General features: G+C 64.1%; 151 protein-coding genes, 1 tRNA gene, 1 other RNA gene and 1 riboswitch. Of the genes, 52 read left to right on the forward strand and 101 right to left on the reverse strand.

The genetic code is table 11. The annotated features are described in order from the left end of the window. Positions 1 to 323: 323 nt before the first annotated feature. The 9 genes from kdpC to AB4Y82_RS13625 all read right to left on the reverse strand — a co-directional run bounded on the left by kdpC (position 324) and on the right by AB4Y82_RS13625 (position 11,333). On the reverse strand, positions 324 to 893 hold the full coding sequence (kdpC, locus tag AB4Y82_RS13585; protein WP_441604378.1) for a potassium-transporting ATPase subunit KdpC: 570 nt from the start codon (positions 891 to 893) through the stop codon (positions 324 to 326). 10 nt (positions 894 to 903) lie between these two features. Further along, positions 904 to 2,394, reverse strand: coding sequence for an outer membrane beta-barrel protein (locus AB4Y82_RS13590; RefSeq protein WP_441604379.1), 1,491 nt, complete (start codon positions 2,392 to 2,394; stop codon positions 904 to 906). Positions 2,395 to 2,478: 84 nt separating this feature from the next. Further along, positions 2,479 to 2,679 (reverse strand): hypothetical protein, encoded by a 201-nt coding sequence (locus AB4Y82_RS13595; RefSeq protein ID WP_441604380.1) that lies wholly within the window; start codon positions 2,677 to 2,679, stop codon positions 2,479 to 2,481. 46 nt (positions 2,680 to 2,725) lie between these two features. Continuing rightward, a complete protein-coding gene (kdpB, locus tag AB4Y82_RS13600) occupies positions 2,726 to 4,807 on the reverse strand; it encodes a potassium-transporting ATPase subunit KdpB (protein WP_441604381.1) in 2,082 nt (693 codons plus the stop codon). Between the two features lie 24 nt (positions 4,808 to 4,831). Beyond that, entirely contained in the window at positions 4,832 to 6,634 is a 1,803-nt protein-coding gene (kdpA, locus tag AB4Y82_RS13605) for a potassium-transporting ATPase subunit KdpA (RefSeq protein ID WP_441604382.1), read from the reverse strand. Further along, positions 6,631 to 6,723, reverse strand: coding sequence for a K(+)-transporting ATPase subunit F (gene kdpF / locus AB4Y82_RS13610; RefSeq protein WP_121882515.1), 93 nt, complete (start codon positions 6,721 to 6,723; stop codon positions 6,631 to 6,633). Before kdpF ends, kdpA begins: the two co-directional genes overlap by 4 nt. Before the next feature lie 382 nt (positions 6,724 to 7,105). Beyond that, positions 7,106 to 8,080, reverse strand: a complete 975-nt coding sequence (locus AB4Y82_RS13615) for a VTT domain-containing protein (protein WP_441604383.1) — start codon at positions 8,078 to 8,080, stop codon at positions 7,106 to 7,108. Between the two features lie 103 nt (positions 8,081 to 8,183). Beyond that, entirely contained in the window at positions 8,184 to 9,923 is a 1,740-nt protein-coding gene (locus AB4Y82_RS13620; protein ID WP_441604514.1) for a gamma-glutamyltransferase family protein, read from the reverse strand. A gap of 192 nt (positions 9,924 to 10,115) precedes the next feature. Then, complete coding sequence (locus AB4Y82_RS13625) at positions 10,116 to 11,333, reverse strand: MFS transporter (protein WP_441604384.1); 1,218 nt, start codon at positions 11,331 to 11,333, stop codon at positions 10,116 to 10,118. Positions 11,334 to 11,469: 136 nt separating this feature from the next. Between AB4Y82_RS13625 and AB4Y82_RS13630 the strand changes: the two genes are divergently transcribed. Further along, complete coding sequence (locus tag AB4Y82_RS13630) at positions 11,470 to 12,471, forward strand: polyprenyl synthetase family protein (protein ID WP_441604385.1); 1,002 nt, start codon at positions 11,470 to 11,472, stop codon at positions 12,469 to 12,471. 103 nt (positions 12,472 to 12,574) lie between these two features. After that, positions 12,575 to 13,069, forward strand: a complete 495-nt coding sequence (locus AB4Y82_RS13635; RefSeq protein ID WP_441611403.1) for a hypothetical protein — start codon at positions 12,575 to 12,577, stop codon at positions 13,067 to 13,069. Positions 13,070 to 13,113: 44 nt separating this feature from the next. Here AB4Y82_RS13635 and AB4Y82_RS13640 read toward each other — a convergent pair whose 3' ends face one another. The 3 genes from AB4Y82_RS13640 to ubiH are packed head-to-tail and all read right to left on the reverse strand — an operon-like array spanning position 13,114 to position 16,383. Next, the gene (locus AB4Y82_RS13640; RefSeq protein WP_441611405.1) at positions 13,114 to 13,902 is read right to left on the reverse strand and encodes a dienelactone hydrolase family protein; all 789 of its coding nucleotides are present in this window, start codon (positions 13,900 to 13,902) and stop codon (positions 13,114 to 13,116) included. A gap of 34 nt (positions 13,903 to 13,936) precedes the next feature. Continuing rightward, a complete protein-coding gene (locus tag AB4Y82_RS13645) occupies positions 13,937 to 15,157 on the reverse strand; it encodes an FAD-dependent oxidoreductase (protein ID WP_441604388.1) in 1,221 nt (406 codons plus the stop codon). After that, on the reverse strand, positions 15,154 to 16,383 hold the full coding sequence (gene ubiH / locus AB4Y82_RS13650; protein ID WP_441611406.1) for a 2-octaprenyl-6-methoxyphenyl hydroxylase: 1,230 nt from the start codon (positions 16,381 to 16,383) through the stop codon (positions 15,154 to 15,156). The genes AB4Y82_RS13645 and ubiH overlap by 4 nt, the downstream gene beginning before the upstream one ends. A 146-nt stretch (positions 16,384 to 16,529) precedes the next feature. On the opposite strand from ubiH, the gene AB4Y82_RS13655 reads away from it, so the two are divergent. From AB4Y82_RS13655 to AB4Y82_RS13665, 3 genes are read left to right on the forward strand one after another with little or no spacing between them, the layout of a single operon-like run. Beyond that, positions 16,530 to 17,135 carry a hypothetical protein gene (locus AB4Y82_RS13655; RefSeq protein WP_441604390.1) on the forward strand — a complete coding sequence of 202 codons (606 nt, stop codon included), beginning with the start codon at positions 16,530 to 16,532 and terminating at the stop codon, positions 17,133 to 17,135. 19 nt (positions 17,136 to 17,154) lie between these two features. Next, on the forward strand, positions 17,155 to 17,721 hold the full coding sequence (locus tag AB4Y82_RS13660) for a cob(I)yrinic acid a,c-diamide adenosyltransferase (RefSeq protein WP_441604391.1): 567 nt from the start codon (positions 17,155 to 17,157) through the stop codon (positions 17,719 to 17,721). Positions 17,722 to 17,727: 6 nt separating this feature from the next. After that, the gene (locus AB4Y82_RS13665; RefSeq protein ID WP_441604392.1) at positions 17,728 to 18,651 is read left to right on the forward strand and encodes a histone deacetylase family protein; all 924 of its coding nucleotides are present in this window, start codon (positions 17,728 to 17,730) and stop codon (positions 18,649 to 18,651) included. 10 nt (positions 18,652 to 18,661) lie between these two features. On the opposite strand, the gene msrB is transcribed toward AB4Y82_RS13665, so the two are convergent. Beyond that, a complete protein-coding gene (gene msrB / locus AB4Y82_RS13670; protein WP_441604393.1) occupies positions 18,662 to 19,066 on the reverse strand; it encodes a peptide-methionine (R)-S-oxide reductase MsrB in 405 nt (134 codons plus the stop codon). Positions 19,067 to 19,158: 92 nt separating this feature from the next. Here msrB and AB4Y82_RS13675 point away from each other — a divergent pair, with 92 nt between their 5' ends. From AB4Y82_RS13675 to AB4Y82_RS13700, 6 genes are all read left to right on the forward strand, one after another. After that, a complete protein-coding gene (locus AB4Y82_RS13675; RefSeq protein ID WP_441604394.1) occupies positions 19,159 to 21,633 on the forward strand; it encodes an LPS-assembly protein LptD in 2,475 nt (824 codons plus the stop codon). Positions 21,634 to 21,672: 39 nt separating this feature from the next. Next, on the forward strand, positions 21,673 to 23,022 hold the full coding sequence (locus AB4Y82_RS13680) for a peptidylprolyl isomerase (RefSeq protein WP_441604395.1): 1,350 nt from the start codon (positions 21,673 to 21,675) through the stop codon (positions 23,020 to 23,022). A gap of 7 nt (positions 23,023 to 23,029) precedes the next feature. After that, positions 23,030 to 24,040 (forward strand): 4-hydroxythreonine-4-phosphate dehydrogenase PdxA, encoded by a 1,011-nt coding sequence (gene pdxA, locus AB4Y82_RS13685; protein WP_441604396.1) that lies wholly within the window; start codon positions 23,030 to 23,032, stop codon positions 24,038 to 24,040. Further along, the gene (gene rsmA, locus AB4Y82_RS13690) at positions 24,037 to 24,822 is read left to right on the forward strand and encodes a 16S rRNA (adenine(1518)-N(6)/adenine(1519)-N(6))-dimethyltransferase RsmA (protein ID WP_441604397.1); all 786 of its coding nucleotides are present in this window, start codon (positions 24,037 to 24,039) and stop codon (positions 24,820 to 24,822) included. The genes pdxA and rsmA overlap by 4 nt, the downstream gene beginning before the upstream one ends. Positions 24,823 to 24,909: 87 nt before the next feature. Next, positions 24,910 to 25,293, forward strand: coding sequence for a Co2+/Mg2+ efflux protein ApaG (apaG, locus tag AB4Y82_RS13695; RefSeq protein ID WP_046972288.1), 384 nt, complete (start codon positions 24,910 to 24,912; stop codon positions 25,291 to 25,293). Continuing rightward, positions 25,293 to 26,141, forward strand: coding sequence for a symmetrical bis(5'-nucleosyl)-tetraphosphatase (locus tag AB4Y82_RS13700; protein ID WP_441604398.1), 849 nt, complete (start codon positions 25,293 to 25,295; stop codon positions 26,139 to 26,141). Before apaG ends, AB4Y82_RS13700 begins: the two co-directional genes overlap by 1 nt. Positions 26,142 to 26,284: 143 nt before the next feature. Here AB4Y82_RS13700 and secA read toward each other — a convergent pair whose 3' ends face one another. Together secA and AB4Y82_RS13710 are read right to left on the reverse strand one after the other, a co-directional pair. Next, a complete protein-coding gene (gene secA / locus AB4Y82_RS13705) occupies positions 26,285 to 29,020 on the reverse strand; it encodes a preprotein translocase subunit SecA (RefSeq protein ID WP_441604399.1) in 2,736 nt (911 codons plus the stop codon). A 244-nt stretch (positions 29,021 to 29,264) separates the two neighbouring features. Continuing rightward, a complete protein-coding gene (locus AB4Y82_RS13710; protein WP_441604400.1) occupies positions 29,265 to 30,194 on the reverse strand; it encodes a M23 family metallopeptidase in 930 nt (309 codons plus the stop codon). 30 nt (positions 30,195 to 30,224) lie between these two features. Between AB4Y82_RS13710 and AB4Y82_RS13715 the strand changes: the two genes are divergently transcribed. Then, positions 30,225 to 30,707, forward strand: a complete 483-nt coding sequence (locus tag AB4Y82_RS13715; protein WP_441604401.1) for a DciA family protein — start codon at positions 30,225 to 30,227, stop codon at positions 30,705 to 30,707. 234 nt (positions 30,708 to 30,941) lie between these two features. Here AB4Y82_RS13715 and lpxC read toward each other — a convergent pair whose 3' ends face one another. The 17 genes from lpxC to rsmI all read right to left on the reverse strand — a co-directional run bounded on the left by lpxC (position 30,942) and on the right by rsmI (position 49,338). Beyond that, positions 30,942 to 31,856: a UDP-3-O-acyl-N-acetylglucosamine deacetylase gene (lpxC, locus tag AB4Y82_RS13720; RefSeq protein WP_046972236.1), complete on the reverse strand. Its 915-nt coding sequence runs from the start codon at positions 31,854 to 31,856 to the stop codon at positions 30,942 to 30,944. Positions 31,857 to 32,317: 461 nt separating this feature from the next. Then, positions 32,318 to 33,502 carry a cell division protein FtsZ gene (ftsZ, locus tag AB4Y82_RS13725; protein WP_441604402.1) on the reverse strand — a complete coding sequence of 395 codons (1,185 nt, stop codon included), beginning with the start codon at positions 33,500 to 33,502 and terminating at the stop codon, positions 32,318 to 32,320. Between the two features lie 118 nt (positions 33,503 to 33,620). Further along, positions 33,621 to 34,853 carry a cell division protein FtsA gene (gene ftsA, locus AB4Y82_RS13730; protein WP_121882535.1) on the reverse strand — a complete coding sequence of 411 codons (1,233 nt, stop codon included), beginning with the start codon at positions 34,851 to 34,853 and terminating at the stop codon, positions 33,621 to 33,623. Then, positions 34,850 to 35,587, reverse strand: coding sequence for a cell division protein FtsQ/DivIB (locus AB4Y82_RS13735; protein WP_441604403.1), 738 nt, complete (start codon positions 35,585 to 35,587; stop codon positions 34,850 to 34,852). Before AB4Y82_RS13735 ends, ftsA begins: the two co-directional genes overlap by 4 nt. Next, a complete protein-coding gene (locus AB4Y82_RS13740; protein ID WP_441604404.1) occupies positions 35,584 to 36,519 on the reverse strand; it encodes a D-alanine--D-alanine ligase in 936 nt (311 codons plus the stop codon). Before AB4Y82_RS13740 ends, AB4Y82_RS13735 begins: the two co-directional genes overlap by 4 nt. Continuing rightward, positions 36,516 to 37,955, reverse strand: coding sequence for a UDP-N-acetylmuramate--L-alanine ligase (gene murC, locus AB4Y82_RS13745; RefSeq protein ID WP_441604405.1), 1,440 nt, complete (start codon positions 37,953 to 37,955; stop codon positions 36,516 to 36,518). The genes AB4Y82_RS13740 and murC overlap by 4 nt, the downstream gene beginning before the upstream one ends. Continuing rightward, complete coding sequence (gene murG / locus AB4Y82_RS13750) at positions 37,952 to 39,025, reverse strand: undecaprenyldiphospho-muramoylpentapeptide beta-N-acetylglucosaminyltransferase (protein ID WP_441604406.1); 1,074 nt, start codon at positions 39,023 to 39,025, stop codon at positions 37,952 to 37,954. The genes murC and murG overlap by 4 nt, the downstream gene beginning before the upstream one ends. After that, a complete protein-coding gene (gene ftsW / locus AB4Y82_RS13755; protein WP_441604407.1) occupies positions 39,022 to 40,260 on the reverse strand; it encodes a putative lipid II flippase FtsW in 1,239 nt (412 codons plus the stop codon). The genes murG and ftsW overlap by 4 nt, the downstream gene beginning before the upstream one ends. 1 nt (position 40,261) lies before the next feature. Next, entirely contained in the window at positions 40,262 to 41,362 is a 1,101-nt protein-coding gene (gene mraY, locus AB4Y82_RS13760) for a phospho-N-acetylmuramoyl-pentapeptide-transferase (RefSeq protein ID WP_441604408.1), read from the reverse strand. Next, the gene (locus AB4Y82_RS13765) at positions 41,352 to 42,722 is read right to left on the reverse strand and encodes a UDP-N-acetylmuramoyl-tripeptide--D-alanyl-D-alanine ligase (RefSeq protein ID WP_441604409.1); all 1,371 of its coding nucleotides are present in this window, start codon (positions 42,720 to 42,722) and stop codon (positions 41,352 to 41,354) included. The genes mraY and AB4Y82_RS13765 overlap by 11 nt, the downstream gene beginning before the upstream one ends. Beyond that, positions 42,719 to 44,191: a UDP-N-acetylmuramoyl-L-alanyl-D-glutamate--2,6-diaminopimelate ligase gene (locus AB4Y82_RS13770; protein ID WP_441604410.1), complete on the reverse strand. Its 1,473-nt coding sequence runs from the start codon at positions 44,189 to 44,191 to the stop codon at positions 42,719 to 42,721. The genes AB4Y82_RS13765 and AB4Y82_RS13770 overlap by 4 nt, the downstream gene beginning before the upstream one ends. After that, positions 44,188 to 46,002, reverse strand: a complete 1,815-nt coding sequence (locus tag AB4Y82_RS13775) for a peptidoglycan D,D-transpeptidase FtsI family protein (protein ID WP_441604411.1) — start codon at positions 46,000 to 46,002, stop codon at positions 44,188 to 44,190. The genes AB4Y82_RS13770 and AB4Y82_RS13775 overlap by 4 nt, the downstream gene beginning before the upstream one ends. Continuing rightward, positions 45,999 to 46,271 carry a cell division protein FtsL gene (ftsL, locus tag AB4Y82_RS13780; RefSeq protein WP_441604412.1) on the reverse strand — a complete coding sequence of 91 codons (273 nt, stop codon included), beginning with the start codon at positions 46,269 to 46,271 and terminating at the stop codon, positions 45,999 to 46,001. Before ftsL ends, AB4Y82_RS13775 begins: the two co-directional genes overlap by 4 nt. Then, positions 46,268 to 47,191 (reverse strand): 16S rRNA (cytosine(1402)-N(4))-methyltransferase RsmH, encoded by a 924-nt coding sequence (gene rsmH, locus AB4Y82_RS13785; RefSeq protein WP_441604413.1) that lies wholly within the window; start codon positions 47,189 to 47,191, stop codon positions 46,268 to 46,270. Before rsmH ends, ftsL begins: the two co-directional genes overlap by 4 nt. Positions 47,192 to 47,247: 56 nt before the next feature. Further along, entirely contained in the window at positions 47,248 to 47,694 is a 447-nt protein-coding gene (gene mraZ, locus AB4Y82_RS13790) for a division/cell wall cluster transcriptional repressor MraZ (RefSeq protein ID WP_441604414.1), read from the reverse strand. Between the two features lie 311 nt (positions 47,695 to 48,005). Next, positions 48,006 to 48,372: RNase P RNA component class A (gene rnpB, locus AB4Y82_RS13795), an RNA gene on the reverse strand. 138 nt (positions 48,373 to 48,510) lie between these two features. After that, positions 48,511 to 49,338, reverse strand: a complete 828-nt coding sequence (rsmI, locus tag AB4Y82_RS13800) for a 16S rRNA (cytidine(1402)-2'-O)-methyltransferase (RefSeq protein WP_441604415.1) — start codon at positions 49,336 to 49,338, stop codon at positions 48,511 to 48,513. 93 nt (positions 49,339 to 49,431) lie between these two features. Between rsmI and AB4Y82_RS13805 the strand changes: the two genes are divergently transcribed. From AB4Y82_RS13805 to AB4Y82_RS13820, 4 genes are all read left to right on the forward strand, one after another. Continuing rightward, positions 49,432 to 51,285 carry a penicillin-binding protein activator gene (locus AB4Y82_RS13805; RefSeq protein ID WP_441604416.1) on the forward strand — a complete coding sequence of 618 codons (1,854 nt, stop codon included), beginning with the start codon at positions 49,432 to 49,434 and terminating at the stop codon, positions 51,283 to 51,285. 15 nt (positions 51,286 to 51,300) lie between these two features. Continuing rightward, positions 51,301 to 51,657 (forward strand): YraN family protein, encoded by a 357-nt coding sequence (locus AB4Y82_RS13810; protein WP_441604417.1) that lies wholly within the window; start codon positions 51,301 to 51,303, stop codon positions 51,655 to 51,657. Positions 51,658 to 51,750: 93 nt separating this feature from the next. Continuing rightward, positions 51,751 to 53,244 carry an alpha/beta hydrolase gene (locus tag AB4Y82_RS13815; RefSeq protein ID WP_441611407.1) on the forward strand — a complete coding sequence of 498 codons (1,494 nt, stop codon included), beginning with the start codon at positions 51,751 to 51,753 and terminating at the stop codon, positions 53,242 to 53,244. A gap of 47 nt (positions 53,245 to 53,291) precedes the next feature. Further along, on the forward strand, positions 53,292 to 54,662 hold the full coding sequence (locus tag AB4Y82_RS13820; RefSeq protein WP_441604419.1) for an FAD-binding oxidoreductase: 1,371 nt from the start codon (positions 53,292 to 53,294) through the stop codon (positions 54,660 to 54,662). A 246-nt stretch (positions 54,663 to 54,908) separates the two neighbouring features. Here AB4Y82_RS13820 and rhtC read toward each other — a convergent pair whose 3' ends face one another. Beyond that, positions 54,909 to 55,532, reverse strand: a complete 624-nt coding sequence (rhtC, locus tag AB4Y82_RS13825) for a threonine export protein RhtC (RefSeq protein ID WP_441604420.1) — start codon at positions 55,530 to 55,532, stop codon at positions 54,909 to 54,911. A 220-nt stretch (positions 55,533 to 55,752) separates the two neighbouring features. Between rhtC and AB4Y82_RS13830 the strand changes: the two genes are divergently transcribed. From AB4Y82_RS13830 to AB4Y82_RS13845, 4 genes are all read left to right on the forward strand, one after another. After that, positions 55,753 to 57,021: a nucleoside permease gene (locus AB4Y82_RS13830; RefSeq protein ID WP_441604421.1), complete on the forward strand. Its 1,269-nt coding sequence runs from the start codon at positions 55,753 to 55,755 to the stop codon at positions 57,019 to 57,021. Positions 57,022 to 57,177: 156 nt separating this feature from the next. Continuing rightward, positions 57,178 to 58,164 (forward strand): tRNA dihydrouridine synthase DusB, encoded by a 987-nt coding sequence (gene dusB / locus AB4Y82_RS13835; RefSeq protein ID WP_441604422.1) that lies wholly within the window; start codon positions 57,178 to 57,180, stop codon positions 58,162 to 58,164. 66 nt (positions 58,165 to 58,230) lie between these two features. Further along, complete coding sequence (locus tag AB4Y82_RS13840) at positions 58,231 to 59,154, forward strand: alpha/beta hydrolase (RefSeq protein WP_441604423.1); 924 nt, start codon at positions 58,231 to 58,233, stop codon at positions 59,152 to 59,154. An 85-nt stretch (positions 59,155 to 59,239) separates the two neighbouring features. Further along, positions 59,240 to 60,061, forward strand: a complete 822-nt coding sequence (locus AB4Y82_RS13845) for a class I SAM-dependent methyltransferase (protein ID WP_441604515.1) — start codon at positions 59,240 to 59,242, stop codon at positions 60,059 to 60,061. Positions 60,062 to 60,071: 10 nt separating this feature from the next. On the opposite strand, the gene AB4Y82_RS13850 is transcribed toward AB4Y82_RS13845, so the two are convergent. Together AB4Y82_RS13850 and AB4Y82_RS13855 are read right to left on the reverse strand one after the other, a co-directional pair. Further along, entirely contained in the window at positions 60,072 to 60,797 is a 726-nt protein-coding gene (locus AB4Y82_RS13850) for a hypothetical protein (protein ID WP_441604424.1), read from the reverse strand. A gap of 106 nt (positions 60,798 to 60,903) precedes the next feature. Continuing rightward, the gene (locus AB4Y82_RS13855; protein ID WP_441604425.1) at positions 60,904 to 61,599 is read right to left on the reverse strand and encodes an SGNH/GDSL hydrolase family protein; all 696 of its coding nucleotides are present in this window, start codon (positions 61,597 to 61,599) and stop codon (positions 60,904 to 60,906) included. 211 nt (positions 61,600 to 61,810) lie between these two features. Between AB4Y82_RS13855 and AB4Y82_RS13860 the strand changes: the two genes are divergently transcribed. After that, a complete protein-coding gene (locus AB4Y82_RS13860; RefSeq protein WP_441604426.1) occupies positions 61,811 to 63,631 on the forward strand; it encodes an FAD-dependent oxidoreductase in 1,821 nt (606 codons plus the stop codon). Positions 63,632 to 63,897: 266 nt separating this feature from the next. Beyond that, positions 63,898 to 65,097: a methionine adenosyltransferase gene (gene metK / locus AB4Y82_RS13865; protein ID WP_121882559.1), complete on the forward strand. Its 1,200-nt coding sequence runs from the start codon at positions 63,898 to 63,900 to the stop codon at positions 65,095 to 65,097. 85 nt (positions 65,098 to 65,182) lie between these two features. On the opposite strand, the gene AB4Y82_RS13870 is transcribed toward metK, so the two are convergent. Both AB4Y82_RS13870 and AB4Y82_RS13875 read right to left on the reverse strand, forming a co-directional pair. Continuing rightward, positions 65,183 to 65,830 (reverse strand): hypothetical protein, encoded by a 648-nt coding sequence (locus AB4Y82_RS13870; protein WP_441604516.1) that lies wholly within the window; start codon positions 65,828 to 65,830, stop codon positions 65,183 to 65,185. A 79-nt stretch (positions 65,831 to 65,909) separates the two neighbouring features. Beyond that, positions 65,910 to 67,031 (reverse strand): D-alanyl-D-alanine carboxypeptidase family protein, encoded by a 1,122-nt coding sequence (locus AB4Y82_RS13875; protein ID WP_441604427.1) that lies wholly within the window; start codon positions 67,029 to 67,031, stop codon positions 65,910 to 65,912. A gap of 399 nt (positions 67,032 to 67,430) precedes the next feature. Here AB4Y82_RS13875 and AB4Y82_RS13880 point away from each other — a divergent pair, with 399 nt between their 5' ends. After that, positions 67,431 to 69,293, forward strand: coding sequence for an ATP-binding cassette domain-containing protein (locus AB4Y82_RS13880; protein ID WP_441604428.1), 1,863 nt, complete (start codon positions 67,431 to 67,433; stop codon positions 69,291 to 69,293). An 83-nt stretch (positions 69,294 to 69,376) separates the two neighbouring features. Here the strand turns inward: AB4Y82_RS13880 and ppc are convergent, their stop codons facing one another. Together ppc and AB4Y82_RS13890 are read right to left on the reverse strand one after the other, a co-directional pair. Further along, complete coding sequence (ppc, locus tag AB4Y82_RS13885) at positions 69,377 to 72,082, reverse strand: phosphoenolpyruvate carboxylase (protein ID WP_441604429.1); 2,706 nt, start codon at positions 72,080 to 72,082, stop codon at positions 69,377 to 69,379. Positions 72,083 to 72,219: 137 nt separating this feature from the next. Beyond that, positions 72,220 to 74,712, reverse strand: a complete 2,493-nt coding sequence (locus AB4Y82_RS13890) for a S9 family peptidase (protein WP_441611409.1) — start codon at positions 74,710 to 74,712, stop codon at positions 72,220 to 72,222. A 140-nt stretch (positions 74,713 to 74,852) separates the two neighbouring features. Beyond that, positions 74,853 to 74,954: riboswitch (S-adenosyl-L-homocysteine riboswitch) on the forward strand. A gap of 40 nt (positions 74,955 to 74,994) precedes the next feature. Between AB4Y82_RS13890 and ahcY the strand changes: the two genes are divergently transcribed. Continuing rightward, complete coding sequence (gene ahcY / locus AB4Y82_RS13895; protein WP_441604431.1) at positions 74,995 to 76,428, forward strand: adenosylhomocysteinase; 1,434 nt, start codon at positions 74,995 to 74,997, stop codon at positions 76,426 to 76,428. Between the two features lie 142 nt (positions 76,429 to 76,570). Here ahcY and AB4Y82_RS13900 read toward each other — a convergent pair whose 3' ends face one another. Genes AB4Y82_RS13900 through ccoN form a run of 10 tightly spaced genes read right to left on the reverse strand, consistent with a single transcriptional unit; the run spans position 76,571 to position 85,375 of the window. Beyond that, on the reverse strand, positions 76,571 to 77,293 hold the full coding sequence (locus AB4Y82_RS13900) for a sulfite exporter TauE/SafE family protein (RefSeq protein WP_441604432.1): 723 nt from the start codon (positions 77,291 to 77,293) through the stop codon (positions 76,571 to 76,573). After that, on the reverse strand, positions 77,283 to 77,465 hold the full coding sequence (gene ccoS / locus AB4Y82_RS13905) for a cbb3-type cytochrome oxidase assembly protein CcoS (RefSeq protein ID WP_441604433.1): 183 nt from the start codon (positions 77,463 to 77,465) through the stop codon (positions 77,283 to 77,285). Before ccoS ends, AB4Y82_RS13900 begins: the two co-directional genes overlap by 11 nt. Then, positions 77,462 to 79,867 carry a heavy metal translocating P-type ATPase gene (locus AB4Y82_RS13910; protein WP_441604434.1) on the reverse strand — a complete coding sequence of 802 codons (2,406 nt, stop codon included), beginning with the start codon at positions 79,865 to 79,867 and terminating at the stop codon, positions 77,462 to 77,464. Before AB4Y82_RS13910 ends, ccoS begins: the two co-directional genes overlap by 4 nt. Before the next feature lie 2 nt (positions 79,868 to 79,869). Continuing rightward, positions 79,870 to 80,352 (reverse strand): hypothetical protein, encoded by a 483-nt coding sequence (locus AB4Y82_RS13915; protein ID WP_441604435.1) that lies wholly within the window; start codon positions 80,350 to 80,352, stop codon positions 79,870 to 79,872. Next, positions 80,349 to 81,902, reverse strand: a complete 1,554-nt coding sequence (locus tag AB4Y82_RS13920) for a 4Fe-4S dicluster domain-containing protein (RefSeq protein WP_441604436.1) — start codon at positions 81,900 to 81,902, stop codon at positions 80,349 to 80,351. The genes AB4Y82_RS13915 and AB4Y82_RS13920 overlap by 4 nt, the downstream gene beginning before the upstream one ends. Next, a complete protein-coding gene (locus AB4Y82_RS13925; protein WP_441604437.1) occupies positions 81,899 to 82,207 on the reverse strand; it encodes a hypothetical protein in 309 nt (102 codons plus the stop codon). The genes AB4Y82_RS13920 and AB4Y82_RS13925 overlap by 4 nt, the downstream gene beginning before the upstream one ends. Then, positions 82,204 to 83,139, reverse strand: a complete 936-nt coding sequence (ccoP, locus tag AB4Y82_RS13930) for a cytochrome-c oxidase, cbb3-type subunit III (RefSeq protein ID WP_441604438.1) — start codon at positions 83,137 to 83,139, stop codon at positions 82,204 to 82,206. Before ccoP ends, AB4Y82_RS13925 begins: the two co-directional genes overlap by 4 nt. Then, on the reverse strand, positions 83,136 to 83,276 hold the full coding sequence (locus AB4Y82_RS13935; RefSeq protein WP_441604439.1) for a cbb3-type cytochrome oxidase subunit 3: 141 nt from the start codon (positions 83,274 to 83,276) through the stop codon (positions 83,136 to 83,138). The genes ccoP and AB4Y82_RS13935 overlap by 4 nt, the downstream gene beginning before the upstream one ends. Position 83,277: 1 nt before the next feature. After that, the gene (ccoO, locus tag AB4Y82_RS13940) at positions 83,278 to 83,919 is read right to left on the reverse strand and encodes a cytochrome-c oxidase, cbb3-type subunit II (protein WP_441604440.1); all 642 of its coding nucleotides are present in this window, start codon (positions 83,917 to 83,919) and stop codon (positions 83,278 to 83,280) included. A 10-nt stretch (positions 83,920 to 83,929) separates the two neighbouring features. Further along, positions 83,930 to 85,375 carry a cytochrome-c oxidase, cbb3-type subunit I gene (ccoN, locus tag AB4Y82_RS13945; RefSeq protein ID WP_441604441.1) on the reverse strand — a complete coding sequence of 482 codons (1,446 nt, stop codon included), beginning with the start codon at positions 85,373 to 85,375 and terminating at the stop codon, positions 83,930 to 83,932. 217 nt (positions 85,376 to 85,592) lie between these two features. Here ccoN and metF point away from each other — a divergent pair, with 217 nt between their 5' ends. From metF to AB4Y82_RS13960, 3 genes are all read left to right on the forward strand, one after another. Continuing rightward, a complete protein-coding gene (gene metF / locus AB4Y82_RS13950; RefSeq protein ID WP_441604442.1) occupies positions 85,593 to 86,420 on the forward strand; it encodes a methylenetetrahydrofolate reductase [NAD(P)H] in 828 nt (275 codons plus the stop codon). A 28-nt stretch (positions 86,421 to 86,448) separates the two neighbouring features. Next, positions 86,449 to 87,060: a DUF4124 domain-containing protein gene (locus AB4Y82_RS13955; RefSeq protein WP_441604443.1), complete on the forward strand. Its 612-nt coding sequence runs from the start codon at positions 86,449 to 86,451 to the stop codon at positions 87,058 to 87,060. Between the two features lie 76 nt (positions 87,061 to 87,136). Beyond that, entirely contained in the window at positions 87,137 to 88,054 is a 918-nt protein-coding gene (locus AB4Y82_RS13960) for a branched-chain amino acid transaminase (RefSeq protein ID WP_441604444.1), read from the forward strand. 273 nt (positions 88,055 to 88,327) lie between these two features. Here the strand turns inward: AB4Y82_RS13960 and AB4Y82_RS13965 are convergent, their stop codons facing one another. From AB4Y82_RS13965 to AB4Y82_RS13990, 6 genes are all read right to left on the reverse strand, one after another. Then, on the reverse strand, positions 88,328 to 89,611 hold the full coding sequence (locus AB4Y82_RS13965; protein ID WP_441604445.1) for a sensor histidine kinase: 1,284 nt from the start codon (positions 89,609 to 89,611) through the stop codon (positions 88,328 to 88,330). Continuing rightward, a complete protein-coding gene (locus AB4Y82_RS13970; protein ID WP_046972192.1) occupies positions 89,595 to 90,281 on the reverse strand; it encodes a response regulator transcription factor in 687 nt (228 codons plus the stop codon). The genes AB4Y82_RS13965 and AB4Y82_RS13970 overlap by 17 nt, the downstream gene beginning before the upstream one ends. A gap of 292 nt (positions 90,282 to 90,573) precedes the next feature. Then, on the reverse strand, positions 90,574 to 91,059 hold the full coding sequence (locus AB4Y82_RS13975; protein ID WP_441604446.1) for a hypothetical protein: 486 nt from the start codon (positions 91,057 to 91,059) through the stop codon (positions 90,574 to 90,576). A gap of 117 nt (positions 91,060 to 91,176) precedes the next feature. Beyond that, positions 91,177 to 92,094, reverse strand: coding sequence for a 30S ribosomal protein S6--L-glutamate ligase (rimK, locus tag AB4Y82_RS13980; RefSeq protein ID WP_441604447.1), 918 nt, complete (start codon positions 92,092 to 92,094; stop codon positions 91,177 to 91,179). Continuing rightward, positions 92,091 to 92,546 (reverse strand): ATP-dependent zinc protease family protein, encoded by a 456-nt coding sequence (locus AB4Y82_RS13985; RefSeq protein WP_441604448.1) that lies wholly within the window; start codon positions 92,544 to 92,546, stop codon positions 92,091 to 92,093. Before AB4Y82_RS13985 ends, rimK begins: the two co-directional genes overlap by 4 nt. A gap of 88 nt (positions 92,547 to 92,634) precedes the next feature. Continuing rightward, positions 92,635 to 92,708, reverse strand: a tRNA-Gly gene (locus tag AB4Y82_RS13990). Positions 92,709 to 93,014: 306 nt separating this feature from the next. Between AB4Y82_RS13990 and AB4Y82_RS13995 the strand changes: the two genes are divergently transcribed. The 5 genes from AB4Y82_RS13995 to AB4Y82_RS14015 all read left to right on the forward strand — a co-directional run bounded on the left by AB4Y82_RS13995 (position 93,015) and on the right by AB4Y82_RS14015 (position 99,883). Then, the gene (locus tag AB4Y82_RS13995; RefSeq protein ID WP_441604449.1) at positions 93,015 to 95,327 is read left to right on the forward strand and encodes a DUF6600 domain-containing protein; all 2,313 of its coding nucleotides are present in this window, start codon (positions 93,015 to 93,017) and stop codon (positions 95,325 to 95,327) included. Positions 95,328 to 95,417: 90 nt separating this feature from the next. Beyond that, positions 95,418 to 95,618: a sulfur carrier protein ThiS gene (gene thiS / locus AB4Y82_RS14000; RefSeq protein ID WP_441611411.1), complete on the forward strand. Its 201-nt coding sequence runs from the start codon at positions 95,418 to 95,420 to the stop codon at positions 95,616 to 95,618. A gap of 60 nt (positions 95,619 to 95,678) precedes the next feature. Then, positions 95,679 to 96,479, forward strand: a complete 801-nt coding sequence (locus AB4Y82_RS14005; protein WP_441604450.1) for a thiazole synthase — start codon at positions 95,679 to 95,681, stop codon at positions 96,477 to 96,479. Positions 96,480 to 96,481: 2 nt separating this feature from the next. Beyond that, the gene (gene trmB / locus AB4Y82_RS14010; protein ID WP_441604451.1) at positions 96,482 to 97,207 is read left to right on the forward strand and encodes a tRNA (guanosine(46)-N7)-methyltransferase TrmB; all 726 of its coding nucleotides are present in this window, start codon (positions 96,482 to 96,484) and stop codon (positions 97,205 to 97,207) included. Positions 97,208 to 98,065: 858 nt separating this feature from the next. Further along, on the forward strand, positions 98,066 to 99,883 hold the full coding sequence (locus AB4Y82_RS14015) for an SLC13 family permease (protein WP_441604517.1): 1,818 nt from the start codon (positions 98,066 to 98,068) through the stop codon (positions 99,881 to 99,883). 51 nt (positions 99,884 to 99,934) lie between these two features. Here AB4Y82_RS14015 and AB4Y82_RS14020 read toward each other — a convergent pair whose 3' ends face one another. From AB4Y82_RS14020 to AB4Y82_RS14075, 12 genes are all read right to left on the reverse strand, one after another. Beyond that, on the reverse strand, positions 99,935 to 100,957 hold the full coding sequence (locus AB4Y82_RS14020; protein WP_441604452.1) for an NAD-dependent epimerase/dehydratase family protein: 1,023 nt from the start codon (positions 100,955 to 100,957) through the stop codon (positions 99,935 to 99,937). A gap of 9 nt (positions 100,958 to 100,966) precedes the next feature. Next, the gene (locus AB4Y82_RS14025; protein ID WP_441611413.1) at positions 100,967 to 101,899 is read right to left on the reverse strand and encodes a glycosyltransferase; all 933 of its coding nucleotides are present in this window, start codon (positions 101,897 to 101,899) and stop codon (positions 100,967 to 100,969) included. A gap of 24 nt (positions 101,900 to 101,923) precedes the next feature. Continuing rightward, the gene (locus tag AB4Y82_RS14030; protein ID WP_441604454.1) at positions 101,924 to 102,937 is read right to left on the reverse strand and encodes a glycosyltransferase family 4 protein; all 1,014 of its coding nucleotides are present in this window, start codon (positions 102,935 to 102,937) and stop codon (positions 101,924 to 101,926) included. Next, positions 102,934 to 104,412: a hypothetical protein gene (locus AB4Y82_RS14035; protein WP_441611415.1), complete on the reverse strand. Its 1,479-nt coding sequence runs from the start codon at positions 104,410 to 104,412 to the stop codon at positions 102,934 to 102,936. The genes AB4Y82_RS14030 and AB4Y82_RS14035 overlap by 4 nt, the downstream gene beginning before the upstream one ends. A 92-nt stretch (positions 104,413 to 104,504) precedes the next feature. Continuing rightward, a complete protein-coding gene (locus AB4Y82_RS14040; protein WP_441604456.1) occupies positions 104,505 to 105,878 on the reverse strand; it encodes a hypothetical protein in 1,374 nt (457 codons plus the stop codon). Between the two features lie 52 nt (positions 105,879 to 105,930). Continuing rightward, on the reverse strand, positions 105,931 to 107,145 hold the full coding sequence (locus AB4Y82_RS14045) for a glycosyltransferase family 4 protein (protein WP_441604457.1): 1,215 nt from the start codon (positions 107,143 to 107,145) through the stop codon (positions 105,931 to 105,933). Positions 107,146 to 107,160: 15 nt separating this feature from the next. After that, positions 107,161 to 107,346 (reverse strand): hypothetical protein, encoded by a 186-nt coding sequence (locus AB4Y82_RS14050; RefSeq protein WP_441604458.1) that lies wholly within the window; start codon positions 107,344 to 107,346, stop codon positions 107,161 to 107,163. Then, the gene (locus AB4Y82_RS14055; protein WP_441604459.1) at positions 107,343 to 108,371 is read right to left on the reverse strand and encodes a glycosyltransferase; all 1,029 of its coding nucleotides are present in this window, start codon (positions 108,369 to 108,371) and stop codon (positions 107,343 to 107,345) included. The genes AB4Y82_RS14050 and AB4Y82_RS14055 overlap by 4 nt, the downstream gene beginning before the upstream one ends. Further along, positions 108,364 to 109,815: a flippase gene (locus AB4Y82_RS14060; RefSeq protein WP_441604460.1), complete on the reverse strand. Its 1,452-nt coding sequence runs from the start codon at positions 109,813 to 109,815 to the stop codon at positions 108,364 to 108,366. The genes AB4Y82_RS14055 and AB4Y82_RS14060 overlap by 8 nt, the downstream gene beginning before the upstream one ends. A gap of 328 nt (positions 109,816 to 110,143) precedes the next feature. Then, positions 110,144 to 111,580, reverse strand: a complete 1,437-nt coding sequence (locus AB4Y82_RS14065; protein WP_441604461.1) for an undecaprenyl-phosphate glucose phosphotransferase — start codon at positions 111,578 to 111,580, stop codon at positions 110,144 to 110,146. A gap of 260 nt (positions 111,581 to 111,840) precedes the next feature. After that, complete coding sequence (locus AB4Y82_RS14070) at positions 111,841 to 114,042, reverse strand: polysaccharide biosynthesis tyrosine autokinase (RefSeq protein WP_441604462.1); 2,202 nt, start codon at positions 114,040 to 114,042, stop codon at positions 111,841 to 111,843. 110 nt (positions 114,043 to 114,152) lie between these two features. Further along, entirely contained in the window at positions 114,153 to 114,593 is a 441-nt protein-coding gene (locus AB4Y82_RS14075) for a low molecular weight protein-tyrosine-phosphatase (RefSeq protein WP_441604463.1), read from the reverse strand. Between the two features lie 307 nt (positions 114,594 to 114,900). Between AB4Y82_RS14075 and AB4Y82_RS14080 the strand changes: the two genes are divergently transcribed. The 5 genes from AB4Y82_RS14080 (at position 114,901) to AB4Y82_RS14100 (ending at position 120,091) form a co-directional block, all read left to right on the forward strand. After that, entirely contained in the window at positions 114,901 to 115,230 is a 330-nt protein-coding gene (locus tag AB4Y82_RS14080; RefSeq protein WP_441604464.1) for a hypothetical protein, read from the forward strand. Positions 115,231 to 115,312: 82 nt separating this feature from the next. After that, complete coding sequence (locus tag AB4Y82_RS14085) at positions 115,313 to 116,413, forward strand: polysaccharide biosynthesis/export family protein (protein WP_441604465.1); 1,101 nt, start codon at positions 115,313 to 115,315, stop codon at positions 116,411 to 116,413. Positions 116,414 to 116,523: 110 nt separating this feature from the next. After that, positions 116,524 to 117,165, forward strand: a complete 642-nt coding sequence (locus AB4Y82_RS14090; protein ID WP_441604466.1) for a YjbF family lipoprotein — start codon at positions 116,524 to 116,526, stop codon at positions 117,163 to 117,165. Then, positions 117,165 to 117,932 carry a capsule biosynthesis GfcC family protein gene (locus tag AB4Y82_RS14095; RefSeq protein ID WP_441604467.1) on the forward strand — a complete coding sequence of 256 codons (768 nt, stop codon included), beginning with the start codon at positions 117,165 to 117,167 and terminating at the stop codon, positions 117,930 to 117,932. The genes AB4Y82_RS14090 and AB4Y82_RS14095 overlap by 1 nt, the downstream gene beginning before the upstream one ends. Continuing rightward, positions 117,932 to 120,091, forward strand: a complete 2,160-nt coding sequence (locus AB4Y82_RS14100) for a YjbH domain-containing protein (protein WP_441604468.1) — start codon at positions 117,932 to 117,934, stop codon at positions 120,089 to 120,091. Before AB4Y82_RS14095 ends, AB4Y82_RS14100 begins: the two co-directional genes overlap by 1 nt. A gap of 55 nt (positions 120,092 to 120,146) precedes the next feature. Here the strand turns inward: AB4Y82_RS14100 and AB4Y82_RS14105 are convergent, their stop codons facing one another. Then, complete coding sequence (locus tag AB4Y82_RS14105) at positions 120,147 to 120,491, reverse strand: Rieske (2Fe-2S) protein (RefSeq protein WP_441604469.1); 345 nt, start codon at positions 120,489 to 120,491, stop codon at positions 120,147 to 120,149. Positions 120,492 to 120,569: 78 nt separating this feature from the next. On the opposite strand from AB4Y82_RS14105, the gene AB4Y82_RS14110 reads away from it, so the two are divergent. The 3 genes from AB4Y82_RS14110 to yedA all read left to right on the forward strand — a co-directional run bounded on the left by AB4Y82_RS14110 (position 120,570) and on the right by yedA (position 122,926). Further along, complete coding sequence (locus tag AB4Y82_RS14110) at positions 120,570 to 120,842, forward strand: hypothetical protein (RefSeq protein ID WP_441604470.1); 273 nt, start codon at positions 120,570 to 120,572, stop codon at positions 120,840 to 120,842. 164 nt (positions 120,843 to 121,006) lie between these two features. Continuing rightward, positions 121,007 to 121,885, forward strand: a complete 879-nt coding sequence (locus AB4Y82_RS14115) for a methylated-DNA--[protein]-cysteine S-methyltransferase (RefSeq protein WP_441604471.1) — start codon at positions 121,007 to 121,009, stop codon at positions 121,883 to 121,885. 126 nt (positions 121,886 to 122,011) lie between these two features. Then, the gene (gene yedA / locus AB4Y82_RS14120; protein WP_441604472.1) at positions 122,012 to 122,926 is read left to right on the forward strand and encodes a drug/metabolite exporter YedA; all 915 of its coding nucleotides are present in this window, start codon (positions 122,012 to 122,014) and stop codon (positions 122,924 to 122,926) included. On the opposite strand, the gene AB4Y82_RS14125 is transcribed toward yedA, so the two are convergent. The 5 genes from AB4Y82_RS14125 to AB4Y82_RS14145 all read right to left on the reverse strand — a co-directional run bounded on the left by AB4Y82_RS14125 (position 122,901) and on the right by AB4Y82_RS14145 (position 128,594). Next, a complete protein-coding gene (locus AB4Y82_RS14125) occupies positions 122,901 to 123,986 on the reverse strand; it encodes an alpha/beta hydrolase (protein WP_441604473.1) in 1,086 nt (361 codons plus the stop codon). The two genes, yedA and AB4Y82_RS14125, sit on opposite strands and share 26 nt — an antisense overlap. A 94-nt stretch (positions 123,987 to 124,080) precedes the next feature. Further along, complete coding sequence (locus AB4Y82_RS14130; RefSeq protein ID WP_441604474.1) at positions 124,081 to 125,400, reverse strand: ABC transporter permease; 1,320 nt, start codon at positions 125,398 to 125,400, stop codon at positions 124,081 to 124,083. 10 nt (positions 125,401 to 125,410) lie between these two features. Further along, entirely contained in the window at positions 125,411 to 126,577 is a 1,167-nt protein-coding gene (locus AB4Y82_RS14135; RefSeq protein ID WP_441604475.1) for an ABC transporter permease, read from the reverse strand. 10 nt (positions 126,578 to 126,587) lie between these two features. Then, positions 126,588 to 127,274 (reverse strand): ABC transporter ATP-binding protein, encoded by a 687-nt coding sequence (locus tag AB4Y82_RS14140; RefSeq protein WP_441604476.1) that lies wholly within the window; start codon positions 127,272 to 127,274, stop codon positions 126,588 to 126,590. A 72-nt stretch (positions 127,275 to 127,346) separates the two neighbouring features. Further along, positions 127,347 to 128,594 (reverse strand): efflux RND transporter periplasmic adaptor subunit, encoded by a 1,248-nt coding sequence (locus tag AB4Y82_RS14145; RefSeq protein WP_441604477.1) that lies wholly within the window; start codon positions 128,592 to 128,594, stop codon positions 127,347 to 127,349. Between the two features lie 226 nt (positions 128,595 to 128,820). Here AB4Y82_RS14145 and AB4Y82_RS14150 point away from each other — a divergent pair, with 226 nt between their 5' ends. The 3 genes from AB4Y82_RS14150 to AB4Y82_RS14160 all read left to right on the forward strand — a co-directional run bounded on the left by AB4Y82_RS14150 (position 128,821) and on the right by AB4Y82_RS14160 (position 131,584). Then, the gene (locus AB4Y82_RS14150; RefSeq protein ID WP_441604478.1) at positions 128,821 to 129,507 is read left to right on the forward strand and encodes a fumarylacetoacetate hydrolase family protein; all 687 of its coding nucleotides are present in this window, start codon (positions 128,821 to 128,823) and stop codon (positions 129,505 to 129,507) included. A gap of 79 nt (positions 129,508 to 129,586) precedes the next feature. Next, positions 129,587 to 130,003: a large-conductance mechanosensitive channel protein MscL gene (gene mscL, locus AB4Y82_RS14155; protein WP_441604479.1), complete on the forward strand. Its 417-nt coding sequence runs from the start codon at positions 129,587 to 129,589 to the stop codon at positions 130,001 to 130,003. Positions 130,004 to 130,144: 141 nt separating this feature from the next. Continuing rightward, positions 130,145 to 131,584, forward strand: a complete 1,440-nt coding sequence (locus AB4Y82_RS14160) for a M20/M25/M40 family metallo-hydrolase (protein ID WP_441604480.1) — start codon at positions 130,145 to 130,147, stop codon at positions 131,582 to 131,584. Between the two features lie 167 nt (positions 131,585 to 131,751). On the opposite strand, the gene AB4Y82_RS14165 is transcribed toward AB4Y82_RS14160, so the two are convergent. The 3 genes from AB4Y82_RS14165 to AB4Y82_RS14175 all read right to left on the reverse strand — a co-directional run bounded on the left by AB4Y82_RS14165 (position 131,752) and on the right by AB4Y82_RS14175 (position 136,766). Next, entirely contained in the window at positions 131,752 to 134,853 is a 3,102-nt protein-coding gene (locus AB4Y82_RS14165; protein ID WP_441604481.1) for an efflux RND transporter permease subunit, read from the reverse strand. A gap of 8 nt (positions 134,854 to 134,861) precedes the next feature. Beyond that, positions 134,862 to 135,992, reverse strand: a complete 1,131-nt coding sequence (locus tag AB4Y82_RS14170) for an efflux RND transporter periplasmic adaptor subunit (RefSeq protein ID WP_441604482.1) — start codon at positions 135,990 to 135,992, stop codon at positions 134,862 to 134,864. Positions 135,993 to 136,301: 309 nt separating this feature from the next. After that, on the reverse strand, positions 136,302 to 136,766 hold the full coding sequence (locus AB4Y82_RS14175) for a MarR family winged helix-turn-helix transcriptional regulator (RefSeq protein ID WP_441604483.1): 465 nt from the start codon (positions 136,764 to 136,766) through the stop codon (positions 136,302 to 136,304). Positions 136,767 to 136,840: 74 nt separating this feature from the next. Here AB4Y82_RS14175 and AB4Y82_RS14180 point away from each other — a divergent pair, with 74 nt between their 5' ends. Beyond that, entirely contained in the window at positions 136,841 to 137,362 is a 522-nt protein-coding gene (locus tag AB4Y82_RS14180; RefSeq protein ID WP_441604484.1) for an O-acetyl-ADP-ribose deacetylase, read from the forward strand. On the opposite strand, the gene AB4Y82_RS14185 is transcribed toward AB4Y82_RS14180, so the two are convergent. From AB4Y82_RS14185 to AB4Y82_RS14235, 11 genes are all read right to left on the reverse strand, one after another. Further along, a complete protein-coding gene (locus AB4Y82_RS14185) occupies positions 137,346 to 139,043 on the reverse strand; it encodes a BatD family protein (RefSeq protein WP_441604485.1) in 1,698 nt (565 codons plus the stop codon). The two genes, AB4Y82_RS14180 and AB4Y82_RS14185, sit on opposite strands and share 17 nt — an antisense overlap. Further along, the gene (locus tag AB4Y82_RS14190) at positions 139,040 to 140,956 is read right to left on the reverse strand and encodes a VWA domain-containing protein (RefSeq protein WP_441604486.1); all 1,917 of its coding nucleotides are present in this window, start codon (positions 140,954 to 140,956) and stop codon (positions 139,040 to 139,042) included. The genes AB4Y82_RS14185 and AB4Y82_RS14190 overlap by 4 nt, the downstream gene beginning before the upstream one ends. Further along, positions 140,953 to 141,933 carry a VWA domain-containing protein gene (locus tag AB4Y82_RS14195; RefSeq protein ID WP_441604487.1) on the reverse strand — a complete coding sequence of 327 codons (981 nt, stop codon included), beginning with the start codon at positions 141,931 to 141,933 and terminating at the stop codon, positions 140,953 to 140,955. The genes AB4Y82_RS14190 and AB4Y82_RS14195 overlap by 4 nt, the downstream gene beginning before the upstream one ends. Further along, positions 141,930 to 142,463, reverse strand: a complete 534-nt coding sequence (locus AB4Y82_RS14200; protein ID WP_441604488.1) for a DUF4381 family protein — start codon at positions 142,461 to 142,463, stop codon at positions 141,930 to 141,932. Before AB4Y82_RS14200 ends, AB4Y82_RS14195 begins: the two co-directional genes overlap by 4 nt. Continuing rightward, positions 142,460 to 143,392, reverse strand: a complete 933-nt coding sequence (locus tag AB4Y82_RS14205) for a DUF58 domain-containing protein (protein WP_441611417.1) — start codon at positions 143,390 to 143,392, stop codon at positions 142,460 to 142,462. Before AB4Y82_RS14205 ends, AB4Y82_RS14200 begins: the two co-directional genes overlap by 4 nt. Then, complete coding sequence (locus AB4Y82_RS14210) at positions 143,389 to 144,384, reverse strand: AAA family ATPase (protein ID WP_441604490.1); 996 nt, start codon at positions 144,382 to 144,384, stop codon at positions 143,389 to 143,391. Before AB4Y82_RS14210 ends, AB4Y82_RS14205 begins: the two co-directional genes overlap by 4 nt. Positions 144,385 to 144,539: 155 nt before the next feature. Next, positions 144,540 to 146,663 (reverse strand): type IV pilus secretin PilQ, encoded by a 2,124-nt coding sequence (pilQ, locus tag AB4Y82_RS14215; RefSeq protein ID WP_441604491.1) that lies wholly within the window; start codon positions 146,661 to 146,663, stop codon positions 144,540 to 144,542. Positions 146,664 to 146,717: 54 nt separating this feature from the next. Beyond that, a complete protein-coding gene (locus tag AB4Y82_RS14220) occupies positions 146,718 to 147,254 on the reverse strand; it encodes a pilus assembly protein PilP (protein WP_441604492.1) in 537 nt (178 codons plus the stop codon). Then, positions 147,251 to 147,934 (reverse strand): type 4a pilus biogenesis protein PilO, encoded by a 684-nt coding sequence (locus tag AB4Y82_RS14225; protein WP_441604493.1) that lies wholly within the window; start codon positions 147,932 to 147,934, stop codon positions 147,251 to 147,253. The genes AB4Y82_RS14220 and AB4Y82_RS14225 overlap by 4 nt, the downstream gene beginning before the upstream one ends. Next, on the reverse strand, positions 147,934 to 148,656 hold the full coding sequence (locus AB4Y82_RS14230) for a PilN domain-containing protein (protein ID WP_441604494.1): 723 nt from the start codon (positions 148,654 to 148,656) through the stop codon (positions 147,934 to 147,936). Before AB4Y82_RS14230 ends, AB4Y82_RS14225 begins: the two co-directional genes overlap by 1 nt. Beyond that, positions 148,656 to 149,714: a pilus assembly protein PilM gene (locus tag AB4Y82_RS14235; RefSeq protein WP_046972148.1), complete on the reverse strand. Its 1,059-nt coding sequence runs from the start codon at positions 149,712 to 149,714 to the stop codon at positions 148,656 to 148,658. The genes AB4Y82_RS14230 and AB4Y82_RS14235 overlap by 1 nt, the downstream gene beginning before the upstream one ends. A 249-nt stretch (positions 149,715 to 149,963) precedes the next feature. On the opposite strand from AB4Y82_RS14235, the gene AB4Y82_RS14240 reads away from it, so the two are divergent. Further along, positions 149,964 to 152,492 (forward strand): penicillin-binding protein 1A, encoded by a 2,529-nt coding sequence (locus AB4Y82_RS14240; RefSeq protein ID WP_441604495.1) that lies wholly within the window; start codon positions 149,964 to 149,966, stop codon positions 152,490 to 152,492. Between the two features lie 85 nt (positions 152,493 to 152,577). Then, positions 152,578 to 153,252 (forward strand): hypothetical protein, encoded by a 675-nt coding sequence (locus AB4Y82_RS14245; RefSeq protein ID WP_441604496.1) that lies wholly within the window; start codon positions 152,578 to 152,580, stop codon positions 153,250 to 153,252. A gap of 140 nt (positions 153,253 to 153,392) precedes the next feature. On the opposite strand, the gene AB4Y82_RS14250 is transcribed toward AB4Y82_RS14245, so the two are convergent. The 7 genes from AB4Y82_RS14250 to rpoZ form a co-directional block, all read right to left on the reverse strand. Next, positions 153,393 to 154,688 (reverse strand): citrate synthase, encoded by a 1,296-nt coding sequence (locus AB4Y82_RS14250; protein ID WP_441604497.1) that lies wholly within the window; start codon positions 154,686 to 154,688, stop codon positions 153,393 to 153,395. 256 nt (positions 154,689 to 154,944) lie between these two features. Beyond that, complete coding sequence (locus AB4Y82_RS14255; protein ID WP_046972144.1) at positions 154,945 to 155,190, reverse strand: type B 50S ribosomal protein L31; 246 nt, start codon at positions 155,188 to 155,190, stop codon at positions 154,945 to 154,947. A gap of 106 nt (positions 155,191 to 155,296) precedes the next feature. Next, positions 155,297 to 156,223 (reverse strand): nucleoside hydrolase, encoded by a 927-nt coding sequence (locus tag AB4Y82_RS14260; protein WP_441604498.1) that lies wholly within the window; start codon positions 156,221 to 156,223, stop codon positions 155,297 to 155,299. Positions 156,224 to 156,399: 176 nt separating this feature from the next. Continuing rightward, positions 156,400 to 158,517 carry an ATP-dependent DNA helicase RecG gene (gene recG / locus AB4Y82_RS14265; protein WP_441604499.1) on the reverse strand — a complete coding sequence of 706 codons (2,118 nt, stop codon included), beginning with the start codon at positions 158,515 to 158,517 and terminating at the stop codon, positions 156,400 to 156,402. An 80-nt stretch (positions 158,518 to 158,597) separates the two neighbouring features. Continuing rightward, on the reverse strand, positions 158,598 to 158,981 hold the full coding sequence (locus AB4Y82_RS14270; RefSeq protein WP_441604500.1) for a RidA family protein: 384 nt from the start codon (positions 158,979 to 158,981) through the stop codon (positions 158,598 to 158,600). Positions 158,982 to 159,126: 145 nt separating this feature from the next. Then, positions 159,127 to 161,289, reverse strand: a complete 2,163-nt coding sequence (locus AB4Y82_RS14275; protein WP_441604501.1) for a RelA/SpoT family protein — start codon at positions 161,287 to 161,289, stop codon at positions 159,127 to 159,129. A gap of 130 nt (positions 161,290 to 161,419) precedes the next feature. Further along, positions 161,420 to 161,710, reverse strand: coding sequence for a DNA-directed RNA polymerase subunit omega (rpoZ, locus tag AB4Y82_RS14280; protein WP_046972139.1), 291 nt, complete (start codon positions 161,708 to 161,710; stop codon positions 161,420 to 161,422). Between the two features lie 202 nt (positions 161,711 to 161,912). On the opposite strand from rpoZ, the gene AB4Y82_RS14285 reads away from it, so the two are divergent. After that, complete coding sequence (locus AB4Y82_RS14285) at positions 161,913 to 162,761, forward strand: MlaA family lipoprotein (protein ID WP_441604502.1); 849 nt, start codon at positions 161,913 to 161,915, stop codon at positions 162,759 to 162,761. 74 nt (positions 162,762 to 162,835) lie between these two features. Here AB4Y82_RS14285 and AB4Y82_RS14290 read toward each other — a convergent pair whose 3' ends face one another. The 7 genes from AB4Y82_RS14290 to AB4Y82_RS14320 all read right to left on the reverse strand — a co-directional run bounded on the left by AB4Y82_RS14290 (position 162,836) and on the right by AB4Y82_RS14320 (position 168,155). Next, positions 162,836 to 163,084: an STAS domain-containing protein gene (locus AB4Y82_RS14290; RefSeq protein WP_441604503.1), complete on the reverse strand. Its 249-nt coding sequence runs from the start codon at positions 163,082 to 163,084 to the stop codon at positions 162,836 to 162,838. 53 nt (positions 163,085 to 163,137) lie between these two features. Continuing rightward, positions 163,138 to 163,824 carry an MlaC/ttg2D family ABC transporter substrate-binding protein gene (locus tag AB4Y82_RS14295; protein ID WP_441604504.1) on the reverse strand — a complete coding sequence of 229 codons (687 nt, stop codon included), beginning with the start codon at positions 163,822 to 163,824 and terminating at the stop codon, positions 163,138 to 163,140. Between the two features lie 53 nt (positions 163,825 to 163,877). Then, entirely contained in the window at positions 163,878 to 164,738 is an 861-nt protein-coding gene (mlaD, locus tag AB4Y82_RS14300) for an outer membrane lipid asymmetry maintenance protein MlaD (RefSeq protein WP_441604505.1), read from the reverse strand. Between the two features lie 58 nt (positions 164,739 to 164,796). After that, the gene (gene mlaE / locus AB4Y82_RS14305) at positions 164,797 to 165,567 is read right to left on the reverse strand and encodes a lipid asymmetry maintenance ABC transporter permease subunit MlaE (RefSeq protein ID WP_441604506.1); all 771 of its coding nucleotides are present in this window, start codon (positions 165,565 to 165,567) and stop codon (positions 164,797 to 164,799) included. Next, on the reverse strand, positions 165,564 to 166,400 hold the full coding sequence (locus tag AB4Y82_RS14310) for an ABC transporter ATP-binding protein (protein ID WP_441604507.1): 837 nt from the start codon (positions 166,398 to 166,400) through the stop codon (positions 165,564 to 165,566). Before AB4Y82_RS14310 ends, mlaE begins: the two co-directional genes overlap by 4 nt. A 256-nt stretch (positions 166,401 to 166,656) precedes the next feature. Continuing rightward, positions 166,657 to 167,298: a guanylate kinase gene (gene gmk / locus AB4Y82_RS14315; protein WP_441604508.1), complete on the reverse strand. Its 642-nt coding sequence runs from the start codon at positions 167,296 to 167,298 to the stop codon at positions 166,657 to 166,659. Beyond that, positions 167,295 to 168,155, reverse strand: a complete 861-nt coding sequence (locus tag AB4Y82_RS14320) for a YicC/YloC family endoribonuclease (RefSeq protein WP_441604509.1) — start codon at positions 168,153 to 168,155, stop codon at positions 167,295 to 167,297. The genes gmk and AB4Y82_RS14320 overlap by 4 nt, the downstream gene beginning before the upstream one ends. A 77-nt stretch (positions 168,156 to 168,232) precedes the next feature. On the opposite strand from AB4Y82_RS14320, the gene rph reads away from it, so the two are divergent. From rph to AB4Y82_RS14345, 5 genes are all read left to right on the forward strand, one after another. Next, positions 168,233 to 168,964 (forward strand): ribonuclease PH, encoded by a 732-nt coding sequence (gene rph, locus AB4Y82_RS14325; protein WP_121883282.1) that lies wholly within the window; start codon positions 168,233 to 168,235, stop codon positions 168,962 to 168,964. Positions 168,965 to 168,975: 11 nt separating this feature from the next. Then, on the forward strand, positions 168,976 to 169,575 hold the full coding sequence (rdgB, locus tag AB4Y82_RS14330; protein WP_441604510.1) for an RdgB/HAM1 family non-canonical purine NTP pyrophosphatase: 600 nt from the start codon (positions 168,976 to 168,978) through the stop codon (positions 169,573 to 169,575). A 3-nt stretch (positions 169,576 to 169,578) separates the two neighbouring features. Next, a complete protein-coding gene (gene hemW, locus AB4Y82_RS14335) occupies positions 169,579 to 170,745 on the forward strand; it encodes a radical SAM family heme chaperone HemW (protein WP_441611419.1) in 1,167 nt (388 codons plus the stop codon). Positions 170,746 to 170,826: 81 nt separating this feature from the next. Further along, complete coding sequence (locus AB4Y82_RS14340; RefSeq protein WP_441604512.1) at positions 170,827 to 173,112, forward strand: DUF1631 family protein; 2,286 nt, start codon at positions 170,827 to 170,829, stop codon at positions 173,110 to 173,112. After that, positions 173,109 to 173,468 (forward strand): PilZ domain-containing protein, encoded by a 360-nt coding sequence (locus AB4Y82_RS14345; RefSeq protein WP_441604513.1) that lies wholly within the window; start codon positions 173,109 to 173,111, stop codon positions 173,466 to 173,468. Before AB4Y82_RS14340 ends, AB4Y82_RS14345 begins: the two co-directional genes overlap by 4 nt. The last annotated feature ends 465 nt before the right edge of the window (positions 173,469 to 173,933 follow it).

The raw sequence follows: 173,933 nt of genomic DNA on the forward strand, positions 1-173,933 counted from the left end.
TTTCTTTGGGTTACTTTTCTTTTACTCCGGGCATCCTGCCCTCCGCCCTTCGGGCCGGCTTCGCCGTTCGCACGCGCTCCTGCGCGTGCGTGGGCCAGCAAAAGAAAAGTGACTCGAGCGGCGGCAGCCGTTCGAAACGCCCGCCGCGTCCCACAGGGACTAGCTTTGCGTCGTAGGCGGCACGCTGGCGGTAACGCGACAACCAGAAACCGAGACTCTGGATCCCGTCCTGCGCCAGGACGACGGCAAAGATGAAACGTTCCCGCGAGCACCCGCCCCTCACCCCAGCCCTCTCCCCGGTGGGGAGAGGGAGAAGTGATGACTCACCGCCCATCCAATGCCAAATTCAACTTAAGCACATTGACCCGCGCCTCACCCAACATCCCAAACTGCCTCCCCGTCGTCGCCATGATCACCATTGCCCTCACCTGCGACTCGCTCAACCCGCGCACCTTCGCCACCCGCGCCACCTGGTAAGCCGCCGCCGCGGGCGAAATCTCCGGATCAAGACCACTGCCCGACGCGGTCACCAGATCCACCGGCACCGCTGCAGTGTTCGAAGGATCCGCGGCACGCAGCGCTTCAATGCGCTGCTTCACGGCATCCGTCAACGCCGGATTCGTCGGCCCGAGGTTCGAGCCCGACGACGACAGCCCATTATTGGGTTGCGGCGAGGTCGCCGAAGGACGACCCCAGAAATACTTGGGGTCGTCGAACGACTGGCCGATCAGCGTGGAGCCGATCGGCTTGCCTTCCCTGTCGATCAGGCTGCCGTTCGCCTGCGACGGGAACAGCACCTGGGCGACACCGGTGACCACCAGCGGGTAGGCCACGCCGGTGATCACGGTCATCAGGAGCAGCATCACGATGGCGCTGCGAATCAGCTTAGCCATGGGTTTCACCTTAGTAGTGGAGGATCGCGTCAACCAGCGCGATCGCCTGGTAGTTCTTCTTGCCGGCGTTGTACGCATTCACGTCGTAGGAGTGCTCGTAACGGATCTCCGGACGGATCTCCAGGTCCGAGGACACCCAGTGCGTCAGGCCCAGCGTGTGGCTGCTGTACTTGGTGGCGTAGCCGGTGCGCTGGCCCTTCTGGTCGTTGTAGAACTCGTTGCGGAACGAAATCATGTTGCTCGAGTTCAACTCGAAGTTGAGGTAGTTCACCACGCCGTACTCGCCCGCCTTGCCCGGATACGGCGACGACGCCACCACGCCCGGCTCGCCATCCGGCCCGAAGCCCGGAACGTTGCGGCCGTACATGTAGTAAGCCTCGGTCTGCATGTGCACGCTCTGGCTGAAGCGGTGGCCCCAGGTCATCACGTACATCTGCACGTTGTTGTAGTTGTAGTCCGAGGTGTTCCAGTTGTTCACGCAGGGGTAGAGCATGTCATTGTTGTCTTTCGACACCCAGCGCACGCAAGCCTGAAGCGACGGGCGCGCCGAATGATTCCAAGGTGCAACGTCGTTGCTGGCATTGACGCCAAGCTGCACCGTCCACTGGCTATTGAGCTTGGTGGTGGTCATCACGCCGGTCTGGGTATAGGGGTCGACCGTGTACAGGATCGAATGGGTAACCAGATAGTTCTGCGGCGAGAACTGGGCTTCGATATCCGGCAGCGACAACCAGCGGCCCACGCGAACCACCATGCCCTCTGCCACCGAAGGAATGTACAGGTCGTAGTAGAACAGCATCGGATCGATGCCATAGACCTTGCCCGGCAGCGGACCATTCGAATTGGGATGGTTCAGCAACTGATTGCTGAACACGCCCTTGGTGATCGTGTAGTGATAGTCGTAGCCGTACAGGGTGGAGATGTTGAAACCCCAATCCAGGTGATCGGTCTGCACGGTGTCTTCGACGCGGGTGATGTTGAACACCAGCTGGTCGAATTCCACGCGATTGGGGCGCGTTGCGTAGGACAGCGGATAGTTCGTGAAGCTGGACGAGCTTGCATTGGCCGACGGGTTGATCCAGCCGTTGATCTCGATGCGGTTGCGCTTCATCCAATTACCGACCTTGGTGCACGAGAGCGCTTTCTGCAGCGGGTACTGGCCGTAAGCCACCGGCACGCCGATCGGGGCGGGCACGCCACCGAGCTGCCACTCGCTGTTGGGAAACGGCGGTGAATCGAGCGGTGCGTCCATCGCGCGGCGCGGTGCGGCGGGCGCATTGGGATCGGCCGGCTGCGCATCGGCGCGATAGGCCGCGCCGAGACGGGAGAAGAAACCCTGCGAGCAGTCGTCGCCGGAAGCCGCCGGCGCACCGGCCGAGCCGTCATCGAGACCTGCCGCCGGCGTCACGTCGGTGCCGGCGACCGGCGCCACCGCAGCAGCAGCTTCGCCCGCGGGGGCGAGAGCCATCAACAGTGCAAACGAAAGAAGCTTCTTGGACATCATGGGTGTTCCTGAAACCGGCTCGGGGCGAGCCGTCCTTTTCTGTGGGTAGAGAGGGGTGGGCCGCTGTGCCGCGGCCTCACGTCAAATGCCGGCGTAACCGCCGAGCACGTATTCGTCCTGTTCGCTGTTCGGCGCCTGGGTGTCGCGCGTTTGAACGCGCGGGCGACCCTGCACCGGCAATGCGATCACCACGTCGCAGGCGGAGTCGTCTGATGAGAGACGAAGCTCCATGTCTGGGTGGGTGTCGTCGGGCAGCGAAACAGAAAGCTTGAGTACTTGCATGGCAAAGACTCCGTAGATTCCAGTAGTGCGTCAGTAATGAGGGGGCTTAGGCAAGACCGCAGAGCACGAGCAACATGTCGATCACTTTGATGCCAAGGAACGGCACGACGATGCCGCCAAGGCCGTAGACCAGCAGGTTGCGACGCAGCAGCGCACCGGCGCCCAACGCACGGTATTTCACGCCCTTCAGCGCCAACGGAATGAGAAAGATGATGATCAGCGCGTTGAAGATCACCGCCGAGAGAATCGCGCTCTGCGGCGTGGCGAGCTTCATCACGTTGAGCGTGTTGAGCGCCGGGTAAGTCGTCGCAAAAGCCGCTGGGATGATGGCGAAATACTTGGCCACGTCGTTGGCGATCGAGAAGGTGGTGAGCGAGCCGCGCGTGATCAGCATCTGCTTGCCGATCTCCACCACTTCGATCAACTTGGTGGGATTGGAGTCGAGATCGACCATGTTGCCGGCTTCTTTGGCCGCTTGCGTACCGGTGTTCATCGCCACCGCCACGTCAGCCTGGGCCAGCGCCGGCGCGTCGTTGGTGCCATCGCCGCACATCGCCACCAGGCGGTTCTCGGCCTGGATCTTGCGGATCAGCTTGAGCTTGGCTTCCGGCGTGGCTTCGGCGAGGAAGTCATCGACACCTGCTTCCGCAGCAATCGCGGCGGCAGTCAACGGATTGTCGCCGGTGATCATGATCGTCTTGATGCCCATGCGACGCATCTCGGCGAAGCGCTCGCGGATGCCGCCCTTCACGATGTCCTTCAGCTCGATCACGCCCAGCGCCGTGGCGGCTTCGGTGACGATCAGGGGCGTGGCGCCGCGGCGGGCGATGTCCTCGGCCATGCGCTTGACCAGCGGCGGCAAGTGGCTGCCGTTGGATTCCAGGTAGCGTTCCACCGCATCCAGCGCGCCCTTGCGGATCTGGCGATTGCCGAGATTGACGCCGCTCATGCGGGTCTGCGCAGTGAATGGCACGAACTCGGCGTGACCTTCTTCCAACTGGCGCTCGCGGATGCCGAAGCGTTCCTTCGCCAATACCACGACGCTGCGGCCTTCCGGCGTTTCGTCGGCCAGCGAGGCCAGTTGCGCAGCGTCGGCGAGGGTATGTTCATCGACGCCCGGCGCCGGCAGAAAAGCCACGGCCTGGCGATTGCCCAACGTGATCGTGCCGGTCTTGTCGAGCAGCAGCACATCCACATCGCCGGCCGCTTCCACCGCACGACCCGAGGTGGCGATCACGTTGGCGCGGATCATGCGATCCATGCCTGCGATGCCGATCGCCGACAGCAGTGCACCAATCGTGGTCGGAATCAGGCACACCAGCAGCGCCACCAGCACGGTCAGCGTGATGGGGTTGCCCGCGCCGGCCGCCTGCACGCTGTAGATCGAATACGGCAGCAGCGTGGCGCAGGCGAGCAGGAAGATCAGTGTGAACTTGGCCAGCAGGATGGTAAGCGCGATCTCGTTCGGCGTCTTGCGACGCGAGGCGCCCTCCACCATCGCGATCATGCGGTCCAGAAAGCTCTCGCCCGGGTTGCTGGTGATGCGCACCACCAGCCAGTCGGACAGCACTCGCGTACCACCGGTGACGGCGCTGCGATCGCCGCCGGACTCGCGGATCACCGGCGCGGATTCGCCCGTGATGGCGCTCTCATCAACGCTTGCCGCGCCGACCACCACTTCGCCATCGCCCGGCATCTGTTCACCCGCTTCCACCAGCACGTGGTGACCCACGCGCAATTCGGTCGACGGCGTATAGGTGATCGGCGCGTCCTTGTAAGGCGCCGACAGGCGCTTGGCCACCACGTCCTTGCGCGAGCCACGCAGCGCAGCGGCCTGCGCCTTGCCGCGACCTTCGGCCAAGGCCTCGGCGAAATTCGCGAACAACAGCGTGAACCACAACCAGATGGTCACCCAGAAGATGAAACCGGTCGGCGCTTCGCCGTGGCCGGTCAGCGCCTGCACCCACAGCAAAGTGGTCAACACGCTGCACACGAACACCACGAACATCACCGGGTTGCGGAACTGCTGCTTCGGCGAGAGCTTGCGGAACGAATCGGCGATCGCCTTGAGGATCAGGTCGCGATCGAAGCTGCGAACGCCGTGGACAGGGGTATGAGTCGTTGTCATGGATTTGCTTCCTTCGGGCGCTGATCAGCGCACCGACATCAGGAATTCGGCGATCGGACCAAGCGCAAGCGCAGGCAGGAAGGTGAGCGCGCCCACCACCACCACGACGCAGGCAAGCAAGGTGACGAACAGCGGCGTATGCGTGGGCAACGTGCCCGCCGAGGGCGGTACGTGGCGCTTGGCGGCGAGCGAGCCGGCCATGGCGAGCATGGCGATGGCGAGCAGGAAGCGCGACAGATACATGCACACGCCCAGCAGCACATTCCAGAACGGTGTGTTGGCGGAAAGTCCACCGAACGCACTGCCGTTGTTGTTCGCTGCCGACGACACGGCGTACAGCACTTCGCTGAAACCGTGCGCACCCGGATTGGACACACCGGCCACGCCAGCTGGCGTCATCACCGCAATGGCCGTGCAGATCACCACCAGGGCGCAAGGCACCAGCACGGCGAGACTGGCCATCTTCATTTCGTGCGCTTCGATCTTCTTGCCGAGGTATTCCGGCGTGCGACCTACCATGAGTCCGGCAATGAACACCGCGACGACGGCGAACGCGAGCATGCCGTAGAGACCCGAGCCCACACCGCCGAAGATCACTTCACCCAGCTGCATCAGCCACATCGGCACCAGGCCGCCCAGCGGGGTGAGCGAGTCGTGCATGGCATTGACAGCGCCGCAAGAGGCTGCCGTGGTAATGGTGGCGAACAAACCGCTGGCGGCGATGCCGAAGCGCGTTTCCTTGCCTTCCATATTGCCGCCCGCCTGCAGCGCGGAGGCTTGCTGATCCACGGCCAGGCCGTGCAGCGCAGGATTGCCGGCCTGTTCGGCGGCGATGGCGCCAAAGCAGAGCGGGATAAAAATAAGCAGCATGGTGGCGAGGATCGCCCAGCCCTGGCGGCGGTCACCCACCATGCTGCCGAAGGTGTAGCAAAGACCGCCCGGAATCAGAAAGATCGCCAGCATCTCGATGAAGTTGCTGAAAGGCGTCGGGTTCTCATACGGATGCGCGGAGTTCGCATTGAAGAAACCGCCGCCATTGGTGCCCAACTGCTTGATCGCGATCTGCGAGGCAGCCGGTCCCATCGGCAAGGTCTGCGTGGTGACCGTGGTCGACTTGGTCATGTCCTTGCCGGCCGCATCCTTCACCGTATTGCCGGCGGCATCCTTCACCGTTTCCACGGCCGTCGTGTTCTGCACCAGCGGCACATCCACGTAGGACTTGAAGTTCTGCACCACACCCTGCGAGGACAGCAGCAGTGCGACGACCAGCGAGAACGGCACCAAGACGTAAAGCGTGGTGCGGGTCATGTCGACCCAGAAGTTGCCCACGCTGTTGGCGCTGCGACGCGTGAAGCCACGAACCACCGCCAGCAACACCGCAATGCCGGTCGCTGCGGAGAGGAAGTTCTGCACCGCCAGGCCCAGCATCTGGGTCAGGTAGCTCATGGCGCTTTCGCCGCCGTAGGCCTGCCAGTTGGTATTGCTGGCGAAGCTGATCGCGGTATTCATCGCCAGGTCCGGCGACAGCGCATCGAAATGCTGCGGATTGAGCGGCAACCACTGCTGCGTGCGCTGCAGTGCATAGACCGCAAACAGGCCGAGCATGTTGAACACCAGCATGGCGATGGCGTAACGGCGCCAGCCCATCTGCTCATCGCTGCGCACGCCGGCGAGGCGGTAGAGCAGACGCTCCAACTTGCCGCCCACGCGATTGACGCCGTTGGGCGTATCGGCAAACGCCAGGGCCATGTATGCGCCGACCGGCTTGATCAGCACAAGCAGCACGGCCAGGAAAAGCACAACCTGGAAGAAATCGAAGGTGGTCATTCGAACCACTCCGGCTTGAGCAGAGCCACGCACAGGTAGCCCGTCAAGGCCACCGCGATCACGGCAGCCACGAGGTAGAAAGCGTTCATAGGTGGATCTCCCGCAGGAAAAGCGCGCGCCAGCAACGTCGTCGCCCGTGGCGACGACAGGCGATCAGGGACGGCGACCGAGGCGATCGCAGATCAGCAGAAAGCCGAGCGCCGCCGCAAACAGCACGATCGAAAAAAGCAGATAAAGGGCGTCCATTGAAGTCCGACTCACCGTCTTAGTTAACGGTGCAAATTGTCGGAAGCAGCGCATAAGAAAGGGGTAGCGAATTCACCCGGCCGCGTATAGAAACCGTAAAAATTTGCCCGGGCGCGTCTCGGGCGCCGTTTCCCCTGTGGGAGCGCACCCTGTGCGCGAACGCGGCCGAACAGGCCGCCCTATGGTCGGCGGTCGCGCACAGGGTGCGCTCCTACAGGGGCAGGCTCAGACAGCGTGGGAAATCACGTCGCCGTCATTCGCCGCCGGCGCGCGATTGACCGGATAGCCAGCCTCATCCCAGGCATCCAGCCCGCCCAGCAACGGGCGCACCCGCTTGTACCCGCGCGACATCAGCGCCTTGGCCACCAGCGCAGCCGAGGCCTCATTCGGGCAGGTGCAGTAGATCACCAGCTCCGCATCGAGCGGCACGGCGTTGACGATGATGTCGACGCTGTTCACATCGGCCAGCAAGGCGCCGGGGATGATGCGTGAATCGAGCATGCGCGCCGCTTCCGAACGCACGTCCACGATGGCCGGATTGCGGCCCTTGTTGAGTTCGTCGTTGAGTTCCTGCACGGTGATGCGCGCCATGCGCAAGGCGCGGATCAGGCGGTGGCGCTGCCACCATTTCATGATGATGTAGAGCACCAGCAGGCTGCCGATCAGCATCAGCGCCACGCTGCCGGCATTGGCCAGCGTGACCAGCAGCTCATCGATCTGAGTCGAGAACACATAGCCCAGGCTCACCGCCACACCCACCCAGAGCAGCGACCCCAGGCCATCGAAAAACACGAACGGTGCCGTCCGCAGACCCATCGCACCGACCAGTGGGGGCGCCACGGTGGAGAGACCCGGCACGAACTTGGCGAGCAGCAATACGCCGCCGCGCCAGCGCTGGAAGCGCAGTTCCGATTGCTTCACGCAGGAGTCGGGCGACAGCGAGATCCGGCACAGCGTGCGCATCACGCCGCCACCGAAATAGCGGCCTGCGGCATACCAGGCGTAGTCGGCCAGCAGGCAGGCCAGCACCGCCACGGCGACCACACCGGTCAGCGGCAGACGCTCGGTCGACGCCAAAGCGCCCGCCACGATCATGGTCGGCACGGCCGGCAACGGCACGCCCGCCTGCTCGATGAGCACGTTGACGAATACCAGCAGCAGCCCGTATTGGGCGATCAGCTCGATGATGTGGTGGGCCATGGCAAACCTCGACCGATGACATCTTGCGGCCCCTCCATCATTGGGGCCGGCGCTCGTAAAAACAATCGATTTTTCGTCTGAACAGGCTGACCCGATCTCAGCCTCAGTAGCCGACGACCTCGCCATCCTTGCGCATTTCGGTGGCACCCCAGTACACCCGCTGCTTCGGGTCGAACATGATGGCCTCGTAGCCGCCGAAATTGCCCGTACCCGCTTCGATCATATAGCCGCGTCGTGTCAATTCGGCCTTCACGCCAGCGTCAAAACCCGATTCCATCTCCACCTTGCCGATGCCCAGCGAGGGCTCGCCGGTGGGTTCGGCGTTGCCGTAGTGGCGCCAGCGCGCGGCATCACCGGCGTCCTGCACGTTCATGCCGAAATCGATGATATTGGTCAGCACCTGCACATGGGCCTGGGGCTGCATGTCGCCGCCCATCACGCCGAAGGCCAGCCACGGCTCGCCATTCTTCATGGCAAAGCCGGGGATGATGGTGTGGAAAGGCCGCTTGCCCGCGGCGTACACGTTGGCGGCCTTGGGCTTGAGCGAATACAGCTCGCCGCGATCCTGGAACATGAAGCCCAGCCCGTCGGCCACCAGGCCCGAGCCCATGCCGCGATAGTTGGACTGGATGATCGACACCATCATGCCGTCCTTGTCCGCGGTGGCGAAATACGTGGTGTCGCCATTGAACAGGCGCGGATCGCCAGGACCGATCGACGGGTTGGCGTGATCCAGATGGATCTCCTTGCGCCGCTGCTCCCCATAGGCTTCGGAAATCAGGCCCTTCATCGGCACCTTGACGAAGTTCGGATCGGCGTAGAACTTGGCGAGATCTTCATAGGCCAGGCGCTTGGCTTCCAGCATGGCGGTGATGGCATCGGCGCTGCCCACGCCCATCTTGCGCAGGTCGAAACCCTTGAGTATCTGCAGCATTTCCAGCGCCGCGAAACCCTGCCCGTTCGGCGGCAGTTCGTAGACGTCGACACCGCGATAGTTCACCGACTGCGGCGTCACCCACTCGCCGTGGTAGCCCGCAAAATCGTCGTAACGCAGGTCGCCGCCAATGCGCTTGAAATAGGCATCCATGGTGTGGGCAATGGCGCCCTTGTAGAACGCATCGCGACCGCCTTCGGCAATCATGCTGAGCGTGCGCGCGAGATCGGGATTGCGAAACACCTCGCCTTCGGCTGGCGTATGTCCGTCGATGAGATAGGTGTGGCGGGCGTTGTCCAATTCTTCGATCAAGCCCTTCTCGCGCTCGAACGCGGCGAAGTTGCCCTTCCAGTACTTGGCCACCAGCTGGGTGATCGGAAAACCGTCCTTCGCGTAGGCGATGGTGGGCGCCAGATCCTCGGCGATGGGCAGCTTGCCGAACTTCTCGTGCAGCGCAAACCACGCATCCACCGTACCGGGCACCGTGATAGGCAGCGAACCCACTGAAGGAATGTGATCCTTCGCCGGCATGCCGGCCTTGGCATACGCTGCCTTCACCTCGGCCTGCATCCTGGCCAGGTCGCGCCCCTTGGCCGACGGGCCGGAGCCGTTATAGCCATAGAGTTTGCGCGTTTTCGGATCCCACACGATCACGAAGCAGTCACCGCCGATGCCGTTGAGCACCGGCTCCATCAGGCCAAGCGCGGCATTGGCGGCAATCGCCGCATCCACCGCGCTGCCGCCCTTCTTGAGGATATCGATGGCGACCTGCGAGGCGAGGGGCTGCTCGGTCGCGGCCATCCCGTGTTGCGCGATCACCGGCGAACGCGAGGCCCAGGTGTTGCCCGAGTAGCGATCGCCGCGGCTGATCTCCTGGGCCGTGGCGTGGCCTACGTAAAAGCTCGTCATCGCGGCGAGGGCCGTGACAGCGTAAAGACGCGATAGGCGGGATGGGCGTGCAGACATGGGCGGCCTCGTCGATGGACAGATCGCGCGACGACGGCGAGCTCGGCCGCCCCGTCACATCAGCCCGACGTCATACACTGCCGGGCGATCCGATGCCAAGGAACGCCGCCGCATCTCTGAGCATCCGTGGCCGAGTTACGCGCCGCCGGCAGCAGGGGCCGCATCCAGACCTGCCCGGCCTGCCTCGATATGACGGGCACCGAGCAGCACCAGCGGCAGCCAGACCAGGGTGAGCGCCGCCGCGCAAAGAAATACGCCATCGGTGCCGAGCCGGCCCAGCGCGATGCCGCCGACCGCGCCACCGACGAAGGCGCCCAGGAACTGGCTGGTCGAATACGCGCCCATCGCCGCACCGCGCATCGAGCCGGGCGCCAATTGCGAGACCAGGCTGGGCAGCGCCGCTTCCTGCAGATTGAAGGCGGAGAAGAACACCGCCGCCGCCACCCCCAACACCGCCACGTGATCGCCGGACAGGCCAAATCCCAGCAACCCCAACCCGGTCGCGACGACACATACAGCCACCAGGTTCAGGCTTTGCGCGAGATCGCGCATGCGATGCAGGCAGGCGCCCAGCACAAAGGCCGCGATCACCATCACCGGCAGATAAAGCTCCCAATGACGATTCACCGGCAAATGCAGTCGGTTGGCCAACAGCAGCGGCAAGCCCACGAAGCTGGCCGTCAACAACATGTGCAGAAAGAACACCGACCCGTTGAGCACCAGCATGCGGCCATCACGCAACATCGACAAAACACTGGCCCAGCTGGCTGCTGCCGGCGCGGACGCCCGCTCCGGGGTGGGCACGATCAGCCACAGCAGCACGAGCGCCGCCAGGGCCAGGATGGAAGTGGCCGCGAACAGGCCGGAGAGGCCGGCCACGGCTTCCAGCGGCGGACCGAGAATCAGCGCCAGCAGAAACGCCACGCCGATGGATACGCCGATGATGCCCATGACCTTGCTGCGGTTTTCATGGCGCGTCAGGTCGGCGGCCAGGGCCGTGCCCGCACCCGCCACCGCGCCCATGCCCTGCAGGGCACGTCCGATCACGATGCCCAGCAGCCCGTGCGACATGGCCGCCACCAGGCCGCCGCCGGCAAATACCAGCAAGCCCAGGGTGATCGCCGGCTTGCGGCCGATGCGATCCGACAACAGGCCCAGCGGTATCTGCAGCAGGACCTGCCCCAGGCCATACACGCCCAGCGCCAGCCCGATCAGCCACGGCGTGGCGTCCGGCATCTGCTGCGCGTACAGCGAAAACACCGGCATGATCAGGAACAGGCCAAACAAGCGCAGGCTGATCACACAGGCCAGGGTCAGCGCGCTGCGTCGTTCAAGTGGGGAGAGTTTGCTCACCGGGGCTTCTTAAAAGGGTCGCATGAGTCACCGATTATACGTTTGACCCCAAAAAACCAACCGTGGTGCCGTGTCGCGGCGGTTTCTTGCGCCCAACTCTCTCTATAATCCCGTGATACGACGCTATGACTGCCTCATGACCACGACCCAAGCCGACACCCGCCGCTCTGCCGACTTTGCCGCCGTTCGAGGGCTCGCCGCTGCAGACATGCACCGGGTCGACTCCCTGATCCGCCAACGCCTGTCGTCGGACGTGGTGCTGATCAACCAGATCGCCGACCACATCATTGCCGGCGGCGGCAAGCGTCTGCGCCCGATGCTGCACGTGCTGGCGGCCAACGCTGCCGGCTACCACGGCGAGCATCACATCAAGCTGGCCGCAGTCATCGAGTTCATCCATACCTCCACCCTGCTGCACGATGACGTGGTGGACGAATCGGACCTGCGCCGCGGCCGTAAGACTGCCAACGCCCTGTGGGGCAACGCGGCCAGCGTGCTGGTGGGCGACTTCCTCTACTCGCGCTCGTTCCAGATGATGGTCGAACTCGATGACATGCGCATCATGCGCATCCTGGCCGACACCACCAACACCATCGCCGAAGGCGAGGTGCTGCAGCTTCTCAACATCGGCAACGCCGACGTCGATGAAGCTGCCTACCTCAATGTGATCGAACGCAAGACGGCCGTGTTGTTCGCCGCCGCCACCGAGCTGGGTGGCCTGCTCGGCGGGCTGCCGGTGGAGCAGTGCACCGCCCTGCGCCGCTACGGCATGCAGCTGGGCTACGCCTTCCAGATCGCCGACGACCTGCTCGACTACACCTCGGACGCCGGCACCCTGGGCAAGAACATCGGCGACGATCTGGCCGAAGGCAAGCCGACGCTGCCGCTGATCTATGCGCTGCAGCGCGCCGATGCCGAACAGAAGCAGTCGCTGCGCCACGCCATCGAACATGGCGGCCTCGATTCGCTCGACCGCATCATCGCCGCCATCCGCGATTCCGGTGCGCTCGAACGCACCCACGAACGCGCCGTGATGCACGCCGACGCCGCACGCGATGCACTGCGCGCCCTGCCCGATTCGCCGTGGCGCGACGCCATGGCGACGCTGGCAGATTATTCGGTGCAACGCAGCTTCTGATTTTTCGCGCACGGCCCGCGACTCCCACTTCACCGATCGACGGCGCCGGGCGGGCCTTTCCTGAGGCGACACCCCAAGCCATACTCGTTCTTGAACTCCCCGCGTGTTCAAGGACGACATGATGCCCAAGCCCGACCCACAGTGGATGGTGGACGCGTTTCATCCCTACCGCATAGCGCTGAACGGCGACGCGCTGGCGCCGTGGCAGATGATCGCCATTGCCGTCATCACCGTCGTCATCGCGCTCGTCAATGAATCGCGTGGATACGCGAAAAGGAAGAAACCGTTCCCCGGGTTCCGCAGCGGCGTGCTGATGGGCATGCTCGTGGCGACCACGATGCTCGGCCCGCTGAGCTGGATTTCTTACCGGGTGCTCTCGTCTGGCGCCATCCGATGCCTCATGAAGCGCTGCCAAGGCACGCAATTCACTGATATCAGCGGCCGCAGGCATTACGACAGTGATCGCTACGTCTCCATGACGTTCGATCCAGCCTTCTTCTGGACGAGTTACCTCATGATGTCGTGCTTTACCGTCATCGCGCTGATGTTGCTTTTTTCATGCATCCGCGCCTGTCTGCACTGGCGCGAATTCGACTGAGCGGCGGGCGACGAGGCGCGTCATGCGCGCCTCGTCCAGGCGCTTCAAGGGGTAGCCGTGAACGCCCCATGCAGCCAATCGCGCATCAAACGATAGCTACGCTGCGCCGCGCGCTCGTCATAAGCGCACCCGGCGCTGTGCTGATCGGTTTCAGTGAAGCAATGCACCGCATTGCCCAGCACCACGAACTGCCAGTCGGCCTTGCTGCCGCGCATTTCGTCCATGAACTTGTCGGCGTCGGGCATGGTGCCCTTGTCGTCGGCACCATTCATCACCAGCACGCGCGCCTTGATGTTCTTGGCCAGCGACGGGTCATCGGTCTGCAGGCCGCCGTGGAACGACACCACCGCGGCCACGTCGGCGCCGCTGCGAGCCAGGTCAAGCACGGCGGAGCCGCCGAAGCAGAAGCCGATGGCGGCCAGCTTGCTGACGTCGATCGGCGCGCTCTTGCCCTGCGCCTTCAATTGCTCCAGCGCCAGGTCGATGCGTTTGCGCATCAGCGTGCGGTCGGTATACAGCGGCTTGGTCGCGGCCTTGGCCTGGTCGTCGTTGGTCGGGCGGATCTTTTCGCCGTACATGTCGGTGACCAGGATCACGTAATCCTTGCCCGCAATGCCTTCGGCCTTCTTGATGGCGCCATCGTTCACGCCATACCAGTTGGGCACCATCACCAGGCCGGGACGCTTGGTGGCGACGGCATCGTCATACACCAGCACGCTATGGAAGGTGGTGCCGTCCTGCGTCCATTCGACCGGCTTTTCCACCATCTTCGCCTGCGCGGCGAACGCGGCTCCTGACAGCAACAGCAAACTGCAAAGACGGGCAATGCGCATGACGTCCACTCCTGGTTGCGGGGTTTCGAACGGTCTACAGGCCGGCGGCGTGTTCCGCGAGTCTGCGTTTGATCGGTGACAACTTGTCGATGATGCGCACGCCCAGACCACGCGCGGCCACCAGCGGCGAGGCCTGCCACGCATAGATGCGCGCCAGCGCATCGAAGCCCAGGGCGTCCATCGTGTCGGCGCTGCGGCGGCGACGCGCATAGCGGCGCAGCACGTGAGGAGCGGCAATATCGCTGCCGGCATCGCGCGCGGCGACGAGCGTGTTGCGCAGCTCGACCACATCGCGCAGACCCAGATTCACGCCCTGCCCCGCCAGGGGATGCACCGCATGGGCGGCATCACCGAGCAGCACGAAGCGCTCGGCCTGATAGGTCTCGGCCAGCTGCAGGCGCAAGGGAAACGCCGCACGTGCGGTGGCGCCGGTGATGCGTCCGAGCCTGAAATCGCTGGCCACGCCGAGCGCGTCGAAGAACGCCTGATCGTCGAGCGCCAGTACACGCAGCGCTTCTGCTTCGGGTAGCGACCACACAATCGAGCTGCGACCGTCCGCCAGCGGCAGCAAGGCCAGCGGTCCGGTATCGAGAAAGCGTTGCCAGGCGGTGCCTTCGTGCGCGCGCTCCGTCGTGACATGCGCCACCACGCCACGCTGCGCATAGTCCCGCCCATGGGTTTCGATGCCCGCCATCGCGCGCAACGGTGAGGCAGCGCCATCGGCGGCAACCAGCAGACGTGCGGAAATCGTCTCCACCTCCGCTCCCTGCAGGCTCAGCTGCACGCGATCCTCGAGCACCTCGTAGCCACTGACTTGTGCGGGGCACAGGCGACGCACGCCGGCGGACTCCAGCGCCTGCCAGAGCTGCCATTGCACGAGATTGTTCTCGACGATGTAACCAAGCAGGTCGCGGTCCTGTTGCGCGGCATCGAAGTGGATGGCCGCACCGCTCGCGGCATCCCATACGTGCATCTGCGCATAAGGACTCGCGCGCGACGCGCGGATGGACGTCCAGACGCCCAGGTCCTCAAGCAAGGTGATCGACGATGGCGCCAATCCCACGACGCGCAAATCCACTTCGTCTTGCACCGACCACGGTGCCGGCGCGCGGGCCTCGATCAGTGCGGTGGCAAAGCCGGCACGCGCCAGCGCCAATGCCGTCGCCGCGCCCACCATGCCGCCACCCACCACGGCCACGTCAAGCGCAGGACCGCGACGACGCGATTCGCTGCGGGCGATCGATGTCACGCTCATGGCAGACGCTCCAGCACGGCCTTGGGCGGCTCGCCGCGGAAACCCATGCCACGCCGCGCCAGCAAACGCTGCAACGGCGGCAGGCGATCGAACGCCAGCATGGCCAAGGAACGCAACGGCGCCAGCAAGGGTTGCGGCAGGCAGGCCAGTTGCACCAGTCCATGGCTCATCGCCATGGTGCCGTCGCGATCAGGCGCGCGCCGGGCAGCATAGTTCGCCAACAAATCGTCGGAACCCGGATCGGGCGCATCGGTCAACATTTCGGCCAAGGTCAGTGCATCGCGCAATCCCAGGTTGAAACCTTGCGCGCCAATCGGATGCACCGTTTGCGCGGCATTGCCCACCAGCACCGCCCTCGTGGAGACCAGCGAACGCGCCGCCACCCGCTGGATCGCATAAGGGTGGCGCTTGCCCGGACGGCTCAGCCGCCCCAGCCGCCAACCGAAGCGCTCTTGCGCCAGCGCGATAAAGGCCTCGTCATCCATCGCCTCGACGGCCTTGGCTTCGGCTTGCGGCACGGTGAGCACGAGTCCGCAACGACGATTGGCGAGCGGCAGCAGGGCGATCGGTCCGTGGTCGGCAAAGCGTTCGTAGGCACGCTGCGCGTGGTCGCGCTCCGGCGTCACCGTGCAGACAAACAAGGTCTGGCGATAATCATGGCGGTCCGCCTCGATGCCCAACCGTTCGCGCACGAACGAGGCGGTGCCATCGGCGCCGACCAGCAGCGGCGTCTCGATCTCGACGACCTCGTCCCTGGTCTGGATGCGCGCGCGCCAACCATCGGCCACCGGCTCCAGCGACTCCACCCGCGCGGGCGCCAGGCGGCGCAAGCGCGTGCATTCGTCCAGCCGCCGCAGCAGTGCCGCGCCCAGTTCGCGCGCAGGCAGCGTCCAGCCCAGGGCATCCACGCCCTGCCGCGCCGCATCCATCTGCACGCTGCCGAACTCGCCGGCCCGCGTGACGTGGATGTGATGGATCGGCGTGGCCTGGGCCGCCGCGTGTTTCCACACGCCAATGGCAGTGAGGCCGTTCACGGTGGCGCGCGCCAGGGCGAGGTTGCGTTCGTCGTAGCTGGGCTGATCGCCGATGCGCGGCGCCGCCGCCTCGACCATCACGGCATCAATGCCGGCCGCGTCCAGGGCGATGGCCAGGCTGGCGCCGACCAGTCCGCCGCCGACGATGAGCACCGGCCGCGTGGCAGCAGGCTGGGAGGATGAGTTCGTCATGGCGTCGCATGATACGCGCCGGGGATGCTCTGAACTATGACGTGTGGAAGGCCAGACGACAGCGAGCCGCTGGACCCCGGGCCTGACTCTGCCCAATTGCGATAGACTTGCCGCTTGCATTCGACGCGACCTTTTTGGAGCAGCTCATGGCTAAGACGCAGACCCAGCGCCTAGGCATCTTCCTGGCCTTGGCCGTGGTGATGGCCGCGACCCGTATTCACCTTTCGCTGTTCCATCACGATGTGTGGGATGCCTCGTGGGGCATCTTCTTCCTGGCCGGCTTCTGGCTGCGCGGCTCAGTGCGCTGGGCGTTGCCCCTGTTGCTGGCCGAGGCCGTGCTGGTCGACTACCTGGTCATCAGCAACCAGGGCATCAGTTTCTGGGATCACTACTGCGTCTCGGCGGCTTACTGGGCCCTGGTCCCGGCATACGCCAGCCTGTGGCTGGGCGGCAGCTGGCTGGCCGGCCAGAAGCTGGGCCTCAACGCGCGCAGCCTCGGCTTCACCGTGGCCGCCCTGCTGGGCAGCTGGCTCGCCTGCTACGTCATCTCCAACGGCAGCTACTACTGGCTGAGCAGCACCGTGCCGCAGCCGCGCAGCTTCGCCGCATGGTTCGAGAACATGGTCGACTGGTACGGCTTCTTCCTCGAGACCACGGTGCTTTATGTGGCGCTGGGTCTGGTGGTGCATGGCCTGGTGGTGCAGCTGTCGCGCATGCTCGGTCACGCTGATTCGTCCAAGCTGTCGCACTGATCTCCATAGGCAAGCCACGATGGGTAACCGTCTTTCGAAGATCTACACGCGCACGGGCGACGACGGCAGCACCGGTCTGGGCGACGGTTCGCGCGTCGCCAAGGATTCATTGCGCGTTGGTGCCTACGGCACGGTCGATGAGCTCAACAGCACGATCGGCATGGTGCTGGCCTGCGATGGCGTGGGCGAGGATGTGCGCGAAACGCTGACCCAGGTGCAACACGACCTGTTCGACCTGGGCGGCGAGCTTTGCATCCCGGGCATGGCGATGGTCCATGACGCCGATATCGACCAGCTCGAGCAAGTACTCGATCGCTTCAACGATCCGCTGCCGCCGCTGAAGGATTTCATCCTGCCGGGCGGCGGCATGGCCGCGTCCTGCTGCCATCTGGCACGCACGGTGTGCCGACGCGCCGAGCGCGAGGTGATTGCGCTGGGTCGCGTGGAAGAAGTCCGCCCGCAAGCGCAGCGCTACCTCAATCGCCTGTCCGACCTGCTGTTTGTGCTCTCGCGCGTGCTGGCCCGTGCCAGTGGCCACGGCGAAGTGCTGTGGCAGCACGAGCGCCGCCGCAAGCCCCAGGCGTGACCCTCGATGCTGCGGCTCTACACCCACGCCAGCTGCCTGCAGCACGATCCCGGTCCGGCCCAGCCTGAGTCGCCCTCGCGCCTGCGCTCGGTGCTGCAGGCGCTGGATCAGGACCGCTTTGCGGCACTCGATAGAGTGGAAGCGCCGCGCGCCACGCGCGAGCAGTTGCTGCGGGTGCACACACCGGAGCATGTCGACCGCATCCTCGCGATCACGCCCGAGCAAGGCACGGTGCGCCTCGACGAAGACACCCTGATGTCGCCCGGCTCGGCCGAAGCCGCCCTGCGGGCGGCCGGCGCCGTGGTCGCAGCGGTGGATGCGGTGCTGGGAGCCGAGGGTGGCATGGCGTTTTGCGCAGTGCGCCCACCGGGCCACCACGCCACGCCCGATCGCGCGATGGGTTTCTGCCTGTTCAACAACATCGCCGTCGGCGCGGCCCATGCCATCGCCACGCACGGGCTCAAGCGGGTCGCCATCGCCGACTTCGACGTGCACCACGGCAACGGCACGCAGGACATCTTCGCCCGCGAGCCACGCGTGATGTTCATCTCCAGCCATCAGATGCCGCTCTATCCGGAAACCGGCCGCGCCGACGAACACGGCGTGGGCAACATCGTCAACGCACCACTTTCTCCTGGTGATGGCTCCTATGAATTCCGCGAGCTGTGGGAGGGCGTGCTGATTCCCAAGCTGCACGCGTTCAAGCCGCAGCTGCTGCTGGTGTCGGCGGGCTTCGACGCCCATCGCAACGATCCGCTGGCCGACCTGCGCCTCGGCAGCGAGGACTACGCCTGGATCACCCAGCGCCTGGTCGACGTGGCCCGCGCGCACGCGCAGGGTCGCGTGGTGTCGACCCTGGAGGGTGGCTACAACCTGCTCGCCCTGTCCACCAGCGTGGCCGCCCACGTGGGCGAGCTGCTCGACGCCTGAGCCCTGGCCATCAGGCGCCGGACGGGCTGAAATCCAGCGCCACCGAATTGATGCAATAGCGCAAGCCGGTCGGCTTGGGGCCGTCCGGAAAGACGTGCCCCAGATGCGACTCGCAGGCAGCACAGCGCACCTCGGTGCGGCGCATGCCGTGCTTGTCGTCCTGCATGAGGCTGATGGCCTTGCGCGTCAGTGGCTGGAAAAAACTGGGCCAGCCGGAACCCGAATCGTATTTGGCCTCCGACGCGAACAAGGGCGCCTGGCAGGCGACGCAGACGTAGGTGCCTGCGATCTTGTGCCGGTACCACTTGCCGCTGAAGGGCGGCTCGGTGGCGGAACACCGGCACACCGCATATTGCTGCGGCGTCAACTCGGCACGCCATTGGTCGTCGCTCTTGCCCGTTTTCTGCTCGCTCATGCTGAATCCTTCTCCCGGCGTGCGCTATCCAACTGCCGTCCACGAGGCCTTTCTGCTAGTTTTACGAGCCTCACAGCCGACAGACTGCCATCGTGACGCCCAAGCTGCCTCCGCGCCACCTGCCCCCTCGCCGCCTGCTGGCGGTCGCCGCTGCCCTTGCCTTGTTCGGTGGCCCGGTTGAGGCCCAGTCGGCAGCCGAAGCGCAACCCGCACCCAGCCAGCCCAGCGCCCCCACCACGCCGAGCGTAGCGCCGCCGGCGACGTCGAACTGCCCGCTGGGCGCGTTCCGCTGCCCGACGCGGCCGCTGAACTACAACATGTGTCGCCCCAACGCGATGCTGTCGTTCTACGACCCGACCATGAGCAAGGACAGCTCGGTCCGCGAGACCTCCAATACCTATGTCGCCGCCCAGCGCGTGGACAGCTCCAACCAGAGCGTCTATCACCTGGAAGGCGACGTGAAAATGGACCGCGCCGACCAGCGCATGCAGGCCGACGTCGCCGACTACAGCGACGACACCACCGACTACGACGCGCGCGGCAACGTGCGCTATCAAGAAGTTGGCCAGCTGGTGTCGTCCGACCATATGCGCGGCAACCAGGATGCGAGCACGTCGATCGCGGACAACGTCAGCTACCAGATGCTGACCAATCGCGGCAACGGCGTGGCCACCCAGGGCCAGATGCTGGACGACCAGCGCAGCCGTTATTTCAACGCCACCTATTCCACCTGCGACGTGGGCAACCACGTGTGGGAAATCCATGCGAAGGACATCCGCATGGACAAGGAAACCGGCGAAGGCGTGGCGCACGACGCCACCATGTACTTGTACAACGTGCCGTTCTTCTGGCTGCCCACGTTCACCTTCCCGATCAACGATGATCGCAAGAGCGGCTTCCTGACCCCGACCGTCGGCAACTCCAGCCGCTCGGGTTTCATGATCAGCGCGCCGTATTACCTGAACCTCGCGCCGAACTACGACGCCACGCTCGACCCGCGCATCTACACCGATCGCGGCGTGATGCTGGCGAGCGAGTTTCGCTATCTCGTACCGGGCAGCACGGGCCAGGTGAACCTGGAGTTCCTGCCGCATGACAACGGCGCGAACGATCCCGACAGCACGGAAAACACCAAGGGCACCGATCGCTGGTTGCTGAAGCTTTACGACTCCACCCATCTGTACGGACCGTGGTCGCTCAACGCAGGCATCAACCTGGCCTCGGACCGCAACTATCTGCGCGACTTCGGCAACGACTTCTATACGACCACGACCAGCCAGCTGACTTCGTCGACGTATATCAACGGCGCGGGCAAGTGGGGCGCAGCGTTCTGGAACGCCAGCTTCGGCGCGGACTACTACCAGAATGCCGACTACTCGCTGCCGGACACGTCAGTGCAGTACAAGCGCTGGCCGCGCGCGACCTTCAACGTCGACTACCCGATCAACCGCTGGCTGGACGTGGGCGCCAATACCGAAGCGGTCGCCTTCCGCAAGGAAGACTCCGTCGAGGGCAACCGCCTGGATCTCTATCCGTACATTCAGGCCGATTTCCGCGGTGCAGCCTGGTTCGTAAAGCCCAGGGTCGCATATCGCTACACGGGCTACGACCTCACCGGCAACACGCAGCAATACGGTTATTACGGTCTACTCAGTTCCGGCACGACGTCGCCGTTCACCAGCAACTCGCCAAGCCGCTCACTGCCCATCGTGAGCGTGGACAGCGGCCTGGTGTTCGATCGCAGCACGTCGCTGTTCGGCACCGGCTACACGCAGACGCTTGAGCCGCGCCTGTATTACCTCTACGTGCCGTATCGCAACCAGAACAACCTGCCGTTGTTCGACACCAACCTGATGTCGTTCGACACCTGGGAGCTGTTCACGCCCAACACCTTCTCCGGCGCCGACCGCCAGGAGAACGCGAACAATCTCAGCGCCATGTTGACCTCGCGCCTGCTGGACGACAACGGCGTGGAGCGCCTGTCGGCGAGCTTCGGCCAGATCCGCTATTTCACCCAGCAGCGGGTGCAGATCCCCACCACCAACAACACGGCTCCGGCACCCACCAACTGGTCCGGCTCCGACTACATCATCGACCTCACCACCCAGCTCAATGACGACTGGAAGTTGATGTCGCAGTACCAGTGGAACCCGAATCTGGATCTCACGGACCTGGGCGCCATCACGCTGCAAAAGCGCATCAAGACCGACGGCATCCTCAATTTCTCCTACCGCTACCGTCGCACCCCCGGCACGGAACTGCCCCTGCTGGAACAATACGACGCTTCGATTGTCTATCCCGTCTCCGACCGCTGGCGCCTGATCGGCCACTGGACCTACTCGGTGCTCGACAAGAAGACCGTGGAGGCCCTGGCCGGCGTGGAGTACGACAGCTGCTGCGTGGCCCTGCGCCTGGTCGGCCGCCATTACGTGAATACCTACGACTACACCACCACGCTTGGCTCGGCCAACACGGCGATCATGTTCGAGGTGGAGTTCAAGGGCATGGGCGGCTTCACCGGCCAGTCGGAAAACGCCATCCGCAATGGTATTCTTGGTTATCAATAACTTCCCCTATCGCCCACGGCGATCGAAGGCCCCGTACTGATGAAGCAGCCTCTCGCGTTGTTCCTGCTCGCGGTCGCCACCGCGACCGCCCTGCCCGCCCATGCCCAGCTGCTGCCCCAGGCCGCAGGCCAGGGCAAGCAGCCGCTCGACCGTATCGTGGCGGTGGTGGACGAGGGTGTGATCCTGCAGAGCGAGCTGAACGAGGCCGTCCGTTCGGTCCAGCAGCAGTACGCCAGCAATCCCGGCCAGTTGCCGCCGATCGACGTGCTGCGCCGCCAGGTGCTTGACCGTCTGATCCTGATGAAGCTGCAGGTGCAGCGCGCCGACGACCAGGGCATCCGCGTCTCCGATGCGGACGTCGACCAGGCCGTGAACGCCGTGGCGCAGCAGAACAAAATGACGCCGGAGCAGCTGCGCGCCGCCGTGGAAGCGGACGGCAACAGCTTTGCCGCCTTCCGTCGCCAGCTGTCCGACCAGCTCGTCGCCCAGCGCCTGCATGACAGCGTGGTGCGCGACCAGGTGAGCATTACCGACAGCGAAATCAACAACATGCTGGCCAGTCCGTCCTACAAGGCGGGTGAGGTCCACCTGGCTCACATCCAGGTGAGCCTGCCGGCCGGCGCCACCGCCGCCGACATCAAGGCAGCTCAGGACAAGGCCAACCAGGCCGTCGAAGCCATCAAGGGCGGCATGGATTTCCACGCTGCAGCCATCCGCTATTCCGACGCACAGGACGCGCTCGACGGCGGCGACCTGGGCTTTCGCCGCATGGACGAGATCCCGCCGGCTTTTGCCGATGCGGTCGGCAACATGAAGGCGGGCGATGTCTCGCCGGCCATGCGCGGCCCTACCGGCTTCCACATTCTCAAGCTCATTGAGCAGCGTGCGCCGAGCCGCCAGGTGGTGCAGGAATACCACGCCCGCCAGATCCTGATCCGTCCCAGCGAACTGCTGACCGCCGAACAGGCTCACCAGAAGGCCGAGGACATCTACAGCCGCCTGGTCAACAAGCATGAAGACTTCGCCAAGCTGGCGAAGGAAAACTCCAAGGACGACACCACCGCCAACAATGGCGGCGACATGGGCTGGTTCATGCAGAACGACTGGGGCTCGACCATTGCCCAGCATCTGGGCGAGCTAAAGGACAATCAGGTGTCCCCGCCGTTCCAGAGCGAAGCGGGCTGGCACATCCTTGAGCGCCTGGGCACCCGTCAGAGCGACCGTACCGATGAGTTGTCGCGCAACCAGGCACGCCAGGCCATCGGCAACCGCAAGGCCGAGCAGGCCTATGAGGACTACCTGCGCGACATGCGTTCCGGCGCCTATGTGAACATCCTGGTGCCCGAGCTGCGTGACCCCAACGCGCCGCAGCCCGAAAAGTCGTCCTGAGGTCGCATTGAAGACCCAGACCCTGCCCCGACTGGCCATCACCGCAGGTGAGCCAGCGGGGATCGGTCCCGAGCTTGTCATCCGATTGGCCGCCACTCCGCTGGCGGCCAATTTCGTTGCGGTGACCGATCGCGGCCTGCTTGAACGCGCAGCCCGGCGCTGCGGGCAAACGGTCGAGCTGATCGACGACGACGGCAGCGACATCGTCGAGCGCCAGCCCGGCCAATTGCGCGTCCACCACATCGCGCTCGGCGCCACCGAGACACCGGGCACGCCCGATCCTGCCAATGCGCAGCACGTGCTCGCCACCCTGGCCGAGGCGGCCGATGGCTGCCTGCAGGGTCGCTACGCCGCCATCGTCACCGCGCCGCTCCAGAAGGCCTCGATCAACGAAGCCGGCATACCCTTCAGCGGCCACACCGAATTCTTCGCCGAACGCGCGGGCGCCGAGGTGGTGATGATGCTCGCCAGCCCGGAGCTGCGCGTGTCGCTGGCCACCACGCATCTGCCGCTGTCGGCGGTGCCCGCAGCGATCACCAGTGAGGCGCTGGTGCGCGTGCTGCGCATCGTGCATCGCGAGCTGCGCGATAAATTCGGTCTGGCCGAGCCGCGCATCGCCGTACTTGGCCTCAATCCGCATGCGGGCGAAGGCGGTCACCTCGGTCGCGAGGAACTGGACACCATCATCCCCACGCTCGAGTCGCTGCGCGCCGAAGGCATGCAGCTGCTGGGCCCGCTGCCCGCCGATACCGCCTTTGTGCCGGCGCTGCGCGAGCGTTACGACGCGGTGCTGGCGATGTATCACGACCAGGCGCTGCCGGTGCTCAAGAGCGAAGCGTTCGACCGCACGGTGAACCTCACGCTTGGCCTGCCTTTTATCCGCACCTCCGTCGACCATGGCACGGCGCTTGATCTGGCCGGCACCGGTCGCGCGGATCCGGCCAGCCTTATTGCAGCAACAAAGATGGCGCTTGAGCTCGTGGCACGACGCCGCGACATCGCGCAAGGACAAGCATGAACGCCCGCCCCAAGAAAAGTTTCGGCCAGCACTTCCTGCACGAGAAGCGCTATATCGAGCGCATCGTCAGCGCCATCTCGCCGCGTGCGGATGATTTCGTGGTGGAGATCGGCCCCGGTGAGGGCGCGCTCACGCTGCCGCTGCTCGCGGCGGCCGGCAAGCTCACCGCGATCGAGCTGGATACGGATCTGATCCCCGGCCTGCAGGCGCGTGCCGCCAGCGTGGGTGAGCTCAGCATCATCCATTCAGACGTGCTGAAAGTGGACTTCACCGCGCTGGCCCATCGCCACGGCGTGGAGCGCCTGCGCGTTGCCGGCAACCTGCCGTATTACATCTCCAGCCCGATCCTGTTCCATTGCGTGGAGCACGCCGCCGCGATCCAGGACATGCACTTCATGCTGCAGAAGGAAGTGGTGGATCGCATGGCCGCGGAGCCGGGCAGCAAAGTCTATGGACGTCTGTCCGTGATGTTGCAGCTGGTCTGCCGCGTCGAGCCGCTGTTCGTGGTGCCGCCGGGCGCCTTCCGGCCGCCGCCGAAGGTGGACTCGGCCGTGGTGCGACTGGTGCCGCTGGGTCCCGATCAGTTGCCCGATGCCGATCCCGAGCGCATTCATGCCATTGTGAAGGCCGCTTTCGCGCAGCGCCGCAAAACGCTGAACAATGCCCTGAAGAACGTGATGGACTCCAGCGCCATCATGGCCGCCGACGTGGACCCCAAGGCCCGCGCCGAAACACTTTCACCCCAGGACTACGTCCGACTCGCCCGTGTTCCGCACGGTTGATGCGCGATCCGTCGCTCGATGGCCCCCGATGCCATCGAGTGGCCTGCAGCTTTACCCATGCGCCCCGACAACCCGTACAATCGGGCCATGAATGAAAGATCTTCCTACACGATCGACGTGCAGGTCGAACCCCGCTTTGTCCCCGACCAATCTCGTCCCGGCGACAACCGCTACGTTTTCGCCTACACGATCACCCTGCACAACGCTGGCGATATCGCCGCGCGCCTGTTGACGCGTCACTGGGTCATCACCGACGCCAATGGCAAGGTCGAAGAAGTCACGGGTGAAGGTGTGGTGGGCGAGCAGCCGTGGATTCGTCCCGGCGACGAATACGAATACACCTCGGGCGCGGTACTGGAGACCTCGGTGGGCATCATGCAGGGCAGCTATCAAATGCTGGCCGATGACGGCACCCACTTCGAAGCGGCGATCCCGCCGTTCACCCTGTCGATTCCACGTACCCTGCACTGATGGCTACGTACGCAATCGGTGACGTGCAGGGCTGTCATCCCGAACTTGTACGCCTGCTCGACAAGATCCGCTTCGATCCCTCGGTGGACAAGCTGTGGTTTTGCGGCGACCTGGTCAATCGCGGCGGACAGTCGCTGCAGACGTTGCGGCTGATCCACAGCCTGCGCGAGCAATCGGTCGTCACACTCGGCAACCACGATCTCAGCCTGCTGGCGATCGGCCAGCGACGCCCCGAAGCGCAGTCCAAGGTGAATCCGGAACTGCGCGAAGTGCTGTTTGCCGACGACGCGCCCGTGCTGCTGGAATGGCTGCGCTCGCAGAAACTGCTGCATCACGATGAGCAGCTCAACTGGACGATGGTGCATGCGGGCCTGGCGCCCATGTGGACTCTGCGCCAGGCCCAGCGCTCGGCACAGGAGATCGAGCGCGAACTGGGTGGCCCGCGCCATCCGCGCCTGCTGAAGAATCTGTTCGGCAATCGCCCCGCGGCGTGGAACAGCCGCCTGCAAGGCGTCGAACGCATGCGCGCATCGATCAATACGCTCACGCGCATGCGTTACTGCGACATCCAGGGCCGCATCGACTTCGAGAGCAAGGGTATTCCCGGCACGCAAAAGCCCGGCATGTATCCGTGGTTCGAAGTGCCCGGCATGCGCCGGCGCGAGACGCGCATCGTCTGCGGCCACTGGTCGGCGCTGGGCCGTTTCGCGGGCATCGGCATCTACGCGATCGATACGGGTTGCGTTTGGGGCGGACAGCTCACGGCGATGCGCCTGGACACCGAAGAACCGCAATACATCACGGTCAATGCCGAGCCTTATCGAAAGAAGGTTCCTGACGGGGATTGAGCCATGCGGAAGCGCACCCTGTGCGCGACTGCGGCGTCGTGATGTTCATTGCTCCGTTGGCTGTCGCGCACAGGGTGCGCTCCCACAGACAAGCAAGACAATCCTGAGCAAAAAAAACCCCGCTTTCGCGGGGTTTTTGTTTATTAGCTGAGCTGACCGTGGCAATGCTTGTACTTCTTGCCAGAGCCGCAGGGGCAAGGATCATTGCGGCCGACGCGCGGCCCGTCCTGATCGGACGTACGGGCCGGCGCGGCCATGCTGCCGGCGGCCACCGCCTCGGCATCCATGCCCAGCGCACCCACCGGCGCACCACCACCGCTCGCCAGCATCTGGCGCTGCAGGCGGTCGGCCAGGCGCTGCTGCTCGGCTTCCATCGCGGCGACTTCTTCCTCGCTGCGCACGCGCACGCGCGCCAGCATCTGCACCACTTCGGCCTTGATGCGGTCGAGCATGCTGGAGAACAGCTCGAACGATTCGCGCTTGAACTCCTGCTTGGGCTGCTTCTGCGCGTAACCGCGCAGATAGATGCCCTGACGCAGGTAATCCATGCTCGCCAGGTGTTCCTTCCAGGCGTTGTCCACGACGCTCAGCATGATGTGCTTTTCAAGCTGGCGCATGGTCTCCACGCCGGTCTGCTGTTCCTTGGCCTTGAACAGCTGCTCCACCGCCTGGCGCACGTGCTCCAGGATCATCTTGTCGTCGATCTCATGCTGCTGATCGATCCAGGCCTTCAGATCGATCGACAGGCCGAACTCGCTTTCCAGCTCGCGATCCAGACCTGCGATATCCCACTGCTCGTCGATGCTGTCGGCCGGCACGTGGCGACGCACCAGTTCGGTCACCACATCGTCGCGGATGTCGGCGATCGTGTCGGACACATCGTCCACCACCAGCAGTTCGTCGCGCTGGGCGTAGATCACCTTGCGCTGGTCGTTGGCGACGTCGTCGAACTCCAGCAGGTGCTTGCGGATGTCGAAGTTGTGCTGCTCGACCTTGCGCTGCGCCTTTTCGATCTGGCGGCTGACCATGCGGTCTTCCAGCGCGTCTTCTTCCTTCATGCCGAACATGCGCATCCAGCGACCGACCCAGTCGCCCGCGAAGATGCGCAGCAGGTTGTCTTCCAGCGACAGGTAGAAGCGCGAAGAACCCGGATCGCCCTGACGGCCCGAACGACCGCGCAACTGGTTGTCGATACGACGCGATTCGTGACGCTCGGTACCCACGATGTGCAGGCCGCCGGCAGCCAGCACCTTCTCGTGCAGCTTCTTCCACTCGGCCTTGGCCTTGGTGCGGTCGGCGTCGCTGGCGTCTTCCGGCAGCAGCGCAAGCGCCGCTTCCAGGCTGCCGCCCAGCACGATGTCGGTACCGCGACCGGCCATGTTGGTGGCGATGGTGACGGAACCGGGCGCACCGGCCTGCGCCACGATGTGCGCTTCGCGCTCATGCTGCTTGGCGTTGAGCACCTCGTGCGCGATCTTTTCCTTGCGCAGCAGGTCCGACAGCAACTCGGACACTTCGATCGAAGTCGTACCCACCAGCACAGGCTGCCCGCGCTTGTGGCAGTCCTTGATGTCCTCGATCACCGCGCGGTACTTGGCCTGCTGGCCAAGGAAAACCATGTCGGCGTTGTCCTGGCGGATCATCGGCTTGTGGGTGGGGATCACCACCACTTCCAGGCCGTAGATCTGCTGGAATTCGTAGGCTTCCGTATCGGCCGTACCGGTCATGCCGGCCAGCTTCTTGTACATGCGGAACAGGTTCTGGAAGGTGATCGTGGCGAGCGTCTGGTTCTCGCGCTGGATCGGTACGCCTTCCTTCGCTTCCACCGCCTGATGCAGGCCATCGGACCAGCGACGGCCCGCCAGCGTACGGCCAGTGAACTCATCGACGATGATCACTTCGCCATCGCGCACGATGTAGTCAACGTCGCGGTGATAGATCGCATTGGCGCGCAACGCGGCATTCAAGTGATGCACGACGGCCAGGTTCTTCGAATCGTACAGACCGCTGTCCGCGTCGATCACGCCGGCCTGGCGCAGCAGTTCGTCAGCGTGCGACATGCCCTCTTCGGACAGATGCACCTGCTTCTGCTTTTCGTCGACGAAATAATCGCCGGCGGTGTCTTCCTTCTCCTGGCGGATCATCTTCGGCACGATCTTGTTCACCGCCAGGTACAGCTGCGGGGAATCTTCGGCCGGGCCGGAAATGATCAGCGGCGTGCGCGCTTCATCGATCAGGATGGAGTCCACTTCGTCGACGATGGCGTAGTGCAGGCCGCGCTGGTAGCGCTGGTCCTTGCTGAGCGCCATGTTGTCGCGCAGGTAGTCGAAACCGAATTCGTTGTTGGTGCCGTAGGTGATGTCGGCCGAGTAGGCCACGTGCTTGTCGGAGTGGTCCATGCCCGGCCACACCACGCCGGTGCTCAGGCCGAGGAAGCCATACAGCTTGCCCATCTGCGCCGAGTCGCGGCGAGCCAGGTAGTCGTTCACGGTGACGACGTGCACGCCCTTGCCTTCGAGGGCATTGAGGTAGACCGGCAGCGTACCAACCAGGGTCTTGCCCTCGCCCGTGCGCATTTCGGCGATCCGACCCGAATGCAGCACCATGCCGCCGATCAGCTGCACGTCGTAATGGCGCATGCCGAGCACGCGCTTGGCGCCCTCACGCACAACGGCAAAGGCTTCCGGCAGCAGCTTGTCCAGCGCCTCGCCGCCGGCGACGCGCTGCTTGAACTCGTCCGTCTTGGCGCGCAGCGCCTCGTCGCTCAGCTTCTCGAACTCGGGTTCCAACGCATTGATGCGCGCAACATTTTTGGAGAGCTGGCGCAGCACACGTTCGTTGCGGCTGCCAAAAAGGCTCGTCAGGGCACGATTGAGCATCGATCTTCCGGATCTAAGATTCATGAACGGCCTGCCGGGCAAATCCAGGCAGGACGAAAGGATTGATGATACTAGGGTCGGCGGGCTATCCCAAACGGCGCGTCACTACAGGCTTCGGCCGGCACCGAGACACAGCATTCCCTTGCGGGTACGCCGCAGACTCCCCCGATCATCGTCCCGCTCATGGAGTGGCGGCACGCCAGAAAGCTTTCAAGGGCGGCCTCAGCCACCCTTATGGGCGCGCTCAGCGATGGTTCTTCACAAAGGCCAGCGGATTGACCACGCGGCCCTTGTACCAGACCTCGAAATGCACATGGGAACCGGTGGAACGACCGGTGGAACCGGCCTCGGAGACCACGTCGCCAACGTGGACGCGCTGGCCCGGGCTGACCTCCAGCCTGCTGTTGTGGGCGTAGCGGGTCATGTAGCCATTGCCGTGGTCGATCTCGATGACCTCACCGTAACCCGTGCGCTCGCCGGCGTAGGTGACCATGCCCTCGGCCACCGCGTGGACCGGCGTGCCCTTGGGCGCCGAGATGTCCAGACCCGTGTGGTAGGCGCTATGACCGCTGAACGGGTCCGGGCGACCACCGAAATAAGAGGAGATATAGCCTTCGACCGGCATCCCGGTGGGCTTGAGATTGGACTCGATCTTTGCGTCCAGCAGCAGACTCTGCAGGGCCGAAAGCTGCGCCTGCTGGCTGTCGAACTGACTGGCCAGCTGGTTGATGCTGATGTCCAGGTTCTGCGGCAATGAGTAACCGCTGTCCGCGCTGTCTTCCACACCGCCGACCGCCGGCTGCTCGTCGAAATTGAATTCGCCATCGTCCAGCTTGCCGACCTGGGTCAGGCGCTCGCCCAGAGCGTTCAAACGGGTGGACTGCGCCTGCAACTGGCCCAGCTTGACCGCCAGCGCGTCGATATCGCGCTGAGCGTCCTTGCGTACTCCGCCCAGCTGCGCGTTCTGCTGTTGCACCTGTTGCCGAAGGCGGCGAATTTCCGCCAGCGCCCGGTCATGCGGACTGGCCACCGCCATGGCCACGGCGCCACCCAGACCCGCACAGGCGAGTACGCCAGCGGCGGCCACCGCAAACAGGCGCCAGCGAAGGCGTCGATCGGCGAGGTTCCAGGTTTTCGGCACCTTTTTGGTGCGGGACACAAGTATGATTTGCATATTGTTCTACGTCAGAAGATGTCGGCATCCATGCAGCGCGATGACTCAAAGCCTTATCGCCGCTCCGGTTCCGGCCTCAAAGCCATTACCGATTACGGCCCGATTGCCTCACTGGCCCGCAAAGCCCGTGAGCTTGATGCCTTGGATCGTGCACTGCGCCAGACGTTACCGTCACCACTCCGCGAACAGGTTCGCTTCGCCAACCTGAAAGACGGACGCCTCGTTTTTCTGGCTCCCTCGCCGGCTCTGGCCGCCAGGCTGCGCCTGCTCCAGGCGCAAATCCTCTCGACCGCACGTGCCGTAGGCACGTACGCCAGTTCAGTCACCGTGAAAGTGGCCCCCCAACCACCGACAGAAATCGTGCCGGATCGGTCAAAACCGCTTTCGCCAGCTGCGGCCTCTCACTTGAGAGCCGCCGCAGCCTCAACCACAGACCCCGAATTGCGGGAACTGTTCCTCGAGTTGGCGTCCATCGCCGAAGTTTCTGATTCCCGATCCGACGAAACCCCCTGACGCCGGGTTCCGGCTTGCTACTCCATTGACGCACTTCCCAGGCACCGGCCCTGGGGTCGGTGCTCATGGGTTTATACCACGCCCCCACGGACCCGATAGACCCTGATGTCATCAGTACGTGAACAGCTGCCAATAGAAGGCGCGAGGTATATCACAAAACGAACGGCCGCGTCCCTGGGACGCGGCCGTTCAGTTTGTTCAGGTTTGTCGAGGACTTAGCCGATCGCGAGGCGATCAGATCGCCTGTGCCGGGTGGGCGTAGGAGATCGGCGAGGTGGCCGGATCGTCCGCGAAGCTGACCTCTTCCCAGGCCGTGGCGTCGGCCATCAGGGTGCGCAGGAGCTTGTTGTTGAGCTCGTGGCCCGACTTGTGGGCGTAGTAGGCGCCGACCAGGCTGTGGCCGAGCAGGTAGAGATCGCCGATCGCGTCGAGGATCTTGTGCTTGACGAACTCGTCCTCGTAACGGAGGCCGTCTTCGTTGAGCACGCGGTAGTCGTCGAGCACCACGGCGTTGTCCATCGAGCCGCCGAGCGCGAGGTTGTGTTCGCGCAGCATTTCGATGTCACGCATGAAACCGAAGGTGCGAGCGCGGCTCACTTCCTTCACGAAAGAGGTGGTGGAGAAATCGATTTCGGCGCGCGAGGTGCGCTTGCTGATGATCGGGTGGTTGAACTCGATCGAGAAACCGACCTTGAAGCCTTCGAACGGCTCAAAGCTCGCCCACTTGTCGCCGTCCTGCACCTTGATCGGCTTCTTGATGCGGATAAAGCGCTTGGCGACGTTCTGTTCTTCGATGCCGGCCGACTGCAGCAGGAACACGAAGGGACCGGCGCTGCCGTCCATGATCGGCACTTCCGGAGCGGACAGGTCGACATAGGCGTTGTCGATACCGAGGCCGGCCATCGCCGAGAGCAGATGCTCCACCGTCGAAACACGGACTTCGCCATTGACGAGCGTGGTCGAAAGACGCGTGTCGCCGACGTTGTCGGGGCGTGCGTAAATTTCGACCGGCGGATTGAGATCGGTACGGCGGAACACGATGCCCGTATTGGGGGCAGCGGGGCGAAGCGTCATATACACCTTGTCGCCGGTATGCAGACCGACGCCGGTGGCGCGAATGATGTTCTTGAGCGTACGCTGCTTGATCATTTTTTTGGTACCTGTAAGGGGCAGCAGCCAATTTAGGGAACGGATGCTAACACAGTCTTAACCTGTGAAAAGGCGATCCGCGCCACACACACTGTTCACCCTTTCATGCTCCTTTCATTCACGAACGATTTCCGTTCGTGGGGTGCGCAGCACTTATCCAAGTACTTTCAATGACTTAACTGAAGCGCAACGCCCCGAACCGGGACGGGATCCGGTTTCGGGGCGTCGGACCAGGCCAGGAATCCATCCTGGCCGGTCATGCTCATCCGTGAGGCATGGCCCTACTACTCAAGAACGAGCACCGGAACGCCGTCAGTCAAGCCACCTCCCGCCCCGAAGGGCGGAAAAGCGGACTCGGGCAAGGGTTCCGCCGAGGCGGATCCCATGCGCGATTCGTTACTGACAAGTGAAACCGGCGATTTGTTCAATTTTTCTTCAAATTATTTGCCCAGTCAGCTTGTTCAGTCCGCCTGACGACGCAGGAACGCCGGAATGTCCAGGTAATCGAAGCTGGGGTCGGCGCTCTTGGCCGGGCCACCGGTCTCGACGCGGCTGGTGGTGGTGACCTCCGGCTGGGCGTAGTCGACCACTTCGTTGCCGGTGCCGGTACGCAGCACGACAGGACGCGGACGCTGGCGCATCTCCACCTGCTGGGCAATCACCGGGCGCTGCGGCTGACGGGCGGCGGTGGCGCGGTTGAGGCCGGTGGCCACGACCGTGACGCGCACGTCGTCCTGCATTTCCGCATCGAGCGAGGTGCCCATCACCACGGTGGCGTCTTCGCTGGCGAAGTCATGGATGATGCGACCGATCTCGTCAAATTCGCGCATGGTCAGGTTGGGACCGGCCGTGACGTTGACCAGGATGCCGCAGGCGCCGTTGAGATTGACGTCTTCCAGCAGCGGGTTGTTGATGGCGGCCTCGGCGGCAGCCTGGGCGCGGTCGTCGCCACGGGCGGTGCCCGAACCCATCATCGCCATGCCCATCTCGGACATCACCGTGCGCACGTCGGCAAAGTCGACGTTGATCAGGCCCGGGGCGGTGATCAGGTCGGCGATGCCCTGCACGGCGCCCAGCAGCACGTCGTTGGCGGCCTTGAACGCATTAAGCAGCGTCACTTCGCGACCGAGCACCGACAGCAGCTTCTCGTTCGGCACGGTGATCAGCGAGTCGACGTGCTGCGACAGGTCCTCGATGCCCTTGGCGGCGACCTGCATGCGGCGGCGACCTTCGAACGGGAACGGCTTGGTAACCACCGCGACGGTGAGGATGCCCTTTTCCTTGGCGAGCTGGGCCACGACCGGGGCGGCGCCCGTGCCGGTACCACCGCCCATGCCGGCGGTAATGAACACCATGTCCGCGCCTTCGAGCATTTCCTCGATGCGCTCGCGGTCTTCCAGTGCGGCCTGGCGGCCCACTTCCGGATTGGCGCCGGCACCCAGTCCCTTGGTGACATTGGCGCCCAGCTGCAGGTGCGTACGCGAGCCGCAGCTCTTCATGGCCTGCGAATCGGTATTGGCGACGACGAACTCGACGCCTTCGATGTTTGCATTAAGCATGTGTGCCACGGCATTTCCGCCGCCGCCGCCCACGCCGATGACCTTGATTACTGCATTGGGTGCGAGTTTTTCGATGAGTTCAAACATTTCCCGTCCTCCGTAGAGCATCGTTGTCGTTGTAACCGCGGGTGCTGACATTCCTGTCGCCCCGCGGTGGCGGACGAACATCCATTCGTCCTAGGCCAGGCCTCATGCCCTGCCCAAATCAAAAATTCTTGGTAATCCAGCCGCGCAACTTGTCCACCAGGCCACCCACGCTGCCGCCGCTAGGTCCGCTGACGCGCATGCCGCCCGAGCGCGAGCCATGCAACAGCAGGCCCACGCCGGTGGAATGCAGCGGATTGGCGACGACCTCGCCCAGGCCGCTCACGTGCTGCGGCACGCCGATGCGCACCATCTTGTGGAAGATCTCTTCGGCCAGCTCGAGCGCACCTTCCATGCGCGACGCGCCGCCGGTGAGCACCACGCCGGCCGCCACCAGGCTTTCGTAGCCGGAGCGGCGCAGCTCGTCCTGCACCATCTCGAAGATTTCCTCGTAGCGCGCCTGCACCGACTGGGCCAGCGACTGACGCGCGAGACGGCGCGGCGGGCGATCGCCCACGCTCGGCACCTGAATGGTTTCCTCGGCATGCGCCAGCTGCGCCAGCGCGCAGGCGTATTTGATCTTGATCTCTTCGGCATGCGCAGTCGGCGTATGCACGCCATAGGCGATGTCGTTGGTCACCTGGTCGCCGCCCACCGGCAGCGACTTGGTGTAGCGGATCGCGCCCTGCGTATAGATGGCGATGTCGGTGGTGCCGGCGCCGATATCGACCAGGCACACACCCAGCTCGCGCTCGTCATCCGTCAACACCGACTTGGCGCTGGCGACCGCCGAAGGCACCAGCTCGTCGACGGTGAGACCGCAGCGCTGGATGCACTTGCTGATGTTCTGCACCGCCGCGGCGGCGCCGGTGACCAAGTGCACGCTCGCTTCCAGGCGCACGCCGCTCATGCCGACCGGCGAGCGGATGCCATCCTGGCCGTCGATGCGATATTCCTGCGACTCCTTATAGAGGACCTTGCGGTCCGCCGGGATCGCCACGGCGCTGGCGGCTTCGAGCACTTGCTCCAGGTCGCCCGGGGTCACTTCGCGATCGCGGATCGGCGCGGTGCCGTGGGAGTTCTTGGTTTCCAGGTGGCTGCCGGAGATCGAGGCGTAGACCGAGCGGATATCGCAGCCCGCCATCAGCTCGGCCTCTTCCACCGCGCGCTGGATGGAGTGCACGGTCGATTCGATATCCACCACCGAGCCGCGCTTCATGCCGCGCGACACGTGCGTGCCGATGCCGATCACTTCGATCGGTTCGCCAGGCTCGTACTCGCCCACGATCGCCACCACTTTCGAGGTGCCGATGTCGAGGCCGACGACTAGCTGCTTGTCGTTCTTGGTCTTCATGTGCGGGGTGAGCCTCCAGCGTTCACGGTGTTCGCCTGGGGCGGCCATCGAACGGCAAATCCATTGGTGTATCGAAGATCGGCATAGGCGAAGCCCTCGGAGTGGCCCGCCATCAGTTGTGGGTAGACATCGAGGAAACGGCGCAGGCGACGGCCCGCCTGCTCGCGATCGCCGATGACGATCTGTGCACCGCTGCTCGTGGTAAGACTCCAGCTGCCACGCTCGGTGAGCGAGACGCCGGTGATTTTCAATTTGGTATTGGCGAAGGCTTTCTGCGTTTCCGCGTAAAAGCTCACCACTTCGGCCAGCCGCGCATCCGGGCCGCGCAGGTCCGGCAGATCGCTGTTGGCCGACACGTCCGGCACGTCGAACACCAGGCCCTGGCGGCTGATCAGCTGCTTCTCGTTCCAGCGCGCAAACGGCTGGCGCTCGTAGATGCGCAGGATCAACGTGTCGGGCCAGCGCTTGCGCGCCTCCACCGACTCCACCCACGGCAGCGCGGCCACGGCTTTCTGCACGCCATCGAGATCGAGCGCGAAGAACCCTTTGCCGAGGCGCGGCATGACCACCGAACGGAGCGAGTCCTCGGTGACATGCTTGAACTCGGCTTGCACCATCAACTGGGTCACCGGCCAACGATTGGCCGCAAACCATCCGCGCAGCACGCCGACGATCGGCAGCGCCACGAGCGCGATGGCCAAAACCCAGGCAACGAGGCGGACGGTTCCCCTCACACGCCCTCCCGGAAGCTCGTTTCCAGCACGCGCCAGCACAGCGTCTGGTAGTCGATGCCGGCGACCGCGGCCGCCTTGGGCACCAGCGAATGCGAGGTCATGCCCGGCGCGGTGTTCACTTCCAGCAGCCAGTTGCGACCCTGCTTGTCGCGCATCACGTCGACGCGGCCCCAGCCCGAGCAGGCCAGCGCATCGAACGCGCGCAGCGCCAGCTCCTGCATCTCGCGCTCGTCGTCGCCGCGCAGACCCGGGCAGATGTACTGGGTGTCTTCCGCGATGTACTTGGCGTTGTAGTCGTAGTACTCGCCCTTGGGCACGATGTTGATGGTGGCCAGCACCTGGCGATCGAGGACGCCGACGGTGTACTCGCCACCTTCGATCAGCGTTTCCATCAACATGTCGCCGGGATACTTCTGCGCCAGCTCGACGGCGGCATCGAGGCCGCTTTCGTCGAACACGCGCGTCACGCCGACGCTGGAACCTTCCCAGGCGGGCTTCACGATCAACGGGAAACCAATCTCGCGCGCAGCGGCATGCACATCGGCACCGCGCGGCAGCGCCTTGAACTTCGGCGTGGGCAGACCGATCGCCTGCCACACCAGCTTGGCGCGGATCTTGTCCAGCGACAGCGCGGAACCCAGCACGCCCGAACCAGTGAATGGCACACGCAGCGACTGCAGCGCGCCCTGCAGCTCGCCGTTCTCGCCGCCACCGCCGTGGAGAATATTGAACACGCGGGCGAAGTGACCGGCACGTACGGCATCGAGCAGGGCCGGAATGCCGTCGATGGCATGCGCATCGACGCCGCGCGCCTGCAGCGCCGCGAGCACGTTGCGACCGGAATCCAGCGAGACCTCGCGCTCGGCCGAGCTGCCACCCATGACAACGGCGACGCGGCCAAACTGTGCGGGGTCGGTAATCGTCTTGCTCACTTGTGGGTCCTCAAATGGCCGGCGTTGGCCAGCTCAACAGCCGCCGCGCCGATATCGCCGGCGCCGAGCAGCAGCAACAGATCGCCGTCGCGCAGCAGCGCAGGCAGCGTTTCCTTGAAATCGCGCGGATGATCGATCAGCACCGGGTCGACCTTGCCGCGTGCGCGCACGGCACGAGCCAGGGCACGGCCATCGGCGCCCGCGATCGGCGCTTCGCCGGCCGCGTAGATTTCCGTCAGCACGAGCACGTCGGCTTCAGCGAGCACGTTGGCGAAGTCATCGAGCAGATCGCGCGTGCGGCTGTAGCGGTGCGGCTGGAAGCCGACCACCAGGCGACGATCCGGCCAGCCGCCGCGTGCAGCGGCGAACACCGCTGCCAGTTCGCGCGGATGGTGGCCATAGTCGTCCACTAGCAGCACGTTGCCTTGATCCAGCGCGATCTCACCGCGGCGATGGAAGCGGCGACCCACGCCCTGGAACGCTTCCAGTGCACGCGCGATCGCTTCGGCTTCCACGCCCAGCTGCCAGCCGATGGTGGCGGCGGCCAGCGCATTGAGTACGTTGTGGCGGCCCGGCAGGTTCAACTTGACGTGCAGCGCCTCGTTGCGGCCCGGCAGCCACAGGTCGAAATGCATTTCGAAGCCGTGCTGCGCGAGGTTGCTCGCCCGCACGTCGGCATCCTGGGTGTCGATGCCGTAGGTCATCACGCGGCGCGTGGTCGACCTGGCCAGCGCGGCGACTTCCGGATCGTCGACGCACAACACAGCCAGGCCGTAGAACGGCAGGCGGTGCAGGAAATCATCGAACGCCTTCTTCACCTGCGCGAAGTCGTTGTTGTAGTTCTCCAGATGATCGGCGTCGATATTGGTGATCGCGGCGATCACCGGCGAGAGCATCAGGAACGAACCATCCGATTCATCGGCTTCGGCCACGATGTACTGGCCGGTGCCCAGGCGCGCATTGGCGCCGGCGGCATTGAGCTGGCCGCCGATCACGAAGGTCGGGTCGTAGTTCGCTTCGGCCAGCACGCTGGCGGCGAGGCTGGTGGTGGTGGTCTTGCCGTGCGTGCCGGCGATGGCGATGCCACGGCGGAAGCGCATCAGCTCACCCAGCATCTCGGCGCGCGGCACCACCGGAATGCGCGCGGCACGCGCGGCCTGCAGTTCCGGGTTGTCGGCCTTGATGGCGCTGGAGGTGACGACCACGTCGGCGTCGCCGATGTGCTCGGCCGCGTGACCCACGTGCACCACGATGCCCAGGCTGGAGAGGCGCTGCGCGGTCGGCGAGTTGGAGCGGTCGGAACCGGACACGGCATAGCCGAGGTTGTGCAGCACTTCGGCGATGCCGCTCATGCCCACGCCGCCGATGCCGATGAAGTGCACGCGGCGGAAGGTGGTCATCAGATCTTCGTGCGCTAGCAGGCGACGCGGCGTCATGCGGCCACCTCCATGCAGGCACGGGCGATCACGTCCGCGGCATCGGGCTTGGCCAGCGTGCGTGCGGCCTCACCCATCGCGATCATGCGCTCACGATCATCCAGCAACGCTTCCAGGCGCTGCGCCAACTGCTGTACGTCCAGGTCCTTCTCCTGCATCAACTCGGCCGCATGCGCGGCGACCAGCGCCTCCGCATTGCGGGTCTGGTGGTCGTCCACCGCATAAGGGAACGGCACGAGCACCGCGCCGAGTCCGGCAGCGGTGAGCTCGGCCAAAGTCAGTGCACCGGCACGGCACACGGCGAGATCCGCCCATGCATAGGTGCCGGCCATGTCTTCGATGAAGGGCACGATATGCGCCTCGACGCCGGCTTTCGCATAGGCCGCACGTGCTTCATCGATGCCGCGGTTGCCGCACTGGTGCAGCACTTCCGGGCGTTGCGTCGGTGACATCAGCGCCAGCGCCTGCGGCAGCGCGATGTTGAGCGCGCGTGCGCCGAGGCTGCCGCCGAGCACCAGCAGGCGCGGTCGACCCGTGCGACTAGCCATGCGCTCGCGCGGCGACGGCAGGCTGGCGATGGAAGCGCGCACCGGGTTACCGACCCACTCGGCGTTCGGCAAGGTGTCGCTGAAGCCGGCGAGCACGCGCTGCGCGTGGGCGGCCAGCTTGCGATTGGTGAAACCGGCGACACGGTTCTGTTCGTGCACCAGCAAAGGGCGACGGGTGAGACGAGCCGCAACGCCGCCGGGTCCGGCCACGTAACCGCCCATCGACAGCACGCTGCGCGGCTTGATCCGGCGCAAGGCAGACAACGACGAGAGCAGCGCGCGCGCCAACATCAGCGGCGCCATCAGGCGCGTCTTGAGACCTTTGCCGCGCAGGCCGCCCACCGGCACGGTCACCAGCTCGATGCCGTGCGCCGGCACCACTTTGGTTTCCATGCCCCCTTCGGCGCCAAGCCATACCACCGGCACGCCTTGCGCACGCAGCGCTTCGGCCACGGCCAGGCCGGGGAAGATATGACCGCCGGTACCGCCGGCCATGATCAGCACGGGCTTGATTGCGCTCATGCGGTCACCGCCTCGCGCCCAGGTGCTGCGGCAGCGGCGTTCGCATCGGGCACGGCGTTGGCCGGCATGCGCGTAGCCATCTGTCGCGCATCGATCGCGCGATTGATTTCATAAGTCGTGCGCAACAGCACACCCGCCATCGCGCAGGTCAGCACGATGGACGAACCGCCGTAGCTGATCAGTGGCAGGGTGAGGCCCTTGGTCGGCAAGGCACCCAGGTTCACGCCGATGGACACCATCGCCTGCAGGCCGATCATCATCGAGATGCCGCAGGCCACGTAGCCGGCGAAGCGCTGGCCGATCTCCATACCCTTGGCGCCCAGGTACAGGCCGCGGCCCACGGCAACACCAAACAGCATCATCACGAACAAGATGCCGGCCAGGCCGAACTCTTCGGAGATCACGGCAAAGATGAAGTCGGTATGCGCTTCGGGCAGATAGGACAGCTTCAGCACGCTGGAGCCCAGGCCGACGCCCGTCCACTCGCCGCGACCAATCGCCATCAGCGACTGGGTGAGCTGGAAGCCGTCGTTGAACGGATCGGCCCACGGGTCGACGAACGAGGTCAGGCGGCGCATGCGGTACGGCTCGAACTTGGCCACGAACCACAGCAACGCCACCACCGGCAGGCCCATGCCGCCGAGGTAGACCGGATTGGCACCGCCCATCCAGATCATGCCGATGGTGACCGCGATCATCAGCGTGGCGGAGCCGAAGTCCGGCTGCACCAGCAGCATTACCACGAACAGGCCCGCCACCATGATCGGCTTGAACAGCCCCCAGAAGCTGGTTTCCACACTTTCGCGGTGGCGCACGAGATAGCTGGCGACGTACACCACCAGGATCAGCTTGACCGCTTCCACCGGCTGGAACGTGGTGATGCGGAAGTTGAGCCAGCGGTGTGCGCCATTGAGCCGCATGCCGATGCCCGGCACGAACACCAGGGCCAGCAGCAGGACCGCGCCGCCAAACATCATCCACGCATGCTTTTCCAGCAGCTTCAGTTCGGTGCGCATGGCAAAGGCTGCCAGCGCGACTCCCAGAGTCAGGAACAGCAGGTGGCGCTTGAGGAAATAGAACGCACCCATGTGCTGGCTGTCGGCCACTGCAATGGAACTGGACGTGACCATCACGACACCGACACAGGCCAGACCGACGAGCGCGATCACCAGCAGCATGTCGAAGCTGCCGCGGGGTCCCTGTCGTCGTTTGGCTTGGGTGGCGTCGAAGATCATCTCAGCGCACCTTCAACGTGGCGAGGCCGATCAGCACCAGCACGACGCTGATGATCCAGAAACGCACGATCACGCGGGGCTCGGGCCAGCCCTTGAGTTCGAAATGGTGATGGATCGGCGCCATGCGGAATACGCGCTTGCCGGTCATCTTGAAGCTGGCCACCTGGATCATCACCGAGGCGGTTTCCATCACGAACACGCCGCCCATCACCAGCAGCACGATTTCCTGGCGCACGATGACGGCGATGGCGGCTAGCGCCGCACCGATGGCGAGCGCACCCACGTCGCCCATGAACACCTGTGCGGGATAGGTGTTGAACCACAGGAAGCCCAAGCCCGCGCCGGACAGCGCGCCGCAGAAGATCGCCAGCTCGCCCGCACCGGGAATCGAGGGAATGCCCAGGTATTCGGAGAACACGCGGTTGCCGGCGAGATAGGCGAACACGCCCAGCGCACCCGACACCAGCACGGTCGGCATGATGGCGAGGCCGTCGAGGCCGTCGGTGAGGTTCACCGCATTGGAGAAGCCCACGATCATGAAGTAGGCGACCACCACGAACAGGATGCCCAGCGGCAGCGCGACCTGTTTGAAGAGCGGCACATATAGCGCGGTCTCGGCGACCGGAGCGCCGCTCGTCGCATGAGGCGCCGTGTAGTAAAGGAATAGCGCGGCAGCAAGACCGAACACCGACTGCCAGAAGTACTTCCAGCGCGAGGCCAGGCCGCGGCTGTCCTTCAGCACCAGCTTCTTGTAGTCGTCGTAGAAACCGATCACGCCGAAGCACAGCAGCACCGCCAGCACCAGCCATACGTAGCGGTTGTGCAGATCCGTCCACAACAGCGTGGAAAGCGTGACCGCGAGCAGGATCATCACGCCGCCCATGGTCGGCGTGCCGGCCTTGGACAGATGCGTCTGCGGGCCATCCTTGCGCACCACCTGCCCGGCCTTGAGATCGGCGAGCTTCTGGATCAGCGTGGGGCCAAACAGCAGCGACATGGACAGCGCGGTGAGCGCGGCCATGATCGTGCGGAACGTGATGTACTGGAACAGGTGCAGGGCAGTGAAGTGCCTGGCCATCCAGTCTGCGAGTTCAAGCAGCATCGGATGCGCCCTCCCCATTTCCCTTACTGCCGCGCAGTGCGGCTACGACTTGATCCATGCCGGCGGAGCGCGAGCCCTTGATAAGGCAGGTGACGCCGCCGTGCAGTTGTTGTTTGAGTGCGGCGGTCAGCGCCGCCTTGTCGGCGTAGTGTTCGCCGCGCTCGCCGAAGGCCTTGATCGCCGCTGCGCTCAGCGGGCCCACTGCGAACATGCGATCGATGCCCTGCTGACGTGCGCGCTCGCCGATGCCGGAGTGCAGCGCCACAGCGTTGTCGCCGAGCTCTGCCATGTCGCCCAGTACCAGCCAGCGCTCGCCGTCGGCCAGCGCCAGCGTATCGATGGCAGCGCCGACCGAGCCGGGATTGGCGTTGTAGCTGTCGTCGATTAGCGTCCAGCCTGCCGGCATGCGCTCCAGATGCAGGCGGCCGGCAACGCCGGGCACCTGCTCGAGACCTTCCACGATGGTGTCGAGCGGCACGTCGAGAGCGAGCGCGATGGAAGCCGCCGCCAATGCATTGGCAATGTTGTGACGACCTGCCAGCGGCAGGTGTACATCTGCGTCGCCCACCGGCGTGCTCAGCACAAAATGCGAGCCATCCACACGCTGGTCCACGATGTCCGCGCCGATGTCCGCCTTGTGCGCGAGACCAAAGCGCAGCTGGCGACGTGACCCGGCCAGGCCTGCGAAGAAGCTGGCGAACGCATCGTCCGCATTGATGATCGCCACGCCGTCGACCGGCAAAGCCTGATACAGCGCGCCCTTGGTTTCGGCCACGCCTTCCACGCTGCCCATGCGCTCAAGATGCGCCGGCGCAATGGTGTTGACGAGGCTGATGTCGGGCCGCGCGATGGCAGCCAGATAAGCGATGTCGCCCGGCTTGCCGGCGCCCATCTCCAGCACGGCGAACTCGGTGTCCTGCGGCATCGCCAGCAAGGTCAGCGGCAGGCCGAGCTCGTTGTTGTAGTTGCCGGCGTTGACATGAGTGCGGCCATGGCGCGACAGAATCGACGCCGTCAGCGTCTTCACCGTGGTCTTGCCATTGGAGCCCGTGATGCCGATGACGCGCACATTGCTCTGCGCGCGCATCGCACTGGCCAGATCGCCCAGCGCCAGCGCGGTGTCGTCCACCACCACCTGAGGCAGCGGCGAGTCGACCTTGCGCGTCACCAGCGCAGCGGCAGCGCCGCGAGCCATGGCATCGGCCAGAAAATCATGGCCGTCGACGCGCTCGCCCTTGATGGCGACGAACAGATCACCGGCCTGCACCTTGCGCGTATCGATGGTCACCCGCATGACGTCCACATCGGCACCGATAAGGTGGCCGCGGGCCCACAGGGCGATGGCGCTCAGACGCATCATGCGCGCACCTCCAGCGCCTGGCGTGCAACGGCCAAGTCGTCGAACGGGCGCTTGCCGTGCGCGCCTTCCTGATAGGTTTCGTGACCCTTGCCGGCGATCAGCACCACGTCGCCGGCCTGCGCCGAAGCCAAGGCCAACTGGATCGCCTGCGCGCGGTCGCGCTGCACCGTGGCCAGGTCGGGCTTGCGCAGCCCCGCCACGATCTGCGCCACGATGTCGTCGCCGTCTTCGCCGCGCGGGTTGTCGTCGGTCACGATGATGCGGTCGGCCAGGCGCTCGGCGATGGCGCCCATCTGCGGACGCTTGCCCGCATCGCGCTCGCCGCCGCAGCCGAACACGCAGATCAGCTGGCCTTCGCAGTGCGCGCGCAATGCGCTGAGCGCCTGCTCCAGTGCATCCGGCGTGTGGGCGTAGTCAACCACCACCAGCGGCAGCTGCGAAACGCCGCCCAGGCGGTTCATGCGGCCGTTGATCGGTTCCAGCGATTCCACTGCTTCGACCATGCGTTCGAACGATTCGCCGAGCGCGCCCAGGCAGGCGATCACGGCGAGCAGGTTGGCGACATTGAAGCGGCCGAGCAGCCGGCTGCGCACGGCATGCGAGCCCCACGGCGTCTGCACGTCGAAAGCCAGGCCTTCCGCCGAGGTGACGATGTTCACCGCGCGCACGTCGGCGTCGGCGTGATTTTCCGCGCTCAGGCGCAGCGCCTGCACGCCCTGCGGCAAGCGCTGGGCGAGCGTGCGGCCAAACGCGTCGTCGATATTGATCGCCGCCGCCTGCAGCGAGGGCCACGCGAACAGCTTGGCCTTGGCTTCGCCATAGGCTTCCATGCTGCCGTGGTAATCGAGATGGTCGCGGGTGAGATTGGTGAACGCGGCGACGTCGAACGCCACCGCGGCCACGCGGCCCTGCTCCAGCGCATGCGAAGACACTTCCATCGCCACGTGCGTCGCGCCGTCATCACGGAACGAAGCAAGCAAGCCCTGGACGTTGATCGCATCCGGCGTGGTGCGCTCACCCTCGTTGATGCGGCCGTGCAGACCCGCGCCCAGCGTGCCGATGGTGGCGGCGCGATGACCCAGAAATTCCAGCGCCTGTGCCAGCAGCTGCACGGTGGAGGTCTTGCCATTGGTGCCGGTGACGCCGATCACGCGCAGCGCTTCGGACGGACGGCCGAAGAAGCGCGAAGCGATCTCGCCGACCTTGCCGTGCAGGCCATCGACCCACAGCACCGGCACGTCCAGTCCTTCGACATGCGCCGGGGGCGCTTCGGCCAAAACGACACGGGCACCGCGCTCTGCTGCGCCGCGCGCAAACGAGATGCCATGCTCGCGCGTGCCGCGCAGCGCGAAGAACGCATCGCCCGGACGCACCTGGCGCGAATCCAGCGTGAGTCCTGAAACGACGATATCGCCGACACCAGGGGTCTCGGCGATGCCTTGGAGCAGCTGATCGAGGCGGGCGCTCATGGCGTGGCTCCCTCGATCGGTGCGTCGTCCACTGTTTCAACCGTGGGCTGTTTGTTGCCGGTCAAACCGTTCTGTCCTTGCAACGGCCCGCCGACATACCAGCGGCCGATGTTGTCTGGGGGCACATCCATGAGGCGCAAGGCGCCGTCCATGACTTTGGCGAAGACGGGGCCGGAGACCAGCGCGCCGTAGTAGCTGCCCTTCTTGGGGTTATCGATCACCACCACCGCCGCCATGCGCGGATTGGACGCCGGCACGATGCCGGCGAAGGCGGCGCTGTAGTTGTTCTTGGAGTAGCCGCCGGCGCTCGCCTTGTGCGCCGTGCCGGTCTTGCCGGCCACGCCGTAGTTGGGAATCCACGCATACGGCGCCGCGGTGCCGCCCGGCTGCGTCACCGACACCATCATCTGCACCAGCTCGTTGGCGATCTTCTGATCGATGATCTGCTTGGCGTCGTTGTCCGAGCCCTTCACGAAGGTGGGCAGATGCATCACGCCGTTGTCGGCGATGGTGGCGTAGCCGTTGGCCAGCTGCAGCGGCGTCACGTTGAGGCCGTAGCCGTAGGCAAGAATCGCCTTCTCCAGCATGCCCCAGCTCTTGCCCGGCTTGAGATAGCCCGAGGCTTCGCCCGGAAAGCCGCTGTTGGTGCTGTTGCCGAAGCCGAAGGCACGATAGGTGTCGTACATCAGCATGGTGTCGAGCGTCATCGATACCTTGGCGGCGCCGATGTTGCTGGACTTGGCCAGGATGCCGGTGGGCGACAACAAGCCATAGGCGTGCGTGTCGCGGATGTCGTGCGAGATGTAATAGAAGTGGCCGTTGCCGGTGTCGATCATCGGACCGGTCGGCGTGTACTTGCCGCTGGAGAGCGCAGCGGCCATCACGAACGGCTTGATGGTGGAGCCCGGTTCCACCACGTCGGTCATCGCGCGATTGCGGCGGCTGGATGCGTTGCTGCCGCGCAAGGCATTCGGGTTGTAGGTCGGCCAGTTCACCATGGCCAGCACTTCGCCGTTGCGCACGTCGATGATCACCATGGAACCGGAGTCGGCATCCGACTGCTCGATGGTGTTCTTCAATTCGTTATAGGCGAGGAACTGGATGCGACGGTCGATGCTGAGCGTGATGTCGCGACCCGGCTGCGGCGCGCGCACCAGGTCCAGATCCTCCACCACATGACCCTGGCGATCGCGAATGACGCGCTTGCGACCTTCCTTGCCGGCCAGCCAGTCGTCGAACGCCAGCTCGAGGCCTTCCTGGCCGTGATCGTCGATATTGGTGAAACCCAGCACGTGCGCTGTCACCGGACCGGACGGATAGAAGCGGCGGAACTCGCGCCGACCATCCACGCCCGGCACAGCCAGATCGAGCACCACCTGCGCGGCATCCGGCGACATCTGGCGCTTCAGATAGACGAACTCGCGCTCGGAGCGCTGCGCCAGATACTGCTTGAGCGCATCCGGATCCATGCCGATGGCCTTGGCCAGCGCCGGCAGCTTGTCTTCGTTGTCCAGCACTTCGGCCGGGTTCGCCCAGATGGATACCACCGGCGTCGACACCGCGAGCGGCTCGCCGTTGCGATCGAAGATGGTGCCGCGCGATACCGCGATCGGTACTTCGCGCAGGATGCGGGCGTCGGCCTGGTTCTGATAGAAGTCCTTGCGGACCACCTGCATGTCGAACGCACGCGCTACCAGGCCCAGCGACGCGGCAGCCAGCACGCAGCTCACCACCAGCATGCGGCGGCGGGCGCTGGGCGCCACGCCGTTGCGGCGCGAAGAGGATGAGGATGTGCGCTGGCGCGGCTTCATCGACGCACCAGCTGGATGTCTTGCGGCTTGGGATTGAGCATGCCCAGCGCCTGGCGGGCCTCGTCGTCGACGCGACGCGGCTCGGCCCAGGTGGCCTGCTCCAGTTCCAGCTTGCCGTATTCGATGTTGAGGTCGTCGCGCTGGTTCTGCAGGCGGGTCAGCTCGACGAACAACACGCGGCTCTCATGGCGCGTCCACACCACGGCAATGGCGCTGGAAAGCACCGCCGCGATCAGGATGAACATGAAGAGGCCGCCGAGTACCTTCATGCGAGCTTCTCCGCCACGCGCAGCACCGCCGACCGGGCGCGCGGATTGACGGACAGCTCGGCATCGGAAGGAAACTGGGCCTTGCCCACCGCCGCCAGGCGAGCAGGCGCAGCCGCTACCGGCGGACCACGGCGGCTGCCTTGCACGCGACCGGAGTGGTCGCGGATGAACAGCTTCACCGCGCGATCTTCCAGCGAGTGGAAGCTGATGATGGACAAGCGACCACCGACCTTGAGCAGCTCGAGCGCCGCGTTGAGGCCATGCTCCAGCGCGTCCAGTTCGCCGTTCACATGGATGCGCAGCGCCTGGAAGCTGCGCGTGGCCGGATGCTTGCCCGGCTCGCGGCGGCCGATCAGGCGCTCGATCAGCGAGGCCAATTGGCCAGTGCGGGTGATCGGGTTTTCCACGCGGTCTTCGACAATGGCGCGGGCGATCTTGCGGCTGAAGCGCTCGTCGCCGTAGTTCCACAGCACGTCGGCGAGTTCTTTCTCAGACGCGTGCGCCAGGAAGTCCGCCGCGCTTTCGCCCTGCGTCGTGTCCATGCGCATATCCAGCGGCGCATCGGCCATGAAGCTGAAACCGCGTGCGGCTTCATCGAGCTGCGGCGAAGACACGCCAAGGTCCAGCAGGATGCCGTCGAGGCCGCCGGCGGTCTCGTCCCACTCGGCCATGCTGGAAAAATTGGCGTGGCGAATCGACACGCGCGGATCGCTGGCAAATTCGGCCTGCGCGGTGGCGATGGCCTGGGGATCGCGATCCATCAGCATCAGCCGACCGTCGGGACCCAGGCGTGACAGCACCGCGCGAGCGTGGCCGCCGCGTCCAAAGGTGCCATCGAGATAACGCCCGCCAGCCTGCACGGCGAGTCCCTCCACTGCTTCACCCAGCATCACCGGGATGTGCACTAACTGCTCGGCCATGCCGCCGCACTCCCGCTCCCGTCCCGTTCCATCTGCCGCGCTGCCACCGTCGCCGGTTACAGCTGCAGCTCCGCCATCTCGTTGGTGATCTCGTCTTCGCCGATGGTCTGGCGGATCTTGGCCAGGTGAGCCTGCTCGCTCCAAAGCTCGAACTTGTTGCCCATGCCCAGCAGAACCGCTTTCTTCTCGATGCCCGTAGTCGCCCGCTGGCTCGCCGGCAGCAGGATGCGTACAGCCGAATCGGGCTCGACTACCGCCGCGGCACCGACCAGCTTCATCTGCATGTCGCGATGAGCCGACTTGACCTTGGGAAGCGCGTTGACCTGGTCGCGCACCTTTTCCCACTCCGCGTACGGGAACAGCCACAGGCAGCCCGACTCGAAGGGGTTGTAGGTGATCACCAGACGATTGGCGCAGGCGTCGGCCACCAACTCGCGATACGCGGTCGGTATGGCCAGCCGGCCTTTGTCGTCAACAGTGATGGCGGTTTCGCCCTGGAACACGGCCAATAGACTCCACGAATTCCCACGATTTCACACAGGAACCCACGATAGTCTCGCCCCCTGAGACTGTCAAGGAAATTTTTCTTGTGAATCAATGAGAAAGGCAATGATCTGGCAGTAATTCCAGCCCTTTCTGAGGAAACACTCGAAGGTGTTTGAAAGGTTAGGTTTTTTTACTTTTCAACCATGCCATCCGTCACGCCTGGCGAGGCTTTTCAGGCGATCGGATATGAATCGCCGTTCATGGCCCGCCGCACGGCCGCCACCACCCCGCCGATGACGGCGAGAGAGGTGACGACCGGTCGTGAAGGAGGTGGAGTCGGCCTGTAAGCCGGGTTCTGTACGCCTTGCGGCGCGACAGTCATTCCTCTCGGCCTGGCGTCACCGCCAGGCTCCAGCAACCTACCCGGGAACAACGCGGGCCGCGTTATCGTTCCCCTATTTGGTCTTGCTCCGAGTGGGGTTTACCGTGCCACGCGACGTTAGCCCCGCGTGCGGTGCGCTCTTACCGCACCCTTTCACCCTTACCACGCGCACCCGAAGATGCCGTTCGGCGGTCTGCTCTCTGTTGCACTGGCCGTCAGCTCACGCTGCCCAGGAGTTACCTGGCACTCTGCCCTGTGGAGCCCGGACTTTCCTCGATGCGCTTGCGCGCGACGCGACTGTCCGGCCGACTCCGCTGGCGATTCTAATGGATTTAGGTCTCAACGACCCGCGAAGCGCTGAAATAACTCTGTAGGAGCGCACTTGTGCGCGACCGCGGAGCGCTGATGTGCCGCGGTCGCGCACAAGTGCGCTCCTACACAGGCCGCCGCTCTAGCCTTCGTAGAGGAGTTTGCGCGGCGCGCCGGTAATCGCGGCCGCGAGCTTGGCGGCTTTTGCCGGGGGCAGCTCTTCGCGCAGGAGGGCAAACACACGGCGGCCTTCCGCTTCGCGTGCATCGGTCTCTTCGCCGCGACCCGCCACCAGAATGACGATCTCGCCGCGCTGCTGGTTCGGATCGCTGGCCACGCGCGCAGCCAGTTCGCCCAGCGGTTCGCCGATCACGGTCTCGAACAACTTGGTCAGTTCGCGCGCGAGCACGCCTTCCCTCGTCTCACCAAAGATGTCGCGCATGTCGGCAAGACTCTCGGCCACGCGGTGCGACGACTCATAGAAGATGAGCGTGCGACTATCTCCCGCAAGTTCCTGCAAACGCGTGCGCCGCGCGGCGGCCTTGGGCGGAAGAAATCCCTCGAACACGAAACGATCGCTGGGCAGCCCTGCCACGGAAAGCCCGGCAATCGCCGCACATGCACCCGGCACCGGCACGCAACGAATGCCGGCCGCGCGCGCCGCGCGTACCAGGCGAAAGCCCGGATCGCTGATCAGCGGCGTGCCCGCATCGGAGATCAGCGCCACCGATTCGCCGCCCTGCAGCCGGCGCACGATGGCATCGACCACCTCGCGCTCATTGTGCTCATGCAGCGCCACCAGTGGCGTGCCGATGTTGTAGTGCATCAGCAAGGGCCGGCTGTGCCGGGTGTCCTCGGCCGCAATCACCGCCACCGATTGCAGCGTCTCGATGGCACGCGCGGAAAAGTCATCGCGATGACCAATCGGCGTGGCGACCACCCATAGCAGACCTGGCTGAATCTGTGACATCTTGCTGTTTCCTATGCATCGGGGCGGCAACCCAATGGGCTATCATCGCCCATCCGCCGACCATGTCGTCAAAAAGCTCGAAGGGATTTGGCCATGCGCTTGACCCGCGCCGCAGGCGTTGCCCTGCTGATTTCACTGGCACTGAGCGGCTGCGTGCCGCCGGCCGCGCAACGATCGCCGGCCGAAATCGCCGCCAGCCAGCAAGCCGACGCGCTCGTGCAACAGGGCAAGTTCGACGAGGCCGCCCAGGCCTATCTGGCGCTCGCCCAGACCGGCGGCAACCGCGACCACTATCAACTGCTCGCCGCCGAAGCCTATCGACAGGAAGGCCAGCTCGATCGTGCCGCGCCGTTGCTCGATGGAATCCGTCGCCAGCGACTGAGCGGCGACGAGCCTTCGCGACTGGACCTGCTGCAGGCCGAAATGGCGCTGAAGCAGCACAACGCGCCGCGCGCACTGCAATTGACCACCCAGCCCAATATCAGCGTGCCACCGGCACTGCAGCTGCGTCTGCTTGAGCTGCGCTCGCAAGCCATGCAGCAGACCGGCGATCTCTGGGGCGCGGCCCGCACGCGCGTGGAAATGGACGGCCAATTGAGCGGCCTCGACCAGGCGCAGAACCGCAAGCAGGTCGTCGCCCTGCTCACCCAGCTGGGCGTCGATCCCTTGAAGCAGCGCGCCGCGGCCATGCAGCCCAGCGACCGCATGCTGCCGTGGGTCAACGAAGCGCTGACCCAGCTTGGCGTCGCCGTGGCGCATCCCGCGCCCGCGCTGGAACAGGAAGTGGGCACGCTGATGCCGGGCGAAGGCGCCAACGTGCGCGAAGGCTTCAAGATGCCTGCGCATGTCGCCTTGCTGTTGCCGACCAGCGGCAATCTCGCTGCCGCAGGCACCGCCATCCGCGAAGGTTTCTTCGCCGCCTATGCCGATTCCGCGCACAACCACATGCCGCGCCCACCGGTGAAGGTCTACGACAGCGCAGGCACGTCGGCAGGCGCCATCAAGGCGTACCAGCAAGCCGTCGCCGATGGCGCGCAACTGATCATCGGGCCGCTGACGCGCGGCGAGGTGTCGGCGCTGTTCGGCCTGCCCCAACTGCCGGTGCCGCTGCTCGCACTCAACCATCCTGACGACAAGAGCCTGCCCGCCAGCGGCGTGAGCGAATTCGGCCTGCTGCCGGAAACCGAAGGCGCCCAGGCGGCTGACCACATGGCCGACAACGGCATCGTCAATGCCTTCGTCATCGTCAGCAACGACGACTTCGCGCAACGCGCGTCCAAGTCGTTCAAGGCGGAACTCGAAGCGCGCGGAGGCAAGGTCGCCGGCGTAGGCAACCTGCCCGGCAGCGGCGTCAACTTTGCCTCGACCATTTCGGGCCTGGGCATGCCGACCGACAGCGGCGACGCCAGCGCCAACAAGGACACTGGCATCTTCATCAGCATGCGTCCGCAGCAGGCGCGCCTGTTGCTGCCGCAGCTCAAGCTCGCCAAGATCAACTTGCAGGCGTATGGCACGTCGCACATCTATGCCGGCGTCGATGATGCGAGCGCCAATCGTGACCTCGAAGGCGTCGAATTCTGCGACTCGCCATGGCTGTTCGACGTGCAACCGGGCCTGCCCAATCACGGCGATATCGCTGGGCAGCTGCCCGCGGCACGGGGCACCTCCGCGCGCCTGTTTGCCTTCGGCATGGACGCCTGGAACCTCGCACCCTATGTCGACTGGCTGCGCGCCCATCCTGGCAGCTATCTGCCGGGCGCCAGCGGGCAGCTGACCTCCGACCAGTTCGGTCGCGTCCGTCGCGTGCTTGTATGGGCCAAGTTCCAGGATGGCCTCGCCCGCCCGCTCAATGGCAGCCTGCAGATGGATAGCGCACCGGCCATGGCGCCGCCGACCGACGCCACCACGCCGCAGGCGCTTCAGCCCGAGCAGTCCACCACCCGTTAAAACGCGCACGCCTCGATGCGCGCTGCCGGCGCCGCTTTCGAACAACGCGCCTGCGCCGAACTGCAGCGCGCCGGCCTCAAGCTGCTGGCGCGCAACTACACCACGCGCTACGGCGAGCTGGACCTGGTGATGCTCGATGGCGGCACCGTGGTGTTCGTGGAGGTGCGCCATCGCCTCACCAGCGGCTGCGGCAGCGCGGCGGCCTCGGTCAACGCCAGCAAGCAGGGCAAACTCATCCGCACTGCCGAGCTGTGGCTGGCCGATCATCCACAACACGCCCATCGGGCCTGCCGGTTCGATGTGGTGGGTTATGACGGGCCGGTCGATCGTGTCGACATGCGCTGGTGGCGCGGCGCCTTCGAGGCCGGCTAGGTTGCTGCACCGTCGTCGACGGTTTGCACATATCTGGCGGCGCACACTGCTGGCAACGGTCGCCATCCGGTGACGCCAGGGCGCGGGGGCATCATGGTTCGCATGCTGATCGGTATCGGCAAATGGACGGCCATCATCATCCTGGTCTTCCTCGTTTCCCTGTTGGCCATCCGTGCGTGGGATTCACAGCAAGGCGACCCGCTCGCGCCCTGGCAGACCTTCGTTCCCGATGAACTTTCACCCTCGCAGATCGATGCCTCCGACTGGGCCGGCTATCTGGCCGCCGAGCAAAAAGCATTCGCCCAAGTGAAGGCGGAAGTCACCGACAAGCTGGACCCTGCGCAGCGTGTCGTGGTGAATCGATACTTTGACGGCGCCCCGATGTATCCGGGGCATTTCGCGCACGACTGGAATCGCTCGTACGTGCTGGAGCCCACCGGCACGCCGGTAGGCGCGGTGGTGCTTATCCATGGCCTGAGCGATTCACCCTATAGCCTGCGCGATGTCGCCCAGCTATACCGCGCCCACGGCTTCGTGGCGATCGGCTTGCGCGTGCCAGGCCATGGCACGGTGCCGGCAGCACTGACCACGGCGGACTGGCCCCAGTGGCTGGCAGCGACACGTCTGGCCATGCGCGAAGCGCGGCGCCGCGTAGGACCCAAGCTGCCCATCCATATCGTGGGCTATTCCAACGGGGGCGCGCTCGCGGTGAAGTACACGCTGGATGCGTGCGAACACACCGAGCTGTCCATGCCGACGCGGCTCGTGCTGCTCTCGCCGATGATCGGGGTCACCAGCTTTGCGCGGTTCGCCGGGCTGGCAGGCTTGCCTGCGCTGTTGCCGCGTTTTGCCAAGGCCGCGTGGCTGGATCTGCTGCCCGAGTACAACCCGTTCAAGTACAACTCGTTCCCGGTGAACGCGGCGCGTCAGTCCTATCTGCTGACTGACGCCATCCGTAGCCAGATGCTGCGCATGGCACGCGATCGCCAGCTTGGCCGCTTGCCGCCGATACTCAGTTTCCAATCGGTGGTGGACGATACGGTGAGTGCTTCGGCCGTGATGCATACGCTCTACGCGCATGTGCCCGCCAATGGCAGTGAAGTCGTATTGTTCGATGTAAATCGCAATCAACGCTTCGACACATTGCTCAAACCGAGCGCGCTCACTGCGATCAATCGCATGCTTCCATCGGGGCCACAGGCCTATCGCAGCACGGTCATCGCCAACGCGGCAGTGAATGACGACCATACCGTGACACGCACGACGGAAGCCGGCCAGAGCGCGGCCAGCACGGCGCCGCTGTCCATCCCGTACCCGGACACGATCTTTTCGCTGTCGCATATCGCGCTGCCCTTTCCGCCCACCGATCCGCTGTACGGAACCGCGCCCGACCTGTCCGAAAACTTCGGCATTCGACTAGGCACCCAGGCGCCTCGTGGCGAACGAGGCACGCTGATTCTCAATTTCGATGCAGCGCTGCGCATCAGCTCCAACCCGTTCTACCCCTATGTGCGCGACCGGATCGAGGCGCTGCTTCCGACCGCCACCGCGCAGCCAACGGCGAAGCTTGCCGAACCCGCGCATTGACGGACGCATCAGGCGCAACCGGCAGCGGAGAGTGGGATACTGCCGGCATGAAGCTTCCCGATGCCCTGCTCGATACGCTACGCGCGCATTTTCCAGGCGAGTCCTTGGCCACCGGCATGGCCGAACGACTTGCCTACGCCTATGACAATTCGCGGCGCAACGCATTGCCCGATGCCGTGGTGTTTCCCACCACGCACGAACAGACCGAAGCATTGATACGCGCGTGCCGCGAACATCGCGTGCCGGTGATCGGGCGAGGTCGCGGCACCAATACCACCGGTGCAACGGTTCCCATCGAGGGCGGCGTGGTGGTGAGCTTTGAGCGGATGAATCGCATCCTGCGCATCGACCCGGACAATCGACTCGCCGTGGTCGAGCCGGGCGTGCTCAATGGTGACCTGCAACAGGCCTTGAAGCCGCACGGGTTCTTCTGGCCGCCCGACCCTTCGTCGTCGCCCTGGTGCAGCATCGGCGGCAACCTGGCCTGCAACTCCGCCGGCCCGCGCACGGTGAAATACGGCAGCCCGCGCGAAAACACGCTTGGCTTGCGCGCGGTGGCCGGCACCGGTGAAGGTTTCCGCTGCGGCACCTATACGAGCAAGGGTGCGACGGGTTACGACCTGACGCGCCTGCTGATCGGCTCCGAGGGCACGCTGGCGCTGATCACCCAAGCCACGCTCAAGCTCACGCCCAAGCCCTCGGCGCTGCGCACCATTCGCGCCACCTACCGCGATGTCTCGGCAGCGGCTCGCGCGGTGGCACGGATCATGGCCCAACCGGTCACGCCCTGCGCGCTGGAATTCATCGACGACGTGGCGTTGAAACTCGCTCGCGACTACGGCGGCGACACCGTGCCGCTGGCCGGCGCGATGCTGATGATTGAAGTGGACGGCGAACCGGAGACCTTGCCGAGCGCCGTGGACGCAGTCTCCCGCGCCGCCCGCGGCGATGGGCTGGAAGATCTGCGCGTGGCCGAAACCGCCGAGGAAACGCAGGCGCTGTGGTCGGCCCGCAAGGCGCTCTCCCCCGCTCAGCGCACCATTTCGCCCAACAAGATCAACGAGGATGTAGTGGTTCCCGTGAGCCATCTGCCTGAGCTGGTCGATGGCATCAAACAACTGGCGAAGAAACACGACGTGCTGATCGTGAGCTTCGGCCATGCGGGCAACGGCAATCTGCACGTGAATTTGTTGCCACGGGACGAGGCGGAGCGCGAACGTGCGCATGCCTGTCTTGCCGAGGTGTTCGCGTTGGTGATTTCGCTGGAAGGCACGCTGTCAGGCGAGCACGGGATCGGCCTGGTGAAGAAGCAATTCATGCCGCTCGCGCTGGAGCCGTCGACATTGCAGCTTATGCGCAACGTGAAGGCTGCCTTCGATCCCGAGGGCATCCTCAATCCGGGCAAATTGCTGCCCTGACTTGCATCGACGCGGTATCACCTCTGTAGGAGCGCACTTGTGCGCGACAAACCTTCACTGAGCGGAAACGGGTGACGCTGCGGTCGCGCACAAGGTGCGCTCCCACAAGGGTCTGGCCATGCGTTCCGGCGAAGTCTCACCCCTGTGGGAGCGCACCCTGTGCGCGACAAACCAACGGAGCGGCAGCCTGACAGGGGACGGTCGCGCACAGGGTGCGCTCCCACAAGGTGAGGCGCAGGTTTTCGGTCACGCTTTGCGCGCAAAGATCAGGTGCAAACCGAACGCCACGAACACTGCGCCCGCAAACCCATCGATCCAGCGCGACAGCCTCAGGTAGCCGCGACGCATGGCCGGCAAGGCGAACACGCCTGCCACCAGGGTGAACCACACGAACGTCTCGACGACGACCAGGGTCCACAAACCCCAGCGCGTGGCAGCGTCGACGCGGTCGCCGAGAAACGCGGAGAACACGCTGCCGAAATAGATCACCACCTTGGGATTGGAGAGGTTGGTGAGCAGTCCCGCGCGCAAGGTGGTCCAGTCACTCTGCTGCAGTACGGCGTGCGGCTCGCTCGCGGCTACCGGCGCCTTGATCGCGCCGCGCAGCATCTTGATGCCCATCCAGGCCAGGTAGAGGCCGCCGGCAATGGAGATCAGGCGCTCCAGCCAGGCCAGCCGCTGCAGCAGCAATTGCAGGCCCGCCAGGGCCAGGGCGGACCATACGACCACGCCCAGGGTAATGCCCAGCACGCCGAACATCGCCTGGCGCCGGGTCCGGCTCACTGCGGTCTGCGACACAAAGAAAAAGTCCGGACCAGGGCTCAGCAAAGCCACCAGATGTACCAGGGCAATGGTCAGGAACAGGCTCACGGGCGTCTCCTTGGGGAATGGGGCCGGTTTCTTCCTGGCGGCGCAGCTTGTCGCCACCGCGGTGGTCCTCTAGTCTGCCCGTTTTGGCACGGCCTTGGGACGTCCCAAGCCCTCTGCAGGGGATCAGCGGCTCGTCCACACAGGTCCGGCTCGCGCCAGCCCTGGAGGGATGGGCGCGCCGCCCCTCACCCGTCACCACTACCCACACAGACATACGCTGATGAATCTGCGACTGCGCCTGATCGCCATGAACTTCCTGCAATTTTTTGTGTGGGGATCGTGGCTGCTTACCATTGGCGCGTACTGGTTCCAGACCAAGCAGTGGTCGGGCGCGCAGTTCGGCGCGATCTTCTCGACCATGGGCATCGCCTCGCTGTTCATGCCGTCCATCGCGGGCGTGATCGCTGACAAGTACATCAATGCGGACAAGCTCTACGGCATCTTCCACATCTGCGGCGCCGGCGTGCTGTTCTGCGTGCCGATGGTGCAGTCGCCCGGCCTGATGTTCTGGGTGATGCTGATCAACATGATGTTCTACATGCCGACCATCGCGCTCTCCGTGGCGGTGGCATTCAACGCGCTCAAGAGCGACGGCAAGGACATCGTGCGCGATTTCCCGCCGATCCGCGTGTGGGGCACGGTGGGTTTCATTGCCGCGCTGTGGACGGTGAGCCTGCTGCACCTGGAAACCTCCTCGGGCCAGTTCTACGTGGCCTCGGGCGCGTCGCTGCTGCTGGGCCTTTACGCTTTCACGCTGCCGCCCTGCCCGCCGCGCTTCCAGCGCAGGGACAACCAGTCGTGGCTGGACACGTTCGGCCTCACCTCGTTCAAGCTGTTTCGCGACGCGCGCATGGCGGTGTTCTTCACCTTCTCCATGTTGCTGGGCGCGGCCCTGCAGCTGACCAATGCCTATGGCGATACCTTCCTGCACGACTTCGCCAAGATGGATGCGTACAAGGATCTGGTGGCGGTGCGTTACCCCGCCATCATCATGTCCATCTCGCAGATTTCCGAAACGCTGTTCATCCTGGCCATTCCCTTCTTCCTGCGCCGCTTCGGCATCAAGACGGTGATGCTGATCAGCATGCTGGCGTGGACGCTGCGCTTTGGCCTGTTCGCCTATGGCAATCCGGGCTCGGGCCTGTGGATGATCGTGATGTCGTGCATCGTGTACGGCATGGCGTTCGACTTCTTCAACATATCCGGCCAGTTGTTCGTGGAAGGCCAGAGCGACCCGTCCATCCGCGCCAGCGCGCAGGGCCTGTTCATGCTGATGACCAATGGCGTCGGCGCGGTGCTGGGCAGCTCGATCAGCGGCCTGGTGATCGAGGCGTTCTTCACCTATCCGGACCAGAGCAAGGACTGGCACGGCATCTGGATCACCTTCGCCAGCTACTCGCTGATCGTGGCGGTGTTGTTCATGGTGCTGTTCAAGCACAAGCATGATCGTGCCGCGGCGGAAGCGCTGGCGGCCAAGCTCGCGCACTGAGCCATACCCCTTCCATCTGTGGGAGCGCACCCTGTGCGCGACAGGCGCCCGGGCACCCCGCGATAACCGGTTGTTGCGATGGCACTCGGACGCCTGTCGCGCACAGGGTGCGCTCCCACAAAAGCGCGGGATTTTCTGGCCGGGTACAAAAGGCGGATGCAGATCGGCCCCTACCGTATCGACCCGCCCGTGGTGCTCGCGCCCATGGCCGGCGTCACCGACAAGCCTTTCCGCCTGCTGTGCAAACGGCTGGGCGCGGGCTTGGCCGTTTCGGAGATGACCCATGCCGATCCCCGCCTGTGGCGTACGCGCAAGTCGCTGCAGCGCATGGACCACGAGGGCGAACCCGAACCGGTGAGCGTGCAGATCGCCGGCTACGATCCGGCGATGCTGGCCGAAGCGGCGCGCTATAACGCCGACAACGGCGCCCAGATCATCGACATCAACATGGGCTGCCCGGCCAAAAAGGTCTGCAACGTGTGGTCGGGCTCGGCGCTGCTGCAGGACGAGCCGCTGGTGGCGCGCATCGTGAAAGCCGTGGTCGATGCGGTGGACGTACCGGTCACGCTGAAGATCCGCACCGGTTGGGATCGCCAGAACAAGAACGCGCTGACGATTGCGAAGATCGCCGAGGACGCCGGCATCGCCGCGCTCGCCGTGCATGGCCGCACGCGTGCCGACAAGTACGAAGGCGACGCCGAGTACGAGACCATCGCCGCCGTCAAGGCGAGCGTGCGCATTCCGGTGTTCGCCAATGGCGATGTGGTAACGCCGCAACAGGCCAGGCATGTGCTCGATGTCACCGGCGCCGACGCCGTGATGGTGGGGCGCGGCGCACAGGGCCGGCCGTGGATCTTCCGCGAGATCAGCCACTACCTCAGCACCGGTGAAACCCTGGCGGAGCCCACGCCCGCCGAGGTGTGCGACATCCTCGTCCATCACCTGGAACACCTCTACGCGTTCTACGGCGAACTGCAGGGCGTGCGCATCGCGCGCAAGCACCTGGGCTGGTACGCGAAGGATCGTGCGGAAAACGCCGCGTTTCGCCATGTGGTGAACCAGGCAGAAAACGCGCTGGATCAGTTGCGCCTCACGCGCGAATATTTCGACGGTTTGCAGGAAGGCACGCGCCTGGCGGCCTGAGTTCGCCGCAAGCCTTTGCGTGATGCTTCAAGGCATGATGGACAAGTCCCACCACCATCGCCCTCCATGACACTCCCGCTGTCCAACAGGTCCTCGTCCACCTGGCTGTTGCGCCAGTGTCTCCTGCTTGTCGTCGTCGTACTCTTGAGTGGCTGCGAGGCGACCCTGTTCGCCGGCCTCAACGCCACCGACCAGCATCGCGCCATCACGCCGCGTAGCGACATCGTCTTCGACAGCGAGCATGGCTTGGCCTTGGACGTGTATGCGCCGGCGCAAGCCAGCCATGCGCCTGTCGTGGTGTTTTTCTATGGCGGCACATGGGTACGTGGCGAGCGTGCCTGGTACCGCTTCGTGGGCACGGCGCTGGCGGCGCATGGCGTGATCACGGTGATTCCCGACTACCGCAAATATCCACAGGTGACCCTCGAGGGCTTCATGCAGGATGCCGCTAGCGCCGTCGCCTGGGCGCACGCGCACGCAACGGAGATCGGCGGTTCGCCGGACGATGTCTTCGTGATGGGCCACTCCGCCGGTGGCCAGATTGCCGCACTGCTGGCCACGGATCCGCACTGGCTGGCGGCGCACGACATGAAGCCTGGCGATCTTGCGGGATTCATCGGTCTGGCCGGTTGCTACGATTTCGTACCCGTGCCGCAGGACGACGCCATCATGCTCGGTGTGTTCGGCGGCACGCCGGAACAGCAGCGCCGGGGGCAACCGGTGTCGTACGTGCGCGGCGAGGAGCCGCCCATGCTGTTGCTGCAAGGCACAGACGACGACGAAGTGGAACCGTCAAACGCCATCTCGCTGTACCGCGCCAGCCAGGCCACGCACGGCGACAGCACGTTGCGAACCTACCCCGGCGTAGGCCACGAAGCGCTGCTGTTTGCACTGTCGCGACCGCTGCGTGATGGTGCGCCAACGCTGGTCGACACGCTGACGTTCATCCAGTCCCATCCTCAGGCGAAGCCGCCGGGCGCGTCGCACTGACCGCGGCGCGACACCTTCTCTCGACAGGCGCCGGCGTAGAGTAATCGGCCTGCACTCCTCAGCGAGGGGATAGGCCTTGAACAGCATCGTCACCGGTGAGTTCCCCTATATCCACGGCTTTTCGTCCGAGGAGCAGTCGCGGCTGACGCGCCAGGCGCGCATGTTCGAAAATATCCTGTTCAGCCGCATCGATTTCAGCGAAGCCAAACAGCTGCTGGAAGTGGGCTGCGGCGTGGGCGCGCAGACGGAAATCCTGCTGCGGCGCTTTCCGCACCTGGAACTGACCGGCGTGGATCGCTCCGAGGCGCAGTTGGCGGCGGCCGAGCGCAATCTTGCGCAGTCGGCATGGTGCACGTCGCGCTATACGCTGCAGCAGGCCGATGCCACCGACCTGCCGTTCCCGGATCGCAGCTTCGACGCTGCCTATCTGTGCTGGGTACTGGAACACATGCCCAGCCCTGCGCGCGTGCTCAGCGAAGTCCGCCGCGTGCTGAGCCCGGGCGCGGTGGTCTACGTGACCGAGGTGCTCAACTCGTCGTTCTTCCTCGATCCGTACTCGCCGCACCTGCTGCGTTACTGGATGGCCTTCAACGACTACCAGTACGACAACGGCGGCGATCCGTTCATCGGCGCAAAACTCGGCAATCTGCTGCTGGCGGGCGGCTATCGCGACGTGCAGACCGAGGTGAAGAGCTTCCACCTCGACAACCGCCAGCCCGGCAAACGCAAACAGATGATCGAGTTCTGGCAAGAAGTGCTGTTGTCGGCAGCCGACCAGCTGGTGGCTGCCGACAAGGTCGACCCCGCCACGGTCGAAGGCATGCGCGGCGAATTGCAGGCCGTGCGCAACGATCCGAACGCGGTGTTTTTCTTCGCCTTCGTACAGGCGCGGGCGCTGGTCTACTGAGAGGAACGCATCACCCGGCGAGCTTCGACGACTGCAGCTCCTCGGTGTAACGCGACGAGCGCACACCCTTGCTGTCGTAGTACTCCTCGACGGACTTCACGAAGCGCTTCTGCTCGGGCACATACCAGAACGCCTTGTACAGGCGACCGCTCGCCGTATGCGGATGGGTGACCTGGCTCTGCGAAACGCTCACCGCGCCGTCCGCATCCACATGACCGCGCGCATCACTGGAGACGGAAGGCGCCACGACGGCGCTCCACTGGCCCTGCGCCTCGATCTTCAGTGCCTTGAACGCTCCGGCCGGTACCTGCACGTCTTCCCAGCCGACGACGGTGTATTCGCTGCCGAAGGTTTCGCTGGTGTGCTGGCGGTTCGGATTGGCTTCGGTGTACTCCACGCGCCACTTCTTGCCTTGCGTGAGCGGGAACGCCAATGGCCGGTTCACCACTTGCTGCTTGCCATTCACATCGCGCGAACGGCTCCAGTCGAGGCCAACCAGATGCTCGACGGCTGGCTGGCTGGAGCCGTCCTGCTTGTTGGCGACCAGCACGCTGTCGCCTTCGATTCGCTCGACGGTGACGGTTTCATTCTTGCGCGACCATCCTTGCGGGCCCGACTCCACCGTATCGACGTAAACCCAGCTGTCGCCCGCCTTCAATGCCGGCGCCTGCACCGACTGCGCGCACACCGTGCCGCACAGCAATCCCGCTGCCAAAAACCACCATCGTCCGACCATGACGCCTCCCCCTGTTGGTTGCTGGCGCAGGCTAGCCGAACACCAAAGCAGGTTCATGCGACAGGGACGCAGGAAGCTGTGCGCAGGCAGCGCACAGCGAGGGAAATCACGCGCCAGGTTTCACCACGAAGCCATACGCCGCCAACACCGGCTTCAGCGTGGCAATCCACAAGGCATAACCGGCCGGCAGCATATGCAGGCCATCCGGGCGGAACAGCTCGGCGCGCGGCTTGCCTTGCGCGTCCAGCATCACCGGGGCGATGTCCACGAAGCGCACGTTCTTCTGGGTGGCCGCCCAATCGCGGATTTCGTTATTGGCCGCCTTCATGCTCGGCCAAAGCGCGAGGCGCGCGATGCTGGGCTTGATCGAGATATAGACGATCGGCACGCCGGGCACGCCTTCGCGCGCACGCGCGACGAACTGCTGGAACGAGGCGAGCACCTGGTCGGGCGTCGCGCCATCGTTGATGTCGTTGTCGCCGGCGTACATCACGATCAAGTTGGGCTTATAGGGCCACACGATGCGGTCGGCGTAATAAGTCGAATCGGGCAGCGCCGAACCGCCAAAGCCGCGGTTGATCACCGGAATGCCGGGAAAATCCTGCCCCAGCGACTTCCAGAACTGGATGGAGGAGCTGCCGATGAACAGCACGCCATGCGGGGCGGGCGGATGCTCGTGATCAGCGGCAACGAAGGCAGCGATATCCGGCTGCCAGTGCGAGGGCGGCGCGCTGTCCGCGTGCGTGATGGCCGAAGCCAGCAGAGAAATCAGGCCGAACGCCAGCCAGCTCAATCGCTTCATTCGCTCGCTCCTACATCAGGTGGGGAGCGTTCGATTATGGATGTCTCGACAGGTATGTCCAACTTGCTCAGATGAACGGGGCGACCCATGGGCACCTCCGGTCACCGCCAGCCCGCCACTTGTCCCAGCAAGGGCGCTATTGGTCACTCCACGCTTGTCCTGCATGCTCGCCGGGGCACAGTGACGACATCTCATGCCGCCGGAGTCCACCATGCATCGTCGCGATCTGCTGAAGGCTGCGCTCGCCCTGCCCTTGCTGCCCTGGGCACTGTCGCCCTCGGTCGCCACGGCGCGCGAGGCGCTCAAGAGCATCACCCATCTGCGCGCGCGGGTACGTCCCGGCGATCCGGGCTGGCCCAGCGAGGCTCAATGGGAGCAGCTCAGGCGCGCCGTTGGCGGTCGCCTGCAACGGCTGCAGTCGCCGTTCGAGCACTGCGACGCCGGCAATGCCGCCTGCCAGGAGGCGCTGAAGCAGGTCAGGAATCCGTATTTCCTCGGCGACACGCCCTCGCTGACCCAGACCAGCGGCTGGGTGGACGCCTGGACCTCGCGTCCCAGCGTTTACGCCGTGGCCGCCGAGCAGACCAGCGATGTCGTGGCGGCGGTGAACTTCGCCCGCGAACATCACCTGCGACTGGTGGTGAAGGGCGGCGGCCACAGCTACCAGGGCACCTCGGACGCGCCCGACTCCCTGCTGATCTGGACGCGCCACATGAACCAAATCGCCCTGCATGACGCGTTCGTGCCCCAGGGCTGTGCCGATACGCAGGCGCCACGTTCCGCGGTGACAGTCGAAGCGGGCGCCATGTGGGTCGATGCATACACGGCGGTCACCACCCAGGGCGGGCGCTATGTGCAAGGCGGCGGCGGCATGACGGTAGGCGTGGCAGGCCTGGTGCAGAGCGGCGGCTTCGGCAGTTTCTCCAAGCGCTTTGGCACGGCGAGCGGCAATTTGTTGGAGGCCGAAGTGGTCACGGCGGACGGCAAGGTGCACGTGGTCAACGCCTGCCGCGAGCCGGAACTGTTCTGGGCCATCAAGGGCGGTGGCGGCGGCAGCATCGGCGTGGTGACCAGGCTGACCCTGCTCACGCACGATTTGCCGGACACCTTTGGCGCGGTCTTCGGCGCCATCGAAGCCGATTCCGACCAGGCGTTCCGCGCGTTGATCGGGCAAACCATGCGCTTCTACCGCGATGCCTTGTTCAATGCGCACTGGGGTGAGCAACTGAAGTTCCACGGCGGCAACATGCTGCACCTGTCGATGGTTTTCCAGGGACTGAGTCAGCAGGAGGCGGAGCTGGTGTGGGCGCCCTTCTTTGCCTGGGTCAAGGCGCGCCCGGCGTATCGCTTCAAGGAGGAAGCCCACGTCATCGCCCTGCCCGCGCGGCATTTCTGGGACGCGGAATTCTTCCGCCAGCACGCGCCGCAATTGATCGTGTCCGACAGCCGCCCCGACGCACCGCGCGATCACGTGCTATGGGCCGGCGACGAAGGACAGGTCGGCCAGTTCATCCACGGCTATCGCTCGGGGTGGCTGCCGCAGTCGCTGCTGGAGGAGCGTCAACTCGATGCGCTCGCCGACGCCATGTTCGAGGCAACGCGCCACTGGGGCTATTCGCTGCACTTCAACAAGGGCCTGGCCGGCGGCCCCACGGATGCCATCGCACGTTCGCGCGACACCGCCATGAACCCGGGCGCGATGGACGCCTTTGCGCTCGCCATCACCGGCAGCGAGAGCGAGCCGGCCTTCCCCGGCATGCCGGGCGCCACGCCCGACCTCGACAAGGCCCGGCGCGAGGCGGCCCGGATCGACCTGTCGATGGATGCCCTGCTCAAGGTCGCGCCGGGCGCCGGCTCCTACGTCTCGGAGAGCAACTACTTCGAGCGCGACTGGCAACGCTCATTCTGGGGCGCCAACTACCCGCGCCTCGCCGCCGCCAAGCGCCGCTACGACCCGGACGGCTTGTTCTTCGTCCATCACGGCGTGGGCAGCGAGGACTGGAGCGACGACGGATTCAGCCCCCGCCGCTGAGGCAACCATCCAGGCCCCCGCCTGCACCCAGCCAGGGACCGCCTGGGACATCCTTGGAGTATTCTGAGGGCTTGCCCTGCCGCCCCAGGGCGGCCCAGGCATGCCCGGGAGTGCCCCGGAATGAGCCGCAAAGCCGTCCAAATGGCTGAATCGGCATGAAATCGTCATGTCCCGGCTGCAAGCTGAGGCTGCAATCCCGGGGTAGGCCGTGTATCATGCGCCACCCCCTTTCATCTCTCTATCCGTAAGGAAGGATATATACCGCGATGAGCAACTTCCTCTTCACCTCCGAGTCGGTTTCTGAAGGCCACCCGGACAAAGTCGCCGACCAGATCTCCGATGCCGTCCTCGATGCGATCATCGCGCAGGATCCGCGTGCGCGCGTGGCCTGCGAAACGATGGTGAAGACGGGCGTGGCGATCGTCGCCGGCGAGATCACCACCAGCGCCTGGATCGACCTGGAAGCGCTGACCCGCAAGGTCATCGTCGACATCGGCTATGACTCCTCGGACGTCGGCTTCGACGGCGAGACCTGCGGCGTGCTGAACCTGATCGGCAAGCAGTCGCCCGACATCAACCAGGGCGTGGACCGCAAGAAGCCGGAAGAACAGGGCGCTGGCGACCAGGGCCTGATGTTCGGCTACGCGACCAACGAAACCAAGGACTACATGCCGGCTGCGATCTACTACTCGCACCGTCTGGTCGAGCAGCAGGCCAAGGTCCGCAAGAAGAAGAACTCGCCGCTGCCGTGGCTGCGTCCGGACGCCAAGAGCCAGGTCACCCTGCGTTACGAAGACGGTGTCGCCACCGCCATCGACGCCGTGGTGCTGTCGACCCAGCACGATCCGAGCGTGAAGCAGAAGGATCTGATCGAGGCCGTGCGCGAGCACATCCTCAAGCCCGTGCTGCCGGCCAAGCTGCTGCACAAGGGCACCAAGTTCCACATCAACCCGACCGGCAAGTTCGTGATCGGCGGCCCGGTGGGCGATTGCGGCCTGACCGGTCGCAAGATCATCGTCGACACCTACGGCGGCTGGGCCCGTCACGGTGGTGGCGCGTTCTCGGGCAAGGATCCGTCCAAGGTTGACCGTTCGGCTGCCTACGCTGCGCGTTATGTCGCCAAGAACATCGTGGCTGCCGGCATCGCCGACCGCTGCGAAGTGCAGGTGAGCTACGCCATCGGCGTGGCCGAGCCGACCTCCATCTCGGTCACCACCTTCGGCACCGGCAAGATCGCCGACGAGAAGATCGAGAAGCTGATCCGCAAGCACTTCGACCTGCGCCCGTACGGCATCATCAAGATGCTCGACCTGGTGCACCCGATGTACCAGCAGACCGCCAGCTACGGTCACTTCGGCCGCACCCCGTACGAAGTGAAGGGTCCGGACGGCAAGACCTACACCGCGTTCTCGTGGGAAAAGACCGATAAGGCCGAAGCGCTGCGCGCCGATGCCAAGCTGAAGTAAGCACCGCTTGCTTCAACACGAAAACGGGCCGCGAAAGCGGCCCGTTTTTTTGGAAGATGCGGTGTCGCTGTCTCGAATCGTCGGCCTAGCGAACGCGCGTGAAGTAGTTCGTCTTCATGACGGGCGTGCCACTTTGTCCGGGATAAACCGCTGTCTCGACCATCGTATGTCCATCGGGCAGTGCCGAATAAATACGCGTCGAAACCAGCACGCCCTCCTTCTGCAGCGCCATCACCAGCACATTGGGCGCCGGCTGCTTGAACGTCCCCGTGTCCGCCTCGGGACTGTTCGTGATGACCGTGGACGATCCATCGAGTACCGGCGTGCTGGTGGAATGCACCTCTTCGCCGGGGCAATAGACAATATCGACGCGCATGTTCCAGGTGTTGCTGCCTGCATCGCCAAACGTAAACCGCACGCTCTTCGGACGCTGCTCGGGGGGCACCGGCATGCGTGAGGTGTCCAATGACCAGCTGCCAAGCAGCGGGGCATTGATGGCGTGTTTTGCAGAGGCGTCTGTCGATGATCCGAGTGGCGCAGCCACAGTCAGCGAGGACGCCAGGGCGACAACGGATGCCAAGACCAAGGCTTTGAGCGTGAGCTTCATGTCCTGTCCTTTTCTTCCCAGGTTTGCGGGGTCGACGCTCAGAGTGTCTTCCATCAACGTGCGCTGAGCCCAGGGGCCAACATGTTGGCTTTGAGTTGCGACGACATCTTTTCCACGCGACGGCATCGCCGACACCGCACATCCCCCCAAAACAAAACGGGCCACCCGCAGGCAGCCCGTTATCGCAATCTGGTTTGACCAACGCTTACTTGTCCGGCGACCCACCAGCCGAGGCGACCTTCTGGCCAGCAGCGGCAGCGACCTTGGTGCTGCGGGCGGTGGTGGCGGGACAGGTGGCGCCTTTTTTCTTCTTCGAGCAGGTCGCCGCGGTGGCGACGGTGTCCGCCTTCGAACCGCGGCGATGGTGGCGGCGCGAGGCCGGCGTGGCGTCGGCCAGGGCCGTGCCCTTGACGGCGACGGCGCCCTTGCCGCGGCGAACCTTGCCGCTGGCCAGGCCTGCCGGCGCTTCGCCAGCCTGCGCCACCAGCTCGGCCGGCGTTTCCTGGTTCTCGAAGCCGTCGTCGAGCAGGCGCGCCATCAGGCGGTCACGGGTGCCGGCGGTGCGGCCGCCCATCACCACGGAGAACAGGCGGCGACCATCCTTGACGGCGGTGGAGGCAAGGTTGAAGCCCGAGGCATTGGTGAAGCCGGTCTTCAGGCCGTCCATGCCGGGGTACTTGTCCATCAGGTTGTTGTGGCCGCGCACCAGGTGACCGCGGAACATGAAGTCCTTGGTCGAGAACAAATGCGCGTACTGCGGAAAGTCGTGGTACAGCGCCATGGCCAGCTTGCTCATGTCGCGGGCCGTGGTGGTGTCTTCCGGGTCGGGCAGGCCCGAGGCGTTGGCGAAACGCGTGTTGCTCATGCCCAGCAGCTGGGCCTGTGCGTTCATCATTTCGACGAAATGACCTTCGGAACCACCCAGACCTTCAGCGACCACGGTGGCGGCGTCGTTGGCCGACTTGGTGATCATGCCGAGCACGCAGTCTTCGACCGTGATGGTCTGGCCGTTGCGCAGGTCGAGCTTGGTCGGCGCCTTGGCGGCAGCCCACGACGAAACGGGAAGCTCCTGGTCCATCTTGAGCGTGCCGTTCTGGATCGCCTGGAAGGCGAGGTACATCGTCATCATCTTGGCCAGCGAGGCCGGATGGTTCGGCTCGTCCGCATTCACCGCAGTGATGACCTGGCCGTCGGTTTCATTGATGACGATGGCGGCATAACCCGCATGAGCCACGCTCGCGAAACAGCCGGCGACGCCTACCAGCAGGGCCAGTAGACCTTGGCGCCAGGATGCTCCCCTGGCCAGCGTGTTGGACTTGATAGCCACCCCAGTTCCTCGCTCTCGCCACCGCTTCAACCGGCGTTACAAACCCTGAACCGCAACACAGCGCCACGGGTCAAGACAATACTTGAATTAGATCACATAAGTCCATGTTTCCATGGACGATAAAACAGCGACGGCGCATCGGCGCCGTCGTAACGTAAATTTCACCGTGAAAGCGATGTCTACGCGTCAAGGGAGTGTGCCCGCAAATGGCGTATGGCGAAAGGCTTATTTGCGTGTAGGCGCGAACTTTTTTCGTTAAAAAACAATTACTCCGCCAGACGCCCGCCCCGCTCATCGGCCACGGCTTTTTCTCCTCTAACGTTCCCTATCGGCAGACGCGCGTCGGGATTGAGCAGCAAAAGCGAACGATCGACACGACGCATCCCCTAAAATGTCCGGATGTCCCTAATCCAACTTCAGCGCGTCGACTTCAGCATCGGCGGCCCCCTCCTGCTCGAACATGTCGACCTCTCCATCGAGACGAACGAGCGCGTGTGCATCGTCGGTCGTAATGGCGAAGGCAAATCCACCTTGATGAAACTCATCAGCGGCGAACTCAAAGCCGATGATGGCGAAGTGCGCGTGCAAAACGGCGTCGTCGTTGCGCGCATGGCGCAGGAGGTGCCGCAAGACACGGCCGGCAGCGTGTTCGATGTGGTCGCGCAAGGCCTTGGCGATCTGGGTCGATTGCTCGCCCGTTACCATCACCTGCTCGCCGAAGGCGACATGGATGCGCTGGGCGATGTGCAGACGCAGATCGAAGCGCAGCACGGTTGGGATCTCGACCGACGCGTCACCGATGTGTTGACGCGGCTTGAACTTCCCGGCGATACCGATTTCGCAGCGCTCTCGGGCGGCATGAAGCGTCGCGTGCTGCTTGCGCAGGCGCTGGTGCGCAAGCCCGACGTGCTGCTGCTCGACGAGCCCACCAACCATCTCGACATTGAAGCCATCGGCTGGCTCGAAGCATTCCTGCGCCAGTTCGAAGGCAGCATCATCTTCATCACGCATGACCGTAGTTTTCTGCGCGCACTGGCCACGCGCATCGTCGAGATCGATCGCGGCCAGCTCACCGACTGGCCCGGCGATTACGACAACTACCTGCGTCGCCGCGAAGAACGCCTGCACGCCGAGTCGCAGGCCAACATCCACTTCGACAAGAAGCTCGCGCAGGAAGAAGTGTGGATCCGCCAGGGCATCAAGGCCCGTCGGACGCGCAACGAAGGCCGCGTGCGCGCCTTGAAGGCGTTGCGCGTGGAACGCTCGCAGCGTCGCGAACTCTCCGGCAACGTCAAGATGACGATGGCCAATGCGCAGGCTTCGGGCAAGAAGGTGATCGACCTGGAGCACGTGCACCAGAGCTACGGCGGCCGCGTGCTGATCGAAAACCTGAGCACCACCATCATGCGCGGTGACCGCGTGGGCATCATCGGCCCCAACGGCGCCGGCAAGAGCACGTTGCTGAAGATCATGCTTGGCGAACTCAAGCCCGATCGAGGCCACGCCACGCTGGGCACCGGCATCCAGATCGCCTATTTCGACCAGCACCGCGTGCAGCTCAACGACAAGCTCAACGCGCTGGACAACGTGGCCGAAGGGCGCGAATTCATCGAGCTCAATGGCTCGCGCAAGCACATCATCGGCTACCTGCAGGATTTCCTCTTTTCGCCGGAACGTGCGCGTGCGCCGATCACGCGACTGTCAGGCGGCGAACGCAATCGACTGCTTCTCGCCAAGCTGTTCGCGCAGCCGTCCAACCTGCTGGTGATGGACGAACCCACCAACGACCTGGATGTGGAAACGCTGGAGTTGCTGGAAGAGTTGCTCACGCAATACCAGGGCACCTTGCTGCTGGTGTCGCATGACCGCGAGTTTCTCGACAACGTGGTATCGAGCACGCTGGTGCTCGAAGGTCACGGCAAGATCGGCGAATACGTGGGCGGTTACACCGACTGGCTGCGCCAGCGTCCGTCGGCATTGGCGCCTTCGATCAAGTCGCTTGAGAAGACCGTCGCAGTCGCCGCGACGCCAGTCGTAGAGGCAAAGCGCAAACTCAGCTACAAGGATGCGCGAGAGCTGGAGCAGTTGCCGAAGAAAATTGAAACGTTGGAAGCCGACATTGCCGCGCGCAGCGAGGCGATGAACGATCCGGAGTTTTTCCGGCAGGATAATGCGGCGCTGACAAAGGCGAATGAGGCGTTGTCCAAGTTGCAGGCGGAGTTGGATACCGCGTACGCGCGCTGGGCAGAGTTGGACGCTTGAGGTTGCGTGTGTCGCGCACAGGGTGCGCTCCCACAACGAGCACTCCTTTGTGGGAGCGTACCCTGTGCGCGACTGCCTCAGTCTCAACCCGTATTCTGCAACCCCTGCGACACACCGTTGACGCAAGCCACCAGCGCAGCGAGCAGCGCATCGTCGCTTTCGCCGCCTTCGCGCCAGCGCTTGAGCAAATCCACCTGCAGCAGACTCATCGGATCGACATAGGGATTGCGCAGGTCGATTGAGGTGGCCAATCGCGGCGCATTCTGCAGCAGGCTGTCGTTGCGCTTGAGCTGCATCAGCCAGTGGCGGGTGCGCTCGAATTCCTCGCCGATCATGCCGAAGAACGGCTCGTGCAGCGGGCCGGCGAGTTTGGAGAAGGCTTCGGCGATGCCAAGGTCGCTCTTGGCCAGCACCATCGACACGTCGTCCAACATATTGGCGAAGAACGGCCAGTCGTGCGCCATTTCGGACATCGCCTGTTCGCCGTACTGCGCGGCGCCAAACTCCAGTGCGGTGCCCAGCCCGTACCAGCCCGGCAGGATCGAGCGGCACTGCGTCCACGCGAACACCCAGGGAATCGCCCGAAGATCCTGCACGCCGCGCATGCTGCGGCGACGGGCGGGGCGCGAGCCCAGCGTCATGCGCTCGATCACATCGATCGGCGTGGCCGAGCGGAAGTAGTCGACGAAGCCCTCGCGATCAACGAACGCCCGGTAATGCTCGCGGCTACGCGCTGCCAACAGGCTCATGCGATCGCGCCAGGTGTCTTCGCGCGCCTCGTGCGTGCGCGGGCGCAGCGATGCACGCAATACGGCACCCACGGTCTGCTCGAGATTGCGCAGGGCCAGTGCGCGTATTCCATATTTGCGGTGGATCACTTCGCCCTGCTCGGTCACGCGCAACACGCCGGCCACCGAACCGCGCGGTGATGACATCAAGGCGGGGGTGATGCGCGAGCCACCGCGACTCGCCGAGCCGCCACGACCGTGGAAGAACGACAGGCGAATATCGGCATCAGCCGCCACGTCCAGCAACTCCACCTGAGCGCGCTGCAAACCCCAGCGAGAAGCCAGCGTGCCGCCATCCTTGCCGCTGTCGGAATAGCCGAGCATCACCCACTGGCGATTGCCACGCGAAGCGAGATGATCGCGATAGACGGGATCGTCCAGCAGTGCGCGCAAGGTCGCCGGCGCATTGGTCAGGTCGTCCACTGTTTCGAACAGCGGCGCCACGTCCAGCGGTACGCGTCCCTCCTTGCTGAGACCGCCGTAGCGCGCCAGTGCCAGCACCGCCAGCACGTCCGCTGCAGAACGCGCCATGCTGATGATGTACAAGCCCAGCGAATCCGCACCGTAGCGACCGCGCGCCTCGCGCAATGTGGCGAACACATCGCGCAGCGCAGTGGCAGTGGCGTCGTCACTCCTGGGTAGCGAATCCTGGCCACCTGCATACGGACGCAGGCGCTCGGCGCGCTCATGCGCACCACGCGAGGACCAGTCCTCGTCCTTCAACAGTTGCCCCAGCGCATCATCATGCACGCGTGAATCCTGGCGCACATCCAGGCGAGCGAGATGAAAGCCGAACGTGCGTACACGCCAGATCAGACGACGCACGGCGTAAGCGCCAGCGTGCAGCCCGTGGTGATCGATCAGGCTCACCGCGATCAGGCGCAGGTCTTCCAGCAGTTCGTCCGCGCAGGTGTAGCCCTCGGGATGATCGTCTTCGAGCGTGGCCTGCAGACGCGCGCCAATGATGGTGAGCAGGCTGCGGTACGGCATGTCGGCATGGCGCGGGCGTACCTTGGCCGCGGCTTCCGGAAAACGCGTGCGATAGTCGAGCAGGCGGTTGGCCAGGTCGCTGCCCACGTGCACGCGATCTTCCGTCTGGCTCAGCAGGCGCGCGAGGCCGGCGATATCCTCGATGTAGTGCTCCAGCACATGCGCGCGCTGGGTGGACAGACTATTGGCGATGGTGGCGGCGCCGACATTCGGGTTGCCGTCCATGTCGCCGCCGACCCAGGTGGCGAAGCTCAACAGGCGCGGAATCGGCACGGCCACGCCGTAGACGGTTTGCAACGCATCGGCCAACGATTCGTAGAGGGCCGGCACGATGCGATAGATGGGATTGGCGAGATAGAAGCCGACGTGGTGATGCTCGTCCTGCACGGTGGGACTGACCGACGACGCTTCGGCCGTCTGCCAACCGGCGCTCAAGGCCATGAAGATGCGGTCGTCGTCTTCCTTGCGTTCCTGCGGCGTGCGCGTGGGATCGAAATTGTCGACCAGGGCGCGCACGATGGACTGCTCTTTTTCCAGCAGAGAGCGACGCACGGCTTCAGTCGGGTGCGCGGTGAAAACTGGTTCCACCTGTAACCGTTCCAGCCATTCGATCAGCTCGCCCGCTTCCACACCCTGCGCCTTCAGCCGCATCAGCACATCGAGCAATGACTCGGGCTGCGGCGCACCGCCTTCGCGCTGGTAGTCGCGACGACGGCGGATGCGATGGATGCGCTCGGCGATGTTCACCGCCTGGAAATAGGTGGCAAAGGCGCGCGCCAGCGACTCGGCCTTGTCGGTATCCAGCCCGGTAAGCAAGCTGCCCAGCACATCCAGCGGTGCTTCTTCCACGCGGCGCTCGATGGCCGCGGTACGGATGCGCTCGACCTCCTCGAGGAAGTCCGGCGAGATCTGCTCGGCCAGCATATTGCCGACCAGGGTGCCGAGGCGGCGGACGTCTTCGCGCAGCGGCGCGTCGTGCGGGGCGAACTCAGGACTGCGGTGCTGGTTCATCGATGCCACGTTGCGGATGTCTGGACGTCCAAGACTACCCCAAGCGGAGGACTTTTGTGCATTGCCACAAAATCGTTCAGCGACATCAAGAAAGCGGGACGAATGCAACGTCCCGCTCCCTGTTCAAACGTTACGACTCAGGGCGCAGCCATCGCCTTGCCCGCGGGCTTGGCCTGCTTCACGTACAGGTCCAGCCAGCTGTTCATCTCCGCCAGCATCTGCATGATCGATTCGCGCGCACGATAGGCATGCGCCTCGTTCGGCAGCAGGACCAGGCGCGAGGTGCCGCCCAATCCCTTGATGGCGGCATACATGCGCTCGCTCTGGATCGGGAAGGTGCCGGAGTTGTTGTCCTGTTCGCCGTGGATCATCAACAGCGCGTCCTTGATGTTCTCCGCATAGTTGAATGGCGACATCGTGTTGTAGACGTCCGTCGCCTGCCAGTAGTTGCGCTCTTCCGACTGGAAGCCGAACGGCGTCAACGTGCGGTTGTACGCGCCGCTGCGCGCGATGCCTGCCTTGAACAGGCGCGTATGCGCGAGCAGGTTGGCGGTCATGAACGCGCCGTACGAATGGCCGCCCACCGCGATGCGATTGCGATCGGCCACGCCACGGCGCACCACTTCGTCAACAGCGGCTTCGGCGCTGGCGACAAGCTGCGGGATGTAGGTGTCGTTGGGCTCTTTGCTGCCCTCGCCCACGATGGGCACCGAGAAGTTGTCCAGCACCGTATAGCCCATGGTGAGGAAAGCCTGCGGGCCCCAGTAGCTGATGCGGTTGAACCTGTATGGCGAGTCGGTGACCTGCCCGGCCGCATCCGCCGATTTGAACTCGGCCGGATATGCCCACATCAGCATCGGGCGCGGGCCATCCTTCTTCGGATCGTAGTTGGGCGGCAGGTACAAGGTCGCCGTGAGCTCCACGCCATCCTTGCGCTTGTAACGGATCTGCTCCTTCTTCACGCCCTTCAACTGCGGCAGCGGATTGGGAAAATGGGTGAGCTCGTGCAACTTGCCGTTCGCGGCCAGATCACGCACGTAGTAGTTGGTGGGCTCAGTGGGCGACTCGCGCGAGATCAGCGCACGCGTGCCCTGCGCATCGAGCAAGACCTGCGGGTCCTCGTAGTAAGGCGCCTGCGACTGGAACAGCCGCGTGCTGCTGCCCGACTGCAGGTTCACGCGGTCGATGAAGGGACGATCGCCTTCGGGCGAGGCGCCTTCGCCGAGGCGGTAGATGTTTTGTCCGTCGGCGGTGACGATAAGGCGCGATTGACCGTGCTCGTCGAGCATGGTCGCGGGCGTGCCGGGATCGCGATAACGATCTTCCGACGAGCCCTCGCGTACGAGGGCCGGCGCTTGCGTCGGGTGATCGGGCGATACTCGCCATTGCTTCACGCGGCGCGTTTTCCACCAGAACTCGTCGATCAGCGCCAGATCGCCGTTGGCCCAGTACGCACCGCCGTAACGACTGCCGAGTTTCGCGAGCGTGACCGGTGCCTGATCGAACGGCGCCGACTGCATCTGCACGAGGTCGCGGATGTCCGTCTTGCGTGCCGGATCGCCGCCGTCCTGTGCCTCGGCCCACACCAGGGTGGCCGGTGCATCGGCGCGCCAGGTGATCTCGCGCACGCCGGTGGGCACGGCGTTGCCGGTGGGCAGGCCTTCCACCAGCGGCAGATGGGCGATCTCCTTCACCAGCTTGCCATCGCGATCGAGCACTTCGATGCGACGCGGGAAGCTATCTACGGGAACGAGGTAGGAGAACGGACGCTCCACGCGTTCGCGCAACAAATAGTGCCCATCAGGCGACGGCGCGAGTCCAAGCGTCAGGGCAGGCTCGCCAAGCTTGGTGACCTTGCCGTCCAGCGACACCAGCGCGGACTGCGAGCGCAGGTAGTACTCGAACAGCTTCGCATCGTCTTCGTTGCGCAGCATGTCCTCGTAGGTGCGGATGGCCTTCACGCCACCGCCGGCCTGTGTCTGCTGCGTATCGGGACCGGTCGGTATGCTGTTGCCGACCGGTGCGGCGCCCTGCCCCTCTGACTGCAACTGCACCAGCAGCTGCGAGCTGTCCGGCATCCAGCGGTAGCCGCGGCCGGCCACGGTGTTCAACTGCAGCGAGATCAGGCGACGTGCGGTGCGCGCGCCGATATCAACCACCCACAACTCATTGGTGCCTTCGCGCGCATTGACCTGGTTGAAGGCCAGATAGCGCTGGTCCGGCGACCACGCGGACGTCGCGATGGAGAGCGGCTTGGGCAGGCCCTGCAGGCGGATTTCCTTGCCGGTGGCCACGTCCATCAGCCACAGGTCGCTGCCGAACACGAAGCGGCTCTGCGCATAAGTGCGGGGGTTGATGCGCAGGCCGGCCAGTTTCAGTTCCGGCTGCGCCACCACATCGATGCCCGGCAGCGGTGGCGTCTGAGTCAGGGCCAGCAGATCGCGATGCGGGCTGATCGACAGCTGTGGCGGGCGCGGCGCATCCACCAGTGCCTGCAAGGGTGCGGGCGGTGCGAGATAGCCCGACGCCGGCGCCGTGACGGGCGCTGGGGCCTTCGAATCGGCGAGCACGAGCGGTGAGGCGGCCAGCAGCAAGCCGGCGAGAATGAAACGGCGCAGCGACCTATCCATACGAGGCAGTCCCCTGTGTCATGACTCCTGCGACATTAACCCTTGGGCGGCCAGCGGAACCAGGCCATCAGTCATGGTTCGGCTGAACCGGAGGGGCGCCGGCCACGAAACCATCATCGAGGGACGCTATACTCATGCGTCCCGTCGAGGGGCGCTGCGACCGCGGCTCCGTGCACACCCAAGCGTGTTCCACGAACCCGGCCAGGCTCGACGGATTTTTCCTGTAACGGCGCCCGGTTAACGATGCGACTTGTTTAGTCGCAACACCCGGAGCTAAGCCAAATGAACGCAGTTACCAAGGATTCCGCCTCGCAGGACTTCAAGGTCCGCGATATGTCGCTCGCCGATCTCGGCCGCCGCCGCATCCGCATGGCCGAAGAAGAAATGCCGGGCCTGATGCAGATCCGCGCCCGATACGCCAAGGAAAAGCCGCTCAAGGGCGTGCGCCTGTCCGGCTCCCTGCACTGCACGAAGGAAACCGCCGTGCTCGCCGAAACCCTGCGTGAGCTGGGTGCCTCGGTGCGCTGGGCCTCGTGCAACATCTTCTCGACCCAGGACGACGTTGCCGCAGCGCTGGCCGCCGGTGGCCTGCCGGTGTTCGCCTGGAAGGGCGAGACGCTGGAGGAGTACTGGGAGTGCACGCTCGACATGCTGACCCACCCGGGTGAGCTCGGCCCGCAGCTGATCGTGGACGACGGCGGCGACGCCACCTTGTTCATCCACAAGGGTGTGGAACTGGAAGACGGCAGCGACTGGGTCAACACGCCCAGCGGCAACCACGAAGAGCAGGTCATCAAGGACCTGGTCAAGCGCACCGCCGCCGCGCGTCCGGGCTGGTTCAAGAAGATCGCCGCCGAGTGGAAGGGCGTCTCCGAAGAGACCACCACCGGCGTGCATCGCCTCTATCAGCTCGCCGAAGCCGGCAAGCTGCTGGTGCCGGCCATCAACGTCAACGACTCGGTGACCAAGAGCAAGTTCGACAACCTCTACGGCTGCCGCGAATCGCTGGCCGACGGCATCAAGCGCGCGACCGACCTGATGGTCGCCGGCAAGGTGGCCGTGGTGTGCGGCTACGGCGACGTGGGCAAGGGTTGCGCCCATTCGCTCAAGGGTTTCGGCGCTCGCGTGATCGTGACCGAGATCGACCCGATCAACGCCCTGCAGGCCGCGATGGAAGGCTTCCAGGTCACCACCATTGAAGACACCCTGGGCCTGGGCGACATCTACGTCACCACCACCGGCAACAAGGACATCATCACGCTCGAGCACATGGCGGCGATGAAGAACAACGCGCTGGTGTGCAACATCGGTCACTTCGACAACGAGATCCAGATGGATCGCCTGAACACCGCCAAGGGTGTGTCGCGCGAAACCATCAAGCCGCAGGTGGATCGCTACACCTTCGAGAAGACCAACCACAGCATCTACATGCTGGCCGAAGGCCGCCTGGTGAACCTGGGCTGCGCCCATGGCCACCCGAGCTTCGTGATGTCCAACAGCTTCTCCAACCAGACGCTGGCCCAGCTCGACCTGTGGGCGAACAAGGACTTCTACGACAAGACGGTCTACCGCCTGCCCAAGAAGCTGGACGAAGAAGTGGCTCGCCTGCACCTGGAGCAGATCGGCGTGAAGCTCACCAAGCTGACCCCGGACCAGGCTGCGTACATCGGCGTGCCGGTGGATGGTCCGTACAAGCCGGATCATTACCGCTATTGATCGTTGCCTTCGGGTAGATCGAAAAGGGGCCGCCGCAAGGCGGCCCCTTTTTTTGGGCGGTGAGGCGAACGGCGTCGCGCACAGGGTGCGCTCCCACAGTTGGGCGTGCGACAAACCTGTGGGAGCGCACCCTGTGCGCGACTCAACGAAGCGACTCACACCCCAACCACCCCATGAGGCCATGCAACGAAGGCACCTGCATCAACCACGGCCCCACCATCGTCGTCACACCAGCCAGCATCACAAACGCCGCCACACTCCGCCGCGCCCCCGTCTGCTGCAACCACCGCCCCACTCGCGCTCCCGACCACGTGAGCGGCACCATCACCAACCAGGTACCCAGGCCGAAGGCAGCCATGGTGACGCCGCCATTCAACGCATTCGCCTGCAGCCATGCTCCCGCCAGCATCGTCGCGCTGAGGCCACACGGCATCCATCCCCACAACATGCCCGCAACGATGCGACGCTGCGCCGTGTTCGCGGGAAGCAGGCACCGCTGCAAAGGCTGCAGCCATCGCCACAGCTGCACTCCCGGGCGTCCCAGCAACCGCAAGCGCCCTCGCTGGTCCAGCAGACGCAACGCCGCCAGTACCAGCACCACGCCCATCATCACGCGCGTAGCGATCACCAGCGCATGCCACTCGAACAATCGCAACACGCCATCGCCGATCCCGCCGACCAGCGCGCCCGCCAGCACATAGCCCAGCACGCGGCCAGCATTCAACTGCAGCGACGCGAGCAGTCCATGACGCGGCGACCACACGGAAAACCCGGTTGCGATGCCGCCGCACATGGCCGCGCAGTGCATACCGCCCACCAAGCCGGTCAATAACGCCGCCGAAACGGCGAGCACGTCAATCGACATCGGCGCCCCTGGAGGCGTGCGGCGCATCAGGGCGCGCATCGTCGCGCAGGATATCCAGCGCGGGCGTATCCATATCGTCGAATTGCCCTTTGCGGACGGCCCACACGAAGGCGCCGATCGCAAACGCAAGCAGCATCAAACTCAGTGGCACCAGCATGAGCAGGATGATCACGGCGTCACACCCGCCTTCGCTGGCCGCACCAAACGCAACGCATTGAACGTCACGGCCAAGGAGGATGTGGCCATGCCGAGTGCGGCCAAGGCAGGCGTCACATGCCCAGTGACCGCCAGAGGCAGTGCGAGCAAGTTGTAACCCACGGCCCAGGTGAAGTTCTGGCGGATGACGCGCTGTGTCCGCCGCGCCAGCACGATGGCAGCGGGAATGCGCAGCAACGATGGCGAGGTCAACACCATGTCGGCCGCGCGCTGCGCCAGCGAGGCACCCTCGCCCATGGCGATCGACACATCGGCACCGGCGAGCACCGGCGCATCGTTCAGGCCGTCTCCCACCATCGCCACGATGCGTCCCTTCGCCTGCAGCGCACGCACCAGTGCCAGCTTGTCTTCCGACGACTGGCGCGAATGCGCCTGGCCGATCCGCAATTCGCGCATCAGGCGCTGCACCGCAGTGGTCGCATCGCCGCTGGCAAGATGGATCTCGACGCCCAAGATGCGCAGCGCCGCGATGGTCTCCGCTGCACCAGCGCGCACGCTCTCTTGAAGACAGAACCTGGCGACCGCTCGCTTGCCGTCACCCAGCCAGAGCTGGCCGTCGTCGTCACGAGAGGCCGCAAACGAGGCTCGGCCGAGTCGCCACGAGTTACCGTCGATTTGGCCTTGAACCCCATGTCCTGTGACCGTACGCAGGTCATGCGCCTGCAACGATGTGGTGGTGCCGGCAAAGGCCTGGCCAATGGGATGGCCACTATCTCGCTCCAGCGCGGCGGCCATCTGCAGAGCAACAGCGGACGAGATATCCACAAAGGTCTGCACGTCGCCCACCGCAAGTTGCACGCTGGTCAGCGTGCCCGTCTTGTCGAACACCATGTCGCTGGCACGCGCGAGATGTTCCAGGCCTCCCTCGCGGATGGAGAGCACGCCCAGTCGCGCCAAGGCGCCGTGGCTTGCCGCCAGCGCGGTCGGCACTGCCAGTGACAGCGCACATGGGCAACTGACCACCAGCAGCGACAGCGTGACTTCGAACGCTCGCGCCGGGTCGTGGATGCGCCAAACGCTGTAGACAATCACCGCCAACACGATCAACACCGATACGAACACGCTGCCGATGCGATCGGCGACGCGCGCCAGGCGCGGTCGTTGCGATTGCGCCTGCTCGACCAATCGGGCCAGTTGCGACAGACGCGTGGCAGCGCCGATCCGGGTCACTTCGATACGCGCGGGAATCTCGCGACATACGGTGCCTGCATAAATCGTCGCTCCCTGCGCGCGAGTCATCGGCCGCGACTCACCGGTAAGCAGCGCCTCCTCGAACGAGGCTTCCGCACCGAGCAGGCACCCATCGGCAGGCACCACTTCGCCCACGGCTACGCAGACGATATCGCCCACCTGCAGTGACGCCACGGGCACGGACTCCCTGCTGCCGTCAGCGCGCTCGCGCACCGCCAAGGTGGGACGTGCTCGCGCAAGCGCATCCACCTGCGCACTGGCGACGCGGCGCGCGCGCTGCTCCAGCAATCGCGCCGTGAGCAACAGAAACACGAACATCGTCGCGGCGTCGTACCAGATCTGCGCGCCGCCGCGGGCGGTTTCCACCATGCTGGCGAAGTAAGCCAACAGCGTCGAGCTGGCGATCAAGGTGTCCATGCCCGGATGGCGCTGCCGCAGCTCGCGCCAGCAGCCCTGCAGAAATGGCCAACCGGAGAAAAACACCACGGGCGTGGCGACCAGCAAGGCGACCCAGCGAAAGAAGTCGCGTGTTGGCCCGGCCATGTGATGGCCGAAATCCAGATACAGCGCCTCGGAAAACATCATGGTCTGCATCGCGCCAAGACCGGCGATGCCCAGGCGCATCAGCCATCGGCGCTGTTCGGCCACCCGCTCGCGTTCGCGCGCGGCGCCGGTGGCCAGATACGGGCGATAGCCGAGCATCGCCAGACGTCCGAGCAAGTGCGACAGTCGAACCTGCGCTGGATGCCAGCCGATGCGGATGCGCCCGGTCACTGCGTTCGCACTCGAGTCGAATACGCCCGGCTCACGCCGCAGCGCCTGGTCGATCAACCACGCGCATGCGGCGCAACGCATGCCATCGGTCAACAGGGTGATTTCAAGGCCGCCGGCCACGGGCACCGCGTGTTCGCCGAGCAGGTCGTCGCGGTCCCAGCTGGCCAGATCGGCCATCTCTTCGACGCGCGTTGCTGCCGCGCTGCGCAGACGGTAGTAGTCGCCCAGCTCGGATTGGCCAATCCACTCCGCCGCCGCACCACAGCCGTGGCAACAGAAGCCGCGCAGCTCGCCGTCGACCTCCTGTTGCACAGGAGCGAGCGGCAGCGTTTCGCCGCAGTGGTAGCAGAGGAGTGCCCGACCGGACGGGTCGGCGTCGACGGCGCGGTCCACGATCAGGGCGTCAGGCGTATCGCTCGCGCCTGCGCCGTCCAATGTCCGTGCAGCGACCAGGCCTCATTGTCCGGGCTCAATTCCACCGCCCAGGCTTGCCCGCCGTCCAGCGAACCGACGCCGCGCCAGCCCAGTTCGCTGGGCGATAGCTCAACCATGCGTTCCGCAACCTGCGAGTCGCCAGCCCGCAGCGTCAGTCGCAGCTTGCCGCCACGCGGGAAGTCGCCGTCCATGGGTACGGCTTCGATCATGTCGCCCTTCAAGCGAAGCACCAGACCCTTGGTGGCGACTTCCGTGGAGGGCTCGTCCTGCGCGGAGACCAGCATCTTTCCGACTCGCGTGGCCTGCGTGATGGTTTCCATGTCTTGGCGACCGGGACGCACGGCCGCAAACAACAAGGCGAAGCCGATCGCCACGGAAGCCAGCGGCAGACCCACCAGCATCCACACCATCGGTTCGCGCCAGGTACTGCGTGTCTGGTTCATGGCAAGGGTCCAAAGAAACTGCTTTTGACGTCGACACCGACGTTGGCGTCGAGGTCGCGCACGTGGAAGGTCACCTCATGGCGGCCGGTGATGTCCGCCGCCGTCGTGACGATCAGCGGCACCGAAAGCACCTCGCCGCTCTCGGCACGCACGGCTTGCACGCCACCGCCCAGTCGCAGGTCGGGCAGATCAGCCGAACTCACGTCGATCGCGAAGTGGTGTGGCGTTTGCGCCTTGTTGACCAGCTTCAGCGTGTAAGCATTCTGGATGTCGCCGTCGGCATCCTCGCTGTACATCGCATTGCGATCGCGCAGCACTTCAGCCATCACAGGACTGCGATGGGTGACGCCATAAAACCAGCCGCTCATCAGAGCCAGCAGCAATGCGCCATAGGCCAGCACACGTGTGCGTACGAGTCTGGCCGGCTTGCCATCGATTTGGTTCTGGGTGGTATAGCGAATCAGGCCCTGCGGATAGCCGACCTTGCCCATCACCTCGTCGCAGGCATCAATACACGCGCCACAGGCAATGCATTCGTACTGCAGACCGTTGCGGATATCGATGCCGACCGGACACACCTGTACGCAGATCGTGCAATCGACGCAGTCGCCCAGCTCTTCCAAAGAAAACTTGGGCAACGGCGCAGCCTGTTCGCCCAGCGCCGCGAGCGTAATCGTGCCACCGGCCTGCGCGCGATGATCCGCAGCGGAAGGATGCTGACTGGCGCGGAACACATAGTCGTAGGCCGTGACGGTGTCGAGCAGCCCGCGCGCCCGGCTCAGCACACTGGCAAGACCACGCTTGCGCGGACCGCGTGGCTCGCCGCGCATCGGGTCATAGGCGATGAGCAAGGTGTTGCGGTCGAACATCGCACTCTGGAAGCGCGCGTAGGGGCACATGTACTTGCAGACCTGCTGCCGGAGGAAGCCGGCATTGCCCCAGGTGGCGAATGCATAGAACAGGATCCAGAACGCTTCCCAACCGCCCCATCCCAAAGGCGTGCGCCGCGCCAGCTCGCCGATCGGACTGAAGTAACCCACGAAGGAAAAACCGGTCCACAGCGAGAACACTGCCCATAGCGCGTGGCGCGCGCTCTTCCGCAGGATTCTTTCGCGCGTCCATGGCGACGCATCGAGCTTCATGCGCTTGTTGCGATCGCCTTCGCACCAGCGTTCGATCCACAGCGACACTTCGGTCCATACCGTCTGCGGGCAGGCGTAGCCGCAGAACAAGCGACCTGCCAAGGCGGTGAAGAAGAACAGCGCCAGCGCCGCGATGATCAACAACACCGAAAGAAACAGGAGATCCTGGGGCAGGAACAGCCATCCAAATACATGGAATTTTCGCGCCGGCAGGTCCAGCAGGACGGCCTGCCGCCCCTGCCATGTCAGCCAGGGAAAGCTGTAGTACATGCCCAGCAGCCAGATAACCGCGGCCACCCGCAGGCGGTTGAAACGGCCCGAGACATCGCGCGGATAGACCTTGCGCTCGCTGACGTAGTACGAATCGCTCCCGTCATCGATGACCTGGAGCGGAATGCGGCGACTCATGGTGTCTTACCCGAACGTGGAAGTGATCGCACCGCACGACTCGGGCGCAGCAGGATCCAGGTGAACAGGCTGGACGAGGCCGTCGCCAGCCAGATCAGGAAGAAACCCAGCGTGTAGCCGAGTTCACGTCCGATCTTCAACGCGGGAAAGGTGATGTCGCGCAGGGCGATCGGATCGATGAAGGCAAAGAACACCACCGTCACCACACCAGCCACGAAGAAGCTTGGCCAGAGCAAGGCACCCAGACTCTGCGCGACCGGCGCGGGCTGGTGTCCGTGGGTGACGGTGGTATTCCTGTCGATCATTCGGCGACCACCGCACCCGCGGGTGGCGCATCCTTGTGGGGCGACAACGTCCATACATAAGCACCGACCAATCGCGTGCGCGTATCGCCAAGCACGGGCTTCCACGCAGGCATGACGCCCTGCCGGCCTTCGTTCAGCGCTTTGTGCAACGAGGCCTTGCTGCTGCCGTAGAGCCAATAGCTGTCGCTCAGGTCGGGGGCGCCCACGATTTGGTTGCCCTTGCCCTGGGGACCATGGCAGGCCACGCAGATCGTCTGGAACAGCTTCTCGCCGCGCTCGCTTGCCTCGTCCCTGGCTTGCGTCGGCTTGGACAAGGACAACACATAGGCAATGGTGTCGTCGACGGCCGTCGGGCCGCCTTGCGCGGTAAGCGTGGTCGCCCAGGCGGGCATGACCGCCTGCCTGCCCTCCTGGATCGTCTCCAGGATGCGATGCGGTGTGCCGCCCCAATGCCAGATGTCGTCGGTCAGATCGGGAAAGCCGGTGGCGCCGTGGCCGGTCGAACCATGGCAGGCCGCACAGCGATTGATGAAGATCGTGCGCCCCATCGCGACCGCCTGCGGGTTCTTCGCCAGTACGTCGATGGACTGGCCGGCATAGAGCTTCAGGGCGTCGTCCAGGCGTGCGTCTTCGGCCGCCGACTCCAACGCCCATTCCTTGTGCGAGCTCCAATGTCCCAGGCCCTGCAACGTGCCGACGCCGAACCAGATCAGGTAGCCCACGGCGAACACGATGGTGATGTAGAACAGGTTGATCCACCAACGCGGCAGCGGCTTGTTGTACTCGGTGATGTTGCCGTCCCATACATGGCCTGTTTCATCAGGCTTGGGATCGTTCGGGCTACGGCGCGTATTGCCGCGCAACAGCCACACGCAGCCGATCAGGTTGGCCACCACGATGGCGATGACGTACCAGGTCCATCCGGAAGTCATGCGATTTCCTCCTTGTCATCTTCCAGCGGCATCAGCGCGGCGGCATCCATCGCCGGCTTGGTGGCCGGCCGCCAGATCCATATGCAGGCGCTGACAAAGAGCACCAGCAAGAAGGCGGTAATCAGTCCAGGAACCATCTCACTCCGCTCCTTCGGCAGCCTGCATGTCGGCCTGCGACACATGCGTGCCCAGCGCCTGCAGATAGGCGATCACCGCATCGAGTTCGGTCTTGCCTTCGACGGCCTTGGCCGCGCCTGCGATGTCTTCTTCGCTATACGGATCGCCGATGCGTTTCAGCGCACGCATGTGCGTGGCCACTCCCTCGCCATCGAGCTTGTTGTCCGCCAGCCACGGATAACCGGGCATGTTGGACTCGGGCACGACGTCGCGCGGGTTGTGCAGATGCGCGCGATGCCAGTCGTCGGAATAGCCGCGCAATCCGACGCGCGCCAGATCGGGGCCGGTGCGCTTGCTGCCCCACTGGAACGGATGGTCGTAAACCGATTCGCCGGCCAGCGAATAATGTCCGTAGCGCTCGGTTTCAAAGCGCAGCGTGCGCACCATCTGCGAATGGCAGTTGTAGCAGCCTTCGCGGACGTAGACGTCGAAGCCCGCCAGCTGCAGCGCGGGATACGGCTTGACGCCCGGCAACGGCTTGATCGTTTCGGCCTGGAACATCAGCGGCACGATTTCGGCGAGACCGCCAAAGGAAACGGCAACTGCCACCAGGATGGCCATGAGGCCGATGTTCTTTTCGAGTTTTGCGTGTGTCTGGCTCATGTCTGTTCCTTCAGGCACGGGCGTCGGCGGCGTCGGGCGCGAGCAGCGGTTGCGGCTCGGTGCTCGCGGCGGCCAGGCGGAACGTCTTGAACACGTTCCAGCCCATCACCAGCATGCCGGACAGCACGATCAAGCCGCCGCCGATGCGCACGAGGTAATACGGCTTGGTGGCGTTGAGCGCTTCGACAAAGGCGTAAGTGAGCGTGCCGGTGTCGGGATCGGTGGCGCGCCACATCAGGCCCTGCGTCACGCCGGCAATCCACATCGCGGTGATGTAGACCACCACGCCGACGGTATGCAGCCAGAAGTGCAGATCGATCAGCCTGGTCGAATACATCCTGGGCAGGCGCAGCAGGCGCGGCAGCATCGCGTAGATGGAGCCGATGGAAATCATCGCGACCCAGCCCAGCGCACCCGAATGCACGTGGCCGATGGTCCAGTCGGTGTAGTGGCTGAGCGAGTTGACCGTCTTGATCGACATCATCGGTCCCTCGAACGTGCTCATCATGTAGAACGAGAGCGAGACGACGAGGAACTTCAGGATCGGATCGGTGCGCAGCTTGTACCAGACGCCCGACAGCGTGAGGATGCCGTTGATCGCACCGCCCCACGAGGGCGCCAGCAGCACCAGCGAAAACACCATGCCCAGGTTCTGCGCCCAGTCGGGCAATGCGGTGTACTGCAGGTGATGCGGACCAGCCCACATGTAGATGGCGATCAGCGCCCAGAAGTGCACGATCGACAGGCGGTACGAATAGATCGGGCGATCGGCCTGCTTGGGCACGAAGTAATACATCATGCCGAGGAAGGCGGTGGTCAGGAAGAAACCCACCGCGTTATGGCCGTACCACCACTGCACCATCGCATCCACCGCACCCGAGTACACCGAGTACGACTTCATCGGGCCGGCCGGAATGGCCAGATGGTTGACCACATGCAACAACGCAATGGTGATGATGTACGCGCCGTAGAACCAGTTGGCGACGTAGATGTGCTTCACCTTGCGCTTGACGATGGTGCCGAAGAACAACACCGCATACGCCACCCACACGATGGTGATCAGGATGGCGATCGGCCACTCGAGTTCGGCGTACTCCTTGCCCTGGGTATAGCCCAGCGGCAGCGAGATGGCGGCGGCCACGATCACCAGCTGCCAGCCCCAGAACACGAAGGCGGCGAGCTTGTCGGAGATCAGGCGCACATGGCAGGTGCGCTGCACGGTGTACAGGCTGGTGGCGAACAGCGCGCAACCGCCGAACGCAAAAATCACCGCATTGGTATGCAGTGGGCGCAGTCGGCCGTAGCTGAGCCACGGGATATCGAAATTGAGGGCGGGCCAATACAGCTGGGCAGCGATGAAGACGCCCACCAGCATGCCGACCACGCCCCAGACCACGGTCATCACGGAAAACTGCCGTATGACCTTGTCGTTGTAACTCCCCTCGACGCCCACCATGAAGCCCACTCCTAGGCATAACTGAACGGATGGGAGTCTGGGGGCCGGGCGGAAGTGGCCAATTGATCTGGATCAATGGCGACGCCGTCATCGCCTGCCGCGGTTTGTCGCAGGCGGGCGCGGCAGCGAGGCTGAACGCCCGCCCTGGTCTAGACATCTCTATATCGCGAGAAAGAGATATATACTCTCGCCCAACGCCACCGCAGGGACCATCCCGATGTCGAGCATCAGCTTTGAGTTCTTCCCGCCCAAGACCGACGAACAGCGCACGCAGCTCGACCAGTCCGCGGCGCTGCTGAAGTCCCGTGCGCCCGAGTACGTCTCGGTGACGTTTGGTGCAGGCGGGTCAACGCTGAGCTACACCGGTGAAACCGTGCACCGGCTGCACACGACCCACGGGCTTAGCGTGGCGCCGCACCTTTCCTGCGTAGGCGGCACGCGCGCGGAGCTGGGCGCCCTGCTCGACGACTATCGCGCGGCCGGTTATCGACGCATCGTCGCACTGCGCGGCGACCTGCCCTCGGGCATGGCTACGCCCGGCGACTTCCGTTACGCGTCCGAACTGGTGCGTTTCATCCGCGAGCATTCGGGCGATCACTTTCATATCGAAGTGGCCGCGTACCCGGAAATGCATCCGCAGGCCGACGATGCACTGGCCGACCTTCGCCATTTCAAGGCCAAGGTGGACGCCGGCGCCGATGGCGCGATCACGCAGTACTTCTTCAACGCCGATGCCTATTTCCGCTTCGTCGACGACGTGCGGCGTCTTGGCGTGAAGGTGCCGATCGTGCCCGGCATCATGCCCATCTCCAATTATTCGCAGCTCAAGCGTTTCTCCGATGGCTGCGGTGCCGAGATCCCGCGCTGGATCGCCAAGCGCATGCTGGCCCACGGTGACGATGCCGCTTCGATCCGCGAGCTGGGCGCCGACGTGGTGGCGCAAATGTGTCGCCGGTTGCTGGAAGGCGGCGCGCCGTCGTTGCATTTCTATACCTTGAACCGCGCACGTCCCACGCTTGCGATCCTCGACCGGCTGCACGGATAGGCAACGACATCGGGCGTAAGCTCGATGGATGAAGCGAATCGGCTGCGCGCTACTGCTGTTCCTGTTGCCGCTCTGCGCGATGGCGCAGGACGGCATTCATCGCTGCATCGGCGCGGACGGCAATCCCCTGTTCACCGATCAGCCGTGTGCCGCCCTGCAGGCGACGCCGGTGAATACGCCACCTGCGGCCACGAAAGCACCGGTGACGCAGGACGTCTCGACCCTCGGCGCCAGCACGCCGCCGCCGGTGAGCTGCGCCACGTCGGTAGGCGCGCTGCGCCAGGGCATGATCGACGCGTTCGCTGCGCGCGATCCCAATCGACTGGCCGGGCTGATGATCTGGAACGGCTACGGCCGTGATGCCGTGGTTGCAGACATCCGCTCGCTCGGTTCGCTGATGCAGCGTCCCTTGCTCGATATCGGCACGGCGTCGGAAATCGACGACTCACCGCCGCCCCCCAGCGACGATCCACTGTTGAGCTCGCCCGCCGCCGATGCGACGCGACCCCCTCCCTCATCGAGCGGCGACCAGCAACTGGTCGTACGCACGGCATCGGGGGACGCCAGCGGCGTGGCACGCGAGACCCGCTTCACGGTGGTCAAGCGCTCCGGCTGCCTGTGGTTGCGCGCTTCGGGCTGACCCGCATTGGTGCTGCGCAAAATCGCCCATGCCGCCGCCGCGGTATCATGGCGCGATTTTTCCCCGGAGATCCCCCATGGCGCAGCAGTACCCCGATTGGATCTGGCAGAACGGTGCCATCAAGCCCTGGCAGGACGCCACCACGCACGTGATGGCGCATGCGCTGCACTACGGCTCGTCGGTGTTCGAAGGCATCCGCAGTTATGCCACGCCGGACGGCGCGGCGATTTTTCGCCTGACCGACCACCTCAAGCGCCTCTACCAGTCGGCCAAGATCTACGACATGGTCGTGCCCTACTCGCAGGACGAGCTCGCTGCAGCTTGCCGCGACGTGGTGCGCAAGAACGGCCTCTCGGCCGCCTACCTGCGCCCGGTGGCTTACCGCGGCCTGGGTGGTTTCGGCCTGTCGGCGGAAACGCCCATCGATGTGGCCGTCGCCGCCTGGCCGATGGGCCCGTATCTCGGTCCGGAGGCGTTGGAAAGCGGCATCGATGCCTGCGTATCGAGCTGGCAGCGCTTTGCGCCCAACACCATTCCGGCCGGCGCCAAGGCCGGCGGCAATTACCTTTCCGGCCAGCTGATCGCGCGTGAAGCGCGCCGCCTGGGCTTCGGTGAAGGCATCGCCATGGCTTCCACCGGCCTGCTCAGCGAAGGCGCGGGCGAGAACCTCTTCCTGGTGTTCGACGGCGTGCTGCACACCACCCCGGCCAGCGCATCCATTCTTGCCGGCATCACGCGCGACTCGATCAAGACGCTGGCCCGCGAGGACGGCATCGAAGTGGTCGAGCGCGACATCCCGCGTGAATACCTCTATTTGTGCGACGAACTGCTGATGTGCGGCACGGCCGCGGAGATCACGCCGATCCGCGCGGTGGACGGCAAGCAGATCGGCAGCGGCAAGGCCGGCCGCGTGACGCGTCGCCTGCAGGAGCTGTTCTTTGGCCTGTTCAATGGCAAGACCAACGACCAGTGGGGTTGGCTGGAGCCGCTTTGAGTTTTTGACTGAGAGCGGCAGTCATGGAAGCGGCGCCGTGATGGCGCCGCTTTTGTTTTGTTGAATGCAGCGTTGCGGCGCGCCTTCAGTTGAAAGGCACTTCTCCTGGCCGTCATTCCGGCGCAGGCCGGAATCCGGTGGCGCCGGTGTCCGGTTGTCGGATCATGGCGGCCTGCTCTGGAAGTGACAGCGAAAACTCGAGCGCATCGCCACTGGATTCCGGCCTGCGCCGGAACGACGAGCTAAGAGCGAGGCGTACCTCGCGCCATTCGATCAGCCGAACACGATGCTCGCGACAGCCCCATTGGTGTCGGTACGCGGACGCATCGACACATCCCAGCCGTACAGGTCGCACAAGCGACGCACGATCGCCAGGCCCAGCCCCGCGCCACTGCCACCGGCACCTTCGCCGCGCACGCCACGCTGGAAAAGACGCTCGGCATCTTCGGGCTTGATGCCCGGGCCGGTGTCGATCACTTCGATGCGATCGGCGCTCACCTCCACCGTGACACGCCCTTCGAGCGTGTACTTGATGGCGTTGCCGATCAGGTTGGTGAGCGCCACGGCGAGCACCGATGCCGGCGCATTGATGCTTGCCGAATGCTTGACTCGCAGTTCCACTTCCAGCGGCTTGTCGCGCATTTGCGGACGCTGGCTTTCGATCACGTCCGAGGCCACCTTGCACACGTCGGTGGTTTCGCCGCGCGTGGGGCCGCGACGTTCCGCGCGCGACAGCAGCAGCAAGGCCTCGATCAGTTCGGTCGCCTGACGCGACGAGCGCTCGATGCGCTTGAGGCGCTCGCGCAACTTGTCGGTGAGATCAGGCGAGCCCTGCAGCAGTTCGGTGGTGCTGGAAATGACTGCCAGCGGCGTGCGCAGCTCGTGGCTCACGTCGGAGTTGAATTCGCGGTCGCGCTCCACCATCGCGGTGAGTCGTTGCGAGTATTCGTCGAGCGCGAGCGCCAGCTCGCCCACTTCGTCGTCGGCGAAATGCGGCGCCAGCAATTCGGCCTTGCCGTTCTTGCGGAAATCGCGGAGCCGGCGGGCGAGCTCGCTGACCGGCTTAAGCACCTTGCGCGAAAGCCACAGACCCAGCACCAACGACAGCAAACCAAACAGGAAGACAGCCGCGATCACGCTGAACAGCAGTTGCTGCTTGCCCAGCTCTTCCCGCGATACGTCGTAACGCAGGAAGCTTATGATGCCGTTCTCGCGATAGACGGCCAACTTGTAGTGATGGCGCTGGCCATCCTGGTCGTTCTCGTAAATGTCGTGAACGCCGTTGTCCAGGTTCTGCCATGTCAGCGGCGCTTTATAGATCGTGCGATCGCTATACATGCTGCCGGTGAGCAGGCGCGACCCGGCGGGTGCGCCAGGGTGTTGCTGCGCCTGCTGGTTCGCCCAGCGCGCATCGTCAATCAGGCTGGAGTTGACCAACTGGTCCTCCACCCGACTGCGAATATTCAACGCCGCAAACGCAAACAACGCGCTGAGGCCGAAACCGAACAGCGCGAAGGAGACGACCAGGCGAAACCTGAGCTTACGCCTGGACTGCATCCGGTTCGACCATTCGATAACCGATACCGTGACGCGTGTGGATCAGCGGCTTGTCGAACGGCTTGTCGATGGCCGCACGCAGGCCATGGATATGCACGCGCAACGAATCGCTGTCGGGCAGTTCTTCGCCCCACACGCGCTGCTCCAGGTCCTGACGGGTGACCACCGAGGGGCTCGCCTCCATCAGGGCTTGCAGCAGCTTCAGCCCGATCGGGTTGAGCTGGATCGACTTGCCTTCACGGGTGACCGTGAGCGTGTCGAGGTTGTAGGTGAGATCACCCACCTTGAGGACGCGGCTCTGCGGACCCTTGCCGCGACGGGCCAGCACTTCCAGGCGCGCTGCCAGTTCCTGCAGGGCGAACGGCTTGGTCATGTAGTCGTCGGCGCCAGACTCAAAGCCGGTGAGCTTCTGCTCCAGCGCATCACGCGCGGTCAGCATCAGGATCGGCGTTTGCTTGTGGGCCTCGTGGCGCAGCTTGCGGGCCACGTCCAGGCCGTCCATGCCCGGCAGGGTCAGGTCGAGCACGATCACGTCAAAGTCGTGCACGACGGCCAGATGCAGCCCCGTGACGCCATCGCCGGCGAAATCGACCACATGGCCGCGGTCTTCCAGATAATCGCCGATGTTGGTGGCGATATCGCTGTTGTCTTCGATCACCAGTACGCGCATGCGTCCTCCATACGCAGCCGGCATGAGGCCGGCCGAGGCAACAAGCTTAACAAGCTTGTGGTGGGGAAAGGGGCCTCGCGGGGAAGAAAGCTGAACGAGGCCGGGCATCGGGCAAGAAAAAAGCCCAGGCCGCTCGACTCGTGGTCGCTCGCCTGGGCTCAAGCTACTGCCCCGATACCGAAATCTGCTGTCACCAGCCCTTACGGAAGTGCCAACAAATTGCAGTGGGGACTTTATAGGTGTCGTGCAGTTACACGGCGGTTAACCGCTACTCACAACGCCGTTAATGGGCTTAATTGCCGCCCCGCGGATTCTGGACCTTCATCATGTCCTGCTTCATGCGCTGCGACTGATCATTCTCTTCGTTGATCTGACGCTGGGTCTTGCACACCGTCTTGGGAATGTTCGAGCCCATCGGCTTGACCTGCTCGCACACTTCGCGATTGCCGTCGTTGCGGGTCAGGATCGCGTTCACTTCCGACTGCTTGTTGTACAGATCGACCTTGGCCGACTGATCCATGGCGTCGACCGTGCCGAACTTGTCGTACAGCGATTCCATGCTGCTGAGGTCGCGATCAACCGTCGCCTGGTCGCCTGCCTTCACGGAATCGAACCGACCGCCGGGAGCCATCTGCTGACGAACATGGTCGGCTACCGCAGCGAATTCGTCCTTGGTAGTGGCCTTGACGTCAGGCTTGGTTTCCTTTGCTTGAACCGTCGCCACCTGCAACACGAGCATCATCGCCGCCGTGACCGGCAGCCAGTACTTCCGCTTCATTGATTTCCTCCACCCTGCGGCATCCCCCCTCGGGACGCGCCCTGCAGGAACTCCCATGCTAGGCCGGCTTTCGGCGTGGGGTCAAAGGCCAAAAGTGGTAGTCCTGCACAAATGAACTCAACCGGCCCGTTGCGAGCGCCGTTTGATGGGGGCCGCAACGGCGCCCGACTCGTTTTCCAGGAGCTGGATGATCGCGCCCGCCACATTCACGCCAGTGGCGGCCTCGATGCCCTCCAGGCCAGGCGAGGCGTTCACTTCCAGGATCAAGGGGCCGCGTTTGGAGCGCAGCATGTCCACGCCGGCCACGCCCAGGCCCAGGGCCGCGGCGGCACGAACGGCAATCCGGCGCTCCTCGGCGCTCAGCGTGGCGGCCTTGGCGGTGGCCCCGCGATGGATATTGGCGCGGAATTCACCCGGGCTGGCCTCCCGCTGCATGGCCGCGACCACCTTCTTGCCCACCACGAAGCAACGCAAGTCGGTGCCCTTGGCCTCAGCGATGAACTCCTGCACGAGGAAGTTGGCGTAGAGGCCGCGGAAGGCCTCGATGACGCTCTGCGATGCACTGCGCTTTTCGGCCAGTACCACGCCGGTGCCCTGGCTGCCTTCATTGAGCTTGATCACGTGCGGCGGCTCGCCCAGCATGGCCAGCACGTCGGCGGTGTCGTCGGGGTTGTCGCCGAACACCGTGGCCGGCATGTCCAGGCCCTTGGCCGCCAGGATCTGCAGCGAGCGCAGCTTGTCGCGTGCGCTCAAGACCGAGTCGGAGGTATTGGGCGTGTACACGCCCATCATTTCCAGCTGGCGCAGCACGGCAGTGCCATAAAACGTGCTGGTGACGCCGATGCGCGGGATGACTGCGTCAATGCCCTTGATCGCCTTGCCCTTGTAGCGGATGGACATATTGCCCGGCGCGATGCGCACGTAGCAGCGCAGCGGATCGAGCACGCGCACGACGTGTCCCCGCTCGCGCGCGACATCGACCAGGCGCTGCGTCGAGTACAGACGAGTGTTGCGCGAAAGTATGGCAATTTTCATGAAACACCCGTCGTGCCCGCCCGGATCGGTCGAGGCTGTGTGTAGGAAAGCGCAGGATCCACCGCAAATCGCCCGTGCAAGGCGCTACGGCCGAGCAGCATGGGAAACAGCATATGGCGCCTGTCGGTCAGATTGATGTCGACGGCAAAGCGCTCACCGCCCACCACCACGTCGGTGCGGATAAACCAGCGCAGCGTGCGCCGGCCACCCGTATCGGTGACGGCACGCCGGTCCAGCGCGAGGGTTTCGCAGGTCACGGCGACACGATGGCGCCCACCCACGGTGACGGAAAAACGCAGCCACGTATCGCCGGCGCGCACGAAGCTTTCCAGCGAGTCCACGTGCAAGGAACTGCTACGCGCGCCGGTATCGAGTTTGGCCTTGAGCAGAGGAATGCCGAGCATCGGCAATGCCAAGCGCTCCCGCCAGCCGAGGGTAGTCACATCCGCCATGATCAGCGCACGCCGCAAGGGTTACGTGTAGGGAGCTCGGTGGGGTCCAGAGCAATGGAGTCGAGAGCAACGGGGTCGAGACCAACTATGGAGCGGGTGAAGGGAATCGAACCCTCGTCAGTAGCTTGGGAAGCTACAGCTCTACCATTGAGCTACACCCGCATCGTTCGACGATGGTAACCCGCCTCCGCGGGGCTTGGGAACCGCCGCCCCGGATGAGGACTGCGCATCAATGGCCGCGGGTTTACGGCGCAGTTTTCCCGGTATGCCTGGATTTGGCTATCCCAACCCGGCGTGAACCGGACATGGCGGCCGGCTGAACCACTTTTTGACGCGGCCTTGCCAGTCCTTGCTAGGGATGGATCGCTCATCCGCATAATGCAGCCGTCGGCGCCGGCAATCCCATGCGTTCTTGCGGGCGACGAAACCATTCCGCGATAACCATCGCGTCCAGCTCCGGAGAACCCGATGCGTGTGCTTTCTGCTTTCCTGACATCGCCGCAAAGCTGGCGATGGATGGCAGCGGCCCTGTTGATCTGCGCCAGCGGGCTTAGCCAGGCGCAGACGCAGGCGCCACCCGATGACAACGGCGCCGGCGATCCGCCGTCGCGCGTGGCACGCCTGTCCTATCGCACCGGCGACGTGGGTCTGCTCCCTGCTGGCGAAAAGGATTGGGGCGATGCCAGCCTCAACCGCCCGCTGACCACCGGCGACCGCCTTTCCACCGGCGACGGCGGGCGCGCCGAGCTGCAGCTGGACGGCGGCACACTGCGCATCGCGGACGACTCCAACTTCGGCTTTCTCACCCTCAACGACCAGCTCACCCAGGTCGAACTGACCCAGGGCACGGCCAACGTGACGGTGCAGGGGCTCGACGATGGCCAGAGCTACGAAATCGATACGCCCACCGTGGCCCTGGTGATCGATCAACCGGGCAGCTATCGCATCGATATCAGCGAGGATGGCAAGTCCACCCGCGTCACCGACTTCGCCGGGCACGCCACGGTCTATGGCGAGGGCGGCGCGCAGCGCATGGTGGCCGCGGGCCGCTCGTACGAGTTTGTCGATTCCTCGCTGAGCGTGGTGACGATCAACGACATCCAGGGCGGCGACGAGTTCGACAACTGGGTGGACAGCCGCAACCAGCAATACGCCGCGATGCCCGCCGATCCCAATGTGTCGCCGGACATCGTGGGCGCGCAGGATCTCAACCAATACGGCAACTGGCAGAGCGATCCCGATTACGGCCAGGTCTGGTATCCCGCAAGCGTGGGCGCCGATTGGTCGCCCTATAGCGATGGCCACTGGTCCTACGTCGGCCCGTGGGGCTGGACCTGGGTGGATGCCGCGCCCTGGGGTTTCGCGCCCTATCACTATGGCCGCTGGGCCCATGTGCACAACCGCTGGGGCTGGGTGCCGGGGCCGGTGGGTGTGCGCCCGGTCTACGCGCCGGCGCTGGTGGCCTTTGTGGGTGGCGGCGTATCCATCGGCGTGGGTGGCCCGGTGGGCTGGTTCCCGCTCGGGCCGGGCGAGGTCTACAACCCGTGGTATCGCGCCAGCCGTGGCTACTACACCAACGTCAATGTCACCAATATCTATGTGCGCAACAACCGCAACCTGGTGATCAACCACATCAACGAGCGCTACAACTACTACCGCGACGGACGCGCGGCGCCCAACGAGCGCTACATCAACCGCGACGTGCCGCATGCGTTCCGCGCCATGTCGGGCCAGGATTTCGTGGCGGCGCGCAATGCGCGGCAGCATATGGCGGGTATGGATCCGCGGCGGTTCGCCGATGCCCAGGTCGCTCCGCGCGGCGTCGCCGGGATCGCGCCTGTACGCAGCAGCTTTGCGCCGCCGCGCGCCAACAACGGACGCCCCCTGCCGGCTGGCGGATTCCAGCGCGAAGTGGTGGCTCGTACCCCGCCGGCCGCGAATTTTGGCGGTCGCCCGGCCAACGTCGCCGGCAATCCGCGCATGACTCCCGAGCGGGATAATGTGCGACTCCTCAATGGCCAGGGGCCGGCCATGCGCGCCGGTGCGCCCAATCGCTCGCAAGAGGTTGCCGCTGGCCAGCCCAACCCGTCGATGCGCGGCAACCCGGCCGCGCCCATGGCGCGCCCGCAACCCCGCGGCGACAACGAACCGGGCGCCATGCGTCCGGGCGAGCTGCCGTCCTCGCGTTTTGTTCGACCGAACGGCCAGGCCCAGATCCAGCGCGGCGGGGACAACCAGCCGCGTCCGGGCGTGAGCTTCATCCCCAGCGCGCAATCCGATCGCATGCGCAGCCAGCAGGTGCCCCCGGGCAGCCTGCCCACGCCGCCGCGCATCGAACCGGCTCAACCGCAACAGGCGCGCCAGGACAACACCGCGCAGCAGCGCCAGGACATACAGCAACAGCAGATGCAGCAGCGACGGGCCGCGCAACAGCAGCAATTGGAGCAGCGCCAGCAAACCCAGCAGCAGGACGTCCAACAGCGCCAGGTAATGCAGATGCAGCAACAGTCGCCGCAACGCGACCTGATGCAGCAACGCCAGCAGATGCAGCAGCAAGAATTCCAGCAGCGCCAGGCGATGCAACAGCAGATGCAACAGCGCGACGCCATGCAGCAACGCCAGCAAATGCAACAGCGGCAGGAGATGCAGCAGCGCAACGAGGTGCCCCGCGGCAATCCTCAGCCGCAACAACCCCAGGCGCGGCCGGAGCAGCGTCAGCCGCAGCCCAACCATGAGGAGCACCGGGCGGCTCCGCGTCGGGACGACCAGCAGCGCAATTGACACGCCCTTTGACGCCCTCTGGAGGCCCGGCACCGCCGGGCCTCTTCACGCCAGGGCGGCATTCGGGCCGGCAGCCGCTACAATGGACGGATGCACATCACGCTCAATGGCAGTCCGCGCGACTGCGCCCCCGCCATCACCGTCGCCCAATTGCTTGAAGACGCCGGCTACGGCCAGCGCCGCGTCGCCGTGGAAGTGAACCAAGAGATCGTCCCGCGCAGCCTGCACGCCAGCCATAGCCTGGCCGACGGCGACCGCGTGGAAATCGTCCATGCCATCGGCGGCGGTTGATCGCCCGGGCATGCGCGTTCATGCGACGCCCAGTCGTCGCCGCAGACTGAAGACCTCACGATGAATATCAAGACGCTCGATGCTTCCGACCCGCTGATCATCGCCGGCAAGAGCTATGGCTCGCGCCTGCTCACCGGCACCGGCAAGTACAAGGATTTCGACGAGACCCGCCGCGCCAGCCAGGCCGCCGGCGCCGAGATCGTCACCGTTGCCATCCGCCGCGTGAACGTTGGCCAGGACGCCGGCCAGCCCAACCTGCTGGACGCGCTGCCGCCCGAAGAATTCACCCTGCTGCCGAATACCGCCGGCTGCTACAACGCAGTGGACGCCGTGCGCACCTGCAAGCTCGCACGCGAGCTGCTCGACGGCCACAAGCTGGTGAAACTGGAAGTACTGGGCGACCAGCGCACGCTCTTCCCCGATGTGGTGGAAACGCTCAAGGCGGCCGAAGTGCTGGTGGCCGACGGCTTCGACGTGATGGTCTACACCAGCGACGACCCGATCCTGGCCAAGCGCCTGGAAGAGATCGGCTGCGTGGCGGTGATGCCGCTGGCCGCGCCGATTGGCTCGGGCCTTGGCATCCAGAACCGCTACAACCTGCTGGAAATCATCGAGAACGCCAAGGTGCCGATCATCGTCGACGCCGGCGTGGGTACTGCCTCGGACGCCGCCATCGCGATGGAGCTGGGCTGCGACGGCGTGCTGATGAACACCGCCATCGCCGGCGCCAAGGATCCGGTGCTGATGGCGCATGCGATGAAGCTGGCGATCCAGGCCGGGCGCGCTGCCTTCAAGGCTGGACGCATCCCGCGCAAGCGCTTCGCCTCGGCATCCAGCCCCATCGACGGCACCATCGGCTGACCATGAGCGACCTGCACGACCACGACGGCGAGCACGAAGACGCCGAACAGCCGCCCTTCATGCGCCGCATCCGCAGCTTCGTGCTGCGCGAAGGCCGCATGACGCCGGCGCAGCAACGCGCCTTCGATGACCACTGGGCGCGCTTCGGCATCGATTACAGCGGCACGCCGCAGGACTTTGCCTCTCGCTTCGGCCGCACCGCACCGCTGGTATTGGAAATCGGCTTCGGCAATGGCGAGGCGCTGGCCTGGGCCAGCGAGCACGACCTCGCCCGCGACTTCCTCGGCGTGGAAGTGCACGGCCCTGGCGTGGGCCGCCTGATGAATGCACTGGCCGCTCGCGATGCCAGCAATGTGCGCCTGTACAAGCACGATGCGGTGGAAGTCCTTGAAAACGAGATTCCGCCCGGCACCCTCGCCGAAGCACGCATCTGGTTCCCGGACCCGTGGCACAAGAAGCGCCACAACAAGCGCCGCATCATCCAGCCCGACTTCGTCGCCCTGCTCGCCTCCCGCATGGCCCCCAACGGCCTGCTGCACCTGGCGACCGACTGGCAGCCTTATGCCGAGCACATGCTCGAGGTGATGGAAGCCGCTCCCGACTGGCGCAATGACCTCGGACCTGGCCAATACGCTGAAAAGCCCGCGTGGCGCATCGAGACCCACTTCGAGCGGCGTGGTCTCAAGCTGGGTCATGGGGTGTGGGATTTGTTGTATCGCAGGCGCTGAACGCAGCGCTTTGCACCCCTCCCCCCCTGCCGGAGGCGCGTTCCTCTAGAGCCAAAGAGTGCCTGTGGGAGCGCACCCTGTGCGCGACCAGCCGACGAAGCGGAACGCCGCAGCGCCGCGGTCGCGCACAAGGTGCGCTCTTACAACGGTTGCGCATGGTCATGGGTATCGGATCAGCGTTTCGGTCCGCCATTTTGTGGGAGCGCACCCTGTGCGCGACAAGCCTACGGAGCGGTACACCCAGCGTGGCTGTCGCGCACAGGGTGCGCTCCCACAGACAAGCAGACGCGGCAAAGGTAAGGAGAGCAGACCAAAGCCGATGCGCAGCGAGGCCCCGCTTTAAGTCCTCAGCGATTCGGGCGCGTTGCGCAGCGCTCTGAGGTACCCCCTGTGTACCCTCGGAGGTTGTCCCACAACGACGCACCTCGAGCGTTCGGGCTTATCCCAACACAATGCTGCGGGCGTTATCAGGCCATTTTCTTTGGGTTACTTTTCTTTTGGGCCAGCAAAAGAAAAGTGACTCGGTCGGCGGCAGCCGATCGAAACGCCCGCCGCGTAGGCGGCACTCTGGCCTCGACGCGACAATCGAAGCGCAAAGTCACTGGATTCCTGCATTCGCAGGAATGACCAGCAAGACCAGATACCCGCCCGCGCCGGGATGACGAGCCCACAACCAAAACCAAAAATCGCGCCCACTTTGCAGCCTGGGTTCACCAGCCCACCTCACCACGCGCTTATACTCACGTCTCAAACAGGGACGAGTCGTCGTAGCGTGAAGCTCCCACTGCCCACATCCAGCCGTCATCAGGACGCCCAATTCGGGGGCGCACCCTAGTGGGACTCGCCCTCACCCCTGAAATGATCCTGGTGCTGGGGCTGGTGGGCTTCACCATGCTGATGTTGGTGCTGGAGTGGATCCGCGCCGACATGGTGGCCCTGCTGGTGGTGGTCGTGATCGGCCTCACCGGGCTCATCCCTTCCGATCGCGTGTTCAACGGCTTCGCCGGCAACGCCGTTATCGCGATCATCGCGATCATGATCATGGGTGCGGGCCTGGACCGCGCCGGCGTGCTCACCCTCACCGCCAGCTTCGTGATGCGCATGGCGCGTGGCGTGGAATCGCGCTTGGGCCTGGTCATCAACCTGGTCACCAGCCTGTTCAGCGCTGTGATTCCCAGCCAGGCGCTGGCCGCGTTGATGATCCCCGTCACCAGCCGCCTTGCCGCGCGCACCGGCGTGCCGATCTCGCGCCTGCTGCTGCCGATGGCGTTCTGCATCCTCACCGCCACCAATACCACGCTGATCGCCAACTCGCCGCTGATCGTGCTGAACGACCTGGTGGCGAGCTCGAACGCAAACCTGCCTGCGGGCGCCCACACGATTCCCAAGTTCGGTCTTTTCAGCGTCACGCCCGTGGGCCTGGTGCTGGCGCTGACCGGTGTCGCGTTCTTTTATTTCTTCGGCAAGAAACTACTGCCCGAACGCGAAGACGAACGCCTCAAGGTGACGCCGGGCCGCACCGAGAGTTACTTTGCCGATACCTACGGCATCGTTGGCGAAACAGCGGAGCTCACCGTCACCGCTGAAAGTCCGCTGGTGGGCATGAGCATCGGCGAAGTCGAGCAGCTGTACGGCGCGCCGCTGATCCTCGCCATCAAGAGCGGCAACGATGCGCGCATGGCGCCGCCGGCGGATCACGTGATCTGGGTGGGCTCGGTGCTCGGCGTCCTGGGCCCGCGCGACCAGCTCAACCAATTTGCCAACAACCAGCTGTGCAAACTCTCGCCGCGCATGCGGCAGTTGGGCGAGCTGTTCAACCCGTCGCGTGCGGGTATTTCAGAAGCGGTGATTCCGCCGAGCTCGCGCTTCCTCAAACAGACCGTGGGCGACCTGCGACTGCGCAAGCGTTACGGCATCTCGGTGCTCGCCGTGAATCGCGGCGACCAGGTGTATCGCGACGACGTGCGCTCGGTGAGTCTGCGCGCGGGCGACACGCTGGTGCTGCACTCGAGCTGGCGCGACCTCGTGCTGGCCAGCGAAGACCGCGACCTGGTGATCGTCACCGACATTCCGAAGGAAGAACAACGCCCCGGCAAAATCTGGCAGGCGGTCGGCTTCTTCCTGCTCGCCAAGTGCCTTGCGTTGTTCACCCACCTCGACCTTTCCGTGGCCATGATGACCGGCGCCATCGGCATGCTGCTCACCGGCGTGCTGAACATGGACGAGGCGTACAAGGCAATCAACTGGAAGACCATCTTCGTCACCGCCTGCCTGATTCCGCTGGGCTGGTCGATGGACGCCACCGGCGCCGCTGCGTGGCTTGCCCAAGAAGTGCTGCATCAACTGGGCCACACCAACCACTGGATCCTGCAACTGTCGCTGGCCATCCTCACCTTGCTGTTCTCGCAAGTGATGTCCAACGTCGGCGCCACCGTGATGATGGTCCCCATCGCCATCAGCGTCGCCGTAGCCACCGGCAACAACCCATCGGCCTACGCACTGATCGTCGCCGTCTCCTCCTCCAACACCTTCCTGCTCAGCTCAGGCCACCCCGCCCTGATGATGATCGCCGGCCCCGGCGGCTACCGCGGCAAAGACTTCCTCCGCGTAGGACTGCCGCTCACTGCGATTGTGCTGGTGTTGACGTTGGTGACGATTAATTTGATGTATCACTGAGCCAGGGCAATCGTCCATCGACCGTTGGGACGTTTGCAGATGTCGCGGCCACTAGCTCCACTCTTGGGGGCAATCCTGTTTCCAGTCCTGCATCGCCGTCTCCAGCGAGTAGAGATACGGGTAACCATTGCCTACCAAAAAATTCGGGAGAATGTTGTTTGAGCGCACCAGCTTCCGGATGCGCACGGGGCTGAAGGGATGGCTGACACGGAGCGGCCTGGCCACGAGATCAATGCCATAGGCAGCAGAAAGAAGAAGAAAATAGGGCACGTTCGCTACGAACCTTTTGACACCGCCCACTTTTCCGACTGCTTCGACATACTCAGAAATCGACGGCCCCGGATTCATTGAGCCATTGAAAAGCAGCACACCCCTGCCCTGCTCTAACTGCAGCTGGTGAACCCACCAGATCGCGTTGCAGAGCTCTTTTACGTAAATCCCGGCTTTGCGCGTATTGCGGTTCGCCATGTAGAAGAAGTAGCCCTTCCGCACCGCCTTCACCAGACGAGTGACATTGCCACCTTCGCCAGGTCCGAACACCACGCCAGGACGGGCGATCACCAATTTGCGCCGCGCACTGTCCGCTGCCTGCCATGCGAGGTGGATTTTCTCCGCAGCCAGCTTGGAGGCCCCATAGGCTGTCACCGGCACCGGCAACGTGGTTTCGTCTTTCACATCCTCGCTGATGCCGTAAGGCGAAATGGAGGAGGTAAAGGCGATATTGGTACAGTCGACTTCGTTGGCCCACGCCGCCACGTTTTCGGCGCCATACAAGTTGGTTTCGAAGTACTCCCGATCCTCGTGGCCCGGTTCACGGTGTACAGCGGCGAAATTGGCGGCGAATCCAACCGTCTCAACAGGCTTCCAAGCTATTGCCTGGCGAACGTCGCCGCATACAAACTCTAGTTTCTGAGCATGCTGGGCCAATAGATCGCTGCGATAGGGAAAGGGTTTGTCCTTGTACGACACGAGGTCGTAGAGGTACACCTTGTCAAACAACCGGTTCTTCAGGAGGTAGTCGGCAAAAAAACAGCCGATGAACCCCGACCCACCGAAAATGACTGCGCAGTTCATATCAATCCTTCAGAGCCAGCCCAACAGGGCCGCGACGGCAAGTACGGCACAGTCGGAGGAGCGTCGGCGCCCACGCTTGAAAAGCACACGCGCCAATTGCGCGCGACGCCTAAGCCCTCGCGGTCGTCTCCAGATGGAGCAAAAATCCGAAGGAATCGCGGCATTCGCATCGTCCAACGCTGAAACCGCCGCGATCAGTTGCCGTACTTGGTTCGCATACCATCCGTTGCTGATCAGGGCCATGCGCTTCCTGGCACCCGCGAATGCACCTCGCGCGCCGGTGTCATTGCCGTCGTGCTGGCGATAGCGCATCGAAGGTTCTGGGTCGAACGCCCAGCGCTTTCCCAACGTGCGTGACACTGCGTAAACCAGCCAGTCGTGGTAATGGATTGAACCGAGCAACTCTCGATGTTCGAGCGCAAACCGCTGTACTTGCCTGGCAAATTCACCACGCAATACAAAGGTGCAGCCCTGGCCGGCTCCTTCGAACAAGAAGTCGAGATCCGTCTGGTTCGAGTTCTGGCTTAGCACCAGTTCGCGACCATCTGGCCAGAATGCAGTGACAGCTGAGGAATAGCCATCGGCACACTGGCTGTCGAGCATCGCAATCGCGCGTGACAGTTTATTCGGTCCCCAAACATCGTCCTGGTCGCTGAACGCCACGAAGTCCACATCTGCCAAGTCCACGTCTCGAATCAAGCGGAGAAAGTTCTGCCCCGCGCCTCCCGAAGGCTCCAGGTATTGAACGATGCGTACGCAATCACTTGCATCAAGGCGCTTAAGCAGATCGACCGTGTTGTCTGCCGAGTTGTCGTCGCCAACAATAAGTCTCAGATGCACGTGATGCTGGGACAGCACGGAATTGACCTGATCGATCACATGTGCGCGACCGTTGTACGTAGCCATCAGCACGATACCGGCGGGATTCTTATTCTCAATCATCGTCGTCTATCCAGCCTTGAATGCTCAACGTTGACGGGCAGCGGAACGAACTATGTCCCAGGCCTGCGTGGCCGCCCTGTCCCATGAAAACGTTGCAGCTCGCTCAAGCCCCTTGGCCACCAAATTGACGCGCAATGCGGAGTCCGACACGAGCCCCTCCATCGCATTGGCTATTTCGCCAAGATCGCGAGGTGGCACGATGACAGCCGCGTCGCCTGCAATCTCTGGCATGGACGAAACGTTCGACGTTAGTACCGGCGTGCCAACGGCCATCGACTCGATGATTGGCAGGCCAAATCCTTCGTATAGTGAGATAAATGAAGTAAATGACGCGCCGCGATACAACCCTGGGAGATGGTCGTCGGGAACAAAACCCAGGAACACCACATCTTCGGCAATCCCTAGGGCTGCGATCGTAGCCAGCACCTCTGGCGTCCCAGTCCCCGTCAGAACGACTTTCAATCCGAGCGCGCGCAATGACGACTGCGTAAAGGCACGCAGGAGCATCTCTACGTTCTTATAGCTGCGCATATTTCCCGGGTAGAGGATGTACGGATAGCCGGGACGATACGGCTCCACCTGGACATTGAATCGCGACGAAACGCCGTTGTGCACGACATGTACCTGGCCGGGATCCATGCCTGACCAATCAAGAAATTCGCTACGCGTGTATTCGGAGACGCAGACGACCGCGGAGCACCGCCGGTACATTGGCCTGAACACGGTGTTGTAATAACGTACGTGCAGCGACGAATAGAAATGCAGGTGTGTCAGGTCATGGACCGTCACCACGCTTGGAGCACGCGACCAAGCGGGGGGAACAAAGCCAGGATTCCAGAACACGTGGTGTTTTTTCCGATGCAGCGCAAGCCTTGCCCCCAATTCGAAGGGAGAAACCGGGTGGCCAATGCCGCTCCTGAGCTGCAAGGCGCAGGAAGACATGTCGACTGGCATGCGAGCCAGATACTCGGTCGCGCACACGCCGATACCCGTCCCCTTTGGCCACCGAAGGTCAGCGGCAACAATAAGATCGCTCACCTTGTTCTCTCCAGCATTTCGCTCGCCTTAGATATGTCCGCATCGGATATCCAGATGTAGACCAATCCGTCAGAAAGGGGGACGCGGTCGTCGACCACCTTCAGATCTCTCCCGTCAATGCCCTCACATTTCGTCACGGGAAAGGGAACTCTGAGCCAAGGATGAGTACTTCTGGATGCGTTCTGGTATATCACCAGCACCGCACCATTCGGCGTCTTGAACAGAGCGCCAACACCGTCTTCAAATAGATGCCCAACAGACGATATGGCACGCGAGCCCGAAAGCGTCTTGGCTGCCTGTTCGTAAGCAGCCAAGCTGCGTAACGGCGTCCTTTCCTTGCCGGTCATGCCAAAATTCTTCTCTTTCTCTTCGTAGTACGGATAGACGAATGGGTAGTAGCGTTCGATGCCCATTCCATACGCAACGACCGCCTTGCCGGCTATCTGAAGTGCGGATGCCTGGTCTTGATCGAGCGGGGGGCGCCCCGGTCCTCGCTTCCAAGGCCATCCCGCTTCGGTAATCCAAAGCGGCATGTCCGGCGCCCCTGAACGCCGGAGCCATTCGCGATACGACCCAATATCCCTGTGTAGCGTCCTCGGATCGACGTACGTGTGGAAGCTGATGGCATCCACTGAGCGCGTAAGCCCAGCTGCGGCCACACCATCGGCAAACCTGGACGAGTCCATCTTGTCACCCGACAATGCGAACGCAAACGCTCCGCCAACGATGGGCACGGTTGGCGCGACATCCTTGATCCCTCTTGAGGCAAGCGATGCATAGTCTGCGTACTGTCTCTGATACACGTCCTGCTCGGACACCGTCAATTTGTCGTACACGCGATTGTGATCAGGCTCGTTTGCGACCTCGACGCCGTTCCAGACTGCTCCCCAACGCGTAGCGACCTGCGAAATCATCGACACGGACGCGTCAGAGGATGGGAAGTAGCCAGGTGGATCGACAGGAAGTCCCTGCAATACATCGAGGACTTTGATTCCCTGTCTGGCGTAGAGTTTACGAAGATCGTCAAACTGGTGACGTCCACTGCCATTCCACGCCTCTTGGTCAGGCTGCAATTCATTCCAACTGATGCGATCGCGCACCGACACGATGCCTAGGCGCTTCAACTGGCCGACAAATTGCGCACGCTTGTCGGCAGCCAGTTCCAAGTATGAGAAAGCAGCGTCAATGCCAAAGAAGGCACCAACCGGCTCGTTCACCTGGTCCAGCGCGATGACCCCGAAAGTTGAGTTGAGCGCTGGATAACGGATCTCGTGATATCCGCGATGGAGCTTGACCGAGAGCTCAACTGTGTTGCCGGACCTGCATTTAGCATTGCCCGAGGCCTCTTCTACCCCGGCATAGTCCTGAACTACATAAGCAAGACTTGTCTGGCACGCGATCGGATCCGCCTGAAACCCCAGTGTGACGGCGGACCCGGCAGGCACAATGAATTGCGAYACGTCGCTTGGCAACAACGATGGCGCCTCCCCGCCAGACACCGTGCACGCGCACGACGCTATCGCAACCAGTAGCGCCAACAAGCCTTGAGCCCACCACCGATCTCCGTTCATGCCTGTGGCACGCTTTCGAGGTTGCGCAGGGACGCATCCACTGATCGATGAACAAATGCACTTTTGCCCAATCGAATGCTGAAGGCGACAGTGAGGCCGGTTGCCAGAGCTGTGGTACCGCCTTCGATACAGCTCACTGTCCAACCCTCCATCAGAATGGACACCCCGAGAAACCAGAAAAGCGTGCTCATGCGATTACCCGTGAACTTCAGGCGACTCACCGCGCGGGTGAACACCCAAATCAGGAGCAGCGCGAACACACCAAACACGGCGTACAGGTACAAATACAGATTGTCGGCGGGTGAGTAGAGGTCGGGCTCGAAGATTTTCTGTGCAGAGCCAATCCCCCCGAGCCCACGCCCAAGGATCGCGTTGCCGTGCTTGAAAATCAGGGTGAAGGTGTCTGGCCACATCTGCGCCAGCCGCATCCCAAACGAAACAAGAAGGGTGCCGGAATCTTGGTTGGCAAAACTCGCGCCGATCTTCGAAACCAGGGTGCTTGCCGGTAGCAGGACCCCAATAAGGGCCATGATCCAAGGCACTATCGGCCCAACGACACGCTTGACGATGCTCGGCGCGGCGCGCGGGACCATTAACGGCAACAACATGGTGAGGAAGAAATACAGTCCCAGTGTCGTCTTCGTCGTCGTAACGGCGATGAGGATTCCCGTTGATATCCAAACTATGAGTGCGATGAGCTTGCTGCGTACCAAGATCGAGCAAACCAGGCCGAGGAAAAGCAACTGCATGGCAGCTTCGAAAGAGGCTCTAGCGAAGCCTGCGATACGCTCGACTCCGAAGTAACTCCAGTCGCGGGACACCTCCACCTCAGCATCACCCAACTGGTAGGTGAACCCGGTCCATGGCATCGAATGGAAAAAGTTTAAGCCCACGCCCACGGCCACGCATAGCCAGAGCACAAGGGCATACCGCAGGCTTCGCTCGCCGAGGCGAGAGAATGCGGGCTCGGCTATGACGCCAAATAGCATGGGCATCAGCGCAAAAAGGCCCATCACAGGCTGGCCGATGCCATGTGTGAAATAGAGCCCGACCAATGCGCACACCGAGAACCCGGCAAGCGTTCCCATCACAGTCTTGTCGAGCCGCAACGTCCACAAGGTTCTAATAAGGAGAAAGAAGAAGGCAAGCGCCATTAAGCCCTTGGGGGCATAAGCGAGAACCACCCCGCCAATCTCAGATAGGTAGTAGCGCAGCGGCCCCTGAAGCACCTCGAATATCAAGAACAAGAAAAGTGTGCTGAGGATGAAGATATCGCCGCGTCGAGTTGACGTGGCCTGACTACCCCCGGACCCACCATGAAGGTCCATAGCATTCATCTTTCGCTGTGCCGATGGGTATTTGGCGATCACCTTTCTTCGCTCCCAAACATGCTCGGCCCGGTGGCTTGCATCCTTGAACGGCTCATGCCTTTACCGCACCAGAAACTTCCGTGTATAGATCGATGTATGTGTTTGCCCAACTTAGAGGATCAAGGAAAGCTTGCACAGATTCACGAGCTGCGTCGCCCATGCGCGCCCTCAGGCCTGGATCATTGGCAAGCCGCTTCATTGCCGCGACGAGTTCGTCCTTGTTATCCGGCTCAAAGAGAAATCCGTTCACCCCGTCCTGAATCATCTCGGAGGTACCACCACGCCGCGAGCCTATGACTGGCTTGCCAAATGCCATGCCTTCTCGAACAACGCCACCAAGCGGCTCTTCCCAAAGAGAAGGAACAACCGTGGCATCTACATTCGGATAGAACTCACTTTGTGCCACCCTGCCTAGGAACCTCACGCGTTCGGACCCCCATTTGTCTCGCAGCGATTGTTCGTAATCGTGCTGACCATTGCCCGCGATCCACAGCTGCGCTTCGCCCAGTCCCGCTTCAAGAAATGCCCCAATGAGCAGCTCAATACCCTTGCTTGGATCGAGCCGCCCGATATAGCCGAGGCGCAAAGGTCCATCCGGCGCACGTACCGCTTTCGTCGCGCGCACACCCAAACTGAGAGGGTCACGAGCGTTATTGATCACACGCTGGATGGCAACATCGCGAAAGTATCCCTCGGTGAGATGGCGCTCAAGGGTGAATCGACTTACCCCGACGACAGCATTCGCATAACGGCTTAGGCCACGGTGCGGAATTCTAAAGAGGTGGCAGGATTGGCACTGCGACACGCAATTCTTTCCGCCACAGTACATCGTAGATTTAACACAGATGTATTCGTATCCATGCAGAACTTGCACGATAGGAACTCCTGAACGCTTGATCGTCCGCATTGCCAGAACCGACCATCCATTCAAGCAATGGACCGAGGCGACATCAGGCTTCTCTCTTGCAATGACACCCTTCAAGACGCCCTGCATAAAGGGATTGGCAGAATCGAGTGCATGCCAGAGAACCTTCTGCAGCGCTGGTCGCTGTTTGTTGTGCTTAGGGAGATAGACATTCCGAAGCTTGGCGCTGTAGACGGTGACGCCGTCGATAACCTCTCTCTTCAATCCTTCCTTATCCGAAGCTGCCAACAGCACACACTCATGGCCAAGCCGCGTCATTGCACGCATCAGGGTCCACAGGGTCACTTCGGCCCCGCCACCGGCATGCGGGTCAGCAAGTGCGTGCACAAATAGAATTTTCATGTTCTAGAGAAGCCTTTAGCTGATGATCTCTGGTTTCAATGCGGCGATCGGCGTCACCAAATAGTCCATAAACCCAAGTTGATCGCCAATTCGTTCGCGCAATTGACGCGTGGCCCAGCTGTCCACATGTGTCAACAGTGAAGCGATTCCAGCGCATCGACCCCAGGCGCTGCAGTACAAACCTGCGAAGATCATGTTCATGACAGTGGAAGCCCAGGTTTGATACCGAGCACCGATGCCTGCCCATCGCTAATGGCGCGCAACAAAAGACACAGGCGCGCCTGCCTTCCCGTGCACATGGCGTAAAACTTCAGCAAGACAACAAAGATGACTTGATTAATCCGATATTCGAACTCTGAGGTGACCCACTTGTTTTGATCGAACCAAACTTGGTTCCGTAAGGCGTAGAACGCCCGAAAATCCGACTCGCCCTTGAGCCAGCCGACGAAGGAATTCGGATACCGGTTCTTCAAGTTCCATGAGCCTTCCATGTCCTCAAGCTCCGCTCCAGTCATTACTTCGATGACTCCGCCATCGGAAGTAATGCGGTGGGTGTACTCGGTATCGTCCGCGTAGAGCACCAGTTCCCGCTTTGGCAGACCGATGCGTTCAAAAAGGTCACGCGACGCGAGCAATCCGCCATACGGCGCATAGGGCAGGCTTACATTCTCGACAGGCGCCTTTGACCCAATGCGCTTACGGGTCACCCTACGCCAGATCTTGAAAGGGATCTGGCGATAGTGAAATCCAATGAAACTTGAGCGCAAAGGAACGGCCTTTGACGCGGCCACACCTGCAGCAATGTCGGCCTGATGATCCGGACGGAAGCCCAGTACGGCAGCCCGATCTCGCCCGAACTTTGCGGTGAGCTTCTCAAGCCTCAGATGCAGAACGCGGAGCGCCCCGGGTCGGGGTGCGTTGTCGTCGTCCATGAGCCAGAGATAGCTTGCACCGGCATCCAGAGCTGCCCGGATGCCGACGGCGTAGCCGTTGGCCGAACCGGTGTTCTCGGTCAGCCGCACGATTCGGATGCGTGAGCCCCACCTCTTCTCCAACAACGAGAGGTCCGAGCGCGATGCATTACTGACGACCAGTGCATTGGCCATGCCCTCTGTATCAAGAGCGCGCTGTAGCAGCTCTTGGAGAAAGTGCATGCGATCTGCATATGTGACCGTCACCAACGTTGTGGCGGCTGCTTCGACATGGATGTTACCTGCGTCAATCATGGCGACGTATCCGGCCAAGGGTTTGCAGCGCGTAGAAGATGCTCAGTGCGGAAATGACAGCGCATGCAATCGCCCTTGGCACAATTGAACCCATCACGCCCACGCCCAAAATCACGCATACACCCCCAACCACTGCACCAACAACGAGCACCGAGCGACGCTCCAACCCAGGAATAGCTGCATTGGCGCATAACACGAGCAGCAAGAAATCGAGAGCCATTCGCCCTGTCCAAGCTATCGCCGCACCAAGGATGCCGAAGTGCGAAAGCAGCAGCCAAAGTCCGAGTGCGTAGATTGGCAACTCGATCATGTGGAGCTTGGCCGTGGTCGAAGGCCTACCTGTAGCTTGGAGTAGCGCGTGTGGTACCCGAGCGATACTGTTGACAAGCAATCCGAGGGCAAGCCAGCGGAGCAATGGCGCGGATTGGGATGAGAAGTCATGCCCCATCCATAGAGACAAGCCTTCCGGCGCAAAGACATACAGGCACAACGCCGCTGGAAACAACGCGGCACACATGGCCTTACTCGCGCCCGCATACATGTCCGGAATCGCGGTGCAATTACCAGAGGCCCATGTTGCAGCGAAAGCGGGAAAGAAAACCCCGACCATCGAGATGGGCGCAAAGCTGAAGCGGTTCACCAGATCGGCGGGAACGGAGTAGAAGGGCAACAGCGCCAGAGCGACTACGGCGCCGATCACGATCTTGTCCATTTGCGCCATCAAAGGACTGATGAGGTTGCTCAGAGTGATCCAGCCGCCAAAGCCGAGCAGTTCCCTGATGTGGTGCCTCTTGAAACTGCCACGAGAGGCGTGGATGGACTCGAGTCGTCTGACTCGTGAGAAGTACAAGATAGTCGTAATGACGCGCGAGATAGCCAACGAGATGGTTGCCGGCACCAACTGGTTCGACCAGTGCAACATCAACAACGGCGCCGCGAAATTCAAAAGGCCCATCGCCAAGCGGATCACGTTGATTGATTGAAATTGCCCGTGCGCCTCCAAGATACCGATTAGGCCCGCAGACAAAATGACGAACGGAACGCTTACGGCGAGAACACGCAGGCTGGCGATCGCCTCGTCCAGCAGCGACGCATCAATCTTAAGCAACCCCACCAGCCACGGGGCTGCCAGCAAAATGATGAGCGTGGCCAAGACGCCAAGCATCAGCATCACGCGCAGCCCTGTGGCGGTGACATCGGGAATATCGTCAGTGCTGCTGGTGCCTAGGCGATCCGATACGAGCTTCGTAAGCGCACGACCGATGCCAAAGTCGAAGATGCTGAAGTAGCCGATCAGCGACCAGACAATGGTGAGGAATCCGAAACGCGCATTGCCGTAGCCAGACAGAAGTGTGGGGATGGCAAGAAAGGCGAAGGCTAGCGGAACGCCGGCCCCGACGAGGTTCCAGGCCACATTGTGAGTGAATGACCGCTGTTTAGACATCAGAGCGGTCCACGCAACCCAGAAAGACACGTCCATGGACCGTGTAGCCGGTGCGTCGGCTGTTAGTAGACGCGGGGATGCCATGAACGACAATTGCAGACAAGCCCGTATCGCCGCGTCTTGATAGCAGAGTACGCGAGGCCACCCACTTTGACCTGTGTGGGTATCTTTTTCGGTTTGGGCTGGCCACTTCTCGTTTCACAGTTGCGAATGTACTTAGCTACTAATAGGGGCAAATGGACGATGGATCGAAACTTGGAATCCTATGCAATGCCAGGCGGGTTCAAAGGCAACATCGATGAACGAGTCGTGCTCATCGATGCCACGCTCAAAAGGCGTTATTGCGCCTCAGGAGCACATAGGGCGTAGACAGGATGATTTTGAGATCCAGCCACAGTGACCAATGCTTGATGTACGAGATATCGCACTCGACACGACTGGCCATTTTGTCCAACGTATCCGTCTCGCCGCGGAAACCCTTGATCTGCGCCAGGCCGGTAATCCCAGGCTTCATTCCGTGCCGCTGCATGTAGCCGCGGAGCTTTTCGCTGAAGTGATGGTTGTGCTCAACCGCGTGAGGCCGCGGCCCGACAATGGACATGTCGCCGCGCAGCACGTTGATCAACTGCGGAAGTTCGTCAAGGCTGCTTGAGCGCAGAAAGCGGCCGAAGCGAGTTACGCGCGCATCGTTCCGCTTGGCTTGCGTCACTGCACCCTGGTCTTCGGAGTGCATCCACATCGAACGGAATTTCAATACCTCGAATTCCTTTCCACCCAAGCCGTGACGTTTTTGCTTGAAGAAGACTGGACCGGAAGAACTCACTCTTACGCCCAGTGCAAGCAGGAACATCAGCGGGCTTAACAGCACCAACAGGAGGAACGCGATAGACCGATCTTCGATCGCTTTCAAAATACCTGCATGCCCTTCAACCCGGCTCGAGCGCAGCGTAATGACGGGCACGCCCGCGAGAGACACCGTGTGATGGTTGATGAGCTCGTATCCAAAGAAGTCGGGCACCAGACGCACGGTCGTCGGCGTATCCAGCGTCAACTGGAGAACTTTCTGAATCGTCTCCTCCGCCCGCATGGGCAGCGCGATCCAAATCTGGTCGGGCGTGTACTCGGCGATCTTGGCGGCAAGTTCAGGCAGACCACCGAGCTCGGGAACGCCGGCAATATCCACCTGGTCGTACGGCGTGCTGATGTAGCCAAGTACATCGAGACCCATCCATGCACTGCCGCGCGATGCAGCAACAATGCGCTGCCCCGCCTGCGTGCTGCCAATCAACAGCACGCGGCGCGAGTCGACGCCTCGCATGCGGATATGGCCCAGCGTCCAGCGCAGCAATACGCGGTCGAGGGTGAGCACGACACCCGTGGCGACGAACCATGCACTGGCTGCGATGCGCGAATAGGCATCAGTGGTCTTAAGCGCCCACGCCATGGCCAGCAGAATGACCATGACGCCGGACCATGCAGCCCACAGGCGCACGATTTCCTGCAGCTGGTTTTCGCCGCGCCAGCTGCGATACAAACCCGCGGCAGGAAAGACGACAAGCGCAACCAACACCGTCCGCATCAAGCCGGAGGTGTAGTGAAGGCCCATCTCAAGATTTCCGAACTCCAGTCGATAAACTGCCAACGCCACCAGAGTGATCACGAACACGTCGCTCACTCGCAGCGTGATGTCCAGAAGTGCTGCGTATTTTGAAAAGAAATGGGACTCCGCCCTTTTCAGCTGCGGAAGACCTGGAATAGTTAACATCACCGCACTCCATCCATGTAGCTGTCTGCGACCGTTGTAATTCCGCGGCGGCTCCACCTTGGGTGCTGCTGCGGATCACCTGCGCAAGACCACCCTTCCATCGGGCTGCGCCACTTGCTTTCATTGCCCCTCATTCACTCCCCCCGTGAAAGAGCCGCGAGATCATCTCTGATCGCACGTCAAGCAACCAATAGACTGTTCGTACTACCCGGACCCGCAGGCCCGGTCACAATTTCCCACAAGAATTTTCTTCAACCTGCTTACGCGGGACTGCTGCTGTACTCGTAGTAACCATACGAGTAGTAGCCCGTACTCCTGCGTTCCACGGCGTTGAATACAGCGCCCTTGATCTGCACGCCGTTCTGTTCGAAACGCTGCTTGGCCAGCGCGATCTCGCGCGCCTGATTGAGGCCAAAGCGGATCACCAGCAAGCTGGTGCCCACGTGATGTCCCATGATCGCGGCATCGGTCACGGCGAGAATCGGCGGCGTATCGATGATCACCAGGTCGTACTTCGGCTTCAGCGTCTCGAGCAGGTCCGCAAAGCGGGCGTGCATCAACAATTCGGATGGATTCGGCGGCGCCTTGCCGCGCGAGATGAAGTGCAGGCCTTCGACATCGCTCACCGGCCGCACGGCGTCTTCCACGGAAAGCTGGCCGGCGATCAATTCAGACAAGCCCTTGTCGGGGCGCCCGCCAATCACGGTATGCAAAGCGCCCTTGCGCATGTCACCGTCGATCAGCAGCACGCGCTGGCCACCCTTCGCGATCACGGCAGCCAGATTGGACGAGATGAACGTCTTACCGGCCCCCGGGCTGGCGCCGGAGATCATGAGGATGTTGTTCTTGGCCTCGATGCGTGCGAAGTGCAAGCTGGTACGCAGGCTGCGCAGCGCTTCCACGGCCAGGTCCGCTGGCGCGTTGACCGCGAGCAATTTCTGTTTGCCGTCCGTGCGTCCGCGTCGCCCCTGCAGGAAGCTCTGCTTCTCGGCCACGCTGCTGGGTACCGACGCATAGACGGAAAGACCCAACTGCTCGATGGCCGACGGATCTTCCACGCCGCGGCTCAGCATCTGGCGCACCAGTACGAAAGCCACTGCCAGGAAACCACCGAGGAAGGTGCCACCCAAGGCAACGAGCGCCTTCTTCGGCTTGGCCGGCTTGGAGATATCCACGGCAGCAGGATCGATCACGCGTACATTGCCCACGGTGCCGGCACGCGCAATGTCGAGCTGCTGCGCCTGGTTAAGCAGGCCGGTGTAGGTCGCATTGAGCACTTCGACGTCGCGGGTCAGGCGCAGCAGCTCCTGCTGTGTGTCGGGCAAGCCACCCACCTGCTTGTCGATGCCGTTCTTCTGTCCCTGGAGCTGGGCGATCTGTTCAAGCAAAGCCTTGTACGCCGGATGCTCGGCGGTGAAGCGACGCTCCATGTCCGCCTGCTGCATGCGCAGCTGCTGGATGCTGGTTTCAATCGCGACCACCTGATCGAGCAAACCCTTGGTCTGCAGCGTGATGTCGACCGAGTGCGCCTTGGTCTGGAAGGCATTCAACGCGGACTGCGCCTTGTCCAGATCCTGTCGGATGCGCGGCAGCTGCTCGCGCACAAACTTGAGGCTGTTGGCAGCCTCAGCGGAGTTGCGCTCGACGTTCTGCTTTACGTAGGCCTGGCTCACATGGTCCAGCAGCTCACCCGCCAACTCCGGATCTTCGTGGTCGTACATGAGCTGGATGATGCCCGAGTCCTTACCCTGCTCCGCGGCATTGATATCCAGCTGCAATTGATTGACCACGGCAAGCGCGGTGTGGTGCACGACCGTGAAATGGGTACCTGGATTGGCGCGCAGCTCGCGCACCTGCATGGTGAAGCCATGGCCGGTGGCCACATTGCCCACCTGACCGGTCAGCATCACGTCGCCGCTGTAATACAGCGTGTAACCACCGTGCTCACCGGCGATGAGCACGAGCTTTTTCTCTTCCAGCGACGCCGGCACTTTCAACTGAAAGATGTCCAGCTTGGAACCGCCCCAGTCGTATCGGCTAAAGCCCATGAGTGGCGAGGCCACGTCAGCGGGCTGATCCGGTACGAAGTGACGCGCCACCCAGCCGCCGAAAATCGGAAAGTGGTAAGGCGCCACTTCGATCTGCAGGTTGAGCTCGTTCACCGCCTTGCCGATCACAGAGCGCGAGGTGATCAGCGCGATCTCAGTGGTCGCCTCCGAGCTCGACGCACCAAGCGTCTGCGTGATCGCGCTCAGGCCCGGCAGATCCGGCACCTTCTGCTCCACCTGCACCAGGGCGTCGGCCTCGTAGATCGGGGTGCCAAGCACGGCATAGCCCACACTGAGCACGAAGAACACGCCGGTAACGATACCGATCAGCCACTTGTGATCAAGCAGCGTGCCCAGCAGTTCGCGCAGGTCGATTTCGTCGTCTTGCGGCGCGGCGGTCTGTGTTGCGGTCATGCTGAGCTAGTCCAGGAAGGTCAGATTAGGATGGATGAAATTCGCGAGGCCTTATATCGGAACTCTCCGATACTGCTTTAAAGGCGCTTTCTTACCGGTTCCACGCGTCACTACGTACGCAGATACGGCAACCAACTCTGCACAGCACGATCGATCAGTTGGTAGACGTGTTCGAAAGCCTCGCGGCTCTGGCGATACGGATCAGGAATGTCGCCGCCTCGCCCCCAGCGATCCAGCAACATCACTTTGCCGCTGGCCTCGGGCGCCATGCGCATCAGGCTGGCGACGTGTTCGCGCTCCATGGCCAGTACGAGGTCAGCATCGCGCAGCATCGATGTGCTGATTTGCCGCGCACGGTGCTCGCCGCCATCCACGCTGTGTTCGCCAAGAATCTGCAAGGCCTGTGCATCCATCGGCTTGCCCACCAACGCGCCCAGGCCGGCGCTCTCGATGGAAGCACCAGCCGTGGAAAGGTGATGACGGAACAAGTACTCGGCCGTAGGACTACGGCAGATGTTCCCCACGCAGACGATCAAAATCCGTTTGAACACAAACACCAACTCTTCCGATACGCATCCACTGCCCAAGCGCAAGCCTCGCGCTAGCGCGAGCTTTGTCGTTCTGGCAGGCCCCTGTAAAAACGCGTCGTATGCCGATCTTGTTATCTGGACGGGAGGCGCAACACCTTACCCGTCAAGTGAATCAGATCACAAAATAGCAACACTACTCTTGCGCTCAGCTTACAATCATAGCCACAAGTTTGATGGCCGTCACCGATCGGGAATCAGGATCGTCCCGTTCATTTTCCGGTAAGGTTGTGTTTAGATGTGCCCGAATGACCACCAGAATGGAGTTCTCGTGAAGAAGTTGCTTGCAGTCGTTTTGATGACGGCCATGATCGGCCAGACCTTTGCCCAGACCGCTCCGGCCCCGGCTGCTCCTGCTCCGGAAGCAGCCCCGCAGGCTGGCGCAGCAGCGGGCGCAGCCGGTGCTTCGGGCGCCGCCGCCGGCACCCTGACGGCTGCCTATGTTGGCGCTGCCGTACTTGGCGCAGCCGCAGTCGCCACGGCCGTTGCCGGCGGTGGCAGCGATAGCCACGGTAACCAGAACACCCCGCCGAGCACCGGCGGTGGCACGGGCGGCACCGGTGGCACGGGTGGTACGACCGGCACCACCGGCACCCACTAACCACTCCGCAGTACACGACACATCCATGCTGGATTCGTCCGGCATGGATGTGTGCTGTCTGTAACTCAAAGAAACCGAAGTCATGAACGTACGCACTGCCGTGGCGCTTGCCGCCGCGACCCTCCTGCTGCACGGGTGCATTTGGGCTCCCGGCCAGCACATGTCCACTCACAGCATGACGCGCAGTGAGGACGAAAACAGTCGCGTCGACATCGTGCCCATCACGCCCAAGCAGCTGGCGATGGACAAGGCCGGGCTCGCTGCAGCGGCGCTGCCGTCGGAGCTGCTTGCTTACAAGCCCGAGTCGTATCGCATCGGCGCGGGCGACACGCTGTACATCACGGTGTGGGATCACCCGGAGCTGACTTCGCCCGCCGGCCCGCAGCAACAGACCCTCGCCAACGGTCGTCTCGTGCGTTCGGATGGCACGTTGTTCTACCCGTATGTGGGCGAACTGAAGGTGTCTGGCCTGACCATCGAGGAACTGCGCAAGGCCATCAGCGACAAGCTGGCCAAGTACGTGGAAAAGCCGCAGGTCGACGTCAATGTCATCGGTTATGGCAGCCAGCGCGTCACCTTCCAGGGCGCCTTCGTCAAGACCGATCCGCAGCCGATCACCGCTATTCCCACCACGCTGGCGCAAGCACTGGGCGCGGCAACGATCAACACCGAGCAGGCCGATCTCTCTGGCCTGGTGCTATCGCGTGACGGTCACGACTACCGTATCGACCTCGATGCGCTGAACACCAACAAGTCGATGGCTCAGGATGTCTACCTCAAGCCTGGCGACCGACTGTTTCTGCCGTACAACGACGACCACGAGGTTTACGTCATTGGCGAAGTGAATCGCCCGATGGCGCTCACCTTCAAGACCTCCAACCTCACCCTGACCCAGGCGCTGGGCCGTGCCGGCGGACTCAATCCGTCAACCTCCAAGGGCAAGGCGGTGTACGTGATCCGCGGCATCGAGGGTCTGGACACGGCCAGGGGCACGGTCTATCAGCTGGATGCGCGCTCGCCGGATGCCTTCATCCTGGCGGACCAGTTCAAGGTGAGGCCGGGTGATGTGGTGTTCGTCGGGCCTGCCGACGTGACGCGCTGGAACCGCTTCCTGTCCCAGTTGTTGCCGCTGACCGGCATCATCAGCAACGCGGCCAACGCCTCGTACAACCTCGACCACTGATGTTGTCGCGGCGCCCGAACAACGGCCGGCGCAAGCCGGTCTTTGCGATGCCCTTGCGTCTTGCGCGAGGGCATCGTTCGTTCGCGCGCCGATGCGGGGAGCGGATTGCCGTGTTTGCGGCGGCCGGCATGCTGCTCGCCGGATGCACCAGCGTCTCGCGCTCCACCGCGGATACCATGCGGCTTGTCTGGCAGGGCACGCCCAGGCTTTCGCCCACCGCCGAACAGGTGCAAGCCAAGCCTTATTTCCAGATGCGCGCCATCACTGCGCACGGCGACGCGATTCTGATCCTGGGCAACGTCGTCGGTGCTCGACAGTATTGGTACGGCACGAGCGGTGTTGCCCTGGTGCTGGAAGACGGTCGCGTGGTGCAGACCATCGGTCTCGCACAGAATCTCGATGGCAGCCGTATCGATCGTGCCAACGATCCTTTCGTCCATGGGCTGCAAACGCTTGGCGCCGCCACCAGCTACGACCGCATCGACGACTGGTCGCCTGGTTATCGCTACGGCATTCCGGTGCACGCGACGCTGAAGCCCGCAGGTGAAACCAGCATCGACATCCTCGGCACGGCGCATCGCGTCTTGCTGGTGACCGAAGAAGTTTCCGCCAAGGTAGCCGGCCTTCGCGTCAGCAATCGCTATTGGGTCGACCCCAGCGATGGCTTCGTGTGGATGAGCGAACAGGAAGTCATGCCTGGCATGACGATCAAGCTGGTGCAGTTGCGCCCGTATCGCGGGAGCAAATCGTGATGCGCCGATACATGCTGCTTGCGGCCATGATCTGCCCGCTCGCCGCGCATGCAGTGGACGTCCAGATCACGGGCGCCGTAACCGCTCCCGGTTTGAAGCAACTTTCCGGTCACGCGCGCCTGAGCGATGGCGCGCTGGCCAGCCCCTTGGGTGCCGATGCGTATCCGCTGGGCGCGTCGTGGCAGCGACCGTCGCTTCAGGTGGAGCAGTCGCGCCTGAAGGCAGGCGTCCTGTTTGACCTGGATAGCGCGCGGCTGCAGGCCTTGCGCGATAACCGTACCGCCCTGGCCGACACCCTCGCTTCGCTGCGCGACTGGTTGCAGCCGATGCCCGTGACGGGGCGTGAAGTGGCCTTGCTCGACCCGCGCTCGGTGGAAGTGAACGCCGTCGAAAATCGGCCTGTGGGCGAAGGCGACACGCTTTTTTATCCCCGTCGCCCAACCACCATCCAGGTGGTCGGCGCAGTGAACCAGCGTTGCGTGCTGCCGTTCGTGCCGATGCAAAACGCGCAGGACTATCTCGGCGCCTGCAAACCGTCGAATGTGGCCGATGGTGACTGGATCTTCGTGATCCAGCCCGATGGCCGCATCACGAAACAGGGCGCGGGGCTGTGGAATCGCGGCCCATCCATGCCATTGGCGCCAGGAGCGGTGATCTACGTGCCACTGCGTGAAACCGGCTTGCATGGCGTGTCGCCGGAGCTCAACCAGGCATTGGCCGCCTTTCTGGCGACCCAGCCGCTAGCTGCGGCGGAAGGCGATCGATAATGCGCAAGCGGACAGGACGTCCCTCGGGGATCATCACCTCGCCCCGCGGCCGCACCCAGCTGCGGCGGCGTTGCGGTTGCCTGCTGCCCTTGCTTGGCGGCTTGCTGATGGGCACGGCGTATGCCGACAACGCTCCCACGCAAAGTGATTTTGGCGGCGTCGGCCTGTGGCAGACGCCCACCGCACGCATGGCCGACGATGGCGAAGTGGCGCTGACGGCCAGCCATGTCCAGCCGTACGACCGCTACAACGTTTCGTTGCAACCGCTGCCGTGGCTGGAAGGCATCTTCCGTTACACCGCGGTGAACAATCGCCGGTATGGCCCGGAATCACTGAGCGGTAGCCAGAGTTACAAGGACAAATCCATCGACGTGAAGATACGTCTATGGAGCGAAAGCCATTACCTGCCCGACCTCAGCGTGGGTGCCCGCGATATCGGCGGCACCGGTCTGTTCGCCGGCGAATACGTGGTGATGAACAAGCGTTTCGGGCCGATCGACGCCAGCCTGGGCATGGGCTGGGGCTATGTCGGTGCGCGCGGCGACATCAACAATCCGTTGTCCATCATCAGCGACAAGTTCGATGTGCGGCCGAGCGATAGCGACGGCACCGGCAAGTTCTCCAGCAATCGTTATTTCCGCGGCCCGGCAGCGCTGTTTGGCGGCATCAGCTACCAGACGCCGTGGGACTGGCTGGTGCTCAAGGCCGAGTACGACGGCAACAACTATCAGCACGAACCGCAGCACAACAATCAGAAGCAGAGCTCGCCGGTCAACGTCGGCGCTGTGTTTCGTCCCGGCCGCAACCTCGATCTGAGCGTGGCGATCGAGCGCGGCAACACGGTGATGTTCGGACTGACACTGCACGCCAATATGGCCGAAGGCACCGGACCGACGAAGTTGCTGGATCCGGCGCCGCCCAAGCAGAACACCGCACCCGTGACGCAGACGCCGGAAGAGGTCGACTGGGCGAACGTCGCGCGAACACTTCGCGACAACGCGGGCATCCAGGTGTCGAGCATCACCCGCCGCGGCAGCGAAGTGGTGGTGAAAGGCGAGCAGGAGACCTATTTCTACAGCGCCAAAAGCGTGGGCCGTGCGGCGCGCGTGCTCGACAACGCGCTTGGCGCCGGCGTCGACTGGTTCACCATCGCCTCGCAGCAGGAAGGCCTCACCACGGCGGAAACCAGCGTCAACCGCCAGCGTTTCGATGAGCTGTTGAATCACGACATCACGTTGGGTGAATTCCGCCAAAGCGTGGAGCAAAACGCGCCGACACCGCGCAATGATGACGTGCTCTACCGCGCCCCGATCAAACGTTTCGACCAGTCCTTTGCGCTGGTTTACGCGCAAAATCTCGGCGGCCCGGACGCCTTCCTGCTCTATCAGATCGCCGCCGTCTACAACCTCGATTTCCACTTCACGCCCAACCTTTGGTGGAGCGGTGTGGCGTCGGTGGATCTGCTCGACAACTACGACAAGTTCAAATACGACGCGCCCAGCGACCTGCCGCGCGTGCGTACCGATGTGCGCAAGTACATCACCAGCTCGACCGTCACCATGCCGGTCTTCCAGCTGACTGGTACGCAGCAGCTCGGCCACGATCTTTACGGCATGGCGTATGCCGGCATGCTGGAGAGCATGTTCGGCGGCGTGGGCGGCGAAGTGCTCTATCGCCCGTTTGGCGAGCGCTGGGCGATCGGTTCGGATATCAATTGGGTCAAGCAGCGCGGCTACGACCAGGACTTCTCGTTCCGCGGCTATCACGTGGTCACCGGCCACGTCACCGGCTATTTCGACCTGGGCTACAAGGATGTGCTCGTCGCAGTCAGCGCCGGTCGCTATCTGGCTGGAGACTGGGGTGCGACGGTCGACGTGTCGCGCGAGTTCCGCAACGGCGTGCGCATGGGTGCGTATGCGACCAAGACCAATGTGTCGGCGGCGCAGTTTGGCGAAGGCAGTTTCGACAAGGGCATCTATGTGTCGATTCCGTTCGACCTGATGCTGCCCCGCTCCACGCTTTCGCGCGCCGCCTTTGTCTGGGATCCGCTGATCCGTGACGGCGGCGCGAGCCTGGGCCGGCGCTACTCGCTCTACTCGCTCACCAGCGATCGCGACCTGGACAACTTCAACAGCAATCTCGACAAGATCGTCGAGTAAGGCTTTGGGCCCGGATAGTCACCGGGCCACCTCGCCCGCGAATGCATCGACATTCTTAGCCGTCGAGCCACACCTCGCCGTCGGTGACGCGCACGCCCACGCTGCGCAAGTGCTCGCCGCGACACGGGCCGCCGATGCAAAGCCCATCGACATCCTGGAACGACGCGCCATGCGCCGCACAGATCAGCAAGTTGTCTTTGATCAGGAACTTGCCCGGCGCCCAGTCCAGGCGGCGTCCGGCATGCGGACAAATATTGAGATAGGCATACGCCGCGTCATCGCGACGCAGCACGATCACGTTCTCCTCGCCGTCGCGCAGCACGGCATCAACCGCGATGGCGCCGCCATCGGGAATATCGTCCAGTCGGCAAAGCGCCTGGTCGGGTGTTGCTGTATCCATCGGCACTTGCCTCTTTCGCCCTAAGGCCCCATCGTTACGCACGTAAGTCGTTGATTTTACCACACGGATTTTTAACACATGCGCTTTTCACTGCCCATGCCGCGTCGCTCCCGCCATCCCCTGGTCCGCGCTTTGTCGCTGCTCGTGGGCCTCGCCGTGGTGGGCATCTTGCTGGTGTTTGGTCTCGTGGTAGCGAGCGTGCTGCTCGTTGGAGGCGCTGTGGTATTCGCGCTACGCCAATGGTCGCGCAAGCGCAGTGCCGTGTCGCCTGTGGGCACGCGCAGCCACAAGCCCGAAGTCATCGAAGGCGAATTTGTGGTGCTGCAGCGCACGCATCACGTCGCGCATTGATGATCCGGCCTGCGGGCCGTCCGGCAATCAGCAAGTCCTGAAGCGTCGGCGCCGCCGACGCTGGTGTTGCGTCACGCACCCAGGAGACTAGCCGCGCAAGATCCGGATGGCTGGCCAGGCAGGCTGGCACTAGGCTGGACTCATCGGTTCTTCGGATGTCCACCATGACGACCCGCCACACCAACGAATCCACCCTCGAACAGGTCCGCCTGCTGCTGGAACGCGCCGACGAAGCGCCGACCCTGCAGGATCTTGCCGAGGTTGCCAAGCTCAGTCCCAGCCATCTGCAGCGGGCGTTTCGGCGTCGCTACGGCATGAGTCCGGCGGAATATCATCGCGCGCGCCGTTTCGGCCAGCTCAAGACGGCACTGCGCAAAGGCGCGGCGGTATCCGATGCGGTCTACGACGCCGGCTTCGGTTCGGGCAGCCGCGTCTACGAACATAGCGACCGACTGCTCGGCATGACGCCCGCCAGTTATCGCGCCGGCGGCGCGGGCGCTGCGATCCGCTACACCACCACCGAGACCTCCCTGGGCCGCCTGCTGGTCGCCACCACTTCACGCGGCATCTGCTCAGTAACGCTGGGCGATACCGATGCGGAACTGGAGCAGCGGCTCGCCGACGAGTTCCCGCACGCAACCCGCGAACGCGTGGATGCCGGCCGCGAAGAATGGCTGGACGCGGTGATCGCGCGCATCGCCGGCGAACTGGGCTGGAGCACCACGGATGCACCGGATCTTCCGCCGCTCGATGTCGCCGCCACGGCCTTTCAATGGCGTGTGTGGAATGCACTCACGCGCATCCCCGCCGGCACCACCAAAAGCTATGGCGAATTGGCCGCGGAACTGGGCATGCCTCGAGCTGCCCGCGCCATCGGCAATGCGTGCGGCAACAACCGGCTCGCCTTGATCGTGCCGTGCCATCGCATCGTCCGCGAAGACGGTTCGCTCGGCGGCTGGCGCTGGGGCGTGGAACGCAAGCGCGAGCTGCTTGCCAGCGAACAGCGTGGCGACCATCGAGAAGGCAAGCGCTCAGCCGCCTGACTTGAGCAGCGCTCAACCCTGCCTTGCGGAAGCCTCGCTTCTGCCGCCGCTGCGCCCGGACTATGTTGGGTGTGCCTGTAAACTATGAGCGGCATCCACCCCGCGATGCTCCCCGCGCAGCCTGCCATGACAGATACCACGACCACCTCCGTCGCCCCCGCGGCGACCGCGCCCTTTGCCGACACCCGCGTGCTGGTGCCGTTGGCGCTGTTTGCGCTGTACATCATCTGGGGTTCGACCTACCTGGGCATCCGCTATGCCCTGGAAAGCTACCCGCCCTTCCTGCTTGCGGGCATTCGTTTTCTGGGCGCCGGCGTTGCGCTGTTTGCCTTCCTTCGCCTGCGCGGCGTGGCGCTGCCCACGGCGCGTCAGTGGCGCAATGCGGCCATCACCGGGTTCTTGCTACTCGGCGTTGGCAATGGCCTGGTCTGCTTCGCCGAGCAGCGGGTGAGTTCGGGGATTGCCGCCGTGGCGGTGGCCAGCATGCCGCTGTTCGCGGCGCTGTTTTCGGGTCTCTATCGGGAGTGGCCGACGCGCCGCGAAGCCATTGGCCTGGTGATCGGTTTCGTGGGCGTGATCGTGCTCAACCTTGGCGCCGGACTTTCCGGTTCGCGTATCGGTGCGATCGCGCTGCTCGTGGCCGCGATGAGCTGGGCCTTCGGCGCGACCTGGAGCCGTCGTCAGGATATGCCGGCTGGCCCCATGAATACGGCGGCGCAAATGCTCTGCGCAAGCGTGGCCATGTTGATCGTAGGCTTCGCCAGCGGCGAACAGCTGCCAGCCCATCCCACCGCACGCGCCACCGCAGCGCTGGTCTATCTTGCGGTGTTCGGCTCGATCATCGCGTTCAGTGCCTTCCTATATGTGCTCAAGCACGCGCGGCCCGCACTGGCGACCAGCTACGCCTATGTGAACCCGCCAGTGGCCGTGCTGTTCGGCGTGTTGCTCGCTGGTGAAAGCGTGGGGCCGTATGACTTGATCGGCATGGCCATCATCCTGCTGGGCGTGGGCGCCATCACCTTGGCGCGCCAGCGCCGCTGATCTCCAGCGCTTTTCCAGAGCCCGCACTTTCCGACGCCGGCAGCGGCGTGAAGGTTGGGCATGCCGTGTGAGGTGATACCAAGGCATGCATCCAGTCGAGCAGGGGTTGCATCAGGCGGTCCGTGCGCAACGGCAGGCTGAGGTGATTTTCGCTCGGGACTTCGACATAGCGCGCCTGCGGTGAACTGGCGGCCAGTGCTTTCAAGGCTGTCGCCGACACGAGCGGATCGCTGGCGCCACGCAACATCAAGGTGCAGGGTGCATGCCGCAACGCGCTGGCGGTGTCGATGTGCTCCAGATCGACGCCCAGGTCGCTGGATGCACGCGCAATGGCCGCATCCACGCTGGATCCACCTATGGCATGACCCAGCCAACGCGGACCGAACAAGCCCGTCGATGGCGCGCGACGAATGACGTCGGCCGCATTGCCATATGGCTCCAGCGCGATCACACCATCGACATCGTCCAGCTCAGCGGCCGCGAACACCGCTGCGGTGGCGCCATAGGACACGCCCATCAAATACAGCGGCGACGGCAACCGCCCCGATGCACGAAGGCTGCGCACCAGCTCGGCCACGTCCTTGCCTTCACGCGGCCCGTAGCCGACTGGTGCGATGTCAGAATCACCCTGGCTGCGCAGATCCGGCATCACCGTCACATAGCCTGACGATGCAAACCGATACGCCCAGGTTGCCAGCATGGCGCCCTCGCCTTCCCACGGGTGCAGCAACACGATGCTGCCCTTTACTGCGAGCCGCGAACCATCGAACGGGGCCTGCGGCATTTGCCACTGCCATCGGAGGCTCGAGCCATCGGCTGATGCCCTGAAGGTTTCCTGCATGACGTATGCATGCGGCTGACCCAGCCAATAAGCCATACGCACACCATCGGACGTGCGTATCGATGCCTGCACAAAGCCCTGCTGCCGCAGGTTGTCGTGGATGGCTAGTTGCAACGGCGTATGGCTGCGCGCCGGATGTTCGATCTTGTGGGTCACATAGCTTGCACAGCCGGCAAGCCAAGGCAGCAGGGCCAGCCCTATCGCATATCCCTTGCGCATGACGATCTCCCCAGGCGTCACCGACGGCGCGAGCGTTGCGCGGCGCCGCCAGATTCGCAAGCGGTCGCGCGGTGAGGCCGCGCCACCGCCGCTCTTACAGTTCGCGCAACGCGGTCGTCACCGGCAATCGCGCGGCGCGGATGGCCGGGAAGATGCCGCCGATGAAACCGATGGCGAGCGCCCATTTGAGACCTGTCCAGAGCAGGGCTGGCGACACGCGCAACTCGAAGCTCAATTTGCCCACGGTGCCCGCAGCGAGCGTCGAGGCGCTATAGCCATTGAAGATCACCCAGGCGAGCAAGCCACCGAGCAAGCCGCCGATCAGCGCGAGCAACATGGTTTCCAACATCACCGCGACCACCACGGGCAAGCCGCGAAATCCGATCGCACGCAAGGTGGCGATTTCGCGTGCACGGGCGGCGACGGCTGCGAACATGGTATTGAGCGCGCCGAACATGGCGCCGATGGCCATGATCAGGCCGACCGTAATGCCGACTACCTTGATCACCTTGGTCATGCCTTCGGACTGCTTGCTGAAGTAGTCCAAGGTGGTGCTGACATCCACCTTCAACTGCGGATTGCCTTCCAGCTCGGCCTTGAACTTGTCGTAGGACTTGGGATCAGCCAACCGCACCATCACCGACGCACGACTGCTGCCGCGACGATAGGTGTCGGCCACCACGCTGGCATCGCCCCATATTTCCGAATCCATGGCATCGCCGGACGAGAACACGCCGACCACCGTCCACTGCTGGTTGCCCAGTTTTACGGTATGGCCAGGCACCAGGCCATCGAACTGCTTTGCCGCGCCCTTGCCCACGATCAACTCGCGCATGCCGGGCTGAAAGTTGCGTCCCTCGATGACTTTCACGTTGGGACGCACGGCCCAGGCCTGGTCGCCGACGCCGCGCAGCTGCACGCTGCCTTCGTCGTCCGGGTTGCCGCCCTTGAGTGGAAGATTGGCGGCTACCACCAGCTCCGGCGAGGCGATGGGCTGGCCTTTGCTGTCCTTGGCGATGCCCGCGGCCTGCGGAATCAGCGTCACGCTGTCGTGATCGAGTACCGACATCACTTCGGCCGCCGATGAACCGCGCATCACGATGGCGGTGTCGGCACTGCCGGTCTTGCGCAGCGTCTCCGCATAGCCCTCGCCCATCGCCAACAAGGCGACCAGCACGCCAACCACGCCGGCAATACCGATCACGATGACCGCCGACGATCCGATGCGCTGCCTTAGTGTGCTGATGCCGACGCTCGCCACCGATGCCGCACGCCGACCGCTGCGGGTGAACGCCATCCACAAGGCAAACACCACGGCCAGCCCGATGACGCCCTGCCAGGGCAGGATGACCCAGGCCCACAGCACGATGGCGATCACGATCAGCAAGCCCAGATTGAACAGGAAATTCTTCATGTCGCTCTCCTTAGCGGCCAGCCAATGCATCGACGATGTTCAGCCGCATCGCCCGCATGGCCGGCAATACGCCCACCAGCAGTCCGATGGCGATCATCAGCACCAGGCCCAGGATCCAGCTACCCGCACCCACGCTGGGCAGGTTGAGCATGCCGCCGCTGCCGGCGCTCACGACGGGAATGATCAGCGAGGCCAGGCCAAGCCCGATCACACCGCCGAGCAACAACAGCAGTACGGACTCGGCCAGCACGATGGCGAGCACGGCCTGATTGGAGAAGCCAATCGTCTTGAGCACCGCCAGCTCGCTGGTGCGTTCGCGAACCGCCTGCATCATGGTGTTGCCGGACAACAGCAACAGCGTGAAGAACACCGCGCCCATGATCGAACCCACGATCAGGCCGATATCAGCCAGCTGCTTCATCCAGTTGGCGGTCGCCGCCTGTTCGGTCTGGGTACGCGTCTCGTGATCGGAGTTGGCTGAGATCGCGTCGATCGCCTTGGCCACCTTGTCGGCCTGGTTCACATCGCTGACGCGCGTGACATACCAGCCCACGGTGCCGCGATTGAACGGCGTGGTCTCGTCGAAATACTTCCAGTGCAGCAACAGCATCTGGTCGAAGAAGCCGCCGCTCTTCTTGTCCTTCGAATGCAGGATGCCGACGATGTCGAACGTCCAGTTCTTGCTGCCCTGGCGATCCGGGAAGATGGTCGACTGCAGCGGGATCTTGTCGCCTACTTTCCAGTTGAAACGCTTGGCCAGTTTTTCGCCGACGAGAATGCCCGTTCGCGTATCGTCAAAGGCCTTGCGCTCGGCCGCACTCACCTCGATCTCCGGATAGAGGTCGATGTAGTTCGGTTCCACCGCAAAACTGAAGACCTGGTTGTGCGGGTCCTGATAGGCGCCGCCGAACCAGTTCGCGTAGGTCACCATCTTCACGCCGGGCACCTGCGCAATCTGGGCTTCCAGCGATTGCGGCAAGGTCTGGATGAAGGAGAGTTTCGAACCGGTCTGCAGGCGTTGTGCGCCATTGGCGCTCTGGCCCGCCTGGTTGAACGAGGTACGCACCGCGTCGAGCATGCCGAACAGCAGGAACGCGGCAATGATCGACACGAGCGTAAGCAAGGTGCGGGTCTTGCGCCGGAACAGCGCCGCCCAGATGAGATGGAGATATTTCATCGTCGCATCCTCACGCCAGTGCCTGTTCGACCAGCGTACCCTTGTCCAAATGCAGCGTGTGGTTCGCGTATTCGGCCGCCTTCGGATCGTGCGTGACCATCACGATGGTCTTGCCGTGCTCGCGATTGAGCACGCGCAGCAGCCCGAGCACTTCCTCGGCGGACTGGCGATCGAGGTCGCCTGTCGGCTCATCGCAAACCAGCAGCGTGGGATCGGAAACGATGGCACGGGCAATCGCCACGCGCTGTTGCTGACCGCCGGAGAGTTCGCTGGGCTTATGCGTCGCGCGCTCATCCAGGCCCACCAGCTGCAGCGCGATCGACGCATTCTTGCGTCGCTGCGCGGCTGACAGCTTGGTGAGCAGCAACGGCAACTCCACGTTGCGTTGCGCGGACAGCATCGGCATCAGGTTGTAGAACTGGAACACGAAGCCCACATGCGCCGCCCGCCACTTCGCCAACTGGCCACCGCCGAGCTGGTCGAGGCGCTGACCCGCCACCGTGATGCTGCCGCCGCTGGGCGTATCCAGGCCTCCGATGAGATTGAGCAAGGTGGTCTTGCCCGAACCGGACGGCCCCATCAACGCCAGGAAATCGCCTTCGGCAATATCGAGGTTGATGTGGTGCAGCACTTCCACTTTCTGCTTGCCGCGCTCGTACACCTTGGAGAGGTCGCGGGTTTCGATCAACGTGCTCATGCGTTAGCTCCTGATGCGAATTGTTTGGCACCGTTCCAGGCGATGCATCCGATCACGCGTTGACGAAGCGGATCACTGGGCGGCTTTTGCCGCCAGCTTGACCCGGTCGCCGTCCTTCAATGGCTCCGGCGGCGACACCACCACGATGTCGCCCACTTGCACACCTGTCGGCAGCAGGCTCTGGTCGCCGATTTTCGAGGCGGCCGCAGATACCGTGCGTTGCTGCACGGTGTCCCCGCTGACGATGAACACCACGCCATGACCGTCGCGCTGCGCGATGGCCGCGGTCGGCACCAGCGCGCCCTGCGGTGCGTGTGCCTGCGGCGCTTCCTGCTTCTTTTCCAGGAAGGACACGCGCACGCCCATGTCCGGCACGATGCGTCCGTCCTTCTTCTCCAGCGCCACGCGTACTTTCACCGTGGCCTTGCCGCGATCGGCGGCGGGAACGATGGCGATGACGTGGGCGGGAATCTTCCAGTCCGGATAGGCGTCCAGCACGGCCTCGGCGGGCATATGCGGCTCCACGCGGCCGATATAGGCCTCGTTGACGTCGACGTCCACTTCCAGCGAATCCATGTCAACCACGGTGCCGACGCCCGTGCGGGTGAAACCGCCGCCGGCGGAGAACGGCGAGACGATTTCGCCGACCTGTGCGTCCTTGGTGGTGATCACGCCATCGAACGGCGCGCGGATCACGCAATAGTCGAAGTTGACCCGCGCCTCAACGACCTGCGCATCGGCCGAGGCCGCACTGCGCTGCTGCGAGAGCAGCTGGGCGCGGGTGCTGTCCACCAGCGTGCGCGATTGCTCGGCGACCTGTTTGGCGACCAGGCCTTTCACGGCGAGTCCTTCGTTGCGCACCGCGTCGCGCTCGTTCTGTGCAAGCTGCACCTGGTACTGCGACACCAGGGCGTGCGATGCGGCGGCCGCCGTACGGGCCGCATCAAGTGCGGCCTTGTACTGCGAGTCATCGAGGCGTGCCACTACCTGGCCCTGCTTCACGTGATCGCCCTCTTCAATCAGCACGTCGGTCAGCGTGCCGGTGATCTGTGCCGACACGGTCGCCTGCCGCCGCGCGGTGACATATCCGGTGGCCTGCAGCACCGCACCGGCCGCCGCATTGGCGACCGGCGACTGCGCCTGGGCCGTCTGCACTTCGATGGCCTGCCGGCCCAGCACCAACCACGCCACCCCAGCTGCGACCAACAGGACGAGCAGCACGCCGCCAACGATCCACGGCCAGCGACCGGGTCCCTGGCCATGCTCCTCGCGCAGGTGTTTCTCGATGCGCAGTTCCTTCAATAGATCCGCATTCGCCACACGCTCTCCCTGCCGGTCCGAGCCGGTTCCATGATGCGATACACAATGCTGGAGCGACGCTTCCGCCTCCAGAGGCCCTCATCAGCCAAAGGCGGTGACAGCTGTCACCCGGGCTGACTTGATCGAGGGCAGAGAACGGCCCGGTTGTACTCGCAAGCCCGGATCGAAAAAAGCTGACGTGACAGGGGACTGGCAGGACGGGTCAGCGGTGATACCCTTTCCGCCCATGTCATACGCCATTTCTCCCCCGCCTGTACCGAGCCTGCCGATCATCGGCAGCGACCAACGTTTCCCGCTGCGCCGCATCTTCTGCATCGGCCGCAACTACGCCGAGCACGCCCGCGAAATGGGCGCGACGGTGGACAAGGACACCCCGCTGTTCTTCACCAAGCCGGCCGACGCCGTGGTCACCGACGGTGCCGACGTCGTCTACCCGCAAGCCACCCACGACCTGCACCACGAAGTGGAAATGGTGGTGGCACTGGGCGCGGGCGGACGTGACCTGACCGAACAGCAAGCCGGCGCGCTGATCTGGGGCTACGGCGTGGGTCTGGACCTGACCCGCCGCGACCTGCAGGCCGTGGCCAAGGCCAAGAGCCATCCCTGGGACGTGGCCAAGGGCTTCGATCATTCCGCGCCCGTCTCCGCGCTGCGCCCGGCCAGCCAGGTGACGCTGGATGCCGATACCGCACTCACCTTGACCGTGAACGGCCAGCAGCGCCAGCACGGCCGCCTCGGCGACATGGTGCACAGCGTGAACGAGATCATTGCCCTGCTCTCGACGCTGTTCGAGTTGAAGGCCGGCGACCTGATCTTCACCGGGACGCCTGCCGGTGTTTCAGCGATGCAACGCGGCGACCGGTTTCATGCCGAATTGGCCGGTGTGGCCACGCTCGAGGGCAAGGTCGTCTGAACTTGCGGGCGCGGCTACATGCCGCGTCCACACGGCGCTGAGCTAGAGTGTCGCTGCCATCAAGCCCAGGGAGAGAAGCATGAGCATGCTCAAAGAGTTCAAAGAATTCGCCATGCGCGGCAACGTGATCGACCTCGCGGTCGGTGTTGTGATCGGCGGCGCATTCGGCAAGATCGTCACCTCGCTGGTGGACCAGATCATCATGCCGCCGATCGGCCTGCTCACCGGCGGCGTCGATTTCTCGCAGATGAAGTGGGTGCTCAAGCCGGCCGACAATACCGATCCGGCGCACAAGATTGCCGAAGTGGCTATTGGCTACGGCAACTTCATCAATACCCTGATCCAGTTCCTCATCATTGCTTTCGCGATCTTCCTGGTGGTCAAGGCGATCAATAAACTCACCCGCCGCGAGGAAGCCGCGCCAGCGCCTCCAGCGGCCGACGTGGTGTTGCTCACCGAGATCCGCGACCTGCTGAAGGCGCAGAACCCGAAGTAAGCGACGAGGAACGTTGCGCGGAAAAGGCGCCCAGGGCGCCTTTTTTGTTTTTGATGTTTTTATCCCCGCACCGTGACTTCTGGCCTAAGCAGCCAGAGGCATGCGGGCCATAATCGAAGTTTCCGCCCAAGGAACGTCCCCATGCGTCAACTGCCGCTCACCTTGCTCGCCGCCAGCCTGATGTTTGCCATCGGCTCGGCCCATGCCGCCACCCAGACCACGGTTCCCGCCGCAGCCGTAAAGACGGCCGAACAGCTGCGCGACAAGGCGATGAACGACAACACGGCCTACCAGATCGTCGAGTCGCTGACCACGGAAGTGGGCCCGCGCATTGCCGGCGGTCCGGCCGATCAGCGCGGCCGCGAGTGGGCGATCGCCAAGTTCAAGGCACTGGGTTTCGACAAGGTCTATACCGAGCAGGTCACCTATCCGCTGTGGGAACGCCGCAGCGAACATGCAGCCATCGTGGCTCCGTTCCCGCAGCCGCTGGACCTGATCGCACTGGGCTACTCGGCCGGCACGCCCAAGGGCGGCCTCACTGCCGAAGTGGTGCGCTTCGATAGCCTCGATGCACTGAAAAAGGCCGATCCCGCCAGCGTGAAGGGCAAGATCGTTTACGTCGATGCGCACATGCAGCGCCACAAGGATGGCGCGGATTACGCCATCGGCTCGGGCGTGCGCGTCGGTGGTCCGGTGATCGCCGCCAAGATGGGCGCCGCCGGCTTCCTGCTGCGCTCGGCCGGCACCGATGCCAATAGCCGCACGCCGCATACGGGCGTCACCGGCTTCACCGATCCGAAAGAGGCCATCCCCGCCGCGGCGCTCTCCAATCCCGATGCCGACCAGCTCACGCGCATCCTCGGCTATGGCAAGCCGGTGAGCGTCAAGCTCGATCTCGATGTCGGCTTCAACGGCAGCTATACCGGCGCCAACGTGATCGGCGAAGTCACCGGCAAGAAGCACCCGGATCAGGTCATCGCCATCGGCGGTCATCTCGATTCCTGGGATCCGGGCACTGGCGCGATCGACGACGGCGCCGGCGTGGCCATCGCCATGGCCGCCGGCAAGCTTATCCACGACATGCCGCAGCGTCCGGACCGCACCATTCGCGTCATCGCCTTCGCCAACGAAGAGATGGGCCTGTGGGGCGGTCGCGCGTATGCCGACAAGCATGCCAAGGAAGTCTCGAAGTTTCAGCTCGGCACCGAGTCGGATTTCGGCGCGCGCAAAGTGTGGCTGATGACCGCCAGCGTGAAGCCCGAAGCGCGCGGCGCCATCGAGCAGATCGCCAAGGTGCTGGCGCCGATCGGCGTGGACTACGACGCCAAGAAGCCGGGCGGCGGTGGTTCGGACCTGTCGCAGATGCACGGCAAGGGCATGGCCGCGCTGTCGCTGGTGCAGGACGGCACCGATTATTTCGACTACCACCACACCGCCAACGACACGCTCGACAAGATCGATCCGAAGGAACTGGCGCAGAACGTGGCGGTGTATGCCGCGTTCTCGTACATGGCTGCGCAGGCTGATGGCGATTTTGGTTCGGCGCCTGGGGCGTTTGCGGGTGACGGGACGGAAGAGTGATCGCTCACCACGTGTGATCAAGAGGGCGGCCCACGGCCGCCCTTTTTTTGTCCAGCCATTCACTGTGGGAGCGCACCCTGTGCGCGACAAACCTACGAAGCGGAGACGACGCCTCGCCGCAGTCGCGCACAGGGTGCGCTCCCACAGGAGGTGAGGTGAGGTGACGCTCAGTGGGCTGCTTCGGCTTCGCCCACACGCCGCTTGCGCGACAAACGCGCATTCAGGCGATCGAGATACAGATAGATCACCGGCGTCAGATACAGCGTGAGCACCTGCGACACCAGCAGGCCACCCACCACGGCCAGGCCCAGCGGGCGACGCGTGTCCGCACCCGCGCCAAGTCCCAGCGCAATCGGCAAGGTGCCGGCGAACGCGGCCATGGTCGTCATCATGATCGGGCGGAAACGCACTTGGCACGCTTCGACGATCGCCAACGCCGGCGCAGTGCCTTCGCTGCGCTGCTTCTCCAACGCAAAGTCGATCATCATGATCGCGTTCTTCTTCACGATGCCGATCAGCATCACGATACCCACGAAGGAGAACAGGTCCAGCGGCGCATGGAAGATCATCAGTGTCAGCAACGCACCCACACCGGCCGACGGCAGCCCGGAGAGGATCGTCAACGGATGGATGAAGCTTTCGTACAGAATGCCGAGCACCAGATAGATCACGAACAGCGCCATCACCAACAGCAGGCCCATGCCCTGCATCGAGTCCTGGAACGCCTGCGCCGTGCCCTGCACGCTGCCGGTGATGGTCGGCGGCAGGTTCATCTGCTTCATCGCGCCATCGATGCTCGCGACGGCTTCGCTGAGGCTTACGCCCGGCGCGAGGTTGAACGAGACCGTCACCGCGGGAATCTGGCCCTGGTGATTGACGGTGAGCGCCTGCGGCTTGCGCTCGAAGCTCGCCACCGCATTGAGCGGCACCAATCCGCCACTGCTCGAGGTGACGTAGATCTGCGACAGCACATCCGGATCGTTCTGCAAGGCGTAATAGACCTGCAGGATCACCCAGTACTGCGATGACGCGCCGTAGATGGTGGAAATCTGATTGGCGCCAAACGCCGATCCCAGCGCCGTCTGCACCTGATCCATGCTCAGGCCCAGCGTCGCGAGCTTGTCGCGATTCACGTTCACCACGATGGATGGACCATTGAGGTCCAGATCGCTGGTGACGTCCTGGAAACCGGGCAGCTTGCTGAAGGCGGTGATCACCTTGCCCGACCAGTCGTACAGCGCCGGCGTGTCGATCGACTGCAAGGTGTACTGGTATTGCGCCTTCGATTGACGTCCGCCCACCTGGATCGGCGGCGGGTTCTGGATATAGGCGCGGATGCCGGGCACTTTGGCGAACTTGGCGCGCAACTCCTGGATGATTTCGTTGATGCCCTGCTCACGCTCGCCGGCGGGCTTGAGCGTGAGCGACAGGGAACCGTTGTTGGTGGTCGTGCGCGCACCGCCGCTGCCGACCGACGACATATAGCTCTGGATGTTCGGATCGTCGCCCACGATCTTGGCCAGCTGCTGCTGGCGTTGCGCCATGCTGGCCACGGAGGTGTCGTCCGGACCTTCGACGTTGACGTTGAGCTGCCCCGAATCGCCGGCCGGGATGAAATCCTTGTCGACCACCACGAAAAGCACCGCCGTGGCGACCAGACTGGCCACGAACAGCCCCATGATGCTGCGCGGATGATGCACGGCCCAGGTCAGCGAACTCACGTAGCCGCGGCGCACGCGCTCGAAACCCGCGTCGAACCACAGCACGACTTTGGCCTTTTTCTCGTGCTCGGCATGCTTCAGGAAGCGACTGCACAGCATCGGCGTCAACGTGATCGAGACGAAACCGGAGATCAGGATCGCCACGCTCAGCGTCACCGCGAACTCATGGAACAGGCGGCCGACGATGCCGCCCATGAACATCACCGGCAGGAACACCGCCACCAGCGACAAAGTCATCGAGAAGATGGTGAAGCCGATTTCGCTGGCGCCTTTCAGCGACGCCTCGTACGGGTCCATGCCCTCTTCCACGTGACGCACGATGTTCTCGAGCATCACGATGGCATCGTCCACCACGAATCCGACCACCAGTGTCAGGGCGAGCAGCGAAAGATTGTCCAGGCTGTAGCCCAGCGCAAACATCGCGCCGAACGTACCGACGATGGAGACCGGCAGCGCCAACGCAGGAATCAAGGTGGCGGATGCATTGCCAAGGAACAGATAGATCACCAGCACCACCAGCGCACCGGCGAGCAGCAGCGTGAACTGCACGTCGTTGACCGATTCGCGGATGGACACCGAGCGGTCGTACAAGACCGCCAGTTTGATCGATGGCGGCAAAGTGGCTTCGAACGTGGGTAGCACCGCGCGAATGCGATCGATGGTCGCCACCGTGTTCGAGCCCGGCTGGCGCTGGATCGCGAGCACGATGGCGCGTTCGCCGTTGTACCAGCTGGCGACCTGGTCGTTCTGCACACTGTCTTCGGCCTTGCCCAGGTCCGACAGCCGTACGGGTGCGCCATTGCGGTAGGCCACGATGATGCTGTTATACGCATTGGCCCGCTGCAACTGGCCGTCCGAACGGATTTGCAGCAGCTGGCGATTGCCGTTCAAGGAGCCCGTTGCCAGATTCACGTTGGCGGCGGCGATGGCGTTCTGCACCGTATCGATGCCGATGCCGCTCGCTGCCAGCTTCTGCGGGTCGACGCTGACGCGCACCGCGTATTTCTGGGCACCGTACACACTCACCTGCGCCACGCCGTCGATCATCGACAGGCGCTGGGCCAACTGGGTCTCGGCGTAGTCATCGACCACGGAAAGCGGCTGCGTGCGTGAGCGCAACGTGAGATAGAGAATTGGTGCGTCCGCCGGATTCACCTTGCGGAAGGTCGGCGGCGTGGGCATGTTGGTGGGTAGCTGGCGCTGTGCGGCGGAAATGGCCGCCTGCACGTCCTGCGCCGCGCCATCGATATTGCGATCGAGCTCGAAGGTAAGCGTGATCGAGGTGGCGCCCAAGGCACTGGTCGAGGTCATCGACTGGATGCCGGCAATCGTCGACAACTGATTTTCCAGCGGCGTCGCCACCGCCGTCGCCATCGTTTCCGGCGCCGCGCCCGGGAGGCTGGCGCTCACCGTGATGGTGGGGAAGTCGACATTGGGCAGTTCGTTGACCGGCAGCTTCGGATACGCGACAACGCCAAACACCAGCAACGCCACCATCAGCAGCGTGGTCATCACCGGGCGTCGTATGCACAGGGCAGGCAGGTTCATGTGCTGCCTCAGCCCTTGTCAGTCACGACGTGCACATGGGCGCCGTCGACCAGCAGCAGCTGGCCGTCCGTCACCACGGTCTCGTTGCCGTCCAGGCCTTTCTCGATGACGATCTGCGCGCCCGTCGTGGGGCCCGCCGTGACCATGCGCTGCTGCACCGTGCCGTCTGCATTGGCCACAAACACGAAACTGCCCAGCGGCGAGTTCTGCAGAGCCACCACGGGCACCGTCACCACATTGCTCAGGCGCGTGGTAGGCAACGCCACTTCCACGAACTGTCCCGGCGTAAGCCGGTCGTCGTCGTTGGCGTAGCGCGCCTTGAGCTGGATGGTGCTGGTAGTGGCATCCACCGAGTTGTTGATGAAGTCCAACTCGGCAGCCATCGGCGCTGACTTGGTGCCGGGGATATTCACGGCCACAGGCACCTTGCCGCGCGTCATGCTGGCCTTGATGCCATCCAGGCCCGTCTCGGGCACGGAGAAAGTCACGTGGATCGGGCGTATCTGATTGAGCACGACGATCGAGGTGTCATTGGCAGTGAGCTGCGCGCCGGGATAGACCAGCGGTGCACCGGCGATGCTGTCGAACGGCGCCTGGATCTGCGTATAGCTCAGCTGCGTGCGCGCCAGTTCCACGGCCGCCTGGTCGGCCTTCACCGCAGCGGTATAGATGCTCTGGTTGGCCTTGTACGTGTCGTAGTCCATCTGCGAGACGTAGCCCTTGCCGAGCAAGGGCTGGTAACGCTTGATGATGGTGTTGGCGTTGTCGAGCTGCGCCTGGTCCTTGGCGACATTGCCCAGCGCCTGATCGAGCTGCGCCTGCAGCAGGCTCGGATCGATGCGGATGATGGTGTCGCCCTGCTTCACCTGTCCGCCGGGCCTGAACAGCAAGGCCTGCAACTGGCCGCTGACGCGCGCCTGCACGTTCACCGTCGAAAAGGCTTCGGCGCGACCAATCACCTTCAAGGTGAGATCGAGATCGCCGCGATGCGCGCTGGCCACCTTCACCGGCACCGATGAGGGTGTGGCAGGCGTCTTGGCGGCGGCACGCTCGCCGCCGCGGAACATCTGCGCGGCCACGATCGCGGCGACGATGATCGCTGCCAGCACTACGAGTTTCTTGCGGGACGAACCTTGCATGATGTCTCCGACCACCCACCGCTACCGGCGCGCCCGTCATGCGCCGGGGCGCCGCCACAAAAGGCTGCGCTGCCTGTCCAAAAAGGGGATTGCCGCACCAAGCATGCCCTCGTACATGGGCATCCCTCACCTTCCCGGTGCGTCGCACCAGGCATTGTGATGCAGCCAGCGTCCGTGACCCGCACGACCGACAGCACTTGGCAAATCGTCCGCCGTCAGGCAGACGACATGTTCATCGCAAAATAGTATGGCGGCAGCATGACGCACACCTGCCATAAGGCCTGGGCCGGGGCTAGCTGGGGCGTTGGATCAGACCTCGCCGTCGTCGGGGCTTGCCCCGTTGTCCAGCGCCTGCAGGTTTTCCTTGATGCGGTTGAGCACGCCCAGCGCCTGCTCCAGCTCAGGCACGCTGATACCCTGGGTGGCATCCTTGCGTACACCCTTGGCGATCAGCTCCATATCGGCGATGACGCCGCGCGCCTGGTCGGTGACGTAGAGCCGCCATGCGCGGCGGTCCTTGGGATCGGGGCGACGCTCCACGAAACCGGCAGCCTGCAGGCGATCGATCACCCGGCCCACCGCGATGGGCTCCATTTCCAGCGATTCGGCCAGCTCGGTCTGGCGCAGACCTTCGCGGTGGTAGAGCATCTTGGTGGCCCGCCACTGGGCGCGGGTCAACCCGAATTTCACGGCTCGCCTGTCGAAGTGCTTGCGGAACAGCAAGGTGACATCGTTGAGCAAATAGCCAAACGAAATGTCTTCTGCCTTAGTCATGGCGATGGGTCATTCCCTGCGGGATGGTGTCGTAGCCCAAGCATACGTCGCAACTATTTACGAAGCCAAGGCCTATGAACATAGACATCATTGTCGGCGACATTACCGCACTGGACGTGGATGCCATCGTCAACGCCGCCAACAGCGCGCTGCTGGGCGGCGGCGGCGTGGATGGCGCCATCCACCGGGCGGCGGGCCCGAGGCTGATGGAGGCCTGCCAGGCCATACCCGAGCTCAGCCCCGGCGTGCGCTGTCCTACCGGCGAAGCGCGCATCACCGCCGGATTCGACCTCAAGGCACGCTACATCATCCATACCGTCGGCCCGATCTGGCTGGGCGGCCAGAGCGGCGAGCCTGAACAGTTGGCCAACTGCTATCGGCAAAGCCTGGTGCTGGCGACAGAATATGACCTCAATTCGATCGCCTTCCCCGCGATCAGCTGTGGGGTCTACGGCTATCCGCCGCATCGGGCCGCGCGGGTGGCCGTGCGCAGCCTGCTGGATGCGCCGCAGGGCGGTCCATCAGAGGTGCGGGTCTGCTGTTTCAGCGAGGACATGGCCGCCATCTGGCGCGAGGCGCTCAGCGACGCACATTGAACGGATAGAGCGGCGGCAGCGGCGAGGCGTTCGACGCTTGCGCCAGGGGCTGCCACGCAAATCCATTTTTGAACGCAGCAGCGAGGCGCTCGTCCAGCCCGGCATCGTCCGCGCCGGCATAGCGTTTGCGCTGCAAGGCATCGATGGCTTCGCGTTGAGCTCCTGCAGACAAAGCCAGGGCGAGTTCACCGAGATTGCGTAGCGCAGGCCTTTCCGCCTGGGCCCAGGCGAGCAAGGAGGCCGCCTGTCCTGCCGCATCCTTGCCACGGGCAGCAGCAAGAAAGGCCGCGCGCAGATGCGATGCCGTGGCCTGGGTTTCCCGTGGCGGCGCATTCGCCGCCAGCCCGCCGCGTCGACGACGCCAGATCAGCCAGGCCAGCACCGTCAGTACCCACAAGCCGAGGCTGGCGAAGGCGATACTGCGCCACCAGGTGTGTTGCACGACGACGGTGGCCTGCGCCGGCGCGACTTCGACAGGTATGGCGTTGCTTTGCGGCGTGGGCGCTGCCGACGCCGCTGGCGCGCCTGCCGCCGCCAGCACGTTGAACGTCTGCGCCGGAATGCGCGCTGTTTCGGCGTGGTTCTCCACCACGTTCCACCAGGTGAGCGTGGTTTCCGGAATGCTCAGCTTGCCGGCGCGATTGGGCACCACGGCGAAGCTCTGCTGACGACGCCCCACCAGCCACGGGCCTTCCACGCGCGTGCCATTCACCGGCTTGTCCGGATACACAGTGGCGCCGTCGAGCGCGGGCAGGCTGAGCGCAGGCAAGGCCTCGTACGGCAGGCCGACGGCCTGCACGTTCATCACCAGGTTCAATGGTTCGCCCACATGCAGATCGCCATGCGACGGGCCGCCATCCAGCGTGAGATTGAGCGAACGCGCAGGCAACCATGCCGCCTGCGCCGCCTGCGTGGGAGCCGGCCGTACATCGATGTCCACCAACGGCGACGCCGCCGTGATCGGCGTGCCGTTGCCGAAGAAGGCGTCGGGGTTGGCCATGTTGACCGACTCGCCCTGGAAGGCCACGGCTGGAATCTGCAGATGGCCTTCGCGCTGTGGCGTGGCCGCGTAGCGGCGCTCGATCACGTTGTAGCGACGACCGCCCCGCTCCGCCTGATAGGTGATTTCATCGCCGAGGCGACGGAAGTCGATGCCGGTTACTTGCGGGTCTTCCAGGGCACCGCTGGTCAGATCGGTGGCGTAGAACAAGCGCACCGTATAGACGATCTGCTGGCCGACATACGCGCTGGCGGGATCGACCGTCGCCTCGACGAAGACGTCCTTGCGACCCGCCGCTGCTGCGCTGGCATCGGGCTGCACCACCTCCAACGCCACTGGTGCGGTGGTCCCGCCGGCAAAGGACAGCGCTGGAATGCGCAAGGTGCCCACACGCAGCGGACGCAATGCCACGCCCACCGTAACCTGCGCGGCGCGCTGGCCGTTGATGATGCTGATGCTGGTGTTGCTTGAAGAGCCAAGCACGGCGAAGTCCTGCGACAACGCGCTCAGGTCCGGTGTGGCCGCCATGGCTCCGCCACTGGCGCGCAGATTCAGCGTGACTGTCTCACCAAGCTCCACGCGGTTGCGATCCAGCGTTGCCTGCACGTCCGCGGCGAACGACGCCAGCGGCCACAGGCACGCGAGGCAAAACAGCAAGATACGAAGATAGCGGGCCTTCACTGCGAGTCACCTTCAGACGGCGATGCGCCACCATGGCGCTGCCGGTATTCAAGTTCGAACTTGCGCCGTAACAGCGCGCCCGGATCGTCAGGCACGCGCTGCAGCGCCTGTCGCACATCGGCAGGCAGTTTCGATTGGGCGTCGTCTTTCTCGATGGCGCCAAGTTCGTGGGTGCCGTCGCGCGCTTTCTCGTTGGCTTGCTGCTTGCCCAGCGCCTCGTCCATCTGCTTTTGAAGCGCCTGTTGCGCCTGGGCCTGGCGTGCGCGCTCCTGCGCCTGTTGCTCGGGCGTCTGCGGCTGATTGACGCCTTCCTGGCCGGGCGACTTGTCCATCGTCTGGTTGCGCCCCTGCTCGCTCTGATCGTGGCTCTGGCCTTCCGAACCGCCGTGCGCATCCTGCGAGGACTTGCCTTGGCCCTGGTCCTGTTTGCTCTCGTCGCGCTGCTGGCCCGCCTGGCCTTGTGCATGGTCGGGCGGTGTAGTCGAGGGACCCGAGCCTGCCTTGCCCTTGTTGTCCTTCGCACCGTTGTCGTTCTGCGGATTCTTAGGCTGATGACGCATCCAGTCTTCCACCGCCTTGCGATTGGCCAGCGCATCGGCGTTCTTGGGATCGGCCTTGAGCGCTCGATCGTAGGCATCCAGGGCGCCTTGGTAATCGCGCTGCCTGGCCAGCGCATTGCCAAGGTTGTATTGCGCGTCAGTGCCCGCCAGCGGGCGCAGCTGATGGCCTGCCGCGGCGTAGTCTCCGGCGCGATAGGCGGCCGCTCCACGCAAGGCGGGATCGCGCGCCAACTGCTCGGCACGCCTGGCATCGCCCTGTTGCAACGCCATGGCGGCTTGTTGATCGGGGCGACGCCACAAATCGCTCCACGTGCTCGCCTGTGCAACACCGGGCATCGCGGGCAGCAACGCCAGCGCGAACAGCATCAGCCAACCACGGCGGAACGACGTGGCCGCCAGCGGCAGCAACAACAGCAGCAACCATGGCCCGCGATCCTGCCATTCGTCGCCGTGCAGATCGGCCGCAAGTGTTGCCGGTCCGCCTGCGCGCAGTTCGCCATCGAGCGCGCGTATGTCGCGATCATCATCGGTCATCGGCACGTATTGCCCGCCGCCGCTGGCGGCGAGTGCGCGCAAGGCATCGTCGTTGCGCCGCGCGAGCGTCACGCCGCCTTGCGCGTCGCGCTGGAAGCTGTTGTCCGACAGCGGTACCGGGCCACCTTGCGCAGTACCGATGCCCAGCACCGAAACGCGCACGCCATCGGCCAGCGCCTTGCGCGCGGCAGCCTGCGCCGCAGCATCGGCATCATCGGTGACCAGCACCAGCGAGCCGCCGCCGACCTTGGCGTCGTGTATCAGGCTGACGCCGCGTTCGATGGCCTGGGCCGGATCGTCGCCATCGACAGGCATGGTATCGGGCGAGAGTGCCGCCAGCAGATCGTTGAGCGCCGCGCCATCGGAGGTCAACGGCGCCACCACGAAGGCTTCGCCAGCGTACGCAATCAACGCGTTCAGCCCATCATGATTGCTGGCCAGGAGATCTCGCACCTTGTAGCGCGCGCGATCCAGCCGGCTTGGTGTCACATCGCGCGCCAACATGCGCTGCGACAGCGACACGGCCACCACCTGGGCGGCGCGTTTCGCATACAAGGGTTGCGCCACGCGGCTCCAGGTGGGTCCTGCCATCGCCAGCGTGACGAGCGCCCAGCCACAGGCCAGCAACCATGGCGTGGCGCGCCTGCGCACGGGATTTCCTGTCAACAGGAACGGCAACAACTCCGCATCGACCAGGCGCGACAGTTGTTCGCGCGCACCGTGTCGCCCTGCGGCAAGCGCAATCAACAGCGGCAGCGCGCAAAGAGCGAGCAGCCACCACGGCCGCAGGAAATGAAACTGCTGCCATGCCTCGCTCATGCAAACGCCTCCCGGCGGCGCACATGCGGTGCGAAGGCGAGCAGCCATGCCAGCACGGCGAAGCCCAGCGGCCAGCGGAACAACTCATGGCGCGGCCGCAGCGAAGGGCCTTGTTGCGGCATCGGCTCCAGAGCATCGATGGCGCGATAGGCATCGGCCAATTGACTGGCATCCGTAGCGCGGAAATAGCGACCACCGGTCTGCGTCGCCATGGTGCGCAGCATGTTTTCGTCCAGGTCCGCCGACGGATTCACCGTATGCGTGCCAAACAAATCGGGAATGCTCATCTCCGTGGCGCCGATGCCGATGGTGTAGATGCGCACGCCCGCGGCTTTCGCCGCATGCGCGGCATCGAGCGGCGCGATATTGCCGGCGTTGTTGACGCCGTCAGTCAGCAGCACGACTACGCGCGCCTGCTCCGGCAAACCCGCCAGCCGCTTCACCGCCACGCCGATGGCATCGCCAATCGCCGTTTCGGTACCTGCCAGGCCCACGGCCGCGCCCTGCAGCTGAGCGCGCACGGCCTGCAAGTCATAGGTGAGCGGCGTTACCAGGAAGGCTCGGCTGCCGAACAGGATCAAACCCATCTCATCGCCGCTACGACGCCCAATGAAATCGCCGGCAATCGCTTCCACTGCGCCAAAACGGCTTACCGGCTGTCCGCTCAACTGCATGTCATCGGTACGCATGCTTCCGGATAGATCGACCGCCAGCATCAGGGCACGTCCGCTGCGCTGCTGGGCCTGGGGGGGACCCACCCATTGAGGGCGCGCGGCCGCGCCCAGCAGGGCCAGCCATGCGAGCACGAGCAACCACATGCGCCAGCCGCCGCGCCCCTGTCGCTCGGGCGTGTCCAGATGCACGCCCGGATGAGGAATATGCAGGGCCTGCCCCGGCGAGGCGGGACGCAGCCACCAACGCAACAGCCACGGCAGCGGCGCCAGCACGATGACCCACGGCCAGACGAACTCGGTCATGGCAGCATCCCGCTCGCCTTGCGGCCGCCTAACGCCTGACCCGACGATCGGACGCGGTGGCGCCACGCCAGCTGCAACCAGCGGCGCGTGGCGCCTGCCGCGGCATCGGGGTCCAACGACGTCGTCGGGCGATACATGGCTGCTTCCAAGCCGTGCAGTTGCTCAAGTGCGATGGCGTCGACGGGCATCCGCGCCAGCGTCTGGCGCCAGGCATCACCACGCTGCTGAGCGGCAGCCGGATCGATGCGCAGCGCGCCGCGCCGCAGCAGCTGGTGCAAACCACTGGCGAGCGCCTGCGGTTGCTCGCGACACGACGACAGCACCTGGTCCACCTCGGCCAACACGCGCCGTTCGTCGCCAGCACGGCGGCGCTGTCGACGCCACCACCAGATGGACACGCCGACGGCGAGCAGTCCCAACACCATCAGGCCCCACCATCCGGGCGCCAACGGCCACCATGAGGGCGGCGGCGGCAGATGGATGTCGCGCAGCAAAGGGCCGTTGGCCGGTGCGGCGGCTGGCGCGCTCATCGACGTACTCCGGGCGCCAGCAGCGACATCACGGCATCCAGCGGATCGGCGGCGGTATCGATGGTGCTGTGCGGCAGGCCGAGCGCTTGCGCCATGGCGTTGAGTCGGCTCTGCCCTGCGCCGAGCGCCTGCTGGAACTCGCGGCGCTGACGCCCGCCAAACAGGGCCACTTCGCGGCGGATGCCATCGTGTTCCATCGGATAACGCCCTGCGGGCGGCAGCCCCAGCTCCAGGGCATCTGCCACCACCAGCACGCGGATGCCCGCCTTGTGCGACAGCTTGAGCAGGTGACCCTGCGCACCGTCGTCGCAGCTGAGCCCGTCGCTGATCAACAACACGCGATTGGCGCCATGCATCAGCCGCCCCGCGCGCAACAGCACATCGGACAGCGGCTCGCCCGGAATGGGCGCATAGCTGGCATCCCAATCCGCCAGCGCACCGCAGACGGCGAGCGCACCGCGCGTGCCCGACTGAGGCCGCAGCATGCGGTGACCGTTACCAAAGGACATCAAGCCTACCCGCTCACCCGCGCGCACGGCGTACCACGCAGCCAGCGCCGCAGCACGCGCAGCCTGCACGGATTTCAGGCGTACACGGGTACCAAAGCGCATGCTCTCATGGGCGTCGAGCAGGATCAGCAAGCGACCCTCGCGTTCCTCCTGGAACAACTTGGTGTGCAGGCGGCCGCTACGCGCGGTCAGCCGCCAATCCATGCGTCTCACATCGTCGCCCGGCTGGTAGACACGCGATTCGGCGTAATCCATGCCGCGGCCGTATAGACGGCTGGATTGCTGGCCCGAGCGCATCGCCCGGCTTTCCAGCCTCGGCAGCGCCGCTTTGGCGACCCGTGCGCGCAAGGCCACCAATTCGGCGAGGCGGACGCTCGTACGGCCATCGCCGTCCGGTGTGATGGGAGCAACGGCACTCACGGCAGGGGCACAAGATCCAGCACGCGGCGTATCACCTGATCGCTGCGAACGCCTTCGGCCTCCGCCTCGTAGCTGAGCAGGACGCGATGGCGCAGCACTTCGTGGACAATGGCGTGCACGTCCTCAGGCAGCACGTAATCGCGCCCCGCCAGCCAGGCGTGGGCGCGAGCGCAGCGATCCAGTGCGATGGTCCCGCGCGGGCTGGCGCCCCAGGCGATCCAGCGCTTGAGCTCGGCGCCATAGACGCCCGGTTCGCGCGTGGCCAGCACCAGTTGCGTGATGTATTCCTCCAGCGCCGGGGCCATGTGTACATCCAGCACCGCGTCGCGCGCACTGAATACATCGGCCTGGCTCAGGCTCGGCCGCGCCACCGGCACCGGATGCAGGCTCCTGCGCGCCTGCTCGCGGGCCAGCTGCAGGATGGCCAGCTCGGCAGCCGCGTCGGGGTAGCCGATGGTCACGTGCATCACGAAGCGATCGAGCTGCGCCTCGGGCAACGCAAACGTGCCTTCCTGCTCGATCGGGTTCTGCGTCGCCATCACCATGAACAGCTCCGGCAGGCGCCAGGTGCTGCGCCCCACGGTGATCTGGCGCTCGGCCATCGCTTCGAGCAGTGCCGATTGCACCTTGGCCGGTGCGCGATTGATTTCGTCGGCCAGCACGATGTTGTGAAACAGCGGGCCTCGCTCGAACTCGAAACTGCCTGCTTGCGGACGAAACACGTCGGTGCCGGTGAGATCAGCCGGCAGCAGGTCGGGCGTGAACTGCACGCGGTGGAAATCGGCCTCGATGCAGGCTGCCAGCGCCTTGACGACAGTGGTCTTGGCCAGGCCCGGGGCGCCTTCGACCAGGAGGTGACCATCGGCCAACAGGGCCACCAGCAGGCAATCGATCAGGTGCGGCTGGCCAATGACGCTGCGTTGCAGCTCATCGCGCACACGCAGGAAAGCCTCTTGCAGGCTGGATGAGGTGGGGGCCTCGGGCATGTCCATCGGGGAATCCATCAAGGTTGAACGTAACGACAGACCTTAACTGGCTCCGGAAGTTTACTACCCATGACTTCCGGCCCCCATCGAGCGCGGCTCGCGTGCCCAAAACAAAGGGGCGGCCGAAGCCGCCCCTTTGCCTTATTTCAGTGAAACCGCGCTTATTGCAGGCTTTCGCTCAGGATGCGCGGGGTCACGAAGATCAGCAGCTCCGCCTTGTCGCTTTCGCGCGTTGTATTGCGGAACAGCACGCCCAGACCCGGGATATCGCCCAGACCAGGCACCTTGGTGGCGTTGTTCTGCTTGGTGATCTCGTAGATGCCGCCCAGTACCACCGTCTGACCGTTGTCGACCAGCACCGAGGTGTTGATCTCACGCGTGTCGATCTGCGGCACTTGGCCACTGCCCGGCACGGTGATGAAGTCCGCCAGAGCGTCCTTCTTCACGTTGATCATCAGGTAGACGCGGTTGTCGGAGGTGATGGTCGGGGTGACCTTCAGCTCGAGGACGGCGTCCTTGAACTGCACGGTCGCTGTACCGCTGCCCGACGCGCCGGTCGCGCTGTTCTGGTAGGTCACGTAGCCGATTTCCTGACCCTGGCGGATCACTGCTTCCTGCTGGTTGGCAGTGATGACGCGTGGGCTGGAGATCACTTCGCCACGACCTTCGGTCTGTGCGGCCGAGAGTTCGAGGTCCAGGGCGTAGTTCTTGCCGAGGATGCCCAGGGCGAAGCTGCCGGCCTGGGTGGTGGTCGGTAGATTGACGTTGATGCCACCGGCCGTGCCGTCACCATTGGATGTGCCACCCGTCGAAAGCGTCTGGCCGCTCGGGTTCACCTTCTTGGCCTGCACACCGAACTTGGCGCCGAGCTCGCGGGTGAAGTTGTCCGTTGCGATGACGATGCGCGACTCGATCAGCACCTGCTGCACCGGCTTGTCCAGCACGGCGATGAGTGCACGCAGCTCGCGGATCTTCTGCGGGTTGTCGTTGATCAGCAGGGTGTTCGTACGATCGTCGAACGAGACGCTACCGCGCGATGACAGAAAGCCGCGCGAGGCGTTGCTGCTGGTGCCGCCACCGCCCGTGCTCTGCTGGCTGCCCGTGGTCAGCAGCTTGGCAATGTCCTTGGCCTTGCCATAGCTGATCGGCACATAGTCGGTGACCAGCTCGGCGTTGTCCTCAGCCTTCATGCGGGCATCGGCAATGCTCTGCTCGTACTTGGCCAGCTCTTCCTGCGGCGCAATCCAGATCACGTTGCCGTTGCGGCGCTTGTCCAGGCTCTTGGCGCGCAGCACCACGTCGAGGGCCTGATCCCACGGCACATTGACCAGGCGCAGCGTAACGCTGCCACCCACCGTATCGGAAGCCACCAGGTTGAGACCGGAGATATCAGCCAGCAGCTGCAAGGCCGAGCGCACCGGGATGTCCTGGAAGTTGAAGGTCACGCGGTTGCCCGTGTAGACCGGCTCCTGGCCCTTGGCCGCGATGGCGTCGGCCTTCGGGTCCTTTTTCCTCGGCGCCACTTCCACCACGTACTGGTTGCCACTCTGGTAGGCCGACGTATCGACCACACCCTTGGTGCTGATTTCCATATGCGCACCGCCACCATTGGACTTGGTGACGATCGACTGCACCGGCGTGGCGAAATCAAGCACGTCCAGACGCTGGGCCAGATTGGGCGGCAGGTTGGCGTGGCTGATATCCACGATCACCTTGTCACCCTGATGCTTCATGTCGGCGCTGGCGCCGGCAGCACTGAAGTCGATCAGGATGCGGCCTTCGCCATTGGGACCGCGGCGGAAGTCGATGTTGGACACCGCCGGGCCGCTGGCCATCGACGGCAGCGCCTTGGACGGATCGATGTTCGATGCCGTGGTGGTGGTCTGCGCATCGGTACCGTTGTTCACCGTGAGCACGAGGCTGTTGCCCTCGACGCGGGAACGGTAGGTGGAGTCGCGCACCAGCTCGACCACGACGCGGGTGCGGCCGCCGGCGGAAACCGCCGAGACGCCGGTCGTTGCACCCTTGCCGATATCGAGATGGCGAGCCGCCGCGTTATCGGTATCGGGGAAATCGACCGCGATGCGCGGTGGATTGCCGGTGGTGAAGATCTTCGGTTCCGGCACCGGACCCTGGGCGAAGTTCAGATGCAGCTCGACACGGCCACCTGGCAGCGTGTCGTAGCTGATGTCCTTCAGGGTGCTGGTGGCCGCAGCCGCCGCGTTCGACCAGGCGGCGCCCAGCGTCAGCAGGCCCACAACCACATAACGGCTAGCCTGGCGCATGACACTGCCCCGAACGGTTTTGATTTGGTTGGTCATTGCATCAGCCCCTGTTTCTTATTTCTCGCTGAGCGCGATGCTGGCGGAACGTTCCATCCAGCCACCGTTGCCATTGGATACCAGTTCCACCAGGTCGATATGGTCATCGGCTACCGCGGTGACCCGACCATAGTTCTGGCCCATGTATTCGTTGCGATGGACACGGTGGATCACGCCACCGGGGTCCTTCACGAGCACTTCCGTTGCGGCACCTGTCCCCACGGTGCCGACCATCTTCAAGCTGTCCAGCGCAAACATTTCCAGCGGCTCCTTGGCGCGGTTTTCATCCGGCCGTGGCCCCGTGTTGGCGCTGCCCTGGAGTTCGGCCGTGCTCGGGCTGAACGGATCACGCTTGTCCTGGTCGTTGTACTGGAAGGTCTCGAACGTCTTGATGACGGGCAGCGGCGGGATCGGCGCGCCCTTCTTCTGCTTTTCCTGGGCGACCCACTGGTGGAGATCGTCCTGCCCGCTACAACCGGCGAGCGTGAGGACGACACCCAATACCAGCACGGCTTTGCCCATGGAGGCAGGCTTGATGGCAGCGAACTTGCTCATTTCTGCCCTCCCGTGTTCGCGGCCGGCTTGCCGTGCGTCGACTTGGCGTTGGCTGCCTTGGCGGACGCGCTTTCGTCTTCGTCCAGATAGCGATAGGTCTTCACGGTGCCCTGCAGTACCAGCAACCCGTTGGCGGCACCCTTGGCGCCTGGATTCTTGGGCGTGAGCGACACGTCGTGCATGGTCAGGATCACCACGCGCGGCAGCGAAGCCACGCCGCTGATGAAGGTGCCGAACTGGTGGTAGGTGCCCACCATGCGCAACTGGATCGGCTTTTCCGCGTAGAAGTCTTTCGGCGACTCCGGACCGGGCTGGAACAGCTCGGTTTCCAGGCCGGCCGACAGCGCCGTCTGCGAAACGTCGATCAGCAACTCGGGCATCTCGGTCTTGCTGGGCAGCTGGCGCAGCAACTGGCGCAGCATGTCCTGCATCTCGTCAAGCTGCTGCTGGAGAGCCTCGAGATTGACCGCCTTGGCCTGCTTGTCGGAGAACTCTTTCTTGAGCTGGTCTTCCTTGGCAACGGCCAACTGCAACTGGTCCTGCTGGTCGCTGACGAAGAAGTACCAGCCGCCCAGCACGATGAGGGCGAGCAGCAAACCGGTAAAGAACATCTTGACCGACTTGGGCCAGCCGCCGATGTTGTTGCGGTCCAGGCTCTGCAGATCATTGAGGAACTTCATTACTTGGCTCCTCCGTTGGCTGCAGGGGTCGCGGCGGCAGGGGCGGCGGCCGGCGTAGCCGGGGCTGCCACGGTCGCGGCCTTGGCAGGCTGCGCGTCATGGGCCGCGGCCGGCTGAGCCGTGGAGCTGGCGGAGGCCGGTGCATGACCTTCGCTGGAACCATCGCCGTTGTCGTCACCCTTGGGCCGGCTCAACGCCACATCCAACCCGAACGCGTACGGCAGACGGCTGTCGCCATGCGTGTTCTCGGTCTTGCGCAGATCGGCATGCCCCATCCACTGCGAGGTCTCGATGTTGCGCATGTACTCGGCCACGCTGGCGTTGGATTGCGCCACGCCATCCAGCGTCATCGAATCACCGGTCTGCTTGAGACCGTTGAGGCGGGCGCTGGCCGGGATCGTCTTCACCAGCTCGTCGAACAGATGGACCATCTGCGAACGGTTGGCCTGCAGCTGCTCGATGATCTGCTTGCGCGCGAGCAGGCTTTCGCGGACTTTTTCAAGGTCCTTGATCTTGGTGATGCGCTCGTCGAGCTGCTTGATCTCGCCCTGCAGATAGGCGTTGCGGTCGTTCTGGCTGCTGATGCGGCCATCCATCCAGCCGTACCACACCAGCACGGCGAGCACCGCTGCCACGGCAGCCGCGCCCAACTGCATGAAGAACTCGCGCTCGCGCTGCTTGCGGCGCTCGGTGCGCCACGGAAGTAGGTTGATGTGTGCCATCAGTCAAAGCTCCTCAGCGCGAGGCCGACCGCGATCATCAATGCGGGGGCGTCCTGTGCCAGCGACTGGGCCTGCACGCGAGGCGACAGCGACATGCGCGCCAGCGGGTTGGCCACCACGCACGGCACGCCAAGCTGGTCTTCGAGCATCGGACCGATGCCTTCGATGGATGCGCAACCGCCAGCAAGCACGACCTGGTCGACCTTGCTGTATTCGCTGCCGGCGAAGAAGAACTGGAGCAGGCGGCTGATCTGCTGCACCAGCGATTCCTTGAACGGCTCCAGCGCCTCGCTCTCGTAAGAGTCGGGCAGGCCACCCTTGCGCTTGGCGCGACCGGCTTCCTCGTAGGAGAGGCCGTAGCGGCGCATGATTTCGTCGGTGAGCTGCTTGCCGCCGAACACCTGCTCACGCGAGTAGATGGTGCGCTGGTTGCGCAGCACCGACAGCGTGGTCATGGTGGCGCCGATGTCGACCACGGCGACGAGCGCGTCGCGACCGACGTTCAACTGGTCGGCCACCATCGCAAACGCGTTTTCCATGGCGAACGCTTCGACGTCGATCACCTTGGCGGACAAGCCACCCAGATCGAGCGCGGCCACGCGCATGTCCACATTCTCGGTACGCGAGGCGGCCAGCAGGATGTTGTTCATTTCGGGGTTGTCGCGGACCGGACCGAGGATCTCGTAGTCCAGGCTGACTTCCTCGATCGGATACGGGATGTACTGGTTGGCCTCGACCTGGATCTGGCCTTCCAGATCATCCTCGGACAATTCGCTCGGCATCGGGATCACGCGCGTGATGACGGCGGACCCGGCCACCGCCGCGGACGCGTGCTTGAGCTTGGAACCCGAACGCGCCAGCGCACGCCGAATCGCCTCGCCCACGGCCTCGACCTCGACAATATTCTTTTCAACTACAGCGTTGGGGGGCAGTGGCTCGACCGCGTAATGCTCCACGCGATAGCGACCGCCGGCCTGGCTGAGTTGCAGCAACTTGACGGCCGTCGAACTGATGTCGACGCCAACAAGTGGCGGCTTCTTGGGTGTAAAGAGCCCCACGATGTTCCCCCTTGCCCCTGTGCGTCCAGACTCAGATTGGTCTGATGCGCATCGGCATTTAATCCAAAAATTAACGTATTGGCAACGGCCTACGAGCTTTTTCTCGACTCATTCGCGTGACGGCATCCACAGGTTGGGCGACTGGGCCACTGGCCTGCTTCTTGCTGTGACGGGCTCGGTTCATGCCGTGGATACTGCTACATCTATACTCTGACTTGTTTTGACTCACGTCTCGCAAACACCCAAATCATGCAAATTCTTAAGCGGTTGCTGCGCTGGATCCTCGTCCTGGCTTTTACAGGTTTGCTGCTGGGTGTCGCGGCGGTTGGCGTGGCCTACTGGCTTATTTCCCCCCGGCTCCCCTCCGTGGCGGTCCTTAAGGACTACCACATGCAGGTGCCGCTTAGGGTGCTTTCGGCAGATGGCAAGCTGATTGCGAGCTTCGGCGAGACCCGCCGCATCCCCGTGGCGATGGGCCAGGTGCCCGACCGGCTCAAGCACGCGGTGCTCGCCGCCGAGGACGCCAGCTTCTACCAGCACCCCGGCGTGGACTGGCACGGCATCGCCCGCGCCAGCTGGCATGTGGTGGCCTCGGGTGGCGACAAGGGCTCGGGCGGCTCCACCATCACCCAGCAGGTGGCGCGCAACTTCTTCCTGAGCCCGGAAAAGCTCTATTCGCGCAAACTGACCGAGATCTTCATCGCCCTGCGCATGGAGAGCGAGCTGACCAAGGACCAGATCCTGGAGCTCTATCTCAACAAGATGTTCCTGGGCCACCGCTCCTACGGCGTGGCCGCGGCGGCCTCCTATTACTACGGCAAGACGCTGGACCAGCTCACCGTGGCCGAATGCGCCACCCTGGCCTCGACTTTCCAGCTGCCTTCGCTGGTGAACCCGCTCAACAGCCCCAAGCGCATGCTGGCGCGCCGCAACTGGGTGCTCGGCCAGATGCTGGAGAACCGCTTCATCTCCAAGGCCGAGTACGACCAGTCCATCGCCGAGCCGATCAACGCTTCGCCGCATGAGCCGGCCATCGAGGTGGATGCGCCGTATCTGGCCGAAATGGTGCGCCTGCAGGTGCTCGACCGCCTGGGCAACGACGCCCTCACCGAAGGCTATGTGGTCAAGACCACGGTCGACAGCAAGCGCCAGCAGGCCGCAGTGGATGCCATGCGCTCGGGCCTGGTCGAGTATGACCACCGCCACGGCTGGCGCGGCCCGGAGGCCCACCAGGAGCTGGCTGCCGATGCCGGCACGGATGAACTGGAGCGCGCCCTGGCCGGCTACACCGACATTTCCGGCATGCAGCCAGGCATCGTGACCCAGGTGTCGGCCACCGCGGCCAGCGTCTATCTGGCCAGCCGCGACGAGGTGCAGCTGAACCTGGATGCGATGAGCTGGGCCCGTCCGCGCATCGATGACACCCGCGTGGGGGCCACGCCCAAGAGCGTCTCCACCGTGCTCAAGCGCGGCGACATCATCCGCGTGGCGCGCGACGACAAGGGCCAGTGGCTGCTTACCCAGATCCCGGCGGCACAGGGCGCGCTGGTCTCGCTCAATCCCGAGGACGGCTCGCTGCAGGCCCTGGTCGGTGGCTTCAACTTCCTGCGCAGCAAGTTCAACCGCGCCGTGATGGCCGCACGCCAGCCGGGTTCGAGCTTCAAGCCCTTTATCTACTCGGCGGCCTTCGAGCGCGGCTTCACGCCGGCCTCCATCGTCAACGATGCACCGCTCGCCCTGCCCGACCCCTCGCGCCCTGGCGGCCTGTGGACGCCGTCCAACGACGACGACAAGTTCGATGGCCCGATCCGCCTGCGCGAGGCCCTGGTGCAATCCAAGAACCTGGTCTCGGTGCGACTGCTCGACGCCATCGGCGTGCGTTTCGCCCGCGATTACGCCACCCGCTTCGGCTTTGCGCTCGATTCGCTGCCCAGCAACCTGTCGATGGCGCTGGGCACGGCCTCGGTGTCGCCGATGAGCATGGCCCGTGGCTACGCCGTGTTTGCCAATGGCGGCTATCTGGTCACCCCGTACTTCGTCAGTGAGATCGATGACCGCGACGGCAAGCCGGTCTATCAGGCCAATCCGGCCCGCGCCTGCCGCACCTGCGCCGAACGCCTGCTCGATACCCGCCCGCCCGGCCCGCCGCCGGCCAATACGGGGGCCGCACCAGGAAATTCAGTCGCCGCTGCCGCCAGTGCGCCGACAACTTCCGGCAGCGTAGCCGGCGTCGGCGATGCCGTACTCCCGGCCGACGCCCATGGCGACGGCGCCCACCCGCCAGTGCTGGCGCCCCAGGTCATTGAGGTGCGCAACGACTACCTGGTCACTTCGCTGATGCAGGACGTGGTCAAGCGCGGTACCGGTGCGGCCGCCGCCGCCCTGGGCCGCACCGACCTGGCCGGCAAGACCGGTTCGACCAATGATCACCGCGATGCCTGGTTTGTCGGCTTCAACGGCGACCTGGTGACCTCGGTCTGGGTGGGCTTCGACGACTTCGGCTCGCTCGGCAAGGGCGAGTTCGGCGCCAAGGCGGCCCTGCCGATCTGGATGAGCTATACCGGCGCGGTGCTGAAGGACCAGCCGGCCTCCATCTTGCCGTTGCCGCCCGGTATCACTACGGTACAGATAGACCGCCAAAGCGGCCTGCCCGCCGGCGCGGACGACCCGAACATCATGTCGGAGATCTTCAAGGTCGAAGACGTGGATCGACTGCGTAACCAGGCCAACCAGCAGCAGGAGGACCAGGATCAGCAGCACGCCTACGACATCTTCTAATCGTCGGCAGCGCCGGTTCCGTCACCAGACCGTGCTGCCGCTGGCGTCCGCAACGACGGGCGCCAGATTGCCGGGGGAATGAGGCATGGCACGAGGTCAGCACCATCGCATCCACGCGCAGGATCGCCTGCAGCGCAATCGTCTTCGCGTCGCCCAGGAAGCGGCGCGCTTGATGAGCGAGCACGGCATCCGCGATTTCCATCACGCCAAGGTCAAGGCCGCCGAGCGGCTGGGCATCCTGGACGCGCAGGCCTTGCCGCGCAACAACGAAATCGAAGACGCACTGAGGGAACACCAGCGCATCTTCCACGCCGAATCCCAGCCCCAGTTGCTGCAGGAACGACGCGAGGCCGCCGTGGAAGCCATGCGCTTCCTTGACCGCTTCGATCCGCGACTGGTCGGCGCCGTACTTGAAGGCACGGCGGATGCCCACTCGGCGGTCTGCCTGCATGTCTTCAGCGACACCGCGGAAAACGTCGTGTTGTTCCTGCAGGAACGCGGCGTACCAATCACCCAGCAGACGCGCCGCCTGCGCACCACGCGTGACGAGCAGGAGGAATATCCCGTACTGCTGTTTGCCGCCGACGGCCTGCCCTTTGACATCACCGTGTTGCCGCGCGATGCGCTGAAGCAGGCGCCGCTGGATCGCATCGATGAGAAGCCGATGCGAAGGGCGTCGCTGGCTGCCGTCGAGGAGTTGCTGGCTACAGCCGACAACGACGATGAGTTTGAGAGGATGTTGTCGTCAGCGCTTCGTTGACAGGCCTGTCGCGCACAGGGTGCGCTCCCACAGGGATGAGGGCTGTTGTGGGAGCGCACCCTGTGCGCGACACAATCTTGCCGATACCCACAAAAAAAGCCCCGGAAAACCGGGGCTTTTTCATTCAATGATCGAGCGAATCAACGCTTGTCGCTAGCCACGTAGTTACGCACGTCAGCACCCGTATAGATCTGGCGCGGACGACCAATACGCGATCCCGGCGTTTCATGCTGCTCGATCCAGTGCGAGATCCAGCCCGAGGTGCGGGCGATGGCAAACATCACCGTGAACATCTCGGTCGGGATACCCAGGGCCTTGTAGATGATGCCCGAGTAGAAGTCGACGTTCGGGTAGAGCTTGCGCTCGACGAAGTAGTCGTCCTTCAGCGCCGCTTCTTCCAGCTTCATGGCCACGTCGAGCAGCGGGTCGTTGACGCCCAGCTCGTTGAGCACCTTGTGGCACATCTCGCGGATGATCTTCGCGCGCGGATCGAAGTTCTTGTAGACGCGATGGCCGAAGCCCATCAGGCGGAAGTTGTCGTTCTTGTCCTTGGCGCGCTTGACGGCGGTCTCGACCTTGTCGGCGGTGCCGATCTCTTCGAGCATCTTGAGCACAGCTTCGTTCGCGCCGCCATGGGCCGGACCCCACAGCGCGGTGATGCCGGCAGCGATGGAGGCGTACGGGTTGGCACCGGTGGAACCGACCAGACGCACGGTCGAGGTGGAGGCGTTCTGCTCGTGGTCGGCGTGCAGGATGAACAACAGATCCAGCGCCTTGGCGGCGACCGGGCTCATCTCCAGCGGCTCGCTCGGCACTTCGAACATCATGTGCAGGAAGCGGTCGACGTACTCGAGGTTGTTGCGCGGATAGCGGAACGGCCAGCCGATCGAGTAACGGTAGCAGGCAGCCGCAATCGTCGGCATCTTGGCGATCAGACGGATCGCAGCGAGCTTGCGGTCATCGGGGTTATCCACGTCGATATCGTCGTGGTAGAAGGCCGACAGCGACGCCACCGAGGCGGCCAGCATGGCCATCGGATGCGCGTCGTGATGGAAACCCTTGAAGAAGTCCTTCAGCGACTCGTGCATCATCGTGTGATGCGTGATGTCGTGCTCGAACTTGGAGAACTGATCCTTGTTCGGCAGCTCGCCATTGAGCAGCAGGTAGGAGGTCTCGAGGAAATTCGACTTCTCGGCCAGCTGCTCGATGGGGTAGCCGCGATACAACAGCACGCCTTCGTCGCCGTCGATATAGGTGATGGCGCTCTTGGTGCTGGCGGTGCTGCCGTAACCCGGGTCGTAAGTGAAATGTCCCGTGTCCTTGTACAGCGTTCCGATGTCGATGCATGCGGGACCTAACGTGCCGCTGAGCAGGGGCAGTTCACTGCTGCGGTTGGTCGACTCATCCACCAACTTGACGATCTTGGAATCGGACACGGAAAACCTCCTTCACGCTTATGTCGTCGCCGACGTGTCGCGCGAAGGCGATGGCCGACGAGGTAGGGTTGATGTCGCGTGGGGGGATGGCTGCGACACCTCGCCGCCGATTATCGCATATCGTCCCGCCAACATGCCCTAGCGGATGGTCGGATGGGCGGACGCAAAAACGCACGGGGCGAGCATCAGCTCGCCCCGTGCGTTTCAGCTTGCGTACGCTGCGTGGCCGCAGCGTGACAGCAGAGACTTCGCGCGATTACTTCTGCGCGTAGCGACGACGGAACTTGTCGACGCGGCCGCCGGTGTCCAGCGACTTCTGCTTGCCGGTGTAGAACGGATGGGAATGGCTCGAGATATCCACCTTGACCAGCGGGTACTCGTTGCCGTCTTCCCACTTGACGGTGTCCTTCGAGGAAATCGTCGAACGCGTCAGGAACGCGAAATCGGACGACAGGTCCTGAAACACCACCTGGCGATAATTGGGATGGATATCGGGCTTCATGACTGACTCAAAGCGGTGGGTGAAAAGAGCGGCATTTTAACCATGAGCCGCCCCCATTGGCAAGTCGCTCAGGGACTTGGACCGGCGGATCGCCCATTGTAGCCGTTCAGGCGCCCAGCGCCCGCCTCACCATGGCGCCGAAACGGGCCTGATCCACCTCCATCACGATGCGGGCATTGGCCGGGCGGCCCAGCCTGGCGGTCCAGTCCACCACGGTGGCGCCACGGGTCAGGCGGCCATCCATTTCGACGGCGACGTGGCGCTCTTCGGCTCGCGTCACCATGGCCGGATCGATCGCCACCGCCATCGCCAGCGCGTCCGCCGCGATCACGCCGCGACGGCCGCGCTTGGCATTGAACGCACGCGCCGTGCCGAACACCTGCTCGAAGAAGGTCGCGCGCTGGTCGCCTGCAGCGATCCAGCCATTGAATTCCTCGTCGTCGAAGGCGTGGCGCAGCACCACTTCCCAGTCGACCAGGTCGAACATCGGGAAGGCCTCGAACACCACGTGCGCTGCCTCGGGATCGAAACCGATATTGAATTCGGCGGGAATTTTGCCGGTGTTGCCCAGCCCGGTGACCGCGCCACCCATGATCACCAGGCGCTTCACCCGCTGCGGCAAGGCGGGGTCGAGACGCACGGCCAGCGCGAGATTGGTCAGCGGTCCGAGAGCCACCAGGGTCAGCTCGGGATGTTCGCGGGTAAGACGAATCAGTGCATGCGCGGCGTGCTCATCGGCAGCCACGCTGCGCGGCTCCGGAAAGCCGACATCGCCCAGGCCGTCGGTGCCATGCACGTGCACGGCGTCTTCTTCCGGCATGCGCACCAGCGGCGTCGGACAACCCGGGAACACCGGCGTCGGCTTGGCCACCAGATCCACCAGCGTGCGCGCATTGCGCACCGTATGCGCGAGGCCGACATTGCCCGCTGCAATGGTCAGTCCGAGTACGTCGGCATGCGCATGCGCCATCAGGATGGCGAGCGCATCGTCTACGCCCGGGTCGGTGTCGATCAACAGTTGCAGCTGGGTCATGGGGAACTCGCGTTAGGGAGCGAACCGATTAGCTTAGGCGTTCTACGGACGCGCGCAAGCGTCAATCGGCAGCGCAATTTATTGTGGGAGCGCACCCTGTGCGCGACTCGTCCTGCGAGGTGCCGGCGAAAGGCTGTCGCGCACAGGGTGCGCTCCCACAGGGAGAGTGCTCCTCGCTAGGCATGTGCGTAACGGGCGGCAGCGCCGATCCAGCGCGCAATCAACCCTTCGGCCTGCTGCGGATGATGCGCCAACAGCACCGCACCCACCTCCTGCACGGCCGGCAGCAGATGCGCATCGCGCGAGAGATCGGCGATGCGGAAACTCAGCTGGCCCGTCTGCCGCGTGCCCAGCACTTCGCCGGGGCCGCGCAATTCCAGGTCTTTCTCCGCGATGCGAAAACCGTCATTCGTGTCACGCATGACCTGCAGGCGTTCGCGCGCCAGCTGGCCAAGCGGTGGCTGATACAGCAGCACGCAGTTCGAAGCGATCGCCCCTCGCCCCACTCGCCCGCGCAACTGGTGCAACTGGGACAGCCCGAGTCGTTCACTGTTTTCGATCACCATCAGACTGGCGTTGGGCACATCCACACCCACTTCGATCACGGTAGTGGAGACCAACACCGAAAGTTCGCCTGCCTTGAAGGCATCCATCACAGCCTGCTTTTCCTTGGGCTTCATGCGCCCGTGGATAAGGCCAATGCGGCAATCGGACAACGCCGATGACAACTCCGCGTGCGCCACTTCGGCAGCCTGCGCGCGCAGCTGTTCGGATTCTTCGATCAGGGTACACACCCAGTACGCCTGGCGCCCTTCGAGACAGGCCGCGTGAATGCGTTCGATCACATCGAAGCGGCGCGCGTTGGAAATCGCGATGGTCTGGACGGGCGTGCGGCCCGGCGGCAGCTCGTCGATCGCCGATACATCGAGATCCGCGTACGCGCTCATGGCCAGCGTGCGTGGAATCGGCGTGGCGGTCAGCACCAATTGATGAGGCACCAGGCCGCTCTCATGGTCCGCGCCCTTGTCGCGCAAGGACAAGCGCTGCTGCACGCCAAAGCGATGCTGTTCGTCCACGATCACCAACCCAAGCTGCGAGAAGGACACACCCTCTTGCATCAGGGCGTGCGTGCCGATCACGACATGAGCACCCGATGCCACCCGCTGCAAAGCCTGCTGGCGCGCCTTGCCCGTCACCTTGCCGGCGAGCCATGCCACTTCGATGCCCAGCGGCGTCAGCCAATGGCGGAAGTGCTGCAGATGCTGCTCGGCAAGCAGTTCGGTCGGCGCCATCAAGGCCACCTGCTGGCCGGACTCGACGGCAGCCAAGGCCGCCAGCGCGGCCACGATGGTCTTGCCGCTGCCCACATCGCCCTGCACCAGCCGCAACATCGGGCTGCCCTGGGCGATGTCCTTGGCAATCTCCTGGCTCACACGTTGCTGCGCGCCAGTGAGTCCGAACGGCAGACTGGCCAGCAACCGTTCGCGCAGCTCACCCGTACCGGGCAGGCGCGGCGCATGGCGCCGACGCACCGCCGCGCGCATGCGCTTGAGGCTGAGGTGCTGGGTGAGCAATTCTTCGAACGCCAATCTTTGCTGCGCGGGATGACGACCGGTAGTCAGCTGGCCGAGATGGGCATCCGGCGGCGGACGATGCACATAGAGCAGCGCTTCGCGCAGCGAGGTCAAGCCGTGGGCGACGCAGAGCTCGGTGGGTATCAGCTCCAGCTGCGCATCCTGCGGCAGCAGCGCCAGCGCCTTGGCGATCACGCCGGCGAGCCGCTTCTGCCCCAACCCTTCGGTCGTCGGATACACCGGCGTCAGCAATTCATCGACGACCGCAGGCTCGTCGCCGCTCAGTCGCTGGTACTGCGGATGCACCATCTCCAGCCCGAGCGCCGCCTGCCGCACTTCGCCGTAGCACAACAGGCGCGTGCCGGGTTTGAGCTGTTCGGACTGGCTGCGATTGAAATGGAAGAAGCGCAACACCAGGGTCTGCTGCGAGCCGTCGGTAATGGCTACCTTCAACTGTGGCCGATAGCGAAACCCGCGTTCGACTGCCTCGACCACGCCCTCGACCTGTGCGCGCTCGCCGGGACGCAGATCAGCGATGGGAGTGAGGTGGGTACGGTCCTCGTAACGCAGGGGCAAGTGGAACCACAGGTCCTGCACGCGCTCCAGACCAAGACGCGCCAGCGTTTCCGCCAACGCCGGGCCGACACCAGGCAACGCCGATACCGGCGTGGCGCCGGGGTCGGAAAGTATCGTGGCGGCATTGGCGCGACTGGGCGGCATCGACGAAGCCTAACCGAGCCCACCCTCGCGCTGCAGCCGGCCGCACGCGGCCACCTGTCAGCGCGGGGCGTGCGGTTCGATCAGTCGAGCACCATGATGGCGTCTACTTCGATGTCCGCCAGCTTCGGCAGCGCAGACACTTCGATGGTCGAGCGCGCCGGGAACGGTGCCTGGAAATACTCGGACATGATCTCGTTGACGGTGGCGAAGTGACCCAGGTTGGTCACGTAGATGCCAACGCGCACGATCTTTTCCAGCGAGCCACCAGCAGCCTCTGCGACCGCCTTGAGGTTGACGAACACCTGGCGCGCCTGCAGGGCGATGTCGCCCTCCACCATCTGACCGGTGGCCGGATCCAGCGGAATCTGGCCCGAGAAATACACCGTGTTGCCGGTGCGCACAGCCTGCGAGTACGGACCAATGGCGGCAGGCGCCTTGTCGGTGGTGATGATGCTGCGGGACATGGTTGGTTCTCCGAACAGGGAATCGGGGATGGAAGCTGTGCGCCTCACGGACTGGGGATCATAGCCAGACATCGAGCAGGCTAAAAGAAGCGGACACGCCCGAGCGCCGCCCTGTTCACCACTGACTATTTGCGATTCACCGCTCTCAAAGCGGATAACGGTAGGCGCCGCTCACCACGCCGGTACGACGCACGCGGCGGATCACTTCGGCCAGATGCTTGCGGTTCTTCACTTCGAGGGCGAACAACAGCGTGGCCGCGGCCGCATCGCGCTCCACGTATTCCACGTTCTCGATGTTCGAGTTTGCGGCCGCGATGGCCGCCGCCACGGTGGCGAGCACGCCCGGGCGGTTGATGACTTCGATACGCAGTTCGGCGCGGTAATCGCCCTGCACATCGCGATCCCATTCGATCGCCACGCAGCGCTCGGGCGACTTGCGCAGTTCCACCACATTCGGGCATTCCACCCGGTGGACCACGATGCCCTTGCCCGACGAGAGATAGCCGATGATCTCGTCGCCCGGCAGCGGGTGACAGCAATTGCTGAAGCTCAGCACGCCGCGTTCGGCGCCGGTGATGCGGATCTTCTCCATCACATGCGGCGACTGCTGCACATCGGAGGATTTCTTGCCACGCGCGGCCACCAGCTGGCTGGCCACCAGATGCGGGATGCGATTGCCCAGCGCGATGTCCGACAGCAGTTCTTCCAGACGCTTGAGCTTGGAGGTTTCGAGGAAACGATCCAGCACGGCTGGCGGAATCGCATCAAGGCTGGTGCCCAGCGCATCGAGTGCGCGATCGAGCATGCGATGGCCGAAGTCGACGGCATCCTCATGCTGCAGGTGTTTGAGGTACTGGCGGATCGCCGTGCGCGCCTTGCCCGTCACCACCGATTCCAGCCAGGCCGGATTGGGCAGCGCGGACGGCGCCGTGATGATTTCCACCAGCTGGCCCGATTCCAGGCGCGTGCGCAGTGGCACCAGCTTTTTGTCGACGCGCGCAGCCACCGCGTGGTCGCCCACGTCGGTGTGCACGGCATAGGCAAAATCGAGCGCAGTGGCATTGCGCGGCAGCGCGAGGATGTCGCCGCGCGGCGTGAACAGATAGACCTCGTCCGGGAACAGGTCGATCTTGACGTTCTCGATGAACTCAGACGAGGAAACGGTGTTGGCCTGGCTGTCCGCCAGCGACGACAGCCATTCGCGGGCGCGCGCCTGGGCGCTGTTGGCCGGACCCGAATCGGTCTTGTACGCCCAGTGCGCTGCCACGCCGCGCTCGGCCACCGAATCCATTTCCGCCGTGCGGACCTGCACTTCGATCGGCGCGCCGAACGGCCCCAGCAGCACGGTGTGCAGCGACTGGTAGCCGTTGGCCTTGGGAATGGCGATGAAGTCCTTGAAGCGTCGGTCCACCGGCTTGTACAGCCCGTGCACGGCGCCCAGGGCCATGTAGCAACTCATGGCCGAATCCACCACGACGCGGAAGCCGTAGACGTCCATCAGCTGCGCGAAACTCTTGTGCTCGTTGCGCATCTTCGAATAGATGCTCCACGGCGACTTGATGCGACCCACCACCTTGGCGGTGATGTGGTCGGCGCCAAGGCGCGTGGACAGTGCCGCTTCGATCTTGCCCATCGCTTCGCGGCGATTGCCCAGCGCGGCACGGATGCGCTCGCTGATCACGCGGTAGCGATCGGGGTAGAGCGCGCGGAAGCCCAGGTCCTGTAGCTCCGCCTTGAACTTGTTCATGCCCAGTCGCTGCGCGATGGGCGCATAGATTTCCAGCGTTTCGCGAGCGATGCGGCGGCGCGATGGGGCGTCTTTCGCGCCCAGCGTGCGCATATTGTGCAGGCGGTCGGACAGCTTGATCAGGATCACGCGCAGGTCGCGCGCCATCGCCAGCAGCATCTTGCGGAAGCTTTCCGCATCCGCTTCCTGGCGGCTGGAAAAGCTCATCTTGTCCAGCTTGGTGACGCCATCGACCAGTTCGGCGACGGTCTCGCCAAATTCGCCGGCGAGCTCGGTGCGGCTCAGCGAGGTGTCTTCCAGCGTGTCGTGCAGGATCGCCGCGATGATGGTCTCGGCGTCCATGCCCAGCTCGGCCAGGATGCCGGCCACCGCCACGGGATGGGTGATATAGGGCTCACCGCTCTTGCGGGCCTGCCCTTCGTGCGCCACGGCGCCCACTTCGTAGGCGCGCACCACACGGGCCACCTGCGATTCGGGCAGGTAGGCCACGCGCTCTTTCAGAGCCAACACGTACGGCGGCAGCGTCGACGTATCCAAGGTGGAGTCCGTGACGGCCGGCATGGTTGTTCGGTCCCCGCTCAGGCGACCGCCTCGCTTCGTTTAAGGGAAGCGAGGGTGGCGACATGAAGCCCGCAGCGCAAAGCGCCGGACGAGCCGGCGCCGGGGCGTTGCTGGCTACAGCCGCCCTCCATCAGTCATCTCCACCCTTGGAGAGATCGTCGTCCACTTCGGCCGCAGCCCACTCGAGCGCTTCACGCTCGGCGCGCTCGCGCTCGGACTTGTCGATCTCGTCGATCGTGGCCTGGTCAATGCGACGGTCGGCAATTTCGCGCAGGGCGAGCACCGTCGGCTTATCGTGGTCGGGATGCACTGCCGGTTCGGCACCCTTGGAGAGCTGGCGGGCGCGCTTGGTCGCCATCAGCACCAGTTCGAAGCGGTTGTCGACTACCTGCAGGCAGTCTTCGACGGTAATGCGGGCCATCTGAAATCCTCAGAAAATAAAACGACTTATCACCTGTCAGTGTAGCCAGCGGCGGCTTTGCTGGCAATGCAGCAAGGCTCTATGATGCGGGGTTCACACCGCCTGCAGCCTGGCGCCCTGACACTAAAGGGGGCCTGTACATAATAAAAAACCCAACAGTACAATATTGTACTCCCTCCGGCCCTCCAGGACTGTCGCCTCCATGCCGTCCGCCTTCCGTTCTCTCGCCATGCGCAGCCTGCCCCTGGTCGCCGTGGCCCTGCTTGCTGGTTGCAGCATCGCCAAGCCTCGTACCGATGATCCGTACGAGCACATGAACCGCAAGGTTTACGCCTTCAACAACGACCTGGACAAGGCGATCATCCGCCCGGTCGCCGTGGGTTACCGCAAGGTGACCAACCCGACCATCCGTCGCTGCATGGCCGATTTCTTCACCAATATCCGCATGCCGATCACTGTGGCCAACGACCTGCTGCAGGCACGTCCGAAGCAGGCGCTGCAGGGCAGCGGCCGCTTCCTGGTGAACCTGACCCTGGGCATCGGCGGCTTCTTCGATCCGGCCAGCCAGCTTGGCATTCCGCTGGACGATACCGACTTTGGCGTGACGCTCGCCCGCTGGGGCGTGCCCGATGGCCCGTATCTGATGCTGCCCTTCTTCGGGCCGACCACGGCGCGCGACCTCTGGCAGGTGCCGGTCGACGGCTACTTCTTCGACCCCATCAGCTATTTCTCGCGCAACAACCACTACGAGTTCGGCCAGCAGTACCTGCCTGAGCTGATGTACCTGGTGACCATCCGCTCCAGCGCCATCGATGCGGAGAGTTTCCTCAACTCCGCCTACGATCCGTATGCCTTTATCCGCGACGCCTATCGCCAGCAGCGCATCTACAAGATCTACTACGGCAACCCGCCTGAAGAGGTGATCGAGCAGCTGCAGGGCCTGCACGACAAGAGTTTCGACCCGGACGAGCTGCTCGACGAGCAGCAGAAGTGGGAAAAGAAGCAGCCGCAGGCCTCACAGAGTCAGCAGCCGGCAGCGAAGAAGGACTGAAGCGTCCTTCTCCAGCCAAAAAGAAGGGGCCGCGAGGCCCCTTTTTTTGTCCCCGGCCCAGCGTCGAGTGACGCTCAGGCCATGAGACCTTCGACCTCACACACGCTGGCCAGCAGGTGCATGCCCTCGGGCATATGGCTCACCTTGAGCTTGCGCCCGCGCTCGGCCGACTGCGCCAGCACCGCCAGCACGCAGGCCAGGCCGGCGCTGTCGCTGCGTGTGACGCCGGACAGATCCAGCTCCGAGCGGCCGTCGCGCGCCACCGCCGTATCAATCGCCCTGAGCGCCGCCGCCGCCGTACTGAAAGTCAGCTCACCGGACACGCGTACGCTCCCCGGTGAGCCTTCATCGATGCGCACGGGTGCGCCAGCCACGCTCAAGACTTGGAGCCCGGCTGCTGCGCCTTGTCGGCCTGCTCCATTTCCTTGAGCGCCTGGTCACCCTGGGTTTCCAGGTTGCTGATCAGCTTGTCGATGCCGACCTTGCGGATTTCGGCGTCGACCTGGTTGCGATAGTTGGTGATGTACGAAATGCCTTCGATGATCACGTCGTAGGCCTTCCAGTTGCCGTTCTTGTCCTTGCGGAAGGCGTAGTCCACGGCGACGGTCTTGCCGTCATCCAGCACCACCTGGCTGCGCACGATGGTGCGCTTGTCGCTCATGTCGCCGGTGAACGGCAGCACCTTGACGCGGCCGCGGGTGTAATCGAGCAGGCCTTCGGCATAACGATGGGTGATGGAGTTGTAGAACGCCTTGGCGAAGCGCGAGCGCTGGTCCGGCGTGGCCTCGCGGGCATGCTGGCCGAGCACCAGGATCGAGGCGTAGTCGATGTCGAAATGCGGCAGGAACGCATCGTCGATCACGCTGATCAGCTTTTCGCGATTGGTCTTGAGTTCCTTCTGGTGGCCGTCGATCGCCTTGGCCAGATCGTCGGAGACCGCCTGCACCACCTGCACCGGCGTCTGCTGGTCGGCGGCGCCCTGCGTCGCATCCTGGGCAAAGACAGGCGCGGCGATCACGGTGCCAAAGGCGATGGCGGTGGCAATGGCCAGACTGCGCAACATGGGGAAACTCCTGAAAGATGTCTCGTTGGAATATCGGTGCGCGATGGGCCGATTCAATGCTTGTCGCCGTCAGACTTGCCGCCGTCGGCAGGCTTGCCGGAGGACGAGCCACTGACCAGGAACTTCCCGATCAGGTCTTCGATCTGCATGGCCGACTGGGTGAGCACCATCTCATCGCCGTTCTTGAGCGCGTCCGGCGAGCCGCCGGGCTGGATCGCAACGTACTGGGTGCCGATCAAACCACTGGTGAACACCGCGGCGGCCGAATCGTCCGGGATCTGGTTGTAGCGCTTGTCGATCGCCAGGGTGACCAGGGCGTCGAGCTTGACCGGGTCGGCGTTGATCGACTGGACGCTGCCGATGGCCACACCGGCCATCTTCACCGGCGCACCCACCGAGAGCGCGCCCACGTTGGTGAAGCGGGCCTTGACCACGTAGCTGCCGCCCAGGTTGTCCGCCACGCCGCCGGCGCCGAAGAACTTGCCCAGCATCTCCTCCAGCTGCTGCGCCGGACGGGTGAGCGCCAGCTCGCCGCCGTCGGCCAGGGTCTTCTTGGAGCTGCCATAGCGCAGGCCGACGTACTGGTCGCCCAGCAGGCCGCTGGTGAAGATGGTGGCGACCGAATCGTCCGGAATCTGGTTGTAGCGCTGGTCGATCGCCAGCTTCACATCGGCCGTTTCCTTGCCCGGATCGAGCACGATCGATTGCACCTGGCCGACGCGCACGCCCGCCACCTTCACCGGCGCACGCTCCTTGAGCTGGCCGATGTTGGCGAAGTGCGCCTCGACGGTGTAACTGGGGCCGCGGCTGGAGTTGGCCACCGAGGTGGTCTGCGTGGCGAGATAGCCGAGCGCGGCAAAGCCGAGCACGATAAACAGGCCGGTGCCGACGGCATACGATTGTCTCTGGCTCACGGCACGATCCTCATGGAATAGGGGTTGGATACGGTCAGGTCGGCGCTCATCGGCTCACTCACATCAGGAACGCGGTGAGCACGAAATCGAGCGCCAGGATGGCGATGGACGAAGCGACCACGGTACGGGTGGTGGCATAGGCCACGCCTTCGCTGGTCGGCGGCGTGGTATAGCCCTGGAACACGGCGATCAGCGACACCACGATGCCGAATACGACGCTTTTCCAGATCACGCCGTTGACGACGTCTTTCACCACCTCGACGGTGGCGGTCATGTTCGACCAGAAGGTGCCGTTGTCGATGCCCAGCCAGCTCACGCCCACCAGATGTCCGCCGAAGATGCCCAGCGCGCAGAACACGCAGGCCAGCAGCGGCATGGCGATCACGCCGGCGAGGAAGCGCGGCACGGCCACATAGGCAATCGGATCGACCGCCATCATTTCCATCGCGGCGATCTGGTCGGTGGCGCGCATCAGGCCGATCTCGGCGGTCACCGACGTGCCTGCGCGACCGGCGAACAGCAGCGCCGTCACCACGGGACCGAGCTCGCGATAAATGGCGATCGCCACCACCGTACCGGTGGCCGAGGTGCCGCCGAAGATCGACAGCACGTCGTACAGCTGCAAGCCCAGCACCATGCCCACGAACAGGCCGCAGACCATGATGATGATCAGGCTCATCGCGCCGACGAACCACAGCTGGCGGATCGTCTCGCGGTAGTGGCGCATGCTGCGCGGTATCGCGGCGATCATGCGCAGCAGGAACAGTCCGCAATCGCCGATCTGCGACAGCGAACGCACTACGATGTTTTCGGAACCCGTTGCGATCATGCGTTCTTCCCTGGAAAACCGAGCGATACGCCCAGGTCGCCGGCCGGATACTGGAATGGCACCGGGCCGTCCGCGTCGCCGCCGAAGAACTGGCGCGTCCACGGCGACCCGTCGTTGGCAATCGTCCTGGGATCGCCCTGCGCCACCACCTTGCCGTTGGCGATCAGGTAAATGTGATCGGCCACCTGCTTGATCGCTTCGAGCTCATGCGCCACCAGCACGCTGGTGATGCCCAAGGTCTGGTTGAGCGTGCGGATCAGCTTGAGCACCTGGTTCAAGGCGATCGGATCGAGACCCACAAACGGTTCGTCGTAGAGGATCAGCATCGGATCGAACACGATCGCGCGCGCCAGCGCCACGCGCCGCGCCATGCCGCCGGACAGCTCCGTCGGCATCAGCCCTGCAGCACCACGCAGACCCACCGCCTGCAGCTTGGTGAGCACGATGTTGCGGATCAGCACTTCCGGCAATTCAGTGTGCTGGCGCAGCGGGAACGCCACGTTCTCGAACACGTCAAAATCGGTGAGCAGGGCGGAATTCTGGAACAGGTAACCAATGCGCTCGCGCAGCTCGAATAGCTTTTCGCGCGACATCGTCGCCACGTTGTTGCCATCGACCAGCACCTGTCCCGCATCGCCGCGCATCTGCCCGGTGATGTGCTTGAGCAAGGTGGTCTTGCCGGTACCGCTGGGCCCCATGATGGCGGTGATCTTGCCGCGCGGTATATCGATATCCAGCGCATCGAACACCTTCTTGCCATTGAGCACCGTGGTCAGGCCACGGACGCGCACCAGGGTGCTGTCCTCGGGCTTGGCGCTAATGGAGTCGGTCATGGGCAATGAGGGGCCTGGGTAAAGGCGACAAGTTAGCTGAATAGGACCGTGAAGGCCATGTACGAATCGTCGTAGCGGTCAGTAATGGCTAACGGAACAAGACCTTGGCACGGATCTAGAGTTCCACTCCACCCTGCGGGAGCAAACCTTTGTGGGAGCGCACCCTGTGCGCGACAGGCGCCACCGACCAGCGAGGAACACCATGGCCCCGCAGTCGCGCACAGGGTGCGCTCCCACAGTGGGGTGGGGGCTGACCTCAGGCCAGCAGCTCCTGGATCAACGTCTCATGCCGCTTCAACTGCAACGCCGAGCGCAGGCGCGTAGCCCGCACGATGCCCTGCAAATCGTCCAGCGCCGCATCGAAATTGTCGTTGACGATGATGTAATCGAATTCATGCGCGTGGGCGATCTCCTCGCGCGAATTGTGCAGGCGGCGCGCGATCACTTCGGCGCTGTCCGAACCACGGCCGCGCAGGCGACGCTCCAGCTCCGGGCGCGACGGCGGCAGGATGAACACGCTCACGCAATCGGGCTTGCTCTGGCGGATCTGCCGCGCGCCCTGCCAGTCGATTTCCAGCAAGACGTCGCAGCCCGTTGCCAGCAGCGTGTCCACCGTGGTGCGCGAGGTGCCGTAGAGATTGCCATGCACTTCGGCGTGCTCGAGGAAGATGCCGTCGGCCACCTCCTGCTCGAACACCTCGCGTTCCACGAAATAATAGTGGCGGCCGTACTGCTCACCCGGACGCGGCGGACGCGTGGTGTGCGATATGGACAGCGAAATCGACGGCTCACGCTCCAGCAGCGCGTTGACCAGGGTGGACTTGCCCGCGCCCGAGGGCGCAGCCACCACGAACAGGGTGCACTGGGTGTCTTGCGCGTGAGGCGTGGTCGCGTTCATTCGATGTTCTGCACCTGTTCGCGCATCTGCTCGATCAGCACCTTCAGGTCCACTGCGGCATTGGTGCTGCGCACGTCCACCGCCTTGGAGCCCAGCGTGTTCGCTTCGCGGTTGAATTCCTGCATGAGGAAATCCAGGCGGCGACCGACCGGCTCCCTGGTGCCCAGCACGCGGCGGGTTTCGACGATGTGGGTGGTCAGGCGATCGAGTTCTTCATCGACGTCGCTGCGGGTGATCTGCAGCACCAGTTCCTGCTCCAGGCGACCCGGATCGGCCGGCTGCTTGAGATCGGCCAGGCGCGATTCCAGGCGGGCACGCAGGCCTTCGCGGATTTGCGGCATGAAGCTGCGCACGTCGGCCACGATGCGCTCGATCGCATCCAGGCGCTCGGTCAGCAGCTCGGCCAGCTTGGCGCCTTCGCGCTCGCGGGTGGCGGTGAGCGCTTCGAGCGCCCGGTCCAGCACGTCCAGCAGCGAGGCCTGCAGCACCTCAGGGTCCACCTCGGACTGTTGCAGCACGCCCGGGAAGCGCAGCAGCTCGGTGAATTCGATATTCATGCGCGGAAAGCGCGCTTCCAGGTCCATCGCCAGCTCGGACAGCCGCGCCAGCGCGGTGGCGTTGACCTGCATGGATTCGGCACGGGCCTCGCCGCGCAGGCGCACGGTGACGTCCACCTTGCCGCGCGACAGCTTGGCGGCGATGCGCTCGCGCAAGGCCGACTCGAACACGCGCAATTCGTCGGGAAGGCGCGGGCTCAGCTCCAGATAGCGGTGGTTGACCGTGCGCAACTCACAGCTGAGTGTGCCAGCGGGGCCGGTCGTCTCAGCGGAGGCATATGCCGTCATGCTGCGGGTCATTTGAGCGCCTGCGGATATCAGTAAAGGCCGCAATGGTAAACTTTCCCGCCCTGCCTTGCCCAATGGCCTCCATTCCCATGAGCTCTCCCAGCCGCCCCAGTGGCCGCGCCAGCGACCAGCTGCGCACCGTAACCATCGAACGCCACTACACCCGCCACGCCGAAGGTTCGGTGCTGGTGAGCTTCGGCGACACCCGCGTGCTGTGCACCGCCAGCATCGAAGACCGCGTGCCACCGTGGCTGCGCGGCAAGGGCGAGGGCTGGATCACCGCCGAATACGGCATGCTGCCGCGCGCCACCAACACCCGCATGCAGCGCGAAGCCGCGCGCGGCGGCCAGGGCGGCCGCACCATGGAAATCCAGCGCCTGATCGGCCGCAGCCTGCGTGCCTGCGTGGATCGCCAGGCATTGGGCGAGCGCGTGATCACGCTCGACTGCGACGTGATCCAGGCCGATGGCGGCACCCGCACCGCCGCCATCACGGGTGCCTATGTGGCACTGGTTGACGCGGTGAACCTGCTGATGAAGCGCGAGAACCTGCGCCGCAACCCGGTGGTGGGTGCGATCGCCGCCGTCTCGGTGGGCATTTATCAGGGCGTCCCCGTGCTCGATCTGGACTACGCCGAAGACTCCAACTGCGACACCGACATGAACGTAGTCATGAACGACGGCGGCGGCTTCATCGAGGTGCAGGGCACGGCCGAGGGCCATGCGTTCCGTCGCGATGAGATGGACGCCCTGCTGGGCCTTGCCGAGAAAGGCATCGCCGAGCTGGTGGCCGCGCAGCGCGCCGCGCTCGAACTGTCGTAACGGTTGCGCTGATGACACGCATCGTCCTGGCCAGCAGCAATCCCGGCAAACTGGCGGAGTTCAACGACCTGCTGGCCGACAGCGGCCTGCACGTCGAGCCGCAGTCGGCGTTCAACGTGCCCGACGCCGAGGAAACCGGCCTCACCTTCGTCGAGAACGCGCTGCTCAAGGCGCGTCATGCCTCGCGCATCAGCGGGCTGCCGGCGCTGGCCGACGATTCGGGCCTGTGCGTGCGGCATCTGCGCGGCGCGCCCGGACTCTACTCGGCGCGTTACAGCGGCCAACACGGCGACAACGCCGCCAACAACGCGCGCCTGCTGCGTGAACTGGAGGGCGTGCCGACCGAGCAGCGTGGCGCGTTCTTCATCTGCGTGCTGGTGCTGCTGCAACACGCCGACGATCCGGCGCCGCTGATCGCCGAAGGCCGCTGGCATGGCCATGTGCTCACCGAACAGCGCGGCACGCACGGCTTCGGCTACGACCCGTTGTTCCTGCCGGAAGACGAAACCGTCAGCGCCGCTGAGCTTCCGCCCGGCCTGAAGAATCGCATCAGCCATCGCGGCCGTGCGTTGGCGCTGCTGCGCAGCCAGCTCGGCGAGACGCATGGTTAAGCCATGTCGCTGATCGCGCCACCGCTGTCGCTGTACGTCCACATGCCGTGGTGCGTGAAGAAGTGCCCGTATTGCGACTTCAACTCCCACGGCGTACGCGGCGACACGCCGCCGTATGAAAGCTATGTGGACGCATTGCTCGCCGACCTCGATGCCGACCTGATTGATTTTGGTGGCGCGGTGCACGGGCGCACGGTGCAGACCATCTTTTTCGGTGGCGGCACGCCCAGCCTGTTCGCCCCGGATCTGATCGACCGTTTTCTCGACGGCGTGCGCGCCCGCCTGCAGCTGGCCACTGACGGCGAGATCACGCTGGAAACCAACCCCGGCACGGTCGAGCATGGACGTTTCGACGGCTATCTGGCCGCTGGGGTGAATCGCCTGTCGTTCGGCATCCAGAGCTTTGACGATGCCAAGCTGCGCCGGCTCGGTCGCATCCACTCGGCCAGCGAGGCCGAAGCGGCGGTAAAGTCCGCCCAGGACGCGGGCTACATCAACCTCAATCTCGACCTGATGTATGCGCTGCCCGAGCAAACCCAGGAGGGCGCGCTGGCCGACGTGGCGCGCGCCGTCGCGCTGCAGCCCACGCATATTTCGCACTACCAGCTCACCCTTGAGCCGAACACGGCCTTCGCCGCCAACCCACCGCCGCTGCCTGATGACGATCACGCCTGGGCGATGCAAGAGGCCTGCGAACAACAGCTCGCCGCCGCCGGCTATAGGCAATACGAGATATCCGCCTACGCCCAGAGCGACCGCCGCTGCGCTCACAACCTCAACTATTGGCGCTTCGGCGATTACCTCGGTATCGGCGCCGGCGCCCACGGCAAGCTCACCGACGTGGCCAGCGGGCAGATCATCCGCCGCTGGAAGACGCGCCTTCCCAAAGCGTATCTGGCGACGCCCGCCGGCGCCGGACGCATCGGCGGCAGCGCGCCGGTAGCCCCGGACGAACTGCCCTTCGAATACATGCTCAACGCCTTGCGCCTGATCGATGGCGTGCCCATGGCCGACTTTGTCGAACGCACCGGCCTGCCGCTCGAGCGCATCGCAGGCGCCCTCGCCCATGCCCGCCAACGGGGCTGGCTGGCGGACGACCCAGGTCGTTTGCATACCACGGCGCTCGGCCAGCGCTTCCTCAATGACGTCATTTCCGGATTCCTTGACTGAATCCACCGTCCGGCCGATGGCGTGCACCCGATACCCGCTTTAGACTCTGTGCCATCCGGGGGGAATCAACCAAGGTCTGTCATGGAAGTCGAACAGCAGGGTCGACGGCCGCCGCATGCATCTGATCGGGACTCGCGTCCTGACAATGCCGCGTGGTCGCCGCGTGCCCGTCGCCTGATCGAAGAAACGCACTCCCTCTGCACCAGCTGGCTGGAAGCACCGCTGCGCCAGTGCTTCCTTGAGGCCGAACAGCGCCTGTACGCGCAGGCCGAGCGTTCGCGCAATCCCGCCGAACAGCAACAGTGCCTGTATTCCCGCCAGCTGATTCAACAGCAGCGCGGACCCGTGGAGCGCCGCTTCATGGAGGGCGTACGCCAGCATTTCGGCAGCGTCGGCACGGTGCACGAACCCGAAGTGGTGCACCCCGATGCGCCACGCCGACCGCTGGAGCTGCTTGACCCCACCGAACACGAACAAACCGTGGCGCTCGACAAGCTGATTGCGCGCGGCGAAGCGCGCCATGGCACCGCGCTGTTTGAACTGGGCTATCGGTTCGCCGTGCTGGCCAGCCTGCCGCCGCTGGAAGGCGAAAGCCTGCCGCTGGGCCCACAGGCGCTGGCCCATGCGTTCCGCGATGGCATGACCGCGCTGGAGTTGCCGGTCGAACATCGCCTGCTGCTGTTGCAGTGTTTCGACATGGCCGTGGTGCAGGGACTGTCGACGCTGTACGACACGGTCAACGAACACCTGCGCGCCGACGGCATCCTGCCGCAGCTGCGCGCCTTCCCGACGACGCGTGCGCCGATCGAGCGCCAGCCGCGTCCGGGCGCAAACGACAATCCGCCCGTGCCGCTGGCACGCCAGGCAGCCGCAGCGACGCCTCCCGCGAGCGCGACCGCACCGCGCAGCGACAGCATCGCCGTGCTCGACAATCTGCGCGAAATGCTCGCACAGCATCGCGCGGGACAGGGCGCGCTGAGCTATCAGGATGGCGGACGTGCGGCGACGCCGGGCGAACTCCAGCTCGCGCTGGACGCCCTGCAATTGCATGTCAGCGACGTGGCCGAGCAGGCACGCCGCGAACTGCTCAGCGCCCAGGCGCTGCGCGAGGAGTTGATCACCCAGCTCAATACCGGCCGACCGGCGGGCTCGGCGCAGATGCATCTGACCGAAGAGCAGGGCGACACGGTGGAACTGGTCGCCATGTTGTTCGAGCAGCTGGATCGGCAGGTGCCCAACAAGAGCAACGCGCACTCGCTGCTCGGCGATCTCCAGCTGCCGCTGTTGCGCATGGCGGTGGCCGACCAGGGCTTCTTCAACCAGCGCGAACATCCCGCGCGCAAGCTGCTGGGCCTCGTCGCCGAAGCGGCGAATGACTGGCTGGACGGCCCCGAAGGCGACGTCGATCGATCGCTCGAAGCGAAGATCAACCAGCTGGTCGACCGCGCGCGCCGCGAGCCGCCAAGCACCGGCCTCTACACCAGCCTGCTTGCCGATATCGAACATCACCTGGGTCTGCTCAACCGCAAGGCGCAGATCGCCGAACGTCGCCAGGTGGAGGCGATGCAGGGTCGCGAGCGGCTCGAGCAGGCGCGCCATCGCGCCGCCGAGTTGATGACCGAGCGCTTCGACAAGTGCAATCCACGCGGCTTGTTGCGCACCTTGCTGGAGCGCGCCTGGTCCGACGTGCTCGCGCTCACGCTGTTGCGCCACGGCGAAGACAGCGAAGCGTTTACGTTGCGCCTGCGCATCACCGATCAGCTGCTGGGTCAGCAGCCCGTGCTCGATCGCAACCTGCTGCAGGCCGAGGTGGAGTCGGGCCTGCAACAGATCGGCATGCACGCCGAGGAATCCGTGCAGGTCGCCCAGCGCCTGCTGGGCATTCCGGCCAATAGCCCGACCACCAGCGAAGCGGCGACGACCACCGAGCTGGCGCTCAAGCTGAAACAGCATCAGCGACTGGGCGAGCACGCCGCACCGGAAACGCCGGCGCCCGTTCCGGCCGCACCGCCGACACCGGCTCCGCCGGCCGAGTCGCCGGAGCGCCGCATCCGCCAGCGCCTGCGTCAGTTGCCCTTCGGCAGCTGGTTTGAATTCATCGATCCGTCCAACGGACGCATCACCGAACGCAAGCTTGCCTGGTATTCGCCGGTATCGGGCAACAGCCTGTTCGTCACCCGTCGCGGCCTGCGCGGCCAGGAAATGACGCTGGAACAGCTCGCCCACGAAATGGCCTGTGGCCGCGTGCGCGAAATGCCGCCGGTGCGCGAGAACCTGCTCGATCGCGCCTGGCATGCACTCACCAGCCACCTGCGCCAGATCACCAGCGGCCCGCCAGCCGCATCGCGTAGCGGAGCATCGACGTGAGCGAGAACATTGCCTCTATCGACCAGCGCCGCGCGCTGCGCAAACGCGCCAATTTCACTGCCGTCGTCACTGACGTGATCACCGGCCAGCCGATCGGCCACCTGGGCAATCTCTCCGCCAACGGCATGCTGCTGATCAGCACGCACCCGCCGCGCAGCGAGGCCATCTATCAGGTCAGCCTGTCATTGCCTGGCCTGGGTAGTGCGCCACAGAGCATCGAGGTGGGCATCCAGGAACAGTGGCACGAAGCCGCGGCCAGCCCCGGACAAGTGTGGTCGGGGTATCGCATCGTGGCGATCGATGATGCGGATGCGGCGATGTTGGATGCGTGGTTGGAGCAGCCGGAGAGGGGTTAGGGGTGTTCGTCGTCGCGGCGTAGGCGGCGTTTTGTTCGCAATGCCGACGCAGGCCGGAGGCGCTTTTCAACAGCCGAAGGCTGGTCATCAAGAGCTTCGGTGTTTCCTTGTCCCCTTGGGGCCAGGGTGCCGCCTACGCGGCGGGCGTTTCGAACGGCTGCCGCCGCTCGAGTCACTTTTCTCTTGCTGGCCCAAGAGAAAAGTAACCCAAAGAGAATGGCCTGATAACGCCCGCAGCATTGTGTTGGGATAAACCCGAACGCTCGAGGCGCGTCTGATGGGACAACCTCCGAGGGTACACAGCGGGTACTTCAATGCGCTGCGCAACGCGCCCGAATCGCTGAGGACTTAAAGCGGGGTCTCGCTGCGCATCGGCTTTGATCGTCCCGCCTTTTCCTTGCCGCGCCTTCTTGTCTGTGGGAGCGCACCCTGTGCGCGACAGCCACGCCTGGGTATACCGCTCCG

The sequence above is a fragment of the Dyella sp. 2YAF14 genome (assembly GCF_052114725.1).
Taxonomy (GTDB): Bacteria; Pseudomonadota; Gammaproteobacteria; order Xanthomonadales; family Rhodanobacteraceae; genus Dyella.

Bases quoted from the DNA above. Each gene is read 5' to 3' on its own strand.
- AB4Y82_RS13660 (WP_441604391.1), top strand. From the start codon at position 17,155: ATGGGTAACCGTCTTTCGAAGATCTACACGCGCACGGGCGACGACGGC.
- AB4Y82_RS14175 (WP_441604483.1), bottom strand. From the start codon at position 136,766: ATGACTAAGGCAGAAGACATTTCGTTTGGCTATTTGCTCAACGATGTC.
- dusB (WP_441604422.1), top strand. From the start codon at position 57,178: ATGCAGATCGGCCCCTACCGTATCGACCCGCCCGTGGTGCTCGCGCCC.
- AB4Y82_RS13640 (WP_441611405.1), bottom strand. From the start codon at position 13,902: ATGCGCATTGCCCGTCTTTGCAGTTTGCTGTTGCTGTCAGGAGCCGCG.
- ftsA (WP_121882535.1), bottom strand. From the start codon at position 34,853: ATGAAGACCAAGAACGACAAGCAGCTAGTCGTCGGCCTCGACATCGGC.
- AB4Y82_RS13710 (WP_441604400.1), bottom strand. From the start codon at position 30,194: ATGCAAATCATACTTGTGTCCCGCACCAAAAAGGTGCCGAAAACCTGG.
- AB4Y82_RS13915 (WP_441604435.1), bottom strand. From the start codon at position 80,352: ATGAACCAGACACGCAGTACCTGGCGCGAACCGATGGTGTGGATGCTG.
- rsmI (WP_441604415.1), bottom strand. From the start codon at position 49,338: ATGTCACAGATTCAGCCAGGTCTGCTATGGGTGGTCGCCACGCCGATT.
- AB4Y82_RS14295 (WP_441604504.1), bottom strand. From the start codon at position 163,824: ATGTTGCGCAGTCTGGCCATTGCCACCGCCATCGCCTTTGGCACCGTG.
- AB4Y82_RS13880 (WP_441604428.1), top strand. From the start codon at position 67,431: ATGTCCCTAATCCAACTTCAGCGCGTCGACTTCAGCATCGGCGGCCCC.
- rimK (WP_441604447.1), bottom strand. From the start codon at position 92,094: ATGAAAATTGCCATACTTTCGCGCAACACTCGTCTGTACTCGACGCAG.
- AB4Y82_RS13935 (WP_441604439.1), bottom strand. From the start codon at position 83,276: ATGGTTCCTGGACTGATTACCGCCTTCTTGCTGGTGCTCTTTGTCAGC.
- AB4Y82_RS13590 (WP_441604379.1), bottom strand. From the start codon at position 2,394: ATGTCCAAGAAGCTTCTTTCGTTTGCACTGTTGATGGCTCTCGCCCCC.
- AB4Y82_RS13920 (WP_441604436.1), bottom strand. From the start codon at position 81,902: ATGAGTCGCCGCATTCCGCTCCAGGTCATCGATGACGGGAGCGATTCG.
- ftsL (WP_441604412.1), bottom strand. From the start codon at position 46,271: ATGAAGGTACTCGGCGGCCTCTTCATGTTCATCCTGATCGCGGCGGTG.
- AB4Y82_RS13815 (WP_441611407.1), top strand. From the start codon at position 51,751: ATGGTTCGCATGCTGATCGGTATCGGCAAATGGACGGCCATCATCATC.
- hemW (WP_441611419.1), top strand. From the start codon at position 169,579: ATGTCGCTGATCGCGCCACCGCTGTCGCTGTACGTCCACATGCCGTGG.
- lpxC (WP_046972236.1), bottom strand. From the start codon at position 31,856: ATGATCAAGCAGCGTACGCTCAAGAACATCATTCGCGCCACCGGCGTC.
- rph (WP_121883282.1), top strand. From the start codon at position 168,233: ATGAGCTCTCCCAGCCGCCCCAGTGGCCGCGCCAGCGACCAGCTGCGC.
- AB4Y82_RS13960 (WP_441604444.1), top strand. From the start codon at position 87,137: ATGGCGCAGCAGTACCCCGATTGGATCTGGCAGAACGGTGCCATCAAG.
- AB4Y82_RS14270 (WP_441604500.1), bottom strand. From the start codon at position 158,981: ATGTCCCGCAGCATCATCACCACCGACAAGGCGCCTGCCGCCATTGGT.
- AB4Y82_RS13975 (WP_441604446.1), bottom strand. From the start codon at position 91,059: ATGAAGCGGAAGTACTGGCTGCCGGTCACGGCGGCGATGATGCTCGTG.
- AB4Y82_RS14180 (WP_441604484.1), top strand. From the start codon at position 136,841: ATGAACATAGACATCATTGTCGGCGACATTACCGCACTGGACGTGGAT.
- AB4Y82_RS14320 (WP_441604509.1), bottom strand. From the start codon at position 168,155: ATGACCCGCAGCATGACGGCATATGCCTCCGCTGAGACGACCGGCCCC.
- ftsZ (WP_441604402.1), bottom strand. From the start codon at position 33,502: ATGTTTGAACTCATCGAAAAACTCGCACCCAATGCAGTAATCAAGGTC.
- AB4Y82_RS14220 (WP_441604492.1), bottom strand. From the start codon at position 147,254: ATGAGCAAGTTCGCTGCCATCAAGCCTGCCTCCATGGGCAAAGCCGTG.
- AB4Y82_RS13665 (WP_441604392.1), top strand. From the start codon at position 17,728: ATGCTGCGGCTCTACACCCACGCCAGCTGCCTGCAGCACGATCCCGGT.
- kdpB (WP_441604381.1), bottom strand. From the start codon at position 4,807: ATGACAACGACTCATACCCCTGTCCACGGCGTTCGCAGCTTCGATCGC.
- AB4Y82_RS13715 (WP_441604401.1), top strand. From the start codon at position 30,225: ATGCAGCGCGATGACTCAAAGCCTTATCGCCGCTCCGGTTCCGGCCTC.
- kdpC (WP_441604378.1), bottom strand. From the start codon at position 893: ATGGCTAAGCTGATTCGCAGCGCCATCGTGATGCTGCTCCTGATGACC.
- AB4Y82_RS14020 (WP_441604452.1), bottom strand. From the start codon at position 100,957: ATGAACTGCGCAGTCATTTTCGGTGGGTCGGGGTTCATCGGCTGTTTT.
- metF (WP_441604442.1), top strand. From the start codon at position 85,593: ATGTCGAGCATCAGCTTTGAGTTCTTCCCGCCCAAGACCGACGAACAG.
- AB4Y82_RS14100 (WP_441604468.1), top strand. From the start codon at position 117,932: ATGCGCAAGCGGACAGGACGTCCCTCGGGGATCATCACCTCGCCCCGC.
- apaG (WP_046972288.1), top strand. From the start codon at position 24,910: ATGAATGAAAGATCTTCCTACACGATCGACGTGCAGGTCGAACCCCGC.
- AB4Y82_RS14060 (WP_441604460.1), bottom strand. From the start codon at position 109,815: ATGTCTAAACAGCGGTCATTCACTCACAATGTGGCCTGGAACCTCGTC.
- AB4Y82_RS14190 (WP_441604486.1), bottom strand. From the start codon at position 140,956: ATGAGCGAGGCATGGCAGCAGTTTCATTTCCTGCGGCCGTGGTGGCTG.
- AB4Y82_RS14085 (WP_441604465.1), top strand. From the start codon at position 115,313: ATGAACGTACGCACTGCCGTGGCGCTTGCCGCCGCGACCCTCCTGCTG.
- yedA (WP_441604472.1), top strand. From the start codon at position 122,012: ATGACAGATACCACGACCACCTCCGTCGCCCCCGCGGCGACCGCGCCC.
- AB4Y82_RS13965 (WP_441604445.1), bottom strand. From the start codon at position 89,611: ATGCAGTCCAGGCGTAAGCTCAGGTTTCGCCTGGTCGTCTCCTTCGCG.
- ccoO (WP_441604440.1), bottom strand. From the start codon at position 83,919: ATGAGCCAGACACACGCAAAACTCGAAAAGAACATCGGCCTCATGGCC.
- AB4Y82_RS13850 (WP_441604424.1), bottom strand. From the start codon at position 60,797: ATGGTCGGACGATGGTGGTTTTTGGCAGCGGGATTGCTGTGCGGCACG.
- AB4Y82_RS14200 (WP_441604488.1), bottom strand. From the start codon at position 142,463: ATGAGCGCGCCAGCCGCCGCACCGGCCAACGGCCCTTTGCTGCGCGAC.
- AB4Y82_RS13655 (WP_441604390.1), top strand. From the start codon at position 16,530: ATGGCTAAGACGCAGACCCAGCGCCTAGGCATCTTCCTGGCCTTGGCC.
- AB4Y82_RS14065 (WP_441604461.1), bottom strand. From the start codon at position 111,580: ATGTTAACTATTCCAGGTCTTCCGCAGCTGAAAAGGGCGGAGTCCCAT.
- gmk (WP_441604508.1), bottom strand. From the start codon at position 167,298: ATGAACGCGACCACGCCTCACGCGCAAGACACCCAGTGCACCCTGTTC.
- pilQ (WP_441604491.1), bottom strand. From the start codon at position 146,663: ATGCGCCAGGCTAGCCGTTATGTGGTTGTGGGCCTGCTGACGCTGGGC.
- AB4Y82_RS14140 (WP_441604476.1), bottom strand. From the start codon at position 127,274: ATGAGCACGTTGATCGAAACCCGCGACCTCTCCAAGGTGTACGAGCGC.
- AB4Y82_RS13805 (WP_441604416.1), top strand. From the start codon at position 49,432: ATGCGCTTGACCCGCGCCGCAGGCGTTGCCCTGCTGATTTCACTGGCA.
- AB4Y82_RS14275 (WP_441604501.1), bottom strand. From the start codon at position 161,289: ATGCCGGCCGTCACGGACTCCACCTTGGATACGTCGACGCTGCCGCCG.
- AB4Y82_RS14255 (WP_046972144.1), bottom strand. From the start codon at position 155,190: ATGAAGCCCGATATCCATCCCAATTATCGCCAGGTGGTGTTTCAGGAC.
- AB4Y82_RS14240 (WP_441604495.1), top strand. From the start codon at position 149,964: ATGCAAATTCTTAAGCGGTTGCTGCGCTGGATCCTCGTCCTGGCTTTT.
- AB4Y82_RS14225 (WP_441604493.1), bottom strand. From the start codon at position 147,934: ATGAAGTTCCTCAATGATCTGCAGAGCCTGGACCGCAACAACATCGGC.
- AB4Y82_RS13680 (WP_441604395.1), top strand. From the start codon at position 21,673: ATGAAGCAGCCTCTCGCGTTGTTCCTGCTCGCGGTCGCCACCGCGACC.
- AB4Y82_RS13840 (WP_441604423.1), top strand. From the start codon at position 58,231: ATGACACTCCCGCTGTCCAACAGGTCCTCGTCCACCTGGCTGTTGCGC.
- AB4Y82_RS14070 (WP_441604462.1), bottom strand. From the start codon at position 114,042: ATGACCGCAACACAGACCGCCGCGCCGCAAGACGACGAAATCGACCTG.
- AB4Y82_RS13765 (WP_441604409.1), bottom strand. From the start codon at position 42,722: ATGATGCGTCTGAGCGCCATCGCCCTGTGGGCCCGCGGCCACCTTATC.
- AB4Y82_RS13995 (WP_441604449.1), top strand. From the start codon at position 93,015: ATGCGTGTGCTTTCTGCTTTCCTGACATCGCCGCAAAGCTGGCGATGG.
- AB4Y82_RS13820 (WP_441604419.1), top strand. From the start codon at position 53,292: ATGAAGCTTCCCGATGCCCTGCTCGATACGCTACGCGCGCATTTTCCA.
- mlaE (WP_441604506.1), bottom strand. From the start codon at position 165,567: ATGATCGCAACGGGTTCCGAAAACATCGTAGTGCGTTCGCTGTCGCAG.
- AB4Y82_RS14210 (WP_441604490.1), bottom strand. From the start codon at position 144,384: ATGGACATGCCCGAGGCCCCCACCTCATCCAGCCTGCAAGAGGCTTTC.
- AB4Y82_RS14050 (WP_441604458.1), bottom strand. From the start codon at position 107,346: ATGAACATGATCTTCGCAGGTTTGTACTGCAGCGCCTGGGGTCGATGC.
- rpoZ (WP_046972139.1), bottom strand. From the start codon at position 161,710: ATGGCCCGCATTACCGTCGAAGACTGCCTGCAGGTAGTCGACAACCGC.
- AB4Y82_RS14135 (WP_441604475.1), bottom strand. From the start codon at position 126,577: ATGAAATATCTCCATCTCATCTGGGCGGCGCTGTTCCGGCGCAAGACC.
- AB4Y82_RS13890 (WP_441611409.1), bottom strand. From the start codon at position 74,712: ATGGATAGGTCGCTGCGCCGTTTCATTCTCGCCGGCTTGCTGCTGGCC.
- murG (WP_441604406.1), bottom strand. From the start codon at position 39,025: ATGAGCGCAATCAAGCCCGTGCTGATCATGGCCGGCGGTACCGGCGGT.
- AB4Y82_RS13955 (WP_441604443.1), top strand. From the start codon at position 86,449: ATGAAGCGAATCGGCTGCGCGCTACTGCTGTTCCTGTTGCCGCTCTGC.
- AB4Y82_RS14130 (WP_441604474.1), bottom strand. From the start codon at position 125,400: ATGAAGAATTTCCTGTTCAATCTGGGCTTGCTGATCGTGATCGCCATC.
- AB4Y82_RS13925 (WP_441604437.1), bottom strand. From the start codon at position 82,207: ATGATCGACAGGAATACCACCGTCACCCACGGACACCAGCCCGCGCCG.
- AB4Y82_RS14110 (WP_441604470.1), top strand. From the start codon at position 120,570: ATGCGCTTTTCACTGCCCATGCCGCGTCGCTCCCGCCATCCCCTGGTC.
- rdgB (WP_441604510.1), top strand. From the start codon at position 168,976: ATGACACGCATCGTCCTGGCCAGCAGCAATCCCGGCAAACTGGCGGAG.
- AB4Y82_RS13900 (WP_441604432.1), bottom strand. From the start codon at position 77,293: ATGTCGATTGACGTGCTCGCCGTTTCGGCGGCGTTATTGACCGGCTTG.
- ccoP (WP_441604438.1), bottom strand. From the start codon at position 83,139: ATGACTTCCGGATGGACCTGGTACGTCATCGCCATCGTGGTGGCCAAC.
- AB4Y82_RS13830 (WP_441604421.1), top strand. From the start codon at position 55,753: ATGAATCTGCGACTGCGCCTGATCGCCATGAACTTCCTGCAATTTTTT.
- AB4Y82_RS14055 (WP_441604459.1), bottom strand. From the start codon at position 108,371: ATGATTGACGCAGGTAACATCCATGTCGAAGCAGCCGCCACAACGTTG.
- AB4Y82_RS13855 (WP_441604425.1), bottom strand. From the start codon at position 61,599: ATGAAGCGATTGAGCTGGCTGGCGTTCGGCCTGATTTCTCTGCTGGCT.
- AB4Y82_RS14115 (WP_441604471.1), top strand. From the start codon at position 121,007: ATGACGACCCGCCACACCAACGAATCCACCCTCGAACAGGTCCGCCTG.
- ppc (WP_441604429.1), bottom strand. From the start codon at position 72,082: ATGAACCAGCACCGCAGTCCTGAGTTCGCCCCGCACGACGCGCCGCTG.
- AB4Y82_RS14245 (WP_441604496.1), top strand. From the start codon at position 152,578: ATGGCACGAGGTCAGCACCATCGCATCCACGCGCAGGATCGCCTGCAG.
- recG (WP_441604499.1), bottom strand. From the start codon at position 158,517: ATGCCGCCCAGTCGCGCCAATGCCGCCACGATACTTTCCGACCCCGGC.
- AB4Y82_RS13620 (WP_441604514.1), bottom strand. From the start codon at position 9,923: ATGACGAGCTTTTACGTAGGCCACGCCACGGCCCAGGAGATCAGCCGC.
- msrB (WP_441604393.1), bottom strand. From the start codon at position 19,066: ATGAGCGAGCAGAAAACGGGCAAGAGCGACGACCAATGGCGTGCCGAG.
- AB4Y82_RS13870 (WP_441604516.1), bottom strand. From the start codon at position 65,830: ATGCCGTCGCGTGGAAAAGATGTCGTCGCAACTCAAAGCCAACATGTT.
- AB4Y82_RS14015 (WP_441604517.1), top strand. From the start codon at position 98,066: ATGATCCTGGTGCTGGGGCTGGTGGGCTTCACCATGCTGATGTTGGTG.
- AB4Y82_RS13700 (WP_441604398.1), top strand. From the start codon at position 25,293: ATGGCTACGTACGCAATCGGTGACGTGCAGGGCTGTCATCCCGAACTT.
- mraY (WP_441604408.1), bottom strand. From the start codon at position 41,362: ATGCTGCTTGAACTCGCAGACTGGATGGCCAGGCACTTCACTGCCCTG.
- AB4Y82_RS14165 (WP_441604481.1), bottom strand. From the start codon at position 134,853: ATGAACCTGCCTGCCCTGTGCATACGACGCCCGGTGATGACCACGCTG.
- AB4Y82_RS14170 (WP_441604482.1), bottom strand. From the start codon at position 135,992: ATGCAAGGTTCGTCCCGCAAGAAACTCGTAGTGCTGGCAGCGATCATC.
- ccoN (WP_441604441.1), bottom strand. From the start codon at position 85,375: ATGGTGGGCGTCGAGGGGAGTTACAACGACAAGGTCATACGGCAGTTT.
- ftsW (WP_441604407.1), bottom strand. From the start codon at position 40,260: ATGATCTTCGACGCCACCCAAGCCAAACGACGACAGGGACCCCGCGGC.
- AB4Y82_RS14005 (WP_441604450.1), top strand. From the start codon at position 95,679: ATGAATATCAAGACGCTCGATGCTTCCGACCCGCTGATCATCGCCGGC.
- AB4Y82_RS14230 (WP_441604494.1), bottom strand. From the start codon at position 148,656: ATGGCACACATCAACCTACTTCCGTGGCGCACCGAGCGCCGCAAGCAG.
- AB4Y82_RS13770 (WP_441604410.1), bottom strand. From the start codon at position 44,191: ATGAGCGCCCGCCTCGATCAGCTGCTCCAAGGCATCGCCGAGACCCCT.
- rsmH (WP_441604413.1), bottom strand. From the start codon at position 47,191: ATGGCCGAGCAGTTAGTGCACATCCCGGTGATGCTGGGTGAAGCAGTG.
- AB4Y82_RS14125 (WP_441604473.1), bottom strand. From the start codon at position 123,986: ATGCGCAAGGGATATGCGATAGGGCTGGCCCTGCTGCCTTGGCTTGCC.
- AB4Y82_RS13970 (WP_046972192.1), bottom strand. From the start codon at position 90,281: ATGCGCGTACTGGTGATCGAAGACAACAGCGATATCGCCACCAACATC.
- AB4Y82_RS14285 (WP_441604502.1), top strand. From the start codon at position 161,913: ATGCCGTCCGCCTTCCGTTCTCTCGCCATGCGCAGCCTGCCCCTGGTC.
- thiS (WP_441611411.1), top strand. From the start codon at position 95,418: ATGCACATCACGCTCAATGGCAGTCCGCGCGACTGCGCCCCCGCCATC.
- kdpF (WP_121882515.1), bottom strand. From the start codon at position 6,723: ATGAACGCTTTCTACCTCGTGGCTGCCGTGATCGCGGTGGCCTTGACG.
- ahcY (WP_441604431.1), top strand. From the start codon at position 74,995: ATGAACGCAGTTACCAAGGATTCCGCCTCGCAGGACTTCAAGGTCCGC.
- murC (WP_441604405.1), bottom strand. From the start codon at position 37,955: ATGACGCCGCGTCGCCTGCTAGCGCACGAAGATCTGATGACCACCTTC.
- AB4Y82_RS14195 (WP_441604487.1), bottom strand. From the start codon at position 141,933: ATGACCGAGTTCGTCTGGCCGTGGGTCATCGTGCTGGCGCCGCTGCCG.
- secA (WP_441604399.1), bottom strand. From the start codon at position 29,020: ATGCTCAATCGTGCCCTGACGAGCCTTTTTGGCAGCCGCAACGAACGT.
- AB4Y82_RS14260 (WP_441604498.1), bottom strand. From the start codon at position 156,223: ATGACCCAGCTGCAACTGTTGATCGACACCGACCCGGGCGTAGACGAT.
- metK (WP_121882559.1), top strand. From the start codon at position 63,898: ATGAGCAACTTCCTCTTCACCTCCGAGTCGGTTTCTGAAGGCCACCCG.
- AB4Y82_RS14160 (WP_441604480.1), top strand. From the start codon at position 130,145: ATGCGTCAACTGCCGCTCACCTTGCTCGCCGCCAGCCTGATGTTTGCC.
- AB4Y82_RS14310 (WP_441604507.1), bottom strand. From the start codon at position 166,400: ATGACCGACTCCATTAGCGCCAAGCCCGAGGACAGCACCCTGGTGCGC.
- AB4Y82_RS13615 (WP_441604383.1), bottom strand. From the start codon at position 8,080: ATGGCCCACCACATCATCGAGCTGATCGCCCAATACGGGCTGCTGCTG.
- AB4Y82_RS14105 (WP_441604469.1), bottom strand. From the start codon at position 120,491: ATGGATACAGCAACACCCGACCAGGCGCTTTGCCGACTGGACGATATT.
- AB4Y82_RS13630 (WP_441604385.1), top strand. From the start codon at position 11,470: ATGACCACGACCCAAGCCGACACCCGCCGCTCTGCCGACTTTGCCGCC.
- kdpA (WP_441604382.1), bottom strand. From the start codon at position 6,634: ATGACCACCTTCGATTTCTTCCAGGTTGTGCTTTTCCTGGCCGTGCTG.
- AB4Y82_RS13860 (WP_441604426.1), top strand. From the start codon at position 61,811: ATGCATCGTCGCGATCTGCTGAAGGCTGCGCTCGCCCTGCCCTTGCTG.
- AB4Y82_RS14340 (WP_441604512.1), top strand. From the start codon at position 170,827: ATGGAAGTCGAACAGCAGGGTCGACGGCCGCCGCATGCATCTGATCGG.
- AB4Y82_RS14025 (WP_441611413.1), bottom strand. From the start codon at position 101,899: ATGATTGAGAATAAGAATCCCGCCGGTATCGTGCTGATGGCTACGTAC.
- AB4Y82_RS14150 (WP_441604478.1), top strand. From the start codon at position 128,821: ATGTCATACGCCATTTCTCCCCCGCCTGTACCGAGCCTGCCGATCATC.
- AB4Y82_RS14095 (WP_441604467.1), top strand. From the start codon at position 117,165: ATGCGCCGATACATGCTGCTTGCGGCCATGATCTGCCCGCTCGCCGCG.
- rsmA (WP_441604397.1), top strand. From the start codon at position 24,037: ATGAACGCCCGCCCCAAGAAAAGTTTCGGCCAGCACTTCCTGCACGAG.
- AB4Y82_RS13595 (WP_441604380.1), bottom strand. From the start codon at position 2,679: ATGCAAGTACTCAAGCTTTCTGTTTCGCTGCCCGACGACACCCACCCA.
- AB4Y82_RS13775 (WP_441604411.1), bottom strand. From the start codon at position 46,002: ATGAAGCCGCGCCAGCGCACATCCTCATCCTCTTCGCGCCGCAACGGC.
- AB4Y82_RS13985 (WP_441604448.1), bottom strand. From the start codon at position 92,546: ATGGCGGATGTGACTACCCTCGGCTGGCGGGAGCGCTTGGCATTGCCG.
- AB4Y82_RS14045 (WP_441604457.1), bottom strand. From the start codon at position 107,145: ATGAAAATTCTATTTGTGCACGCACTTGCTGACCCGCATGCCGGTGGC.
- mscL (WP_441604479.1), top strand. From the start codon at position 129,587: ATGAGCATGCTCAAAGAGTTCAAAGAATTCGCCATGCGCGGCAACGTG.
- ubiH (WP_441611406.1), bottom strand. From the start codon at position 16,383: ATGACGAACTCATCCTCCCAGCCTGCTGCCACGCGGCCGGTGCTCATC.
- trmB (WP_441604451.1), top strand. From the start codon at position 96,482: ATGAGCGACCTGCACGACCACGACGGCGAGCACGAAGACGCCGAACAG.
- AB4Y82_RS13645 (WP_441604388.1), bottom strand. From the start codon at position 15,157: ATGAGCGTGACATCGATCGCCCGCAGCGAATCGCGTCGTCGCGGTCCT.
- AB4Y82_RS13810 (WP_441604417.1), top strand. From the start codon at position 51,301: ATGCGCGCTGCCGGCGCCGCTTTCGAACAACGCGCCTGCGCCGAACTG.